This is a genomic window from Pseudomonas sp. DSP3-2-3 (genome assembly GCF_049898225.1).
Classification (GTDB): Bacteria; Pseudomonadota; Gammaproteobacteria; order Pseudomonadales; family Pseudomonadaceae; genus Aquipseudomonas.
The window spans coordinates 1-230,686 of record NZ_JAFCXH010000004.1; the positions used below are offsets into that span (position 1 = coordinate 1).

199 protein-coding genes and 12 pseudogenes (1 of these 211 cut by a window edge) are annotated in these 230,686 nt (G+C 59.4%); 73 read left to right on the top strand and 138 right to left on the bottom strand.

Annotated elements, in window-relative coordinates; genetic code table 11:
- Positions 1–147: 147 nt before the first annotated feature.
- Positions 148–1,032: a LysR family transcriptional regulator gene (locus ACP7E4_RS05980; RefSeq protein ID WP_426113056.1), complete on the bottom strand. Its 885-nt coding sequence runs from the start codon at positions 1,030–1,032 to the stop codon at positions 148–150.
- Positions 1,033–1,199: 167 nt separating this feature from the next.
- On the opposite strand from ACP7E4_RS05980, the gene ACP7E4_RS05985 reads away from it, so the two are divergent.
- From ACP7E4_RS05985 to ACP7E4_RS05995, 3 genes are all read left to right on the top strand, one after another.
- A complete protein-coding gene (locus ACP7E4_RS05985; RefSeq protein ID WP_426113054.1) occupies positions 1,200–2,555 on the top strand; it encodes an MFS transporter in 1,356 nt (451 codons plus the stop codon).
- 15 nt (positions 2,556–2,570) lie between these two features.
- On the top strand, positions 2,571–3,026 hold the full coding sequence (locus tag ACP7E4_RS05990) for a type II 3-dehydroquinate dehydratase (protein WP_426113052.1): 456 nt from the start codon (positions 2,571–2,573) through the stop codon (positions 3,024–3,026).
- Between the two features lie 146 nt (positions 3,027–3,172).
- Entirely contained in the window at positions 3,173–4,564 is a 1,392-nt protein-coding gene (locus ACP7E4_RS05995) for a DHA2 family efflux MFS transporter permease subunit (protein WP_426113070.1), read from the top strand.
- A gap of 35 nt (positions 4,565–4,599) precedes the next feature.
- On the opposite strand, the gene ACP7E4_RS06000 is transcribed toward ACP7E4_RS05995, so the two are convergent.
- The gene (locus ACP7E4_RS06000) at positions 4,600–5,826 is read right to left on the bottom strand and encodes an MFS transporter (RefSeq protein WP_426113050.1); all 1,227 of its coding nucleotides are present in this window, start codon (positions 5,824–5,826) and stop codon (positions 4,600–4,602) included.
- 191 nt (positions 5,827–6,017) lie between these two features.
- On the opposite strand from ACP7E4_RS06000, the pseudogene ACP7E4_RS06005 reads away from it, so the two are divergent.
- Together ACP7E4_RS06005 and ACP7E4_RS06010 are read left to right on the top strand one after the other, a co-directional pair.
- Positions 6,018–6,104, top strand: a pseudogene (locus tag ACP7E4_RS06005) (sigma factor-like helix-turn-helix DNA-binding protein); the annotation flags it as partial.
- A gap of 17 nt (positions 6,105–6,121) precedes the next feature.
- Positions 6,122–6,226 (top strand): annotated as a pseudogene (locus ACP7E4_RS06010) (hypothetical protein); the annotation flags it as partial.
- A gap of 110 nt (positions 6,227–6,336) precedes the next feature.
- Here the strand turns inward: ACP7E4_RS06010 and ACP7E4_RS06015 are convergent.
- Both ACP7E4_RS06015 and ACP7E4_RS06020 read right to left on the bottom strand, forming a co-directional pair.
- Positions 6,337–7,530: an MFS transporter gene (locus tag ACP7E4_RS06015; RefSeq protein ID WP_426113048.1), complete on the bottom strand. Its 1,194-nt coding sequence runs from the start codon at positions 7,528–7,530 to the stop codon at positions 6,337–6,339.
- Positions 7,531–7,705: 175 nt separating this feature from the next.
- A complete protein-coding gene (locus tag ACP7E4_RS06020; protein WP_426113046.1) occupies positions 7,706–8,734 on the bottom strand; it encodes an alpha/beta hydrolase in 1,029 nt (342 codons plus the stop codon).
- A gap of 192 nt (positions 8,735–8,926) precedes the next feature.
- On the opposite strand from ACP7E4_RS06020, the gene ACP7E4_RS06025 reads away from it, so the two are divergent.
- On the top strand, positions 8,927–9,844 hold the full coding sequence (locus ACP7E4_RS06025; RefSeq protein WP_426113044.1) for a LysR family transcriptional regulator: 918 nt from the start codon (positions 8,927–8,929) through the stop codon (positions 9,842–9,844).
- A gap of 82 nt (positions 9,845–9,926) precedes the next feature.
- Here the strand turns inward: ACP7E4_RS06025 and ACP7E4_RS06030 are convergent, their stop codons facing one another.
- Together ACP7E4_RS06030 and ACP7E4_RS06035 are read right to left on the bottom strand one after the other, a co-directional pair.
- On the bottom strand, positions 9,927–11,228 hold the full coding sequence (locus tag ACP7E4_RS06030) for an Nramp family divalent metal transporter (RefSeq protein WP_426113042.1): 1,302 nt from the start codon (positions 11,226–11,228) through the stop codon (positions 9,927–9,929).
- A gap of 135 nt (positions 11,229–11,363) precedes the next feature.
- Positions 11,364–11,831 (bottom strand): DUF1203 domain-containing protein, encoded by a 468-nt coding sequence (locus ACP7E4_RS06035; protein WP_426113040.1) that lies wholly within the window; start codon positions 11,829–11,831, stop codon positions 11,364–11,366.
- A 285-nt stretch (positions 11,832–12,116) separates the two neighbouring features.
- Between ACP7E4_RS06035 and ACP7E4_RS06040 the strand changes: the two genes are divergently transcribed.
- The 3 genes from ACP7E4_RS06040 to ACP7E4_RS06050 are packed head-to-tail and all read left to right on the top strand — an operon-like array spanning position 12,117 to position 14,115.
- Entirely contained in the window at positions 12,117–13,655 is a 1,539-nt protein-coding gene (locus tag ACP7E4_RS06040; RefSeq protein WP_426113038.1) for a cryptochrome/photolyase family protein, read from the top strand.
- Positions 13,652–13,837: a DUF2256 domain-containing protein gene (locus ACP7E4_RS06045; protein ID WP_426113036.1), complete on the top strand. Its 186-nt coding sequence runs from the start codon at positions 13,652–13,654 to the stop codon at positions 13,835–13,837. Before ACP7E4_RS06040 ends, ACP7E4_RS06045 begins: the two co-directional genes overlap by 4 nt.
- A complete protein-coding gene (locus tag ACP7E4_RS06050) occupies positions 13,837–14,115 on the top strand; it encodes a hypothetical protein (protein WP_426113034.1) in 279 nt (92 codons plus the stop codon). The genes ACP7E4_RS06045 and ACP7E4_RS06050 overlap by 1 nt, the downstream gene beginning before the upstream one ends.
- On the opposite strand, the gene ACP7E4_RS06055 is transcribed toward ACP7E4_RS06050, so the two are convergent.
- From ACP7E4_RS06055 to ACP7E4_RS06085, 7 genes are all read right to left on the bottom strand, one after another.
- Complete coding sequence (locus ACP7E4_RS06055) at positions 14,112–15,308, bottom strand: CaiB/BaiF CoA transferase family protein (RefSeq protein WP_426113032.1); 1,197 nt, start codon at positions 15,306–15,308, stop codon at positions 14,112–14,114. The genes ACP7E4_RS06050 and ACP7E4_RS06055 overlap by 4 nt on opposite strands.
- 2 nt (positions 15,309–15,310) lie before the next feature.
- Positions 15,311–16,252, bottom strand: a complete 942-nt coding sequence (locus ACP7E4_RS06060) for a hydroxymethylglutaryl-CoA lyase (RefSeq protein ID WP_426113030.1) — start codon at positions 16,250–16,252, stop codon at positions 15,311–15,313.
- Positions 16,253–16,304: 52 nt separating this feature from the next.
- Positions 16,305–17,591, bottom strand: coding sequence for a CitMHS family transporter (locus ACP7E4_RS06065; RefSeq protein ID WP_426113028.1), 1,287 nt, complete (start codon positions 17,589–17,591; stop codon positions 16,305–16,307).
- 114 nt (positions 17,592–17,705) lie between these two features.
- Positions 17,706–18,404, bottom strand: a complete 699-nt coding sequence (locus ACP7E4_RS06070; protein WP_426113026.1) for an RraA family protein — start codon at positions 18,402–18,404, stop codon at positions 17,706–17,708.
- Positions 18,405–18,417: 13 nt separating this feature from the next.
- Complete coding sequence (locus tag ACP7E4_RS06075; protein WP_426113024.1) at positions 18,418–19,440, bottom strand: hydroxyacid dehydrogenase; 1,023 nt, start codon at positions 19,438–19,440, stop codon at positions 18,418–18,420.
- A gap of 139 nt (positions 19,441–19,579) precedes the next feature.
- Complete coding sequence (locus tag ACP7E4_RS06080; RefSeq protein WP_426113022.1) at positions 19,580–20,497, bottom strand: LysR family transcriptional regulator; 918 nt, start codon at positions 20,495–20,497, stop codon at positions 19,580–19,582.
- Between the two features lie 87 nt (positions 20,498–20,584).
- Positions 20,585–21,502 carry a LysR family transcriptional regulator gene (locus tag ACP7E4_RS06085; RefSeq protein ID WP_426113020.1) on the bottom strand — a complete coding sequence of 306 codons (918 nt, stop codon included), beginning with the start codon at positions 21,500–21,502 and terminating at the stop codon, positions 20,585–20,587.
- A gap of 196 nt (positions 21,503–21,698) precedes the next feature.
- Here ACP7E4_RS06085 and ACP7E4_RS06090 point away from each other — a divergent pair, with 196 nt between their 5' ends.
- The gene (locus tag ACP7E4_RS06090) at positions 21,699–22,538 is read left to right on the top strand and encodes an SDR family oxidoreductase (protein ID WP_426113018.1); all 840 of its coding nucleotides are present in this window, start codon (positions 21,699–21,701) and stop codon (positions 22,536–22,538) included.
- 24 nt (positions 22,539–22,562) lie between these two features.
- On the opposite strand, the gene ACP7E4_RS06095 is transcribed toward ACP7E4_RS06090, so the two are convergent.
- Entirely contained in the window at positions 22,563–22,967 is a 405-nt protein-coding gene (locus ACP7E4_RS06095; RefSeq protein WP_426113068.1) for a (R)-mandelonitrile lyase, read from the bottom strand.
- Positions 22,968–23,190: 223 nt separating this feature from the next.
- Here ACP7E4_RS06095 and ACP7E4_RS06100 point away from each other — a divergent pair, with 223 nt between their 5' ends.
- On the top strand, positions 23,191–24,084 hold the full coding sequence (locus ACP7E4_RS06100) for a LysR family transcriptional regulator (protein WP_426113016.1): 894 nt from the start codon (positions 23,191–23,193) through the stop codon (positions 24,082–24,084).
- A gap of 133 nt (positions 24,085–24,217) precedes the next feature.
- Here the strand turns inward: ACP7E4_RS06100 and ACP7E4_RS06105 are convergent, their stop codons facing one another.
- The 10 genes from ACP7E4_RS06105 to msrB form a co-directional block, all read right to left on the bottom strand.
- A complete protein-coding gene (locus ACP7E4_RS06105) occupies positions 24,218–26,434 on the bottom strand; it encodes a xanthine dehydrogenase family protein molybdopterin-binding subunit (RefSeq protein ID WP_426113014.1) in 2,217 nt (738 codons plus the stop codon).
- Positions 26,431–27,426, bottom strand: coding sequence for an FAD binding domain-containing protein (locus ACP7E4_RS06110; RefSeq protein ID WP_426113012.1), 996 nt, complete (start codon positions 27,424–27,426; stop codon positions 26,431–26,433). The genes ACP7E4_RS06105 and ACP7E4_RS06110 overlap by 4 nt, the downstream gene beginning before the upstream one ends.
- Complete coding sequence (locus ACP7E4_RS06115) at positions 27,426–28,109, bottom strand: (2Fe-2S)-binding protein (protein ID WP_426113010.1); 684 nt, start codon at positions 28,107–28,109, stop codon at positions 27,426–27,428. Before ACP7E4_RS06115 ends, ACP7E4_RS06110 begins: the two co-directional genes overlap by 1 nt.
- 43 nt (positions 28,110–28,152) lie before the next feature.
- Entirely contained in the window at positions 28,153–28,932 is a 780-nt protein-coding gene (locus tag ACP7E4_RS06120) for a carboxymuconolactone decarboxylase family protein (protein WP_426113008.1), read from the bottom strand.
- 308 nt (positions 28,933–29,240) lie between these two features.
- Positions 29,241–29,915, bottom strand: a complete 675-nt coding sequence (locus ACP7E4_RS06125) for a response regulator transcription factor (RefSeq protein WP_426113066.1) — start codon at positions 29,913–29,915, stop codon at positions 29,241–29,243.
- A gap of 86 nt (positions 29,916–30,001) precedes the next feature.
- A complete protein-coding gene (locus ACP7E4_RS06130) occupies positions 30,002–30,325 on the bottom strand; it encodes a hypothetical protein (protein ID WP_426113006.1) in 324 nt (107 codons plus the stop codon).
- 292 nt (positions 30,326–30,617) lie between these two features.
- Positions 30,618–31,685, bottom strand: coding sequence for an NAD(P)-dependent alcohol dehydrogenase (locus ACP7E4_RS06135; RefSeq protein WP_426113004.1), 1,068 nt, complete (start codon positions 31,683–31,685; stop codon positions 30,618–30,620).
- A gap of 85 nt (positions 31,686–31,770) precedes the next feature.
- Positions 31,771–32,475 (bottom strand): peptide-methionine (S)-S-oxide reductase MsrA, encoded by a 705-nt coding sequence (gene msrA / locus ACP7E4_RS06140; protein ID WP_426113002.1) that lies wholly within the window; start codon positions 32,473–32,475, stop codon positions 31,771–31,773.
- Positions 32,476–32,506: 31 nt separating this feature from the next.
- On the bottom strand, positions 32,507–34,282 hold the full coding sequence (locus ACP7E4_RS06145) for a cytochrome c biogenesis protein DipZ (RefSeq protein ID WP_426112999.1): 1,776 nt from the start codon (positions 34,280–34,282) through the stop codon (positions 32,507–32,509).
- A gap of 43 nt (positions 34,283–34,325) precedes the next feature.
- Positions 34,326–34,835: a peptide-methionine (R)-S-oxide reductase MsrB gene (msrB, locus tag ACP7E4_RS06150; protein WP_426112997.1), complete on the bottom strand. Its 510-nt coding sequence runs from the start codon at positions 34,833–34,835 to the stop codon at positions 34,326–34,328.
- Between the two features lie 150 nt (positions 34,836–34,985).
- Here msrB and ACP7E4_RS06155 point away from each other — a divergent pair, with 150 nt between their 5' ends.
- Both ACP7E4_RS06155 and ACP7E4_RS06160 read left to right on the top strand, forming a co-directional pair.
- The gene (locus ACP7E4_RS06155) at positions 34,986–35,702 is read left to right on the top strand and encodes a response regulator transcription factor (RefSeq protein WP_426112995.1); all 717 of its coding nucleotides are present in this window, start codon (positions 34,986–34,988) and stop codon (positions 35,700–35,702) included.
- Complete coding sequence (locus ACP7E4_RS06160; protein WP_426112993.1) at positions 35,699–37,219, top strand: sensor histidine kinase; 1,521 nt, start codon at positions 35,699–35,701, stop codon at positions 37,217–37,219. Before ACP7E4_RS06155 ends, ACP7E4_RS06160 begins: the two co-directional genes overlap by 4 nt.
- Positions 37,220–37,228: 9 nt before the next feature.
- On the opposite strand, the gene ACP7E4_RS06165 is transcribed toward ACP7E4_RS06160, so the two are convergent.
- The 4 genes from ACP7E4_RS06165 to ACP7E4_RS06180 all read right to left on the bottom strand — a co-directional run bounded on the left by ACP7E4_RS06165 (position 37,229) and on the right by ACP7E4_RS06180 (position 43,117).
- Positions 37,229–38,371: an ATP-binding protein gene (locus tag ACP7E4_RS06165; protein ID WP_426112991.1), complete on the bottom strand. Its 1,143-nt coding sequence runs from the start codon at positions 38,369–38,371 to the stop codon at positions 37,229–37,231.
- 240 nt (positions 38,372–38,611) lie between these two features.
- Entirely contained in the window at positions 38,612–39,808 is a 1,197-nt protein-coding gene (locus tag ACP7E4_RS06170; protein WP_426112989.1) for a GAF domain-containing sensor histidine kinase, read from the bottom strand.
- Positions 39,809–39,920: 112 nt separating this feature from the next.
- Positions 39,921–40,802 carry a phosphate/phosphite/phosphonate ABC transporter substrate-binding protein gene (locus ACP7E4_RS06175; protein WP_426112987.1) on the bottom strand — a complete coding sequence of 294 codons (882 nt, stop codon included), beginning with the start codon at positions 40,800–40,802 and terminating at the stop codon, positions 39,921–39,923.
- A complete protein-coding gene (locus tag ACP7E4_RS06180; protein WP_426112985.1) occupies positions 40,790–43,117 on the bottom strand; it encodes a putative bifunctional diguanylate cyclase/phosphodiesterase in 2,328 nt (775 codons plus the stop codon). Before ACP7E4_RS06180 ends, ACP7E4_RS06175 begins: the two co-directional genes overlap by 13 nt.
- A gap of 198 nt (positions 43,118–43,315) precedes the next feature.
- On the opposite strand from ACP7E4_RS06180, the gene ACP7E4_RS06185 reads away from it, so the two are divergent.
- Complete coding sequence (locus ACP7E4_RS06185; protein ID WP_426112982.1) at positions 43,316–43,588, top strand: CopG family ribbon-helix-helix protein; 273 nt, start codon at positions 43,316–43,318, stop codon at positions 43,586–43,588.
- Positions 43,588–43,863 carry a type II toxin-antitoxin system RelE/ParE family toxin gene (locus ACP7E4_RS06190; protein ID WP_065832212.1) on the top strand — a complete coding sequence of 92 codons (276 nt, stop codon included), beginning with the start codon at positions 43,588–43,590 and terminating at the stop codon, positions 43,861–43,863. Before ACP7E4_RS06185 ends, ACP7E4_RS06190 begins: the two co-directional genes overlap by 1 nt.
- A 42-nt stretch (positions 43,864–43,905) precedes the next feature.
- Here ACP7E4_RS06190 and ACP7E4_RS06195 read toward each other — a convergent pair whose 3' ends face one another.
- Entirely contained in the window at positions 43,906–45,153 is a 1,248-nt protein-coding gene (locus ACP7E4_RS06195) for a M20/M25/M40 family metallo-hydrolase (RefSeq protein WP_426112980.1), read from the bottom strand.
- Between the two features lie 168 nt (positions 45,154–45,321).
- Between ACP7E4_RS06195 and ACP7E4_RS06200 the strand changes: the two genes are divergently transcribed.
- Both ACP7E4_RS06200 and ACP7E4_RS06205 read left to right on the top strand, forming a co-directional pair.
- Positions 45,322–45,948, top strand: coding sequence for a glutathione S-transferase family protein (locus tag ACP7E4_RS06200; RefSeq protein ID WP_426112978.1), 627 nt, complete (start codon positions 45,322–45,324; stop codon positions 45,946–45,948).
- Positions 45,949–46,417: 469 nt separating this feature from the next.
- Complete coding sequence (locus ACP7E4_RS06205; protein ID WP_426112976.1) at positions 46,418–48,616, top strand: TonB-dependent receptor; 2,199 nt, start codon at positions 46,418–46,420, stop codon at positions 48,614–48,616.
- Between the two features lie 68 nt (positions 48,617–48,684).
- On the opposite strand, the gene ACP7E4_RS06210 is transcribed toward ACP7E4_RS06205, so the two are convergent.
- Together ACP7E4_RS06210 and ACP7E4_RS06215 are read right to left on the bottom strand one after the other, a co-directional pair.
- Positions 48,685–53,916, bottom strand: a complete 5,232-nt coding sequence (locus tag ACP7E4_RS06210) for a DUF4011 domain-containing protein (RefSeq protein ID WP_426112974.1) — start codon at positions 53,914–53,916, stop codon at positions 48,685–48,687.
- 129 nt (positions 53,917–54,045) lie between these two features.
- Entirely contained in the window at positions 54,046–54,771 is a 726-nt protein-coding gene (locus ACP7E4_RS06215) for a GntR family transcriptional regulator (RefSeq protein WP_426112971.1), read from the bottom strand.
- A 153-nt stretch (positions 54,772–54,924) separates the two neighbouring features.
- On the opposite strand from ACP7E4_RS06215, the gene ACP7E4_RS06220 reads away from it, so the two are divergent.
- From ACP7E4_RS06220 to ACP7E4_RS06230, 3 genes are all read left to right on the top strand, one after another.
- The gene (locus ACP7E4_RS06220; RefSeq protein ID WP_426112969.1) at positions 54,925–56,136 is read left to right on the top strand and encodes a pyridoxal-phosphate-dependent aminotransferase family protein; all 1,212 of its coding nucleotides are present in this window, start codon (positions 54,925–54,927) and stop codon (positions 56,134–56,136) included.
- Positions 56,137–56,243: 107 nt separating this feature from the next.
- Positions 56,244–57,542: an MFS transporter gene (locus ACP7E4_RS06225; protein WP_426112967.1), complete on the top strand. Its 1,299-nt coding sequence runs from the start codon at positions 56,244–56,246 to the stop codon at positions 57,540–57,542.
- A 54-nt stretch (positions 57,543–57,596) separates the two neighbouring features.
- Complete coding sequence (locus ACP7E4_RS06230; RefSeq protein WP_426112965.1) at positions 57,597–58,361, top strand: 2-keto-4-pentenoate hydratase; 765 nt, start codon at positions 57,597–57,599, stop codon at positions 58,359–58,361.
- A gap of 56 nt (positions 58,362–58,417) precedes the next feature.
- Here ACP7E4_RS06230 and ACP7E4_RS06235 read toward each other — a convergent pair whose 3' ends face one another.
- The 7 genes and pseudogenes from ACP7E4_RS06235 to ACP7E4_RS06265 all read right to left on the bottom strand — a co-directional run bounded on the left by ACP7E4_RS06235 (position 58,418) and on the right by ACP7E4_RS06265 (position 67,492).
- Positions 58,418–60,094, bottom strand: a complete 1,677-nt coding sequence (locus ACP7E4_RS06235) for an NAD-dependent malic enzyme (RefSeq protein ID WP_426112963.1) — start codon at positions 60,092–60,094, stop codon at positions 58,418–58,420.
- Positions 60,095–60,713: 619 nt separating this feature from the next.
- Positions 60,714–62,075, bottom strand: coding sequence for a cytochrome c (locus ACP7E4_RS06240; protein WP_426112961.1), 1,362 nt, complete (start codon positions 62,073–62,075; stop codon positions 60,714–60,716).
- 12 nt (positions 62,076–62,087) lie between these two features.
- Positions 62,088–63,863, bottom strand: coding sequence for a GMC family oxidoreductase (locus tag ACP7E4_RS06245; protein ID WP_426112959.1), 1,776 nt, complete (start codon positions 63,861–63,863; stop codon positions 62,088–62,090).
- Positions 63,864–63,865: 2 nt separating this feature from the next.
- Positions 63,866–64,609, bottom strand: coding sequence for a gluconate 2-dehydrogenase subunit 3 family protein (locus tag ACP7E4_RS06250; RefSeq protein WP_426112957.1), 744 nt, complete (start codon positions 64,607–64,609; stop codon positions 63,866–63,868).
- A 178-nt stretch (positions 64,610–64,787) separates the two neighbouring features.
- Positions 64,788–65,276: pseudogene (locus ACP7E4_RS06255) on the bottom strand (methyl-accepting chemotaxis protein); the annotation flags it as partial.
- Positions 65,277–65,645: 369 nt separating this feature from the next.
- Positions 65,646–66,470, bottom strand: a pseudogene (locus tag ACP7E4_RS06260) (cache domain-containing protein); the annotation flags it as partial.
- A gap of 281 nt (positions 66,471–66,751) precedes the next feature.
- Entirely contained in the window at positions 66,752–67,492 is a 741-nt protein-coding gene (locus ACP7E4_RS06265; protein WP_426112955.1) for a GntR family transcriptional regulator, read from the bottom strand.
- 23 nt (positions 67,493–67,515) lie between these two features.
- Here ACP7E4_RS06265 and ACP7E4_RS06270 point away from each other — a divergent pair.
- From ACP7E4_RS06270 to ACP7E4_RS06295, 6 genes and pseudogenes are all read left to right on the top strand, one after another.
- Positions 67,516–67,752 (top strand): annotated as a pseudogene (locus ACP7E4_RS06270) (3-carboxy-cis,cis-muconate cycloisomerase); the annotation flags it as partial.
- A 66-nt stretch (positions 67,753–67,818) separates the two neighbouring features.
- A complete protein-coding gene (locus tag ACP7E4_RS06275) occupies positions 67,819–69,120 on the top strand; it encodes a cation:dicarboxylate symporter family transporter (protein WP_426112953.1) in 1,302 nt (433 codons plus the stop codon).
- Between the two features lie 205 nt (positions 69,121–69,325).
- Positions 69,326–69,922 carry a paraquat-inducible protein A gene (locus ACP7E4_RS06280; RefSeq protein WP_426112951.1) on the top strand — a complete coding sequence of 199 codons (597 nt, stop codon included), beginning with the start codon at positions 69,326–69,328 and terminating at the stop codon, positions 69,920–69,922.
- Positions 69,919–70,554 carry a paraquat-inducible protein A gene (locus ACP7E4_RS06285; RefSeq protein WP_426112949.1) on the top strand — a complete coding sequence of 212 codons (636 nt, stop codon included), beginning with the start codon at positions 69,919–69,921 and terminating at the stop codon, positions 70,552–70,554. Before ACP7E4_RS06280 ends, ACP7E4_RS06285 begins: the two co-directional genes overlap by 4 nt.
- Complete coding sequence (locus tag ACP7E4_RS06290; protein ID WP_426112947.1) at positions 70,544–72,196, top strand: intermembrane transport protein PqiB; 1,653 nt, start codon at positions 70,544–70,546, stop codon at positions 72,194–72,196. Before ACP7E4_RS06285 ends, ACP7E4_RS06290 begins: the two co-directional genes overlap by 11 nt.
- A 28-nt stretch (positions 72,197–72,224) precedes the next feature.
- Entirely contained in the window at positions 72,225–72,788 is a 564-nt protein-coding gene (locus ACP7E4_RS06295; RefSeq protein ID WP_426112945.1) for a PqiC family protein, read from the top strand.
- Between the two features lie 22 nt (positions 72,789–72,810).
- Here ACP7E4_RS06295 and ACP7E4_RS06300 read toward each other — a convergent pair whose 3' ends face one another.
- From ACP7E4_RS06300 to ACP7E4_RS06310, 3 genes are all read right to left on the bottom strand, one after another.
- Positions 72,811–73,680 (bottom strand): hypothetical protein, encoded by an 870-nt coding sequence (locus ACP7E4_RS06300; protein ID WP_426112943.1) that lies wholly within the window; start codon positions 73,678–73,680, stop codon positions 72,811–72,813.
- A gap of 296 nt (positions 73,681–73,976) precedes the next feature.
- Positions 73,977–74,216 (bottom strand): hypothetical protein, encoded by a 240-nt coding sequence (locus ACP7E4_RS06305; RefSeq protein WP_426112941.1) that lies wholly within the window; start codon positions 74,214–74,216, stop codon positions 73,977–73,979.
- 140 nt (positions 74,217–74,356) lie between these two features.
- A complete protein-coding gene (locus ACP7E4_RS06310) occupies positions 74,357–75,727 on the bottom strand; it encodes a PLP-dependent aminotransferase family protein (protein ID WP_426112939.1) in 1,371 nt (456 codons plus the stop codon).
- 132 nt (positions 75,728–75,859) lie between these two features.
- On the opposite strand from ACP7E4_RS06310, the gene ACP7E4_RS06315 reads away from it, so the two are divergent.
- Genes ACP7E4_RS06315 through ACP7E4_RS06335 form a run of 5 tightly spaced genes read left to right on the top strand, consistent with a single transcriptional unit; the run spans position 75,860 to position 81,053 of the window.
- Complete coding sequence (locus ACP7E4_RS06315; RefSeq protein ID WP_426112937.1) at positions 75,860–77,146, top strand: hydroxymethylglutaryl-CoA reductase, degradative; 1,287 nt, start codon at positions 75,860–75,862, stop codon at positions 77,144–77,146.
- Positions 77,146–78,072: a hydroxymethylglutaryl-CoA lyase gene (locus ACP7E4_RS06320; protein ID WP_426112935.1), complete on the top strand. Its 927-nt coding sequence runs from the start codon at positions 77,146–77,148 to the stop codon at positions 78,070–78,072. The genes ACP7E4_RS06315 and ACP7E4_RS06320 overlap by 1 nt, the downstream gene beginning before the upstream one ends.
- Before the next feature lie 57 nt (positions 78,073–78,129).
- Positions 78,130–78,606, top strand: coding sequence for a hypothetical protein (locus ACP7E4_RS06325; RefSeq protein WP_426112933.1), 477 nt, complete (start codon positions 78,130–78,132; stop codon positions 78,604–78,606).
- The gene (locus tag ACP7E4_RS06330) at positions 78,603–79,991 is read left to right on the top strand and encodes a tripartite tricarboxylate transporter permease (RefSeq protein ID WP_426112931.1); all 1,389 of its coding nucleotides are present in this window, start codon (positions 78,603–78,605) and stop codon (positions 79,989–79,991) included. Before ACP7E4_RS06325 ends, ACP7E4_RS06330 begins: the two co-directional genes overlap by 4 nt.
- Positions 79,992–80,030: 39 nt before the next feature.
- On the top strand, positions 80,031–81,053 hold the full coding sequence (locus ACP7E4_RS06335) for an SMP-30/gluconolactonase/LRE family protein (RefSeq protein WP_426112929.1): 1,023 nt from the start codon (positions 80,031–80,033) through the stop codon (positions 81,051–81,053).
- A gap of 2 nt (positions 81,054–81,055) precedes the next feature.
- On the opposite strand, the gene ACP7E4_RS06340 is transcribed toward ACP7E4_RS06335, so the two are convergent.
- The gene (locus ACP7E4_RS06340; RefSeq protein WP_426112927.1) at positions 81,056–82,066 is read right to left on the bottom strand and encodes a zinc-dependent alcohol dehydrogenase family protein; all 1,011 of its coding nucleotides are present in this window, start codon (positions 82,064–82,066) and stop codon (positions 81,056–81,058) included.
- Between the two features lie 170 nt (positions 82,067–82,236).
- Here ACP7E4_RS06340 and ACP7E4_RS06345 point away from each other — a divergent pair, with 170 nt between their 5' ends.
- Entirely contained in the window at positions 82,237–83,151 is a 915-nt protein-coding gene (locus tag ACP7E4_RS06345) for a LysR family transcriptional regulator (protein ID WP_426112925.1), read from the top strand.
- Positions 83,152–83,186: 35 nt separating this feature from the next.
- On the opposite strand, the pseudogene ACP7E4_RS06350 reads toward ACP7E4_RS06345, so the two are convergent.
- The 4 genes and pseudogenes from ACP7E4_RS06350 to ACP7E4_RS06365 all read right to left on the bottom strand — a co-directional run.
- Positions 83,187–83,312 (bottom strand): annotated as a pseudogene (locus ACP7E4_RS06350) (SDR family oxidoreductase); the annotation flags it as partial.
- A 253-nt stretch (positions 83,313–83,565) separates the two neighbouring features.
- Entirely contained in the window at positions 83,566–84,543 is a 978-nt protein-coding gene (locus tag ACP7E4_RS06355) for a saccharopine dehydrogenase family protein (protein WP_426112923.1), read from the bottom strand.
- The gene (locus tag ACP7E4_RS06360) at positions 84,540–84,941 is read right to left on the bottom strand and encodes a VOC family protein (protein ID WP_426112921.1); all 402 of its coding nucleotides are present in this window, start codon (positions 84,939–84,941) and stop codon (positions 84,540–84,542) included. Before ACP7E4_RS06360 ends, ACP7E4_RS06355 begins: the two co-directional genes overlap by 4 nt.
- Positions 84,942–84,957: 16 nt before the next feature.
- Positions 84,958–85,701, bottom strand: a complete 744-nt coding sequence (locus ACP7E4_RS06365; protein ID WP_426112919.1) for an SDR family NAD(P)-dependent oxidoreductase — start codon at positions 85,699–85,701, stop codon at positions 84,958–84,960.
- A 138-nt stretch (positions 85,702–85,839) separates the two neighbouring features.
- On the opposite strand from ACP7E4_RS06365, the gene ACP7E4_RS06370 reads away from it, so the two are divergent.
- The gene (locus tag ACP7E4_RS06370; protein WP_426112917.1) at positions 85,840–86,748 is read left to right on the top strand and encodes an AraC family transcriptional regulator N-terminal domain-containing protein; all 909 of its coding nucleotides are present in this window, start codon (positions 85,840–85,842) and stop codon (positions 86,746–86,748) included.
- Here the strand turns inward: ACP7E4_RS06370 and ACP7E4_RS06375 are convergent.
- The 3 genes and pseudogenes from ACP7E4_RS06375 to ACP7E4_RS06385 form a co-directional block, all read right to left on the bottom strand.
- Positions 86,726–87,894 (bottom strand): annotated as a pseudogene (locus ACP7E4_RS06375) (ATP-binding protein); the annotation flags it as partial. The gene ACP7E4_RS06370 and the pseudogene ACP7E4_RS06375 overlap by 23 nt on opposite strands.
- Positions 87,895–88,041: 147 nt before the next feature.
- A pseudogene (locus ACP7E4_RS06380) lies at positions 88,042–89,241 on the bottom strand (PAS domain S-box protein); the annotation flags it as partial.
- Positions 89,242–89,408: 167 nt separating this feature from the next.
- A complete protein-coding gene (locus ACP7E4_RS06385; protein WP_426112915.1) occupies positions 89,409–90,335 on the bottom strand; it encodes a LysR substrate-binding domain-containing protein in 927 nt (308 codons plus the stop codon).
- A gap of 174 nt (positions 90,336–90,509) precedes the next feature.
- On the opposite strand from ACP7E4_RS06385, the gene ACP7E4_RS06390 reads away from it, so the two are divergent.
- From ACP7E4_RS06390 to ACP7E4_RS06405, 4 genes are all read left to right on the top strand, one after another.
- Entirely contained in the window at positions 90,510–90,914 is a 405-nt protein-coding gene (locus ACP7E4_RS06390) for a RidA family protein (protein ID WP_426112913.1), read from the top strand.
- An 82-nt stretch (positions 90,915–90,996) separates the two neighbouring features.
- Entirely contained in the window at positions 90,997–92,370 is a 1,374-nt protein-coding gene (locus tag ACP7E4_RS06395; RefSeq protein WP_426112911.1) for a pyridoxal-phosphate dependent enzyme, read from the top strand.
- The gene (locus ACP7E4_RS06400) at positions 92,367–93,545 is read left to right on the top strand and encodes a cystathionine gamma-synthase (RefSeq protein ID WP_426112909.1); all 1,179 of its coding nucleotides are present in this window, start codon (positions 92,367–92,369) and stop codon (positions 93,543–93,545) included. Before ACP7E4_RS06395 ends, ACP7E4_RS06400 begins: the two co-directional genes overlap by 4 nt.
- Positions 93,546–93,629: 84 nt before the next feature.
- Positions 93,630–93,908: a DUF1330 domain-containing protein gene (locus ACP7E4_RS06405; RefSeq protein ID WP_426112907.1), complete on the top strand. Its 279-nt coding sequence runs from the start codon at positions 93,630–93,632 to the stop codon at positions 93,906–93,908.
- A 57-nt stretch (positions 93,909–93,965) separates the two neighbouring features.
- Here the strand turns inward: ACP7E4_RS06405 and ACP7E4_RS06410 are convergent, their stop codons facing one another.
- Together ACP7E4_RS06410 and ACP7E4_RS06415 are read right to left on the bottom strand one after the other, a co-directional pair.
- A complete protein-coding gene (locus ACP7E4_RS06410) occupies positions 93,966–94,346 on the bottom strand; it encodes a RidA family protein (protein WP_426112905.1) in 381 nt (126 codons plus the stop codon).
- Between the two features lie 91 nt (positions 94,347–94,437).
- Positions 94,438–95,730: an MFS transporter gene (locus ACP7E4_RS06415; protein WP_426112903.1), complete on the bottom strand. Its 1,293-nt coding sequence runs from the start codon at positions 95,728–95,730 to the stop codon at positions 94,438–94,440.
- Positions 95,731–96,185: 455 nt separating this feature from the next.
- Here ACP7E4_RS06415 and ACP7E4_RS06420 point away from each other — a divergent pair, with 455 nt between their 5' ends.
- Positions 96,186–96,644 carry a GNAT family N-acetyltransferase gene (locus ACP7E4_RS06420; RefSeq protein ID WP_426112901.1) on the top strand — a complete coding sequence of 153 codons (459 nt, stop codon included), beginning with the start codon at positions 96,186–96,188 and terminating at the stop codon, positions 96,642–96,644.
- Between the two features lie 73 nt (positions 96,645–96,717).
- Here the strand turns inward: ACP7E4_RS06420 and ACP7E4_RS06425 are convergent, their stop codons facing one another.
- The 3 genes from ACP7E4_RS06425 to ACP7E4_RS06435 all read right to left on the bottom strand — a co-directional run bounded on the left by ACP7E4_RS06425 (position 96,718) and on the right by ACP7E4_RS06435 (position 99,782).
- Positions 96,718–97,509: a hypothetical protein gene (locus ACP7E4_RS06425; protein ID WP_426112899.1), complete on the bottom strand. Its 792-nt coding sequence runs from the start codon at positions 97,507–97,509 to the stop codon at positions 96,718–96,720.
- 718 nt (positions 97,510–98,227) lie between these two features.
- Complete coding sequence (locus ACP7E4_RS06430; RefSeq protein ID WP_426112897.1) at positions 98,228–99,235, bottom strand: GlxA family transcriptional regulator; 1,008 nt, start codon at positions 99,233–99,235, stop codon at positions 98,228–98,230.
- A 4-nt stretch (positions 99,236–99,239) separates the two neighbouring features.
- Positions 99,240–99,782 carry an isochorismatase family protein gene (locus ACP7E4_RS06435; RefSeq protein ID WP_426112895.1) on the bottom strand — a complete coding sequence of 181 codons (543 nt, stop codon included), beginning with the start codon at positions 99,780–99,782 and terminating at the stop codon, positions 99,240–99,242.
- Positions 99,783–100,047: 265 nt separating this feature from the next.
- On the opposite strand from ACP7E4_RS06435, the gene ACP7E4_RS06440 reads away from it, so the two are divergent.
- The gene (locus ACP7E4_RS06440) at positions 100,048–100,389 is read left to right on the top strand and encodes a carboxymuconolactone decarboxylase family protein (protein WP_426112893.1); all 342 of its coding nucleotides are present in this window, start codon (positions 100,048–100,050) and stop codon (positions 100,387–100,389) included.
- Positions 100,390–100,527: 138 nt separating this feature from the next.
- Here ACP7E4_RS06440 and ACP7E4_RS06445 read toward each other — a convergent pair whose 3' ends face one another.
- The 4 genes from ACP7E4_RS06445 to ACP7E4_RS06460 form a co-directional block, all read right to left on the bottom strand.
- Positions 100,528–101,547: a sensor histidine kinase gene (locus ACP7E4_RS06445; RefSeq protein ID WP_426112891.1), complete on the bottom strand. Its 1,020-nt coding sequence runs from the start codon at positions 101,545–101,547 to the stop codon at positions 100,528–100,530.
- A gap of 9 nt (positions 101,548–101,556) precedes the next feature.
- The gene (locus ACP7E4_RS06450) at positions 101,557–103,017 is read right to left on the bottom strand and encodes an RAD55 family ATPase (RefSeq protein WP_426112889.1); all 1,461 of its coding nucleotides are present in this window, start codon (positions 103,015–103,017) and stop codon (positions 101,557–101,559) included.
- Positions 103,014–103,448 (bottom strand): hypothetical protein, encoded by a 435-nt coding sequence (locus ACP7E4_RS06455; protein ID WP_426112887.1) that lies wholly within the window; start codon positions 103,446–103,448, stop codon positions 103,014–103,016. The genes ACP7E4_RS06450 and ACP7E4_RS06455 overlap by 4 nt, the downstream gene beginning before the upstream one ends.
- A 283-nt stretch (positions 103,449–103,731) precedes the next feature.
- Positions 103,732–104,376, bottom strand: a complete 645-nt coding sequence (locus ACP7E4_RS06460; protein WP_426113064.1) for a glutathione S-transferase — start codon at positions 104,374–104,376, stop codon at positions 103,732–103,734.
- Positions 104,377–104,524: 148 nt separating this feature from the next.
- On the opposite strand from ACP7E4_RS06460, the gene ACP7E4_RS06465 reads away from it, so the two are divergent.
- Entirely contained in the window at positions 104,525–105,088 is a 564-nt protein-coding gene (locus tag ACP7E4_RS06465) for a TetR/AcrR family transcriptional regulator (RefSeq protein ID WP_426112885.1), read from the top strand.
- A 78-nt stretch (positions 105,089–105,166) separates the two neighbouring features.
- Here ACP7E4_RS06465 and ACP7E4_RS06470 read toward each other — a convergent pair whose 3' ends face one another.
- The 4 genes from ACP7E4_RS06470 to ACP7E4_RS06485 form a co-directional block, all read right to left on the bottom strand.
- The gene (locus ACP7E4_RS06470; RefSeq protein ID WP_426112883.1) at positions 105,167–106,189 is read right to left on the bottom strand and encodes a transketolase family protein; all 1,023 of its coding nucleotides are present in this window, start codon (positions 106,187–106,189) and stop codon (positions 105,167–105,169) included.
- Entirely contained in the window at positions 106,186–107,034 is an 849-nt protein-coding gene (locus ACP7E4_RS06475; RefSeq protein WP_426112881.1) for a transketolase, read from the bottom strand. The genes ACP7E4_RS06470 and ACP7E4_RS06475 overlap by 4 nt, the downstream gene beginning before the upstream one ends.
- An 18-nt stretch (positions 107,035–107,052) precedes the next feature.
- Positions 107,053–108,357 (bottom strand): MFS transporter, encoded by a 1,305-nt coding sequence (locus ACP7E4_RS06480; protein WP_331152345.1) that lies wholly within the window; start codon positions 108,355–108,357, stop codon positions 107,053–107,055.
- Between the two features lie 100 nt (positions 108,358–108,457).
- Positions 108,458–109,207, bottom strand: a complete 750-nt coding sequence (locus tag ACP7E4_RS06485; protein WP_426112879.1) for an SDR family NAD(P)-dependent oxidoreductase — start codon at positions 109,205–109,207, stop codon at positions 108,458–108,460.
- Between the two features lie 210 nt (positions 109,208–109,417).
- Between ACP7E4_RS06485 and ACP7E4_RS06490 the strand changes: the two genes are divergently transcribed.
- Positions 109,418–110,335 (top strand): LysR substrate-binding domain-containing protein, encoded by a 918-nt coding sequence (locus ACP7E4_RS06490; protein WP_426112877.1) that lies wholly within the window; start codon positions 109,418–109,420, stop codon positions 110,333–110,335.
- A gap of 49 nt (positions 110,336–110,384) precedes the next feature.
- On the opposite strand, the pseudogene ACP7E4_RS06495 reads toward ACP7E4_RS06490, so the two are convergent.
- Positions 110,385–111,239, bottom strand: a pseudogene (locus ACP7E4_RS06495) (MmgE/PrpD family protein); the annotation flags it as partial.
- Positions 111,235–111,391 (bottom strand): annotated as a pseudogene (locus tag ACP7E4_RS06500) (glycine betaine ABC transporter substrate-binding protein); the annotation flags it as partial. The pseudogenes ACP7E4_RS06495 and ACP7E4_RS06500, both read right to left, overlap by 5 nt.
- Positions 111,392–111,398: 7 nt before the next feature.
- On the opposite strand from ACP7E4_RS06500, the pseudogene ACP7E4_RS06505 reads away from it, so the two are divergent.
- The 4 genes and pseudogenes from ACP7E4_RS06505 to ACP7E4_RS06520 all read left to right on the top strand — a co-directional run.
- A pseudogene (locus ACP7E4_RS06505) lies at positions 111,399–112,301 on the top strand (NAD(P)/FAD-dependent oxidoreductase); the annotation flags it as partial.
- Between the two features lie 59 nt (positions 112,302–112,360).
- Entirely contained in the window at positions 112,361–113,248 is an 888-nt protein-coding gene (locus ACP7E4_RS06510) for a DMT family transporter (RefSeq protein ID WP_426112875.1), read from the top strand.
- Positions 113,249–113,419: 171 nt separating this feature from the next.
- Positions 113,420–114,130: a response regulator gene (locus tag ACP7E4_RS06515; protein ID WP_331152332.1), complete on the top strand. Its 711-nt coding sequence runs from the start codon at positions 113,420–113,422 to the stop codon at positions 114,128–114,130.
- Positions 114,127–115,464: an ATP-binding protein gene (locus ACP7E4_RS06520; RefSeq protein WP_426112873.1), complete on the top strand. Its 1,338-nt coding sequence runs from the start codon at positions 114,127–114,129 to the stop codon at positions 115,462–115,464. Before ACP7E4_RS06515 ends, ACP7E4_RS06520 begins: the two co-directional genes overlap by 4 nt.
- Before the next feature lie 17 nt (positions 115,465–115,481).
- On the opposite strand, the gene ptrR is transcribed toward ACP7E4_RS06520, so the two are convergent.
- Positions 115,482–116,351, bottom strand: coding sequence for a putrescine utilization regulator PtrR (gene ptrR / locus ACP7E4_RS06525; RefSeq protein ID WP_426112871.1), 870 nt, complete (start codon positions 116,349–116,351; stop codon positions 115,482–115,484).
- 99 nt (positions 116,352–116,450) lie between these two features.
- On the opposite strand from ptrR, the gene ACP7E4_RS06530 reads away from it, so the two are divergent.
- On the top strand, positions 116,451–117,842 hold the full coding sequence (locus ACP7E4_RS06530; protein ID WP_426112869.1) for an aldehyde dehydrogenase family protein: 1,392 nt from the start codon (positions 116,451–116,453) through the stop codon (positions 117,840–117,842).
- 351 nt (positions 117,843–118,193) lie between these two features.
- Here the strand turns inward: ACP7E4_RS06530 and ACP7E4_RS06535 are convergent, their stop codons facing one another.
- Entirely contained in the window at positions 118,194–118,523 is a 330-nt protein-coding gene (locus ACP7E4_RS06535; RefSeq protein ID WP_426112867.1) for a hypothetical protein, read from the bottom strand.
- Between the two features lie 164 nt (positions 118,524–118,687).
- Here ACP7E4_RS06535 and ACP7E4_RS06540 point away from each other — a divergent pair, with 164 nt between their 5' ends.
- The 3 genes from ACP7E4_RS06540 (at position 118,688) to ACP7E4_RS06550 (ending at position 123,234) form a co-directional block, all read left to right on the top strand.
- The gene (locus ACP7E4_RS06540) at positions 118,688–120,364 is read left to right on the top strand and encodes a sensor domain-containing diguanylate cyclase (protein WP_426112865.1); all 1,677 of its coding nucleotides are present in this window, start codon (positions 118,688–118,690) and stop codon (positions 120,362–120,364) included.
- Between the two features lie 235 nt (positions 120,365–120,599).
- Positions 120,600–122,024: a sugar porter family MFS transporter gene (locus ACP7E4_RS06545; RefSeq protein ID WP_426112863.1), complete on the top strand. Its 1,425-nt coding sequence runs from the start codon at positions 120,600–120,602 to the stop codon at positions 122,022–122,024.
- Positions 122,025–122,058: 34 nt separating this feature from the next.
- A complete protein-coding gene (locus ACP7E4_RS06550) occupies positions 122,059–123,234 on the top strand; it encodes a sugar transporter (protein WP_426112861.1) in 1,176 nt (391 codons plus the stop codon).
- 39 nt (positions 123,235–123,273) lie between these two features.
- Here the strand turns inward: ACP7E4_RS06550 and ACP7E4_RS06555 are convergent, their stop codons facing one another.
- Entirely contained in the window at positions 123,274–124,608 is a 1,335-nt protein-coding gene (locus ACP7E4_RS06555; protein ID WP_426112859.1) for a PLP-dependent aminotransferase family protein, read from the bottom strand.
- A 100-nt stretch (positions 124,609–124,708) separates the two neighbouring features.
- Between ACP7E4_RS06555 and ACP7E4_RS06560 the strand changes: the two genes are divergently transcribed.
- Positions 124,709–125,605 carry a DMT family transporter gene (locus ACP7E4_RS06560; RefSeq protein WP_426112857.1) on the top strand — a complete coding sequence of 299 codons (897 nt, stop codon included), beginning with the start codon at positions 124,709–124,711 and terminating at the stop codon, positions 125,603–125,605.
- On the opposite strand, the gene ACP7E4_RS06565 is transcribed toward ACP7E4_RS06560, so the two are convergent.
- The 5 genes from ACP7E4_RS06565 to ACP7E4_RS06585 form a co-directional block, all read right to left on the bottom strand.
- Positions 125,606–126,139 (bottom strand): GNAT family N-acetyltransferase, encoded by a 534-nt coding sequence (locus ACP7E4_RS06565; RefSeq protein ID WP_426112855.1) that lies wholly within the window; start codon positions 126,137–126,139, stop codon positions 125,606–125,608.
- Between the two features lie 11 nt (positions 126,140–126,150).
- Complete coding sequence (locus ACP7E4_RS06570) at positions 126,151–126,813, bottom strand: ATPase (RefSeq protein WP_426112853.1); 663 nt, start codon at positions 126,811–126,813, stop codon at positions 126,151–126,153.
- A gap of 168 nt (positions 126,814–126,981) precedes the next feature.
- Positions 126,982–127,314, bottom strand: coding sequence for a hypothetical protein (locus tag ACP7E4_RS06575; protein WP_426112851.1), 333 nt, complete (start codon positions 127,312–127,314; stop codon positions 126,982–126,984).
- The gene (locus ACP7E4_RS06580; protein WP_426112849.1) at positions 127,314–128,369 is read right to left on the bottom strand and encodes a hypothetical protein; all 1,056 of its coding nucleotides are present in this window, start codon (positions 128,367–128,369) and stop codon (positions 127,314–127,316) included. The genes ACP7E4_RS06575 and ACP7E4_RS06580 overlap by 1 nt, the downstream gene beginning before the upstream one ends.
- Before the next feature lie 134 nt (positions 128,370–128,503).
- Positions 128,504–129,226: a GNAT family N-acetyltransferase gene (locus ACP7E4_RS06585; protein WP_426112847.1), complete on the bottom strand. Its 723-nt coding sequence runs from the start codon at positions 129,224–129,226 to the stop codon at positions 128,504–128,506.
- 114 nt (positions 129,227–129,340) lie between these two features.
- Between ACP7E4_RS06585 and yghX the strand changes: the two genes are divergently transcribed.
- Positions 129,341–130,228, top strand: coding sequence for a YghX family hydrolase (gene yghX, locus ACP7E4_RS06590; protein ID WP_426112845.1), 888 nt, complete (start codon positions 129,341–129,343; stop codon positions 130,226–130,228).
- A gap of 135 nt (positions 130,229–130,363) precedes the next feature.
- A complete protein-coding gene (locus ACP7E4_RS06595) occupies positions 130,364–131,215 on the top strand; it encodes a CAP domain-containing protein (protein WP_426112843.1) in 852 nt (283 codons plus the stop codon).
- Between the two features lie 341 nt (positions 131,216–131,556).
- Here the strand turns inward: ACP7E4_RS06595 and ACP7E4_RS06600 are convergent, their stop codons facing one another.
- From ACP7E4_RS06600 to galB, 5 genes are all read right to left on the bottom strand, one after another.
- Positions 131,557–132,303 carry a hypothetical protein gene (locus tag ACP7E4_RS06600; RefSeq protein WP_426112841.1) on the bottom strand — a complete coding sequence of 249 codons (747 nt, stop codon included), beginning with the start codon at positions 132,301–132,303 and terminating at the stop codon, positions 131,557–131,559.
- A 228-nt stretch (positions 132,304–132,531) separates the two neighbouring features.
- Positions 132,532–133,206: a DUF3313 domain-containing protein gene (locus ACP7E4_RS06605; protein ID WP_426112839.1), complete on the bottom strand. Its 675-nt coding sequence runs from the start codon at positions 133,204–133,206 to the stop codon at positions 132,532–132,534.
- A 43-nt stretch (positions 133,207–133,249) separates the two neighbouring features.
- On the bottom strand, positions 133,250–134,338 hold the full coding sequence (locus tag ACP7E4_RS06610) for a 4-oxalomesaconate tautomerase (protein ID WP_426112837.1): 1,089 nt from the start codon (positions 134,336–134,338) through the stop codon (positions 133,250–133,252).
- A gap of 2 nt (positions 134,339–134,340) precedes the next feature.
- The gene (locus ACP7E4_RS06615) at positions 134,341–135,057 is read right to left on the bottom strand and encodes a 4-carboxy-4-hydroxy-2-oxoadipate aldolase/oxaloacetate decarboxylase (RefSeq protein ID WP_426112835.1); all 717 of its coding nucleotides are present in this window, start codon (positions 135,055–135,057) and stop codon (positions 134,341–134,343) included.
- Positions 135,054–135,794, bottom strand: coding sequence for a 4-oxalmesaconate hydratase (gene galB / locus ACP7E4_RS06620; protein WP_426112833.1), 741 nt, complete (start codon positions 135,792–135,794; stop codon positions 135,054–135,056). The genes ACP7E4_RS06615 and galB overlap by 4 nt, the downstream gene beginning before the upstream one ends.
- Before the next feature lie 138 nt (positions 135,795–135,932).
- Here galB and ACP7E4_RS06625 point away from each other — a divergent pair, with 138 nt between their 5' ends.
- Positions 135,933–137,171 (top strand): LysR family transcriptional regulator, encoded by a 1,239-nt coding sequence (locus tag ACP7E4_RS06625; RefSeq protein WP_426112831.1) that lies wholly within the window; start codon positions 135,933–135,935, stop codon positions 137,169–137,171.
- On the opposite strand, the gene ACP7E4_RS06630 is transcribed toward ACP7E4_RS06625, so the two are convergent.
- The 8 genes from ACP7E4_RS06630 to ACP7E4_RS06665 all read right to left on the bottom strand — a co-directional run bounded on the left by ACP7E4_RS06630 (position 137,132) and on the right by ACP7E4_RS06665 (position 147,157).
- Complete coding sequence (locus tag ACP7E4_RS06630; protein WP_426112829.1) at positions 137,132–138,403, bottom strand: gallate dioxygenase; 1,272 nt, start codon at positions 138,401–138,403, stop codon at positions 137,132–137,134. The two genes, ACP7E4_RS06625 and ACP7E4_RS06630, sit on opposite strands and share 40 nt — an antisense overlap.
- A gap of 62 nt (positions 138,404–138,465) precedes the next feature.
- Positions 138,466–139,809 (bottom strand): MFS transporter, encoded by a 1,344-nt coding sequence (locus ACP7E4_RS06635; protein ID WP_426112827.1) that lies wholly within the window; start codon positions 139,807–139,809, stop codon positions 138,466–138,468.
- Positions 139,810–139,951: 142 nt separating this feature from the next.
- Positions 139,952–140,860, bottom strand: coding sequence for a DUF1932 domain-containing protein (locus ACP7E4_RS06640; RefSeq protein WP_426112825.1), 909 nt, complete (start codon positions 140,858–140,860; stop codon positions 139,952–139,954).
- On the bottom strand, positions 140,857–142,161 hold the full coding sequence (locus tag ACP7E4_RS06645) for a cation:dicarboxylate symporter family transporter (protein ID WP_426112823.1): 1,305 nt from the start codon (positions 142,159–142,161) through the stop codon (positions 140,857–140,859). Before ACP7E4_RS06645 ends, ACP7E4_RS06640 begins: the two co-directional genes overlap by 4 nt.
- 66 nt (positions 142,162–142,227) lie before the next feature.
- Positions 142,228–143,526, bottom strand: a complete 1,299-nt coding sequence (locus ACP7E4_RS06650) for an MFS transporter (RefSeq protein WP_426112821.1) — start codon at positions 143,524–143,526, stop codon at positions 142,228–142,230.
- A 231-nt stretch (positions 143,527–143,757) separates the two neighbouring features.
- The gene (locus ACP7E4_RS06655; RefSeq protein ID WP_426112819.1) at positions 143,758–144,282 is read right to left on the bottom strand and encodes a DUF3087 domain-containing protein; all 525 of its coding nucleotides are present in this window, start codon (positions 144,280–144,282) and stop codon (positions 143,758–143,760) included.
- Positions 144,283–144,421: 139 nt separating this feature from the next.
- Entirely contained in the window at positions 144,422–146,542 is a 2,121-nt protein-coding gene (locus ACP7E4_RS06660) for a TonB-dependent copper receptor (RefSeq protein WP_426112817.1), read from the bottom strand.
- A gap of 120 nt (positions 146,543–146,662) precedes the next feature.
- The gene (locus tag ACP7E4_RS06665) at positions 146,663–147,157 is read right to left on the bottom strand and encodes a DUF2946 domain-containing protein (RefSeq protein WP_426112815.1); all 495 of its coding nucleotides are present in this window, start codon (positions 147,155–147,157) and stop codon (positions 146,663–146,665) included.
- 292 nt (positions 147,158–147,449) lie between these two features.
- Between ACP7E4_RS06665 and ACP7E4_RS06670 the strand changes: the two genes are divergently transcribed.
- The gene (locus ACP7E4_RS06670) at positions 147,450–148,124 is read left to right on the top strand and encodes a type 1 glutamine amidotransferase domain-containing protein (protein WP_426112813.1); all 675 of its coding nucleotides are present in this window, start codon (positions 147,450–147,452) and stop codon (positions 148,122–148,124) included.
- Positions 148,125–148,200: 76 nt separating this feature from the next.
- On the opposite strand, the gene ACP7E4_RS06675 is transcribed toward ACP7E4_RS06670, so the two are convergent.
- Both ACP7E4_RS06675 and ACP7E4_RS06680 read right to left on the bottom strand, forming a co-directional pair.
- Positions 148,201–149,391, bottom strand: coding sequence for an MFS transporter (locus ACP7E4_RS06675; protein WP_426112811.1), 1,191 nt, complete (start codon positions 149,389–149,391; stop codon positions 148,201–148,203).
- Between the two features lie 117 nt (positions 149,392–149,508).
- The gene (locus tag ACP7E4_RS06680) at positions 149,509–150,069 is read right to left on the bottom strand and encodes an RrF2 family transcriptional regulator (RefSeq protein WP_426112809.1); all 561 of its coding nucleotides are present in this window, start codon (positions 150,067–150,069) and stop codon (positions 149,509–149,511) included.
- A gap of 330 nt (positions 150,070–150,399) precedes the next feature.
- Here ACP7E4_RS06680 and ACP7E4_RS06685 point away from each other — a divergent pair, with 330 nt between their 5' ends.
- Positions 150,400–151,605, top strand: a complete 1,206-nt coding sequence (locus ACP7E4_RS06685) for an NAD(P)/FAD-dependent oxidoreductase (protein WP_426112806.1) — start codon at positions 150,400–150,402, stop codon at positions 151,603–151,605.
- Positions 151,606–151,732: 127 nt separating this feature from the next.
- Here ACP7E4_RS06685 and ACP7E4_RS06690 read toward each other — a convergent pair whose 3' ends face one another.
- The 20 genes from ACP7E4_RS06690 to ACP7E4_RS06785 all read right to left on the bottom strand — a co-directional run bounded on the left by ACP7E4_RS06690 (position 151,733) and on the right by ACP7E4_RS06785 (position 170,629).
- The gene (locus ACP7E4_RS06690) at positions 151,733–152,254 is read right to left on the bottom strand and encodes a DUF3833 domain-containing protein (RefSeq protein ID WP_426112804.1); all 522 of its coding nucleotides are present in this window, start codon (positions 152,252–152,254) and stop codon (positions 151,733–151,735) included.
- A 45-nt stretch (positions 152,255–152,299) separates the two neighbouring features.
- The gene (locus tag ACP7E4_RS06695) at positions 152,300–152,818 is read right to left on the bottom strand and encodes a chalcone isomerase family protein (protein WP_426112802.1); all 519 of its coding nucleotides are present in this window, start codon (positions 152,816–152,818) and stop codon (positions 152,300–152,302) included.
- A gap of 159 nt (positions 152,819–152,977) precedes the next feature.
- Positions 152,978–153,574, bottom strand: coding sequence for a peroxidase-related enzyme (locus ACP7E4_RS06700; RefSeq protein ID WP_426112800.1), 597 nt, complete (start codon positions 153,572–153,574; stop codon positions 152,978–152,980).
- A complete protein-coding gene (locus tag ACP7E4_RS06705; protein WP_426112798.1) occupies positions 153,574–154,101 on the bottom strand; it encodes a CMD domain-containing protein in 528 nt (175 codons plus the stop codon). Before ACP7E4_RS06705 ends, ACP7E4_RS06700 begins: the two co-directional genes overlap by 1 nt.
- A gap of 17 nt (positions 154,102–154,118) precedes the next feature.
- Complete coding sequence (locus ACP7E4_RS06710; RefSeq protein ID WP_426112796.1) at positions 154,119–155,684, bottom strand: ABC transporter substrate-binding protein; 1,566 nt, start codon at positions 155,682–155,684, stop codon at positions 154,119–154,121.
- Positions 155,685–155,741: 57 nt separating this feature from the next.
- Positions 155,742–156,755: an ABC transporter ATP-binding protein gene (locus tag ACP7E4_RS06715; protein WP_426112794.1), complete on the bottom strand. Its 1,014-nt coding sequence runs from the start codon at positions 156,753–156,755 to the stop codon at positions 155,742–155,744.
- Entirely contained in the window at positions 156,745–157,758 is a 1,014-nt protein-coding gene (locus ACP7E4_RS06720; protein WP_426112792.1) for an ABC transporter ATP-binding protein, read from the bottom strand. Before ACP7E4_RS06720 ends, ACP7E4_RS06715 begins: the two co-directional genes overlap by 11 nt.
- Complete coding sequence (locus tag ACP7E4_RS06725; protein ID WP_426112790.1) at positions 157,755–158,672, bottom strand: ABC transporter permease; 918 nt, start codon at positions 158,670–158,672, stop codon at positions 157,755–157,757. The genes ACP7E4_RS06720 and ACP7E4_RS06725 overlap by 4 nt, the downstream gene beginning before the upstream one ends.
- Positions 158,669–159,643 carry an ABC transporter permease gene (locus ACP7E4_RS06730; protein WP_426112788.1) on the bottom strand — a complete coding sequence of 325 codons (975 nt, stop codon included), beginning with the start codon at positions 159,641–159,643 and terminating at the stop codon, positions 158,669–158,671. Before ACP7E4_RS06730 ends, ACP7E4_RS06725 begins: the two co-directional genes overlap by 4 nt.
- Positions 159,640–161,100, bottom strand: a complete 1,461-nt coding sequence (locus ACP7E4_RS06735; RefSeq protein WP_426112786.1) for a SidA/IucD/PvdA family monooxygenase — start codon at positions 161,098–161,100, stop codon at positions 159,640–159,642. Before ACP7E4_RS06735 ends, ACP7E4_RS06730 begins: the two co-directional genes overlap by 4 nt.
- Before the next feature lie 216 nt (positions 161,101–161,316).
- Positions 161,317–162,267 carry a LysR family transcriptional regulator gene (locus ACP7E4_RS06740; RefSeq protein ID WP_426112784.1) on the bottom strand — a complete coding sequence of 317 codons (951 nt, stop codon included), beginning with the start codon at positions 162,265–162,267 and terminating at the stop codon, positions 161,317–161,319.
- 158 nt (positions 162,268–162,425) lie between these two features.
- Complete coding sequence (locus ACP7E4_RS06745; protein WP_426112782.1) at positions 162,426–162,959, bottom strand: Hsp20/alpha crystallin family protein; 534 nt, start codon at positions 162,957–162,959, stop codon at positions 162,426–162,428.
- A gap of 204 nt (positions 162,960–163,163) precedes the next feature.
- Positions 163,164–163,487, bottom strand: coding sequence for a hypothetical protein (locus ACP7E4_RS06750; protein ID WP_426112780.1), 324 nt, complete (start codon positions 163,485–163,487; stop codon positions 163,164–163,166).
- Positions 163,488–164,045: 558 nt separating this feature from the next.
- Positions 164,046–166,001, bottom strand: coding sequence for a response regulator (locus ACP7E4_RS06755; RefSeq protein ID WP_426112778.1), 1,956 nt, complete (start codon positions 165,999–166,001; stop codon positions 164,046–164,048).
- A complete protein-coding gene (locus ACP7E4_RS06760) occupies positions 165,991–166,866 on the bottom strand; it encodes a sensor histidine kinase (RefSeq protein ID WP_426112776.1) in 876 nt (291 codons plus the stop codon). The genes ACP7E4_RS06755 and ACP7E4_RS06760 overlap by 11 nt, the downstream gene beginning before the upstream one ends.
- Positions 166,859–167,875: an ATP-binding SpoIIE family protein phosphatase gene (locus ACP7E4_RS06765; protein ID WP_426112774.1), complete on the bottom strand. Its 1,017-nt coding sequence runs from the start codon at positions 167,873–167,875 to the stop codon at positions 166,859–166,861. The genes ACP7E4_RS06760 and ACP7E4_RS06765 overlap by 8 nt, the downstream gene beginning before the upstream one ends.
- Positions 167,866–168,270, bottom strand: coding sequence for an anti-sigma regulatory factor (locus ACP7E4_RS06770; RefSeq protein ID WP_426112772.1), 405 nt, complete (start codon positions 168,268–168,270; stop codon positions 167,866–167,868). Before ACP7E4_RS06770 ends, ACP7E4_RS06765 begins: the two co-directional genes overlap by 10 nt.
- A complete protein-coding gene (locus ACP7E4_RS06775; protein ID WP_426112770.1) occupies positions 168,267–168,629 on the bottom strand; it encodes an STAS domain-containing protein in 363 nt (120 codons plus the stop codon). The genes ACP7E4_RS06770 and ACP7E4_RS06775 overlap by 4 nt, the downstream gene beginning before the upstream one ends.
- Before the next feature lie 4 nt (positions 168,630–168,633).
- Positions 168,634–169,485 carry an STAS domain-containing protein gene (locus ACP7E4_RS06780; RefSeq protein WP_426112768.1) on the bottom strand — a complete coding sequence of 284 codons (852 nt, stop codon included), beginning with the start codon at positions 169,483–169,485 and terminating at the stop codon, positions 168,634–168,636.
- Positions 169,486–169,762: 277 nt separating this feature from the next.
- Positions 169,763–170,629: a LysR family transcriptional regulator gene (locus tag ACP7E4_RS06785; protein WP_426112766.1), complete on the bottom strand. Its 867-nt coding sequence runs from the start codon at positions 170,627–170,629 to the stop codon at positions 169,763–169,765.
- A 132-nt stretch (positions 170,630–170,761) separates the two neighbouring features.
- On the opposite strand from ACP7E4_RS06785, the gene ACP7E4_RS06790 reads away from it, so the two are divergent.
- Positions 170,762–171,991 carry a YbfB/YjiJ family MFS transporter gene (locus ACP7E4_RS06790; protein WP_426112764.1) on the top strand — a complete coding sequence of 410 codons (1,230 nt, stop codon included), beginning with the start codon at positions 170,762–170,764 and terminating at the stop codon, positions 171,989–171,991.
- Between the two features lie 269 nt (positions 171,992–172,260).
- Here the strand turns inward: ACP7E4_RS06790 and ycaC are convergent, their stop codons facing one another.
- The 5 genes from ycaC to ACP7E4_RS06815 all read right to left on the bottom strand — a co-directional run bounded on the left by ycaC (position 172,261) and on the right by ACP7E4_RS06815 (position 177,009).
- The gene (gene ycaC, locus ACP7E4_RS06795; RefSeq protein WP_065833200.1) at positions 172,261–172,884 is read right to left on the bottom strand and encodes an isochorismate family cysteine hydrolase YcaC; all 624 of its coding nucleotides are present in this window, start codon (positions 172,882–172,884) and stop codon (positions 172,261–172,263) included.
- 36 nt (positions 172,885–172,920) lie between these two features.
- Positions 172,921–174,759 (bottom strand): amidohydrolase, encoded by a 1,839-nt coding sequence (locus ACP7E4_RS06800; RefSeq protein WP_426113062.1) that lies wholly within the window; start codon positions 174,757–174,759, stop codon positions 172,921–172,923.
- A 145-nt stretch (positions 174,760–174,904) separates the two neighbouring features.
- Entirely contained in the window at positions 174,905–175,537 is a 633-nt protein-coding gene (locus tag ACP7E4_RS06805; RefSeq protein ID WP_426112762.1) for an antibiotic biosynthesis monooxygenase, read from the bottom strand.
- Positions 175,530–175,946 (bottom strand): DoxX family protein, encoded by a 417-nt coding sequence (locus ACP7E4_RS06810; RefSeq protein ID WP_426112760.1) that lies wholly within the window; start codon positions 175,944–175,946, stop codon positions 175,530–175,532. The genes ACP7E4_RS06805 and ACP7E4_RS06810 overlap by 8 nt, the downstream gene beginning before the upstream one ends.
- A gap of 142 nt (positions 175,947–176,088) precedes the next feature.
- Positions 176,089–177,009: a LysR substrate-binding domain-containing protein gene (locus ACP7E4_RS06815; protein WP_426112758.1), complete on the bottom strand. Its 921-nt coding sequence runs from the start codon at positions 177,007–177,009 to the stop codon at positions 176,089–176,091.
- Between the two features lie 267 nt (positions 177,010–177,276).
- Here ACP7E4_RS06815 and ACP7E4_RS06820 point away from each other — a divergent pair, with 267 nt between their 5' ends.
- The gene (locus ACP7E4_RS06820; RefSeq protein WP_426112756.1) at positions 177,277–178,599 is read left to right on the top strand and encodes an OprD family porin; all 1,323 of its coding nucleotides are present in this window, start codon (positions 177,277–177,279) and stop codon (positions 178,597–178,599) included.
- On the opposite strand, the gene ACP7E4_RS06825 is transcribed toward ACP7E4_RS06820, so the two are convergent.
- Entirely contained in the window at positions 178,600–179,316 is a 717-nt protein-coding gene (locus ACP7E4_RS06825; protein ID WP_426112754.1) for an AraC family transcriptional regulator, read from the bottom strand.
- 229 nt (positions 179,317–179,545) lie between these two features.
- On the opposite strand from ACP7E4_RS06825, the gene ACP7E4_RS06830 reads away from it, so the two are divergent.
- Both ACP7E4_RS06830 and ACP7E4_RS06835 read left to right on the top strand, forming a co-directional pair.
- Positions 179,546–180,370 (top strand): alpha/beta fold hydrolase, encoded by an 825-nt coding sequence (locus tag ACP7E4_RS06830; protein WP_426112752.1) that lies wholly within the window; start codon positions 179,546–179,548, stop codon positions 180,368–180,370.
- A 63-nt stretch (positions 180,371–180,433) separates the two neighbouring features.
- The gene (locus ACP7E4_RS06835) at positions 180,434–181,096 is read left to right on the top strand and encodes an HD domain-containing protein (protein WP_426112750.1); all 663 of its coding nucleotides are present in this window, start codon (positions 180,434–180,436) and stop codon (positions 181,094–181,096) included.
- A 376-nt stretch (positions 181,097–181,472) separates the two neighbouring features.
- Here the strand turns inward: ACP7E4_RS06835 and ACP7E4_RS06840 are convergent, their stop codons facing one another.
- From ACP7E4_RS06840 to ACP7E4_RS06855, 4 genes are all read right to left on the bottom strand, one after another.
- A complete protein-coding gene (locus ACP7E4_RS06840; protein ID WP_426112748.1) occupies positions 181,473–187,019 on the bottom strand; it encodes a trifunctional serine/threonine-protein kinase/ATP-binding protein/sensor histidine kinase in 5,547 nt (1,848 codons plus the stop codon).
- A gap of 17 nt (positions 187,020–187,036) precedes the next feature.
- On the bottom strand, positions 187,037–187,402 hold the full coding sequence (locus ACP7E4_RS06845) for a response regulator transcription factor (protein WP_426112746.1): 366 nt from the start codon (positions 187,400–187,402) through the stop codon (positions 187,037–187,039).
- A 94-nt stretch (positions 187,403–187,496) separates the two neighbouring features.
- Positions 187,497–188,111 carry a response regulator transcription factor gene (locus tag ACP7E4_RS06850; RefSeq protein WP_426112744.1) on the bottom strand — a complete coding sequence of 205 codons (615 nt, stop codon included), beginning with the start codon at positions 188,109–188,111 and terminating at the stop codon, positions 187,497–187,499.
- Between the two features lie 23 nt (positions 188,112–188,134).
- On the bottom strand, positions 188,135–189,706 hold the full coding sequence (locus ACP7E4_RS06855) for an ATP-binding protein (RefSeq protein WP_426112742.1): 1,572 nt from the start codon (positions 189,704–189,706) through the stop codon (positions 188,135–188,137).
- Positions 189,707–190,126: 420 nt separating this feature from the next.
- Between ACP7E4_RS06855 and ACP7E4_RS06860 the strand changes: the two genes are divergently transcribed.
- Positions 190,127–191,335, top strand: a complete 1,209-nt coding sequence (locus ACP7E4_RS06860) for an MFS transporter (protein WP_426112740.1) — start codon at positions 190,127–190,129, stop codon at positions 191,333–191,335.
- A 16-nt stretch (positions 191,336–191,351) separates the two neighbouring features.
- On the opposite strand, the gene ACP7E4_RS06865 is transcribed toward ACP7E4_RS06860, so the two are convergent.
- From ACP7E4_RS06865 to ACP7E4_RS06875, 3 genes are all read right to left on the bottom strand, one after another.
- Positions 191,352–192,221, bottom strand: a complete 870-nt coding sequence (locus ACP7E4_RS06865; protein WP_426112738.1) for a helix-turn-helix domain-containing protein — start codon at positions 192,219–192,221, stop codon at positions 191,352–191,354.
- An 82-nt stretch (positions 192,222–192,303) separates the two neighbouring features.
- Positions 192,304–193,296 carry an MBL fold metallo-hydrolase gene (locus tag ACP7E4_RS06870; RefSeq protein ID WP_426112736.1) on the bottom strand — a complete coding sequence of 331 codons (993 nt, stop codon included), beginning with the start codon at positions 193,294–193,296 and terminating at the stop codon, positions 192,304–192,306.
- A 257-nt stretch (positions 193,297–193,553) separates the two neighbouring features.
- Positions 193,554–194,453 (bottom strand): LysR family transcriptional regulator, encoded by a 900-nt coding sequence (locus tag ACP7E4_RS06875; protein WP_426112734.1) that lies wholly within the window; start codon positions 194,451–194,453, stop codon positions 193,554–193,556.
- A 106-nt stretch (positions 194,454–194,559) separates the two neighbouring features.
- On the opposite strand from ACP7E4_RS06875, the gene ACP7E4_RS06880 reads away from it, so the two are divergent.
- Complete coding sequence (locus tag ACP7E4_RS06880; RefSeq protein WP_426112732.1) at positions 194,560–195,990, top strand: mechanosensitive ion channel domain-containing protein; 1,431 nt, start codon at positions 194,560–194,562, stop codon at positions 195,988–195,990.
- On the opposite strand, the gene ACP7E4_RS06885 is transcribed toward ACP7E4_RS06880, so the two are convergent.
- From ACP7E4_RS06885 to ACP7E4_RS06915, 7 genes are read right to left on the bottom strand one after another with little or no spacing between them, the layout of a single operon-like run.
- Positions 195,991–197,358: an ATP-binding protein gene (locus ACP7E4_RS06885; protein WP_426112730.1), complete on the bottom strand. Its 1,368-nt coding sequence runs from the start codon at positions 197,356–197,358 to the stop codon at positions 195,991–195,993.
- Positions 197,355–198,017: a response regulator gene (locus ACP7E4_RS06890; RefSeq protein WP_426112728.1), complete on the bottom strand. Its 663-nt coding sequence runs from the start codon at positions 198,015–198,017 to the stop codon at positions 197,355–197,357. Before ACP7E4_RS06890 ends, ACP7E4_RS06885 begins: the two co-directional genes overlap by 4 nt.
- Positions 198,018–198,029: 12 nt before the next feature.
- Entirely contained in the window at positions 198,030–198,674 is a 645-nt protein-coding gene (locus ACP7E4_RS06895) for a tetratricopeptide repeat protein (RefSeq protein WP_426112726.1), read from the bottom strand.
- Entirely contained in the window at positions 198,671–199,480 is an 810-nt protein-coding gene (locus ACP7E4_RS06900) for an SDR family oxidoreductase (RefSeq protein WP_426112724.1), read from the bottom strand. The genes ACP7E4_RS06895 and ACP7E4_RS06900 overlap by 4 nt, the downstream gene beginning before the upstream one ends.
- On the bottom strand, positions 199,467–200,159 hold the full coding sequence (locus ACP7E4_RS06905) for a TenA family transcriptional regulator (protein WP_426112722.1): 693 nt from the start codon (positions 200,157–200,159) through the stop codon (positions 199,467–199,469). Before ACP7E4_RS06905 ends, ACP7E4_RS06900 begins: the two co-directional genes overlap by 14 nt.
- Positions 200,156–201,637, bottom strand: a complete 1,482-nt coding sequence (locus ACP7E4_RS06910; protein WP_426112720.1) for an AMP-binding protein — start codon at positions 201,635–201,637, stop codon at positions 200,156–200,158. Before ACP7E4_RS06910 ends, ACP7E4_RS06905 begins: the two co-directional genes overlap by 4 nt.
- Positions 201,627–202,304, bottom strand: a complete 678-nt coding sequence (locus tag ACP7E4_RS06915) for a thermostable hemolysin (protein ID WP_426112718.1) — start codon at positions 202,302–202,304, stop codon at positions 201,627–201,629. Before ACP7E4_RS06915 ends, ACP7E4_RS06910 begins: the two co-directional genes overlap by 11 nt.
- Positions 202,305–202,477: 173 nt before the next feature.
- Between ACP7E4_RS06915 and ACP7E4_RS06920 the strand changes: the two are divergent.
- The 3 genes and pseudogenes from ACP7E4_RS06920 (at position 202,478) to ACP7E4_RS06930 (ending at position 204,808) form a co-directional block, all read left to right on the top strand.
- A pseudogene (locus tag ACP7E4_RS06920) lies at positions 202,478–203,048 on the top strand (cytochrome b).
- 65 nt (positions 203,049–203,113) lie between these two features.
- Positions 203,114–204,313 (top strand): chromate efflux transporter, encoded by a 1,200-nt coding sequence (gene chrA / locus ACP7E4_RS06925; RefSeq protein WP_426112716.1) that lies wholly within the window; start codon positions 203,114–203,116, stop codon positions 204,311–204,313.
- Between the two features lie 63 nt (positions 204,314–204,376).
- Positions 204,377–204,808 (top strand): GFA family protein, encoded by a 432-nt coding sequence (locus tag ACP7E4_RS06930; protein WP_426112714.1) that lies wholly within the window; start codon positions 204,377–204,379, stop codon positions 204,806–204,808.
- A 20-nt stretch (positions 204,809–204,828) separates the two neighbouring features.
- Here ACP7E4_RS06930 and ACP7E4_RS06935 read toward each other — a convergent pair whose 3' ends face one another.
- Complete coding sequence (locus tag ACP7E4_RS06935; protein ID WP_426112712.1) at positions 204,829–205,494, bottom strand: DUF3313 domain-containing protein; 666 nt, start codon at positions 205,492–205,494, stop codon at positions 204,829–204,831.
- 335 nt (positions 205,495–205,829) lie between these two features.
- Between ACP7E4_RS06935 and ACP7E4_RS06940 the strand changes: the two genes are divergently transcribed.
- From ACP7E4_RS06940 to ACP7E4_RS06970, 7 genes are all read left to right on the top strand, one after another.
- Positions 205,830–206,468 (top strand): TetR/AcrR family transcriptional regulator C-terminal domain-containing protein, encoded by a 639-nt coding sequence (locus tag ACP7E4_RS06940; RefSeq protein WP_426113060.1) that lies wholly within the window; start codon positions 205,830–205,832, stop codon positions 206,466–206,468.
- Positions 206,469–206,521: 53 nt separating this feature from the next.
- Positions 206,522–207,406, top strand: coding sequence for a LysR substrate-binding domain-containing protein (locus ACP7E4_RS06945; RefSeq protein ID WP_426112710.1), 885 nt, complete (start codon positions 206,522–206,524; stop codon positions 207,404–207,406).
- A gap of 116 nt (positions 207,407–207,522) precedes the next feature.
- Entirely contained in the window at positions 207,523–208,386 is an 864-nt protein-coding gene (locus ACP7E4_RS06950) for an amidohydrolase family protein (protein ID WP_426112708.1), read from the top strand.
- 55 nt (positions 208,387–208,441) lie between these two features.
- Positions 208,442–209,755 carry a dicarboxylate/amino acid:cation symporter gene (locus tag ACP7E4_RS06955; RefSeq protein WP_426112706.1) on the top strand — a complete coding sequence of 438 codons (1,314 nt, stop codon included), beginning with the start codon at positions 208,442–208,444 and terminating at the stop codon, positions 209,753–209,755.
- Between the two features lie 91 nt (positions 209,756–209,846).
- Positions 209,847–211,076, top strand: a complete 1,230-nt coding sequence (locus tag ACP7E4_RS06960; protein ID WP_426112704.1) for an OprD family porin — start codon at positions 209,847–209,849, stop codon at positions 211,074–211,076.
- Positions 211,077–211,305: 229 nt separating this feature from the next.
- A complete protein-coding gene (locus ACP7E4_RS06965) occupies positions 211,306–212,733 on the top strand; it encodes a bifunctional enoyl-CoA hydratase/phosphate acetyltransferase (protein WP_426112702.1) in 1,428 nt (475 codons plus the stop codon).
- A complete protein-coding gene (locus ACP7E4_RS06970; RefSeq protein ID WP_426112700.1) occupies positions 212,730–213,929 on the top strand; it encodes an acetate/propionate family kinase in 1,200 nt (399 codons plus the stop codon). Before ACP7E4_RS06965 ends, ACP7E4_RS06970 begins: the two co-directional genes overlap by 4 nt.
- Positions 213,930–213,968: 39 nt before the next feature.
- Here the strand turns inward: ACP7E4_RS06970 and ACP7E4_RS06975 are convergent, their stop codons facing one another.
- The 8 genes from ACP7E4_RS06975 to ACP7E4_RS07010 all read right to left on the bottom strand — a co-directional run bounded on the left by ACP7E4_RS06975 (position 213,969) and on the right by ACP7E4_RS07010 (position 228,332).
- Positions 213,969–214,976, bottom strand: coding sequence for an alpha/beta fold hydrolase (locus ACP7E4_RS06975; protein ID WP_426112698.1), 1,008 nt, complete (start codon positions 214,974–214,976; stop codon positions 213,969–213,971).
- Positions 214,977–215,130: 154 nt separating this feature from the next.
- A complete protein-coding gene (gene glgP, locus ACP7E4_RS06980; RefSeq protein WP_426112696.1) occupies positions 215,131–217,644 on the bottom strand; it encodes an alpha-glucan family phosphorylase in 2,514 nt (837 codons plus the stop codon).
- 15 nt (positions 217,645–217,659) lie between these two features.
- Positions 217,660–220,158, bottom strand: a complete 2,499-nt coding sequence (locus tag ACP7E4_RS06985) for a phosphoketolase family protein (RefSeq protein ID WP_426112694.1) — start codon at positions 220,156–220,158, stop codon at positions 217,660–217,662.
- A 134-nt stretch (positions 220,159–220,292) separates the two neighbouring features.
- Positions 220,293–221,408, bottom strand: a complete 1,116-nt coding sequence (locus ACP7E4_RS06990) for an ABC transporter permease (RefSeq protein ID WP_426112692.1) — start codon at positions 221,406–221,408, stop codon at positions 220,293–220,295.
- A gap of 1 nt (position 221,409) precedes the next feature.
- Positions 221,410–224,145: a ribosome-associated ATPase/putative transporter RbbA gene (gene rbbA, locus ACP7E4_RS06995; RefSeq protein WP_426112690.1), complete on the bottom strand. Its 2,736-nt coding sequence runs from the start codon at positions 224,143–224,145 to the stop codon at positions 221,410–221,412.
- Positions 224,142–225,218 carry an HlyD family secretion protein gene (locus ACP7E4_RS07000; protein ID WP_426112688.1) on the bottom strand — a complete coding sequence of 359 codons (1,077 nt, stop codon included), beginning with the start codon at positions 225,216–225,218 and terminating at the stop codon, positions 224,142–224,144. Before ACP7E4_RS07000 ends, rbbA begins: the two co-directional genes overlap by 4 nt.
- Positions 225,219–225,299: 81 nt before the next feature.
- Complete coding sequence (locus ACP7E4_RS07005; RefSeq protein WP_426112686.1) at positions 225,300–226,337, bottom strand: zinc-dependent alcohol dehydrogenase family protein; 1,038 nt, start codon at positions 226,335–226,337, stop codon at positions 225,300–225,302.
- A 183-nt stretch (positions 226,338–226,520) separates the two neighbouring features.
- Positions 226,521–228,332, bottom strand: coding sequence for an ABC transporter ATP-binding protein (locus ACP7E4_RS07010; RefSeq protein WP_426112684.1), 1,812 nt, complete (start codon positions 228,330–228,332; stop codon positions 226,521–226,523).
- 146 nt (positions 228,333–228,478) lie between these two features.
- On the opposite strand from ACP7E4_RS07010, the gene ACP7E4_RS07015 reads away from it, so the two are divergent.
- Together ACP7E4_RS07015 and ACP7E4_RS07020 are read left to right on the top strand one after the other, a co-directional pair.
- On the top strand, positions 228,479–228,904 hold the full coding sequence (locus ACP7E4_RS07015; protein WP_426112682.1) for a DUF1810 domain-containing protein: 426 nt from the start codon (positions 228,479–228,481) through the stop codon (positions 228,902–228,904).
- A gap of 92 nt (positions 228,905–228,996) precedes the next feature.
- Positions 228,997–229,227 (top strand): DUF6555 family protein, encoded by a 231-nt coding sequence (locus ACP7E4_RS07020; RefSeq protein WP_426224880.1) that lies wholly within the window; start codon positions 228,997–228,999, stop codon positions 229,225–229,227.
- Here ACP7E4_RS07020 and ACP7E4_RS07025 read toward each other — a convergent pair.
- A complete protein-coding gene (locus tag ACP7E4_RS07025) occupies positions 229,224–230,381 on the bottom strand; it encodes a DUF1615 domain-containing protein (RefSeq protein WP_426112678.1) in 1,158 nt (385 codons plus the stop codon). The genes ACP7E4_RS07020 and ACP7E4_RS07025 overlap by 4 nt on opposite strands.
- 117 nt (positions 230,382–230,498) lie before the next feature.
- On the bottom strand, positions 230,499–230,686 hold the final stretch of the coding sequence (glsB, locus tag ACP7E4_RS07030; protein ID WP_426112676.1) for a glutaminase B. 721 nt of this gene lie beyond the right edge of the window; 188 of the gene's 909 nt are visible here — the last part of the coding sequence; its start codon lies off the right edge, out of view; its stop codon occupies positions 230,499–230,501.

Below are 230,686 nucleotides of genomic sequence, written 5' to 3' on the forward strand. Positions count from 1 at the left end.
ACCGACGCCTTCCCGGCTAAAGCCGGTCCCACTGTGGGACCGGCTTTAGCCGGGAAGACGGCATTCCAGTAGACGCAAATGCATTGGCTGTACGTCCAGATCCGTTGGAGCGAGGCTTGTTCTTCCTGAAAAAACCCGGATGATTTTCTAACCCCAACCATGAGCCTCCTCGATGAAGTGCAGCACTGCACTGGAGCGCTCATCGATGCGCGAAATCAGCGAAAGCTCACTGACCATTTCCGCCTGGGCCAGCGGCATGACCCGCACCCCAGGCATGGTCAGTCGGGTCATCGCTTCGGGCACGATGCTTAAACCGATGCCCGCTGCGACCAATCCCGGAATGCTCATCAACGAAGGCACGTGCATGATGTTCTCGGGGTGCAGTTGATTTTGCCGACAGGCCTGAAGCGTGTGCGAGGTCAATCCGATACCGGCCGGGTCCTGGAGAAAGACGAATTTCTCGTGCCGCAGCATCGCCAGCTCGCCGGTGAAGCTATCCGCCAGCTCATGGTTGTCCGGCAGCAGCAGGACAAGGTTGGACTGACTGAAAGGATGCGTGCGCAGACGGTCCGGCAGGTGATCCTTGAAGACCCTGGCAAAGGCCAGATCCAGCTTGTGATCGAGGAGCATTTCGAGTTGCTCGCGAATGCCTGCGTCCACCAGGCTCAGTTTGACCTCGGGAAAAGTGCTGAAGTAATGCCGCAGCAATTGCGGCAAGTTGGCCTCGAATAACGCCGAGTGATAGCCGATGTTGATTTCGCCCACTTCACCCCTTCTGGCACGCCGTGCTGCCGCACTGGCCAGTTCGCTGGACTCGATGGATTGCCGCGCATGCGGCAGGAATGCCATGCCGGCGGCGGTCAGGACCACACCGCGGTTCTCGCGTCTGAACAGCGCCAGCCCCAGCTCGGTTTCAAGGGTACGCATCAATTGGCTCAGTGCCGGTTGCGCGATCCCCAACTGCTCGGCTGCCCGGCTGAAGTGTTGCAAGTCGGCCGCCACGACGAAGGCCTTCAGGTGCCGCAGTTCCATAGCTCGTACTCATAAGGTCAGCTTATGCATTTGTGTAGATTTCGATAATTATTCTGCAAGCAGGATGCGTTAACGTCTACCGACTTCGACGCTTCCTGCCGACGCTGTCTTCCAAGCGGAATCGTGTGAACACCTCATAACCATAAAAACAATGACGAGCACCTCTTATGAGCACGATCAGCAACCAGAGCCATGACCTGCGCATGCCTCGCAAAGCGGTAACGGCCGCCACCATTGGCACCGCCCTGGAATGGTTCGACTTCACGCTTTATGGCGCAATTTCGGCGACCATTCTGCCCAAGCTGTTTTTCCCGGCAATGGAGCCAACCGCCGGCCTCCTCGCCTCGCTGGCGACGTTCGGTGTCGGCCTGGCGGCGCGGCCATTGGGCGCAATTACCTGCGGCTACCTCGGTGACAAGCTGGGTCGGCGCAATCTGATGCTGGCCACCGTGACCATGATGGGTCTGGCTTCGGTGCTGATGGGCCTGTTGCCCACCTACAGTCAGATCGGCGTCTGGGCACCGATTCTCCTCGTGCTGTTGCGCATCATCCAGGGGTTCGCTCTGGGCGGTGAGTCCACCGGGGCGCAGCTCATGGCGCTGGAACATGCCTCGCCCGACCGCCGAGGCCGTTACTCGGGCCTGTTAGGTTTATGTTCGCCGCTCAGCCAGATACTGGCCAATGCCGTGCTTCTGGGGCTCGCCGCTACGCTTTCCGGCGAACAATTCGAAAGCTTCGGTTGGCGAATTCCATTTGTGATGAGCTTCATATTGGTGATCGTGGCGATTTTCATCCGCCTCAAGGTCGATGAAACACCTGCGTTCATTGCCCTGAAAAAAGCGCCGATCAAGCACAAAACCAGCCCGCTGAAATCCGCATTGGGCAGCCACTACAAAACTATCCTGCGACTGATGCTGTTCTTCTGCTCTCCTGCGGCGCTGTTCTATCTGATCGTGATCTTCTCGCTGAGCTACCTGACCAAGCACCTCGGCATGAGCCAGTCGATGGGTTTCATGTCACTGATGGTCGCCAACATCTGTGCAATTTTCGGCGCACTGGCGGGTGGCTATCTGTCAGATCGCTGGGGACGCAAAAAGGCCTTGATCCTGGGCTCGTGCATGACCCTGCTGATCCTGATGGTGTACTTCCCGATTCTGAACACGCAGAACGTCTCGGCGATCATGGCCATCATGGGCTTGTTCCTGGGGTTCACCCAGTTCCAGAGCGGTATCCAGCCAGTGGCGTTCGCTGAAGCGTTTCCCACCGAGGTGCGTTACTCCGGCTCGGCCCTGGCCTACACCGGCGCCAATCTGCTGGTCGGCGGCCCGATGCCGATGATCGCCGTCTGGTTAATGAGCCAATCCGGTAATTCGCCGTGGCCATTGGTCTCGCTGTGCGCCGTCATCAACCTGATCTCGCTGGCCATGATCGTCATCGGCCCGGAAACCCGGGGTGTTGACCTCAACGCCGTCGCCGCACAAGACCCGATTGACACCGCCTCCAGCGCAATCCTCTCCAAATAAAGCAGCAGGACGACCATGAACCGCACTGTCTTCATCCTCAACGGCCCGAACCTGAATCTTCTGGGCCGTCGCGAACCGCACATCTATGGCCACACCACGCTTGAGCAGATTCGCCAAAGCTGCGTGATGCTGGCCGAGGAGCTTGGCCTGGTCTGTGAATTTCGTCAGACCAATCACGAGGGGGTGATGGTCGACTGGATTCAGGAAGCCTTCGAACAAGGCGCCGCCCTGATCATTAACCCGGCAGGCTTGTCGTTTCATTCGATTCCGGTACTCGATGCATTGAAGCTGATCGACACGCCGCTGATTGAATTGCACCTGTCGAACATCCATGCACGGGATGAACTTCATCGCCACTCGATCATGTCCGGTGTCGTTGATGCGGTGATCTGCGGCCTGGGCGCCGATGGTTATCCGCTGGCGCTGCGGGCCGTCGGCGACCTGCTTCGTCGCAGAGGTGTCAGCAACTGACCCAGTGCGTTGATCGGGCCTGGCCGGTTAGTGGTCGCAGCAAGGCCCGCTCTCTGCTAAAAGAACAGCCATCTCTCTCAGCGCTTTAAAGGACGTCGACGGTGACTGTTCCGGTTCAAGAGTCAGCGGCGAACGCCGGAGCGGGCATCAGCTTGCAGACCCGTCTCATCGCCATTGTCGTGGCAGTCACGTTCTTCATGGAAAATCTGGACGCCACTGTCATTGCGACCGCGTTGCCGAAAATGGCGACCGATTTTGCGGTGAGCCCGGTCGACATGAACGTCGGGATCACGGCCTACCTGCTCGCTGTCGCGATCTTCATCCCCCTGTCAGGCTGGGTGGCGGATCGGTTTGGCGCCCGCCGGGTCTTCACCGGAGCAATCGTGACATTTACTGTCGCGTCGCTGCTTTGCGCCATGAGCACAAGCTTCGAGGCCTTCGTCGCATCCCGCGTGCTGCAGGGTATTGGCGGGGCGCTGATGGTGCCGGTTGGACGTCTTGCGGTGCTGCGCAATACCGACAAGAAAGACCTGGTCAAGATGATCGCGGTGATTACCTGGCCCGGCCTTGTCGCGCCGATTCTCGGGCCGCTGGCGGGCGGTTTGATCGTCACCCATTTCGACTGGCCATGGATTTTCTATCTTAATTTGCCCTTGGGCGTGCTGGCCTTGATTGCCGCGTTATGGCTGGTGCCCGCAGGCAAGGAGGAAAATGTGCGCAAGTTTGACGGCAGAGGATTTGTGCTGCTGTCAGGCGCCTGCGCCACGATTCTTGGCGGGCTGGAATGGCTCAGCGGGCATAGCGGCAGCGGATTATTGGTCGGGGCAGGAGTTCTGGCGTCTGGAATAGTGATCGCCATTCTGGCAATCCATCACTGTCGTACCCACCCGAACCCACTCCTTGCGCTCGATGCGCTGTCCATCCAGACCTTCAGGGTCAGCGTCTTCGGCGGATCGATGTTCAGGATGGCGATCAGCGCTTTACCCTTTCTGCTCCCGCTGCTGTTTCAAATTGCCTTTGGGCTGTCTCCCGTTGAAGCCGGAACCCTGGTGCTGGCGGTGTTTGCCGGAAACCTGGCGATGAAGCCGTTCACCACCGCCATCATGCAGCGCTATGGTTTTCGTCGGGTGCTGTTGCTCAACGGGATCATCGGCGTGTTGTCCATCGCGGCGTGTGCGTGCTTCACGGCGACCACGCCATTCTGGTTGATCACGCTTATCCTGTTCGCTGGCGGGTTGTCCCGATCAATGCAGTTCACCTGCTACAACTCCATCGGCTTCGCTGATGTAGAAAAAAATCGTATGAGTGAAGCTTCTGCACTGTTCAGCATGTTCTTCCAGCTGGCGATGGCAATCGGCGTGACAGTGGCGGCATTGCTGCTGCGTTTTTCCATGTCCCTGCGGGGCGGGGAAATCGTCGCTCAGACGTTCGATTTTCGCGTTGCGTTTCTGGGCATAGCTGGCTTGGGGCTCCTGGGTTTAATCGATATCGTGCGGCTGCCAGCGAATGCCGGCGACTGCGTTTTGCGGAAAAGTTGAAGTAATCGACTCGACCGACTTCTGAGTCTGGGTTATCAATCCTTGACGGCTGGGTCCGCGCTCAGCTCGCCCGCCTGCAGCGGAACCGTCTTGCCTGAAAACAGCAGTAACGCCAGTGCCCCCAGCAGTACGGTCAACGCGGCAAGAAGCAGGATTACCCGCTGCGTACCCAACGGAGCCGCCAGCACTGCCACCAGCAGTCCGGCCAGCGGTTGCGACAGATTGTTGAGCAGCGTGATCACGCCGACCGTCTTGCCGAAATCCCGGGCGGGAATCACCCGCTGGCGAATGCTGCGCATGTAGACGTTGAACATTTTGTCGAAGCCGACAATCAGCAGGAAGCCCAACACATAGCCGCCCAGGCTGGGACTCAAGGCACTGATCAACGCCCCGAGGGCAATCATCACGTACGCAACGCTGCCCAGGACACGCAACGGCAGGATCCATCGCGCGAGGAAGAACAGGATGACGATCGTGGTCACCGCGCCCGCCATCTGCAGACCTGCGTAAGTGGCCTTGTCGGCGGCAAATTCGCCAATGATCATTACGGCGGACGTGGCGGACGTGACGCCGACGATCAGGTTCACCCCCACGGCCAGGGTGATGACTTTTTTCAGCTCCGTCAGCTTGAGAATGTGCCCGATCGCGATCCTGAACGGTCGCCACCAGATATCGCCGTGCTGCGGGTGGATTTCCAGACTGATTCGGCAATTGCGCTGCCAGACCAGCATGGCAAGATCCGCCAGCAAAAACAGGCCGGCACTACACAGCACCACCCAATACCATGCCCAGACTTCCAGCAGCAGAGCCGCAAGCAGAGGACCGAGCACCAGGCCAGTCTGGTCGGCGATCTGCGAATACGACAGCGTTTTAGTGTAGCTGTAGCGCTCGAAGATATGCGGCAACAGCACTTCACGGGCCATGATGCCCTGGGTGGTCAACACACCGCATAAGGCCGAAAGCGCAACAAGCCAGAAGATTCCGCCGAATACAGCGTGCAGGGCCACCGCCATCACACAGATCAGCGCTCGATACACCTGGCTGATATGCAGGATTCTGATCGGCGAGAACCTGTCGCACAGCGCGCCGCAGACCGGGAACGCCAGAAAACGCGGCAGTGATTCGACGAAGAACGCCAAACCGGCCCAGGCCGCGCTATTGGTGGTCTGAAATACCACCAAGGGCACGATGAACAGCAGCACCTGATCCGCCAGCCGCGACAGGAACAAGGAAGTGAAAAACGCCAGGTAATCCTTCTGCACGCAAAACTCCTGTTGACGTGAATTGAAGGTCAGGATGTATCGACCATCCGCGAGCCCGATACGCCGCGCAAAGCATACGTCGAAAGGTCTGCCAATGCATAAGCGGCGCTGGATTGCGCCTGCGAAAACGCTGAACGCACGCTACAGGCTTGCAGAACCAACGCAGCCAACCTGCAGGTCTGGACGGAAATGTGCGGCGCGCGTTTCTCCTTTCCCAGCTGGACGGCATGAATTACAAGGCCATTGCCACCCGATTGGGCGTTTCCGTCGTGACCATCAACCGCTACATCGCCAGCTGGTGGACGCAATGGCGCGTTATCAGTTCAGCGAGAATCTCTCGACAACGCTGAACGCCAATAACATCTTTGATAAGTCCTACTACACCAACATCGGCTTCTAAAATTTCGCGGCGTACGGCGAACCGCCCAACTTCATGCTCACTAGCCGCTGGGACTTCTGAAACGTTATTCGTTGATATTCCGGTCTGACGCACGATGACGCCTCGCCGGCTCATCGTGCAACCGGCATAGGCGTGCGGGATACGAGCAATGCCAGCACGGCAGCTATCAGGAGAAATACCCCGCTGGCGATGAACGTCGCCTGGTAGCCGACGCCGTCATAGAGCAACCCGCCCACCGTTGCGCCGAGGGTAATTGCCAACTGAATCACCGCCACCATCAGCCCGCCCCCGGCCTCCGCATCGCGTGGCAGTGTTCGTGACAACCACGTAAACCAGCCCACCGGCGCGCACGTCGCGATCAAGCCCCAAGCCCCGAGCAGGACCGCTGTCACCCACATTGCGCTGCCATAGCCAAGCAGAGCGATAGCAATGACCGCCATCAAAAGCGGGATGATCATCAGCGCTCGGTAAAGACTTCGGCTCAACACCGAGCCGATCACCATCGTGCCCACCAATCCGGCCATCCCGATAATCAGCAACAACAGGGATAGCCCGGAAACATCGACGCGGGTGACCGATTCGAGAAACGGACGCAGATAGGTGAACAGCGCGAACTGCCCCATGAACAGAAACGCCACTGCCGCCATACCCAAGGCAACTTTGGCGCTGCCCAACAGCCGGAACACTTCAGTTGCGGATCCCGATTGATTGTCAGCCGGCATTTTCGGCAGCGTAAACGCCTGCAAGCACAGCGCTACCGCGGCAAGCGGTACCACACAAAAGAACGCGCCACGCCAGCCGATCAGTCCGCCCATGAGACTACCAATGGGCGCGGCAACTGCCGTGGCCAACGCAGTGCCGCCCTGCATGACAGCAATGGCTTTGGGTACGAAACTCTGCGGCGCAATGCGCATCATGACAGCGGTTGACATGGCCCAGCTGCCACCAATCGCAATGCCCAATATCGCCCGACCTACCATCAGGGTGGAGTAGTTCGGCGCTAACGCCACGAGCGTGCCAGAGCCAATCATCAGCATGGTCAGGAACAACAACACGGGCCTTCGGTCGAGCCGACGCGTCGCGGACGAGATGAACAGGCTGGTGACGACGGCGAAAATACCGGAAATAGAAATCGCTTGTCCGGCCTGCCCTTCGGTAAGCGCGAGATCGGTCGCAATCGGGGTGAGCAAACTCACCGGCAGGAATTCAGAAGTGACCAGGGCAAAGGCACACAACGACATCGCCAGGACGGCTCCCCATACCTGTCGGCTTGCAGCCTGAACAGGAAAGGCAGTGCTGTTCATCAAATTTTCTCCAACGCGTTAAGCGCCTGCGCCCGCGCAGAATGCACAGCGCAGGTTCGAGAGGCGGTTACAGGGTTTTTTCACAAGCTCAGGACTGTCGTGTCAGAGCAAACCGGTAGGCCCCGCTCGATAGCAGGGCCAGGCATCCGTTGCTGGAGCCGTCAGCGGCATGCTGTCACTTGAGGTGGGTTTGAAAGAATGCGGTCAGCTTGGCGAACGGGATAAGGTCGACCCGATCATAAAGATCCACATGGCCCGCACCAGGAATGATAACGAGCTCTTTCGGTTGGCCAGCCAGGCGATATGCCTCTTCACTGAACTCGCGCGAGTGGGCATTTTCCCCAGCGATGAACAGCATTGGGCGCGGCGATATGGTCTCGATATCGTTGAACGGATAGAAGTTCATGAACTTCGCGTTGCTGGTCAGGGTCGGGTGAGTGGTCAGCAACGGCGACTGCCCTTTGGGCGTGAACTCGCCGCGAGGCGTGCGGTAGAAATCGTAGAACTCGCGTTCAATAGCATTGGATTTGTCCGTCAACGCCTGGACCGTTCCGCTGGTGTACTTCGTTTCCCCACCGGTGAACTCCACATAGCGCTGCTCGGCAGCCGCTGCGATGGCCTGCTTTCTCTGCTCGACGGTTAACGAATGCTTCAAACCGTTGCGGTTCACCGCACCCATGTCGTACATGCTGACTGTGGCAACGGCCTTCATGCGGGGATCAATTTTTGCCGCGCTGATGACAAAGCTTCCGCTGCCACAAATACCCAGGACGCCGATCCTGTTTCGGTCCACGAATGTTTGGGAACCCAGGTAGTCCACCGCCGCGCTGAAATCTTCAGCGTAGATTTCAGCGGATACCGCATTGCGCGGATGACCAGCGCTTTCCCCCCAAAAGGAAAGATCCACGGCCAGGGTCACAAAGCCCTGCTCTGCCAGTTTTTGCGCATAAAGGTTGGAGCTCTGCTCTTTAACCGCCCCCATGGGATGGCCAACGATAATTGCCGGGTTTTTGCTGGTTGCGCTCACTCCTTCAGGGATATACAGATTCCCCACCGTGTTCATCTGGTACTGATTTTTGAAGGTCACTTTTTGTACTCTGACCTTCTCACTCTTGTAGAAGTTATCGGCTCCGTTGGACATGTCTGCTCCCAGTGCCGAGAGCGACGCCATCAAAAGGCCGAGCAACGCAACGAGTTGTCTCATGGAATGCACCCGATTCGGAAAATGGTACTGATTGACCTGTGTTTGGGGCCTGGATCAGCGAATGGTGTACGCCGAACCTGTGACGAAAGGTGGCGCTTGCCCTATTCTCCAGCAAAGAGACATGCTTGATAATCTAATGAACACTTCTCGTGCTGATAAGCAGGGCTAATTAATAAAGCAGGGCGGAATTCGATGCCACGATACAATCTGAACGATCTCCTGGCCTTTGTAACAGTCGCCAGAGAGGGCAGCTTTACCCGTGCGGCGGCGCATTTGGGCGTCACACAGTCAGCGCTCAGTCAAACGGTTTCCGGGCTTGAGAAGCGGCTCAAAATCAGGCTGTTGGCTCGCACCACGCGTAGCGTTTCCCCCACCAGCGCGGGGGAACGCCTGATGCATGCCATAGGTCATCGGTTCGACGAGATAGAGACTGAACTGGATGCCTTGACCGAGCTTCGCGATAAGCCAGCGGGCACGGTCCGTATTACTTGCGGTGATTTCGTCCTGAGGACAGTGCTGCTTCCCCGACTCACGCCCTTGCTCCTCGAATACCCCGATATCAACATCGAGTTCGATATTAATTACGGCTTTCGGGATATCGTCTCCGACCGTTTCGATGCGGGTATACGATTCGGCGCGACGGTCGATAAAGACATGATTGCCATTCCCATCGGGCCCAGAGTGCGGATGGCTGCCGTGGCATCGCCCTCTTATTTCGCAAGCAATCCAGCGCCGAAAACCCCGCAGGATCTTCTGCATCACCAGTGCATCGACATTCGCTACCCGACGCGTGGTGGAGTGGATGCCTGGGAGTTCGAAAAACGTGGCCGCAAGGTCAACGTGCGTGTCGAAGGACAGGTGATTCTCAACACCAGCGCCCATGTGCCTGCCGCGGCAGTCAACGGTTTAGGCATCGCCTACTTACCGGAGGAGGAATTTGCGCCGCATATCGAAGAGGGGCGTTTGATACGCGTCCTTGAGGATTGGTGCCCATCATTCTCGGGCTATCACCTGTATTACCCAAGCCGTCGTCTGCAGACCCCGGCCTTTTCGCTGGTTCTGAATACGCTGCGAGGTGACGGCGCTGCGATCATCGACAGCGCCCGCTGAAACGAGATGTAACTGCCAGAAACGCACCGACCGCAACGAACAGATTTTGTCCGTTGCGGCCGGCGAATGATCAGATGATCGATCAGGTAAACAGATCGACACCCAACTGGAACGCGACCCACAGCGCAAGACCTGTCGCGAACAGCAACGCGATGTTCTCAAACAGGTTGTTGCGGTATTGCTTGTCCAGCAGTGACTTCTGGTTGGACATGATCAGCAGGCCCAGGGAAATAACCGGCAGCCCGATGATATTCAAGGCGCTGACACCAATCGTCAGCGTCACGAAGTCAGGCATTCCTGGAAGGGACCAAACCAATGGGGTTACGAGAATGAACAGCATGAACCATTTATGCATCGGATCATGATGGAATTCCTTACCGTAACGTTCGCGACGTTTCGGGCTGACATGCTGGAAGGCGTCGGTAATCAGCATCGGGAAAGCGGTGGTCTTGCCTGAGATACTGGCAAACAACGTCGCGAATACGCCGATGAAGAATACATACCAGCCAATCGGGCCGAAGACGATTTCCAGAGCCTTGCCCAGATCGCTCAAGGTTTTAACTTCAATCCCGTTCGGCCGCAGAATTTCCGCTCCGACGATCCAGATCGCCAGGTTAATGATGATGCCGATAAACACCGCGAACAGCAGGTCGTTACGCTGAACACGCTTGTGTTCGGGACCAGTCCAGCCCTTCTGCCGCATGACATACGGGTGAACAAAGTTGGCGACCGAGCCTGCAACCGCGCCGATTACTGAAACCGCTACCAGCAACGCGCCATGCACGCCTTCATCCGGGGGAATGCTGAAACCGATGGTGCCTTTGACAATGCCCATGACATCCGGCCCGGACATCACCGCCAGCGCGATGAACGCCAACGTCATGATGGCCAGCAAGACCTTCATCACGCCTTCGATCATCGAGTAGATATTACGACCGACCAGCATCCAGACGGCCAGCACCACCGCCACGGAACACAGCAGTGGATAGTCGACCTTCAGGAGCATGGCCAGAGCTTCGCCAGCGCCTTTGATCATGTAGGCATTCATCAAATGCCCCATGAGCAATGCATACACCAGCAAGAACCAGCCGAAGAACGGGTTCAGCTGGGCATAGCCTTGCAGGATCGTCATGCCTTGGTTATTGCAGAGCTGGAAGCGCGCGATGATGTTGACGATCAAATATCTCAAGAGCAGAGATACCGCCAACACCCACATCATTGCGTATCCGTAATTCGCCCCTGCCACAGACGAAGTGATCAAGTCACCTGCGCCCAGCCAGGACAATACGGCGATGATTCCGGGGCCTAGAAGTTTCAGTACTCGCGTGATGGGGCTTCGCGACGGCGCAGCAACCTGCGCTTCAGCGGAAGGAGTGCTCGGCATGTGTGGATCTCCGTTATTTTTTTTGTAGGAACGGGCGCAGTCCAACACAATACGTACGACGTCGTACAACCATTATTAATGGGAAGTATTTACAAAGTGTTTCAGGCAGAAAAGACGCCGAACCGGAGTCATCCGCTATGCCCTGTCGATCCGACCGGAATAGCACCCCCTCTTCGCGTTGTGAACATGTATGTAGCTGATCGCGGAATTGGCGAACAGTTGGCTAATCAGAGCTTGCACGGCGGTGCCGTCCACGACATCAGCGTCGAGCATCATCCCGTCTTCTGCGTAACCGCGAAGCGACAGTTGGCGGATTCGCATGCATTCCGGTACTTGATCGACAGCGTCAAAAGCCTGCTTTGCCCACTCTCGTATGAAGATCGCGTGTGAGGCTCGATAGGGCGTCATGGCTGGCTGACAAATGTGGTTGAGCAAAATCACGCTCTGCCCCACTTGCGCATCCTTCATTTCAATCCGGTCGGGGTAGCCAGGTTGCTTGTCGACGACGTAACGCCTCATGCCGAGTGCCGCCAGCTCTTCGTCTGGCAAGCCAAACAGTGAGAGGAAGGGATCTGGGGAAAGTCCTGTTATGCGGAAAGTCATTGGTCAGCTCCTTGAGGTTTTGAGCCCTCATGAAGCCGGTATTCAGGCGACGCCGCTATCCGGTTCTTGCTGCATAACTCGGGCAGGCGCGATCAGTGCCTTCGTCCCTTCTCGAAAAAGCCATATCCGCCAAATCGCCAATAATAGCTATACAAATCTTATACACAAAACTACATTGGTATAGTTTTTATACCGAGTAGATCACGTGGCAACTACGCACATTTACATATCCGGGCGACATAACCAAGGGCCGCTGAACACTCCTGCCTCACTGGATCCTGGCTCATGAGCGGGATTCGCCGGTTGGGTCTGGTCCTGGGCGACCAGCTGTCTTTTGACCTGGCATCGCTGAAAGAGCTGGACGCCGAGCTCGATGCAGTCTTGCTGGTCGAGGTGATGGAAGAAGCCACCCACGTCCCTCATCATCCGCAAAAAATCGCCCTGATCTTCAGTGCCATGCGTCATTTCGCAGAGGCGTTGCGCCAGCGCGGCTTTGGTGTGCATTACGTCACCCTTGATGATCCGCACAACACCGGTTCGGTACCGGGCGAGTTACGGCGCTGGCAGACGCTGCTGCAAGCGGATGAATTGCACCTGACTGAATGCGGTGACTGGCGTCTGGAGCAGTCGCTGAGGGACTGCGGCGCTGCGATTCAGTGGCACGGCGATACGCGCTTTCTCTGCAGTCGAGACGAATTTTCCGCGTGGGCCAAGGGCAAAAAGCAGCTGCGCATGGAGTTTTTCTATCGCGAAATGCGGCGCAAGAGTGGCCTGCTGATCAATGGCGACGGAACTCCGGTAGGCGGTGCCTGGAACTTTGATGCGGAAAACCGCAAAGCGTTGCCCAAAGGCGTGACTGCCCCCTACCCGGCTCGCTTTTCCCCAGATCCAGTTACCCTGGAAGTACTCGCACTGGTCCGGGATCGATTCGCCAGCCACTACGGCTCGCTGGACACCTTTGACTACCCGGTAACCCATGCCGACGCCCAGACACTATGGGATTACTTTCTGGATTTCGGCCTGGCCGCGTTTGGTGATTACCAGGACGCCATGGCCGTCGACGAACCTTATCTGTTCCATGCCCGCATCAGCGCCGCGCTCAATATCGGCTTGCTGGATGTTCGCCAACTGTGCAGCGATGTCGAGTCGGCGTATTGGGCCGGCACGATTGCGCTGAACGCCGCGGAAGGCTTTATCCGCCAACTGATCGGCTGGCGGGAATATGTTCGTGGCGTCTACTGGCTGAAAATGCCTGACTACGCCGGCGGCAACGTATTCGGTAACAGCCGGTCGCTTCCAGAGTTCTACTGGACAGGCGACACAAAAATGAACTGCATGAGCCGGGCCATCGGCCAGAGCCTGAAACATGCCTATGCTCATCATATCCAGCGATTGATGGTGACCGGCAACTTCGCCCTGCTGGCAGGCATTGCCCCGAGCCAGATATGTGACTGGTACCTGGCGATCTACATGGACGCCTTTGACTGGGTTGAGTTGCCGAATACATTGGGCATGGTCATGCATGCTGATGGCGGTTATCTAGGCTCCAAACCTTACTGCGCCAGCGGCCAGTATATAAAGCGCATGTCGGACTACTGCCGTGGCTGTGCTTACAAAGTGAGTGAAAGCACCACCGAAGATGCTTGCCCGTTCAACTCGCTTTACTGGCATTTTGTGATGCGCCACAGCGACCTTCTGCGCAGTAATCAGCGCATGGGCATGGTCTACAAGAACCTTGAGCGCATGACTGAAGCCAAACAGACAGCGCTGTGGCAACGTGGTGAGGCGCTGCTCGCCAGACTGGACGCCGGAGAGCCGCTTTGAAAAAGCACGAACTCGCGGTCAAGACCTGCGCGGTCTGCGAGCTGCCGTTTACCTGGCGCAAGAAGTGGACACGCTGCTGGGATGAGGTGCGTTATTGCTCGAAACGTTGCCGACGCAACAAAGGCGTCGCGCCCACTGCGCGCAAGCCAGGCAACACCCACGCTACCAGGAGGGATAGCTGATGACCGTTAAGACGGCGCACACATGCTGGACATGGAGCCTTGCTTCTCTGCTGGCTTTTAATCTGACGTTGATCGCGGGATGTTCAAGCGCCACCCCGATCCAGGGCTCAAACTGCTACGCCAAAGCGCTGCCCAGTGTCGGCACAGGTGGCCTGGCCTGGGGCTCGTCCTTGAACATGGCGCGCAAGAAATCCCTGGATAACTGCATGCGCTATGCCGGGCGATCCGGTGGTACGCCGAGTACCTGCGAAGTGGTGCTGGCCAAATGCAAGAATTAGCCGTTAACGACGCCAGCAGCCTGTAACGCCTGAATCTCTGCGTCGGAATAACCCAGCTGTGTCAGCAGCTCAGTGGAATGGCTGCCGAGCTCGGGAACGTTCAGACGTGTGCCGAAGCGCTGACCATCCATTTCGAATGGCAACATTGGCACCTTGACCTGTTCGCCATCAGCAAGCGTCAATGCCGCCATACCACCCGAGGCATTCAAGTGGCGGTCCTCGAACAGATCCTCGGGGCGCTGGATCGGCGAGAACGGCAGCCCTGCCGCTTCGCAGCGCGCCATGACCTCAACCTTGCTCATGCCGCCGAGGCGCTGGCTGACAAACGGCAAGATCTGATCACGGGCCTGCACCCGCTGGTTGTTCTGCACCAGGGTGGGGTCGACAGCCCAGTCGCTGAAGTCAAAAGCCTTGCAGAAGCTTTGCCACTGGCCATCGCTCACGACGCCCAGAAACACCTGCTCATCATCGGCCGTGGTGAACACGTCATAAATGGCCCAGGCCGACACGCGATTGGGCATCGGCGCAGCGGCCTTGCCGGTCACGACTTTCTGCATCATGTGTTGGGCAACAAGGAAGGCTGAGTTCTCGAACAGGCCGGTCTGCACGAACTGGCCCAGGCCGGTGGAATTGCGTTGGTGCAACGCCGCGAGAATTGAAATGGCACTGAACATGCCACCCATGACGTCATTCACCGACGCGCCCGCCCGGAGCGGACGCCCCACCGGTCCGGTCATATAAGCCAGGCCGGTCATCATCTGCACCACTTCATCCAGCGCTGTGCGTTGATCGTAAGGGCCGGGCAGAAATCCCTTCATCGAGCTGTAGATGATTGTCGGTTTGATCGCTTTGACCTGCTCATAGCCCAGCGCGAGTTTTTCCATGGCACCGGGACGAAAGTTTTCGGTGACCACGTCCGCACTGGCGATCAGTTTGCGCACGGCCAACATCCCTTCCTCGGTTTTCATGTCTACGGCAAAGCTTTTTTTGTTGCGGTTGTAGGTCATCCAGTAACCCGCGCCCGAACCCCGCAAGCGCCGGGTGTTATCGCCCGCCGGAGCCGGTTCGACCTTGATCACTTCGGCGCCAAGATCGGCCAGAACCAGGCCGCAGGTCGGACCCATGACCATATGCACGAACTCGATGACGCGGATGCCAGCCAGTGGCAGGGCCTTTTCAGAAGTCGGTTGCATATTTATTGGTCCTTGCTCGCGTAACAAAAATTCTTGCCAACCCCGGCGTCCGGGATGAAGCCGTAGAGCGGCTCGCCCGGCAGGCCCTTGTGCAGCCATTCCCGTGCGGCAACCAGCCGATCAATGTCGACGCCGGTGCGCAGGCCCATGGATTCGAGCAGGTAAACCAGATCCTCGGTGACGATATTGCCCGAGGCTCCCGGCGCATAAGGACAACCGCCCAGACCGCCTTGCGACGCGTCGATGGTGGTCACGCCGACATCAAGGGCCGCCACCACGTTCGCCAGCCCTTGACCTCGGGTGTTATGAAAGTGCGCGCTGCCCGCGACCGGACCGATTTCGTCGCGCAAACGGGTGAACAGGCGGCGCACCTGGGTGGGGTTGGCATAACCGACCGTATCGGCCAGACCCACCTCCTCCACGCCGAGTTCTGCCATCTTCAATGCCATGCGGATCACGTCATCTGCCGGCACGACACCTTGCAGGGTGCAGCCAAACACCGTGGAGAGTCCGGCTTCGATCCGCACCTGTGGGAAATGCTGATCTCGCCAGGCAATGACCGAGCGGACCTCCTCGATCACTTGCGCATGAGTCTTGCGGATGTTCGCCAGCGAGTGCGGTTCACTCACGGAAATCGGCAGGGTGATTTTCTGCACGCCCGCTTCAAACGCGGCCTGGGCGCCCCTGAGATTGGGCACCAGCGCGGTGACGAACAGCCCCGGCACCGTGCGGGCATGGGCCACCAGCTGTGCGGCATCCGCCATTTGCGGCAGCAACTTTGCCGGCACGAACGAGCCAATCTCGATCTCGCGCAGGCCAGACGCGGCCAGGGCCGAAATCCACTGGATTTTCAGCGCTGTCGGCATCGTCGCCGACACGCTTTGCAGCCCGTCCCGTGGCCCTACTTCGCTGATCAACACATCAATGTCGGGGTTGTTTTGCATGGTGTGGCCTCTTATTTGTTCAGGGCGTCGTTCAGAGCGTCGGCGCAGGCGCTCAATGCAGGATGGAAAGCGCGCCGATCAGCAGCGACATCACGAACATCACACCGACCGAACCCAGCGACCATTTCAGTGAGATGCGCTGGTTGTCCGCGTAGTCGACATCCAGCAAGCCGCACAGCAGGTAAGTCGAAGCCACCAAGGGACTCAGCACGTGAACGGGCTGACCGATCAGCCCCGCGACAGCCATTTCCATAGACCCAATGCCGTAGTGGCTGGCGGTATCGGCGAGGATCGGCAGGATGCCGAAATAGAACGCATCGTTGGTCAGCACGTAGGTGCCCGGCATGCTCAACAGCGCGGTAATCAGGGACATGTACTGCCCGGCCCATTGCGGAATAATGTAGATGAGGCTTTCCGAAATGGCTTTGATCATGCCCGTGCCGGTCATGATACCGACGAAGATCCCTGCCGCGAAAATCAGCAACGACACCAGCATCACGTTATCCGCGTGGCGGGCAATCAGGGCTTTCTGTTCTTCGATTTTCGGGAAGTTGACCACCGCGCCCAAGCCGAAAGCGAGCATGAACAGAATCGGCAGCGGCAGCACGCTCATGACCATGCAGGCGATCAACGTGATGGTCAGCACGGCATTGAAGGCAAAGCGCCAATCCCCGGGCCTGGACTCTTTGAAATGGTCCATGCCCTCGCCTTCGCGCAGCTCGATCACGCCCAGACGACGCTTCTCCATGCGGCCCAGCAAAAACGCCACGAACACTACCCACGCCAGCGCGGCGAGCATCATCGGCAGCATTTCCATGAACAGCGAGGCAACGTCCACGTGCATGGCACTCGCGGCCCGGGAAAACGGCCCGGCCCAAGGCAACATGTTCATTACGCCATTGCTCAGCAGCAAGACGGTCGCCATGACTTGCAGGCGAATGCCGGTGCGCCGGTACAACGGCAGCAGCGCGGCCGTGGTGATGATATAGGTCGTCGCCCCGTCGCCATCGAGGCCGACACAGATACCGAGAATGGCGCTGCCGATAACAATTTTCTGCGGATCGCCCTTGACCACTTTGAGGATCAGCTTGACCAGCGGATTGAACAGGCCGGCATCGGTCATCATCGAAAAATACAGAATCGCGAAGGTGAGCATGATGCCGGTGGGTGCGAGCATCTTCACCCCGTCGATCATCATCGGGCCAAGCCCGGCGGCGAAACCGCCGATGCAGGCGAAGAACACCGGCACCAGCATCAGCGCCACCAAGGGCGAGAGCCGGCGGCTCATGACCAGGTACATGAAGCAGGTGATCATCGTGTAGCTGAGGATCGTCAGCATGGGTTCCCTCTTTTTTTTGGTTTTATCTGGGTGACGTTTTACGGGTGCAACCCGGCAGCCATCAGCAGCGATGACCGAGAGCGTGTTGAGTGCGAGGTATCAGTGCAATGAAGCTCAGACCGGCAAGCCCTTGGCTCGCAGCAGGGCGTCGAATCGTTCAGGGTTGGCCGTGCCGAGTCGGTTGGTTTCGCGGATGTTCGCTTCCCGCTCCAGATGAGCGAGGGTTTTCGGCAGCAGCGCGGCAACGTCGGCCTGCGGCACCGCCAGGACGCCATCCGCGTCGCCGAGCATCAGGTCGCCCGGCATCACGCACAAACCCGCGCAGGCAATCGGCACGTTGATTTCACCCGGGCCGTCCTTGCTTGGGCCGCGATGGGTATGCCCCGCCGCAAACACCGGCAGGATACCTTCGGCCAATTCCTCAAGATCACGGACGGCTCCGTCGATGACGATCCCGCCGAGTTTCACGCGTAGTGCCGTGGTGCGCACCAGGCCGCCAATCACGGCCTGACTGAGATCGCCAGCGCCGTCGATAACCAGCACATCGCCGGGCTGCACCATCATCAGCGCCTTGTGCACCATCAAGTTGTCACCCGGCCGGACACGCAGGGTAAACGCCGGACCACAGAGCTTGAGCGCCAGGTCACCGTGGTAGATGTGCAAGCCACGGGCGCCAATGTTGCGTCCCAGACAATCCCCGGCAACAGCAACCGGAATAGCGCGAAACGCTTCAATCAGTTCACTGCCGGGGCCGTCATTGCGCGGATTGATGCGATAGCCCGTTGGCCAGTCATTGAAAGCAGAAGCGGTCATGGAGTATCTCCGGTCAGAGGGGAAGGATGTCGGCGTTGACACAGGACGTGCGCGGCACAGGCTTGCCACGCAAAAAATCCGTCACATTGGTTGCCGCGTCCCGAGCCATTGCCGCCAGGGCCGCTGGCGTCGAACCGCCGACATGGGGCGTCAGCAGCACGTTGTCCAGGTTCAGCAGCGGGCTTTCGGCAGGGAGTGGCTCGATGGCCATGGTGTCCAGGCCAGCGGCGTACAGCCGACCACTGCGCAAGGCCTCAACCAGCGCCGCTTCGTTGACGACTTCGCCCCGTGCGGTGTTGATCAGGACGGCGTGTTCGGGAAGCAACGCAAGTTCAGCAGCACCCATCAGGTTCCGGGTTTGCGCGGTGAGTGGCACGTGCAGGCTCAGGATATCGCTGACCGGCAATAAAGCCGCCAACGAGCCCATGCGCTCGGCGCCCATCAGCTCGCTGTCATCTGTAAGGAATGGATCGTAGACCCGCACCGACATACCAAGCGCCTGACACACCGTGGCCACCTTTCGCGCTACCTGCCCAAAACCCACGAGTCCCAGGGTGCGGCCTTGCAATTCCAGGCCGTCCTGAGCGCGGGACCAGCGGCCGGCGCGGATTTCGCGGTCCATCCAGCTGACTTTGCGCGCTGCGGCGAACATCAGGGCCAGGGTCATTTCGCACACCGACTGCGCATTGGCACCCGGCGTGACATACACCGGGATGCCCCGGGCGCTGGCCCCCGCAACATCGATGTTGCTCACACCAACGCCGTGTTTGCAGATGACTTTCAGGCTCGGACACGAGGCAATCGCCTGTTCACTCAGCTCGAACGTGCGGGAGATCACGGCGTCCACAGGATGGGTCGCCATCAGGTGCTCAATGTCGGCGACTTCCTGCCCTTGACGGACGAACAGCACGCGGCAACCTTGCTGGTTGAGGACATCCAGTCCTGCCGGGGCCAGGCGTTCTGCGGTCACGAGAATGGTGTAGGTCATAGTGGACGCCTTGTTTTGATTATTGGCATCGGCAGCGACTTCACCCATCGTCGCTTACCGCCATGGCGCCCATGTTTAACCTATTCCTCGTATAAATCTATTTCCGCTTTTTTATTCAACTATGAATATTATTGATAGGAATACCCATACTCCGGCGCGGCTGGGGCAATGGGTAACACTTGGATAGTTATTCTTGCTCGGAGTGATCAGTGAACAACGCTGTCCCTTCTCGCTTGAGCAAGTCGACGATGTACGCAGCAGGCGGTGAAACGTAAGCCTCGCGGCGCATCACCAGGCCGAAACTGCGTTTCATGGTGGTTTGCGCAAGCGGGACTTCGCGCAAGGTCGCGCCAATCTTGCCGACACCCAGGTTGTGCCTGGAAATGAAGCTCAACAGCGGCGTGTGAGCGATCAGGCGCGGCATCATATTGATGGAATTGGTTTGAATCTGGATCTGCGGCATATCCAGTTGATGATTGAAAAATGTGTTATCCAGCCAACGCCGGGTTGCCACCGGCGGCGCTGCCAGCACCCAGCGCCAGTTGCACAGGTCGGCCATGCTGATGGGTTGTCTGAACAACGCATGGTCGACGCTGGCAACCACCACCACTTCGTCCTGCAACAACGCGAAGGTTTCGAACTGGGCAACGTCCACCGCCGATAACGGACAGATCAACAGGTCCAGTTGTCCCGTACGCAACGCATTGAGCAGCATATCGTTCTGTCCGGTGACCAGCTCCAGGGTCAGGTCCGGCGCGGTCTCCAGCAACAGCGAAACCAGACTGGGCAACAGGTATTCAGCGGCAGTCGGCCCGCAGCCGAGCCGCACATTACCCACGGTGCCTTTGGCGAAATCCTGAATTTCCCGGCGGGTTTCCTGCACGCCTTGACGCAAGTGCCGTGCGCGCATCAAAAGCAATTCACCCGCGGGGGTAAGGCGCATCCGTCGGCCTTCGCGGAAAAACAACGCGGTGCCGAGCGTTTGCTCCAGGCGCTGGATGCTTTTCGACAACGCAGGCTGAGTACGATGCAGCTTGTCACCGGCGCGGCCGAGATTGCCCAAGTCAGCGATGGTTTCGAAATAGTAAAGGTCGCGTAAATCCATCGAGACAAATTCCACTGTGGGTTGGGTAGCCTGGAAGTACGGCCGACGTTAACCCGAGAACAGAAACGAAGAAAGCAGTCAGCCCGGTTAGCGATCGCCAGGCTCAGTAGTCGCGTTAGCCCAGTCGCGAACCGCCTGAGCGAACAGGCGCAGCGCCATCGGTGGATGACGATTGGCGGGGTAATACAGGCAGAGTCCCGAATAATTCGGGCTCCACTGCGGCAACAGGTTGACCAGTCGTCCGGCCTGCAGGTGCTCGCTGACCTGCCACTCGGGCACCCACCCCACACCGACGCCTGCAAGCGCTGCTTCGATCATCAGATTGACGTTGTCCAGGGTCAGCGGTCCTTCCAGATCAAGGCTGGCGCTCTGCGCCTCATGCTTGAAGTCCCAGCGGAACAGTCCACCGCTGGTGAAGCGAAAGCGTATGCAACGGTGGGCTTTCAAGTCCTGCGGCGTCAGGGGCGCCGGACAGCGTTCGAGATAGGCTGGAGACGCAACGGCAACGAAATGGATATCCGGCCCGAAACGTATGGCAATCATGTCCTGCGGCACGTCATCAAACAGCCGGATGCCCGCGTCGAAGCCATCACCAACGATATCCTGCAGCTTGCTGTCGACGACGAACTCGATATGGATCTGCGGATACTGCTCAAGGAATTCCGGTACCACATGGCGAATCAGCTGGCGGATCGACGATTCCGAAGCGCTGATGCGCATCGAGCCGGACGGCGTGCTTCTCGACGACATGACTTCATTGACGACATTCGCCAGTTCATTGATCAACGGCCGTACGCCATTGAGCAGCTGCTCCCCCGCCTCCGTCAGTGCAACTGACCGAGTGGTCCTGTTGAACAGACGCATCTCCAGCCGCGCCTCAAGGTTGCGCATCGAATGGCTCAGCGCCGAAGGCGAAAGCCCCAGTACGCGGGCAGCAGCGCTGAAACTGCCGTGTTCGGCAATGGCGATGAAGGCTTTGAGTTCCGGCAAGTCCGCATGCTGCATTTATGAATCTACCTCACTAACCCATATATTAATGGCCGTATTGTTGAGCCACAAACAGCAATATAAGGTAGACCGCGCTCTTCGAAAAGAGAAGGAATAAACACACATGTGCACTTGTGCGCCAAACCGAAGTGCGAATCACAGCCGGTGCATAGCGATCAATCCGGTTGCTTACTCCAACTTCAGGAAGGCGATGATGAAAAATCTTACAAGGGTAACTGTCGTAATAGGCGCGGGCTCAATTGGCCAGGCCATCGCGCGCCGGGTCAGCGCAGGCAAACACGTTGTGCTGGCGGACCTGCGCCAGGAAAACGCCGATGCGGCGGCAAAGGTGCTGATGGATGCAGGCTTTGACGTCACCACGGCCGTGGTTGATGTGTCATCCCGGGAATCGGTCCAGGCACTGGTGAAGACCGCAACGGCCATTGGCGATATCACTGGTGTTATTCACGCCGCTGGGGTATCGCCCTCTCAGGCGCCGGTCGCCACTATCCTGCTTGTCGACCTGTACGGCACTGCGCTGGTGCTCGAAGAATTCGGCAATGTCATTGCTGCGGGCGGTTCCGGGATTGTCATTGCGTCACAATCCGGCCATCGCTTGCCCGCCCTGAGTGCTGAGCAAAACAAGGCACTGGCGACTACGCCGGTTGAAGAGTTGCTTGCCCTGCCGATGCTGCAAGCCGAGCAAATCACCGACCCGCTGAACGCTTACCAGATCTCCAAGCGCGCCAACTCGTTGCGGGTCATGGCCGAGGCTGTACGTTGGGGCAAACGCGGCGCGCGGGTCAATACGATCAGCCCGGGCATCATTTTCACACCGCTAGCCAGGGACGAATTGAGTGGCCCGCGCGGCGCAGGTTATCGCCGCATGCTCGATCTCAGCCCTGCGGGTCGCGGCGGTACGCCGGATGAAGTGGGCGCTGTGGGCGCCCTGCTCATGGGACCGGAAGGCACATTCATCACCGGCAGTGACTTCCTCATGGACGGCGGTGTGACCGCCTCTTACTGGTACGGCGATCTGGCGCCCGGGCAATAGTCTGGCCGGGCGCCATGACTGAGATCAGCGCGCCTCGGCATACTGCTCGTCGCTGACCTGCTCCATCCATTCAACCACTTTGCCATCCAGCACCTCGGCGACGGCGATGTGGGTCATCGCCGTGGTCGCGGTTGCGCCATGCCAATGCTTGACGTTTGGCGGGATCCAGACGGTATCCCCCGGCTTGATCAAGCGCACCGGCTGTCCCAATTGTTGCACCAGGCCCGAGCCCGCCGTGACAATCAAGGTCTGACCCAGCGGATGAGTGTGCCACGCAGTACGCGCGCCAGGTTCGAACGTCACAGTCGCGCCGCTGACCCGAGCGCCGTCTGTGCCCTTGAACGGCGCGTCAACACGCACGGTTCCGGTGAAATAGTCAGCGGGGCCTTTCGCCGAAGGCTGGGAGCCATTGGTATTGACGACAAGCATGGATTTCTCCTCGGCAGGTAAATCGAAAGCGAGCAATGACAGTGATAACGCGGTGACGGCGAGGCTTTTCATGAGGGTTCTCACTTGAACAATGGAAACGGACCTGGCCGGCAGGTCGCATCCTCGGTCAATGGCTGACCAACAATGGACCGCAAATTTAACAGCTGCGTATTGGGTTGATTAGACGCTAGAATCTTCAAACACTTATGCAAGGTGCTCATCAATGCTCCGGGAAAACGCCACTGATCTGCTCGCCTTTCTCGCTGTTGCACGGGAGCGGAGCTTTACCAAAGCTGCTGCCAAACTGGGGGTTTCTCAATCAGCGCTGAGCCATACCATTCGCAGCCTGGAAGCGCGCCTTGGCTTGCGCCTGTTGACCCGCACAACCCGCAGCGTGTCGCCCACCGAAGCTGGCGAACGCTTGATAAAGAGGGTCGGACCCCATTTCGAGGAAATCGAAATGGAACTGGTTGGCCTGAGCGACCTGCGCGACACCCCCACCGGCAGTATCCGTATCAACGCCATAGATCACGTCCTTGAGATGATCATCCGGCCCGTGCTCAACGAATTCCTTCCTAAATACCCGGACATCTCGGTAGAAGTCTGTTGCGACTACAGCTTCGTCGACATTGCCGCCCACGGCTTTGACGCGGGCGTGCGATTGGGCGAAGACGTTGCCGAAGGCATGATCGCCACCCGCATTGGCCCCGACCTACGCATGTCGGTGGTCGGCTCTCCCGCTTACTTTGCCAACCGAACATTGCCGCAGACACCCCGGGACCTCACCGACCATCAATGCAATAACCTGCGCTTACCCACCAACGGCGGTCTGTATGCCTGGGAGTTCGCCAAAGACGGCGAAAGCCTCAAGGCCCGCGTCACCGGCCAGATCACCTACAACGGCGTTTACCAACTGCTGCATGCGGCACTTGATGGTTTCGGCCTCAGTTATATTCCCAACGACTTGATCGCCCCGTACGTCAAGGCGGGCAGCCTGATTCATGTTCTGGAAGACTGGTCGCCATTGTTTGCCGGGTTCCATCTTTACTACCCGAGCCGACGCCAGGCCTCGCCAGCATTTGCCTTGCTGGTGGACGCGTTGCGCTACAAGGCCTGATGTCCAACAGATCGGTTTGTCCTGTTCAATCCATTCCGGGCCTGCTGGATAACCCTGGGGGCTCAACATTAAAAAAGGCCACCCCTCAACGGAGCAAACCGAGATGGCCTTGTAACCTTATGGATGCGCAGGCTCAGAGCCCCGCCATCAGCTTTTCCTTGGTGATCGGCAAGCTGCGGATGCGCTTGCCAGTGGCGTGATAGACCGCATTGGCCACCGCCGCCGCCAATCCGGTGACGCCGATTTCGCCAATGCCACGGGCGCCGAACTCGCTGAGGTTGAGATCCGGGTAATCCAGCAGGGTGATATCCATTTCTGGCTGATCGGCATGCACCGGCACGGCGTATTCGGCGAAGTTGTTGTTGACCGGCAAACCGCTGCGCGGATCGTGTTCGGTCGCTTCGAACAACGCCATACCGATGCCCATGACAATCGCGCCCTCGACCTGATTGCGCGCGGCCAGGGGGTTGACCACTTTGCCGACATCAATGGCGCTGACCACCCGGGCCACGCGCAGCCGGGAAATACCCGGGTCCCAGCGCACCTCGACAAAATGCACACCGAAGGAGCGGAAAGAATGCTCGCCAGCCTTGGCCGGACCGCTCTGGAAGTTGCCTTCCGCTCGGGCCAGGCGCTGTTTGCCAAGCACGTCGGCAAAACTCACCCGTTGTTCGCCGTTGAGCAGATACCCATCCTGGACATCCAGCGTGGTGGCATCGGCGCCGGGAAACTGCCCGCCGCTCAGCACCGCATACTCGCGCAGTTTGTTCAGCGCCTGGCGCGTAGCACCGGCAATGGCCGGCATCACACTGGCGGTGACCCATGAGCCACCGGACATCGCCCCCGGCGGATACGCCGAACTGCCCAGCTGCACTTCAATGCGCTCCATGGGCAGGCCGGTCAATTGACTGATGGTCTGGGCGACGATGGTATAGGTGCCGGTGCCGATGTCCTGCACCGCGCATTGCGCCAAAGCAGTCCCGTCGGCGCGCAAAATCACCCGCGCATCGGTTGGCACCTGATAAGCATCCCAGTTGCAGGCGCCCATACCGTAACCGATGATTTCGTCCCCTTCGCGCATCGAGCCAATGGCCGGATTGCGTTGCCGCCAGCCGATGCGTTCAGCGGCGACATTGATCGCCTCGGGCAGATGATTGCTGGACCACGGCAGGCCCACACTTTCATCTCTGGTCGCCAGGTTCAACTGACGAAAGTCCAGCGGATCCATGCCGTTGGCCAACGCCATTTCGTCGATAGCCGACTCCAGAGCAAACAACCCCGGCGCAGCGCCAGGCGCCCGCATCGAGGTCGGTGTGCCACGGTTCACCGGGCTATTTTTGTGCGAGACCAGTACGTTGGGGCAGGAATACAGGCTCTTGGTCACACCGCCACATGCCTCGGTGTAGGCATCGGTAGTGGAAGTGCTGCTGTAGGATTCGTGGCGGATGGACACCAGCTTGCCCTGCGCGTCGGTGGCCAAACGCATGCGCTGCAAGGTTTCCGGACGATGGCCCACCGTGGTGAACATCTGCGCTCTGGGCAACATCAATTGCACCGGGCGATTAGTGACCTTCGCGGCCGCACAGGCGGCGATGGAATGCGGCCAGGGCCACAACTTGCTGCCGAAGCCAGAGCCGATAAAGGGCGCGCGAACCTCGACACGGTCAGGTGGCAAATCGAAACTGTTCGCCAGCACGTTGCGGTGATTCGTCACCGCCTGGCTGGCTTCGTACAGAAACAGGCGACCGTCCTGCCACCAGGCCGTAGTCGCATGCATTTCCATCGGGTTATGGGTTTCAACCGGCGTGGTATAGGTCACATCAAGGCGCATTGCCGCCGCTTGAAAGGCCGGCTCCGGGGTGCCGCGAGCATGGCCTCGGCCACCCTCCCGCGCGCCCTGAGTGCGCAACGCATCCGCCAGACTCTTGACCGGTTCGGCGCTCTCATAATCCACATTGACCCGATAGGCAGCAGCCCTCGCCTGCTCGAAACTTTCCGCCACCACCAAGGCCACGAACTGGCCGGGATAGCTGACGCGGTCATCTTCGAACGGCAGGCGGCGTTCATCCAGTCTGGCGGCACTCAGAATCGCCGCGAAGGTCATGGGCGTTTCCGGGGTGCGATGCAGTCTGGGGAAATTTCCGTGATGCAAAATGGTAACGACGCCAGGCATGTTTTTCGCCTGTTCGTCCTTGATCGCCAGAATTCGACCTTTGGCGATGCTGCTGTAGACGCCGTACGCATAGAGCATGCCGGGCATGGGATGGTCGGCGGCATAGCGTGCCACGCCGCTGACCTTCAAGCGTCCATCAATGCGACGTTGGGGTTTTCCGATCACTGACTCGCTCATACCGAACTCCTCGCCGTAAGGTCACGAAGATTGCGCACCACGACCTGCTGGCCAAGAGGGATCTTGAACGCGTTGTGCTCGTAAGGATGGGCACCCTGCATGGCCAGCTCGGCGACCTTGCCAAAGGTTTCCAGCGTCGCCTTCTGACCGATCAACGCGCGCTCCGCGTCAACCGCTCGCCAGGGTTTGGTGCCAACGCCGCCGAGCGCAACCCGGGCGTTGGTAATCCGCTGACCGTCCATGACCACAATCACTGCGCTGGAGGCCAAAGCGAACTGATAGGAAGTGCGATCCCGCAACTTGAGGTAGGACGAGCGACTGCCCGACAGCGGCGCGTCCAGGGTCACGTGGGTGATCAGCTCATGAGGCGCCAAAGCGTGTTCTTTCCAGGGCGTATCGCCGGGCAATAAATGGAAGTCGCCGAACGCGATATCCCGGGAACCGCTTGCGCCTTGCACCGTCACCTGCGCACCGATTGCCGCCATGGCCACGCACATGTCTGAAGGATGGGTGGCGATGCAATGATTACTGGTGCCCAACACCGCATGAACACTTCGATTCAAGCCACCGATGGCCGCGCAACCGGAACCTGGCTGGCGTTTGTTGCACGGCGAAATGCCGTCACGGTAATAGTTGCAACGCACACGTTGCATGACATTGCCCGCCGTGGTCGCCTTGTTGCGCAACTGCGTGGAGGCACCCGCAAGCAGCGCCTGGGAAAGTACCGGGTAATGCTCGCGAACCTGCGGATGGCGGGCCAGGTCAGTGTTGCTGACCAATGCGCCGATACGCAGGCGACCGTCTGGTAAAGCCTCGATCTGCTTGAGCGAGAGGCGATTGATGTCCACCAGTTGATCCGGCTGCATGACGTCCAGCTTGACCAGATCCAGCAACGTGGTACCCCCGGCCAGATAGAAGCGCTGACCCTGGCCGGAGCTGATAGTCACGGCCTGGGCGGGCGAATCGGCCCGTGCATAATCGAATGTGCGCATCAGACCGTCCCTCGCATTTTCGAGCGCGCGGACTGCACCGCGGCCAGGATGTTCTTGTACGCACCGCAGCGGCAGATATTGCCACTCATGGCCTCGCGCACACTGGCATCGTCGGTCGGCATATTCGGGTCATTGAGAATCGCCACGGCACTCATGATCTGCCCAGGGGTGCAATAACCGCACTGGTAAGCGTCATGATCCCAAAAGGCTTCCTGCACCGGATGCAGTTCGTCACCCTGGGCAAGGCCTTCTATGGTGGTGATGCTTTCGCCGTCGTGCTGCACGGCAATGGACAGGCATGAATTGATCGCCACACCGGCAACCAGCAAGGTGCAGGCGCCACATTGCCCGTGATCACAGCCCTTCTTGGTGCCGGTCAGCTGCAAGCGGTCGCGCAGTACATCGAGGAGGATGGCGTTGGTGGGCACATTCAGGGTATGCGTCTGGCCGTTGACCATCAGGCGGATGCGCTGCTCGCCAACACCCGGTGTGTCGGGGTCTTCGATCACGGCGACAGGTGCGACCTGAGCGGCCACGACGCTTTCCGGTATCCAGGTTGAGATAGTCGCGGCGGCGATACCCGACGCGCCGAACTTGAGAAAACTGCGACGCGTGGGCCTTGCCTCGGCAAGCGGGGCATCTACTTCAGGCACTGTCTGCTGCAGTGTTTTGGGGTCTGTCATCAGGGTCACCATGAGCGGAAATATCAAGGTCAGCGAGTCGGTTTCAGCCTTGGCTGCGCCGCGACTCAAACACGGCTTTCAATACCGGCACTGCCGACATCGCCTTTGGCCAACCGACGTAAAACGCCAGGTGGGTCACCACTTCGGCGGCCTGGCTTTCGGTCAAGCCGTTGTCCATCGCGCGGTTGAGGTGGAACGGCAACTGGGCGGCCTGCCCTTGGGTAATGAGCGAAGCGACGGTAATCAAGCTGCGGTCGCGAGCCGTCAGGTCGGTCTGTCGCCAGAGCTCGGCGAACAATACTTCGTTGGTGTAGCGTCCGAGCGCGGGCGCGACGTCGCCGGTCGCGGCCTCGACAGCGGCCTTGCGCTTGACCTCGCTGGCGGGATCCAGGGTCAACGGCTCAGTCGGCGGCGGGACGATCTGTTCGGCCGGTATGCCGCGTTCAGTGAAGACTTTTTTTGCCACGCCGACTGCCGACATCGCGTTGGGCCAGCCCGCATAAAACGCCAGGTGAGTAATCAGTGCACTGATTTCGCTGGGCTTGAGGCCATTGTCCAGGCCGAGCTTGAGATGCCCGGTCATCTGCGCGGTTTGCCCGCCACTCACCAGCGCTGCGAGGGTGATCAAGCTGCGATCCCGGGGCGCCAACTCCTGACGCTTCCAGACTTCACCAAACAACAGATCAGTCGTGTACTGATACAACTGCGGCGTGACCTCAAGAACATCGGGCGATGGTTTGGGGTCAGGCTTGCCGCCACCCGAATTGCCCTCGGCACAAGCGGCAAAAAATAAAGTAGCGAGCGCGGCTCCGACTAGTTTCATGCGTAGGTACCTGAGCTCGATAAGCAAACGAAGGCCCGACGGTACCCCAGCTATTTATACGTAACTATATGCTTCAAACTGCATAGAGTTATGAGGCGAAATCATCAATTGCGATAGCTGCGGCAAACTCTAGTGTCTGGCTGTATTCGCTTGATCGGACGATACATTTAGTAATCAATTAACCTGCTACGCAAGGGACTCTTCGCTGAGTCGCGACGCATTTTATCTCCACCAGCAGACCCGGTCTGGCGAGATCGCTGACCTGGACCGAGCGGCCACATTCGTCGAGAAGCGACCTTCCCTTGCGCTCACTGTGGGCCTTGTAACTTGTAGCCTACCCCGTGATGGGTATGCAGCAAAGGCATGTCAAAAGACTTATCGATAGCCTTGCGCAACAAGTAGATATTACTGCGCAAGCTATCGGTGTCCGGAGTATTGGTACCCCAAATCGCTTCTTCAAGTTCCTTTCGCTTGACCACCAATGGGCTCTTGCGCATCAACAATTCGAGAAACACCAGATTGGTCGGGTTTAGCTTAAGCAGTTTTCCGCCACGGCTGACTTCGAGAGAGTCCAGGTCGTAGGTCAGGTCATGAACTTGAAGCGTGCGCTTACTTAACCCCGCTGAGCGGCGGGCGACCGCTTCGACGCGAGCGAAAAGTTCGGATAAAGCGAACGGTTTGACAATGTAGTCATCCGCTCCCACTTTGAACCCTGCCAGGCGATCACTTAATTCATCGCGCGCTGTAAGCATCAAGATGGGAACATGTTGCCTGGTATTTTCTCGCAGGTTTTTACACACCAGATTGCCATCCATGCCGGGCAGCATAAGGTCCAGTATGATCGCATCGTAGTTGCCCGTTACCGCCAGATGCAGCCCAGTCAATCCGTCCAGGGCGCCAACTACTTCACACCCTTTAAGCGTGAAATATTCGCTTATATTGGCAAGAATATCCTTGTGATCCTCGATAACAAGTATTCGCATATGTCCCTCTTCATTATTATTCAAACGCGTCCCTGCCCACCCCTGCCAACAAACCGGACAAAACCGTCTTGAATGTCAGACTGACGTTATGGATGGCCATTCGGCGCGGTCCGGACATACCGTTGAACCAGACGCAGGCCCGCCAGCGGTAGCCCGACACCTGCAATAAATATGCTCCACACAATGCTTTCGAGGCCGAACGCTATCAACGCTCCGCCAACGAAAGTTACCGGAAATACCGGAAACAACACTATACAAATCAATAATGCGTGAGTACCCAAAAACTTTTTTAGTCGGCCTTTCGCGTTGAAGATGCAGACCATCCAAAGCAAAGTCCAAAAACCGATACTCACTAAATAAAGGGCTAGATGAAGTAAATCCCCCACCATTCCGTACCCATGCATATCCATTCCTCCACACCGGGTTGCGGCTCAATCTTTACATCTGTAGACAGTGACCTGCGCAGCTTACTCCATTTCCCGACAGTGAAGGCGCGGCAATCCGTCCCTGGCCGCCGCGCCAGCCGATGAACATTGTTTAGTTATCGTTTAATGATGGTGAATAACTGCAGGCAAAAAACGATCGGCAGCGTTCGTATCGTCCGCGGATATGCAGGCCTGTTTACGGTGACGAGAGATAAACCCTGGGGGCGAAGTTCCACTGCTCCAGGCTCGAATGGGAGTCGAGCCCGGAGCGGTTAAATCAAGCTGCCTCGGCGTCTTTCTTGAGGCTGTTCATGTCAATCACGAATCGGTACTTCACGTCGCCTTTGAGCATGCGCTCGTAGGCTTCGTTGATGTTCTGGATGTCAATCATCTCGATATCCGAAACGATCCCGTGTTTGGCGCAAAAATCCAGCATGTCCTGGGTTTCCTGGATGCCACCGATCAATGAACCGGCCAGGCTGCGACGTTTGAAGATCAGATTGAATACGGTGGGTGATGGGTGCGGACTGTCAGGAGCACCGACCAGCGTCATGGTGCCGTCGCGCTTGAGCAGCGAGAGAAAGGCGTCCAGGTCATGTGGCGCTGCCACGGTGTTGAGAATGAAATCCAGGCTGTTGGCAAACTTCGCCATCTCATCAGGATTCTTCGACACCACGACTTCATCGGCGCCCAGGCGCAGGCCGTCTTCACGCTTGTTCGGCGAGGTGGTGAACAGCACCACGTGCGCGCCCATGGCGTGAGCGATCTTGACAGCCATGTGACCTAAGCCACCCAGACCGACAACGCCGACTTTCTGGCCTGGTCCGACTTTCCAGTGGTGCAGCGGAGAATAGGTGGTAATGCCAGCGCAGAGCAGCGGCGCCACGGCCGCCAGATTAGTGTCGTCATGAGCGATGCGCAGGACGAATTTCTCTTTGACCACGATGTTGTCCGAGTAGCCACCAAAGGTGTTCTCGCCGCCAAAAACCGGGCCGTTGTAGGTACCGGTAAAACCGCTTTCACAATACTGCTCTTCGCCTTCGGCGCAGGAAGCACAATGCTGACAGCTATCGACCATGCAGCCAACGCCTGCAAGATCGCCCACTTTGAACTTGCTGACGTTGGCGCCCACTGCGGTTACGCGGCCGACAATTTCATGACCCGGAACCGATGGATACAGGGTGTTTTGCCACTCATTACGGGCGGTGTGCAAGTCGGAATGGCACACACCGCAGAACAGGATTTCGATCTGCACATCGTCGGCGCCTGGCGCGCGACGTTCGAAGGTGAACGGTTTGAGCGATTCTTTGGGACTTTGCGCTGCGTAGCTATAAGTCTTGGCCATTGCAATCACCTCTTGATGGACATTGAGTACAAGCTGACCAGCATAGCGGCTGAATCGTTCAAGAGAATGACCGCTTGACCTTGCGCTACATCCCCGCCTTTACCAGTACTGGTTCATCTTGATAACGATCAGGATACAACTGCTTCAACTGCGCCACTTTGGGTAAATCGTTGATCACGATGTACGGATGCATGGGATGGCGGGTCAGGAAGTCCTGATGTTCGTCTTCGGCCGGGTAGAAGCCGTTGAAAGTTTCCAGCTTGGTGACTATGGGCTTGTTGAACGAATGCGCGGCGTCCAGCTGAGCGATGTAAGCCTGGGCAATACGTTGCTGTTCGCTGCTTTTGGTGAACAGCGCCGAACGATACTGGGTGCCGCGATCCGGGCCCTGACGATTGAGTTCGGTCGGGTTGTGGGCCACGGAAAAGTAGATTTGCAGCAGGGTGCCGTAACTGACCTGAGCGGGATCGAAAGTGACTTCCACGGATTCCGCATGGCCAGTATCGCCGTCGCTGACCCGCTCGTATTGGGCGGTGTCGGCGGCCCCACCGGCGTAACCGGAAACGGCCTGTTTGACGCCTTTGACATGCTCGAACACGCCCTGTACGCCCCAAAAGCAGCCGCCGGCAAACACGGCCGTTTCACTGTGGGCCTGGGAGGTTTCGTCAACGGCTGGCGGGGCCAGACGTACCGCGTCTTCAGCGGCGAAGGCGGCTACGGAACATTGACCGATAAAGCCGGCTGCGGCCAGTTGCAACACAATCCGGCGCAACGTAAATGGGGTTTTCATGAGTGCGACTCCTTAATCCAATGAATGATGATCAACCGAAAGTAAAGGCATACGCCGACGCGCCCGGATCGAGAAACTCAATGCTGAAGGTTCGGTCCTGCACGCTGCCGGGCTGGCGCACCAGCTGGTACAGGCGTTGTTCGGTCACGCTGCCGCTGCCGTCGGGGGCCACATCCGTGCCGTGAGCGTCACCCGGCGCTTTGCCGTCGATCAGCACCTTGAAGCGCACCGGTTTGCCATCCGCGCCTGGCCCTAACACCAGGTGCAAGTCCCGCGCATGAAAACGGTAAACAATGCGACTCGCCGAGGCGTCGGCAGTGGCCTGCTCGGCGCCGACCTTCCATTTACCTTCCAGACTCCAGTCATTGAGCGCCAGCTGCGGCGCTGGGCTGTAGGTCTTCGCGGTGTCCGGCAGCAGGCCTTTTGCAGGGACGAACTGCTCCGCGCGCTGATAGCCGACATAGGTTTCCGGGGATTGCACGTCGTTCATGTCCGCCGCCTGCTGCACACCCTGGGCGTTGGCAGTGATCAGACCGTCGGCGACCTTGGTGGCACCCGCTTCACGCAGCAATTGCTGGATGACCCGTTCCGATTCAGCGTAATCGCCCTCGCCAAAGTGGTGATAGCGAATGCGGCCCTGGGCGTCGGCAAAATAGTGGGCCGGCCAGTATTGGTTATTGAAAGCACGCCAGATCTTGTAGTCGTTGTCGACGGCCACCGGATAAGTGATACCCAGGTCTTTCATGGCCTTGGTGACATTCTTGATATCGCGTTCAAAGGCAAATTCCGGCGCGTGCACGCCAATCACCACCAAATCCTGATCGCGGTATTTCTCGGCCCAGGCTTTTACATACGGCAACGTGCGCAGACAGTTGATGCAGGAGTAAGTCCAGAAATCCACCAGCACCACTTTGCCCTTCAACGCCTCGGCAGTCAGCGGCGGCGAATTGAGCCACTGCACCGCGCCGCCCAGTGACGGCAGATTGCCCTCGATCGGCAAGCTATCCGACGCCTGATTGGCGGCTTTCATCATGCTCCCGCTGCCTGTGTTCTGCGCCATCATTGCCCCGTTGCGACTCGGCGATTTATCCGCCAGACGACCAACCAGCGCCTGTTCGATGCCGCCGGTGGATGCCGTCGATACCTTGGCCAGAATTCCTGTATCCAGTCCCAGTGCAATCGCTGCCACGCCAGCCAGCATGGCGACGCCCAACCCTCGTCGTACCCACTCGCCAGCACCGATAGAACGCTTCATCGCCGCGAAAACCTTACCGCCCAGCAGCAGCGCAACGGCGAGCGAGGTGCAGGCGCCTGCAGCGTAAGCCAGCAATAACAAGGTCGTGCCGATACTTGCGCCTTGCAGTGCTGCGCCGGTCAGCACCAGGCCCAGAATTGGCCCGGCGCACGGTGCCCACAGTAAACCGGTGGCGACACCGATCAGAAACGACGCACCGGGACGCGGCCGGGGATCGTTGCCCGCAGCTTCGGACAATCGACCACCGGCGGCCACCAACGGCCGGGTCAGGCGCTCGGCGAGTTTCGGCAACACCAGCGTCAGGCCGAATAAGGCGACGAACAGCAACGCCAGCCAGCGCCCGTATTGATTGACCTGCACCACCCATCCGCCGCCAACCGCCGCCAGCGTGGCAACGAGGGCGAAGGTCAGCGCCATCCCGGCCAGCAGCGGCAGGCCGCTTTTCATGAATGGCTGCCCGGTGCGGGCGAAGACAAACGGCAGTACCGGCAAAATGCATGGGCTGACAATGGTCAGCACGCCGCCGAGATAAGCAAGGATCAGGAGCCACATAAGTTCGACCTGCATCAAATAATTGAAAGTAAGCAATCAGCGGTCATGCCGCCTGGGGTTTGAAGTTCATCGCCACACCGTTCATGCAATAGCGCAAGCCGGTGGGTTTGGGCCCGTCGCTGAACACGTGGCCCAGATGGCCGCCGCAGCGCGAGCAATGCACTTCATCGCGTGATACGCCGAAAGACCGATCAGTCTGAACCACCACAGCCTTGTCCAGCGATTGCCAGAAACTCGGCCAACCGGTGCGGCTGTCGAATTTGCTCGCCGAGGAAAACAACGGCAGATCGCAACCGGCGCAGACAAAAACACCGTCACGGTGTTCGTCGTTCAGCGGGCTGCTGTAAGGCCGCTCGGTGTCCTGTTCGCGCAGCACCTGATACTGCTCGGCGCTGAGCAACGCGCGCCATTGCGCTTCGCTGTGCGTGACCTCGAACACCTGCGCTGCGCTGGCGTCATCGACCAGCATCGGGAATCGGCTCGACATGCCGAGCGCCAATGCGGCAAAGCCTGCCCCGCCGCTCACTATCAGAAACTGCCGCCGTGAAAACATGATCTTCTCCAAAACATCCAGGTGGATGGCATGGAACACAGCCTAGGCGCGCAGTGATCGCCAAATCCTCACGTGAAGTTAAACAATTCGTGATAACTCGGGCCGTGGAAAACCCGCACAATGGGCCATCGCGCTGAAGGATTTAACTGAATGGAACAGACCAAACGGGTTCTCGTGGTCGAGGACGACGTGCATATCGCCGACCTCATCTGCCTGCATCTGCGCGATGAGCAGTTTGACGTCGTGCACTGCGCCGATGGCGATGAAGGCATGCGCCTGCTGCAGCAGGGCAATTGGGACGCGCTGATCCTCGACCTGATGCTGCCCGGCGTCGATGGCCTGGAAATCTGCCGCCGCGCCCGCGCCATGGCCCGTTACACGCCGATCATCATCACCAGTGCGCGGTCCAGCGAGCTGCATCGCATTCTCGGGCTGGAGCTGGGCGCCGACGATTACCTGGCCAAACCCTTTTCCATGCTCGAACTGGTGGCGCGGGTCAAAGCGCTGCTCAGGCGCGTGGACGCCATGGCGCGCAACCTGAAGATGGACGCCGGGAGCCTGATCACCGGTGGGCTCAATATCGACCCGATCACCCGTGATGTGTCCCTGGAAGGTCGTCGGCTAGAGCTCACGCCTCGGGAGTTCGACCTGTTGTATTTCTTCGCCCGCCAGCCCGGCAAGGTGTTCTCGCGCATGGACCTGCTCAACGCGGTGTGGGGTTACAGCCACGAAGGCTACGAACACACGGTCAACACCCATATCAATCGCCTGCGTTCGAAAATCGAAGCTGATCCGGCACAGCCGGCGCGCATCCTGACGGTATGGGGCCGAGGCTACAAATTTGCCGCCTCGGAGGAACAGCCATGAGGCTGACCCTGACCAAACGCCTGTCGTTGGTGTTCGCCGTGCTACTGCTGGTGTGCTGCGGCACGTCAGCGTGGATGCAGGTACGCGCCAACCGGATGCATGAGCTGGAAGTGGTCCAAGGGCTGTCGCGCGATCTGGCGCAACACATTGCTCGCGATACGGTGCTGATGGACAGCAAAGGCATGATGCCGGGCGCGGTCCGCAACCTGTTCAATCAGCTGATGCTGGTCAACCCCAGTGTCGAAGTCTATCTGCTCGACACCGATGGACGGATCGTCGGCAGCGCTTCACCCGAGGGCCGGATACGTCGGGACAGGATTGATCTGGCCCCCGTGCATCGTTTGCTTCAAGGCGATGCCCTGCCAATACTCGGTGACGATCCGCGCAGCGACCAGGCGCGGAAGGTGTTCAGCGCCGCGCCGCTGACGGTGGATGGCAAGCCGGCAGGCTATCTCTACGTGGTGCTGCTCAGCGAAGAGCACGATCGCCTGGCCGAGCGCGGCGCCACCAGCGCGGCGCTCAACACCGCATTGCTGTCCATCGGGCTGGTCGCGCTGCTGTGCCTGATCGCGGGCCTCACGGCTTTCGCCCTGATCACCCGACCGTTGCGGCGTCTCACCGAAACCGTCAGCCAGTTCGATATCGACGGTGCTCCGGTCGCACCGCCGACAACAGCACCTTCTGAACAGGCCACCGGCCACGATGAAATTGCCATGCTCGACGCCGCGTTCCGCCAGATGCAGACGCGCCTCAGTGCCCAATGGAATTCTTTGACCCGCCAGGATCAGGAACGCCGCGAACTGGTCGCGAATATCTCCCACGACCTGCGTACCCCGCTGGCTTCGCTGCATGGCTATCTGGAAACCCTGTCGCTCAAGGACGCAACCTTGTCCCCCGCCGACCGCCGCCGTTATCTGGGCATCGCGCTGGATCAGAGCCGCAAGGTCGGCGGGCTGGCGCAATCGCTTCTGGAACTGGTGCGGCTGGAGCACGGTTTCGTGCAACCGGTGCTGGAGCGTTTCCCGCTGACCGATCTGGTGCAGGATATCTTTCAGAAATTCGAACTGACGGCCGAGGCGCGGCGTGTCGAACTCAAGGCTTCCTTCGCCCCCAACGTGTCGGCCGCCTGCGCTGACCTCGGCCTGATCGAGCGAGTGCTGACCAATCTGTTTGACAACGCATTACGCCATACGCCCGAAGGTGGGGAAATCGAACTCAGCCTGCGCCCGCAAGGCGCCTTTATCGAAGTCACCATCAGCGACACCGGCCCCGGCATAGCCACCGAACTGCGCGAAGGCCTGTTCCTGCGGCCGTTCAACATCGGCGGGTCACGTCGCGATGGCGGCCTGGGGTTGCGCATCGTGCATCGCATCCTGCAATTGCACGGTCGCGATATCCAGCTGATCGACGTTCCCGGACGCGGCGCGACGTTCCGCTTCTCCTTGCCGGTGGATCGGGAAACGGCGGAGCAAGGGGCGGTTCGCTCGATGAATGTGAATTCACTGGGAAATAGCTGAACGTTTCGATCAGGCTTGGCTGGACAGGTAATCCAGGGGTATGCGCACCGTAAACGTAGTGCCCACCCCTGCTTTTGAAAAAACTTCGATGCTGCCGTGATGGGCCGTAACGATAGCCGATGCGATGTGCAGCCCAAGGCCCAGGCCTGCCCCGGAACCGTATTGATGATTGCCGTTCTGGTGATGTCTGATCATCGGATTGAAGATGCTGCCAATAGCGTCCGCCGTGATGGGCGCACCCTGGTTGGTTACCGAAAGCTCAGCCATCTCGCCGTCCGAACGCAGCACCACGGATATCGGCTGCGATTCATCTCCGTGTTGCACCGCATTGCCAATCAGGTTCGCAACGACCTGTTCCATTCTGGGATTGTCAAAATCCCCAATGACCGCCTCAGGACATTCAAAATCGATGTCGCACTCCGGGTGGTAAGCTCTCGCCTCTTCTACCATCCCTTCACAGGCTATTGCCAGGTCGCAACTCGACGGCTGAATCGGAATGCCCGATCCTAACTGTGTCCGCGTAAAATCGAGAAGGTCGCCGACGATCTTGCTCGCGCGTTTGACACTCGTGTAGATCCGGGAGGCAATCTTTGTGGGTTTGGCCGGTAAGTCGCCTGCCCGCAACAGAACCTCGGAGCTCAGCAGGATCGCCCCCAGCGGACTTCTCAGATCATGGCCCAGGATGCCCAGAAATATGTTGCGAGCCACATCGACAGCGCCTGAATAGCTGACCACCGATTCAGCAAGTGCCTGATCGATTGCCTCGTTGAAACGAATGATGTCCATCATCTCGGCTTCGTTTCCCGCACTGCTATGCGGCATCCACAACATCAGCACACTGGTGCGCAGTGCCCGGTATTCAGAAACCATCTGGCCGATGGTGAAACCCGAAGACTGGCGGATGATCGCATGGGTTTCCGCCGGAGTTTCAAGCTCTGTCGAAGGTGCCTCGCCGTGAGACTTGGCTATCTGTTCTTTGACCGTTTGTGACGTTCGCAGGTCAGCCGCAATCGTTTGCAACATCTGCTCGGCATGGTCACGCAGCGCCGCCGAATCCATGGTGTCCGAGGCTGGCGACACGGTTTTGGCAAAGTCTTCCCACGCCTGGAGAATGGGCTCGATGTTTTCTACGATGAAATCGGCAATACGCATGCGAGGGCTCACTCGTTGAGTGTTCGAGATTCGGCCGCTGTTCGATATATCGATGAGCGCTCATGCTCCAGGATTACCTGGATGTGCACAGTCGACTACAACCTGGATATAGCGAAAGCGGATGACTCGTTGCTTGACCATATGGTTATTCACTCTGCGGCGAATTTGCGTGGCAGCGGTTTAGACCCCGGCAACGGCCGTTTGACTCCCCACAAAGAACGTCCGGGCCATTTCACGAGGTCAGATCACCCATCTGACCCTGGCCGGGAACCGGGCAATAAAAGTTGTCCCGGTCTCTAAAGTTGACGTAACGGTAAGGCTGCCGCCGTGGGCGCTGGCGATCTGCGATGCGATGTAAAGCCCCAGGCCCAGCCCTTCCCCGCGCTGTCCTGCCTCCGACCGAGTGAACGGTTCGAACAGCAACGGCATCAGTTGCGATGGGATCGGGGCTCCTTGATTGACCACGGACAGGACGATCTCATCAGCTTCGGCATAGGCCCGAACTTCGACAGGTGTCCCGGATGCCCCGTGAGTCACCGCGTTGCCCAGAAGGTTTGATAACAGCTGGGTGATGCGCAGCGCGTCGCAGTAGATCCCGGCCGGGATATCCAGAGAGTGATTCAGAATTGCAGACGGGTGTGAGGCCTGTACTTCATCCACCGTCAACCTGAGCGTGCGCCCAAGGTCGTCGACCAGTTGACGCTTGACAGGAATTCCGCCGCCCAGCCGTCCGCGAGCCAAATCCAGGACGTTCTCGATCAGGACGCCCATGCGTACCGAGCTGTTGCGGATAGCTGAAATGAGATTGAGTGAGCGCTTTTCCGTTGTCTTGGTTTCCAGCAGGTCAGCGCTCATCCGGATTGCACTCAGCGGCGTGCGCAAGTCATGCCCCAGAACAGCAATAAACTGGTCGCGCAACATTCCATGTTGCTTGGCGTCGACGAGCTGCGCCCGGGTTGTTTCCAGGCTGCTCTGGGTATCGAGACTCATCGCAATCAGTTGAGCGAACAACGTAAGGGTCTTGACGATGGCCGGCTCTTCAAGATTCGCGGGTACCGAATCGATTGCACATAAGGTACCGAAGAAGTCACCATTGGCCTTGATGATCGGGATGGAAATGTAACTCTCCAGCCCATACGTCTTAGGCGTGTGGTGGGACGAGAAAACGGGATGCTGACTGGCGTGGCCGAAGATCACCGGTTTTCGGTGTTGCCGAATTTCGTGGCAGATCGTCGATTCCACCACCAGCTCACCACCGGGTTTCAACCCGAAATTGATTGAATCATCAACGGCACACGCCACCCAGTTTTGTTCAGTGACTCTGGCGACCGCCGCAAAACGCATCCCGGTCACGTGTTTGACCATACTCAGAATGACCGGAACGGCCTCAATAGAGCCAATGGCGTCAATATCGGTAGAGAATGCTGATCTGGTCATCGGTCAACGGGTCAAGTGAAATTCTGGCAAAGATTATCGTGAAACCATCGGCGGTTCCTAAACAAACATGGCCGGCTGTCGCTGCAACGTGGGTAGCCATAAACGACTGATGTCATGGCGCAGCCGCTTTTTGCTGCATCACCCGCAGCAGTGGCTCGTATTCCGCATGGCTGGCCGGGACGATCCCGGAAGCGTCCTGAGCCTTCAGAAATGAGGCAAGGCCTTGTTGATCGTTCAACATCGCGGCGCGAATGCGCTCTTTCAGCAACGGACACAGGCTGCCGCCGAACACATAGGGATCGTAGTAGATCGGGGTCGAGCGCCACAGCACGTTGAAGGTGTCACGCGTGATTCGCCCACTGTTCAGGTACGCGTCAACCCGCACGCTGGCCACAAAGGCCGCGTCCACTCTGCCGTCCAGCAGCGCATCCAGCGACTTGTCGTGGGAGCCGGAATACACCACCGAGCTGAAAAACCGGGCCAGCGGCAGCCCCGCTTGCGCCGAAAACTCGGCATTGGGCACGACACTGCCGGAGGTGCTCGCCGGGTCGCTCAGGGCGACCTGAGTACCGCGCAATGCCTCAAGGCTGCTGGCGTCCTGGCGACGACTCAGCAAGAGTGACTGATAGTGATGCCCGGCCGGGGTGAAATAGCCGGGGCTAATGGTCAGGCTGGCGAACGGTTCGATGCGCGGATCGCGCTGGCGGGCCAGGATATAGGACGCCGGTCCCAGCCAGGCAATGTCGACGCCACCGGAGACAATTGCATCGATCACGCTTTCATAGGAAGAGGCCGGGACTATTTCCACCGGCATGCCCAGCGCAGTACTCAGGCGCGTCAGCAACGGCTGATATTCCAGCAGCAGGACTTCCACGGTTTTGTTGGTCTTCGGGATGATGGCGAAGCGCAGCGTCTGTTGACTGCACTCGGCATGAGCCAGGCTTCCTGACAGCATCGTCATCAACAAAACAGTCAGCAATATTACTGCGCGCATGCTTTTTCCATCGCGTTGGTAAAAGGGGGATATTCATGAAGCTGGGCCGCAGACAGCGGTCGACTGAAGTGATAACCCTGAACCATGTCGCAGCCGGCCAGCTTCAGGCAAATGACCTGTTCGCGGGTTTCCACGCCTTCGGCGACCACTTCCAGCCCCAGGCGTTTGGCCAGAATGATGGTGGAGGCGACGATGGGATTGTCATCGGGGCTGTTGGACAACGGCGCAATCACCGCGCGATCGATCTTCAATTTGGTCAGCGGCAGCGATTGCAGGTGGGCGAAACCTGCGTAACCCTGGCCAAAGTCGTCCAGGCTGATGGCCAGACCTGCCGCGCGCAGGCATCCAAGGTGCTCAATGCCCTGCCCTTCATGATCCAGCACCGAGGTCTCGGTGATTTCCAGTTCCAGTTGCTGCGGCTCGATGTCGTAACGTTCGAGTTCGCCGAGCAGCCTTTGGCTGAAGTCGGCCTGGCGCAACTGTATCGCGGAGATATTGATTGCCAGTCGGGTGCGATTGCCCTGTACCTGCCAGCGCGCCAGGTCCTCGCACGCCAGGCGCAGCACTTCCCAGCCGAGCGCAATGATGAAGCCGCTGCGCTCAGCCAAGGAGATAAATTGATCCGGATAGAGCAATCCAAAATCAGGGTGCTGCCAGCGCACCAATGCTTCGTAGCTTTCCACGAGCATCGAGTCCAGGCGGATCTGCGGCTGGTAGTGCAGCAGAAACTGTCGCTCGCTCAGCGCTCCGGCAAAGGCCTGTTCCAGAGTGAATTCCTTGATGTCTGCGACGTTGAGTGACGGGTCGAAAAACCGATATTGTCCGCGCCCGGCCCTTTTCGCCGAATACATCGCCGCATCAGCGCAACGGATCATGCCCTCGACGTCCTGACCGTCGCGCGGGCAAATGCTGACGCCAACACTCGGACTGGTGCTGAGCTCATGTTCTTCAAGGGAGTAAATCGCGGAAAGTTTGTCCACCAGCATTCGCGCCCAGGCGTCGATCTGCTCCTCGCTGCGCTCTCCGGCCAGCAGCACGACAAACTCGTCGCCACCAAAGCGCGCCGCTGCGTCCGTCGGCTCCAGCAGGCGGCTGATACGCCCGGCAATCGCCTGCAACAGCAAATCACCGGTCCGATGCCCCAGGGAATCGTTGATCGATTTGAAGCGATCCATATCGATGAACAAAATGGCCAGCAACTGCCGCTTGCCGCGCTGCCGGGTCAGAACCTGCGTCGCAACCTCCATGAACTGGCGCCGGTTGTGCAGACCGCTCAAGTGGTCTGTGGCCGCCGCATGACTGCTGCGTCGGTGCTCTTCTTCCAGCCGACTTATCAGGTCCTGATTGATCTGCTGGGCCTGTTCCAGTTCCGCGAATGCTTCCTGGCGCCTGTGTAAAACGCGCAGGGTCCAGATCAGGCTGCCGAGAATGAACAGCGTCATGCAGAGATTCAGCCACAGCTGCCGCTCATAAGTGAGCTGCGATGGGGCGAGGATTTCGTCGCGCTGTTGACTGACGATTACGCTGAAGCCGCGCTGTGACGTCCGGCGGTACAGGCTCTGGAATTGCGCGGTGGAGGAATACTGGGTGATTTCCCCGGACTCAATGCCGCTGCTCGACAATTCCGGGCTGAGTGCCGCGCCGGCGACCACGACGCCGCTGCTGGTAAGCCGCAACCGCTCGTGACCCTCGTTATCGAGCAAACGCATCATGCCGCTACGGCCCAGATCAATATGCTCGAAGAGTGCCGCCAGATAACCGATATCCAGCTGCACCAGAAGGATGCTGTCGAGCTCGCGCATCGAAGGATCGGCCAGCGGCAACAGGAAAGGCAGGCGCCAGTTCGGCGGCGCGGATTCGTTTTGTGCGTCTGGCAAGCCTGGCAGAAAGGGCTTGAGGCCGTTGCGCTCGATGTGGCGCTGCAATTGCGTCAGCCAATCCGCTGGCAGTTGCTGTGGTTCATCAACATGAGTGCCGGAAAGCAGGCGACCATCGCGGCCATACAGACTCATGCGTTTAAGCACCGGGTCTTCGGCAAGCATGCGCACCAGACCCCAACTGCGTTGGTCCCGGTCTTCAATGTCACTTCGCGCAACCTTGCCAATGGCCTGTGCCCGGTCGACCAACTGACGCAGGTTTTCTGCGGCGATCGTAGCGAGGTTCAGATGTTCGGCCGCCTTGGCTGCCAGCGCTTCGTCACGGGAGGTGGCTTTCTGCTGGAAGAACAACCCCCACAGAAACACCAGCGTGGCCGCACACAGCATCACCAGGAGCAACCGTAACAGGCTCAGCGAGGAAGAAAACAGGCGGATCACTACTATTCTTCCAGCCGCGAGAAAGCGCCAAATTACTCCCGATATGTAACGGAATTATTACACTGACGACTTCTGCCCTGGCCGCCTTCAGGGTCTGTTTCATGGCACCAAATCCTGCTGACCGAACCCCTTGACCAAGCCGGCACATCAACTATGATTGAACTCCAATCACTTTGAATCACACTGTGGAGGCTTGCCTTGGGCCAGAGTACAGAAACCCGCGTGGTCACCGCGCACGTTCCATTGCTTTTGGCGGAAAAAGTCGATGAGCTGGCTTTACGCCTCGATCGCTCCAAAGGCTGGATCGTAAAACAGGCCCTGTCGGCCTGGGTTGATCAAGAAGAAGAGCGCAGCCGTTTGACACTGGAAGCGCTAGCCGATGTTGATGCCGGACGTGTTATTGATCATCAATCGGTTCAGGCGTGGGCCGATAGCCTGGAGACAGACAAGCCCCTGCCGGTACCCAAGTAATGGAATTGAAGTGGACCAGCAAAGCACTCTCCGATCTTGCCCGCCTCTACGAATTTCTTGCCTTGGTCAATCGCGCGGCCGCCGCCCGTACTGTTCAACAACTGACGTCTACTCCAACGATGCTTCTCAACAATCCACGGCTGGGTGAACGCCTTGAAGAATTTGCGTCCCGGGATGTCCGGCGATTGTTGATCGGGGGCTATGAGCTACGTTACGAAATTCAGGGCTCGACGATCTATCTGCTGCGGTTGTGGCATACGCGAGAAAATCGCTAAGACGGCTACTGATTTTTCGCCGCCCGCGATCGAATGACTTGATTACGGCGCGGCATCTTCCTGAGACAACTGCGTGATCAGCGCCACGGTCAGGTAGAGCCTGGGAGCTATGCTCGACAGCTCGATGTATTCGTCATCGGCATGCAAGCCGGCACCGACGACTCCCATGGTTTCCAGCACTTCCGGTTTTGCGCTGTCCGGTACGTAGGCGTAGCCCGCATCGGTGCCGAAACGCATGGCGATAGGCTCAATGTTGTGACCGATTTCGCCATAAAGCGCCTGTGCGGTTTTTGCCAGCTGTTCGGAGCCCGGATTTTTCGCCAAGGGTGGGCGGCCTTTTTCCAGGCGCAACGTCACTTCAGTGCCATCAATGAGTTTTTTTGCCACGATGCGTTGGGCATCGGCGAGTACCCGGTCGGTTTCACTCAAGTCGGAGTAACGCATGTCAGCCTCGGCCGAGGCACTGGACGGGATGATGTTACGCTTCTCGCCGCCCTTGATCAGCGTCCAGTTGACCGTGGTTCCTTTGGCCGGATCGCCGAGATCCTTGAGCTGCAACATCTGGTGCGCCAGCTCCATGGCCGCATTGTGCCCCGCCTCAGGCGCGGAGCCGGCGTGGGATGACTTGCCCTTCACGTCGAGAATCAAACCGTTGATGCCGTTGGTGGCGACAGTCACCGCGTCTCTGTCTGGCGGCTCATACGAGAATACATAGTCGTGCTGACGGGCCAGTTCGGCGATTATTTTCTTCGAGCCTGCGGAGCCGGTTTCTTCATCAGGGTTGAACAGTACCGTGAGGGTGCCGAAGTCCTTGAACTTCTCATCCTGCAGCAGCCGCAACGAATGCAGGATCATCGCCACGCCGCCTTTGGCGTCAGCAACACCGGGGCCGTAGGCGCGCTCGCCGTCGACCTTGAACGGACGTTTCGCGGCGGTGCCTGGCCCGAACACCGTGTCGTAGTGGACCATCAGCAGAAAACTCTTGCTGCCAGTGCCCTTGATAGTGCCGACGATGTTGTCGCCAGCGGACGGGTTCGCAGGTGTCGTGATGACTTCAGCGCCCAACGCCTTAAGCCGCTCGACCAACACCGCGCTGACGGTTTTCAGGCCGGGTGCCTGGCCGGTTCCGGTATCAATGTCCACCAGCTGTTTGACGGTGGCCAGATAGGATTTCTGTTCAGCCTCGGCTTTTTTCAGCAGTTGAGCCGGTGCCAGGTCATTAGCGAATGCAGTACAGGACAAGAATGAAAACGCGAGCGCGACGGCGATGGGTGAACGTCGAATAAGCATGCTGGTTCCTTCAGATCATTGCGAATTGAAGCCCCATCTTTACCCATTGATCCTGTCAACGCCACCCACCGCTGTGGGCGTTCACGCGAACCAGGCAAAAAATACCGGGCACTCATCGCCACTCACGCAGTCTGCTTAAGACACTTCTAACCCCTCGTCGGAGCGCTCATGATTACCGTCCACCACCTCAACAACTCCCGTTCGCAACGCATCCTCTGGCTGCTCGAAGAGCTGGGCCTGCCCTACGAGATCAAACGCTACCAGCGTGATCCGAAAACCAATCTCGCCCCACCGGAACTCAAGGCCATCAACCCGCTGGGTAAATCCCCGGTGGTCGAAGACGGCCCTCATGTGCTGATCGAGTCAGGTGCCATTGTCGATTATCTGATCCGACGACACGGCAATGGCAGATTGCAGCCGGACCCTGCGACCGCCACCTACGACGAGTATGTCCAGTGGCTGCACTTTGCCGAGGGCTCGGCGATATTGCCGCTCATGCTTAACCTCTACGTCGGTCGCCTGGGCGATGCGGGTGCGCCGCTGCTCCCGCGTATCGAGTCAGAGCTGGATAACTACCTCGGCTATCTGAACAACGCCCTGGGCCTGACGCCGTATCTGGTCGGTGAAGAACTCAGCGGCGCCGACATCCAGATGAGCTTTATCGGCGAGTTCGCTAAAGCGCAGGGCAAAATCGGCCCCTACCCCCAGCTGGCAGCCTGGGTAGAAAGGCTTCAGGCGCGACCGGCCTATAAAAAGGCGATCAGTCGAGGCGGCGAGTACGCGTTCGCCAAGTAAACAGGAGATTCCTCGTCGCGCAGCAACAGTTCCGTGCAGGCTGTGTGAAAACGTCACGAGCGAAGGCAAGACAAGGCAAAAACAGGCGAAAAACGGCCGGGGTCGCGATCGACTCCAGGTGTTCTAAATAAGCATTTTCCGCCTGTTTTTAACGCAGTATTGCCGAGCGCAGTAGTTTTCACACAGTCTGCGTGGGACCGGATTTATCCGGGAAGAGGTCGGTACATCCACTGCACTTTCCTCGTCAGGAATGCCACCTTCCCGGATGAATCCGGTCCCACTGATCCTGGTTAGGGCCAATGCCTCGCCAGCAAGTTGGCTCCTACAACCTGATTTCCGCACGAATGTGAAAATTTCGTTATTGACTGATAACAATTTGCAATCACGACTGATAGTATTTGCGCCTAAGAATCAGTCGTATTGCCAAGGAGGCTTTTCACCATTCCCCTGCACTTCAGGTACTCGTCCCATGGTCTTCGCCTTTCCGTCGCGCCCAACCCTGCTCGCACTGTGCTGTTCCGTCAGCTTCATGGCCCACGCCGCCGCCCCGGTTGAACTGGGTGCCACTGATGTCAACGCCGAAGCGGTCAAGGCCAATTCGAACACGCTGCCTGAAACTTTCGCTGGCGGGCAGGTAGCACGAGGCGGGCAAATGGGTGTGCTGGGCAACCAGGACAACATGAATGTGCCATTTGTCATGACCAGCTATACCTCGAAGCTGATCGAAGACCAGCAAGCCGAGGACGTCGGTGACGTGCTGCTCAACGATCCGTCGGTGCGCCAATCCTATGGTTTCGGCAACCAGGCGCAGGTGTTCGTCATTCGCGGCCTGCCGCTCAATGGCGATGATATTTCCTACAACGGGCTGTACGGCGTACTACCACGCCAGATTCTGTCCACCGACGCCATCGAACGCGTTGAAGTGTTCAAAGGCCCGAATGCCTTCATCAACGGTGTGAGCCCTACCGGCAGTGGCCTGGGCGGCGGCGTCAACTTGCAACCCAAACGTGCTGGCGACACACCGACGCGTCGCTATACCCAAGACATCAGCTCCGATGGTCGTATCGGCGAGCACCTGGACATCGGCCAGCGCTTCGGCGATGACAATCGCTTCGGCGCGCGCGTCAACCTCAGCCAGCGCGAGGGCGAAACCGCTGTCGACGACCAGGATCAGCGCACCAAGTTGTTCGTCGCCGGCCTGGACTATCGCGGCGACAAATTCCGCGTGTCTTCAGATTTCGGTTATCAGAAACAGCGCGTCAACCATCTGCGCAACACCGTGCAACTGGGTACCGCGACCAGCATTCCGACCGCTCCCGACGCCAGCCATAACTACGGCCAGAGCTGGACCTACACCGAAACCGAAGACACCTTCGGCATGATGCGCGGTGATTGGGACCTGAACGACAGCTGGACGGCCTACCTGGCCGGTGGCGTCAAGCACACCCGCGAAACCGGGGTTTATGGCACGCCGACACTGGTGGGCAACTCCGGTACCGCCACCATCAGCGGATCGGAAATTCCGCACAATGAAGACAACACCAGCTTCAGCACCGGCCTGAATGGCCGTTTCCAGACTGGCCCGATCAGCCATCAGATCGCGATTGGCGCTTCGACCATCTGGACCGAGCAGGAAAACGCCTACATCTTTTATCGTCCTACGGTGGGCAATACCAATATCTACAACGCCAACAAGCTGGCCAAACCTACCGACGGCTACTTGACCGGCGGCGACATGGGCGATCCTGGCGTCACGGGTAAAACCCGCAATCGCAGCCTGGCGATTTCCGATACCCTGGGCCTGTTCGATGACAGCCTGTTGCTCACCTATGGCGTGCGTCGCCAGCAACTGCGCGTGGAAAACTATTTCTACGACGGCAGCACCGTGAACGGCCAAGCAAATGCCGCCAACGACGGTAGCCGCAGCTCGATCTACGACGAGGCGATCACCACGCCGGTGTACGGCATTGTCTACAAGCCCACCGAAATCATTTCGCTGTACGCCAACCGCATTGAAGGTCTGGCCAAAGGGCCCGTTGCCTCGGGTACCGGTATCACCAACCTCGGTGAAGCCTTCCCGCCGGGTCGCACCAAGCAACTGGAAGCCGGCATCAAGCTGGACATGCAGACCTTCGGCGCCAATCTGGGTGTGTTCCGCATCGAGCGGCCTACCGACGGCTTTGTGGATGCCGCCAGCCGCTTGTATGTGCGTGACGGTGAGCAGGTCAACAAAGGTATTGAGTTGAGCGTATTCGGCGAGCCGATTGAAGGCCTGCGTTTGATGGCCGGTGGCACCCGCATGACCTCCGAACTGAAAAACACCTCCGGTGGCCTCAACGACGGCAACCACGCGATTGGCGTGCCGACCTTCCAGCTCAACGCCAGCGCAGACTGGGATATCCCTGGCCTGGAAGGCGCAGCGCTCAACGCTCGCATGCTGCGCACTGGAGGGCAGTACGCAGACCAGGCCAACAACCTCAGCCTGCCCACCTGGAACCGCTTCGACGCTGGCGCACGTTACAAGATGCGGGTTGAACAGAAAGACCTGACCTTGCGCGTGAACGTGGAAAACATCACCGACAAGAACTACTGGGCCTCCGCCAACGGCGGTTATCTGACCCAGGGCGAGCCACGTCTGGTGAAATTCTCGGGCACCATCGACTTCTGATTCACCCGATCCCTAGGACCGGCTTTAGCCGGGAGATTGCCTCCCGGCTGAAGCCGGTCCTACGGAAATCATGGCGTTCCAGCGGCTTCAACGTTGACCTCCAGTGGATCGACAAAATCAACGGGCAGCGCGTCCGGCACCTCCCTCGATTGCTCCAGCAAATCGTTCAACTCGGCATGCAACCGCTGCAAGGCACCTTCCTTATCGACCCACCATTCGGTGGACCACAAGCGCAGCAGATTCCAGCCCAGGCCGCGCAGGATAGCCCCGCGCACCTTATCGCGATCACGAGCGGTTGCAGCGCTGTGATACGTCGCGCCGTCGCATTCGACACCCGCCAGGTAATCGCCCGGACGATCGGGATGAACAACCCCCAGATCAATCCGGAAACGTGACACGCCGATCTGCGGCACCACTTGCCAGCCCATCCGTCGCAGCCCTTGCGCCACAGCCTCCTCAAACGGCGAATCGTAACCGCCCAACGAACCCTGAACTGCCTCGGCCAATGCACTCGGACCGCGCTGGGCAAATTCGATGAAGTGTTTGAGATCACGCACCGCGCGGGCATTGGTGCGGTTGAGATCGATCATCGACGGATCGAACGACGAGAACACCAGCATCTCGCGACGCGAACGGGTAATGGCGACGTTCAGCCGCCGCCAACCGCCGTCCTTGTTCAGCGGCCCGAAGTTCATCGACATCACCGGCGCACCCGGCTCGGTAGGCCCGTAGCCAACGCCGAGCATGATCAGATCGCGCTCGTCGCCCTGTACGGTTTCCAGATTCTTCACCACAACCGGCTCAGTCTGGCTGTCCTGAAAGAAGGGTTCGATCTGCGGGTATTGCTGACGGGCAGCGTCCATCAGGTCATTGATGAGCTTCTGCTGATCGGAGTTCAGCGTGATGATACCGATTGAATATCCCGCAGCAATGAACGCCGGATCAGTGAGACGCTTGACCGTTTCCTGGACGATTGCTTCGGCTTCCACCTGGTTGCAGCGCCCCTTGCCCTTGGCATAAACGCCTTCGACACGCCGCCACTCGACGGCGCTGGCCCGGGTTTCAGCCGCCGGAAAGGTGATCAGGCTGCCGTCGTAATACCGGTGATTGGAAAACGCGATCAGGCTTTCATGGCGGCTGCGGTAGTGCCAGCTGAGGCTGTGACTTGGCACGCCAGCACCCAGGCATTCGTCGAGAATGCTTTCCATGTCTTCGGCGGTATCGTCGTCCTCGGCATTTGCACTCCGGTTGAAAAAGTTGGTTGGCGGCATCTGACGCGGGTCACCGGCAATGATCACCTGTTTGCCCCGTGCGATGGAACCGATAGCGTCCCAGGGCGCAATCTGCGACGCCTCGTCAAAGATCACCAGATCGAACGGCGGCTGATCGGCCGGCAGGAACTGGGCAATCGACAGCGGACTCATGAGCATGCACGGTGCCAGACGGTTCAGCGCGTCGCCCATCTCGATGGCCAGCTGACGAACCGGCTTATGTCGACGGGATTTTTGCAGCTCATGCTTGAGAATGGCGAAGCCGCTGTTTTTGGCAATGTCGTTCTTCGACGGAATCAGACCGCACAGCTTTGCGCGAATGTAACGTACGGTGAGTTTCGCCAACTCGTCGTCCAGACGGTTGAACGTGGCGATGTCGCTCATATGCTCGGCAGCAACGAAGGTTCTCAGCAACGGTTCGCTGTCGATGCCCACCGTGGCGAACCAGTGGGAATACGCCGTAACAAATGTCTCCTCAACGGCCGATGGCAGCAAGCGGCCCTGTTCCAGCGCCTGAGCCAAAGGTGCCAGACCAGCTTCGCGCGCTTGCTCGCGGACCCGGCACCAGTCGCACCAGGCCTTGAGTTGCCCTTCCTGTTGCGAGATAGCAGCGCACGTCGTACGAAGTTCGGCAACGCTCGGAAGCATTTCGCTATCGGTCATGGTCAGCTCGGCAATTAGCCGGGCGGCGTCATCGTAGCGGGCCAAGGCTTGCTGCAATGTCGCCAGCGCCGCAGCGATCTGACCGCCCGTGCCGAGCATGTCGTTGGCTTCTATCACCAACCGTGCCACGGCACTGCGCAACGCGATCAACTGTTCCGGTGATTCAACCAGCGACCTGAGCCGGGCACGCAAATTTTCGGCCAGCACCACGGCTTTGAGGGTGCGTGCGCCGTCGCTGGCAAGTTCGTTCCAGCCGGGAATCGATTGCAATTGGGGAGCAAGATTGTCCAGCTCCAGCAATTGCGCCTGCAAACGTTCAAAGATCAGCAGATCACCTGGGACGTCCGGCAAACCCGCAGCACCACCGACCGACGCCAGCTGCGTGGCGATCTTCTTCTTGGCGAGGCTGGCGAAGAACCAGAACTTGCCCTCGGCTTCATGCCAGTCCCTGCGCATGGCCTCGACCGGAACCCGGCGACAGGCTTCCTCGGCGTAGTTCAGCGACAGACTCTCCTCCAGTTCGCGATAATCGGCGAGCAGCTGGCAGGCATGCCGGGCAGCTTCGATTCGCGCAATGGCATCCGGGGCAAAGGCGAAGGAAAGGTTCAGGCCATGGCACTCAACGAGCAGACCGGCCAGATCATTCAGCCGTTGAAGGTGCGCCACTTCCGTCACCGGCAGCGACAAGTGCGTCACCGCCAGCATCCTTTCAGCAGCGCTTACCAGCGCATCAAGCGCCTGAGGCAATTCACGGGCGGCGCTGACGATCTGCGCTTGCCAGGCGTTGGACCATTGGGTCTGCGCCAAGGCGCCAAAACTGCCCGACAGGTCCCGAGCAGCGGAACCGTTGAGCCCAAGGCGTCGGGCGAGATCCAGCAAACCAGCGTACTGGTCCGCAGTGTGTTCAACGCCTGCCGGCCACGCCAGGCGCGGCGTCGCGGGACCATGGTCGCGCACGACACGACCGATGGCCTGATGCAGAGACAGGCCGTTCGGTCTACGCCGATGCAACACCTCGACCATTTGATTGAGTCGCGCCCGCAGCGTCTGCAATCTGCCGGCCTCACGCTGCCACTCCTCGGCGCTCAAGGCGTCGCGTACGTCCCAGGCGCGGTCCAGTTGCTTGAGCACCTCGACCTTCGACGCTTTGCTTGAATGCAGCTCCAGGCAAAACTCGCCCAGGCCTTTCTCTGCCAGACGGCGATACACCACGTCGAGTGCTGCACGCTTTTCCGCCACGAACAGCACGCGGCGACCGAGGGCCAGGTTGTGGGCGATCATGTTGGCAATGGTCTGCGACTTGCCGGTGCCGGGCGGCCCGTCGAGCACAAAGCTGTGTTTTCCGGCAGAAGCCACCACCGCCGATAACTGCGACGAGTCTGCCGCTAACGGAGTGAACAGCTGGGCCGGTGTGACCGTCGCGTCGAGCTGCTCGGGGCGCGGGAAATCCTCGGAACCAGCAAAACCTTCGCCGCCTGCGTCGCGCTCCAGCAAATGCCGCACCAGCGGGCTTTGCAGCAGCTGTGCGGCGTTCGCGTTGAGGTCTTTCCACATCAGGTACTTGGCAAACGAGAAGGTGCCGAGCACCAGTTCGGTAGTGACTTCGAATCCTGGCACATCGCGTACGGCGCGGCGCACCTTATTCCAGATGCCCACCACGTCGATACCGCTTTCGTCGCCGGGCAAATCGCCGTCCAGCCCCGGAATGACCAGCTCAAAATCGTGACGCAACAGCTCCAGCAACGTCAGGTTGAAGCGTGGCTCTTCATCCAGCAGACTCAGGGTTACCCCCGACAAGGCGCTTTTACGTTCAAGTTTGACGGGCAGCAGAATCAGCGGCGCAGAGTAGGTTTTCGGGTCGTCGGCACTTTTTTTCCACTTAAGAAAACCAATCGCCAGAAACAGCGTGTTCGCCCCGCCCTCCTCCAGATCGCTGCGCGCCTTGCGAAACAGATCAATCAGGGTCGCTTCGAGTTTGGGTTTTTCCAGACTGGCGAGCACTTCGCCACGGACCAGCGCCTGACGCGCGACCTCATCGACCAGACTTGCAAGATTCTGCTGTTCATACAGGGCAGTGTCGCGGCCACTGCTGTTCAGGTCCGGCACGGGCAGGACGCGAATGCGCTGGCCGCTGGACAGCAGATCTTCCAGAGCCGCCGGATCAGGACACAACAAACGCACGCCTTTGGCGCTGTCCGGCAGGTGCAGCAAGCGATTGCGGGTGGTGAGGTCGAGCAGTTTGCGCTGCCAGAGCGTCAACTTGCCTGCCGGTCCATCGCTGCTGTCGTTGATTTCCACATCGAAACCGGGCAATAGCGGCGCTTCTTCCAGGCCTTCAACAGCCGCTGGCGTTTCATCCGTCTCGGCGGGCGAACTCGGGTCGGGGGCCAGGGCTAGCGGGCGAATCTTCTGCATCCGCGCGCGATGCACGTCGATGGCCATGATGAACTGTTCATCGTCCAGTTGCCGCTCAGCGGCAGCGATCGCCTGACTGAAACCGGGCACGGGTGCCTGAGTCGCCAAGGTGGTTTCGAACACCACCATTTCCTTCAAGTCCAGGCGCTTGCGCACCGCCGACGCTTCGTCGGTCAACAACTGCGAGAACTCCTGGGGCTGTAGCCAGACACCCGCGAAAGCGTGGCCTTTGGTCATGATCAGCAAGGCATTCAACCCGGCCTGCTCCAGCGCGGCGGCAAACAGCAGCGCGGTATCCAGACAGGTCGCCACGCCGTTTTCCAGGATCATGCCCGGCGGCCGGATTCGCTGGCCTTGCTGCTCGAAACTGGCGGGCGGCAGCGCGTAGCTGAGCTTGAAACTGCAGACGCCAGACCAGATCGCCGAAGCCAGTTCCCAGGTCCGCGTGCGTGACTTGCTTTCATAGCCGTCGATGCCGTCTTTCTTCCCGGCGCCTCGCAACACCTGCGAAGCAGCTTTGAGCACACGGTCGACCGCCGGATCATTGGGCATGCAGAACGCGGCCAGCAACTCAGGCATGGCGCTGAGACCGCCCCACTCCGTGCGCGCCAGCAGTTCGGTTGCAAAGCGTTGTTCCACCAGCAACTCGTCGCCGTGGCTCAGGCGCAGCACGACTGCAGCGCCAAGGCTTTCAGTGAGGCCTGCCAGATAACCGGCGTTGAGCTTGATATCGCGTTCGTTGATGCTCAGACGATCGCCGGGATTCAAGCGATCAATATTCCAGGTGCGGGTTTCGACAAAAGCGGGGTCGGTGCCAAGGGTCAGCACCAGATCCTGAAAAGGTTGTTCAGTCTGGTTCCAGAGGCTCAGCTCACGTACCAGCGGCACAGCATTCTGGTGGGAGGCGAAACCGATCTTGCGGGCGATCAGCGCCTCAATCTTGATGCTCATTCATGGGCTCCTCGAGCGGCCTGCGCTCGCCCCCTGACGGGAGGGGGCGAGAAAAAGACGCCTATAGTCCATGACTGCCTGTCGATTTGAAATGATTTATCCCGCAGACCAGATGAAATCCGCCCAACGTCAGCGGCGAATGGAATCCGGATGCTCGGAATCGTCGCGCACCATCAGCATAATGGCGTCGCGTTTTTCCAGAAGATGGTGGCGCAAGATGCTGCTCAAGCGCTTGCCGTCGCGCGCCTGCAAGGCCTCGATCATTTCTTCGTGATCGTGCAACGCCCTTTCCCACTTCGGTGCCTGTTGGTTGGACAGGAAGCGCAACGCGTGGATGCGTCGGTTCAAGGACAGATACACCTGACGCAGCGCCGAATTGCGCGCCGCAAGGTTGATCAGATCGTGAATCGCCCGGTTCCGCTGGTAGTAACCCGGCAGGTCATTCTGGTTCTTGCTGACCACCATCGCATAGTGCAGCGCCTTGATCTCATCAAGCTCCTGAAGCGTGATGCGTTCACAGGCCAGTTCACCGGCGAAGGCTTCGATGCCGCTCATCAGCTCGAACGTCTCGCGAATTTCCAGTTCCGACATGCGCGCAACACTCGCGCCACGGTTCGGATTGATCTCGATAAGGCCTTCGACCGCCAACACCTTGAGCGCCTCACGCAGCGGCGTCCGGGAAATGCCAAGGGTTTCGCACAGTTCGCGCTCGTTGAGTTTCCTTCCAGGTGGCAGCACGCCCTCGGTGATGAAGCTGCGCAGGTGTTCCACGACGGTGTCGTGCAAGCGCTGGCGCTCGACCTTGACCATCGGCCTGGGACTGCCAAGCTCGACCAGACCCTCAATATTTTGCATGCAAAATCCTCATCTGCATCGCTTGAGTGCGACGCCTTATTCGATATCAGCCCCACTAATGCCGAATATTAGCCCAAATATGACGTTTGACACAGCAAGAAGGCGTGCTAACGTATTTTGAATTCAAAATACAAAAACAAGAAGGAGTCACTCATGCTGAAGCTTGATTACCATCCCGCCGGCCGTCACTTTCTGCAAATTCCGGGTCCGAGCCCGGTTCCGGATCGCATTCTGCGCGCCATGAGCTATCCCACCATCGACCACCGTGGCCCGGAGTTCGGCGAACTGGGGCTCAAAGTGCTGGACGGTATCAAACAGATTTTCAAGACCCGGCAACCGGTGGTGATTTACCCCGCGTCGGGCACCGGCGCCTGGGAAGCGGCGCTGTGCAACACGCTGAGCACAGGCGATCAGGTGTTGATGTTCGAAACCGGCCATTTCGCAACGCTCTGGCAAAAAATGGCCCTGAGCCTGGGCCTCAAACCGCAATTCATCGGGCATCCGGGTATCGAGGGCTGGCGCGGCGGTGTCGATGCGCAAATGATCGAGACGCACCTGCGCGCAGACAGCAGTCACGCCATCAAAGCAGTCTGCGTCGTGCATAACGAAACCAGCACCGGCGTTACCTCGGACATCGCTTCGGTGCGCAAGGCCATTGACGCCGCCGGTCACCCGGCGCTGCTGCTGGTGGACACCATTTCCGGCCTCGGTTCAGCTGACTACCGCCATGATGAATGGGGTGTCGATGTCACTGTGTCCGGTTCTCAAAAAGGCCTGATGCTGCCGCCGGGCATCAGCTTCAATGCGGTTTCGCCCAAAGCCCTGGAAGCCAGCAAAACCGCAGGCTTGCCGCGAAGTTTCTGGGCCTGGGACGAAATTATCGAAATGAACAAAACCGGCTATTGGCCGTACACCCCCAATACCAACTTGTTGTATGGCCTGTCCGAAGCCTTGGACATGATCCTGGGTGAAGGCCTGGAAAATGTGTTCATCCGCCACAACCGCCTGGCCCACGCCTGCCGCACTGCGGTGAATGCCTGGGGCCTGGAAATCCAGTGCGCCGATCCAGCGGTATACAGCCCGGTGCTGACCGGGGTGATGACCCCAGAAGGCATCGACGCCGATGCCGTGCGCAAGATTATTTACGAGCGCTTCGACATGTCGCTGGGAACGGGCCTGGGCAAGATGAAAGGCCGCATGTTCCGGATCGGCCATTTGGGTGACTGCAACGATCTGATGCTGATGGCCACCCTGACCGGCTGTGAAATGGGCCTGCAATTGGCCGGCATCAAGCTGCAATCGAGTGGTGTATTGGCGGCAATGGATTATCTGGGAGGGCAATCCGTACCGTTCAGGCGCGAATGATGTGAAAGGAGCTGCGATCACCCGAATATCGCAGCTCCTCGATGTGACTCAACTATCCCGAATCATCGCGTTAGTCAGCGATAACAATAAGAAACTGGAGATAGATCATGAAGTTTTTACGTCTGCGCCCCACCACGGTGGTGCTGTTCATGCTGTGCGCCATGTACTTCATTACCTACCTGGACCGCGTCAACGTCAGTACGGCGGCGGTCGGGTTCGGCAAGGAATTCAACCTCACCAAAACGGAGATTGGCATTGTCTTCTCCGCGTTTGCCTATCCCTACCTCGTTTTTCAAATCATCGGCGGCTGGGTCAGTGACCGGTTCGGCGCCAAACGCACGCTGATTTTCTGCGGGTTGATCTGGGCAGGTGCAACGGTCTTGACCGGACTGGCCGGTGGTTTTATCTCGCTGATCGTGGCCCGCGTGCTGTTGGGCCTCGGTGAAGGTGCGACCTTCCCCGCTGCCACTGCAGCAATGTCGCGCTGGGTACCCAAGGAAAAACGCGGCTTTGCCCAAGGCATCACCCATGCGTTCGCCCGTCTTGGCAATGCCGTGGCACCGGCGGCGATGATCGCAGTCATGGCCACGTATGGCTGGCGGGAATCGTTTTATGTGTGCGCCGGGATCAGCTTTGTCTGGGTAATACTCTGGGCCGTGGTCTTCACTGAACTGCCCAAGGACCATCCGCGCATTTCCCAACAAGAGCTGGCAGTGTTGCCGGCCCCTAAAGTGAAAAGCACCATTCCACTCGCCTGGGGACGACTGTTCAAGCGCATGGCACCCGTGACTATCGTGTATTTCTGCTATGGCTGGACGTTGTGGTTGCTGCTCAGCTGGGTGCCGATGTACTTCATGAACATGGGCCTGGACCTGAAAAACACCGCGATCTTTTCCTCAACGGTGTTCTTCGGCGGCGTGGTAGGCGATACGCTGGGCGGCATCGTCAGTGATCGCATCTACGCGCGCACCAAAGACCTGAACAAAGCACGCAGCCGGATGGTTGCCATCTGCCTGACGCTGACGCTGATTTCTCTGATCCCCTTGATGTTCACCAAGGACATACATGTGTCCCTGGCCTGCCTGGCTATCGGCTTTTTCTTCTCCGAGATGACGATTGGGCCAATGTGGGCCATCCCGATGGACATTGCGCCGGATCATTGCGGTACGGCCAGCGGCATGATGAACACCGGCTCGGCCATGGCCGCGATTGTCAGCCCTGTGGCGGCGGGATTGCTGATCGACAAATTCGGCAACTGGCAGCTACCCTTCCTGGTCAGCATCGTGCTGCTGGCGATTGGGGTGATTCTGTCCTTTCGCATGAAGCCGCAGAACAAGTTTGAGTATGTCAAAGCAGCTGTTCCGCTAACGCCCGATGCGCAAGCCTCGACTGTCATCAGTAAATAACCGGTAGCCAGCCTCCGCCCGCGGGCGGGGTCTGGACGCAAATGGAGCGACCTCTTGAACTCAGCAACCTCACCTTCGCGCCTGGCGCAATTGCTTGTCGATGCACACCGCGAGCGCAGCCCGTTGGGCGAATTGGACGCTGATTTGCAGCCAGCGGACAAGGACGCTGCATACCAGATCCAGCAGGAAATCCTGCGCTTGCGTGGCGTTGCGCCCGGAGGCTGGAAGATCGGCTCGAAATCCCATACCGGCCCCATTCAGGGATCGCCGTTGCCACAGAACTGTCTGTTCGCCTCGGCCAGCCAGTTTGATCGCTCGGCTTACCCGCCACCGGGCGTGGAACTGGAAGTCGCCTTTCGCTTTAATCGCGCATTCACCCCGCGCGACGAGGCCTACAGCGATGAAGAGGTCATGGCGGGCATCGGCGAAATGGCCGCAACCATCGAACTGGTTTCCAGCCGCTTTGCCGCCTGGCCGAAAATCGAACCGCTGACGCAACTGGCCGACCTGCTCAATCACGGCGCGTTGATCGTCGGCGAATTCGTGCCTTACGAAGACAGCTTCGATTTCGTCAATCCAACCCTTGAGCTGACACTGAACGGCGCCAGCATCGTGCCTTCGGCGGTCGCCAATCCAGCGGGTGATCCGCGCCGTTTACTGCCGTGGCTGGTCAATCATCACACCCGCCAAGGGTTGACCGTGCCCAGGGAGTTCGTGATAACCACCGGGTCTTACACCGGGATATTTTTCGCTGAAAGTGCCGGCGAAGTCAGCGGTAAAATCCTCGGGTTGCCGGCGATTTCCCTGACGCTGGTTTAGCTATATAAAGCCGTAAAAAAACCCGCCAGTCTGGTGGGTTTTTTGTGTGCCAGCGTTTATTCCGGGCGACGCTCGTAGTTGCGATAAACCGGATACCAGAAGTGCTCGTCGATGGCATCGCGTAGCGCTTGTTCAGACGCTGGCTCGGCGACCAGATCACGCTGCGCAGCCAGGCCGACCGCCAGGGCGATACGCTTGCTTACTGCCTGGACATCGCGCAACGGCGGCAACATCTGCCCTTCCCCGGCACTGTCGGCCAATGCCTGGGCCGAGGCCATGAGCATGCCGTCAGTGATGCGCGTTGCCTTGCTGGCAATCGCGCCCAGGCCGATGCCGGGGAAGATGTAGGAGTTGTTGCACTGCGCGATAGGAAAGGTTTTGCCAAACAACTCGATGGGCAGAAACGGGCTGCCGGTAGCGATCAGCGCCTTCCCGTCGGTCCATTGCAGAATGTCTTTGGGGTGGGCTTCGATCTGCGAAGTCGGGTTGGACAACGGCATGATGATCGGTTGTGCACAATGCGCATGCATGGTCTGGATGATCGGCTGGGTGAACAAACCGGCTTTGCCTGACACGCCAATCAACACCGTGGGTTTCGCATTGCTTACCACGTCCTGCAGCGACGGCCAGTCTGCGTCGAAATCCCATTGCGCCAGAGACTCGCTGGAATGCGCCAGGCGCTGCTGGAAATCATAGAGATCCGGCTGGCGATCAGTCAGCAAGCCTTTGCTGTTGAGCAGAAATACCTGACTGCGCGCCTGGGCTTCGCTCAAACCTTCCAGCTGCATCGCCGCAATGATCTGCTCGGCAATCCCGCATCCGGCCGAGCCGGCGCCTACAAACGCAACGGTCTGGTCCGACAGACGCTGACCCTTGACCTTACAGGCTGCAAGTAAGGTTCCGACGGTGACAGCGGCGGTGCCCTGGATATCGTCGTTGAAGCAGCACAACTGATCGCGATAACGCGCCAACAGCGGCATGGCGTTGATCAGGGCAAAGTCTTCGAATTGTAGAATCGCCTCGGGCCAGCGACGTTGAACACCCTCGACAAAAGCCTGAAGGAAAGCATCATATTCCGCGCCGCGAATACGCTGTTCCCGACGCCCGAAATACAACGGATCAGCCAGCAAGCCCGGATTATTGGTGCCAACATCCAGTACTACCGGCAAGGTGTAGGCCGGACTGATCCCGCCGCAAGCGGTATACAACGACAGCTTGCCGATAGGAATGCCCATGCCGCCAACGCCCTGATCGCCAAGCCCCAGAATGCGCTCGCAATCACTGACGACGATGACTTTTACATGGTCCTTGGTGACATTGTTGAGGATCTCGTCGATGCGGTCGCCGTCGGCAATACTGATGAACAAGCCGCGATGGCTGCGATAAATCCGCGAGAATTCCTGGCAAGCCTTGCCCACCGTCGGCGTGTAGATAATCGGCAGCATTTCATCGAGATGCTCGTCGACCAGGCGGAAGAACAGGGTTTCATTGAAATCCTGAATCGAGCGCAGCAGGACATGCTTGTCCAGATCGGTCGCACAACCCTGAAACTGGTGATAGGCGCGCTGGACTTGTTGCTCGATGGTTTCGATCTGCTGTGGCAGCAAGCCTTGCAAATGCAACGTGTCGCGCTCGTGCTGGGTAAACGCCGTGCCCTTGTTCAGCAAGGGATTACCGAGCAACGTCGGACCAACAAAAGGGACTAATAGGGCTTGATCGGTGGAATCACTCATTTCAATCTCCTGCGTCGTTTTTTGTATTTTGAATTCAATATACACCGATGAATTCGGATTGAAAGATGACGTGCAGCAGAGACGATAGTCCGTAGAAACGAATCTGGTCGCGAAGGTTTTGTCTCGGGTTCGAAATGATGGGTGGATGTACCGACGATTCGCGGGCAAGCCTCGCTCCAACGGATCTACGCAACATTCACGATAGGACGTACAGCCGCTGTATTTGCGTCTACTGGAATGCCGTCTTCCCGGATAAATCCGGTCCCACACAATCAGCGCGATCCAGTGGGACCGGCTTTAGCCGGGAAGGCGCCGGTTCAGACAATACATCTGCGGCGCCTGGCGGTTGACCCCAGACATAGAATCTCCAACGAAACCGAGGCTTCGGCTTCGGCTTTTGATTTCGCTTTTCCGTGCCGCGATCTGGCAGACACCGCCAAACGCGCGTCGGGTCACGTTCGCCCTAATGAAAAACCAAACGGAGTACACCCCAAACTTCATGTCTGGGGGTTGCTCACGAACATAGAATCTCCAACGGGTAGAGATGGTTAGCAAAACCGGTCAGAGGCCGGGCCGACGCATTGCACGTCAGCCCAGCCGTTCGGTTACCGCTACAACCTTATGGCTTGGCGATGTCCGTTCGCGACACTGCTGGCGATTCCTTCGGCAGCGTGTCCCGCAGTTGCTTGACTTGCGCTGCAGTCACCGCTGGCGCCTGATTACCCCAGCTGCTGCGGATGAAGGTCAGCAGTTGTGCCACCTCCTGGTCCGACATACGCCAGGCGAAACCGGGCATGCCCAGTTCGGAAGGTGCCGTCGCGGTAGCGGGCAACTTGCTGCCTGCCAGCACCAGACGGATCATCGACACCGGATCTTCCGACAGCACCGACGAGTTACCGGCGATTTTCGGGAACACCCGCTCGTAACCCTGACCGTTGGTGCGGTGGCAGGCGGAGCAGTTATCGACGTACAACTCGGCGCCACGACTGCCCTCTTCCCCGGCAGCCAACGCTTTGGCTGTGGCTGGATCGGCCTTGAAGCTTGAGACCTGACGCTCGCTGGCGGGCAACGTTTTCAGGTAGGCGGCCACCGCCTGCAGATCGCCATCATTGAGGCGCTGGGTGCTGTGAACCACCACATCGCCCATTGCGCCGCCCAATACCGCATGGGTCGTGCTGCGTGCGCTGCGCAGGGTCGCGACGATATCGTCGGCGCTCCAGTTGCCCAGGCCGTCCGCCGGATTGCCGCGCAGGTTGACCGCCAGCCAGCCATCAATCACCGGTCCGCCTGACAGATAAACCGGACTGGACTCATCCAGCGCTTTTTCCTGCAAGGTCACCGCACGCGGCGTATGGCAACTGCCGCAATGCCCAAGGCCTTGAACCAGATAGGCACCGCGTGCCACCTGGGAGTCCTTGTAGCCGTCGGCCTTGAAAGCCACTGCATCAGGCTCCGGCGCGAACACCTTGCGCCAGATCGCCAGCGGCCAGCGCATCGACAACGGCCACGCCACATCGTTGGCGCGGTTTTCGGCGTTGACCGGCGCGACGCCATGCATGAAGTACGCGTACAGCGCCCGCAGGTCGTCATCGCTGATCTTCGCGTAGGCCGGATAAGGCATCGCCGGATACAAGCTGCTGCCATTGGCCGCGATGCCGTGACGAATCGCCCGGTCAAAGTCAACCAGCGAGTACGCGCCAATGCCGGAGGTTTTGTCAGGCGTGATATTGCTGCTGTACAGCGTGCCGATCGGTGAGGCAATCGGCAGGCCACCGGCGAACGGCTGACCACCTTTCGCGGTGTGACAAGCCGTGCAGTCGCCCGCATCAGCCAGGTAACGGCCTTTCTCGATCAGCGCCGCCTGCTGCGCTTCGGGCGCGGCCTGCAGCGCACGGGTGTGCGTCGGCCAGAAGGCGAAGGCCAACAACACGACCAGCACCACTACGCCCAGTCCAACCAGGCTCAGGAGAAACTTTTTCATGGGTTTCGCTCCTTATGCCTGAACCAGCGGGCCGGGGTTTTTCAGGTACTGCTCGCGAATGGCCTTGGCAGACCAGTACGCCAGCGCACCCACCATTCCGGTCGGGTTATAGCCGTTGTTTTGCGGAAACGCGTTGGCACCAATGGCGAACACGTTATGCACGTCCCAGGATTGCAGATACCGGTTCAACGCCGAGGTCTTCGGGTCGCTGCCCATGATCGCGCCGCCACAGGTATGGGTGCTCTGGTACTTGGTGATGTTGTAGTGCTCGCCCGGTTTTTTCGCGTCGCCGGCAACGGCGGTCGGGTTGAGGATTTTCGACATTTCCAGCGCCTTGCCTACCAGGAATTGCGAGGCCTTGATTTCATTGTCGTGCCAGTCGAAGTTCATCCGCAGCAATGGTCGCCCGAAGCCGTCCTTGTAGGTCGGATCAAGGCTCAAGTAATGCTGACGGTACGACATGCACGCGCCCTGCACTTCGAAGTAGAACGAGTGACGGAACGCATCGCTCGCCGCCTGTTTCCACTGCGTGCCCCAGGCTGGCGTGCCCGGCGGTACGTTGATCCCGCGCACCGGACCGGCACCCGGTTGACGGGCCCAGATGATGCCGCCGCCGACAAAACCGGCCTTGGCATTGTCCAGCTGGTTGCCGTTGAGATTGTCCATGGTCGTGCCCGCGCCACCGATACCGATGAACTGGTTGGCCTGCACTTCCTTGCCGAAAAACAGCACCACGCGATTGAGGTTCTGGTACGAGTAGTTGCGGCCGATGGTGCCTTCGCCAGTCTGCGGGTCGTAGGGTTTGCCGATACCCGAGAGCAGCATCAAATGCACGTTGAACAGGGAAAACGCGCAGAGCAGGACCAGATCGGCCTGCTGCTCGACTTCGTGGCCCTGAGCATCCAGGTAGGTAACGCCGGTCGCCTTCTTGCCATCGCTGTCGAGATTGACTTTCAAAACCTGCGCATTGGTGCGCAAGTCGAAGTTCTTGCGCTGGCGCAGCACGGGCAGAATGCTGATGTTTGGGCTGGCCTTGGAGTAGTTCAGGCAACCGTAATCGCTGCAGAATCCGCAGGCATTGCACGGACCCATCTGGCAGCCATACGGATTGACGTAAGGCGCCGATGCGTTGGACGCCGGGATCGGATACGGGTCCCAGCCCATTTCCCGGGCCGCGCCGTAGAACATTTCCGCGCCGAGATAATTAGGGTTCGGACCCAGCGGGAATTCACGCGAGCGCGAGCCTTCGAACGGGTTGCCGCCCAGCTGTTTCGCGCCTTGAATCACACCGGCCTTGCCGGAAGTACCGCAGACGTATTCGAAGTGATCGAAATGCGGTTCAAGGTCTTCGTAGGTGACCGGGAAATCCTGGATGGTCATGTCGCTGGGAATGAATTTCGCGCCATAACGCTGCTCGACATTGCTGCGCAGCTTGAAGTCTTCCGGCAACGCGCGGAAGTGGCAGCCAGACCAGTGACTGCCCGCACCGCCCACACCCGTGCCGGGTTTGAACGAACCCATCTGTCGATACGGCACGGCGGTGGACGTCAGGTTATGCCGCGCGGTGACGGTTTCCTGGGACAGGCTTTGCAGGTAGCGGCGATGCACCGAGCCTTCGAGCTCATCGACGACTTTCGGGTAGGCAAAATCAGGCTGTGTGTCACGATCAGCGCCACGCTCCAGCACCACAACGGTCAGGCCCGCATCGGTAAGTTCCTTGGCCATGATCGCCCCGGTCCAGCCCATGCCGACAATCACTGCGTCTACTTTTGGTTTAACGTTCGCCATGCTCAACCCCTCCGCCCGGCCAGATCGACCGGGGGCAGCGGGTACGGCTTGTCACGCACCGTCACCCAATCCATGTAATCGGCGCGCATGCCGGGATAACCGATCATCTTCCACGCACCCATGTTTTTGTTGCCGCCGTGTGAAGGGTCGGCGAAGTAGCCGTTACGCACTTCGTTAAGCAAGTTGGTGAAGAACAACTTCGAAGAAATGTCCTCCAGCACCAGCTTGCCGCTCTCGGCACTCTTGAGCAGTTCTTCCTGCTCGGCAGTCGTCAGCTGGGCGAAGGTCTTGCCGGAAAAGGTTTTCTTGCAACTGGCGTCAAAGGCCTTGATGCCGACCCGCAGCGTTTCGCGCAGTGTCAGACGGCCCTGGTAACCGAATTCCGGTGCGGCCTGGATAAACGGACCCTGCATGTACCAGATGCCACCGTTGGCATAAGGCGTCTGCATGTGGCGGTCGAGAAATTCCGGCACGCCCAGTTCGACAGCGCCGGGACCGACCTGGTCGGACGGGATCAAACGGTCGCAGGCGGCAAAGAGGAAAGCCCATTCTTCGGGGGTGAAGAACGTGGGTTTGTAATCACTGGTTTTGACTGCCGGCGACGCGCCGGACTGAGCGTCACTCGCGGGAGTCTGGGCGAAAGCGGAACCGGGAAGGCCAGCACTGGCCAGGGTTACAACGGGGATCAGCGTCAACGACTTACGCAAGAAATCGCGACGGCCGGGGGAGGTATCGTTATCAGACATTACTACTCACTCCTGGATCTAAACACGGGTGTGCTTCGGTCTTTCTGATTTTTCTTATAATTTGCCGCATGGGCGGCAACTAGATTGCTGCCTAATCATGATCAAGCTAACTAATCAGTCATCACTAAAACAGCTATCGCCGCCTGTTGCCAGGCAAGCGACGGGCTTAAACGTTTCATCAGATCTTGAATTGGCGAACCAGGCTGGCGAGGTTAGTGCCCAGCGATGACACTTCGCGCATGGTGCGTGCGCTCTGCTCGGTTTCGTCGGCAAGGCTCTCAACGGCGCCGGCGATCTGATGCACGCTGCGGTTGATCTCTTCAGCGACCGAAGTCTGCTCCTCCGCTGCGCTGGCAATCTGCGCGTTCATCGCGTTGATCGTGCCGATCAAACCCGAGATCGAATCCAGTGACGCACCGACTGCATTGGTCTGTTGATTGGCACCCTCGCCTGCTTCGGTTGAGCGCTGCATGGCGGCGACTGAAGCCGTGGTGCCAGCTTCAAGGCGGGTAATCATGCCCTGGATTTCCTGGGTGCTCTGCTGGGTACGACTGGCCAGCGCGCGCACTTCATCGGCGACTACCGCAAAGCCGCGACCGGCTTCACCGGCTCGTGCCGCTTCGATTGCGGCGTTGAGTGCCAGCAGGTTGGTCTGATCGGCGATCGAGCGAATCACGTCAAGCACCGAAACAATCGAGCGCACGTCTTGCTGCAGGCTGTCGAGACTGGTGCCGCTCATGCGGATGTCGGATACCAGCGCGCTCATGCCAATAATGTTGTTGCCAACCACTTTGCGCGCCGCATGCCCTTGCTGATCGGTTTCAGCCGCAGCCTCGGCAGCACGTTGGGCGCTCGTCGCGACTTCCTGAGCGGCGGACGACATTTCGTTGATCGCAGTTGCAACCTGATCGGTCTCGTTGCGCTGGCGCTGCATCGCTTGCTCGGAGCGCAAGGTCTGCTGCGTTGCTTGAACCACAAGGCCATCCAGTTCGGTGGTCATCTGCGCCACCTGCCGTACCATGGCGTGGATCTTGTCGACAAAACGGTTGAACGACGTCGCCAGATCGCCCAGTTCATCGTTGCTGGTGATCGCCAGACGGTGAGTGAGGTCGCCGTCACCGGCCGCGATGTCATCCAGGTTGGTCTTGAGAATGCGCAGCGGACGTACCACACCGTTGGCGGTCCAGATGCCCGCAGCGGCAGTGACCAGCAACAACACCAAGGTCACGAGGAAGATGCTGCCCAGCAAATCACGGGTGCGCTCGGTAACCGCAGCCTGCTCGACGAGCATGGCGGCGTCGATGTCATCCATATTGATGGCGCTGCCGAGCACCATGTCCCATTTTTCCAGGTACACCGTGTAGCCAAGCTTGGGCACCTGGACAGTCTCCTGGCCAGGTTTGGGCGCGGCGTAATCGACGAAGTGTTTGCCATTTTTAGCCACTTCCACGAAGGTCTGGTAGTGGTAGGAACCGTCGGGATCCTTGGTGTCCCAGAAACTCTTGCCTACACCTGCTGTGCTGTCGCCACGGAAGACACGCACGCCTTTGCCGTCGTAACCGAAGAAATACCCCTCATCTCCGAACTTTACCGGTTTCAGGATTTCCAGCGCTTTGTCCCGGGCAGCCATATCGCCATTCGCCGACGCATCGTGCAAGGGCTTGATAGTGGTCAGAGCGATGTCCACGTAGTTCTTCAGGATTTCGCGGTTGCGCTTGACCAGACTGTCGCGGGTTTCACGCATTTCCTGATCGGCACTGCTCTGCAACATCCACGACGCAAGGCCGCTGATGATCAGTGCGAACAACAATGCGGGGATAATGGCTAAGCACAGCAACTTGTGTTTGACGGTGAGTTTCATGAACTAGATGCCCTCCTGGATAGTGTGGTTTTTGAGAGTATCGGCGCTTGTGGACCTATCTTGAAAAAATAGCTGGAATTTTGGCGCCAATATTTAGTTGGTGGCCATTTAACATCATGAGTCGTTTAGTTACAACCTAAGCTGCCGTAGACGGCGGCATTCGCAGAGCAATAGACGCGGGGGTGAAAGGGGTGAAACGAATGCGAGGTGTTACCGGCCGATTTTTGAATACCCGGTAAACGCCATTAACGGCGAGGCGCCTGGGAACGGAAATCTACCGCTCAAACCGTAGAGCTTTTTTCCCTTCTCATCTGCGTCACCAGCGTGAAACGGTCTTCGGGGTGGGTGGTTTCCGACACGACCATCACTGCGCCCTCTTCGTCACGGTATTGACGAATGATGTTCAGACCTGGCGAGCCAGCCTCGGCGTTGAGGCTCTTTGAAATATCGGCAGTCAGCAACACTGCACGCACTTGTTGGTCCACCACATCGATATGCCGGCCGAAGTGTTGCTCAATCAACGCGGCAATCAGCTCATCCGGATGCTGCTCGGCCAATTCGATAACCGCCGAATAGACGTCCTGAGCGTAAACGTCAGTCCAGCACAGCGGCGCCCGCAGATTTTTTTCGTCGACCCGAATACTCGATACGCAGAAGTAGTGCTCGCCCGGAATCAGTCCCAGACGGCGCGCCAGGGCAATATCGGCCACAAAGTGATGGACCTTCTGAATGCTGCGAACCTGGGTTTCCGCCAGATGCACGAGATCGGAAACCGACGCCAGCGACTGCGAGTAACCGCCCTTGGGCGACGCGGCCTCGACTCGCGTGCCCACACGTTTGCGTCGGGAAACCAACCCTTGATTCTGTAACTGGGTGATAGCCGCGCGCACCGTGTGTCGGCTCACTTCGTAGAGTTCACACAGTTCGAACTCGGTAGGCAACAGCGTACCGACCGGGTAACGACCGCTGGCGATCCCCTCAATCAAGTCCTTTGCAACGACTGAATAGCGCGTCTGGTTCATACCTTTCATCAGTCCCGAGCGAGATGGGCCTGGCGCCGGCACTCGGCCGTCAAGTGGCGCATGACGTGGTGTATGCCGCCTGCCGCATGGCCAACGACCAGGGCACCAGCCTGCTCGATGCGTTGCTGGCCCAAGGTGAAGCCACTGCGCAACTGGATATCGAAGAACTCAAACACCTTACCGATCCCGCCAACTACCTGGGCCTCGCGCCGCAGATGGTCGATATCGCTCTGGCGAGAGAAGGTTCCGTCAAACGCTGATCTTCACAGGGCTTGGCATGAACCGGCCCGCCTTTCTCTGCCAATAAAAACAACGAGATCGAAGACATGTCCACGACTGCAAAAAAACTGTTTTACCGGGATCTGACTTTTCAGGTCATCGCCGCCATGCTGCTGGGTATCGCCCTCGGCTTCCTGGCCCCGGAACTGGCTGCCAAGTTCAAAATCCTTGGTGATATCTTTCTCAAGCTGATCAAGACTGCGGTCGCACCGTTGGTATTTTTTACCGTCGTGCACGGCATTGCGTCGGCCGGTGATATCAAGCGCGTCGGCAAGGTCGGTTTACGGGCGCTGATTTACTTTGAAGTAGTGTCAACCATTGCCCTGGCCCTCGGCCTGCTGTGGGGCAACCTGTTGAACATCGGTTCGGGCATGCATGACACGCATCCAAGCAGCGCCACAGCGGCAGCGGCCAGTGCGGCGGTCGCCAAAGGGCACGGCCCGATGTCGACCATGGATTTCATCTACGGCATCTTCCCGGACAACTTTGTCGGCGCTTTTTCCGGCGGCCAACTGCTGCAAGTGTTGGTGATTTCCGTATTGTTCGGCTTCGCCCTGCTGGCCCTCAAGCCTGAGCGCCGCGCTGTCATTGAAGAGGGGCTGAGTCGTATCTCGGAGTGCTTCTTCGAGTTCATCAATCTGATCATGAAGTTCGCCCCACTTGGCGCGTTCGGTTCGGTGGCCTACGCCGTCGGCAGCAACGGTACGGCGGTACTGATGTCACTGGCCAATCTGGTCCTGATGTTCTACGTCGCGATTGCCTTCTTTATTTTTGTTGTCCTCGGCGTAGTCTGCCGGTTGTCCGGGTTCAGCCTGTGGCGTTTCCTGACGTACATCAAGGATGAAATTTTCATCGTGCTGGGTACTGCTTCGTCAGAAAGCGCTCTGCCAAGACTGCTCCAGAAGCTCGAAAAGTTTGGTTGCTCCAAGCAGAGCGTCGGCCTGGTACTGCCCACCGGCTACGCGTTCAACCTCGACGGAACCTCAATCTACATGTCGCTGGGCGTGCTATTCATTGCCAATGCCTACGGCGTGCCGATGACCTGGGAGCAACAATTGGGCACGGTCGCCATCATGCTGGTGACGTCCAAAGGTGCAGCGACGGTGTCAGGCGGCAGCTTTGTGGTGTTTGCGGCGACGGTGACCGCTATCGGCATACTTCCCGTGGAAGGCCTGGCGCTGTTGTTCGGAGTTTACCGGTTCATGTCGATGGCAATTGCTACCTGTAACACGATCGGCAATAGCGTGGCGACGGGGGTAGTTTCCAAATGGTCGGGTGAGTTTACCGAGCAGACCGCCAAAGCCGAATACCACCGTGTATTGGGTCGCAAGTTGGAGGCTGCGCTTTAAGTTTGGGAGTTGGTATCAATCTCTACCTTGGCTCAGGCAGGGTAGAGATCGACCTGCGCAACTTGCCATATAGTTTTTCGAAGTAAAAACCTGTTTGCTTACTTTGTTTGGCATTAAACCAATCACGGATTGGTCCTTGCCTATTACTGCGTCGCTTCTATATTCAACTGAGTTTCGATACTTCTCACTCATTGAAGAAGCGTCCATGACACAAACCAACTCACTCATCATTTGCGAGTATTGCGACGCCGTCTACGACACCGCCCCGCTGATCAAGCAGCAGAAAGCCTGTTGCGTTTGCTGTGGCGCCGTCATCCAGCGTTACACCGCCGTTACGCTGCAACAGAGAATGGCGTTATGTGTAACTGCCGCCGTCTTGCTGGTGTTCGCCAACTTCTATCCCGTGATGAGCATCAGCATGCAAGGGTTGAAAAACTCGGCGACGTTATGGGATTCCGTCGCCGCCCTCAGTAACGGCCCCATTCTGTTTATTGCGCTGGTGGCTGGCATTTCCATCATTGTCGCGCCTGTTTTGCAGGTCATCCTGCTGATCTGGGTACTGGCGTTTGCCATGGCCAGACGGCGCGCGCCGGCCTTCAGCTTTTGCATGCGCTGGCTGGAATCTTTGCGCCCCTGGAGCATGCTCGAAGTCTGCCTGCTGAGTGCCATGGTCGCGGTGTTCAAACTCGCCGGACTGCTGGACGTAGTGCCCGGTATCGGGCTGGCCGCCCTGGCCGCACTGAGCATTCTGATGATCAAGATCGCCGGACGTGATGTCCGGGCATTATGGAATCAACCGTGAACACGCCGCCGCGGGCAGCGGATCTGAACCTGTGTCTTTGCCACAGCTGCGGCCAAGCGTGCGACACCACCGACCACCCGCAGCATTGCGACCGCTGTGGGTCGCCCTTGCACGCGATCAAACCTGATTCATTGGCGCGTACCTGGGCGTATTTACTGGCCGCATTGATTCTCTATGTGCCAGCCAATCTGCTGCCGGTGATGAACACCAGCATGCTCGGCAGCGGCGCAGACAGCACGATCATCACGGGTGTACTGGAATTCTGGGAAGCCGGTGCCTGGGACATCGCCGCGATCATCTTCATCGCCAGCATTGGCGTGCCTGCGATCAAATTCGGCGCATTGACGCTGCTGCTGATTACCTCGCAACGGGGCAGCACCTGGGCTTGCCGGCAGCGTTCGACATTATTTCGCTTTGTCGAACTGGTGGGCTATTGGTCAATGCTGGATGTGCTGGTGGTGGCACTCGTGGCAGCGTTGGTCCGCTTCGAGGCACTGGGCACTATCGAACCCCGGGTCGGGATTCTTTTTTTCGGCATGGTCGTGGTGTTCACCATGCTGTCGGCCATGAGCTTCGACCCACGCCTGATCTGGCAGATCTCACTGAACAAGGACGCCCACCATGGCCCTTGAAACCTCGCAAGGCCCGCCCGCACCAGGCGCTATCAAGACCTCCAGCCGCTGGAGCGTGTCACTGGTGTGGATCGTGCCGATCATTGCGTTGCTGGTCGGTATTTCCCTGGTGATTCATAACCGCATGCAGGCCGGTCCCGAAATCACGATCACCTTCAAGACCGGTGAAGGCCTCACCGCTGAAAAGACCCAGGTCAAATACCGCAATGTGGTGATCGGCCATGTGTCGGAAGTCGAGCTGAGCGAAGACCAGAAAAGCGTCATGGCGACCGTCAAACTCGCCAAACGAGCCGCGTCGTTCACCCGGGAGGATGCCAAATTCTGGGTGGTGCGCCCGCGTATCGGCGCCGGTGGCGTATCCGGAATCGACACGCTGCTCTCGGGCGCTTTCATCGGCGCGGATTCCGGCGAATCGCAACGCACCGTCAAGACCTTCATCGGACTCGAAGCACCACCGCCGATTACCTACGGCGAACCGGGAAAACGCTTCACTCTGGTGACCAAGGATCTGGCGTCACTGGATATCGGTTCGCCCCTTTACTATCGGAAAATCCCCGTGGGTCAGGTCGTCGGCTATGCCCTGGATAAAGACGGCAAGGGTGTCGACGTTGAGGTATTTATCAACGCGCCGAATGACGCCTATGTCACGAGCAATACCCGCTTCTGGAACGCCAGTGGCATCGATGTCGGCGTGAGTGCCAACGGGTTTTCGGTGAAAACCGAATCGCTGTCAGCGGTGCTCATCGGCGGCATCGCGTTCGGCGCTCCCGAATATGGCGTTGCCAGTGCCGTCGCGTCCGAAGGCAGCCGCTTCGATCTGTTCACTGACGCCCAGACCGCCCTCGCCCCGCCGCCGGGTAGAGCGCAATACCTGGCATTGCGCTTTGACCAGGCGCTCAGAGGTTTGAAAGTCGGTGCGCCGGTGGAATTTCAGGGTCTGGAAATCGGCAGGGTGGTGTCGATCAACCTGGATTTCGACCTCAAGACCCGTAACTTCCCGATCATTGTCGGCATCGTGATTTATCCGGAAAGCATGGGCCAGGCACACGTCAAGATGCTCGCCCTGCTCAAGCATGACCCCAGCGACCTGGAGGGCGGTATTCGCATCATCGGCAGTTTCGTTGAACACGGGCTGCGCGCCCAGGCCCGCTCGGGAAACCTGTTGACCGGGCAACTGTACATCTCCCTGGATTTCTATCCGAAAGCCGAAAAAGTCACCTTCGACCCCAATGTCCGCCCGATCATGCTGCCGACCTTGCCCAGCAGCCTCGAACTCTTGCAGGAGCAACTGCAGGCAGTCATCGAAAAAATCGCCAATCTGCCGCTTGATCGTATCGCCACCAATCTGGATGGCAGCCTGAACGAGCTGCGTAACGGCCTCAAACAATTCAACAGTCAGACACTGCCGGGCGTTCGCACCACTCTGGACGATGTGCGCAAAACCCTGAAATCGGCCAGCGCCACGCTGGCCGACGACTCGCCACAACGTGAACAGCTCAGTGACGCCATAGACGAACTCGGACGCATGTCTCGCTCGTTGCGGGATCTGTCCGACTATCTGGGCCGACATCCCGAGTCGCTGATTCGTGGTCGACCCAAAGACTCCCAATTCGACTCCCAGTCTGAGAAGCGCAGTCCATGAACCGACCACTCAAAGGAGTGAACCCCTCATGCGGGCGACTTTCAACGCACCTTTGCTGATGATTGTTCTGTTGCTGGCGGCCTGCCGCAGCGACCCGGTGCATTACCACACGTTGACGCCGTTGCACTCCGGCGCCCCGCGTCCAACGCAGGCCGGCGACAGCCTGCGGATCGAGCGGGTCATGGTGCCGCCGCAAGTTGATCGTTCGCAGATCGTCATTCGCCAGGGCACCAATGAACTGATCCTTCTGGAAACCGAATGGTGGGGGGCGAGCCTCGCCGATGAAGTGCAAAGCGCGCTGATCAATGAGCTGAACAGTCAGCCGGGGGGCAGGGAGAAAATGACCTTGCGCGTAGAAGTGCAACGCTTCGATCTGGTTCCAGGTCAATACGCATTGCTTGATGCCAGATGGCGGATGCGCGCAGGGCAATCCGGCGGGCAGAACAGTAATGAACTGATCTGCCAGACCGTGTTGCAGCAACCTTCCGGCGCTGCGGTCGAGGATCTTGTCATGGCGCAACAAGCCAACCTGCGCAAGCTGGCAATCATCGTCAGCGATGCCAGCCGCGCAGGAGCTCGACGCTGCCCATGACCCGTCGCGAGCCAGACCTGTATCAGCTCGCGCCCGTCAACAGCAGCTTCTCTACCTCAGGCGACAGCTGGTTGGCAGCGCCCAGATAATCGATCAGTTCCGCCGCCCTGCTGCCGCGCAATCCCGCCGTGGTCAGCTTGCCATCCCGAACGTAGGTATAAAGCCCGGACACGGCAAAAGCCTTCAACTGACTGATGTTTTCGGCCTGCGCGGACAGCGTATTCAGGAAAGTCGGGCTCTCGAAAAAACGGCGCCGCGTCAACGGGTTTTTGAATGCGATTTCCAGTATCGCCAATTGGCTGCGAACCGGTGTTGCCGTATGCGCGACATCAGGTGCCGGCGGATGAGCGCCGTCGTTTTCAAAGGCTGAGCAAGGATGCAGGACCAGTTTCACTACCTCATCAGCCGTTGCAAGGGCTGGCGCGAGATCATTGCTCAAGTAAGCATGCAGTTGATCCAGACTTGCGCGGGGGCTGAAATGCACATGGATGCGGTCAAACCGGTCCGGGCCATTGTAAGTCTCGTCGTGCAAACGATTCACCAGCGTGCGCGAGCCTTGCGGCAGATCGTAGGCAAGCGTTTCCTCGAACATGTTCTGCTCGTCGGAGAACAGGATCGGACTCGCCGTCTTGAAGCGCTCCTGCTCGCTCGCCGAAAGAAAACCAATCTCGACGCCACCGTCGAGTTCGTAGTCGGCAATTTCCTGAACGCCCTCTGCCAGTGGCCAGAGGTGTGCATCCTGATTGCGATTGAAATGGTGCTGGATGTACAAACCGAGGCCGGCAAGCCGCGAGCAAAGCGGGCCGTGAACGTCACGCCAATAGTGGGCGAAGATCTCGTGCGGAACTCGTTCCCGGCGCTTCACTGTGGTGTAGCTATTGATCTCGATCATGCGGCACCTGTCGTCTTGAAGACTGCTTGAATGTGCAGTTCAGACGCATGAGCTGTCGCGTGGTTCAACGCTTTTACGGGGGCGGCAGGGATGACAAGGCTTCGTACCATTCGAGATAAGGGCTGTTCTGGACTTTATGCCGATTGAGGTCCGGTGCGCAGACATCAGCTCGCTGACCAGTTGCTGACGCAGTTCTTCCGCCAGCGACGGATTGCTGCAACGCCACAGCTGGCCTTTGACCACAAAGTAACGGCCATCGGGTGTTCCGGGATAGGTGGGCATCATTGATCCGGCCGTTAAACAGCCGCCTGAGTGACGAGGTTCTCATCAGAGATCGTGCAAGCGATGTGGTTCAGTCGGACTTCGCCCTCTTGAAAAATCTGCATCATCCTGTGTATTGCCTGAGCATCTGCCGAGTTTCCGGCAGCCTCAAGCCGCCCGGCAATACGGGATAGCTCTACCGAAGACCATTTCAGATCTGAGCTGATCCCTTGCAGGTCACGTCGAATCTGGGAGTAGCTGCCAGCCACTTTCATAGGGTTGCCGTCTGTTGCTCAATGGGATGTTGGAGTTTTTGAATACTGGATATATGTACAGCTACGACGAATGTACTCCAATCAATGCCCGACGTTCAAGCAAGCATCGATAAAAAACGAGTTTATCAACGGGCCGCCATTCAAGGCTTTAACACCACTTTAAGCAGCGGATCGTTCAGGTAAGCGACATTGAGCCGGGTCCAGGGATTGATCCGCGACTGCTCCGGCGAAAAAATATGCCCGGGGGCGATCATGAATCCCTTGGGCAGCAGTTTTCGCGTCAACTCCCGGGCATCGTCGATGTGCGCAAACCTGGCCCATAGATACAGACTCTGTTCCGGGCGATAGAACACTTCGGCGCCGATCTCGTCCAGCATCTGCAAGCCTTCTGCGGTTGCTGTTTTCAGGCGTTCCTGGAGGCGGATCAAATGCCGCAGGAAATGCCCCTCCGTCAGAATCACATCGACCGTACGCTCGCAGAACTCCGAAGAACTGGTGTGCAACAACATCTTCAAATCGCCCAGCTCATCGATCACTTCTTTGCTGCCCGCGATGAAGCCAACCCTGAGCGCCGCCGACACCGACTTGGAGAAACTGCCGACATACAGCGAGTGTTTCAGCTGGTCGAGCGCCGACACCTTGATCACCGAAGCCGGCTTGAAATCGGCCAGCGCGTCGTCGTCCACCAGAATGAAATTATGCTCCTCAGCCAGCTGCACCAACCGGTGGGCTTTGCTGGGTGACAAGTCAGAACCTGTCGGGTTGTGGCCCACCGACTGGATAAAAAACAGCTTCGGTTTATGCGCACGCAGATAGTGCTCCAGCACCTCAATGTCAGGCCCATCGGGCAGGCGCGGCACCGCGAGCATCCGCGCACCTTGCAATTGCAGCTTGCCGAACAGCGGGTAATAGCCGGGATCTTCCACAAGTACCGGGTCCCCGGCCGTCACGAAACGGCGGATGATCAGGTCCAGAGCGTGATTGGCCCCGTGGGTGGTGACGATTTGCCGGGGGCTGGCAGCAATCGAATAGGTTGCCAGCTTCTGCACCAGATGTTGCCGCAGCCCGGCATTGCCCAGCCGGTTGCCGTAGCGAAACAGCGTCGTCACGCCCGTGCGCATGATCTGCCGGGTGAATTTGTCCAGGCGCAAATCCATCAGCCACTCGACCGGCGGAAACCCCTCGCCTAAAGGCGAATGGCCTGGCTCGCGGACGAACTGCTGGCGCATGAGCCAGATCGTGTCCATCGCCCGTGCGTAAGGCAACGGCTCTTCCGGTTCAGTGCTGCTGGGAGCCCCCTGTTTGACGAAAAAGCCCTGCCCGTGACGCGCTTCAATCAGCCCTTGGGATGCAAGGGATTCGTAAGCGTTGATTACCGTATTTTTTGAATGGCCCAACAGCCGCATGCATTCGCGCAGCGACGGCAAACGGTCGCCGACGCGATAGGTGCCGTTGGCGATTTGCTCCGCCAATGATTCCGTCAACTGTTGAGCCAGCGTCATCCGCGCCATGGGTCAGTCCTGAAAAATATTCACTGAGGGTACAGCTTAGGTACTGTCCGGCCAAACTGTACCTTCTTTGCCGGTACAGACCGGTCTAGGGTGGCAACCACTCAAAAACAATAATCTGTACAGGACCCTCTCATGAGCATTGACTCACGCCTTCCCATGTTCCGAGGCATGTCCCCTGCCGAACGCCTTGACCACCTGCGCGAACTTCTTGATCTGCCTGATGACGACGTCGCCCTCCTCCGTGACTCCGGCGCGCTGCCGCTGGAAATTGCCGACGGCATGATCGAAAACGTGATCGGCAAGTTCGAGCTGCCTTATGCGGTGGCGAGCAACTTCCAGATCAATGGCCGCGACGTCATCGTGCCGTTGGTGGTCGAGGAGCCGTCGGTGGTTGCGGCGGCTTCGTTCATGGCGAAGCTGGCCCGCGAGGCCGGCGGTTTCCAGACTTCAAGCTCGCTGCCGCTGATGCGTGCCCAGGTGCAGATCGTTGAAGTCTGCGACCCGTACAACGCCCGTTTGAGCCTGATGCGTCGCAAGGATGAAATCATCGAACTGGCGAACCGCAAGGATCAGCTACTCAACAAGCTGGGTGGCGGCTGCCGTGATATCGAAGTCCACTCCTTCGCGCAAAGCCCCCGTGGGCCGATGCTGGTGGCGCACCTGATCGTCGACGTGCGCGATGCCATGGGCGCCAATACCGTGAACACCATGGCCGAAGCGGTGGCGCCGCTGATGGAAGAAATCACCGGCGGCAAAGTCAGGTTGCGGATTCTGTCCAACCTCGCTGACCTGCGCCTGGCCCGTGCCCAGATTCGTATCGCGCCGCAACTGCTGACCACCGCCGCCTTCAAGGGCGAGGATGTCATCGAAGGCATTCTTGATGCGTACAACTTCGCGGTGATTGATCCCTACCGGGCGGCCACCCACAACAAGGGCATCATGAACGGCATCGACCCGCTGATCGTCGCCACGGGCAATGACTGGCGCGCGGTTGAAGCCGGGGCCCATGCGTATGCCTGTCGCAACGGACATTACGGTTCGCTGACCACCTGGGAAAAAGACGGCCAGGGCAATCTGGTGGGCACCCTGGAAATGCCCATGCCGGTTGGACTGGTCGGCGGCGCCACCAAGACTCATCCGCTGGCGCAACTGTCCCTGCGCATTTTGGGCGTAAAAACCGCCCAGGAACTGGCTGAAATCGCCGTCGCGGTCGGCCTGGCGCAGAATCTGGGCGCTTTGCGCGCGCTCTCTACCGAAGGGATACAACGCGGGCACATGGCGCTGCACGCCCGCAACATCGCCCTTTCCGCCGGTGCCAAAGGCGATGAGGTCAGCTGGCTGGTCAAGCAGATGGTCGACGCGTCGGATGTGCGCTCCGACCACGCGGCTGAACTGCTCAAACAAAAGCGGGCGCAGTGATGAGCCGCGCTGGCGAACAGGCTGTGCAGCTGGTTGAAGTTGGCGCCCGCGATGGCTTGCAGAACGAGCCTTTGGTACTTGCGCCGCAGATCCGCGTGCAATTGCTGGAGCGCCTGGCAGATGCGGGATTGCGAACCATTGAGGCAGGTGCTTTTGTTTCGCCACGCTGGGTGCCGCAGATGGCGGGCTCGGACGAGGTGCTCAACGCCTTGTCCGTGCGTTCCGGCGTCACGTGGACAGCGCTGGTGCCGAATGTGCAGGGACTCGAAGCCGCGCTGGCCGCAGGTTGTCGTGAAGTGGCAGTATTTGCCGCCGCATCGGAAGCTTTCTCGCAGAAGAATATCAACTGTTCGATTGCCGAAAGCCTCGTGCGTTTTCAGCAGGTTATGCTGCGCGCCCGGGAGGCCGGCGTGCGGGTGCGCGGCTATGTTTCCTGCGTCATGGGCTGCCCGTTCACAGGCGCGGTCAAACCCGAGGCCGTGGCCGCTGTCAGCGCTTCGCTCTACGAAATGGGTTGTTATGAAATCAGCCTGGGCGACACCATCGGCGCGGGCACGCCTGCGGCAACCAAAGCGCTGCTGAAAGCTTGTAGCGAGGTCGTTCCCATCAGCGCGCTGGCCGGTCACTTTCATGACACGTATGGCATGGCCATCGCCAACATTTACGCGGCACTGGAGGCCGGTGTGCGGGTGTTCGACAGTTCGGTCGCGGGTTTGGGCGGCTGCCCTTATTCGCCCGGAGCGACGGGCAATGTAGCCACTGAAGACGTGATCTACCTGCTGGACGGCCTGGGGCTGAGCCATGGGGTCGACCTTGAGGCGTTGATCGAGACGGGTGAGTTCATCAATGCCCAGCTCGGCCGCGAAACTGCGTCCCGGGTATCCCGTGCCCTGCTCGCGAAACGTCGAACATCAGCACTGGCTTAAGCTGCATCTCTTCACCTTCATAACAATAAAAGCCCGCGAGGGCAGTGGGAGAATTCTTTGAAATCCGAACTGTATGAAGTTTGGGGCGACACGGTAGACGGTCGTCACCTGATCTACGCCATCGCCATCGGTGCAATCGTCAGCCTGGGTGCGTTTTTCATCGCCAGGCACCTGCTGGTCGGCTGGGTTGCTTCGGCACAAATGGCCCGGGCATATGCCATGTTGATCGGCATCGTCGGCTGCCTGGCAGGCGGCGCCATCAGTGCCGCACTGTTCAAACCCAAGCGCCATGTCATGGAGCATCAGGCAGATCCCGCCTGGCGCGCCCAGGTCTTGCTCGAACTGCAGAACGAATTCGGCGATCTGGGTAAGCTTTCCGACCTGCCGCCAGCCACGATTGCCGAGCTTCGCGAGATGGATCTGTATGAGCTGTTCGCGGACTATGAGCGGGCACAAGTCGCCTCGGCCAATGGCCCGGAACTGCCTGCGCTGGATATCGAGAACGCCGTGGGCATCAAAGGTGGCCGGTCATGATGGCACCTCTGCTGGACCAACTCCTCATCGCGCTGGGCATGGGCATTCTGGGTGCAGTGATCTTTGCCGGGATCGGACTTATCTCCGGCAGCGACGAAACCACGACCCTCGCGCCATTGACCTTGCTGGTCGTGCTGCTGGGCGTTCCTGCGCCTGGCATCCTGACGTTCTTTCTTGCCGGCGCCGTCGCCAAGCACATGACCCACGCCGTACCGACCGCGCTGCTGGGAATTCCCGGCGACACCATGGCCACGCCGCTCATGCGCGAGGCCAACTTCCTGCGCAACCTGGGTGTTCCGCACATTGCCCTGCGCAAGATGATTTCCGGCGCGGTGATCGCCGCGTTGATCGCCGTTCCCATGGCCGTGCTGTTCGCGGTGATGCTCTCGCCGTTCGGTGACATGATCAAGCGCGCCGCACCTTGGGTTTTCCTCGCAGCGGCAATAGCCATTGCCTGGTTCTCCAAGGGTCGTCTGGCGGCGGTGTTGACCCTGATTCCCTTTGTCATGGTGATCATCGGCCTGCAAACCATGACTGGGCAGTACGGCGTCAAACTCAGCGTCAGCTACTTCCTCGGCATCGCCATCGGCCCTTTGATTGCGGCCCTGTTCTCGATGGCGGCACCCGCCGAACGGGAAAAAATGCGTCGGCAGGATGTGCGCACGTTCTCCTTGTCACCGGACGTCAAAAGCTGGGGCGGCTTCTTCCCTAACCCGCTCAAGGTCCTGGACCGCAAGCAAAGCATGTGGACTGCGGTGACGGCTGTTATTTCCAGTGCCACTTTTGTCTTCAGCCCGGTGGCGATGACCGTGATCATGGGCGAAATGGTCGGATCGCGGGTCAAGCATGTCTACCATCGACTGACTACGGTGATTACGGCGCGAAACGGGGTCACCGAATCGACCTACATTGCCGAAGCCTTGATCCCGCTGATTGCTTTCGGCCTGCCCCTCAGCCCGGTCGCAGCTGGCCCGGCCGCGCCGCTGTTCAATGCGCCGCCGCGTTTCAGTGTGGATGCAGCGACCGGGCAAGTGAACAACCTGCACTCACTGCTCAGCACTTGGGAGTTTCTCGGCTACGGCATGCTGGCGGTGGTTATCGCCATTCTGATCGCCTACCCGTTCACCATGAATTACGCGCATCGGGCGGCCTCTTACGTGTCGCGCAAAATCAGCCACGAAGCCGTCATCGCGACATTTGTCGGCCTGATTCTGGTGATCGGCATCTGGGAAGGTGGTTTGCTGGGCCTGCTGGTGATCATCACTGTCGGGTTGCTGGGCGGATTTTTATCACGCTTTCTGGGCTTCAACATCGGCGTGCAGTTCATGGGTTATTACACCGCTGTGCTGACCGTTCCGGCCCTCGTCGCCGCGCTGGGCGCGTGATGCAGCGCAATCAAAATAACAATAATCGGGTGATCTTCAATGCATAAGCACGTTCTGGCTTCCATGTTTTTCCTGCTAACTGCGGGCGTCATCAACGTGCAAGCCGCAGAGTCGATTCCGACGCTCAGCTACCCTGCCGAAGGCCAGCAATTGCAGGCTATTGCTGCGGCTGAAAAAGATCTGCCAACTGTCATCGCCCAGCAATGGCTGAAGGTCTCGGACAAAGGCCTGCAGCTGGAAGGACCGTCATTCGATCGCGAAGGCAATTTGCTGTTTGTGGAAGTCTTCGGCGGCCAGGTGCTCAAGGTCGACACCCAGCGCAAGCTCAGTGTCGTGGTGCCGAAAAATGCTTTGGGTTCAGCGGGGCTGGCGATCCACAAGGACGGTCGCCTGTACGTCGCGGGGCTGGGCAATTTCAAGAACACCGGTAACTTGACCGCCTACAAGCCCGATGGCTCGGCGCAGCAAGTGATGATTGCCGGCAACCAAAACTTTCTGGTGGATGATCTGGTGTTCGACAGCACCGGCGGTTTTTACTTCACCGACTTCAAGGGTACTTCCACCGAACCCACCGGCGGCGTTTATTACGTGCCCGCCGACGGCAAAAGCATCGTACCCATCCTGCCCAAACTGGCGATTGCCAACGGCATAGCCTTGTCACCCGACGGCAAGACCCTGTGGGTCACGGAGTTCGCCACAGGCTTGCTGCACCGCATCGAATTGAAGGACGCGACGACCATCGCCCCGTTTGGCGAGGCGGTGATTTATCGCTTCAACGGCCCTTCCCCGGATTCAATGCGCGTGGATCAGGATGGCAATCTGTACGTGGCGATGTACAGCCAGGGCCGGGTGCTGGTGCTGAATCCAAACGGTCTGCCGATCGGCCAGATCCTGATCCCCGGCCGCGAAAACGGTCACTTCCTGCGTTCAACCAGTCTCGCGATCAAGCCCGAGACCAACGAGGTGTACCTGGTCGCCAGCGACGGTGATCTGGGCGAAGGCAGCGCGATATTCAGAGCCCTGGGGTTCACCAAGGCGCTGAAACTGTATTCGCATCAGTGATTTCAGCCGACTTTGATCACAACCTTGCCGAATGCGCCTTTGGCCAGATGTTCGTACGCTTCACGGGCCTGCTCGAAAGGGTAAACCTTGTCGATCACCGGACGAATCTTGTGCTCATTGAGGAACACATTCATGCGGTCGAACGATGAGCGCGGCGCCACTGCGATGCCACGAATGGTCGTCTGGCGGAAGATCAGCGGCATCAGGTTCAACTGCACGGTTTGCCCGGTCAGGAAGCCGATCTGCGCGATACGGCCAGCAGCCTTGGTCGCGGCAATCGACTGATTGATGCCACTGCCACCGGCGACATCGAGCAGCAGATCGACACCTTTTCCATCGGTCAGCCTGAGCACCTGCGCTTCCCAGTCCGGCGTGGTCCGGTAGTTAATTCCAGCCACGGCACCCAGCGCTTGCACGGTTTGCAGATTCGCATCGCTGCTGGACGTTGCGATGACCCGGGCGCCGAGCGCAGTTGCAATCTGTACGGCGAAAATCGATACCCCGCCCGTGCCCTGGACAAGCACGGTCTGCCCAGGCTGGATCTGCCCATAATCCACCAGCGAATACCAGGCCGTGAGTGCTGCGATTGGCAAGGTTGCCGCTTCTTCGTCGGACATGTTCTGCGGCGCAGCCACGGCGCTGTCCTCATGAATGATCATGAACTCAGCCAATCCACCCGGCAGCGGCGAACCGAAGCAATAGTCCGGTTCATGCGGCCCAGGTTCACCGTCCAGCCAGCGCGAGTACAGATGGGAATTAACCCGATCGCCGATCTTGAAACGTGTCACGCCATCGCCAACCGCAACCACGGTACCTGCGGCGTCGCTGACCGGGATCAGCGGCTTGGGCACCGTATGCGGTTCGTAGATGCCATCGACGATAGCCTTGTCGCGATAGTTGAGGGACACCGCCCCCACCTTCACCAGCAATTCGCCAACTTGAGGCTGCGGGGTCGGCACCTCGCCCATTTCCAGGTTATCGAGTCCAAAATCTTTCAGTAGCCAGGCTTTCATTGCGCGTCTCCAAGTCTGTCAGGGCGATCTGCCGTGTTCTGAAGCCATTGTTGCCCCTCTCCGCGATGCAATAAATGCGCAGAAATTGACATGATTGTTGTTTTATCCGGCAACAATCGTTGCGATTGATGTAGGATCGAGCGCACCTGAAAACACTTACGGGGAAGAAAATGGAGCTGCTGCAATCGATGCGACTGTTTGCCAGGCTGGCTGAACTGGGCAGTTTCACCAAGGCCGCAGAATCGTTGCAGATTGGCCGTCCGCAGGTGACTCGCGCTATTCAGGAACTGGAAACATCGCTGGGGGTTCGCCTGTTTCAGCGCACCACACGACAGGTAAAGCTGACAGCGGAAGGCGAGCGTTTCTACGATCGGGTGAAAGAAATCCTCGGCACTGTCTCCGACGTTACCTCAATGTTCGACCGCTCCGGCTCGACCCTTGGCGGGCGATTGCGCATCGATATTCCAACCGCTTTCGCCCAGGTCGAACTGATGGACAGTCTGCGCGCGTTCACCCGGCTGTTCCCCGAGATCGACCTGGTGCTCGGCGTGACTGATCGTACGGTGGATCTGGTGGGTGAAGGGATCGATTGCGCCCTGCGCATCGGGTTGCTGCCGGACTCAACCTTGATAGCACGGCCCATCGGCATGGCAATCATGGTGACCTGCGCTGCGCCCAAGTATCTGCATGAACACAGCGAGCCCACTACACTGGAGGATCTGGACAATCATCAGGGGGTCAACTTCCTGTCCGGCCAGAACAACCGAACACTGCCCTGGCATTTCTCGGTCAATGGCCAGGACCGAACCTATATCAGCCACGCGGGCATCGCCGTCACCGAATCCAATGCCTACGTGCAATGCGGCGTCGCCGGTTTTGGCATTCTTCAGGCTCCCGGCATCGCCGTGGACCAATACCTGGCCAGCGGCGCACTGGTGGAGATACTCAAACCCTACCGCCCCCAACCTCGGCCGATCACGGTGCTCTACCCCAGCCGCAAGCATCTGGCGCCGCAAGTTGAAGTGTTCCTGGATTGGTTGCAGGAGCAATTTCCCAAGCTGCATTCGCAGTGGCTCGAAGGTTGAAGAACTGATCGCGGCGATGTTCGCCTTGGCGATGATCAGCTGTTCTGACCACCATCGACATTCACGGTGGCGCCGGTGATATAAGCCGCATCCGGCCCCGCCAGAAACGCTACCACTCCGGCGATTTCTTCCGGCTGACCGTAGCGGCCCAGCGCAGCGATGTCGGCTTGCGGAGGGCAACTACATCGTCGTCGCCGGCAACGACAGCAATGGCTACCTCGCAGCCGGAGTCGCCGGGTTAGGCGTGATCCATACATAGGACCGGCTTTAGCCGGGAGGGCGGAATGTCTGACGACGCAACTGCTGCGAATGTATCGGCTTCCTCCCGGCTAAAGCCGGTCCAATTACGGGGTGTGTGATGAGGATCAAGACGGTATCTACAGGGATATTCTGTGAAGCGGACCCGCCTCGTTGCTAAAAATCGCTGATCGTCGTCCCCGCAATGGTCTCGGCAAATCCGCCGCCGAACAGTCGTGCGGGGGTTTCGAAGCCAGTGCGGCGTTCGCCTGCCAGAACACGACGCGCGGCTGCGACGGCAGCCAGCGGCGTATAGGAATAACCATTGACGGTTTCGATCATTGATCGCGCGACCGAGCCGTCGGCTGCCGTGACCTCTGCCACCGCTCTGGCCCGATGGGCATCACGCTCATGCTCGGTCGGGCCATCAGGCAGCAACGACAGATCCCCTTGAGGAAACGCATCGCCCGCGATGTGCACGAACATGGCGATGTTGGGAATACCCGTCGAATGCCAGCCGGTAACCAGATCGCCGAACGACAGCGGCAAGCACAGCACCGGGCCCTCGCCAAAATCGAACTGGCGCGGCTGTGCAGCCGGCGTTGCGACGAGCTGACCTTCAACGCGTGCCAACAGGCCTGCCCCGATGATCTCGCCGACGCTCATTGCCGAACCTCGCGACATTGAGCCCGGAACCTGCAGCGCAATGCTCAGCGCTTGAGGCGCCTGCACACGCTGCGCGACATGCACCGCCAGACAGTCAGTCGGCACTACGTCCCAACCAACACCGGGTAACAACATCACACCCGCTTCAGCTGCTTCGACACTCAATTGCTCCGCCAGCCGATAGACATTGATCTCGGCCGTGATGTCCAGATAATCGACGCCGGCCTTGACGCACGCTCGCATCAGCGGCTCTGCCGTGTGCGCAAACGGCCCGGCGAAATTCAGCAGGACATTGATGCCAAACAGCGATTGGTCTGCTTCTGCATCAGCAGCGAATACCCGAAACGCAACGTCCAGCTGCTCAGCCAGAGCTGCCAGTTGCTGATGATTGCGCCCGCCGATTTCGAAATCCAGACCCAGCGCTTTCGCCCGTTCTGCTGCCATGCGGCCGGTATAGCCTGTCGCGCCGTAGATCAGTAAGGTGCTCATTGCGCGTGCTGCCAATTCTTGTAAACGAACTCAAGGCTGTAACCGTCAGGGTCCAGCACGTTTGCCGCGTAATAGTTCGGATCGTAGTGCAGACGTGCACCCGGAGCGCCGTTGTCTACCGCGCCATTGCCAATCGCAGCGGCATAGGCCGCATCAACCTCAGCCTTGCTGCTCGCCACGAAACCCACGTGAACCGCTCGCCCTTCCACGGTGCCCGCGCGCAACCAGAAGAACATCCGCCCATTGGCGCCGAACCCTTTGAGGTCGGGGTGCCCCGGCGGGCCGTCTTTGCCGTCGAAATCATGTCGAGCAGTAATCCCGAGCGGGGTGAGCGCCGCTTCGTAGAAACGCACTGAGCGCTCGATGTCACTTACAGAAAGAAAGATGTGATCCAGCATGTCGTCGCCTCGCGATTCAGATGATGTAGCCGCCCGCGACTTCGATAGTCTGAGCATTGATCCAGCTGCCTTCTTCGGAAAGCAGCATGGCGATAACCCGCGCCACATCTTGCGGCTCACCGACTCGGCCAAGCGCGGTCTGTGATGCCAGGAGCGCCTCGAATTCGTCATTCAGACCGCCGCCCAATTCAGTGCGGATTGCCCCTGGCGACACTGCATTGGCACGGATGTGCCGCTCACCGAATTCCTTCGCCATGTACCGCGTGAGGACGTCCAGCCCGCCTTTGAAAGCTGCGTAGGGGGCGACGCCCGCTGTCGCCACCCGGGTCGTGGCACTGGTCAGATTAACGATGCTCGCGCCCTCGCCCAGCAACGGCAGCAAGGTTTGAGTCAGGAAAAACGGGCCTTTGAGATGCACGTTGAACAGGCCGTCGAACTGCGCCTCGGTGACCGATTGCAGCGGATTGAACAGGCCGTAGCCCGCGTTGTTGACCAGGCCATCGAGCCTGTCCACGCCCCAGGTTGTCTGCAATGTCTGCACCACGGCCTGGTGAAAACGCTCAAAGCTGCTGACATCAGCGACGTCGAGCTTGAGCGCAACGGCCTTGCCGCCTGCCGACTCAATTCGGCTTACAACAGCTTGCGCAGCCTCAGGATTGCTGTTGTAAGTCAGGATGACGCCCATGCCACGCCGGGCGCAGAGCTCGGCGGTGCTGGCCCCGATGCCACGGCTGCCGCCGGTGATGACGATAACGCCCATGTGCTGCTCCACTGTCGATGAGATGAGTCACCACAGTACCGATGACCTTCAACGCCAGCGCAGCCGTTCCTGCCCGAATCCTGCCTGTTTCTGCTTTTCGCTTGCGTGGGTCGTGGTTCTGCGGTCAGCATGGCGGCTATGAATAATCAACTCATTGAGCTTCGCGCTCTGGCTTCCAGGGCCGAAAACCGCCGTACTGAAACGGGCATCCCCCGCGTGGCCATGGTTCAAGGCAAGATCCCTGAACACATGCTGGCTGCGGTCTACGATCCGATGATCAACCTGATCCTGCAAGGCAGCAAATCCATGACGGTCGGCGACCGCACGCTGCGCTACGACCCGGCGACATATTTCGTCATGTCCATCGAGTTGCCCGCAGTGGGCGCGGTGCATCCGGCAGTTTCCGGCGAACCTTACCTGGCGGTCAGCCTGACCCTTGACCCAACGGTGCTGGCGACCTTGCTGGCGGACCTGCCCAAACCTGTTGGCCGGTACGAAAACGAAGCCGGATTTTCCGTTGCGGCCGTCACCCCGGAATTGATGGACGCCTGGCTGCGCATGCTGCGGTTGATGGACCGGCCCGAGGACGTCGCCGCCCTCGCCCCGGTTTACGAGCGCGAGATTCTCTACCGGGTTCTGCAAGGGCCTCACGGCTGGATGCTGCGGGAAATTGCTGCGCCCGACACGGCCATGGCTCGCGTCAGCCTGGCGATTCAATGGATAAGGCGCAATTTTGCCGAAACGATCCGAGTGGAAACCCTGGCGCAGCGTGCGGCAATGAGCGTGTCGGCCTTTCACCGGCACTTCAAGGCAGTCACGACGTTGAGCCCTTTGCAGTATCAGAAACGGGTTCGGTTGCTCCAGGCCCGGATGCTGATGGTCGCCAGCGCCAGAAGCGTCACCAGTGCAGCCTTCGAAGTCGGTTACGAAAGCGCTACCCAGTTCGGCCGTGATTATGCGCGGATATTTGGCCTTCCCCCCGCGCGCGATGCGGCGAGAATTCTGGGCGAAACCAAAGGCGCCGTCAGCTCTCGATCAGGCTCTTGATCCGCACGGCCAGGCCTTCAACCGAGAAAGGCTTGGTCATGACATGCATATTGGCGTCCAGATTGCCGCTGCCTATGACGGCGTTTTCTGCATAGCCGGTGATGAATAACACCTTCAGATCCGGTCGACTGGAGCGGGAATAATCCGCCATCTGGCGACCGTTCATGCCGCCAGGCAGACCAACGTCGGTGACCAGCAGATCAATGCGGGCGCTGGACTCAAGAATTCGTAGCCCCGACGCGCCATCGGCGGCTTCCAGAGCTGTGTAGCCCAATTCTTCGAGGATTTCTGCCACCAAATGACGCACTGTCGGTTCGTCATCGACCACCAATACAGTTTGCCCCTCTGACGCCCTGGGCATTTGCAGGGGTTGCAACGGGATCTGCTCGACGTGTCGGGTCGTTTCCTGGGGCAAATACAGACGCACGGCAGAGCCTTTCCCGACTTCCGAATAGATTTTCGCCTGACCGCCGGATTGCCGGATAAAGCCGTAGATCATCGACAGGCCCAGGCCGGTTCCCATACCCAGCGGCTTGGTGGTGAAAAACGGTTCAAACGCCTTCGCCACCACGGCCGGACTCATGCCAACGCCTGTATCGATAACGCTTAATGACACGTAGTTTCCTGGCGCGAGATCGAAGGCTTCGGCGGCACAGATGTCCAGGGTGCAGTTGGCAGTTTCGACCACCAGCTTGCCGCCTGCGGCATCGCATCACGGGCATTGATACAGAGATTCAACAAGGCATTTTCCAGCTGATTGCCGTCAACGTTACTGGTCCACAATGCCTCGCCGAGCAGCATGCGGGTTTCCACCGCCGGACCCACGGTGCGGACGATCAGATCCTGCATGCTGGCGACCAGACGGTTGATATCAGTAGGCTTGGGATCAAGGGTCTGTCGTCGCGAAAACGCCAGAAGCCGGTGGGTCAAGGCAGCCGCCCGCTGGGATGATCCGTGTGCCGAGTTCACATACTTTTCGAGTTCATTGATGCGCCCTTGCCCTATGCGGGTCTGCATCATCTCCAGGCTGCCGGAAATCCCGGTCAGCAGGTTGTTGAAATCGTGGGCGATGCCGCCGGTCAACTGTCCTACTGCCTCCATTTTCTGGGATTGCCGGAGCTGCTCCTCAGAACGCATCAACTCCTGGGTTCGGTCCTGGACAAGCTGCTCCAGGGAGGCGTTGATCCGCCGCAGATCGTTTTCAGCCCTGCGCCGGGCGATGGCACTGCGCGTGCGGCCTGCTGCATCTGCGGTAAAGCGCATTTCTCCTGCTGTCCAGGCGTACGGTTCATTGCGGATAGCACACAGAGCGGCCACGGTTTTGCCGTTTTCCACCAATGGCACGCTGAGCAGCGACCTTATGCCGGCCCGCAACAGGCCCTGCGCCTCGCGGGAACGGGGATCGTTCGCGACATCCGCGATCGACAGTGACTCGCCCAGTGCCAATTGACTGGAAAACCAGTCCGAGTCATTCCCGCTCCAGAGTCCGTCCAGTGTGGTTTCTGCAGCCTCGGGCCAGCTTCGACCACTGAGGACAAGCTGCCCGTCAGGATTCATCGACAAATAACAGGCAGCGTCGCATTCCAGGACGCTGCCCAAGGTCGCAGCAACGCTACACGCCATGTGTTCGGGTTCTGGCATGTCGCGTAACGCGTCACTCAGTTCGAGCAGTGCCTGGCGCCTGGTCAGCGCACGATGGGCCTCGGTCACTTCCTGGAAAATGATCGTGAATCTGTCACCCTCCAGCGGGTGAACTCGACCTTCAAACCAGCGACTTATGCCCGCAACCTGATGATTGAAGGCTGCGGTTTTATGCTGATCGACCGCCTCTGCCACCTCGTCGATCCAGAAATTTTCGATGTCTGGAAACAACTCGCGGACTGTTCGGCCCTTCACTTCTGCGTTGGTCACGCCGACCAGCTCGGCCCAGGCTGGATTAACGTCCAGGTATCGCCAGTCGCTGACCGTGCCATCTGCCCCGCGAATCAGCTCACCGAGAATGAAGCCGTCGTCGAGCCGTTCAAAAATACCGCGCCAGTACTCTTCACTCTGGCGCAGCGCCAACTCCGCATTGCGACGCGCGGTGATATCCGTGAACAACACTGCAACGAGCTTTTGTTCGGTGCTGATGGCCGTGGCATGAACCTCAAACCATCGACGCAGTGCCTCTCCATAGTGTTCGAAGCGTATAGGCTCACCGGTGTCAGCCACTTTTCCGTAGACGTCGTACCAGTGTTGGTCTTGATCGGGCACCATGTCCCGAATCCATCTGCCTTTGGCATCGGCCAGGCCGGTATGCTGCTCGAAAACGCGATTGGTCTCGATGAATCGGTAATCGCACGGACGCCCATCGGCATCAAATTTCATTTCGATGATGCAAAAGCCGGTTTCGATCGAATCCAGCAGCTGTCGGTATTGTCGTCGCGCGCCGGACAGATCGGCTTTTAACCGTTCGTTTTCGGCGTGAAGAGTTTGGGTGTCAACGTGACTCATGGACGTCCCTGTGGATGGCGGTGTTCGGCGCCTAACCTTGTTGAGCTTGAACGACCCGACTTTATCACTCAATCATTCGGCCTGACCCGCAGTTTCTAACGGCATTGCCTGAGCAACGTCACCTGTTGTTGGTTCGCTGAATAATTGATTGCGTAGGCGCAAGGCGCTTATCGCGAGGCTGGCGCACTGACAGGTGCATGTTGTTCCATCAACTCGACCACCCAATCGATGAACACGCGCAGTTTCACGCTGATATGCCGGTTCGGCGGAAATGCCACGTACATCGGCATCGAGTCCAGCCGCCAGTCTGCAAACAGCGGCACCAAATCGCCCCGCGCGACGCTGGCCTGGGCCATGTAGTCAGGCAACCAAAGCACCCCGAGGCCGGCCAGGCCTGCGGCGAGATAGGCATTGCCATCGTCGACGGCCAGAACGTAGCGACCCTGGACATGCACGTTTTCATCGTTCAAGCGCATGGCATAGGGCAGCGCCTTGCCGGTGCGTGCCCACAGAAAACCGACGATACGATGCTGCGAATCTTCCAGCTCGCGAGGATGCACAGGCGTACCGACACGCGCCAGATAACTGGGTGCCGCATAGACACCCAGCTGGAGATTGCCGACCCGACGAGCCATCAAAGACTGGTCGGTCAACTCGCCGCCACGCACCACGCAGTCAACATTCTCGCCGACCATATCAACGATCCGGTCGCTCACGCCCATGTCGATCTGGATATCCGGATAGCGCGCATGAAAGGCTGGCAACGCCGGTACCAGAATCATGCTCGCCAGCGGGCTGGGCACGTCGACGCGCAACCTGCCTCGCGGTAAGGCCGAGGCGCCGGACAGGCTGGTTTCGGCGTCGTCCAGGTCAGCCAATAGTCTGACAGCGCGTTCGTAAAAGACCGCGCCGTCAGCCGTCACGTTGACTTTGCGCGTCGTGCGATTGAGCAGTTTGACACGCAGCCTCGCCTCCAACTGCTGGACCAGTTGCGTCACGCTGGTCTTGCTCATGTGCAGCGTTTCAGCTGCTTTGGTGAAGCTGCCCGCCTCCACCACTCGGACGAAGGCCTGCATCGCATCGAAGCGGTCCATTTTTATCCTCTGCGTGCTGGATGGCTGCCTTCATTGCTGCCTCGATTGTTTGGATTTTACAAACAGTGCTGGCTAGAGTTGCCTGTTTATCAGGCGGGAACAAGCCCCTAAAGTCCTTTCATCACTTAGCGGGTCGGCTTTGACTCGTTCTTTAACCCTATGAAGGAGCTAGCTATGACAACCCGTGATGTGGTTTTTCCACCCGGCCGCCAGGCGCTTTATGAGCGCAATCGTTATTCGCCGGCAATCAAGTCCAATGGCTTTTTGTTCGTCTCGGGACAAGTCGGCAGTAACGAGGACGGCTCGCCCGAAGCTGATCTGGAAAGCCAGGTGCGACTTGCGTTCAACAATCTCAATGCCATTCTCGGCGCTGCCGGTTGCACCTTTGACGATGTCATCGACGTGACCGTGTTCATTGTCGATCCAGAGTCGAAGTTTGAAACCATCTGGAAGGTGATTCCGGAGTTCTGGGGCCACGCGCCGCACCCGACGCTGACCGGCGTTGGTGTGACCTGGCTGTATGGCTTCCAGTTTGAAATCAAAGTCATCGCCAAATTGCCGGAAACCGCTGCTGCATGACCTGACAGGCGATTTGGACGGCAGGTGTAAGGACGGCAAGCTACCCTGATCTCAATGCAGATTCCCGCAGCGAGATGACGACATGCCTAATGACTCCCGCCCTGCCGTGCTCGGATTGATCGGCAATACCCCACTGGTGCGCGTTACCCATTTCGATACCGGCCTGTGTACGCTGTTCCTCAAACTTGAATCGCAGAATCCCGGCGGTTCGATCAAGGATCGCATCGGCCTGGCGATGATCGATGCCGCCGAACGCGATGGCCGCCTGCGACCCGGCGGCACCATTGTCGAAGCGACGGCTGGCAACACCGGCCTGGGACTTGCCCTGGTCGGTCGCGCCAAAGGCTACCGCGTGGTGCTGGTGGTCCCGGACAAAATGTCCACCGAGAAAGTCCTGCACCTCAAGGCGATGGGCGCCGAGGTGCATATCACCCGCTCCGATGTCGGCAAGGGCCATGCCGAATATTATCAGGACGTCGCCGCGCGGCTGGCGCAGGAGATTCCCGATGCGTTCTTCGCCGATCAATTCAACAATCCGGCCAACCCGCTGGCTCATGAGTGCAGCACCGCGCCGGAGATCTGGGCGCAGACCGAGCATGATCTGGATGCCATCGTCGTCGGCGTCGGCTCGGCAGGAACGCTGACCGGGCTGACCCGTTTCTTCCGCCGTGTGCAGCCTGACCTTGCCATGGTGCTGGCCGATCCGGTTGGTTCGGTCATGGCCGACTACAGCCGTGGCCTGCCGCTGCCCACCCCGGGTTCCTGGGCCGTGGAAGGCATTGGCGAAGACTTCATCCCTTCAATTGCCGACCTTTCCAGCGTGCGCCAGGCCTATTCAATCAGCGATGAGGAAAGCTTCGATCACGCCCGGCAACTGTTGCGCGCCGAAGGCATTCTCGGTGGCTCTTCCACCGGCACTTTGCTGGCGGCGGCGCTACGCTACTGTCGCGAGCAAACCGAACCCAAACGCGTGGTTAGCTTCGTCTGCGACACGGGCACCCGTTACTTGTCGAAGGTGTACAACGATCAATGGATGACCGATCAGGGCTTGCTGCAACGCACGCGTTACGGCGATCTGCGCGACCTGATCGCTCGGCGTTTCGAGGATGGACGGGTGATCAGCGTGGGCCCGGACGACACCCTGCTGACCGCTTTCCAGCGCATGCGTCTGGCGGATGTGTCGCAGCTTCCGGTGTTGGTGGATGGCCAGCGTCTGGTGGGCGTCATCGACGAGTCCGACATTTTGCTGGGCGTCCATGAAGACCCTTCGCATCTGCGCCTGACCGTGGCCAGCGCCATGACCGTCACGCTGGAAGTGTTGCCTCCCGGCGCCAGCCTGGTTGAGCTGCAAGGCAAACTCGACCGCGGACTGGTTGCAATCATTGCTGACAGCGCAGGCTTTCACGGCCTGATTACCCGTGTCGACCTGCTCAATCATTTACGGAGATCACTATGAGCCAACACGATGAAACCACCCCGCCACAGGCCTTCGCCACAAGGGTGATCCATGCAGGTCAGGCGCCGGATCCTTCCACCGGGGCATTGATGCCGCCGATTTATGCCAATTCCACTTATCTGCAACAAAGTCCCGGCGTGCATAAAGGCCTTGATTACGGCCGCTCACACAACCCGACGCGCTGGGCATTGGAGCGCTGCGTGGCGGATCTGGAAAGCGGAGCCCAGGCCTACGCCTTCGCCTCCGGACTGGCGGCGATTTCCACCGTGCTCGAATTGCTCGACGCCGGGGCACATATCGTCTCAGGCAATGACCTGTACGGCGGGACTTTCCGTCTGTTCGACAAAGTGCGCCAACGCAGCGCCGGGCATCGCTTCAGCTACGTCGATCTGACTGATCTGGCGGCATTCGAAGCCGCCTTGCAGGACGACACGCGAATGGTCTGGGTCGAGACGCCGAGCAACCCGCTGCTGAGTCTTACCGACCTCGCCGCCGTGGCGCGCATCTGTCGTGGACGCGGAATTATCTGCGTCGCCGACAACACCTTTGCCAGCCCGTGGATCCAGCGCCCGCTGGAGCTGGGTTTCGATATCGTGGTGCATTCGACCACCAAATACCTCAACGGCCATTCCGACGTGATCGGCGGCATCGCGGTGGTGGGCCAGAACCCGGAACTGGCCGAGCGCCTGGGTTTCCTGCAGAACTCGGTGGGCGCCATCGCCGGGCCGTTCGACGCCTTTCTGACCCTGCGCGGTGTGAAGACCCTGGCCCTGCGCATGGAGCGCCATTGCAGCAACGCGCTGACGCTGGCGCAATGGTTGGAGCAACAGCCGCAGGTGGCACATGTCTATTATCCGGGCCTCGCTTCGCACCCTCAGCACGAACTGGCGCGACAACAGATGCGCGGATTCGGCGGCATGATCTCCGTTGACCTGAACACCGATCTGGCCGGCGCGACGCGCTTTCTCGAAAATGTTCGGATCTTCGCCCTGGCCGAAAGTCTAGGTGGCGTGGAAAGCCTGATCGAACACCCGGCGATCATGACCCACGCGAGCATTCCGGCAGAAACCCGCGCACAGCTCGGCATCGGCGATGGGCTGGTGCGGTTGTCAGTGGGCGTTGAAGATATCGAAGACCTGCGCGCCGACCTGGCTCAGGCGCTGGCCCGGATTTGACGGGCTTTGACTGGCTGAAGCTGGGCGCTGCTGGAAAGAGATGAGTAGAATCGGCGCAGTCCCATCAATAACATCGGAGTCGCTATGAGTGCCTATGTAATCGTCGAAATCACCGATAAAGATGACGCTGCAAAAACCAGATACGCACAAGCTGCAGGACCGGTCGTAGAAAGCTTCGGCGGCAAATTTGTCGCCCGCAGCCCGGTGACCGTCCTGCACGGCGCGGGGAATTTTGAACGCGGCCTGGTCATTGAGTTTGACGATCGCGAGGCGGCTCTGACCTGGTACCACAGCCCGGAATATCAGGCACTCATCGAAGTCCGCAATATTGCCTTTGATAGCCGCTTTGTACTGATCGGCTAAGCTGCAACCCTTCGCGTCCGGGTCTTGCGTCCGGGTCGCAGCTATCAGGCTGACGACTCAGGCTTTGGCGGCCATCGCTGTCACTTCCACACGCATGCCTTCAACCGCCAGCGCGGCAACGCCAACAGCCGCGCGAACCGGCCAGGGCTTGCTGAAGAAGCGCTGATAAACCTCATTGAAAGCCGGGCGGTCGGCCATGTCGGTGAGGTAGATAGTCAAATGCAGAACCCGGTCCAGGGAACTGCCGGCGCCTTCCAGTGCAACCTTCAGCGCTTGCAGTGTGCATTCGCTCTGCTCGACGATGCCGCCCAGCTCCAGGCTGCCGTCGGCGCGGGTGGGGATCTGGGTGGAGACCAGCAGACCGCCGATACCGGCCACGTCGGAGGAAATGGATTCGGGATCGGGGTCAGCAACAAAAGTGAGGTCGTGGTTTGCCATGGGGATCTCTTGCTTGGGGGCTAGCGGGAATCTTGCAGGCGGCCAGTCTACAACCCCATCCAGCGTTCGTGAATGACCGGCGTCGGCGCAGTCAGCGGGCACTGCCGGTAATCGACGCAGGCCGCGCTATCGCCAGTGCTACCAGCGCCGCAATGAAACACAGCATGCCGGCGATGAAAAACGACGGCGTATAGGTTGCCAGCACGGTGCGGATCATCCCCGCCCCGTAGGCCGCGAACGCAGCACCCAGTTGATGGGCGGCGAAGATCCAGCCAAACACGATATTGGCGCGTTGTACGCCAAAAGTGGCAGCGGTCAGCTTGATCGTTGGCGGCACCGTGGCAATCCAGTCCAGCCCATACAGGATGGCGAAGATCGACAGCCCGAAGACGGCAAAATCGGTGAACGGCAAGATGATCAGTGCGACGCCGCGCAAGCCGTAGTACATGAATAGCAACCAGCGATTGTCGTAGCGATCAGACAGCCATCCCGAACCCACCGTGCCGATGAAGTCAAAAATCCCCATCAATGCCAGCAGCCCGGCAGCGCTGGTGGCGACCAGACCGAAGTCGCCACACATCGTGACGAAGTGCGTCTGGATCAAACCCGACGTGGTTGCGCCGCAGATGAAAAATGTCGCGAAGAGAATCCAGAAGGTCATCGACCCGGAAACATCGCGCAGAACGGTCAGCGGCATCAGCAACATCTGGCGCAGCGTGCCGGTTTTAGCGCTGACGGCTTGCGGTTCGGTTTCGCCGTAAAGCGGCAGACCAAGATCTGCGGGGTGATCACGCATCAGCGCAAGTACCGCGACAACGGCCACGGCCAGCATCACGCAGATAAAAGTGAGTGCTGTGCGCCAACCGAAGTTTTCGGTGAGACGCGCCAGCAGCGGCAGGAACACCAGCTGGCCGGTGGCTGAACTCGCTGCCAACAAGCCGATGATCAAACCGCGTCGAGACGAGAACCAGCGGGTGGCGACTGTCGCGCCCAGCACCATCGCGGTCAGCCCGGTACCAGCGCCGACCAGAATGCCCCAGCACAAGACCAACTGCCAGAACTCGGTCATGAACAGCAACGAGGCACCAAATCCGATCATCACCACGACAATGGCCGTCACCATGACTTTGCGCATGCCGAAGTGGTTCATGAAAGCACCGGCGAACGGCCCCATCAACCCGAACAATGCAAAACGAATCGCCAGGGCTGAAGAAATATCGGCCGTCTGCCAGCCAAACTCGTTCTGCAATGGGACGATAAACACACCCGGCGCGCCTACCGCTCCGGCCATTACCAGCATCGTCAAAAAGGTCACGGATGCGACGACCCAACTGTAATGAATCCTGCGCCGCGTCAGTGAACCCGCGAGTAGCGATGCCAGCATTGCCATGTCCTTGCTTGAGCGAAATGGGGGAAGTGACAAGTCACTTTTGCAGGGCATACCGCATTCGCCGTTGCCGAACGATCAGTTGTCCCGCCTGATTTCACGGGACGAGGGCTAGCACAAACCACCCGACCGTAAGATGATTTGCATCATATAATCGAGTTTGCGATTCATCAAGCGCATAATTAATAGAAACTAAATGCGAGATCTGCATGCTATTTCAAGCCCCCCTGCTCTATTCGCTATCGATAGTGAAGGTATGTCTAACTGATCGAACAAGCGCTTAGGGGTGGTATTAACTGGATGAAAGATGAATCATTCGTCGAAACAGCCAGTGCCGCCCCGTGAACGCCAGATCTTTGAGATGCGCTTTGACCATCGGATCAAAGATCTGCCCATGGCCAGTTCACCCACAGTTCTTTAGGATCGAACGACCACACGCAAGGAGTGCCCAGATGGATTGCCTGATTCGAATCGCAACTGCCGAGGACTCCACGGCCATAAGCAAGGTCATTATCAACGCCTTGCGAGAGTCCAACGCCCTCGACTACTCACCAGAAATCATCCTCCAGGTTGAAGAAGGCTTTTCACCGAAGGCGATTATCGATTTGCTGATCCAGCGGCAGGTCTATGTGGCGACGATCCGTGGTCAGGTGGTGGCAACAGCCAGCCTGGATCGGGACGTGGTTCGCAGTGTGTTCGTCGACCCACCCCATCAGGGGACAGGCATAGGGCGACAACTGATGACGATGCTGCTGGAAGTGGCGGTCAATGGGCGGATCGAACGATTGCGAGTCCCCTCTTCCATCACCGCAGAAGGATTTTATTCGTCGCTAGGCTTCAACAAAATCCGAGACGAGTTTCATGGAGCCGAGCGCACAATCATCATGGAAAGGCTACTTGGACTCACGTAAACCGATCATCACCACACCCAGATCCTCGGTGTCCTGATATCAGGTTTCCGAGGGTGGGCGGCTGCGCCTGACATCAAGGTCTTTCAACAAGAGACTCCCGTTGTGTTTGTGGCTCTTCGATCTGACCTGTCTGCTTAGGCCTGAACTCTGCCAGTGACCGCCGGATTCGGCTCGCCAGCGAGCTACGGCCATGCACATTCTGGTAGTGGAAAACGGCAGTTGATCGAATGACAGTGGGATCGGCAGGTAGATTGGTGTGCAGCGAGCGGTAGCCCCAGAACAGATACATATCGCCCGGTCGCATCCGTATCCGCACGAACGCCTTGGCGTCTTTGGCGTGACGCCGGGCCAGGCGTCGTTGCGACCACCGATTGTCGATCAGCAGCTTGTCCAACAGGTTCAGGGCATAATTTTGCCGAATGGGCCGGTGATTGGGGAGCATGATCAAATCACCCGGGTCGCTCTGGTCTGGCATACAAACAGGCATGATCGCCGTCAGCACGAACGAATCGTAGTGGAAGATCAACGACTCACGCTGGCCGCGCTCGCCAATCAGGCAACGCAATACCTGATGCAGATCTGGCTCACGGGGTTGCTGCCCTGTCCCTTTTGTCACGACACGCTGGCATAAATCGAGGAAGTCGGGGGAGCTGCCCCACTCATGTAAAAGCGAACCGGCTACGGCCTGGCTGCCAGTTAAAGCAATGTATTGATTTCCAGCGGCAGTGACAGCCTGGCTGACCATCGCTTGTAACTCAGCCAGTTCAACGTCGCTCGCCCAACCACGTAGAACGGCGTAGCCATCGGTGTTGATCGCGTCGACCAGCGTCTCGATCTGCGTTTCAGAGAACTTTTGATATTGCATCGGGTGCGTACTCGCGGCGGTGGAGTGAGCATGTCCGCCCGTGCAACCCTGACGCTGAGATAGCGATCAGATGATGTTCGGGCTGACTTAAACCGAAAGCACACACCGTCTCACTAACCGGATGTTGTCTGGCACTGAAATTGCGCCGCCCGCTGCCATTCCGAGACAGCCCAAGCGATCGTCGTCAGCTTAGTAGATTGATACGCATTCAGTAAAGTTTCGTATCTTTCGCTTGACATGATAGCCCGTGGCCACCTGTAAAGGGGTTGTTCAGCACGTGCTCATCCCCTGAACATCGGCGAAGACGGCAAATTACTTGAGTACTGCGAATGAGCGTCAGCTGGTCGTGACAACACCCAGAAAGCGTCCTTACCCGACCCCCTTCGCTGGAGCACCGATCAAGCGACTCTGACTGCTCTGTATGACAATTGAAAATTGAATCCGGAAAATGGGAAACGCTGTCTATCCGTAGAACCCGCAAAAGGCAATTGTTTGCCAGTCAGCCCATAAATCCAGCGATACAGGCTGACAATATATTGTAAAGATAGCCGTCACGTGGTGACCGCTTGTCCGGTTCATAACGGCCTGTTGCGCTGACAGGCATGCCAACTTTCTGGACGTCGATATTGTCTCTGAAGTGTTCCACGCAACTCCCTGACACTGATCAAAATCCACGGTGACTGGAAAGTCACTGCCAAGGTCTATCAGCAGTTGCAGATCAAACCGTCGACGAGCGCAAGCGGCTCTGCGAGGGCGGCGCAGATTCGTATTTCCCCCAGATGCGCCGTAAATGACGCGCCGACCCGAACCCTGCGCGTTGTGCCACCGTTTCCATATCCAGGCTCGAATGGGAAAGCAATTCTCGCGCAAGCGTTATCCGCAGTCGATGCAGGTAATCCAGCGGCGCGACCCCCGCGTATTCATGGAACAGCCGCCCCAGATGACGGCCGCTGGTGCAGGCAATGCCCGCCATCTGCTCTATCGTCCAGTCGCCGCCGGGGTCGGCAGCAACGGCATCCTGCACCCGGTGCAGCGCCGGGTGCAGGTGATTGCGTCCCGCAATCCATGGCGATAACTGCGGATCGGCACCGCCCCGCCGCATATACACCACCATTTCCCGCGCCACTGCACACGCCAGCCGTGGTCCGCTCAACTCCGCCAGCACCTGCAGCATCAGGTCGATACCCGCTGTGACGCCGGCGCTGGTACTGATCCGACCGTCGGTGACATACAGCCGGTTCTCCAGCACCCGGGCCCTGGGCGCGAGTTCCTGCAACTGCGCGCACAGTGAGTGATGCGTGGTGCATTGGCGGCCATCAAGCAAACCGGCTCGGGCCGCACTCAACGCCCCCGCACACACGCACAGCAATCGCTCGCCGGTGGGCGCCAGAACCCGGCGAAGCCATTCGGTCAGAACAGCGCTGGCTGTTTCGAACTCACGCAGCTGCGTCGGGGATACTGCCGACGTTGAACCGACCAAGACCACGAGAGTGCCCGGCAACAGGGTTTCCGGCAGCGGCGCCAGCCCTGCCAAAGGCAGGCCGATAGAAGTTTGCAGGTCCGCCAACGGGCTGACGTAGTGCAACTCAAACGTCGCGCGCTCCTCGCCTTCTGCCCGGCGTTCTGCGAACTCGATCCGGGAAGCGAGCTGCAGCACTTCGGCCGGGCCCGCCAGATCCAGCATCAGCACATTGGGCAGCAGCACGAACAGCACCGGAATCGCCAAGGTTTCAGCCCTCCAGCACCTGAGCAACCGTGGCGATGCGTGCGAAACGCCCCTCCAGCACCAGCTCGGTACGCTCGCGAATTTCGGCAGCACTGTAAGTACGACCGCTGCGAGCGTGAGTCATGGCGAAGGTCAAGGTTGCCTCACTCACATAGTCCACGGCAAAACCGCTGTCCGAGGCGTGGCGCGTGGTGGTTTCACAACATTGTTCGGTGCGGATGCCGCTGATGATCAACTTGCCGACGCCCTGCTTCGTCAGCCAGGCCGCCAATCCGGTGCCGACAAGCGCACTGTGATAATGCTTGTGGAACATCACGCTCGGGCTGATCGAAAGCTCTTTCAACGTCTGGACGTGGCCCGACGCCAGGGAAAAGGGCCCGTGCTCGCCGACGTGGAATATCTGCACCACCGGAATCCCCTTCTCCACGCAGCCGTCAATCAACGCCTGCTGCTGTTCGAGGAATGCCGAAAGGTCGGTTCCGGACCAGTAAGGTGTATGACGAAAAGACTCTTGTACGTCGATAACGATAAGCGCGCTGAGGGTCATGTTTAGCTCCGTGGCGTTTGCCATGCTGGTGATAGTGGCTGCATGGTAAAGCTCAAGCAAGCACCGCAATAGACGGGAGCAGGACCAGTGGAGGACGCTTTCGGACATGCGCGTATGTTTGGAAGCCGGAAAAAATCGTATGGCAAATGACAGGGGCTGCGCCTGAACCCTGCAAATTGTCTGCTAAACCTTAGAATTGCTGTCGGTGACGCAAAAAAACAGGCTGGCTGAAATAGTCGGCCCCACTCCTGAAGGAATTAACACAATGTTCAATAACTGGTCCGAACTGCTGCCTACCATCCAGAAGTCTTTCGCTGCCCTGGGCAAAAGCAACCCGAAAATGGTCAAGGCTTACATAGCGCTCGATGAGGCCTCTGCCGAGAACGACGTGCTGGACGCCAAGACCCGTGAGCTGATTTCCATCGCCGTAGCCATCACGACACGCTGCGACGGCTGCATCGGCGTACACACCGACGCGGCAATCAAGGCCGGTGCCACTCGGGAAGAAATCGCCGCTACCCTGGCAACCGCCATTTCGCTGAACGCCGGTGCCGCTTATATCTACTCACTGCGGGCGCTGGAGGCTCATGACGCACTGAAAAAATAAGCCGTACCGCCTTCGTTCGCGAAGCTGGCATGTTGCAGGAGCGAATCTATTCGCGAAGCAATGGTGCAGACGCTGAAGCTGTGCCGGATGTACCGGCCCCTTCGCGAACACGTTCGCTCCCACAGGGATCGGGTTTCGCTAGAAGTCGACCAGCGGCAGCGTCACGACAAACACGCTGCCCTGGCCATCGCCATCGCTCGTGCCCGTCACGGTTCCGCCGTGGGCTTCGACCAGCTCACGCACCACTGTAAGACCAATCCCCAGGCCAGCACCGTTGAAACCGACGGCGTGAACATCCTGCACAAATGGTTCGAAGATGAATGGCAGGGCCAGGGCGGAAATACCGATACCGTTATCGCAGACTCTTATCTTTACCCAATCTCCGTCGGTCGCGACCGACAACGTGACAATACCGCCGGACGGCGTGTATTTCGCCGCGTTGCCCAACAGGTTGCCAAATATCTGCGCAAGCCGGCCCGGATCGCCGTTGACGCCCAATTTGCACTCAGGCAATTCGACACTGAACTGCAGATGCTGAGCAATCATCACCGGGCTGCAGACTTCGATGGCACTACGGATGATCGGTGCCATATCGATCAGGCGGCAATCGAGACGGAACTTGCCGGAAGTGGCGCGTGAGACGTCGAGCAAGTCTTCCACCAATCGCGACATATGCTGAACCTGACCTTCGATCAGCTTCTGCATGCGCGGCAGTTCCTCCCGAGGCACGCCCACGATTCGCCCGGCAATCATGCTGATCGGGGTCAGCGGATTGCGCAGCTCGTGCGCCACCAGCGTCAGGATTTTTCGTTGTCGTTCCAGAGCGCTTTCGGCCAGATCCTGCAAGTGTTGCGCACCAAGAGCGGCGATCACCAGTTGTTCATTGGCTTCACGCATCTCCAGAAACAAGCGTTGTTCTTCCAGGGTGCGGCTTGGTTTCTCCGCATCCGATTGCGCCAGGAGAATCGCCAGCACCAATTGCTGATTGGCCTCAACCAGCTGCTCCACCTGCTGGCTATCCACCAGACGGTTGCCGGTGTCGCTCAATTCCTTTTGCAGCGCCGCCAGAACCGCTCGAGCTTCAACGGTTTTTTGACCGAGCAGGAACAACTCACGAGCGGCATTGGCCTTAACGTCCTTGTCCTCGGCGTTGGTCATGAGGTTGAATTACTCATTGTCGATGCCAAGGCGCCGACGGGTTGGCCGCCCGCCCAGCAAGCCTTCCTGGTCAGGCAGCATGTCGCCGATCTGCAAACCTTTTTCGTCGATGCTGTACAGACGCAATTCATCGGAGTGGGCACTGGCCCGCACCTTGACCACGGCCATGATGCGCAGCAAGCGACTCTGCACTTCGATGTAGCGCTGGACGATGATCGCGTCAGTGAGAAATGCGGTGCCGTACGGGCTGAAACGCAGGTCGGTGTAGCGGTCTTCCAGTTCGGAGGTCATTAATACGCTGACTCCCGCGCTGGTCAGTGCGGTCACCATACGCGACAGCGATTCGCGGAAGTCTTCGCGGAAAGTCGGCGCCAGGGCAAGCTCGAAGCCCGAGAGCGAATCGATCACTACGCGGGTGGCTTTGAGCCGGGCGATTTCGCCCAGCAGCAAGTGGACAATTTCGTCGATGGACAGATCCGGAGCGCGACTGTCCACCAGACCCACCACTCCCTTCTGGATCAAGTCAGCAAGTGTGGTGTTCTGCGAATGATTGGGGCGCTGCTCGAAGACCGCAATTACACCCGTTTCACCATTGCGCGCGCCCTCGGCCAGGAAGGACGCCGCCAAAATGCTTTTACCCGAACCCGACGGCCCCGCCACCAGCAAGGAGTATCCGCGAGGAAGCCCGCCGCCCAGCATGTCATCCAGGCGCGGCACGCCCATCTTCAGGCGTTTGGCCGGGAATTCCAGAGGCGCCTCATTCTGGTTGAGCGTCGCCGGGGCGAACACCTTGATCCCGGAGCTGGCAATGCGGAACGTGTGCAGACCCGGCAAAGTCGGCTGACCCCGCATTTTCATGATTTCCATCTTGCGCACCATGGAATTGCGCTGGACGCTCTGGCGCAACCAGATGAGGCCATCGGCCACGGTGAAGATCGGATTGGTATCGGTCTCGGTGAAATATTCCCCAATCAGGAAAGTCGTCGCCTGCCAGGTGGTCATCAACATGCCCAATTGCTGGATGAACTGCGGCAGATTGTTGTTGGGGTTGTTCTGGGTCTGGCTCGCCAGCACCACGGAACGAAACGAGTCGACGAACACCAGCGACGGGGTATGAGCCTCCACTTCGCTGACAATACGACGCAGTACTTCGTCAAGATCACCGGCCAATGTGTCGTCGACCAGATTCACGTAGCGGATCGACTGGTTGATCGCATCGCTGTCAAAAAAATCGAACTGCTGCTGATAACGCAGCATCTTCAACGGCGGCTCGCCCAGTACGGTGAAGAACAAGGCCGGACGTTCGGGCGTCGCCAGGGCAAACATCATCTGATGCGCCAGGGTAGTTTTACCGCAGCCAGGCGGGCCCGCGATCAGATTGAACGAAAACTCCGGCAAACCTCCGCCCAGCACCTCGTCCAGTCCTGGCACGCCGGTGGCCAGGCGGTTGATAGTCACTTTGGTGCTCATGGCGATTTTTCCTGCGAAGGGGTGTCGCTCAAAGAAGGCTCCCACACGCCGCAAAGCAAACGTGCGGTCAGCGAAGGCCCGATCAGCGTGGTCAGCAGCCCGTAATAGGTGGTCAGCAAGACTTGTCCAAAAAACAGCGCATTGGTTTTGCTTTGCTCGACGAGTGCGGCTGCGATGGCCGTCAGAATTGGTGCTGCCTGCAAGCTGCCATAGCTGGCAGCCAGACTTGGATGAGTTGTTACAGCGAGATGGAGGCTGCGACGCAACAGCGCAGCCGCCCCTTGTTGGCCGATGACAGGCGCGAGCGTTGCGTCCATATCCTGCAATATAGAAACGACTGCTTGAGCAATCGTTGCAATGTCAGCGTTGGGGCCAACGCGGTGCGCCAGAGAAGCTACGATCTGACGGCTCTCTTCGCTGAGCGGGGGCATGGCTAGCTGATATCCGAAAGACAGACTCAGATGGTACACCCTATTGCCGGTTACCGAGCGCTGAATGAAAAATGCAGTGCAACTAATTGATTTAGTTGGCCAATTAAGACTGGCGCGCTCCGGCCAAGTCAGTCGGATCGCCCGTAATCCAGACGTTATCTACAGTGACGCGGCGACGGAACCCAAAACGCCATCACGCCGTTGCCATCGGCCCGGGAAGGCCCGTTCAGGCAACGGCATCCAGCATTTGGTGAGCGGCAAGTAGAAAAGAGTGAATCCAGTGTCAGACCGGTTCTGACATCGTCACCCGGTTTTTCACGCTCGGCCGCTCCTGCATTCTTGCGTACCAGGCCAGCAGCGCCTGGCACTCTTGCGGGACCGCCAACTCCACGAGCCCGGCAAAGATCAAACCGCCGATAACCGTGATGTCGGCCATTGAAAACGTTTCCCCCGCCACAAACGGCCGGGTTTGCAGTACGGCATCGAAGTAACGCATGCCGCGCAGGGCCTTGTCGCGCTGGCGAAAACCCCATTCGGCATTCTGGTACAGCTCGACGTCTGGACCGAGGCCCGGTGTGGCGTGATGGAAATAAACACTGACAGCGTCGAGCAGCTCCAGCTCGGCGCGCTTGCTCATCATGTGAATCAGGCCTTTCTCCAGTGGTGTGGTGCCGGTGAGCGTCGGCGTGTCATCAAGGGCGTCGAGGTATTGGGTAATCGCGGTGCATTCCGCAATCAGGGTCCCGTCGTCAAGTTCCAGTACCGGCAGCGTGCCGGAGTAATTTTTCGCCAGGAACTCCGGGGTCTTGTGCTCGCCCTTCCAGAGATCAACCGAAACGAAACGGGTGCGTGATTGCAGGTTTTTTTCCGCCAGGGCAATACGTACCCGCGCCGGATAAGGGCCGGTGTGCCAGTCGTAAATTGTCAGCGTACTTGTGTCTGAGGGGGTGATGGAGTTCATAATGAAATCATACCTATCTGCCAGTTGGTAGGTAAAAGGTACCGATTGAAAATTTAACGGTCAAGCGCTTTGTATCGCTTAAGATGCGCAGCCAGTGAACCGAGGAGGCAGTGAAGTGAGCGCAAACCATCGAGAAGCCATTCTGGCCGCCGGCAAAGACGCCGCGCAGGCTCACGGATACAGCGGTTTGAATTTCCGTGATCTGGGCCAGGTCGTGGGCATCAAGAGCGCGAGCATTTACTACCACTTTCCGAGCAAGGCCGATCTTGGCGCAGCCGTGGCCAGGCGCTATTGGGAAGACACGGCGGCCGAGCTGGAAACCATGCTCGCCCAAATGCCGGATCCGGCCAGCTGCCTGCGTCGCTATCCCGAGCTGTTTCGCCGCTCGCTGGCGAACGGAAACCGGCTGTGCCTGTGCAGTTTCATGTCCGCCGAATTCGACGATCTGCCGGAGTCGGTCAAGACAGAGATCCAGACTTTCGCCGATGTCAGCGTGGCCTGGCTCGGCAAAGTCCTGTCCGCTGCAAACGGTTCCAGCCCCGAGGACAACGAAGCGCAAGCACGCGCGATCTTCGCTGCGGTCTCCGGTGCCCAGCTCATGGCAAGAAGCCGCGCGGATATCGGGCTCTATGACACGCTGATCGAGAGTTATCGTGTGGCGGGGTTGCTACCGGCGTAGGTGTACAACTTCGCGGCTTCCGGCAGCATCGATTTAATAGCACCCAACGTAAAAGCGCCCTTGCGGGCGCCTCAGGAGTTAAAGCCAGCCTTTGATTCGTGTACAAACCGCCGGAGTGGAGATCCCGTAGCGATCATGCAAGGTCGGCAGCGCCCCCGCGTCAAGGAAGGCGTCCGGCAATGCGATCTGTCTAAAGGTTGGCGTGACGCCGTTGCGCAGCAAAACCGTGGCGACCGCTTCACCCAGCCCGCCGATGATGGAATGGTTTTCGGCGGTGACCACCAGTCGCCCGGGCTTCCTGGCCTCGGCGAGAATCGTCTGCTCATCCAGTGGCTTGATGGTTGGCACATGTAGCACCGCGACATCCACGCCATCGGCCTGCAATTCCTTCGCCGCTTCCAGGGCGCGCATCGTCATCAGCCCGGTGGAGATGATCAATACGTCGTTGCCGGTGCGCAGGGTTTTCGCCTTGCCGATCTCGAACTTGTAACCGTATTCGTCCAGGACCAGCGGCACATTGCCGCGCAACAAGCGCATGTACACCGGTCCCTGGTGGGCGGCGATGGCGGGGACGGCCTGCTCGATTTCCAGGGCATCGCATGGATCGACGATCATCAGGTTTGGCATGGCACGAAAGATCGCCAGATCATCCGTAGCCTGGTGACTTGGCCCGTAGCCGGTGGTCAGGCCTGGCAGACCGCAGACAATCTTGACGTTGAGGTTTTCCTCGGCAATCGCCATGCAGATGAAATCGTAGGCGCGACGTGAAGCAAACACCGCGTAAGTCGTCGCAAAAGGCACGAAACTTTCGCGCGCCATGCCCGCCGCAGCACTCATCAACAACTGCTCAGCCATGCCCATTTGATAAAAACGATCCGGATGGGCCTTGGCGAAAATGTGCAGGTCGGTGTATTTCGACAGATCAGCCGACAGCCCGACGATATCCGCACGCTGCTCCGCCAGGGCGGCCAACGCATGGCCGAAAGGTGCCGAGCGGGTCGCCTGCCCTTCCGAGGCAATCGAGGCAATCATCGCCGAAGTGGTGAGTTTCTTTTTCACTGCGCCAGCCGCGGGCGCATTCTGCTTATTCAAGGTGCTCATAGGGTTTTCTCTTCTTCGAGGTTGCTCAGCGCCACATCCCATTCATGCTCGTCCACGCGGATGAAGTGGGTCTTTTCCCGCGTCTCCAGGAAAGGCACACCCTTGCCCATTTTCGTGTCGCAGATGATCACTCGGGGTTGCGTTCCAGGATGATTGCGCGCGGCATCGAATGCGCCGACCAGCGCCTCCAGATCGTTGCCATCGACACGCTGGGTGAACCAGCCAAAGGCCTGCCAGCGATCCACGATGGGCTCGAACGCCAATATCTCGCTGGAATGACCATCAGCCTGTTGGTTGTTGACGTCGACAATCGCGATCAGGTTGTCGAGCTTCCAATGGGACGCCGACATCACCGCTTCCCAGGTCGAACCTTCATTGAGTTCGCCGTCGGACAACAGGTTGTAGACGAAAGACGCCGAATGCTTGCGTTTCAGACCCAGACAGGCGCCCACCGCAATCCCCAGGCCGTGGCCAAGCGAGCCCCCGGTGATTTCCATGCCGGGGGTGTAAGCCGCCATGCCCGACATCGGCAGGCGGCTGTCATCCGACCCATAGGTTTCAAGCTCGTCGAGGGGGATGATTTCGGCCTCAATCAGCGCCGCATACAGGGCGATTGCGTAGTGCCCAATCGACAGATAGAAGCGGTCACGCTGCTCCCATTGCGGATCTTCGGGGCGGTAGTTCAAGGCATGAAAGTAAGACACGGCCAGCAGGTCAGCGGCGCCGAGGGCCTGGCCTACATAACCCTGGCCCTGGACCTGACCCATCCTCAGCGCATGGCGGCGGATGTTATGGGCGCGTTGCGCCAGGGTCGTGGAAGTCATCTGTGAAGAAATGGCTGTCATGGTGAATACTCCGTTGATTCAACGATTGACCGAAGCGGCAGGAATGCGCAGGACCAGCAGCGCACCCAGGCACAGCACACCGGTAATCAGGTACATGCCAATGGCGCTGGAACCGGTGGTGGTGGTAATCCAGCCGATCAGGTACGGCGAGCAGAAACCCGCGAGGTTCGCGAAGCTGTTGATTCCGGCGATCCCCGCTGCGGCAGATACACCACCGAGCAACGTGGTGGGCAGCATCCAGAACAGCGACGAAGCAGACAGGACCCCCGCCGCTGCCAGGCACAGGCTGAGTACCGAGAGGATCAGATTACCACCCATCAACGCCGCCAGCGTCAGGCCCAGCGCGCCAGCGATCATGGGGATAATCAAGTGCCAACGGCGTTCCTGATGCTTGTCGCCACTGCGGCCCATCAGCAACATCACGACGATGGCGCACATATACGGCAGGCTGGTCATCAACCCGATATGCAGCGCGTCAGAAACCCCGGCGTTGCGAATCAGGGTCGGCAGCCAGAAGGTAATTGCGTACTGGCCCATTACCACGCAGAAGTAGATGCATGCCAGCAGCCACAGACGCCGATCACGAATAAACGCCGCCGGGGACGCGTGAGTGACTTTGCGACTTTCATCTTCGGCCAGCTCTTTCTTGACCAGTTCTTTTTCGTCGGCACTGAGCCAGGTGGCTTGATCGACGCCATCCTTCAGATAGAACAGCACCATAAAACCGACGATCACGGTTGGAACCGCTTCGATCACGAACATCCATTGCCAACCCGCCCAGCCGTGAAAACCAGCGAACGAGTTCATGATCCAGCCGGAGAGCGGGCCGCCGATCATTCCCGACAGTGGAATGGCGACAAACCACAGCACGGTCATTTTTGCCCGGCGATAGGACGGAAACCAGTAAGTGAGGTAGAGCAGCAGACCCGGCGCCAGTCCTGCTTCGGCAATCCCCAGCAGGAAGCGCAGGCCATAGAATTGCCAGGCTGTCTCGACGAAGGCAAACAGCGCAGAAATGATGCCCCACGAGATCATGATGCGCGCGATCCAGCGCCGCGCCCCGACCCGGTGCAGGATCAGATTGCTGGGTACTTCGCAAAGAAAGTAACCGATGAAGAACATCCCGGCGCCGAGTCCGTAAACGGTCTCGCTGAGCGCCAGATCGTTCATCATTTGCAGCTTGGCGAAGCCGACATTGACGCGATCGAGATAGGCGCACAGATAACACAGCATCAGGAACGGCATGAGCCGCCAGGCCGTTTTTCGATAAGCGTTGGAGCGCGCGGCCGAGGCCGCTTCCAGAGAAAAAGTGGTGGATATCATGATGATCTGATCTCTTGTTTTTATAGATCGCCGGGCAATGAGCCAAGCGCATCGTCGATCCAGAACAGCACGGGCCGCGTGCAGCCCGCCCACGTAACAATCAGTGAATCAGCATGCCTCCGTTCACATCCAGGGTGATGCCCGTGAGATAGGAGGACAGGTCGCTGGCGAGAAACAGCGCGGCGTTGGCCACATCCTGAGCGGCACCCAGGCGCCCCAGCGGTATGCCGTCGATGATGGCGTGACGCCGCTCATCCTGCATCAGGCCGCCCGTGATGTCGGTGTGAATCAAACCCGGCGCAATGGAATTGACACGGATATTGTCCGGGCCGAATTCCCGGGCCATCGCCTTACCCAGGCCCAGCACGCCCGCCTTCGCCGCGCTGTAGTGAGGCCCGCCGAAGATACCGCCGCCACGTTGAGCGGAAACCGACGACATACACACGATGCTGCCCGAGGACTGGGCGCGCATGGTCGGAATCACCGCCTGGGACATCAGCAAGGTACCGCGCAGGCTGACATCCAGCACCTTGTCGTAATCCGAAGGGCGAATGTCCAGGGTCTTGATCGGTTGGGTGATGCCGGCATTGTTGACCAGAACGTCGATGCGGCCGAAATGCTCGATGACTTTGGCGACGGCAGCCTGAACCTGGGATTCATCCGCAACGTTTGCCGCCAGTCCCAGATGACCTTCTCCGAGTGACGCAGCGGCATCACGTGCGGCGGATTCATCCAGGTCCAGGATCACGACGCGCGCGCCTTGTTGAGCGAAGGTCACTGCGGTCGCCCGGCCGATACCGCGTTCCGATGCAGCGCCGGTGATGATTGCGACTTTGCCTTTGAGAAGCATGGGGAATACCTCGGTATTATTTTTATTGGGATGTTGCTTATGGGTTCGATCCGCAACGAATCGATGCCTCAGCTTGTGCCCCGGCCAGAAGCTGAGCAATAACGCAAAAGTCACTCGTTGCTGAAATAAATTCAGCTCTCGTCAAGGCCAGGGCGAAGTGCTTGAATGCAAACATCCCCAATCACAAGAACTACAGCGGAGTTACCTGACATGCGTCCTGCAGCCGATGCGCCTAGCGCCTTGCCACCGCTGAGAGCGATTCAGTCCTTCGAGCAGACCGCTCGCTTCGGCAACGTAGCCAGGGCCGCTGAAGTGCTGGATCTCACGCCTTCGGCAGTCAGCCATCAACTGGCCAAACTGGAGGCGCTGATCGGCCGTCAATTGTTCGTGCGTGCTGCCCGGGGAGTGTCGCTGACGCCGGTGGGCGAGCAGTATCTGAAGGACGTTTCCGGACTTCTGCACAGCCTGGCCGTAGCGACGGAGCGCGCGGCCAGCGATGTCAGCCTCGATTGCCTGCGATTGCATTCGGCGCCCAGTTTCGGCCTGCTCTGGCTGATGCCGCGCCTGGAAGCGTTTCGGATGAGCCACCCGGACATCCAGATCAATCTGTCGTGTTCCTATGAATCGCTGCATTTCAGCCGCGACAAGATTGATGTCGATATCCGCCACGGTCTGCCGAACTGGCCGAGCTACGAAGTTCGTACCGTGCGCAACGAAACCTTCGCCGTGCTGGCGTCGCCCAAGCTGCTGGCACGCCACGCAGTCAATGGTGCGGCGGATCTATTGGATAGGGACCTGATTCTCTCGGAAGCGACGTTGCTCAGGTGGCCCGAATGGTTCGCCCAGCATGGCATGGCGCGCCCTGAAAAGCCTTATGCCTTGAGCTTCGACCGTTCCTACATGACGCTGGAAGCCGCCAGCCATGGGTTGGGTTTTGCGCTGGAGAGCTCGCTGCTCGCGCAGAAATATCTGGCGTCCGGGGCCTTGGTTGAAGTCGCCCCGGAGGCATTGAGCGCACCGGTGGCTGCCCACCATCTGGTATTCCCCAAAGCCCACTCGGGTTTTCCCCGTGTCAGGCGTTTCCTGGAGTGGATGGAAAGCGAGCTGGGCCACGGTTTTGTGTTCTGATTCGGCAGGTTGAGCCGAAGCCGTGATCTGTCAGCGCTTTCCTGTCGTTTCAAACCGGCGCCAAAAGCAGTTTGAGAAACCCTGCGCAGTCCAGTTCCTCTGCCAGGCCCGCGACGCCCTCCTCCAGCGCACGGCTAAGTGTCACGCCCAGGCTGGCCTCGGAAAACCGACGGTACTTTTCGATGAACTCGACCGCCGACAACCGATTGGCGGGATCACCTTTGGCAGCTGTCGTCGGGCTGGAAAGTGCTGTGCCGTCTTTTAGCTGAACAGTGACGCGCGACAGGATCTCCTCAGGGAACCGCGCAGAGAGATCAGCCGCCTCTGTGATGCTTATCTTTTGGCTGATATTCAGGATATCGGCGGCGTGAATCGATGCACCTGTGACCTCCTCTGCACCAAGTTGTCCACGTACGACCAAAGCGGCAACCGGGAACGCCAATGCGTATTGGGCTTCGTCGGCATTCTGCGGAACGTGCCCCTGCAAACGCACAGACTCATGAAACGTCTGAATCTCGATGGAGTCGACGTTTTCCGGGGAAATTTTCGGATGGAGGTGCATCAAGTCGGTCATGGCCGTCAATGCGGGTTGCGCCCAGCGACACACAGGCCAGGGCTTGAAATATTGCTCATCGATTTCCCAGCTCGTGCCGATGCCTTCCCAATACCGGGCCACTGACGTGGACTCAACGGTAGCGGCCGGCGCACCGGTTACGCCAGCCTGCGCCATGAGCAGCGCATTGATGCCTGAATAAGCCCCTGCCCCATGCGCGTCTCTGAGCATCGACGGGAAATCCACCACGCGCATCATGGGGCAGCGTGGCCCAAAATATTCGGCGATGCCAAGGGTGTGATTGAAGGTTGCTTCGTCCAGCCGGAGCAAACGTGCTCCGGCACAGACCATTGTGCATTTTCAGGTTCTGCGCACTTTCGTCATCGGTGCTGATTTGCATCTCGGAGAGAAACTTGACGGCAACCGGATTTTTTTTTGGCAAATTCCTTGTTCAGAACGGCCCGGACCGTATCAATCGCAAAGCCCTGATTCTTGCCCTTGTAGTCGGGGCTAAACCTCAATTACGCGAAGTCGCTCAAAGGTATTGGCGAACACTACGAGCTGTTCGATGCCGCGCAGATGCACGAAATCACTGGCTCCAGCTACGACCAGGGCGGGCTTTATACGCCTGGCGCGGTGATGATTCAGCCCGCGCAATATATCCGCGACCTGGCGCAGGGCCTGGGCGACAAAATCAGTTTGTACGAGCGATCTCCGGTGATCGAGTTGTCACGTCAAAGCGGCACGTGGCTGGCGAAATCGCACCGTGGCCAGGTCAGCGCACCGAAAGTGATATTGGCGGTCAACGGGCACATCGAAGACTTTGGGCATTTCCAGGGTCGCCTGCTGCACGTGTTCACCTATGCCTCGATGACCGCCGCTTACCGCGATGACTCATTCGCCAAAGCGGCGCCAGGCCATCCTCGGTGGGCGTTGCTACCCGCTGACCCGATGGGCGCCACGGTGCGCAAAATCACTTCGGACGGCCTCTCGCGAATTGTCATTCGCACCAGGTTCACCTACGACCCGACGATTCAGGTGACGGCCAAGCGCGTCGCCGCCGTAGCGCGCGAGCAGCGTCATTCCCTGGATCTGCGTTTTCCCGAACTGAAAGGTACGTCTCTTGAGTTCAGCTGGGCTGGCCGCCTGTGCCTGAGCCGTAACAGTGCCGCTGCATTTGGCGAGATCGAGGAAAACCTCTACTCGGCTTGCTGCGAAAACGGTCTGGGCACTGTAAAAAGTACCTTGGCTGGAGTGATGGCAGCTGAGTTGGCAACCGGCACCCGGTCGGTTTTCCTGGAGCGCTTCAGCCAGTCACCCGGTCCGAGCAAACTGCCGCCCAGCCTATTGACCAGACTCGGTGTAAATTCCGTCATCAGCTGGCAGGCATTGAGGGCTGGACGAGAAGGTTGATCAGCGACCGCTACCCTTTAAAGACGCTTTACCCCGGCAATCATTGAGTGACGAGCATCATGAGCGAACAGCTGGCGAATGCAGAACGAGCCATTGAAGTCCCACGCCCGCAGCTGGGTATTGTCCTGTGCCTGCTGTCCATGCTCATTTTTGCCAGCCAGGACGGCATCACCAAGGTACTGGTCAAAGACCTGCCCGTCGCCCAACTGATGATGGTGCGCTATTGGGTGTTTGTTGTATTTGCTCTTGGCTATGCAGCCTATCGAGGCGGTGTCAGGGCTTCTATCGGCAGCAGGCATCCCTGGCAGCAAGTTGTTCGAGCGCTGGTGGGAGTGGCGGATGTCGCGCTGTTTGCAGTTGGACTGCGCTATCTGGGCCTGGCGGAAATGCATGCACTGTATGCGGTATTTCCGCTGATGACCCTGGCTTTGGCCGGATTCATGCTGGGTGAGTTTATCGGTATCCGTCGCTGGGTCGCAGCTGCCATTGGCTTCTCGGGAACCCTGGTCATTCTGCGCCCCGGCGCAGGCGTTTTCGAACTCGTGGCACTGATCCCGCTGGTGTCCGCAGCGGGTTTTGCCCTGTTCAACGTCCTCACTCGGCGCATCAGCCAGCACGACTCCTTCGCAACGAACACGCTCTATATGGCGGTTGTCGGCGCCATAACGGCAACCTTTGTCGGGCTGCCCGGCTGGGTCGCTCCGACCGGGTCCGAATGGGTGTTGCTGGGCATAGTCTCGCTGACGGGTGTGGTCGCGCAACTGCTGCTCATCCAGTCCCTTAGATATGCAACGGCGGGAACCCTGCAACCGTTCAACTACGCGTTGCTGGTGTTCGCGACCCTGATAGGCTTCGCCGTATTCGGCGAAATTCCTGATACCTGGACGGTGGTCGGCGCGGTATTGGTTATTCTCGGGGGCATGTATTCCATTAAGACTAAAGGATGAATTCCGTATTGATTGTCCATCAGGTGGCGTCAGCCGAGAATGGGCGACGCACCTTGCTGGAATGCCTTCCGAATATGCCTCTGTGGAATGATTGTTACCGGATTGAAATATATGACCGGGCCATTTATTTCACTTAGATTAGGGCCCATTAATTGCCTTGACTGGACCTTCGTGAGCAAACTTCTGATCGTCGACGATGACGTCGAAATCCTCGACCTGCTGAAAAGATTTTTCGTCCGCCACGCCTACGAAGTTGAAGTAGCGGGAGACGGCGTCAGCATGTGGGCGGCGATAAAGAATCAGCGTCCCGACATCATCATTCTCGACGTGATGCTGCCAGGCGAAGGTGGTTTGAGTCTTTGCCAGAAGATTCGCATTGAGTCGAACACGCCGGTGGTCATGTTGACCGCGATGAGCGAAGTCAGCGACCGGATTATCGGCCTCGAACTGGGCGCAGATGATTACCTCACCAAACCTTTCGACCCGCGCGAATTGCTCGCGCGGTTGCGCTCGGTGCAACGACGCACTTCGGACCATCCCGTGCGAGCAGCGGACAAAAGCCACCCGCTGATCCTGTTCGGTGACTGGCAATTTGACCTGACGCGCCGGGAACTGCGCTCGGCGCAAGGCGTCATGGTTCCGCTGTCGGGCGGCGAATATGACCTGTTGCGGGTGTTTGTCGAACACCCGCAACGAATTCTCACCCGCGAGCAATTGCTTGACCTGGCCCGCGGGCATACCCACGAGGCATTCGATCGCAGCATCGATGTGCAGGTCAGTCGGTTACGCCGCAAGATCGAACCCGACAGCAAGCGGCCCGACATCATCCGCACCGTGCGCAACGGCGGCTACATCTTCACCGCCGATGTGAGCCGGCGATGAGCGCTCTGGACGGATCCAGGGACACCATCGTGCGCTGGGTCGCGCTGACGATCATCGCTGCCATGGTTACCTGTTTAGCGCTGTACGCGTTATTTGTGCAGGCGGCGGGCGTCTGGTCGCGACCGTCGCTGGAGCAGATCGGCCTGCTCGAAGAAGCCTCGGCCATCACTCGCCTGATCGAAGTAGCGCCGCCTGAATTACGCCCCAAACTGACCGTGGCTGCCAGTAACTCACTGTTCACCGTGCATTGGTACACAGACCATCAGAGCATCGGCGCGCCAGCAATAGAAGATGATTTCAGCGACGCGTATGTCATACAGCAGCTGACACATTCCCTGGAGCGTCACGTGGAAGCCTACGAACCGGACGATTGGCCGCAGGCCGATCCTCAGGCCCGCTACATGCTGGCCGTGCAGTTGAGCGACGCAACCTGGCTGGCATTTGTCGCGCCCGACCGTACCTGGGGCATGTCGCAACTGGCGCGCAACAGTGTGCTGGCGCTGCTCGGTCTGATTGCCGTGGTCCTCGTCGCCTGGTTCGCCACGCGCCGGCTGGCCAGTCCCTTAAAGCGCTTCGCTTACGGGGCGAGGCGTTTCGGAGGCGACTTCCACTCCCCTGCCATCACGCCCGAAGGCCCTTATGAAATACGCCAGGCGATCATCGCGTTTAATGCCATGCAGGCGCAGATTCGGCACTTTGTCACGGATCGCACGCAGATGCTCGCGGCCATCTCTCATGACTTACGGGCGCCATTGACCCGGATGCGCTTGCGCGGCGAATTCATCGAGGATGAAGAGCAGCAACGCAAACTGTTTCGTGACGTGGATGAAATGCAGTCGATGATTACCTCGGCCCTGGATTTTTTCCGCGACGACGCGCGACTTGAGCCCGCCACGGCGTTCGATCTTTCCGAACTGATCCAGACCATCATCGATGACTACCGGGATCAAGGCGTGCTGGTGCAATTTTCCGGACCCGGTAAACAGGTGTATTTCGGGCGTCCGCTGGGCATCAAGCGCGTGGTGATCAACCTCACTGAAAACGCGATCAAATATGGCGAAGCGCCATCCATCAACCTGTCGCGGTCCGCAAACTCGGTGTTGATCGAAGTGGCCGATAACGGACCGGGGATTCCTGAAGCGTTGCTGGAAAAAGTCTTTGAGCCTTTTTTTCGCCTGGAAACGTCACGTAGCCGCAGCACCGGCGGCGTCGGCCTCGGGCTTTCGGCGGCGCGGGCGATTGTGCTGGAACACGGCGGCGAGCTGCGTCTTTTTCGTCGGCCACATGGCGGTACGCTTGCGCGGGCGATGCTACCGACCCAGTCTCGGCCTTGAGCAGCTGTCTTGGCTTGTCAGGCTGACGCGCCCTGTTCCTCAAGCATTTGCACGAATACCGTCAAACTTTGCGACACCGTTCCCCTGCGCCAGACCAGCCAGGTGCGCAGGAAACGAAACGCTTCGGACAACGGCCAGACGCTCACCGTCGCACACCCCGGCATGCTTTCCAGCATGCTGCGCGGCATCAAGGCCAGTCCGGCACCGGCGCTGACGCAGGCCAGCATGCCGTGATAAGACTCAATTTCGAAGATTTTCCCCGGAACCGCAGCATCCTCGGCGAACCAGTTTTCCAGATGATGCCGATAGGAACAGTTGGACCGAAAGGCATAAATGCTGGCGCCGTTGACATCCCGACCGCGGCGAATCGGCGCGTGGCCCAGCGGCGCGATGATCACCATTTCCTCCTCGAAAGCCGGTACGCCCTCCAGAGCCGGATGCAGAACCGGACCATCGACGAACGCCGCAGCCAGTCGACCAGACAGCACCCCATCGATCATTGCCCCGGAAGGTCCGGTGGACAAATCCAGTTCAACCTTGGCGTACTTCTGGTTATAGGCCGCCAACAGGCCAGGAATGCGCACCGCCGCCGTACTCTCCAGCGATCCGAGGGGTAGCGGCCCACGCGGTTCTGCTCCGGCTACGGTCACGCGGGCCTCCTCCACCAGGGCGAGAATGCGCCGGGCGTAGTCGAGAAAACTCCACCCGGCAGGTGACAGGCGCAGGCGGCTTTTTTCGCGGATGAACAGATCCACCCCGAGGTCCTGCTCCAGCTGCTTGATTCGCGTGGTGAGGTTCGACGGCACACGGTGGATGTGCTGCGCGGCTGCACTGATGCTGCCGTGTTCAGCCACGGCTTTGAAAATCTCCAGCTGGACCAGATCCACTTCATTCTCCAATCGTGAACGATACGCTCAGTATTATTCAGTTTCTAGAAGCTTAAAGCCACCGTACTCTTTGTTCATCCCTACTAGCAGGACGGTGACATGACTTCCATATCCAGCCTCACCCATGCCGTATCCATCAATCCGGTCAACGGCGAGCAGATCGGCCACTACCCTTTCGAATCGGCAGCGGCACTGGACGGCGCGCTGTCTCGCGCAGCGGTCGGCGCTTCGGTCTGGCGGCGAACCACCACCGGGCAACGCGCAGAGTTGCTGATCGAACTCGCCCGATCGCTGCGTGATGATGCAGATCAACTGGCGACCAGGATTACGCTGGAAATGGGCAAGCCCATCGCTCAGGCACGCGGCGAAATCGAGAAATGCGCGCAGCTCTGCGAGTGGTATGCCGCCCATGGTCCAGCGATGTTGAGCGCCGAACCCACACTGGTCGAAGGCGGCAAGGCGCGCATCGAATACCGGCCGCTGGGTACGATTCTGGCGGTCATGCCATGGAATTTCCCGATCTGGCAGGTGGTTCGCGGCGCAGTCCCGGCGTTGATCGCCGGCAACACTTATGTACTCAAGCACGCGCCTAATGTCATGGGTTGCGCCTATCTGTTGCTCGATGCCTTCAAGCGCGCGGGTTTTCCTGAAGGCGTCTTCGAGGTCATCAACGTCGATACCCAGGGTGTTTCCACCGCCATCGCTGACCCGCGCATCGCAGCCGTGACCCTGACCGGGAGCGTGCGAGCCGGCATGGCCATCGGCGCTCAAGCCGGTGCAGCGTTGAAAAAATGCGTCCTGGAGTTGGGCGGTTCCGATCCGTTCATTGTGCTCAATGACGCCGATCTCGACGAAGCGGTCAAAGCCGCAGTGATCGGCCGCTATCAAAATACCGGGCAAGTCTGCGCTGCGGCCAAGCGCCTGATTGTCGAGCAAGGCGTGGTGGAAGCCTTCACCGAAAAATTCGTCGAAGCTACCCGGCAACTGGTCATCGGCGATCCATTGGCGACTGAAACCTATATCGGGCCCATGGCACGTTTCGATTTGCGTGATGAACTGGATCAGCAGGTTCAGGACACCCTGGAAGAAGGCGCGACCTTGTTACTCGGCGGTAAAAAAGCCCCTGGCCCCGGTAATTTTTATGAGCCAACGGTATTGGCGGATGTCACCGACCAAATGACCTCATTCAAACAGGAACTGTTCGGCCCGGTAGCGTCGATCGTCACGGCGCGGGACGCCCGGCATGCGCTGGAACTGGCCAACGACAGCGAATTCGGTCTCGCCTCGACTATCTATACCCGCGATATTGCCCTGGCGGAAAAGCTGGCCGCTGAGCTGGAAACGGGCGGCGTGTTCATCAACGGTTATTGCGCATCGGACCCACGGGTCACCTTCGGCGGCGTGAAGAAAAGCGGATTCGGCCGCGAGCTGTCGCATTTTGGCGTGCGTGAGTTCTGCAATGCCCAGACTGTGTGGCTGGATCGCAAGTGATTGAATTGAATGCATTCTGTTGGAGCGAGGCTTGCCCGCGAGTCGCCGGTACATCCGCCCATTATTTCGAAGCAGAGACAAAGCCCTTCGCGAAACAACTTCGCTCCTTGTATGTTGCCCGCGAAGAGCGTCGAAGTGACGCATGTTGAATCGGGTGGCAGCAACAACATTTGCAGCGTTGCCCAGTGAGGTTTCGCCCTGACGGTCGAGTCCATTTTGTTTCGGCAAAAATAGACGAAAACCATCTGCGCTGACGTCCGGCCCGACTTCGTCGGGTTTGGCGGTGTCTGCCCAATCGCAGCACGGAAAAACAAAAATCAGAAGCCGATGCCTAGGTCCAACGAAAATAGGTTACTTACGCGCCAGCTCATGAGTGACGCATTGCTCGTAATAGGTCTGCTTGATGCCAGCCGGCTTCAGGCGTGAAGGACTTTTATAAGTCTGCTCGGTGATGCCCATGGCCGTCATGCGCATCCAGGGCTGGGTAAACTTCCGGGTTTGCAGCTTCTTGCGTGCGCCATAGAGGGTCACTCCCGCAAGCTTCGATTCCTGCGCGCCTGCTGCAATGCCCGAACCCCAGGCGCAAATGGCGCGCCCGTTCATGCTCGGCTCTTTCGCCTGAGCCGTGAGCGAAACATTGACCAAGACCAACGTCGCCGCAATCAATCCAAAGATCCGCATCTAGCCTGCACCTAACGTTCTGAAAAGAAAGACAGTTTGACGGGCAATCCGAGATTGCGGGGCCAGCAATGTGCCTCATTTTCTGATGAATTTGCCGCCGGAAGCTGGCGGATAGCCATTCATTGCGCATAACATGACCACAGTCCAATCGTCCGGTCGCGCCCATGTTCAAAGCCAGTCTCCGCAGCCACCTGACCCTCTGGTTTGCCGGTTTGTCACTGCTGACGCTGCTGATAGTCGGCGTGTATGTGGGCCATATCGCAACCGAGCAAATGAAGCAGGCAAGCGGCAGCGCGCTGGCGAGTAACGCCCGTTCAGCGGCGGCCCTGTTGGGCATCCAGCTGCGGGAAAGACAACTGGAAATCTTCCTGCTCAGCCGCGAACCCCATCTGGTACGCGGCGACCTCGATGACCCGGATATATTGCCGTCAATGGAGCTGCGCAGTCAGTCGCGGTCCGAATACGCCTGGATGGGCGTTGCGGACACCGACGGTCGTGTGCACCAGTCGGTGAAAGGCTTGTTGTTGAATCAGTCGGTGAAGGAGCGACCCTGGTTCAAAGCGGGATTGCGCGGCCCGTACACCGGCGATCCTCATGAAGCCCTGCTGCTGGCGAAAGTGCTGCCCTCCAATGCCAACGGCGAGCCGTTGCGTTTCATTGACTTTGCAGCGCCCATCATCAACGGCGACGGTCAAGTGGTCGGCGTCCTCGGCGCACATGCGCACTGGAGCTGGGTGACGACGATTGTGCAATCCGCCATCTCGCACAGCGACATGAGCGCTGACACTCACGTGCTGATCGTCAATCAGGACGGTCGGATACTCTATCCCGAGCAACTTGCCGGGCAGCTGCAAACCAACATGCCTGGATCGCCACTCAGCCTCTCCGACGCATCCGGCTGGTCGGTGGATAGCGAGTATGTCAGCAGCGTTATTGCCGTGCCGACGCCGCCCAATTCGGGGCTGGCCTGGAACATCGCGGTACGCCAGCCACTGAACACAGCGCTGCAACCCGCGCGCATCCTGCTTTACAAGCTGCTGGGACTGGGTGTGCTTGCTGCGCTGCTGTTCGCGGTGGTGGCTTACTATCTGGCACTGACCCTCAGTCGGCCAATCGAGCAACTCGCCAGATCCGCCAAGCGGGTCCAGACCCATCGCACCGGCGTGTCCTTTCCCCTGAAACACCCCGTTCAGGAAATCGCGCAGCTGGGCCAATCCATGCAGAGCATGACTGAGTCGCTGCTGGGCAAGGAGCGAGAATTGCAGGCCGCGAACGCGTCCCTGGAAACCACCGTCGCGCAACGCACCGCCGCCCTGACACAGGCCAACGCCGAACTCTTGAAACTGGCAACCCACGACGCCCTCACCGGGGTTTACAACCGACGGCGGCTGGATGAGAAGCTTGCCGAGTGTACTTTGCTGTTCAAACGCACAGGCCGCGCGTTCGCGTTGCTGTTGATCGACGCCGACCATTTCAAGCGCATCAATGACACCTTCGGCCATGCCACCGGCGACGAAGTGCTGGTGCAGCTGGCACAGTTGATCCAATCCAGTACCCGCGCCACGGACTTTGTCGCCCGCTACGGCGGTGAAGAATTCGCCGTGCTGCTGCTGGAGATCGAAGGCGAGAAGAGCCCACAAATTGTTGCGCAGAACATCTGCGCCGCCATTGCCCAGGCCACCTTTGCCGTGGTCGGGCAAGTCACGGTCAGCATCGGTATCGCGCTGGCGCAGGCATCGGACGCCAACCCGGCGACGCTGATCAAACGCGCCGACCAGCAGCTTTACCAGGCGAAGCGACTCGGCAGAAACCGGGTTGCAACTTTTGAGCAGAGTTCATAACGCGGACAAAGGTTGCGGGGGCGAAAGCAACTGACCTTTTCCGACGCTGATAGAGCGCGTACCAAACCGCTTTGCGACATCCAGCTGAAACGTTTCATCTTTTTACCCAATCCTCGTGTTTCAAAGGGAACTCGTGCGTTCGGCTGTCCCCTAACATCCCAAGCCAACTGGCCAGCATCCCGCAGCAACGTTCCTTCTCGCTTCCTTTCAGATCGACCACAGGATTTTGCAGTTCATGTCTTCGACCACTACTTCCTCAGCTCGCCATGAACAGGCCGGGCATAACACGTCGTCAAAACGGTTGATCTTTATTTCGGTACTCGTGGCCACCATGGGCGCCCTCGCCTTCGGTTACGACACGGGCATCATCGCCGGTGCCTTGCCGTTCATGACATTGCCGGTAGATCAGGGCGGGCTGGGCCTGAATGCGGTCACCGAGGGTTTGGTCACTTCCTCGCTGATCATTGGCGCCGCCTTCGGTTCGCTGGGCAGCGGCTATGTCTCCGACCGTTTCGGGCGGCGCCTGACGCTGCGGTTGCTGTCGTTATTGTTCATCGCTGGCGCCTTGTGCACGGCCATTGCACCATCGATCCCGTTCATGGTTGCCGCGCGCTTCCTGCTGGGCATTGCCGTCGGCGGCGGTTCGGCAACAGTCCCGGTGTTTATCGCCGAGATCGCCGGCCCGAAAAAACGCGGGCGTCTGGTCAGCCGCAACGAACTGATGATCGTCAGCGGACAATTGCTCGCCTACGCCCTCAGCGCTCTGCTGGCCGCGCTCGTACAAGTTCCGGGAATCTGGCGCTACATGCTGGCCTTCGCCATGGTGCCGGGCATTTTGCTGCTGGTGGGAACCTTCTTTGTCCCGGCCTCGCCACATTGGCTGGCGTCCAAGGGCCGCTTCGATGAAGCAAAGGATGTGCTGGAACAACTGCGCGACAATCCCGAGGATGCCCAGAGCGAAGTCGAGGACATGAAAGCCCAGCACCAGCAGGCGCGCAAACGCCCTCCCATCAAAGAGCTGCTGCGTCAGGGCTGGGTGATCAAGTTGTTGCTGATCGGCATCGGCCTGGGCTTCACCGCCCAGTTCACCGGGGTCAACGCGTTCATGTATTACACACCGATCATCCTCAAGAACACCGGGATGGGCACCAACGCCGCGCTGACCGCCACCATCGGCAACGGCATCGTTTCGGTGATCGCCACCCTGCTGGGAATCTGGGCCATCGGCCGCTTCGGGCGCCGTCATTTGCTGATGACCGGGCTGGTCATCGTCGTCGTTGCCCAGGTCGCGCTGGGCTGCGTATTGACGTTCATGCCGCAGAACCTGACCCAGAGCTACGCCGCCCTCGCCTGTATTCTGCTGTTTCTGTTATTCATGCAGATGTGTATCTCACCGGTTTACTGGCTGCTGATGTCGGAACTGTTCCCGATGCAGGTTCGCGGCCTGCTGACCGGTACCGCCGTGTCGATGCAATGGCTGTTCAACGCGGCAGTTGCCTTTACCTTTCCCATGGCTCTGGCAGCGCTGGGCAACCCGACCTTTTTTGTCTTCGCGGTGATCAACGTTGGCTCTTTGCTGTTTGTGTTCTTCTGTCTGCCGGAAACCAAGGGCAAGTCCCTGGAACAGATCGAACGCCACATGAAGAAAGAGCTGGTTTAATGTCGCCCGCCGTACCCAATTTTTGCGAGGTTTCATGACTACAACTGCCGACGCGCAACCTACCAGCTGGATCAGTGTCTGCACGCTCGCTGTCGCTGCGTTCATCTTCATCACCACCGAGTTCGCTCCGGTAGGATTGCTGAGCGCCATCGCCAACAGCTTCGGCATGACGCCCGCGCAAGTGGGCCCCATGTTGACGGTCTATGCCTGGACCGTGTCGCTGATGTCGCTGCCGATGATGCTGCTGACCCGTAACGTTGAGCGGCGGCTGTTGCTTAAATGGGCCATCGGCACGCTGATCGTCAGCCATATCATCCTCAGCGTTGCACCGACCTTCACCCTCGTGGTGATCAGCCGCATCTGCATCGCCCTGGCGCACTCGGTGTTCTGGTCGATTACCGCTTCGCTCGCCGTGCGCCTCGCGCCGGCTGCCAATCATGGCCGCGCGCTGAGCATCCTGGCCATGGGCTCGTCCCTGGCGATGGTGCTCGGCATCCCGATTGGCCGTCTGTTGGGCGAAGGCATGGGCTGGCGCGCAACCTTTGTCGCCATCGCGCTGGTGGCGTGCCTGATCTGGTTTTTGCTGGCCAAGAAGTTGCCGCTGTTGCCGAGCCAGAACAGTGGCAGCCTGACCAGCCTGCCTATGCTGTTCAAGCGCCCGGCATTGGTGTCGCTGTATGTCATCACTGCGCTGGTGGTGACCGCCAACTTCACCGCCTACACCTACATCGAAGCGTTTGTGCAGTCGGTGGGCGGTTTCAGTCAATCGACCACCACCTGGCTGCTGCTGTTGTTCGGTCTGGCCGGATTGCTCGGCTCGATTTTCTTCAGCGTCTTGCACACGCGCTTCCCGGCGACCCTGACTCACATCGCGATTGGCTGCTTGTGCCTGTGTCTGGGTTTGATGTTCTGGGCCTCGTTGAGTGTCTACGCGCTGGTTGCAGTTTTTGCCGTGTGGGGCCTGGCGATGTTGTGCTTTGGCGTGCAAATGCAGTCTCAGGTGATTCGCATGGCGCCGGACGCCACCGACGTCGCCACCGCGCTGCACTCGGCGATCTACAACATCGGCATCGGCGGCGGCGCGTTGTTGGGCAGCATTGTGGTCCATCATCTGGGCGCGGCCTGGGTAGGTTTTGTCGGCGGCGTGGTGGCGATTCTGGCGCTGGCAATTTGCTGGGTGACGAGCCGCCGTTACAGCAGCGCCATCTGATCTCGTTCAGGCGTTTTACGAGTGGCCCTACCGGGCCACTCAATAGGCGTACAGATCGATCACGCGTCGGACTTCATTGAGCGCCACCTCAAGCGTCGACAATTCAACGGAACCCAGTGCCAGACGAATTGCGTGGGGCACCGGGCCAGACGCGACAAAAGATTCAGCCGTGGAAACCGCGACGTTGGCCCGCAGCAAAGCCGCGGCGACCTGATCGGAGCGCACCTCCTCCGGCAACGGCAGCCAGAGAAAATAAGAGTTGGGATGGCCGATGCAGCGCAGACCGGCCAGTACCTTTCTGGCAATCGCCTGCCGGACCGCCGCATCCTCGCGCTTCTCGGTTTCGAGCCGGGCGACGGTTCCGTCCTCGATCCAGCCACAGACCATCGCCGTCATGACGCCGGGGGTGTTCCAGGTCGTCGCCCTTATCGCTCGTTCAAACAGTGGCACCCAATCCAGCGGCGTGACGACAAACCCGACGCGTAATCCCGTGGCGATGTTTTTCGAGAAACCGGAGACATACACCGTCAACTCGGGTGCCAGTGTCGCCAAGGGCGTGGGCGGGTTCTCTGCGAGAAAGGCGTAGGCCGCATCCTCGATCAGCAACAGTCTGTGCTGTCGGGCAATACCGACCAGGCGCTCACGCCAGGCCAGATCCAACACCCAGCCCATGGGGTTATGCAGCGTCGGCATCGTGTAGACCGCCTTGACCCGGCGCCTGGCGCACAAGGCTTGCAGTGCATCCAGATCAGGCTCCCGGTCGGTGATCGGAATCGACACCAGCTCCAGACGATGGGCGTCCGCAACCACCTTGAATCCTGGGTATGTCAGCGCGTCGACGGCAATCACATCCCCCGGCTTGAACAGCGCCATGACGGCAATTGCCAAACCGTGTTGCGCGCCGCTGACAATCAACAGCCGTTCAGCGGCAACCGCCAAGCCACGACAGCTCAGATGGCGCGCCAGACACGCGCGCTCGTGCAGACGACCGGCGTGGGGCTGATAACGCAGTAACGCTTCCAGATCCCCCGCCACCGCCAACTGGCGCAGCGCCCCGCGCAACAACTCAACCTGACCGGGCAGTGACGGGTAATTGAAACTGAGATCGAGCATGCCTGCCGCGACTTCCTGCTGATCGATGCCACGACCCGGCGGCAACGCGGTTTCCCGGACAAAAGTACCCCGCCCGGTTTCGCCGCTGATCAATCCCATGGTCTCCAGCTCGGCATAGACCCTGGACGCCGTCACCAAGGCCAGCCCCTCGCGGGCCGCCAGTTCGCGGTGCGTGGGCAAGCGGGTACCCGGCGGCAAACCGCCCGAACGTATGTCGGCAGCAAATGCATCCACCAAGGTTTTGTAGCGGGCACGGGCCATATGAAGATGTATCCATGACGATTTTTTGATTGTCATGATCTTCAGCCATACGATGGCCAGACACAACCGGTAATTACCTGATCACAGCGAGTGAAGCGCTATGCAACAGACGTCGAACCCGGCAGTCCATGCCGACGTAAAGCCAGCCAGCGGATGGCTCAACGGCCTGATTGGCGTCGTCATTTTCAGTGGCTCGCTGCCCGCGACCCGCCTGGCGGTCATGCAATTCGACCCGGTGTTCCTGACCGTGGCGCGGGCAAGCATTGCCGGAGTATTGGCGCTTGGCCTGCTGATAGTGCTACGACAGCGACGACCGGTCGCCCAGCAGCTTGTGCCTCTGGCAATCGTGGCAATGGGCGTGGTGGTCGGGTTTCCGTTGCTGACCGCGCTGGCGCTGCAATACGTCACTTCGGCGCACTCCATTGTTTTCGTCGGCCTGTTGCCGCTGGCCACGGCGGTGTTCGGCGTCTTGCGCGGCGGCGAACGCCCGCGCCCGGTGTTCTGGCTGTTTTCAGTGCTGGGCAGCGCGTTGGTGGTGGGATTTGCTGTGTCGCAAGGCCTCAGCGTCGCACCCGCAGGCGACATTCTGATGTTACTGGCCATCCTCGCCTGCGGGCTGGGCTATGCCGAAGGGGCCAGGCTTTCAAGGACATTGGGCGGTTGGCAAGTGATCTGCTGGGCGCTGGTGCTGGCCCTGCCGATCATGGCACCACTGGCGTGGGCCTTGAGCCCGCCGTCATTTTCGGGCATCGATCTTCCGGCGTGGCTCAGCCTGGGCTACGTCTCAGTGTTCAGCATGCTGATCGGTTTCGTGTTCTGGTATCGCGGGCTGGCTCAAGGAGGAATTGCCGCGGTCGGCCAGCTTCAACTGCTCCAGCCATTCTTCGGCCTGACCCTGGCGGCCACGCTGCTGCACGAGCAGGTCAGCATTGGCATGCTCGGGGTCTGTATTGCAGTGATCCTGTGCGTGGCGGGGGCGAAGAGGTTTTCACACTGATCAGGCCTGTCGACTGGCCCGATACACCTGACTGGCGGGCTGACCCGGCACATCGTCGAGGGAATCGATGTGCTGCATGCCGATCTTTTCCAGCACGCGTATGGAGGCCATATGGTTGGGTCTGACCACGGCGAAAATGTCCGGCACCTGCAAGTCGCTAAAACCGTAATCAAGCGCCGCCTGACTAAGCTCCGTGGCATAGCCCTTGCCCCAGGCCGTCACGGCAAAGCGATAACCCAGGTTCAAACGCTCGACGTCGAGATACATGCGCGCATCGATTCCGCCAAATCCGATCACGGTATCCGCCGCCTCGCGGGTGGCGATGGCCCACTGACCGAAGCGCTTTTCCCGCCAATGCGCAAGCCAGCCATCGAGCAGCGCCTGCGCTTGACTGATCTCACGTAACGGGCCGGCAGGGTTGAACTGGTTGGTCGCCGGATCGCCATAAATGGCGAACAGTGCGGCCAGGTCTTCAGCCTTCGGTGGCCTTAAAATCAAACGCTGGGTAAACCGCTGCTCGTCGATCGAATCCATGCTCTGCCCTGTCAATTACTCGCCACCTGGCCGGAGGTCACCAACACCTTCAATGATGCGTCGAACTGTTTCAGTGCGTTCACTTGCAGCTCGCGTTGCTGGTCCACTTGCGCGGCAATCTCCGCGGCGGCCTTGTCATGAACCCATACAGATGACATCTGCTTGGCACCATAACCTTCAGCCTTGCCGATGTATTGCAGATTCGCATCGTAAAACTTGGCGACGTAGCGCGCTTCGACCTGGGTATTGCGCTGAGTGACCAGTTGGTTATAGGTGTCGAGCATCACCACCACATCAGGCCCGGCCTGCACCAGCGTATCGAGATCCTTGTAGACAGTGACCGAGGCAAAATGTGTGTCCAGCGACTCTTTGAGCCAGCCGATTGCCAGTTGCGGATCTGAACTGTCGATGAACGCCGAGCTGATCCGCGGATCCAGCACGCCGCTCTTCTGGCCTTTCACGGCGACTGTGTGATATTGCTCAAGGTAAGCCAGGTTGCTGACGGTGTTTTCGCTGTAAAGCACGCCCACTGACTGGGAATGCTGCAAGCTTGCCGAGCTGTCGGCCACCGGCAGCAAATGGCAGGACTGCACGTCAGCCGCGTAGGAAGGTGCAGCGACAGCAACGCCACCGGACAATACGGCGACAAGAGCCAGCAGGGTTGAAATTCTCATCGCACGCATTCCTTCAAAAGCCGGTTGGGTATAACGCTATCCTCCTCCTTTGCCAAAAAAACAGAACTCGCAATATTTGATGGTCACTATCAACTGAACGAATGATTGCGCGGGCTTTGTTGCGCCACGGTTTATTGCTGCGCTACGTGGAGATTCTATGTTTGGGGGCTACCTCCAGACACCGCAGATGTAGGCGTCTGCCCCGACGCTTTCCCGGATAAATCCGGTCCCACGGGATGACCGTATTGCACCTGTGAGGCGCGAACCTTGTTCGCGGATTCTGACCCGCACCTCACTCCGCCCGAAAAACCCGATCAACACCCACCCGAAAATGGTCGCCCCCGCCAGCCCCATGAACACTTCATGCTGAGAACGCAGGACATTGGTGCCCGCCGCAAACAACAAGGCGCAGACCAGCAGATTCTTGACGTTATCAATGATCTTGGTATTCAGGTCCAGGTCCAGCTGATGCACATAACGCTTCCAGAGTTTTCGCATCATCACGGTCTCAGCTTGGATGGCTGCTGGCGCTCGGGCTGTTTGGGTGGTGAATACACCCTGGCTGACAGCGCCGGACGCGTCGCCAGATTTGTTTCGATCTGTCCGGACAAGTAATAAACCGCCGCCATGACACCGGTCTCCCGATTTTTCATGATGCCCAGCCATGCACCGTCGAAAGCGGTGCCCAGGTTCTGCCGCAGCTGGGCTTCCATTTCCGCTCGGTCGCTTTCGTGCGCCATGGCGCGAAATCCCGCCACACCCACGGATATCAGCAAGCCGGCGACCCGGCCGGCCGCCGCTGCCGCAGCACTCGCTACGCCCCGGCTGGCAAACTGGGCCTGGAGCTTTTCACTGGTGCGTTTGGCGACGGAGGCCATAGCCGCCTGGGATGACTGGACTCTGGCCGTGTGAATCTTGTCCTGCAATGCCAACCACGCGGGAAGCACTGTCAGAGGCTCGGAACGAACCAGCTGATAAAGCGAGGCATCGCGCGGCGGCGGCGGCCCGAGGGTGATCGCCAGTACGCCATTCAGATGCTGGTTCATTTGCTCGGGCGGTACGCCATGGCGCTGCGCGATGCGTTGAAAGTGCTGGCCCAGCAGTTGCACATAGAACTGCGTCGATTGCTGCATGATTGCGTCCGGATCAATCTCCACTGCGACCGGCGCGAGGACACGGCCGCGATACTGTTCCTGCAGATAAACCGCCAATCGATTCGCCGAGGCGTCCTGATCGTCCCCCGCGCTCATGCTGTACCAGCCGACTTTCATTGCCAGCCATTCCTGGGTCCAGTAACTGCTGAACCATGGAATGAACGTCTCTTCGGTCTGCTCGTAGACCCGCAATCGCCAATGGTCCATGGAACCACGGGCGTAAACACCGGCCTGCCCGGCCGCATCCTGAGAGGCGGCAATGATCTCGACGTCGACCTGCCGCCAGGTGTTCTGCGAAATTACAATCGGCGGCGCTGGCGGGACACGCGGTGCGGTTGCGCAGCCCGTCAGCAGCAGAACCAGGCCAATGATCAAGGCAGTGCTTAGGGAGCGCAGATTCAAAATTGCGATCTCCTGCAAGGTTGAATGCGTGTGAGCCCTACCCGCCCGGATGGGTTTTAGCCACGCTGCGTTGAGTATAGGTGGACAATTTTCGCGGAGAAGTTGCCTGACCAGACGCCATCGCCGGTTGGCATCTAGACCAGTCGCGGCCCCGGCAGCGGATTCTGCACAGCCGCATCGCCAAGACGCTCCTGGACGAATGCCCGCGCCTGTCGGGTCATCTGGTCCAGATGCCGGTCACGCTGCTTCTCGGCATCGACCATTGCCCGCTTGCCATGCTGTTGCAGCAAATAGGTGTGAATCTGCCGCACTTCCAGCGAGTTGTAGATCGGCGCGACATCCAGCACCGCCAGCAGGCCGTCAGTGCCATGGTCGCGGGTGTTCATCAATACCTGCGGGCCGCGCGCGCCCACCACCTGAAAGCCCAGTGCCTCGAAATGCGGCACCTTGGCAATGAAGCACGCCAGCTCGGCATGGGGATATCGGCTGAGCGTTGCTTCCAGCATTGCGCGGGCCACGCCCTGCCGACGGTGTCTGGCCTCCACCGCCATGTAGGCCACCGCACAGGCTTGAGGATCGTCCTGCACCGGCAAATACAGCACAAACCCGATCACGGTTTCCGGGTTCTGTTCGTCCGTGGCGACGATCAGTTCGACCGGTATGCCCCGGGAACCGTCCATCGCCTGCAAATACAGATGCACTTCGTAGCCGATTCCGTATTGATAGAGGTTGTACAGCGGATTGCTGGGCGCGATGGCGACCATGCTGATATCAGTCACGTAATCGACCACCATCTGCATGATCTGACTGTTGATGGCTTCTGGTGGCGGCGTTTCATAGCGGGTGACGATGGACATGCGCGATTGAGGCTCCGGAAAGGCGGGATGCGCCCATCATACCCGTCTGACTTTATTGGCCGTAACCGCAAACGTTGCTTTAATAAGGCAACACCCGCCCAAGGAGAGCAGTAGATGGAACGTCTCACCGCGAAAGATTTTTCCCCTGAACTGCTCGAACTTTACGATTTCTACGCCCATGGCAAGATCAACCGCCGGGAATTTCTCGACCGCGCGGCGGCGTTCACGCTGGCGGGGCTGACCGCTGGCGCCATGCTCAGCGCCTTGAGTCCCAACTACGCGCTGGCGCAACAGGTGGAGTTCACCGATCCCGATATCGTCGCCGAGTACATTTCCTACCCGTCACCCAAGGGTCATGGCCATGTTCGCGCCTATTTGGTACGCCCGGCCAAGGCCAGCGGCAAAGTGCCGGGCGTGGTGGTCGTGCATGAGAATCGCGGGCTCAACCCCTACATTGAAGACGTCGCACGGCGCGTGGCAAAGGCCGGATTCATCGCCCTGGCGCCGGATGGCCTTTCCTCAGTCGGCGGCTACCCCGGCAACGACGACAAGGGCCGGGAACTGCAGGAAAAAGTTGACCCGGAAAAACTCATGAATGATTTCTTCGCCGCCATTGAATGGCTGATGGCCAACGAATCAACCACGGGCAAAGTCGGCATCACCGGTTTCTGCTATGGCGGCGGTGTCGCCAATGCCGCTGCGGTGGCTTACCCCGAGTTGGCGGCGGCAGTGCCGTTCTACGGACGCCAGCCGAAAGCTGAAGACGTGGTCAGGATCAAAGCCCCGCTGCTGCTGCACTACGGCGAACTGGATACCCGCATCAATGAAGGATGGCCAGCCTATGAAAAGGCATTGAAGGCCGCTGGCAAAACCTACGAAGCCTATATTTACCCAGGCGCCAATCATGGATTCCACAATGATTCCACGCCTCGCTACGATGATGCCGCCGCCAGGCTGGCATGGGACCGAACCCTGGCCTGGTTCGGCAAGTATCTGGCCTAAACCACTCCCCACGTAGGGCTGAATTCACAGGTTTGCACGGGATACTGGGGAACGATTGACCGGAAGCGAAATCCCTTTGTGCCTGATGCGAGAAAATTGCGCATGATAGGCGCACTCAGCTCAAGGGAGAGGTTCATGGGATTCATTTCATCCGCGCTGCGTCTGACAGCGTTTTTGCTCGGGCTGTCGCTCGCCACCTCCGCCGTGGCGAGCGAGGAAACGCAATTGGTCGACGCGATCAATGCTTACCGCAGCCAGGGTCAGCGCTGCGCGGACCAGGTTTCCCTGGAGTTGCCGCCACTGGTTAGCGATCCGCGCCTGGTGCTGTCCGGCAACAGTGTCGGTGACCTGCAGAAGGCGCTGGCGCGGGCGACCTATCCGATGGTCAACGTGCAGGCGATCAGCCTTTCCGGCCCCCGCGATGCCAAGGCGGCCATGGGCGTGGTGCTGGAAAGCTTCTGTCAGGTGGTGCTGGACCCGCAGTTTGTCGATATTGGCGTTAGCCGGGAAGGCCGTGACTGGCGCATCGTCCTGGCGCGTCCGTTGCTCGCGGCGCGTCTGGGCGACTGGCAGGCGGAGGGCCAGAAGCTGCTGGAAATGATCAACCGTGCGCGCACCCAGCCACGCCAGTGTGGCGGCCAGGAGTTCGCCGCAGCCGCCCCGCTGAGCTGGAACGCAACCTTGGGCAGCGCGGCCCAGAGCCATAGCCGAATCATGGCCAACAACAACTTCTTCGATCACATCGACCGTGATGGCCGTACGCCCGGCGACCGGGCCGAGCTGGCGGGCTACGTCGGGCAACAGATTGGCGAAAACATCGCCGCAGGGCAGGATTCGGTGCGTAAGGTGCTGGATGGCTGGCTGGCAAGCCCCGGCCACTGCGCCAACCTGATGAATCCGCAATACCGCGACCTGGGCGCTGCCTATGCAACCGATCCGAAAAGCGATGCCGGAATTTACTGGACGGCAATGTTTGGTAGTCAGTGAGGCGTTTGGCAGCAGCAGATGTGTGGGAGCAAGCCTCGCCCGCGAATCGGAATTTCGGCCGATTAATTTATCGCCTGAAATGATGCCTTGGCACAAGCCTCGCTCCAACGAATCCGCAATCCTTTGTGGGACCGGATTTATCCGGGAAGACGACCGTCAGGACAACACATCTTCGGCGCCTGAAAAACCTTCGAGGACAAGTCCTCTCCCACAGATTCAGCTCCACCCCCGTCTATCGAGCGAACTTGGTGGGAGCGAGCTTGCTCGCGAAAAGGCTTACCTGACATTTCGCCTCGCCAACAAGCTGGCATCTACAAGCGTTCGTTCGCCGATCCGCCTTTCTAGTTGACCTTAACTTCGTTGAATTTCAGAACGTTATCTTTGTTTTCGCGATCACGAAACGTCAACTTCAACGCCGGCGAGGCTTTGACCCGTCCGCGAGTCGTATCAAAAATCAGCGTCAGACGGGTTGGCACATTTCGAATCAGCTGGAAAGAATCCCACCGGTCGTACTTGGCATCGCCAACCCGCAACTGGGCCAGATTCAGCGCGCCACCGGTTTCTTCGAACAGGCTGGTGGGAGAGGCCAAGCGAAAATCCCGATCTGAGTTATTGTTGGTCAGCACGATGGAGCAAGTCGGCGCCTGGCCATTCTGTTCGCATTCCAGCAACTCGATACGCACGTTATCGACGGTTTCGACACGTTTGCCAAACACATTGGCGTTGCCGTTCTCCAGAATTACCTTCTGGCTTCGAGCAAAATCGAAAGAAGGCTTGGCGTACTCGCTGCCCAGTTTGAAAAACACACCGCACAACATCAGAGCCAGTAGCAGCCAGACACTTCGCTTAAGCAAATAGGGTAGCTTGCGAGCCAGGACGGCAATGCAGAGCGCACCCAACAGCGTCAGCGCCGCAACCACAGAAATCATCGTCCTCCAGTTCAGGAACTCGATACTGAAACCGAAAACGCTAGGATCGGGGAACACATAGGTAAATATCCCCCACAAAATGCCCAGCAAGCTGCCAATACCTGCGGTGATTTTGGTAAAAATTGAAGAAAGTTTGTTGCTTTGAGATGCAGCATCCATTGCGATTTTTGCCTTGTTCGATTGTTTGGAATTACAGGTAGCAGAGGTGCGCGCCTTAGCGGTCGCACTCAAGATAAGGCTGAGCTTGGGAAGATCAGCCGTGACACTACAATGCCATTATCGGGGAGAATGTGGCAGGAATGCACGTCAGTTTGTTGGAGCGAGGCTTGCCCGCGAAGGCGCGTGAGCTGTTGGCGAGGCTTGCCAACAGCTCACGGACCCTTTTTGCTACTTCGCCTTCAATTTCAAATACGACTGATGCAGATCCGACGCCCAACCATCGAGCACGGCTTTGACGTCATCTGGTTTCATGACCTGCGCCGAACTTTCCAATGGGCTGCCGGAGCCTTTGCGCACCACTTGGGCGATAACCTTATTGGTATCGGCATCAAGGAACGCCGCTTCGGTGGCGATAGTGGTTTCCTGGTCACGAATCCCCGATGCGGTGCTGACCGCTGCCGCCACCAACGCGATGGGGATCACTTCGTAAGGTTTCAGGCCTTCAGTCTTGCTGGTGACCGCGGTGATTGCCGGTCTGACGATAATCGTGCCTGGGCCGGGCGATGCGGCAATGGGCAGCGACTTGCCCAGCTCCCGCTTCAACGCCTGGTCGTAGTACCGGGTGATGCCTTGCAGGGTACTTTGCGGGATTTTGTCGGTGGCTTGAGGCTTGGGATAAAACTGGCTCGGTTCGACATAGACATTGGTGTATTTCGCGAGATTGAGCTGCGGATCAATCCAACGCATCACGTCGGCACCCGAGGGTGATTTCTCCTGCTTGAGCTGGCTGTAGTCCTTGAGAAACCCGGAATACTCATCCGGCTGGGTCACTGAACTGGCACATCCTGCAACCGTTACGGCCACCAACCATAACGAACTCATCTTAAGGGCAAGTGTGGGCATGGCTTCACTCCGTGAAGGGTCAGGTGCTTGGGGAATTAGCAAGTCACCGACTAGGTATAGCCGACAAAACCGACTTGCGAACGCACACCTGTCCATCGAAAATCAACCGCGCGGTGCGCACCAGGCCACAGCCGGCCAGCACACCGTTATCCAGACGCAGGCGCACGCTGAATTCTCCGGTGGGATGTTCCACCGACAATTGCTGGTCCGCAGCCTCCGTGGTTTGCGCGAGGCCATCTGCGACAGTGCCGTTGATCAGACAAGCCGACGCCACACTGACCGCGCCGAACACGCCAATCGACGTATGGCATCTGTGCGGAATGAAACTGCGGCTGCTGAGGGTTCCGCCCGCTACCGGCGCGGCGATCAGGACCATTTTCGGCACCGTGCGCAGGCGGACATCGCCCAGGTTCATCAACGGCCCCGCCTGCAAACGAATCGATTCGATGCGCTGTTTCAGCTCTGCGTCGGCGTCCAGTTCCTGACAGCTTTCGTAGCCGGTGCAACCCAGATCCTGCGCCCGGATCAGCACCGTCGGCATGCCATTGTCGATACAGGTCACTTGCACGCCGTCGAAGCGGTCGACGGGATTGCCGGTTGGCAGCAAGGCGCCGCAACTGGAGCCGGCAATATCGTCGAACTCCACCACCACCGCCGCTGCGGTGCCGGGAACGCCGTCGATCCGGACGTCGCCGTCATAGCTCACCGCGCCGTCTGGGGTTTGAATATTCGCGGTGGCGGTCTGGCCGGTATTCTCCATGTAGATCCTGACCCGAGTCAGCGCGCCTTGTACGGCGACAAGACCGCGTTCAATCGCGAACGGCCCGACGCCAGCGAGAATGTTGCCGCAGTTCTGCCCGTAATCCACCCGAGGCTCGGCCACCACAACCTGGGCAAACAGGTAATCGACGTCCACACCAGGTCGCTGGGAACTGCGAATGATTGCCACTTTGCTGGTCAGCGAGTCCGCGCCGCCCAGCCCATCGATCTGCCGCGCATCCGGCGAACCCATGGCCGCCAGCAGCACGCGGTCCCGCACCTCGGCATCGGCTGGCAGGTCGTCGGCCAGGAAATACGCGCCCTTGGAGGTGCCGCCGCGCATCAGTAAACAGGGAATGCGGGTCTGACTCATGTTCAGACCTCCAGTTGGTCAAGGCTGTCGTAGTATTTCAGGCCCTTCTCTTGCAGTCGCGCACGCATGGTGTAGATATCCAGGCCCAGCTCGCCAGCCGCCAGGCGCAGGCGCTTTTGCTCTTCCAGGTCGGCACGCTTGCGGCTGGCATCGATGACCGCTGGCAACTCGTCGCGACGCACGATGACCACGCCATCATCATCGGCCAGCACTACATCGCCAGGATTGATCAACTGTCCGGCGCAGATCACCGGAATGTTCACCGAACCCAGGGTTTCCTTGATGGTGCCCTGCGCATGTACCGCCCGGGACCAGACATGAAAGCCCATCTCGCGCAGGGTTTTGGTATCCCGCACGCCAGCATCCAGCACCAGCCCCCGCACGCCCCGCGCTTGCAGGGAAGTGGCGAGCAGGTCACCAAAGAAGCCGTCGGTACACGGCGAGCTCGGCGCAACCACCAACACGTCGCCGGGTTGGCACTGTTCTACCGCCACATGAAACATCCAGTTGTCACCCGGCGCGACCAGCACGGTAACGGCCGAACCGCTCATGGCGATATCCTGCTGGATGGGCCGAATGTTCGACGCCAGCAAGCCAATACGGCCTTGGGCTTCATGCACCGTGGCGACGCCATAGCGGGTCAGTTCATCAATCAATGCGAAGTCGGCACGCGGAATGTTGCGCACCACGATGCCGGTCTTGCCAACGAGATTGCTCATCCCAGATTCTCCGTTACGCGAGGGAAGATGCTCTGATAGCCCTCGGCATAGATGATGTCCTTGCTGGCGGTGATGCCGATATTGCGTTTGGCCTGCACGCCCCGCTGCAAAGCGACGCGGGTGTAGTACTCCCACAAATGCTCCTGGCCGGCCATGCACTGGATGGCCGCGTACTTCTTGTCCCACACCGGCGTGATATCCAGCAAAACGTCAGGCTTCCAGTCGCACTGTTCAGGCTGATGCGGCTCGAAACTATAGACCGGCGGCGCACCGACGATTTTTTCGCCGGGTTTGTAACCTTCGGCCTGGGCGATGATGCGCGCTTCCTGAGTCAGATGGATGGCCAGCGGGTGGTCGTAGTTGTACGGGTCTTTGAGCGAGTGACTGAGGACGAATTCCGGTTGCACCTTGCGAAACACATCGGCCAGCCGGAACAGGGTTTCCTTGTCGGCGCGCATCGGATAGTCACCGATATCGAAAAACTCAACCGTGGCCCCGAGAATATCCGCCGCCGCCTGGGCCTCCGCGCGGCGCGCTGCCTTGACCTTGCTTTCGGTCATTTCGGTGCCCTTGCGCCACAGCTTGGCAGACTCGCCGCGTTCGCCGAAGGACAGGCAAACGATGTGCACGGCGTAACCCTGGGCGGTATGCGAGGCGATGGCGCCGCCGGCACGCCAGACGAAATCGGCAGAATGGGCGCTGACCACCAGGGCAGATTTGTTATTTACGGTATTCATGCGGGGAAGACTCCCTTATTTATTTCGATAAATGCTGACAGGCTTGCTCTGGCCGGACTAATGCGTAAGGCTGGGCGAGCCATACGTTTTGTTTATCGGGACAAATCCCCAGAGCCCTTCCCAGACCCAGAGGCCAAGATGCCGGACACTGCCCTGCCCCACCTGATGCAGATTCGCGCGTTTATCCGGATTGCCGAACACGGCAGTGTGTCGCGTGCCTCTGAAGTACTGCTGCGCGCGCAGTCGGTGGTGACCCGGGCGATCCGCGATCTGGAGGTGAGCCTCGACGTGCCTCTTTTCGAGCGCCACGCCAGCGGCATGCTGCTCACGCCTTATGGCAAAGCCATCCTGCCCAGGGCCCGCCGGGTGATGGCCGAGCTGGAGGCGATCCCGGCCCTGCTTGGCCACGCGCCCCACGAGCCGCTGTATCTGTTGCAGATCCGGCGCCTGCAAATCTTCGTCAAGCTCTGCGAAACCCAGCACATGCAGACCGTCGCGCGCACCTTCAACCTCACGCAACCGGCCATCAGCGCCGCGCTGAAGATGCTGGAAGACGGCGCTGGCAAGGTGTTGTTCGAAAGAACCGCCAGAGGCCTGCAACCCACCCGCGCCAGCAACGACATCCTGTACCCGGTACGCCGCGCCTTGAACGAGCTGCGCCACATTCGCGCCGACGTGGCACTGATCAAAGGTTCGCTGCAGGGTCTGGTCACCGTCGGTGCGTTGCCGCTGGGCCGCACGCGCATCCTGCCGGAAGCCTTCGTGCGGCTGCTGGCCGAACATCCCGGCGTGCGCGTGGCCACCAATGAAAGCCCGTTCAATCTGCTGGCCCTGGAACTGCGCGCCGGAGATGTGGACTTCGTATTCGGTGCCTTGCGCCCGCAGGACTACGCCAGTGACCTGCACGGGGAAAAGCTGCTGACCGAAGAAATGGTGATCCTGGCCGGACGCGGTCATCCGTGGCTGCAACGGCGTATCACCCTGGACGATTTGACCGACGCCAGTTGGGTGTTGCCGCGCGCCGATACGCCGGCACGCCGGTTGCTGGAGACGCATTTCGCCGAACTGGGTCGCAAGCCGCTGGTGCCGGTGGTGGAAACCGGCGACATGGCGATCATCCGTGGCTTGCTGATGCGTTCGCATATGCTGGCGATTGTTTCGGCGCATCAACTGGAGTACGAAATCGCCTCCGGCGAATTGCAGAAACTGAATCTGCAGCTAACCGATACCCAACGCGCCATCGGCCTGATCTATCGCACCAACGGCCTGCACTCCCCAGCCGCCGAAGCGCTGATCGAATGCATTCGGCAAGTGGCGCGGGAGGTCGACGATGACGATCAAGCGGTGGTGGATGGCGTCTTGCCCGCTACCGAATAAAGCACTTGCTGGTTGCGGGTTTTCTGGAATTCCTCCAGGGACAAGCCTTTCATCGCTGAATAAATATGCAGATTGGACACCCCGACCACGGCACCGAGCTTCTCCAGCAGGAAGAAAATCACCCCGTAACGAATCAGACCCTGCCAATCCCGGGCCTGCACCAGTTCACACTCCTGAGGCGTGAGCTGGTGCTCCGCGAACAAGGCCTGCGGTTCTTGCAGAAAGCGCTGGCGCCAGGCTGGATCGATCAGCTTGTGCAGAAAACGATTCAGGCGATAGGCCTTGTGGCTGCGCTCCAGCGTGAACGGGTAAGTGCCTTCCAGTTTCTCCACGCCCGCCACCTGATGATTGACGTGATCGCGATGGCGTTGCTGCACATCCACAGGCACGTCCCGGGCCTGATTTTCCAGCAACAACGTCGCGATGCCGGTCATGGAAGGCAGGTAGTAATCCTGATGCAGGGTTTTCACGTTGGCCGACAACGCGCCGCGCATGATCAGCCAGGTGATGACCTCGGAACCTTCCATGCCGCCGAGGGTGGCGTATTCAGCCAGGGTAATTTCAGTCAGACGCTGCGGATCGTTGACGAACAGGTCGACAAATTGCGCGTCCCATTCCGGATTGTTGAAGCCGCAACGCTCTCCATGCACCTGATGGGACACGCCGCCGGTGGCGACAATCGCCACCTTGAGGTCTTCGGGATAACTTTCGATTGCCCGACGCAACGCCTTGCCCAGGTTGTAACAGCGTTTGGCACTGGGGATCGGGAACTGCAGCACACCCACTTGCAACGGCACCACATCTACCGGCCAGCCGTCCTTGAAGGGCATCAGGGCCGACATCGGCGAAAACAGTCCGTGATCAATAGGTTTGTCGCGGAAAAACGACATGTCGAACTCATCCGCCATCAGGCTGTTGCCGATGTGTCGGGACAAGGCCGCATGACCGCCAATGGCCGGCAGATTACGTTTGCCACCGCCCTCGTCGGCAACTTCGTAATGATCGTCCACGCCCAGTGCGAACGCCGAATAATGGTCGAAAAAGAACGAAGTCACATGGTCGTTGAAGATGTAAAACAGCACATCGGGTTGCTGGTCCGCCAGCCACTTCTTGATAGGTTTGAAGCTTTCGAAGATCGGTGCCCAGGCGGCCTCGTCCTGCTTGTCGTGATCGACCGCAAAGCCAATGGTCGGCGTGTGTGAGACGGCCAGACCGCCAATGATTCGCGCCATATGAAAATCTCCACGCTGTAGAGGGTAAAAGGAAGCGAGCCCGCAACCGGGCTCGAACAATATCAGTGGCCCGGCTGCGCCTGCAGTTGTGCGGAAGTCGCCCGAGGACCGGCCATGATCGCAATGGCCGCCAGCAGCGCCGGAACCCCCAGCACGGCGAAGATCACGTTCATCGGCAGGCCCAGACTCAACAGCGCGCCGCCGCTCACGGACGCCAATATGCCGCCAAAGCGCCCAATGCCGAGCATCCAGCTCACACCGGTAGCGCGAAAATCCGTCGGGTACTGGCCGGGTGCGAAGGCGTTGAGTCCGGTTTGCGCGCCGTTGATGCAAAAACCCGAGGCAAACACCAGCACACCCAAGGCCCACGCGCCGACCTCAACGAAGCCAAGGGCAAAAATACACGCCGCCCCGCCGACATAGGCCAGGGCAATAACCGCCTTGGGATTCAGGCGATCCATGAAAAACCCCACCAGCACGATGCCGATCAGACCGCCAAACTGGAACATGGCGGTGACAATGGCCGCGCGCTCCAGACTCACGCCTGCGTCCTTGATCAGGGTCGGCATCCAGCCGGTCAGCAGATAGATCACCACCAGACCCATGAAGTAGGTGCACCACAAACTGATGGTGCGCCAGCGGTACTGCGTGGTGAACAGGTGACGGACTTTGCTGCCAGCAGACTCCTTGCTCGACGGGCCGGAGATTGCGAACACCACGTCGTCGGCAAATTTTCCGCCCATGCGCCGCAGGACCGTGAGGATGCGCGGCCGAGGGAAGCCGCGATTGATCATCAGGTCCACGGATTCCGGCAACAGGAAGTACAAGACCGGCAACAGCAACAACGGCAGCACGCCACCGAGCAGCAACACGGCATGCCAGCCAAACTGCGGCACCATCCACGCCGAGATAAAACCGCCCGACGCCGAACCCAGGCCGAAGCCCATGAACATCAGCGTGATGAGCAAGCCGCGCAGACGCTGCGGGATGTATTCAGACAGCAACGTGGTGCTGTTGGGCATGGCAGCGCCCAGGCCCAGCCCGGTCAAAAACCGTAGCGCGGCCAGTTCCATCGGCGAGCGGGCAAATGCGCACGCGACGCTGAACAGGCCAAAAGCGGCCACCGACCAGAGCAACACCCGGCGACGCCCCAGGCGGTCCGAATACGGGCCGGACACCAGCGCGCCGACGGCCAGTCCAACCATCGCCGAGGCCATGATCGGACCGAAGGCGGTGCGCGAAATATTCCAGTCCTGAATCACCGCAGGCGCAATAAAACCCATGATCGCCGCATCGAGTCCGTCGAACGTGACAATCAGGAAGCACAGGAACAGAACCAGCCATTGATAGCGGGAGACGGAGCGCCCATCAATCCATTGTTTGATGTCCACGGCGGGAGTGTGCATGGAGGTACCTTTTATTATTGTGAGGATTCAATTGGAACGGCCGAGGCAGGCCGACCACCGTAGCCGAAGCTTAAGCCAACGGCAGGCTGTAGCGGCCTGTGAAGTATTTAAGCAGGCATCGATTTTATTTATAGGCGTGCTTTCAGTGCAGCGACTTGGCGGGATACAGCGCGTCCACCAGCACCTGCCAGTCAAAGGGTTCGGCATAGACGAGATCATTGCGGGCCATGCTTTCCACCAAGCCCCGCTGAGTGGCGACAATCGCCTGACTCATGTTCGGCCTGATGCCGACATCGGCTGACGTCTTGGCGACTTCTTCCATTTCCTCGGCGCGCCGACGCCCATGCTCGGCCACGCGGCTGATCAGGTAATGCGGCTGCCGCGCATTCCAACCCATTTCCGGGAAGCTTTTGTGCAACGACGCCAGCACCATTTCCTCGGCGCCATATTGCCGAGCGGTCGACAGGCATTCGGTGGTCAGCGCCTCCAGGCCCTTGATCATGATGCTGCGACACATCTTGATCGCCGAGGCGACGCCGATGCTATCTGCCACTACTTTGACGCTGAAGCCCAAGGGATCAAGCCAGCGCTGCAAAGCCATCGCGCTTGCACCGCCGAGCAGAATCGGGGTCTGCAAGCGTTGCGGCGGGACCGGAGCCATCACTGCTGCGTCGATGTAGATTGCGCCGCTGGACTGCAAGGCGTTGCTGGCGGCCTGTTTGGTAGTGGGCGCGACCGAGTTGATGTCCATGAACAGCTGACCCGGTTGCAGACAACTTGCCAATCCGGTGGCAACCGCCAGTGCCGAACCCGCCGTGACCGCAGAGATCACCAGTTGCACGCCTTGCACCGCTGCGGCTGCCGATTCACAGGGCTTAACCTTGGCGCTGGCGGCCTTGGCCAGCAGCGCTTCACGCCGTAGCGGATCATCCAGCAGTCGATCATAAGTGCGCACTGTGATGCCTTGCGCGGCCAGATCCTGGCCAATAATGCCACCGGCTTCGCCGAAGCCGATCAATGCGACAGATGTTAACGGGTTGATTGCAGTCATTTGGCTGTTTCCTCCAGGGCCGGGCGGTCTGCCGAAGCCGTCGATTCAGTGGGGTTCAAATAGGCGTCGAAACGCTGGCGATCAAAGAGGTTTTCCCAACGGCAGATGACAAAGACCGCGACGCTGTTGCCGATCACGTTGGTGGTTGACGTGGCAATCGCCAGCACCCGGTCGATGCCGAACAATAGGCCCAGAGAACCCAACGGCAGCACGCGCACCGACTCCAGCGTCGCGGCCAGCTTGATCACTGCCCCGCCCGCTGCGCCCGCGCCGCCCTTGGAGGTCAGCAACATGACCCCGAGCAGGCTCAATTGCTGGGCGAAACTCAAACTGGTATCGGTGGCCTGGGCGAGAAATCCCAGCCCGCAGGCCATGTACAGACAGGCGCCATCAATGTTGAAGCTGTAACCGGCAGGCAGCACGAAGCCGACAACGGCTTCGTCGCAACCGGCCTGGGTCAGCTTGGTCACCAGTTTGGGAAACGCCGCCTCGCTGGACGCGGTGCCCATGGCAATGATGGCTTCCTCCTTGATGACCCGCAGGATCTTGAGGATCGAGAAGCCCGCCAGAGCCGCGACGCTGCCCAGCACCAGGAAGATGAAAATCAGCACGCTGGCGTAATAGGTGAGAATGTAGCGCAGCAGGTACAGCAGCGTTTGCGAGCCGAATCCGCCCACCGCAGCAGCCATCGCACCAAATGCGCCGATGGGCGAAAGGCGCATGATGTAATTCAGCAGTTTGAAGGTGACGGTCTGCCCCTCGGTCAGCAAACGCATGCCAACCCAGTCCGGCTTGGCGCACTGGGCAAGCGCCAGGCCGACCAGCACGGATACAAACAGCACCGGCAAAATGTCGCCTTCGACGAAGGCCGAAGCCAGGGTTTTCGGGATGATCGACAGGAAGAAGTGCTCAAGGCTGAAGCTGCCACCCGCCATCGCCGCGTTGACCGTGGCCGCCTGACCGGCAGCCAGTTGATCGCCCATATGCGCATGCAGCCCGTCGCCGGGACGCACTAGGTTCACCACCGTAAAACCCACCACCATGGCCAGGGTGCTGACCACTTCGAAATAAATCAGGGTCTTGATACCGATGCGCCCCAACCGACGAAAATCGCCGATATGGGCGATGCCGTGGACCACCGTGAAAAAAATGATCGGCCCCAGTAGCATCTTCAACAAGGCGATGAAAGCAGTGCCCAGCGGCTTCATTTTTACCGCGATATCGGGCGCCAGAAGGCCCAGCGCGATGGCCAGCGCCATGGCGATGAGCACCTGGATGTAAAGCTTTGCGAGTAGTTTCATGAGGCTCTCGGCATTGTTTTTATTGCCGAGAAGGGTGGCACGCGCTGCCCACCCCGGATAATGCGTTCAACTTGAACTGCTATACCTTTCCTTTATAAGCGGATCAGCCAATCCGACCGGTTCAGGCGCTGCGCCCTCCACTGCCGTCATATCAACCCCGGTTGCATCCGGCAGACACAACGCGGCCAGAAAGCCGATCAGGTATGAACCGATGGCGAAAGAGCCCATGGCCACCGGCAGGCTCATATGAATCGACGCAAAACCCACTGCCGCCGGCATGATCGAACCGAAGCCCCGACCAAAACTGGTACAGAACCCTGCGCCATTGGCCCGCATGCGGGTTGGGTAGAGTTCAGAAAACGTCAGCGGCAGACCCGATGCCAAGCCACCCTGAAACGCGCCCAGCAGCAGGCCCAATGCAAGGATCACGTTCATGCTGATGTTGGCGAACATGTAAAACGAAACCACGATGGCCTGACACACCAGAAACAACATGAACGCCCGCCCCCGGCCGATCCGGTCGCTGAGCAATCCATAGATGAACGGCCCCAGCAGCGAGCCGACGATGTTGACCGCCAGATAGCCTGACGTAGAAGCGATTGGCAGATTGAGCACCGTGCGCATATAGGTCGGCAGCCAGGTGATCATGATGTACGCGCCGCCAAAGATCCCGCTGGCCAGCACCGTGCTGATGATCGTCACCCGTCGATGCTCGGCGGCGAAAATCGCACGCACGTCAACGCCCTTGCTCAACTTGCGGGTTTGATTAAACGCTGCGGATTCCGGCACCAGACGCCGGATGAACCAGATCAACAAGGCGGGCAACAAGCCGATGGCAAAAAATGCCCGCCAGGCGATGTCTTCCGGCAGGAAGTTGAACAACACCGGCATGGTTGCCAGTGAAATCGCGTAACCCACTGCGTAGCCGCTCTGCACCGAAGCGGCCACGCGACCGCGCAATGCCGGCTTGATGGCTTCGCTGATCAACACCGCGCCTACCACCGCTTCGCCGCCGTAACCGATACCTTGCAGGAAACGCACCGGCAGGAAACTCCAGAAGCCGGTGCAGAACGCGCCCATGCAGGTGAAGATCGCCACCCACAATACCGTGCCCTGCATGACCTTGATCCGGCCATAACGGTCGGCCAACATCCCCGCGCCCCAACCGCCCAATGCGCTGCCGATCAAGGACACCGATCCCAGCAAACCTGCATCGGACTTGCTCAGGCTAAGCACCGACAGCAACACCGGCATCATCAGCGCGAAGATGGTCGAGTCCATGGAATCGAGGGTGAATCCACCGAAACAGGCCCAGTAAGTGCGCTTCTCGGTGGACGTCAGATCGGAATACCAACCCAGTCGCATTTGCTCATCCTTATTTTTATGGCAATAAGGATGAGATTACCGGGATAGCTGCTGCTGCCTGACGCGAAAGCTTTATCGAGCCCACGCTATTGTTTATCGCGCTCCTGACACGCAGGTAGCTTACGCAGCGTCCGTTGGAGGCTTGCCCGCGAATCAGTCGCCTCGGTGAGGCAGAGGCACCGCGTTATCGTTCTACGCGGGCAAGCCTCACGCCAACGGAACGCATTTCAATCAGTGCCGACCTTTGACCGCCTCGATCCATGCCGGATCAAGCCGGGTCTGCTCCGGGCTGATGCTCAAGGCTGTCATGCGGTCCTTGTGTTGCTCGCTGTCCCTGAGCAACTCGCTGTGGGCACCGGTGTTGCCATCGAGCTCATGCATTTGCGCCAGCGCCAGGTGGTAGAAGCGCAGCAGTTTCATCGCTGTCGGATCATTGGCCACCACGCCGGGCTTTATGTGGTGCATGACGTTGGTGATGCGCATCAGGTTGCGTTTGAGTTGCCAACCGTAGACCGCCGCCGCCATCCAGGGCTGTGGCCAGAAAATGGAACGCACCAGAGCAATTATCAGCAACAACGCGACGATCACCCCGCCCAGGTTCAGGCTGAAATTATCGCCACCGGGCACACCGAACAGGTGCACCGCGAGGCTGGAAAGCACCACGGCCAGCACCGCGAAGGTCACGGCGAAGATCAGCGTGCTGCGGCGGGTCTGGCTGCGGTAGCTTTGAGGGTTCAGCGGTTTGATCTCGAACATCACACGTGTGGATTCCGTGGTGGTTGGCAGGAGCGGTAAGCGGAGCATTATCAACGCTAAACGGTGCATTACACACCAGATGCCCCGCCTCCCGCTTGTCGCCGGTCATTGAAGTTGCCGAAACATCAATGATCGCGGGCTAGAAACTGAAATCCACCTTGGTCCACAAGGTCCGCCCCGGCTCATTGAGCGCCCGGTCGCCGGCAAACCCGAAACCAGCGTCGCCCGCCAGATTCAGGTGTTCGGTGTAGTTCTTGTCGAACAGATTGTCCACGCCGGCGCTGACTTTCAGCTGCTTGCTCAGCTTGTAGCTGCCGTTGAACGAGAAGACCCCAAAACCGGCGCTCTTGCCAAAGTCCTGGCCAACCACGTTGCCCTTGCCTTCAGCGACCCGATTTTGCTCCGCCACCAGGCGCCATAACGCACCGGCACTCCACAGTTCACGCTCATAGGTCAGACCGAGCTTGCCCTCCAATGGCGGCATTTGAGGCAGCGCCTGGCCATCTGAACTGTTCTTGCCCCAGGCATAAGCCAGTGTCGCGTCGGTTTTCCAGTTGGCATCCAGGCGATAGGCGAAGCCCAATTCGCCGCCCATGATCCGTGCGTCCACATTGGACGCCTGGGACGTCGTGCTGCCCATCATGTTGGTGCTGTAGTCGAACAGAATGAAGTCGCGCACCTGCCCCACATAACCGGACGCCCAGGCCTGCAAATCGTCGCCGTTGTACTGTGCGCCGAAGTCCAGCTGGGTGGTTTTCTCGGGTTTTATACCGTCGAAGGCATTGCGGGTGCCCCCTGGCCCGCTATCCGGGGAAAACAACTCCCAGTAATCAGGAAAACGCTGTACATGCCCGATGCCGGCGTACAAGGTGGTGGGCGAGTCGGCAAGATCGTATTCGTAGCGCACGAATCCACTGGGCAAGGTGTCGGACCGGGTATCGTCGGCCGTGGGGTTGGCCATACTGCTGGACATGCTGCTGATCGTGTCGCGGTAATCCTTGGCCGAAGCCCGATCCAGACGAGCGCCGCTGACCACCCGCCGGCGCTCGGCGGCGAACCAGGTCATTTCGGCAAAGCCGCCGTAGTCATGCTCTACCGCGTCGGTATTCCAGGCCACGGCGTCAGCGTCGGTATAGAACGCCGTCATCATGTTGTAGGTGGAATTACGCGCGCGATGTTCGCTGCGCATGGCGTCGATGCCGGTCACCAGTTCGACGTCGGCCCATTTCCAGGTGGCGGCCAGGCGCGTGCCGAGGGTTCGTCGATCGACCTGTGACGCCATGGGCATGCTCATCATGCTGCTGGGATCGGGGGTACGCAGCCGGAAGTTATCCATGATGTGGTCGGCATAGTTGTAGTAGACCTGCGCTTCCAGTTTATCCAGCACTCCGCCGAGGTTACGTTTCTCGAAGCGCAGCCCGAGGCTTTCCCGGTCAAGTTGCGAGCTGTCCATGCCCCGCCCACCCAGGCGTGCCTCGCCATTGCCCTTGCCCGCCGTGAATTCGAGCAGCGTATCGGCATCCGGCGTCCAGCCCACCGCGATGTCGGTGTTCCACTTGTCCCAGCGCGACGGCACGGTGTTGCCGCCACCATCCTCGTAGTCATCGGCACGGGACTGATTGCCCACCATGCGCAGATAACCTTGCGGTCCGCCCACCGCACCATCGAGCACCTTGTCGAAACGGCCGTTGGAGCCCACCAGCACACTGCCGTCGAGACGACTGCCCAGCTCACCGAAGTGCTCGGGGCCTCGCTCGAACAGCACCGTCCCGGCTGAAGCTCCCGGCCCCCACTGGACACTTTGCGGGCCTTTGATCACGGTCAGTTTGTCGAAGGTTTCCGGGGCAATGTAGGAACTGGGGGCATCCATACGCGCCGGGCACGCACCCAGCATCAACCCGCCATTGGTGCGCAGGTTCAAGCGCGAACCGAACATGCCACGCAGGACCGGATCGCCGTTGGAGCCGCCGCTGCGAATCGCGGAAAAACCCGGAATGGTCTTCAGGTAGTCAGTGCCATCGCTGGCCGGTACCGGCTGACGCGCTTCTTTCGGGTTGGTGACGATGGTCAGCGGCGAACTCTGTTGCACGGCGGTGATGACCACGGGTGCCAGGTCCAGCGGTGTCGCCGGTTCGCTGTCAGCGGTTGCCGCGTGGACAATGCCCGGTAATGCCAGGCCGAGAAACAGGCCAAAGGCGTGACGCCAGCGCAGACGCGGTAGATCCAGGTGAAACACAGGCTCGTTCTGAGTCGAGTACATAAAGACATCCGATGAAAAGTCAGGTGATGGCTGCCAGCAACACGCCAGACAACGCACGCACAGACTTGCGTCGGCGCATGGGTCGATGGGTGGTTGTTCAGCAGCGGATGGCAGTGACGTTCAGCGGGAGGAGAATGGCGGCGCCCGGCTCCGAGCGCCTGGAAACACCGGTGCGCGGACTTGCTGCGGAGTAAACGAGGTTGCCAGGAAAGTCACTGGCACGATGCCCAGCGGCGCGAAAATCAGGTTGGATTCGGTGAGGGGTGGATACTGGAACAGCAGCGTGCAATAGCCGCATTTTTCCCAGATGACCAGATCATGATGACCGCCTGGCGAAGCTGGCTGGGAAACCACCTGCGCCATGCCTGGCATATCTTCGCAGGCCATGTCGTGGGCCATCGGCGCGCCCATGCCATGGGCCATGCTCGCGCCTTGGGAAATCAGCGGGCCGATGAATATCATCAGCATGGCGAATATGCCCAGCCAGGCGCCGATGCCGTGCCGACTGCCCACGCCCTTGATCAATCCCGTGCGTCGTTTTTCAACGCCACGCGTGCCCGTTGCCGAGGACTGAAGCCTGACGTTGAGTAATCGATGGATGGAAGGGGCATTCATGGCCGGGAAATGTAACACCGCTGCTACAGGTTCGACATCGCCCGGCACAGGCAGCGCGCAGCATCGATACGCCCCAATCCGCGCAAAGCCACGGCGGACAAGTGCTGCATCGCACCTTGCGACATAAGCGCGCAGCGGGGAACTTTTCCGCTGCCCTCCCGAGGGCGTGGCTGCTTTTTGAGATCAGGCATACGACGTTGAACGTCTGTGCCAATCCGCTTTCAGAATCCTTGTCAGTTCTTTATCACCGAGCGCGACAACAGTCCGCGCTCCCGACAGGAGATGCCTGCACATGAAAATTCTGATGGTTCTCACCTCCCACGACCAGTTGGGCGATACCGGCAAGAAAACCGGATTCTGGCTGGAAGAATTTGCAGCTCCGTATTTCATCTTCAAGGATGCGGGCGCGCAACTGACCCTCGCCTCACCCAAAGGTGGTCAGCCGCCCCTTGATCCGAAAAGCGACGAACCGGACGCGCAAACCGAAGCCACCGAGCGCTTCCGCAAAGACCCCGACGCCCAGGCGGCGCTGTCCAGCACCTTGCTGCTGCAGGACGTGAACGCCAGTGACTTTGATGCGGTGTTCTACCCCGGCGGCCATGGCCCACTGTGGGATCTGGCTGAAGACCCGCATTCCATCGCGCTGATCGAAGCTTTCCAGAGCGCAGGCAAGCCAGTCGCTGCGGTCTGCCACGCACCCGGCGTATTGCGTCACGTGAAAGGCACCGATGGTCAGCCGCTGGTCAAAGGCAAGCGCGTCACCGGTTTTACCAATACTGAAGAAGATGCCGTCGGCTTGACCGATGTCGTGCCATTTCTGGTGGAAGACATGCTCAAGGCCAGCGGCGGCGACTATTCCAACGCCGGGGATTGGGCCAGCTATGTCGTTGAAGATGGCCTGCTGATCACCGGGCAGAATCCGTCGTCTTCAGAGGCGACTGCACAGGCGTTGTTGAAGCGTCTGTAACGCAAAAAGCCCCGATTTACGGGGCTTTTTTTTCAATCCGTGTCCCGTCCTTTGTGGGAGAGGACTTGTCCTCGATTCAGGCAGCCGAAACCGCCTGGGCCCGCTTCATGCTCAGCATCGCCAATACCGCAACCACCGCGACGATGGCACTGAACAACTCGCCAACATGCCGCAGGCCGAACACCGGGACGCTGACTCCTACTGCAATGACCGGCAGCGACATGGAGAAATAAAACACCACGAACAATGCCGAACTGACCGCCGCCTTGTGGTGCGCAGGGCTGGCCGCAGTCACCGCCCCCATACCCGCGCGGAACACCATGCCCTGGCCAATCCCGGCCAGCGCACCGGCGATCATCAGCAGGCTCAGCTGTTCGGTAGAAATGCTCAAGCCCAGTGTCACCATGCCCAGGATCAGCCCGGCGCAACCGGTGGTCATGTGCGAGCGCGCAGGCAACCACTGCAACGCGGCCTGGCCCAATACCGAGGCAGCGAAGAACGAACCGACCACCGCGCCGATCACCACGCCATCAGACTGGCCCATTACCTGGCGCATGATCGACGGCACCATGCTGGTGAACAGCCCGGCAACGCTGAATCCAGCCATCCCGGCAATCGCCGCCGGAATGAACATTGCGCGGACCCTCGGCGGAATCGACGGACGCATGACTCGCAGACGCGGCACCGGTGGACGCTCGACGGTTTCCTGGGCCACCGCGACACCCACTATGGCTACCGCCAGACAACCCAGATGCAACCAGAACACCAGCTGCAGCGGCTGCGGCAGGTACTGCGACGTCAGGCCGGCCAGCAAAGGGCCAAGACCGAGGCCGAACATGTTGGCTGCGGTGGCAATCAACGTCGCGCGCCTGCTCCAGCTTTTCGGGGCCAGTTCGATAATTGCCACGGTGGCAGTGCCGGTCATGATCCCGGCAGAAAATCCGGAAAACAGCCGCCCCAGCAGCAAGCCGCCAATGGAATCGCAGAGCAGAAAAATCGCCGCACTGATCGCCCCCATCAACAAGCCCGCGAACAACATCGGTCGCCGACCTATCTGGTCGGACCAACTGCCAACCGCCAGCAACGCGGCAATAACGCCCAATGCGTAGATGGCAAAGATCAAGGTGATCCAGGTTTCGCCAAAGCCCATTTGCTGCTGGTAATACACATAAAGCGGCGTGGGCAACGTGGTGCCGATCATGGCGATCAGCAAAGCGCAGGCAACCAGAAAGAAGCCTCTGCGAGAAGGTGAATCAGGCTCGGTCATGCTCCGTCCCCGTTTGAACATCCATTGTGGTGATCCCCGGCGGATGGGCCGGGGCCGACAATAGTAACGAGGGGTTGGATACAGCGGCAGGGAAATGTTGCAAATAATTCCCGGAGGTCACTGCGAAATATCGACCAGCGCAATGGATTGCGGCTCGTCGCTACTCGCACATTTGCCTTCCCGGCGCTCGTTCATCCAGCCATCGACCTGGCTGAAAAATACCGGCGGCGCCTTGCGTCCGAAACGCCGGCCCAGATCAAGAATGGTCTGCTGCGCCAAGGCTTCTTCCATGCGCTTTTGCGCGACCAGCATCGCGCCGTGAATGCCGCAAGTCCCGTCCGTGGCCCAGGCTGGCGGTTCGCCATCGAACACCGCGCAACGCCCGCGAATTTCACGGCATTCAAAAATGGCTTTCTTGCCGTCGATGGCCGTGACGATATCCAGCAGGGTGATTTCGTCAGAAGGACGCGCCAGCTTGAACCCACCGCGCACACCTTCGGTGGCGACCACCAGTTTCGCCCGCGCCAGCTTGGTGAAGACCTTCGCCAGGTATTCGTGGGGCACACCTTGCAATTCGGCCAGGTCACGCACGCTGGCTTCACGAGTGTCGCCACGATCGTCGAGCAAAAACAAGAGGCAGTGAATGCCGTACTCGACTCCTGCACTGTAAAGCGCCATGAATATCTCCGACTGATTTAGTCGCCAAATCTAGCAAAAATCCAGAACCCTGGCAACGATCAACAGCCTGTCGACAAACCGTTAAAACTATCCAGACACTCGAAACGGACCTTTAAACGCCATTACAGAGCGGTTATCTGACCATCTCGCGATGAATTCCTGGTTTGCTGATGAAAAATAACTTGCCTGATTTAACTACGATCAATAGAGTCGTAGTTATCGAGTAAGCAGGGACGCAGCACCAACGCAACGATTCGCGTCCGTCCTCTCCGTAGTCCGGGCACTACGAACTCGACTCACTCAATCGATTCATCTTTGAAGGGCACAACCATGAAACAGCAGATCTTGATCGTCGGCGCAGGCTTCGGTGGCATGTGGAGCGCGCTGAGCGCAACGCGCCTGCTCGATAAGCATGATCATCAGGGCATCGAAGTCACGGTCCTGGCCCCACAGGCGCAACTGCGAGTTCGCCCGCGCTTCTACGAGGCCGAGGTGCATGGCATGCAGGCGCCGCTGGGCGATTTGTTCGAAGCCGTTGGCGTCAGCTTTGTCCAGGGCGCTGCGGACCAGATCGACGTTGCGGGCAAACGTGTCGGCTACACCGATGCCAAAGGCGTCAAAGGCACCTTGAGCTATGACCGTCTGGTCCTCGCCAGCGGCAGCAGCGTGGTGCGGCCGCAGGTGCCCGGCTTGCTGGAGCATGCGTTCGATGTGGATCGCATTGAAGAAGCCAGCCGCCTTGAGGCGCATATCAATGCCCTGGGTCAGCTACCTGAATCCGCAGCACGTAACACCGTGATCGTGGCCGGTGGCGGTTTTACCGGGATCGAGACGGCGACCGAACTGCCAGAGCGTCTGCGCGCTGCGCTGGGTGAAAACGCTGATATCAAGGTCATCGTCGTCGACCGAGGTGCGCAAATCGGTGCGGCACTGGGCGAATCACTGCAACCTTTGATTGCCGAAGCCAGCGCCAGCCTTGGTGTGCAATGGCGGGTCAATTCCACCGTTGCTTCGGTGGATGCCGGCGGCATCACGCTGGCTGATGGTCAACGCATCGAAGCCAACACCGTGGTGTGGACGGCGGGCGTTCGCGCCAGCAGCCTGACCGAACAGATTGCTGGCGAACGCGACAACTTTGGGCGCCTGCATGTGGATCGCAACTTGCGAGTGATCGGCCAGGACGCAATCTATGCCACGGGCGATGTGGCCTATGCCGCAACTGACGATCTGGGCAACTACGCGATGATGACCTGCCAGCACGCCATCGCCCTGGGGCGCTCGGCCGGTAACAACGTCGCAGCCGATCTTCTGGGCGTCGCGCCGATTCCTTACAGCCAGGTCAAATACGTGACCTGCCTGGATCTGGGCGCCTGGGGCGCGGTCTACACCGAAGGTTGGGATCGCCAAGTGAAGTACGTGAAGGAAGAAGGTAAACAGCTCAAGACGCAGATCAACACCCAGTGGATCTACCCACCGGCTGCCAATCGTGCAGAAGCGCTGGCAGCGGCTGATCCGTTGATTCCTGTGGTGGCGTGAATGGCATAAGCGTGTAGGAGCGAACTTGTGTGGGAGCGAGCTTGCTCGCGAAACAGACGCCTCGGTTTAGCAGACCTACCGCGTTATCGTTCTTCGCGGGCAAGCCTCGCTCCACCGAGGTTTTTGCCTACTGCTTGCGAAAAAACAACGTCACCTGGCCCAATTCAACACCCAGCTTGCTCATGTAAGAGCGATTGGCCAACGTCTGGTCGTCCAGCAAATACATCCAGTCATCGAAACGCACTTCATAGGTATTGCCGTCCACCGGCAGGTTGAGCACGTAGTTCCAGTGGAAGGTATTGCCGGAAACTTCGCCAAACGCCTCGCCCACCACATCGCCGGCCGTACCTTTCCACCTGCCCTGCCCCGTCGGGACCAGCGTCCAGACCCGAGTCTGTTTCGTTCCATCGCTGTAGTTGAAGGCCTCGTGCAGGATCAACTTGTCGCCTTCACTGCGGCCATTGATCACCACATGAAAACGCTTGGTCACCTCCCCCGAACGCTTCTGGAAAATTCCTGAGGCCAAAACCTGACCGGTGAAATAGTCGCGCAGGTCGAGTTTGGGCGTTTCCTGGCTGTATTGACTGACCTGCACCCCGCTGCAACCCGCCAGGCCGATACACAGCAGCAACACGAATCTTTTCAGCATGGCGCTTTCCTTTTTTCCAGAGGCCTTAATTTCAGAGGGTCCAGATCACCGAGCGGCCGTACCCAATAGCTGTTCGCGCAGATCGGAATTGCGGCTGTCAGCGTTCAGCCATATATCGAAAAAAGCCTTGGCAAACGCAGGATCTTGCACGACCTGGTGCAACGTATCGCCGACGTAAAATCGCGCTTCCTGACCTGGCAGGTTCACCCCGATAATCCTGGTGCCTTCCTGCACATCGACAAACGCTCGCTGCATCTGCTCTCGCCAGATAACCAGCTGAGCAGCGCTGACCTGGGAGCCGGACGTGCGCCTGATCTCATCAATGCTGGCGTCCACCAGATCCTCGCGGGAAATTGAACGGTGATACGTCAGCTCAAGGGCGAACGGCTTGTCAGTTTGCAGCGGCCTGGTGATGCTCCACATCCGCGCGGTGTAGATCCTGAAGCCGTACATGCGAAACTCACCGCTGCCGACGACTTGCGCATTGGGCAACGCGTCCTGCCAGCCTGCCGCCAGGCTTGTGCCGCTCACCAACCAGACCAGCCACAACCAGGGTCGCCTCATGCAAAGCCTCACTGACCGCTGCAACATAAAAGCGGGGCACAAAAAAAGGCCAGTAACGGGGTGCAAGGCCAAGAGACCACTACTGCACCTTGCTACTGACCCTGAAGACTAAAACTTATACGACAAATAGCTACCTGTACAATATTAAGTGAAGTTTATTCAAACACTCGATTGCCCTGCAAAGACAGGCTCGCCCAGATTGAGCATCAAACGGTTGGCCCAGGCGAAAATTGCAATGGCGTGAATCAGGTCCAGTACCTCGCTGTCATTCAAGCCTTGATCGCGCAATGGCTGGATGTTGCCAGCCCCCAGCGCGCCAGGCTCAAGGGTCAGGTCGATGGCGAACCGGACGATGGCTTTTTCGCGATCCGTGGTGCCCGCCGTCTCGGGATCGGCAAAAATCTGCACGATCACATCGTTGCGCTTGGCCAGCTGCTCGAAGCGTTGCGCGTGGACCGACGCGCAATACACACAGCGATTGATGCGCGATACCACGGTGCTCGCCAATTCCCGCTCGGCACGGGACAAGCCGCCGGGGGCGTACATGATCGCATTGAAGGCCAGGGAACGCTGGCGCAGGATTTCCGGGTCGTGGGCCAGCGTCAGGTAATAATCGGAAACCTTGGCCTGAGGATGGCTTTCTTCCAGCACCGCCACTTGTTCCGGGGTTGCGCTGTCCAGATCGATGGTCGGCAACCAGGCCTTCCAGCCCAGCACTTCGCTGGTGAAGCCGTTGATGCGGATCGGTTCACTCATCATGCGACTCCTGCGGACGACAATGCACTCAGCCCGGCGGCCAGGCGCACTTGATAGGACAAAAAGGCGATCAACTGCGCCAGCACAACGATTTCTGCCGTGGACAATCCGGCTTGCTGCAAGACCTGCAACGCCTGCTGATCACCTTCTACCGGGCTCAGGATCAAGGTTCGGGTAAAACCGAGAACGGCTTGCAGACGCGGAGCGCCAAGGCTTGCGAGCGCATCGGCATCGATCTGCGCCAGCAGCGCCTGATCGATGTTCAGCGCCTGCAATTGCTCCAGGTAATAGCCGGTCAGCAATTCATTCGGGGTCAGACGGCTGGTGTAATACGCCACCAGCAAGCGCTCGTTGAGGGGCAGGCCATCCTGCAACTGCGCGTTGAAAAACAGCGCATGACTGCCTTGCGTCGCTGCCACGACTTTATCCCGCGCGTGGCGAACCTGGCGCAGATGGCTGCCGGGGGCAATGCCCAGCAAGTCGTCCAGAACGTCGGGAACGACTGTATGTTCAACGGTGGAATTCATGGCAAATCCTCTGGTTTTCAAGGCAGCTCGGTGACCATGGTCGCGGCGGTACGGTCGCTGACCAGCGGCTCGACTTTCAGGCCTTTGCGGGACGCCCAGATGTTCTGGTAGTGAAACAGCGGGATGATGCCGACGTCGTCGGCCACGACCTTGGCCGACTCTTGAAGAATCGCGCGACGCCTGGCTTCATCGAATTCGGCAGTGGCCTTGACCAGCGCCTGATCGACCAGCGGATTACTGTAGTGACCCCAGTTGGAGGCGCCCTGCCCTTTGGCACTGTCGACGGTGGTGAGAATGTTGGTCAGCGCGTAAGCGGCTTCGCCTGTGCCGTTGCCCCAGGCGATGACACTGATGGCCAGTTCGTTCTTGTTCGCCTTGCCGGCATAGACCGCCCAAGGCAGCACTTCCAGCTGCACCTTCACGCCGATCCGCGACCAGAACTGCGCCACAGCCTGCATGGCTTCCGGCGCCTGCGGATAGCGATCACCCGGCACATGCACCGTCAGCTGGAAACCCTCGGGGAAGCCCGCCTCCTTGAGCAGCGCCTTGGCCGCCGTCGGGTCATAGGCAATGTTCTTCAGTTCCGGGTTGTAGCCGAAGGTGTTGGCCGGCATCCACTGGTTGGCCTCGGTCACGGTGCCTTGCATGATGCGTTCGACGATGGCCGGACGATTGATCGCCAGGGACAGCGCCTTGCGCACGCGCACGTCGAGCAACGGGTTCTGCTCAAGCGTCTTGCCGGCGTTGTCACGGATGTATTCGTTGGGACCGGCGCGGAAGCTTGGTTGAATCAACAAGGCGCGCAAACCGGCATAGGCGTAGACCTTCACTTCCGGGCTCTGGCGCAGGCGCGCCACGTCGGTCGGCGAAACCTTGTCGATCACGTCCACATCGCCCGCCAGCAAGGCGGCGGTACGGCTGGCGGCGTTGGCGATGAAGCGATAATCCACCGAATCCCACAGCGGCTTCCCGCCCCAATAGTCTTTGTTACGCGCGAAGATCGTCCGATCCCCCGGCACATAGGAAACGAAACGGTAAGGCCCGGTGCCGACCATGGCTTTGCCGGAGTTGTAATCGGCGCTGGCGGCGGTTGCGCCCACGTGACGGCTGACGACATAAATCGAGTCGACATCCGGCAGCAGGTTGGCGTTCGGCGAGCGGGTCTTGATGATCAGTGTGTGCTCGTCCCTGGCCTGCACCGATTCCACGGTACGCATGGCCCCTGCATACGAGGCAACCGAGCCCGGCACGGCACGCGAACGCTCGAATGAAAACACGAAATCGTCAGCGGTCAGCGGCGTTCCGTCCTGCCATTTGACGTCATCGCGCAGGGCGAACTCCCAGGTCTTGTCGTCCAGCACCTTCCAGCTCTTGGCCAGCCCCGGCAGGGTTTTGTCGTCGTGGCGGTTAACCAGCGATTCGAAGGCATGCAGCGCCACCGAGCGATCGCCGGCATAGTTGTTCAACTCAGGGTCCAGGGACGAAACGGGATCGGCGTAACCGATGCGCAAGGTCTGCGCCGAGACACTGCCAGCGGCCAGAATCAGGGCCGAGGCCAGCAGTGAACGAACAAGTGGTTTCATGGGTTATTTCCTTGTACGCAATGGCAATGAGCGTGACAGGCGACGATGCGCACCCGTTCAGGCTGTTTCGTTGAGGTGGCAAGCGCTCAGGTGGTTGGGCGCAACCTCCCTCAGCGGTGGAGCTTCCTCGCGGCAGCGCGCCATGGCGTGCGGGCAACGGGGATGGAAATGACACCCGGCGGGCGGGTTCAGCGGGCTGGGGATTTCCCCTTTGATCGCGTCATAACGGGCACTGCGAATATCGAAACGCGGAATCTGCGCCAGCAATGCCTGGGTGTAGGGATGGTTGGCGCGGGCGAACAGATCGTCGACATCAGCGCTTTCCACGACCCGGCCCAGGTACATCACCACCACCCGGTCGCACAGATGCTCGACCACGCCCAGGTCGTGGCTGATGAACAGATAGGTCAGCCCCAGCTCATCGCGCAGGTCCATGAACAGATTGAGGATCTGCGCCTGAATCGACACATCCAGCGCGGCCACCGACTCGTCGCAAACGAGTAATTCCGGCTGGACCGCCAGCGCCCGGGCAATGCCGATGCGCTGGCGCTGACCGCCGCTGAACTGGTGCGGATAACGCTGGCGCAATTGCGGGCTGAGCCCGGCGCGCTGCAACTGGGCGCTGACGTAATCGTCGAACCCGGCCTTGTCGGTCAAGCCATGCAACAGCGCGCCCTCGCCGACGATCCGGTCGACCCGCAGGCGCGGATTGAGGCTGGCGGACGGGTCCTGGAAAATCATCTGGATCTTCAGCCGCGCGGCATGGCGCTCTTCGCTGGTGAGATCCTGCAGCGACTTGCCATCGATGGACGCGGTGCCGGAAGACACCGGCAACAATCCGGCCACCATGCGCCCGAGGGTCGACTTGCCGCAGCCGGACTCGCCGACCAGGCCCACGACTTCACCCCTGGCAATGCGCAGATCCACCCGGTCAACCGCGTGCGTCACCGATTTGCGCCGACTCAGTTGCAGACCTTGCAGCACGTGTTCCAGCGTCGTGTCGGGACTGGCTTTGCCGAAGGTCTTGCTGACCTGACGCAGTTCGATGATCGGCATTGATTCACTGTTCATCGGCAGCTCCCGGATGAAAGCAGCGGACCCAGCGGCCCGGTGCCAGTTCCTGATTGGGCGGCTCCTGCGCGCAGACGTCCGAAGCCCTGCTGCAGCGCGCGGCAAAGGCGCAACCGGCGGGCATCGACAACAGATCGGGGGCCATGCCCGGAATCTGCCGCAACCGCTGACCGCGCTTGTTGCGGCTTGGCAGGCTGTCGATCAGCCCTTGGGTATACGGATGCTGCGGGGAATCCAGAACAGCAGCGACAGTGCCTTGCTCGACGATGCGTCCGGCGTACATCACCGCGATGTCATCGGCCAGCCCGGCAACCACGGACAGGTCGTGAGTAATCCAGATCAGCGACGTGTTCTGCTGGCGCACCAGCTTCTGCACTTCACTGAGGATCTGCGCCTGAATCGTCACGTCCAGCGCCGTGGTGGGTTCGTCGGCAATGATCAGGTCAGGTGAATGCAATAAGGCAATGGCAATCGCTACGCGCTGGCGCATGCCGCCGGACAATTGATGCGGATAGGCGCGCAAACGCTCGTCGGGGCTGGCGATACCCAGTAATGCCAAAGTCCGGCTGGCGCGCGCGCGGGCTTCGGCGCGGCTGACCGGTTGATGCGCACGCACCGCTTCGATCATTTGCGTATCGATGCGCAACACCGGATTGAGCGTCATCATCGGGTCCTGAAAGATCATCGCAATGCGATTGCCTTGCAGGTTGCGCAGTTCCCTGGGCGACAACAGCGTCAGGTCACGGCCCTGAAAGAGCACTTGCCCGCCGCTGATCCGCCCCGGTTCGTCCACCAGACCGAGGATGGAAAACCCGGTAACCGACTTGCCCGATCCGGACTCGCCCACCAGACCGAGAATCCGCCCCGGCTGAATACTCAGGGACACATCGCGGACCGCAGGCAACACCCCGGCGCGGGTATAAAACGAGGTGCACAGGCCGCGCACGTCCAGCGTCGCTTGCCCGGCAGACGACTGCTCGAAAGAGCTCAACGGCGCGCTCATCGCTGCAACCTCGGGTTAAGCACGTCGCGCAGGCGGTCGCCCACCAGATTGATCGCGACAATGGTGATCAACAGCGCCAGCCCCGGAAAGAAGCTGATCCAGTATTCGTCGCTGAGCATGTACTGAAAGCCGTTGGCGATGAGCAAGCCCAGGGACGGCTCGGTGATCGGCACGCCAAGACCAAGGAACGACAGCGTCGCTTCCAGGGTGATGGCCCGGGCGATTTGCAACGCGCCAATGACGATCAGCGGCGGCAGGCAGTTGGGCAGAATGTGCCCGACCACGATGCGCCACGGTCCGATTCCTTGTCCGCGAGCGGCATCGACATATTCACGACGGCTTTCGGTCAACGCCTGACCACGAGCCGTGCGCGCGTAATACGCCCATTCCAGCACCACCAGCGTCAGCATCACGTTGCCGACGCCTTTGCCCAGCCACGCCAGAATCATCAGCGCCATGAGGATGACCGGGAACGACAACAGCAAATCCACCAGACGCATCAGCAATGCATCGACCCAGCCGCCTGCGTAGGCCGACAACAAGCCGAGCATAGTGCCGATCACGGCAGCGATCAGCGCCGAACCAATCCCTACCCACAGGCTGATGCGTAACCCGTAAATGATCGCCGAAAGCAAATCGCGGCCCTGACCATCGGTGCCCAGCCAATAGGTATAGCCACCGTCGACATTCGCCGTGCCGGGTGGCAGGCGAGCGTCGAGCACGTTGAGCTGCATCAAATCATAAGGGTTCTGAAACACGATCCACGGCGCCAACACCGCCACCAGGACAATGACCAGCAACAGCACCAGACCGACCACTGCCGTGGTCGAGCCTTTGAACTCGGCCATGCCGCGCTGCCATGGCGACTGTGCCTTGAAGGTGGATTTAGCGGTTGTAACAGCAACCTGGCTCATGGTTTCACCTCGACGCGGACCCGAGGATCGAGGAAGTAATACAGGCCATCGACGATCAGATTGAGCACCACGAAAATCACCACGACCACCATCAGATACGCCACGACCACAGGTCGATCCAGCATATTGATGCTGTCCAGAATCAACTTGCCGGCACCAGGCCAGGCAAAAATACTTTCCGTCACCACCGCGTAGGCGATGGTCGACCCCAGCTCCATGGCCAACACCGTGACCAGTGGAATCATGGTGTTGCGCATCACGTGCATGCACATCACCCGGATCGGCGAGAGCCCTTTGGCGCGGGCGAACTTCACGTATTCCTGCGGCAACACTTCACGCACACCGGCGCGGGTCAGGCGCAGCACCAGGGATATCTTGAACAGCGCCAGATTCAATGCCGGCAGAATCAGATGTTGCAGCCCGTCCAGGGTCAGGAACGACCACTGCACGCCAAAAAGCTCGCGGGTTGCGCCCCGCCCGCTGGCGGGCAGCCAGCCCAGCTTGATGGAAAACAGCATGATCATCATCAACGCGACCCAGAACGCCGGCAGCGAAAAACCGATAATGCTGGTGGCCATCAACAGCCGCGAAAGCGGGTGATCGGGATAAGTACCGGCGAACATCCCCAATGGCACGCCCAACAGCACGGCGAGCAACATCGCACTGAAGGCCAGTTCGAAAGTAGCGGGCAGACGCTGCACGATCAGGCGCATGGCGTCTTCGTGATAGACAAAGCTCTGGCCGAGATTGCCGTACACCGCGCCTTTGAGAAACAGCAGATATTGCTGCCACAACGGTTTGTCCAGGCCCAGATGAGCGATGGCCGCCAGGCGTTCGGTCTGGTTCAGGTCTTCACCGACCAGGATATCCATCGGATTGCCAATGGCGTTCAGACCAATGAACACCACCAGCGTCATGAGCAGCACCACCAACAGCGATTGACTCAAGCGCCGTACCAGCCAGCCGATCATCCGCGCAACTCGCTGGCCGTGGGTTCGCCCGCGACCCATTCATCGCCGAGCAATTCCGGTTCGGCGTAGTTCTGCATCGCGTTGAAATGCTGTTCGATGTCTTCGTTGAACAACTGGCCAACCAAACCATGAGCCAGGCGTTTGGCGCCTTCGCTAATGGCCGGGATATCGCCCGAAACCGCCCCATAGCTCAGGGACGCGGTGTAGTTGAAGCAATGAATCTGGCTGATGCCCGGACAGGCGCCGGGGGTCTTTTCCTGAAACTCAAAGCTCAGGCCGAGGTCCGGCAGATCATCCAGCTCCGGATCGGGTTCGTTGCCCGGCGGTGTGAAACTGTCGCTCCAGACCTTGATATGCGGTGCGAACGCGGCGAATTCAGGACGCAGCTGGAAGTTGGTACGAAACCCAGTGGCGAACACCAGGAAATCGTATTCGAGCCTGGCGGTCGGCGTATCCAGCCACACGCCGCCAGCCGGATTTTCCTGCACCGCAACAATCGGACTGTTCAACAAAAAGCGCGCGTTGGCCGCGCGGGAAACCCGCAAGGTACTGCCACGGGGCGGCGGCACTTGCTGGGCGTTGAGGTATTTGCGAATGCGCCATTTCCAGACATCCGGCAGACGCCAGTAGCCATGGGTCATGCCCGGACTGCCAGCACCCTTGCCCTTATTGATGCGTGGCAGTTCGGCGCGGCGCACCAGCAGGTCAACACGCTGCGCGCCGGCCTCCAGCGCAGTGGCCGCGCTGTCCATGGCCGAAGCACCGCCACCGATGACCGCCACGCGTTTGCCGACAAACCAGTCGTCCTGCAAACCCGACGCCGAGTGGGTCCAGAGATTGCGCGGTAATCCATTGGCCAGATCGGGCACCCAAGGACCGCCAAGACCGTCACGACCGGTGGCCAGCACCACATGGCGCGCCACCACCTGCTGCACCTGGTCGCCATGGGCAATATCCAGCTCCACCAGACCATCGGCACGCGGCTGGACCCGTTCGACACGGTGTTCATTGCGTACGTCCAGATCCAGCACCTTGCGATACCAGCGCAGGTAGTCCGCCCATTGCAGACGCGGAATCTTGTCCAGGGCATTCCATGCCGGCAGGCCGAATTGCGCCTCAAACCAGGCGCGAAAGGTCAATGCGGGTAAACCCAATGCCGGGCCGGTCAGTTGCTTGGGCGAGCGCAGGGTTTCCATGCGTGCGGTCGTGGCCCAAGGGCCTTCGAATCCTGTCGGCGCCTGGTCGAACACCCGCGTGCCAACGCCCAGGTTGCGCAGTTCCGCCGCCAATGCCAGACCCGCCATGCCGCCTCCGATGATGGCGATATCCAGCACCGGTTGCCCGTCGTTGAACCGCGACTTGACCCAGGCAGCGGCAGGCAGATCCAGCCATTGCAGATCCTGGCGCAGCCGGGCTTCCAGAAGGGCAAGACCCATGGGTTCATTCACGTCGGACATTCTCAATACTCGGCTGGTTGACAGAGGAAATTGCTCAATTTCTATACAAAAAGCATTCCACAGTCATAAATTTACGCATTCATAGGCCTATTGAATGCAGATTCCGAATACTAAGAGCCTCCCTTTATTCCATCAACTTCCAAAAAAGAATATTGATATTCTTACAGGTTATTACACAGGCGGAGTGTGCGGCCTGCCAGGCAAGTAGCGGGCCTATCAACCGGCGTAAATGCTCTGCAATAAAGCATCATGGGCCGCGGGATCGTGCATGATCAGGGCAGGCAGCAACGTCTTGGCCGAGTTCGCCAGCTCAGTCACCAAGGCTTGCGAGACATCCGAAAGTGGACTGGCAAAGGCTGATACCAGGCCGAAGAAGAAGGGAATGTTGCATTCGATGGGACGCACTACAACGCCCTCCAGCGGCACGCCAACGGCGGTAAAGGGATCAACCAGCGCGACACCCAGCCCGACACGGGCCATTTGCATGGCTACCAATGAAGTGTTGGTATCGAGCATCAGCGGCTCACCACCGCCATGATCCTGAAACGCTTTGTCGATGCGGCGGCGGAACCGATAAGGATTGGACATCGTGATCAGTGGCTGCCGGGCCAGCACCTCCATGGGCAAGACCTCCAGCGTTGCCAACTCCGAATCAGCCGCCAGCACCGCAACGCAGGGCGATTCGCCAATCCAGTGGATGTCCAGACCCCGATGTTCCAGCGGCAAACTCACGGCACCCAGATCCATCGTTTTGGAAAGCACGGCCTGCACGACGTTTTCCGGGGACATGCTGTGCAGCTGAATGTGTTGCGGGCGCAAATCTTGCGGCAAGCGCGATAGCGCCAGCGGCAATAGTCCGGCGGCCAGCGCCGGAATCGCCACCAGCTTGATCTGGCGGTTTTCGTCCATAGCAATGTGCTGGGCTCGCTGGCGGATATTGCGAATCCCCAGCAGGGCACTCTCGACGTCGGCGTACATCATGAACGCCTTCTGGGTCGGCGTGACTTTCGGGCCGCTGCGCTCGAACAGGGCAAAACCCAATTCCTGCTCAAGCTCCTGAATGACTCGCGTCACCGACGGCTGGGAACGACCGAGCATCTTCCCTGCCGCAGTCACACTGCCTGCCGACATGACGGCCGCAAACGCTTCGAGTTGCCGCAAATCCATACACACGCCTTGAAGATCGAAATGGAGAGTCCGCTCTCCTCCGGGCAACCTGAAACGGGACGAGAAACGCCAGCAAAGCCTAACCATAGTTTCGATCAGCGTCGATGACGTTTGACAGCCGCCTGACTGCGCCAGGCCTCAAGGGCGCGCGGCGACGCTCAATCCAAGGAAATATTCACCGTGGTTTCCGGCTTCGGTGCCGCAGGCTTCTTGGGCAGCGTGATATTCAGCACGCCCCTGCTGAAATGCGCCTGGATATGCTCGGCATCGACCCCCGTGGGCAGACTGAAGGTTCTTTCGAAATGCCCATAACGGCGTTCCGTCAGGTGATAGCTGGCGGATGAGTCCGACTTGTTCTCGGGTTTCTCGCCTTTGATCCGCAGGTTGCCGTCGATGATCTTGACGGTCAGGCTCTCCTCGTCGGCGCCTGGCACTTCTGCGGCGATTTCGTAGGTGGTTGCGGTTTCCCGAATATCAACGGCAGGCGCCTGGACACCGGAAAACTCCCCTGACCAGAATGGTTGCACATCAAACCGGCCGCTGCGGGAAAGGATTGAAGGCAGGCTGTTGAACTCGTTCAACATATGGTCGAACTGCTGACGAATGCGGTCCAGCGGATGCCAGTTACCAGGACCGGTCGCCGGCTTTTTTTCATCTTCAGGCGTCGGAGTTTTTTGCTCGGAATCATTCATGGCACATGTCCTCCACAGAACAGCTGACGGGGTACGCAAATTTGATTCTAGTACATGGCCAGTTCGTGGGACGCATCAGCGGTGGTGAAAGTAATCAACAGCGCGCGATCACTTAACAAACACCCATAAAAAAAGCCCCCGGATATTCTCCGGGAGCAAGAAGCGAAACAACTCTTTATTAATCGTTATAGGGTTAACTGCTTATCAGTAGAGACGATCAACAACACGGACGTCGGACTGCTGTTGTGTTGCGATCCATTCATTCTTCAGGGTTTGCAGAACCCGGTTCATGAACACTTTGTCGGCGGCGGCTTTCTTGCCAACATAGCCGTGACCGCGACGATAGGTCCGTAGGCGGGCGCGCATTTCCGGGTGGCTCTTGCCGAATTCGTTTTCCTGGCAAGTCAGCGGATCGACGTGAACATCGCCCTCGTTGCTGATCCACAATACATGGCTGTCCAGACTGTCTTTGCGCGCGGCGAACAATTGGGCCAGTTCATCAATAGTAGGTTGTTTGTTCAAATTCATTTGAATGCTCCTTGACCGCTCGTCAACCGGGTTTAATTAGTTAGCTAATACACATGATCAATCGGCCAGTGGATTTGTGTCGCTGCACCTGCATGACATTCGCTGTCAGACAACTTGCAGATCCGGCCCATGAATAGATGCGTGTAGCCTTGATAAAACACTGCTGCGCAAGAGCACCACAACGAGAGGAGAAGTTGCGTAAAATCCTGGTTCAAAAGGCTATTACAGCGCTGACAACTAACAATTGACTGTCAACCACAAGCCTCATGAGGACGTTTCGCCAGCATCTCGAATCCGGTCAGGGATCATGCCAGGTCAGCTTCATCAATCTGCCTTGTGGGCAGCACACATCCGGGAACATCACGACGGCTCGTCGTGCATGTCAGAACACCCTTTTACCGCTCTCCCGATCGGGGAGACAGCTGCATAATGCAAGGCGGAGGGGGAAGCGTCAACACTTATGTAGTGATTTTTTTAGAGCACTACATATTTTTGTTCTGACTGCCCGGTCACTCATTTCCGGGCCTGGCGTGTCACGCCGAGCCCGTTTTAGAGGCGCTAGAGAGCGGTTGTCGGGCTTTCGAGCATCTTGCGGACTTTCTCCAGCAGGGCGTTCAATTGGAACGGCTTGATGACCATATCCATGCGTTCGCCGAGGAAACGTTGACGGTTGACCGCATTCTCTGCGTAGCCGGTCATGAATAGCACCGGCAGGTTTTCCCGCCATACCCGCGCGCGGTCGGCCAGTTCCCGGCCATTCATGTGCGGCAGGCCAACGTCGGACAACAGCAAATCCACCGAGGAATCGTTCTCGAGAATATCCAGAGCGGTGGCAACGTCTGCGGCTTGCGTGCAGCGGTAACCGTTGTCCACCAGCAGCTCGTTGACGAACATGCGCACCGATGCCGTGTCCTCGACGATGAGAATATGTTCGCCGGCACCCGGCTGGACCGGCATGCCGGGTTCCGCCTGGGCAGGCAGAACGTCGGCGGCCGCGGGAATCATCAGCGTCACTTCGGTGCCATGCCCGGCAACGCTGCGAATCAGCACGTCCCCGCCGGACTGCCTGGCGAAGCCGTAAATGGTGGAAAGCCCGAGCCCGGTGCCTTCGCCAATGGGTTTGGTGGTAAAAAATGGATCGAATACTTTGTCGATCACGCTGTGATCGATGCCGATGCCGTCATCCTTGACCGACAACGCGATGTACGCCCCGTCAGCCACGCGGGGATCGCCTTTGGAGTGCGCCGCGAACGTCGTGACTCGCACGTTGCCGCCGCCGGGAAGTGCATCCCGCGCGTTGATGACCAGATTGAGTATCGCGCTTTCCAGCTGGCTGGAATCCACCAACGCCACGGCTGATTTGGAGGTCAGGTCCAGGGTCAGCGTAATGCGCTTGCCAATGGTCCGGCTGAGCAGGTCTTCCAGAGAGCGAATGTGCTCGTTGACATCGATGGGCCTGGCATCCAGTGGCTGCTGACGGGCAAACGCCAATAACCGATGCGTCAATGCCGCTGCGCTCATGGCCGAAGCCAGGGCTGCATCGGCATAGCGCGCGACCCGCTCCGGACGATTTTCATCGGTGCGTTTTTTGATCAGCTCGATGCCGGTGATGATCCCGGTCAGCAAGTTGTTGAAGTCATGGGCAATGCCGCCTGTAAGCTTGCCGATGGCGTCCATTTTCTGCGCCTGTAACAGCTGCGCTTCAGTGCGTGCGCGCTCGGCGACTTCATGGGCCAACTGAGTATTCACGGTGTCGAGCTGGCGCAGATGCGACTGCTCACGCTGGCGATGCTCGGTGACATCTTCGACGAACACCAGGCTCAGTTCCGGCGTACGGTACGGGGATATCTGCCACTCGGTTTCCCGAACTTCGCCTTTGACCGACATCAGCAGCGTGCCTCTCCAGCGCTCTCCTGCCAGCAGCCCGGCGCGCAGTTGCTGGATGATTTCCTCCTGATCTGCCGCCAGCGAATCGAGCATCGTGTGCTGGGAAATACTTTTTTGAATCAGCTGGGCGAACGCATGATTGCATTCATGCACTTTAAGATCGGCATCCATCACCGCAATCGGCGCAGATATATTGACGAAGATTTCCCGGAACCGTGCCTCGCTTTCGCGCAGGGCGTATTCGGTGTCCCGCACTCGCAACAGTGTGCGCAGGGTTGCCAGCAACACATCCGCGTCCACCGGATGCACCAGATAAGCATCAGCCCCGGCTTCAAGACCGGTGACGATATCGGCCGTCTGGATCGACGCCGCCGACACGTGCACCACGGGCAGCAGCGCCGTGCGCGGCTCAGAGCGCAGCAGGCGCACGATATCAAAACCGCTCATATCCGGAAGGTTGACGTCGAGAATCAGCGCATCGGGCGCTTCAGATGCAATCAGCGCCAGACCTTCATTACCCGTGCCGGCTTCAAGCACGACAAAGTCATGGAGTTCCATGCGCCGACGCAAGGCATAGCGCGTGGCAGCATTGTCGTCGACGATCAACAGGCGGATTTCACGCTTCATCGCCAGGCTCCCCGGCAATCGCCAACGGAATGATCACAAAGAAGGTCGAGCCGACGCCAGGCTTGCTCTGCACCCCTACCCGTCCGCCCAGCAGCTCGGCGAAGCGTTTGCACAGGGATAATCCAAGCCCCGTGCCGCGCCAGCGTTTTTGCAACGGCGAATCGATCTGTGAGAAATCCTCGAACAGCTCACCGAGCATTTCTTCTGGAATTCCAACGCCGGTATCACTGACGGCGAAACGCACTTCGTGGTCGTTTTCCATACATGCCGAGACCCGCACCTCACCGCGCTGGGTGAACTTCAAGGAGTTGGAAATAAAGTTGCGCAGGATCTGCCCGAGCTTCTTGTCATCGGTGAACAGCCGTGGCAAGCCAATGGGCTCTTCGAAAATCAGGTCCACCGAAGACATATTGACGATCGGGCGAAACATGCCGCGCAGGGCTGCAAACAGGTCGAACATGTCAAACCAGGCCGGCGAAATGGTAATGCGTCCGGCCTCGATCTTGGCCAGATCCAGAAGATCATCGACCATATCGGACAGCTCACGTGCGGCACTGCTGATAAATGCGACCTGCCGATGTTGCTCGGTGGCCAACGGCCCGTCCACTTCATCGGTGAGCAGGCTGGAAATACTCAGGATCGAACCCAGCGGCGTCCTGAACTCATGGCTCATGTAGGACAGGAAGCGGCTTTTCAGATCCGAAGCCTGACGCAGTTCATTGGCCTGATTGTCGAGTTCGGCATACAGCGCGAGCACGCCTTGATTGGTTTCATCGAGCTCAGTGCGCAAGGCGTCCGCTTCTGCCCGCACGCGTGCAAGCTCAAGACTGAGATCATTATCGTCGGCGGTGGGTGACTCAGGCATTGGCAGTCTCCAGGGCAATCACTAGAACAGTCACATCATCACGGCCCCGGCAAAAATCGCGATGCAGCACTGCCGCGATGACCGCCGGATGGCGGAACGCCAACCCCATATACTCGCGCAGATCCCAACGTGATTGCAGCCCGTCGCTGTACATGATCAACAATTGGCCACCAACCAGAGGGAAATCGAACGTCTGGGCTTTGCGAAATTGCAGACCCACGATGCCTGGATGAGACGCCAGGCCGCGAGGTCTCTCCGCGCCGATCAGCGTACCGCCAATATTGCCGATACCGACGAACCGCAATGAATCGCCTGCGCCGTCAAATTGCGCAACAGCAACAGCGCCGCCACGGGTACCGCGCATGGCGTCGTGCATTTCTTCTAATGTGAACGCTGGAGATGCAAAAGGTTGTCTGACAAATGCATTTTCACCTGCCCGGGCCGCAAGCTCGGCGTCTTCGCCATGGCCCAGGCCATCAATCATCAAGACGCTGACCCAGCCTTCCTTGACCGCAATGGACCAGACATCGCCGCAGGCCGGGTCGTCATGCAGCGAATGCTGGCTGACGCCAAACCTGACGTCGCTGATCGATTGTCCTCTAGGGAAGAATCGCGCCAGAACCACCGAACCACGCGCGTCGGAATGGACATCGAAGACATCTGCCTGCCGGGAAATCGCACCCAGCCCGATTCCCTGGGTACCACGAGTGGAGAACCCATCCGTCAGGCAATCATGCACATCGAAGCCAGGGCCACGATCGATTGCAATCACCTCGATGCCCTTCAGGGTCGGCGAGCGGAAGGCGCGCAAGTGCAGTTCACCGCGTGTCGCGTGCTTGAGCAGATTGCTGGCCAGCTCGGTGGTCACCAGTGCTGCGCGACCGGCGTCCGCTTCGCAGAAATCCAGCGTCTCGGCAAGTTGCTGAACGGTGCGTCTGGCGTGTCCGACCTGGCTGCTGTCTTCAATCAACAAAACCTGCGTCAGGGTGCTGCGCAGGATCATATCCATCGGGTGATCATTACCCGAGTGCCCGCGCCGGGTGCGGTGTCCAGTTCAAACTCGTCCACCAGACGCTTGGCGCCGGTCAGACCCAGGCCCATGCCTTTGCCGGACGTCCAGCCATCGGTCATGGCCAGCTTGAGATCAGGGATGCCAGGGCCTTCGTCGCGGAACGTGATGCGCAAGCCGGTGCGCAGATTGTCGTCGAGGATTTGCCAATCCATATGTCCGCCTCCGCCGTACACCATGGTGTTGCGGGCGAGCTCACTGACCGCCGTGACCATTTTGGTCAGGTCGATCAGGCGCATCCCGCAATCCTGGGCGAGCTTGCGCGCCGTCTGGCGCGCCAGTACCACATCCTGTTCGATCAGCACGGGCTGGGAACCCTCGCTACGCACGATCATTGTGCGTGCGCCCGCTCATGCAGCAGCTTCATGCCCCGCTCCACATTCAGCGCAGTGCTGACGCCGGGCAAGGTCATACCCAGTTCGACCAACGTGATCGCCACGGCAGGCTGCATGCCCACCAGCACTGTTTCAGCGTCCATGATCCGCGACAGGCCGGAAATCGTGCCGATCATGCGCCCGACGAACGAGTCGACGATGTCCAGCGCCGAGATGTCGATGAGCACACCGCGCGCCGAGGTTTTATTGATGAGTTCGGAGAGGTCATCCTGCAGATTCAGGGCGAGCTGATCATGCATATCCACTTGAATCGTGACGAGCAGGTAAGCGCCCATCTGCAGAATCGGAATACGTTCCATGAGTCTACACCGCCTTGGTGACGGTCAAACCCAGACGGCGCAAAGCCAGCGCCAGGGCGTCGGCAAGATTGGCCTTGGTGACCACGCCTTGCAGATCCAGGCCAAGGTGTACGATGGTCTGCGCAATTTGTGGACGCACGCCGCTGATGATGCAGTCAGCGCCCATCAAGCGAATGGCGGTCACTGTTTTCAACAAGTGCTGGGCGACCAGGGTATCAACCGTTGGCACGCCGGTAATGTCGATGATGGCAATCTCGGAGCCGGTGTCGACAATGCGTTGCAGCAGCGATTCCATGACCACTTGGGTGCGTTGCGAGTCGAGGGTGCCGATCATCGGCAGTGCCAGCACGCCATCCCACAGTTTCACTACCGGCGTGGACAGTTCCAGCAACTCTTCCTGCTGGCGCTTGATCACGGCTTCCCGGGATTTCTGGAAAGTACGAATGGTGTGCATGCCCAACGCATCCAGCAGGTCGGAAATTTCCAGAACCTGTTCGGCGAGCAGCATCGGGCTGTCTTCGTACTCGCTTTGCAGCATCGCGAACAGCGGGCCCTTCAAGGAAAAGATGAAGCTGGCAGTCTGTTGCGAATCCTGGCCGCTGAGAGCGCGACTGTGGGACAGCTTTTCCAGGAACAGGCGAATTTCATCCCAGTCACTGCCACCCAGCGACTGATGGCTGCCCTTCTCTGCCACGGAAATAACCAGGCGCAGGAAGTCGCCGGCCTGCAACTTGAGTTCGTCTTCCTTGATGTTGCGCGTTGCGCCACTGGCTTCCAGGCTGGCAAGCCATTTGGACGTCAGCCCGGCCTGGGATTTTTTCAGTGCTTCCACGGTACGCTGCTGCAGTGCTGCCATGTTCTTGAACTCCTGGAACAGTGCGGTCTTCACAGCAGAGCTGGAAGAATAACCAAAGGGGGCTTTTTGATAAAAAACAGTTGTTGCGCGGAATTCTCTACACATTGCGGCGAATTGCAAGTGCGCGGCGAGGCTGCTCGTGGCATCCCAAAACACTTTTAAAGCAACTAACGCAGCAGCAAACACATTTTTATCAATTCGATTGGATAGATTACGCTAAATATCAGCATTCCGTTCAATTCCAATAATTAACATCCAGCGTTACTGCTGATCCACGTTAATTAACTCCGCCAAACTTTTCGACGATTTTTTCAATCACCGCTCGCACCCTGGCGGTGTGGCGCAAGTCTTCATGGGTCACCAGCCAGACATCGTAAGTCGTCAACCGGGAACGCTCGGGCCAGATGCGCGTAAGACCGTCCATTTCTCCCAGACAAACCGGTAGCTCGCCGATGCCGATCCCGGCCGCAACGGATTTACGCATCATCAAGCCCGAATTCACCGTGGCTACCAAGCGGCCATGGGTGATGGGCTCGGAGCACATGGTCGGTGGCTTCCCCGTCTCCAGATAAGGCTGATACATGATCAGATCATGCCCGGCAAATCCGGCTGGCGGTTGACCGCGACGCTCGGCGTAGCTCGCCGATGCGAACAATCCCACCGGCCAGCGGGCAATGCAGCGGGCGATCAGATCCGGATTCTCCGGCTTGATGTTGCGAATCGCGATGTCGGCTTCACGCTTGGACAGGCTGGCCACTTCAATCGAGGTGTCGAGCCGGACTTTGATGTCGGGATGAACCTGCTGCAGGCTGGCAATGGCCGGGATCACGAAGTCAACGGCCAGGGAATCGGTGCTGGTAATGCGTACGTCGCCGGTCAATCGCTCGTCGAGACCGAGAATCTGCCGTTGCAGCTCCAGCGCTGACTGCTCCATTTTTTGTGCGGCTTTCAGCGCGGCTTCCCCGGCCATGGTCAGCACATAGCCGTCGGAGGTACGCAGGAACAAGGTCGTGCCCAGGGCTTTTTCCAGCGCGCCGAGCCGACGCCCCACCGTGGCCTGATCCACGCCCAGCACCCGCGCAGCCCCACGCAACGTGGCCTTGCGACATATAGCCAGAAATACCCGGGTGTCATCCCAGTTCATACGCCTCCCTTACTGATGCACTTATGCATCCTAGTCATGAGAAATCACTGCAAGTCTGCATCAATAATCATCGTTACCATGGGCTCAGCCAAGCACTTTCGGTGCTTTCACCTGATTTGCGGGAATTCCATCATGCTCACGACCACTGACACCGCTTCACCCCGGCGTAATAACGTCTGGCTGCACATCCTCGCTGGCCTGAGCGCCAGCCTGGTCAGCATCGGCCTCGCGCGTTTCGCCTACACGCCGCTGATTCCGTCGCTGATCGGCGCACACTGGTTCTCCGCATCCGACGTGATTTACCTGAGCGCCGCGAACCTGATCGGTTATCTGATCGGCGCGCTCGCCGGACGCCCCATCGCCGCTCGCCTGTCCAACGGTCATAGCCTGCGGCTCATGATGCTGCTGGCGACCGCTTCGTTCTTCGCGTGTGCCTTTCCACTGTCGATCACCTGGTTCTTCAGCTGGCGCCTGTTGTCCGGTATCGCGGGCGGCGCAATCATGGTGCTGGTGGCGGCAACGGTGATTCCACACGTTCCGCCCGCACGTAAAGGCCTGGCCAGCGGTGCGATCTTCCTCGGTGTTGGCCTGGGCATTGCGGGCTCCGGGACGCTGGTGCCGTTCCTGTTGTCGCTGGGCCTTCGCGATGCGTGGATCGGCCTTGGGCTGGTGTCCTTGCTGTTGACCGCAGTCAGCTGGTTCGGCTGGCCTTCGGCGAGTGCCACTGCGGCGGTCAATGCGGCAGCCGTACAAGACGTTCAACCCGGCAAGCCAGCGCCGCTCGATCCGGCGGTTTATCTGCTGTTCGGTCAGTACGCCCTGATGGCCGTAGGCCTGGTACCGGCCATGGTGTTTCTGGTGGACTACGTGACCCGAGGCCAGGGCGCCAGCGCTCACATTGGCGCATTGATCTGGGTGATGTATGGCGTTGGCGCGATACTCGGGCCGGTCATTTATGGCTTCCTTGCCGATCACCTCGGTGCGCGGAATTCGATTCGCCTGGTATTGCTGGTTCAGGCGCTTGCGGTCGCCGGGTTGTGCATGACCCACTCGTATCCGCTGCTGGCGTTGCTCGCCGTGATCATTGGTTCCTTTCCGCCGGGTATTGTCCCGCTGGCCTTGGCCCGCATTCACGAACTGGTGCCGGGTCACGAACAGCAACAAGTCGCCTGGAGCCGCGCGACGGTATCGTTCGCCACCTTTCAGGCGCTGGCGGGCTACGGTTATTCGGTGGTCTTCAACGGTAATGGCGGGCATCACGTGATGTTGTTTGCCATCGCGGCCGGAGCCATCGCAGTCGCATTGGTCGCCGATCTGGGACTGGCGTTGATCAGTCGTAAACGCGTGGCGGTCGCGGCGTGATTAGCGCGTTCCTGTAGCAAACATCGGATCTGTGGGAGATTCTATGTTTGGGGGCAACCCACAGATGCCGAAGATGTGGTGTCTGCACCGACGCCTTCCCGGATAAATCCGGTCCCACGAGATGACCGCATGTCATTTGTGGGAGCTTGCTTGCGAAGGCGATGGAGCAGACTGCAAAACAGTGTCTGAATCAACCTCTTCGCGAGCAAGCTCGCTCCCACAAAAAAACGGCGCCGCCCCCGAAGGAGCGGCGCCGTCTGGTTTGCAGATTACTTGGCAGTCAGCGCCGAGTAGCTGTTCATCAGGTTGCGGTAGTTCGGGATGCGTGGCGACAGCAGGTTGGCCAGGCCTTCCATGTCGTTGCGCCAGTCGACTTGCAGCTCGCAGGCGACCGAGAACCAGTTGACCAGTTGAGCGCCAGCGGCGGTCATGCGTGCCCAGGAGGCTTGTTGCACGGTTTCATTGAACGTGCCGGAAGCGTCAGTCACGACGAACACTTCGAAGCCTTCAGCCAGCGCCGACAATGTCGGGAAGGTCACGCAGACGTCGGTCACAACGCCCGCGATGATCAGCTGCTTGCGGCCGGTGGCCTTTACTGCCTTGACGAAATCTTCGTTGTCCCAGGCATTGATCTGGCCTGGACGCGGGATGTACGGCGCGTCCGGGAACAGTTCCTTGAGTTCTGGAACCATCGGGCCGTTCGGACCGTTTTCGAAGCTGGTGGTCAGAATGGTCGGCAGTTTGAAGAACTTGGCGACGTCGGCGAGGGCCAGCACGTTGTTCTTGAACTCGTTGGGCTGGAAATCCTGAACCAGGGAAATCAGGCCCGTCTGGTGATCCACCAGTAGAACAACTGCGTCGTCTTTGTTGAGGCGCTTGTAGGGGGTGCTCATGGTTGACTCCTTTGAGATTTACGGTCGTCTGGGTAATCAGAATGCGAAACACGAACAGCCAAACGCGCCCCAGAAACCCTGGAAGTCGCTGACCGGTACGCTGGACATGCGAGCGCGTTCGTGGCTATGGGAATGCACGGTGCATGGGCCCGCGCACTGGTGAACCTGGGCCAGCATCGGCGAGTTCTGACGCCAGTGGCCGGGCACTTTGACCACCGGCGACCAGTCGGGCAGCACTGGCACGCTGGGCGGTGCGAGCTTTTCGAAATCGCCGCTGCCGTACACCACCTTGCCGTCCACTACGGTCAGCACCGACTCGATCCACTTGATGGATTCCTCGTCAACGCTGAAATAATCCGCAGACAAGGCCACCAGATCGGCCAGCTGACCGACCTTGATCATGCCCTTCTTGCCCTGCTCGGACGAAAACCAGGCGCTGCCGTGGGTGAAGAGTTCCAGCGCGATGTCACGAGACAGGCCTTCCGGATACAGCTCCAGCCCGCCAACGGTGCGACCGCTGACCATCCAGTACAGGGAAGTCCACGGGTTGTAGCTCGACACCCGAGTGGCGTCGGTGCCGGCACCGACTGGCACGCCTTCGGCCAGCATGCGTTTGATCGGCGGCGTGTATTCGGCGGCCTTGGCGCCGTAGCGCTCGACGAAATATTCGCCCTGGAACGCCATGCGGTCCTGAATCGCAATACCGCCACCCAAGGCCCGCACGCGTTCGATGTTTTTCGGGGTGATGGTTTCGCAGTGGTCAAAGAACCACGGCAGACCATTGAACGGAATGTCGCGATTGACCTTCTCGAATACGTCAAGCATGCGCGTGATGGATTCGTCGTAAGTGGCGTGCAGACGGAACGGCCAGCGATGTTCAACCAGATGGCGCACCACCGGCTCCAGGTCCTGTTCCATGCCGGCCGGCAAATCAGGCCGAGGTTCGAGGAAGTCCTCGAAGTCGGCGGCCGAGAAAGCCAGCATTTCCCCGGCGCCGTTGTGGCGCAGGAAATCGTCGCCCTGATGCAGCTGGACGGTGCTGGTCCAGTTCTTGAAGTCGGTGAGTTCTTCTTTCGGCTTCTGGGTGAACAGGTTGTAGGCGATGCGTACGGTCAGCTGCTTTTCTTTAGCGAGTTCTTCGATGACCGCGTAGTCATCCGGGTAGTTCTGGAAACCACCGCCCGCATCAATGGCGCTGGTCACGCCCAGGCGATTGAGCTCGCGCATGAACTGACGCGTCGAGTTGACCTGGTATTCCAGCGGCAGCTTCGGCCCTTTCGCCAGGGTCGAGTACAGGATCATCGCGTTAGGCTTGGCGACCAGCATGCCGGTCGGGTCGCCGTTGGAATCGCGCACGATCTCGCCGCCCGGCGGGTTCGGCGTATTGCGGGTGTAACCGGCGACCCGCAGCGCGGCACGGTTGAGCAAGGCGCGGTCATAAAGGTGCAGCACAAATACCGGTGTATCCGGCGCCGCCTGGTTGAGTTCTTCAAGGGTCGGCATGCGTTTTTCGGCGAACTGGAATTCGTTCCAGCCACCCACCACACGCACCCATTGCGGCGTCGGTGTGCGATCAGCCTGATCCTTGAGCATGCGCAGGGCATCGGCCAGGGACGGCACGCCTTCCCAGCGCAGTTCGAGGTTGTAGTTCAGCCCGCCACGGATCAGGTGCAAGTGCGAGTCGTTGAGGCCGGGGATCACCGTGCGTTTTTGCAGATCGATCACCTGCGTCGCGCTGCCGCGCAGCGCCATCACTTCAGCTTCGCTGCCCACGGCGACGAAACGGCCGCCGCTGATGGCCACCGCACTGGCCTTGGGTTTTTCGCGGTCGACTGTGTGGAATTGTCCGTTGTACAGAATCAGCTCGACGTTCATAGCGGTTCCTTCGACAGAGGATTGAGAAGCGCCGGCATAACCGGCAAAAGGCAAAGAGGGAAACAGTGCGGCTGCGGCACTGAGCAGCGTGCCCTTGGCGACGAAGCGGCGTCGCTCCAGATCGGTTTTGTCGTCACTCATGGCGTTACTCCACGGGTTTGTTTTCCGGAGCAGCATTCAGCCATGGCGCAAACAGGCGCGTTGCTGCGGGCATCAAGAGGTAGACCACCAGCAGGACGATGGTCACGGTGACCAATGCGGTGCTCACGACGTAGTTGGCGAGGAACGGACTCAAGATAAAAACCGGGTGCCACAACAGCGGAATCAGCAAGGTCAGCGGGCAGATCACCAGGAAGGTCACGCACGCCTGCTTCCAGCGTGGTGGCGGTGACTTGGACGTTTCCGTGGGAGGTGTGAACCAGAATTCGTTGTGCGGATTGACCTCGGTGTGATCGCCGTCGGCGAGCATCGGCTGGGCTTCTGCCACCAGCCGGCTGCGTTCGTCGGAATCCAGCCAGCTCTGCATGGCGTCGGTGGAGTGAAACCGCAGCACACAGGTAAACAGCTGCAGACCGTCAGCCTTGCTGCGGATTACATCCACGCCGAGGTGGCCCGGATAGCTGCCGGCAATCGACACGATCCGTCGCAGCCAGGCTTCATAGTCAGCCTCAAGCCCGGCCTTGATCCGGTGCTTGATGACCAGGGTGACCACTTCGTTGAACACGGGCTGACTGACCACAGCCGCCTCGGTCGTAAAGAGTGAAGGTGCATCAGACATAACGTACCGCTCCGCTAAAACGTGCGTTGAGTGCCAGCCGTCCCGGCCCGGCAATAAACACAGTAGTAAAGATGATCAGCAGCAGCCAACCGAACTGCCCTTCTTCCAGACTCCATTGCGGATGGACGACCAGCAGGGCCACCAGCAGCACGACGATGATGGGCAGGCACGACAGGCGCACGAACAGCCCGGCGGCGATGAAAATCGGGCACACCACTTCGGCGAAAATCGCCAGGATCAAGGTCAGGCTTGCGCCCATGTGAAAGGGATCTTCGATAAGCGACAGCTGCGCCTGGAAGTTGAACAGCTTGGGCAGCCCGTGAACGAGCAAGAGGAACGCGGCGGCGCTGATCCGCAGAAACAGCAGGCCGATATCCTGAGCGTTGTTTTCCAGTGTCGAATTATTCATGGCGCCACCAACAAATGGGGGAATGACCAGATCACGCTGTGCGTGTCCTGGCCAACTCTGAATTTGATAGTGCCCATGGAGGCGCGTTGAAAATTGAATGGTTGTGCTTTCTTCGACATTCGTTGCCAGCCAGCTTCGACCGCTAAGGCGCGACGTCCAGCGCCTGGGACATGAACTGGCTGATCCGCGCGCGCAGCCAGCGCTCGGCCGGATCGTTGTCGTGCACCCCGCTCCAGACCATCGACAATTCGGCTTCGTTGATCGGAAACGGTGGATCGTCAGCGCGCAAGGCGCAGCCTTCAACCAGCGCGCAGGCCGCGTAATCGGGAACCGTAGCGATCAGCTCGGTACCCGCCAGCAATGCCCGCAGCCCGTTGAATTGCGGGACCGCCAGCACCACCTTGCGCGCCCGCCCGACCTTGGCCAGATCCAGATCGATGTTGCCGCTCAAGTCACCCGAGAACGACACCATCGCATGGGGCCGTGCGCAATATTCGTCGAGGGTCAACGGCCCGGGCCGGGCATCGCCGCGCAGTACCTTGCAGCCGATGTCGCGGAGCTTCTTGCGCTTGGCGTTGGCTGGCAGGTCCGTGGTGTAGCTGACGCCCACCGAGATTTCCCCGGAAGCCAACAAGGCAGGCAACAACAGATAGTTGGCGCGTCGCACCACGACAACGATGCCCGGCGCCTCCTCACGCAGCTGCGTCAACAGCGGCGGCAGCAAGCCAAATTCGGCGTCATCGGACAGCCCGATACGAAACACCTCGGTACTGGTAGACGGGTCGAAATCCTTGGCCCGGCTGACGGCCCCGGAAATGGTGTCCAGTGCCGGCTGGATTTCCTTGAGGATATCCAGGGCGCGCGCGGTTGGTTCCATGCCCCGTCCATTGCGCAACAACAGCGGATCATCGAACAGATCCCGCAGCCGCGCCAATGCCGCGCTCACCGCCGGCTGGCCCATGAACAGTTTTTCCGCAACCCGGGTCAGGTTTCGCTCGAACATCAAGGCTTCAAAGATCACCAGCAAGTTGAGGTCGACGCGGCGCAGGTCGTTACGATTCATGAATTGGGTCCACAACGAAGAAAATGAAAAGGCAGCCGGGCTTATCTGCTGCTCAAGTAAGCACTGCAGGTGGGGGTTTGCCTTGTACGGGTGTGCTTTTGATTCAACACTGTTGGATTGTATTTGCAGCTACGCGCACCTTGAGCACCCGCAGACAATTTTGCGCACAGCCCGTCAATTCATGCCAGCCCGTTCCTGTCAGATTGAGCCGCGCTTGCCGGACATTCGGTTCAGCGTAGTCGCTTCACTCTTCTAAAGGGCATGAATATGTGCAACCGATTTACCCTGCTGACTTCCCTGGCGCTGCTGGCATCAGGTCAGGCTTTGTCTGTCCATGCCGAAGAGCAACATGGCTTCCTTGAGGATTCGACCCTCAATCTGCTATCGCGAAACTTCTTCCTGCACAACGATTACCGCACCGGGCATGAGCAGAAGAACTACAAGCAGGAGTGGGCTCAGGGCTTTATTGCCAATCTCAAATCCGGCTTTACCCAGGGCGAAATTGGCGTTGGTATTGATGCCCACGGCTTCTATGGCTTGAAGCTGGACAGCGGGCGCGGGCGCTCCGGTACCGGGTTGTTGCCACTGGACAGCCAGGGTCGAGCCGAGGACGACTATTCCAGCGCGGGTGCTGCGCTCAAGCTCAAGTATTCGCAGACCACTTTGAAATTCGGCGAAATGGAAGTCGAAACGCCGGTATTCGACACGGCCGACAAGCGCCTGCAACCGGAATACGCCACCGGGTTCTTCCTCGACAGCCAGGAGATTCAGGGCGTAAGACTGGTGGCCGGGCACTTCACGGCGTTCAAGAATCAGGATGCTTCGACTGCTCACGGCGACTTCGACGGTTACGGGGCAAGCACGCGCAACGCCAGCATCAGTCTGGCCGGGATTGAGCTGTCAGGAGATGGTCCACTGGGCGGTTCGCTGTATGCGTCGCAGCTCTCGGACACCTGGCAGCAGTATTACGGCAACCTGCACTTTACCCGGCAGCTGTCCGCAGACAGCTCGTTGCTGCTGGACAGCAACCTGTACCGAACGCTGGACACCGGCAACGCCGAGGCAGGCTCGATCAACAACACGGCGTACAGTGTGTCGGCCAAATATCGCCTTGGCAGCCAGGCGCTGACCCTCGGCTATCAGAAGATCGACGGCGACACGCCCTTCGATTTCGTCGGCGGCGATTCGATTTACCTCGCCAACTCGATCAAATATGCCGACTTCAATGGCGCGCACGAGCAGTCTTATCAGGTTCGCTATGACCTTAACTTCGCGACGCTGGGTGTTCCGGGCCTCAAATTCATGACCCGCTATGTGACCGGCCGACAGATTGACGGGACCAAGGCTCAGCAAAATGGCGCCTACAATCCGTTCGACTCCGACATTGATCGCTACGTGCCGATTCAGGGCAAGGGCGGACGCCACTGGGAACGCGATATCGACCTGAAATACGTGGTGCAATCAGGCCCGGCCAAAGACCTGTCACTGGACATTTCCCATGTGTCCCACCGAGGCAACACCGCTCAGGCGGGCGATGATATCGATCGGTTGTATCTGGTGGTTGAATACCCGCTGGATCTGCTCAAGTAATCAACCCGCTCGACGGCTGGCGAGCGGCAGTGACCGGCGCCAGCTGAACGGGGTCAGACCGATTACGCGGGTGAACACCCGGGTGAAATGCGATTGATCGGCAAAGCCACAATCCAGGCTGATCCGGGAAATGGTCAGCTGCGTTTCGGTGAGCAGGCTCTTGGCCTTGTCCAGACGCATCTGCAAGAACCAGTCGCGGGGCGAGACGCCGGTATTTTTCTTGAAGGCCCGGGAAAAATGACTGCGCGACAACGAGCACTCGCTGGCGATCTGCGCGATAGACAGGCCTCGATCCATATGGCTGGCCATCATTTCCTTGGCGCGCCGCTCCTGCCAGGGCGACAAGGCGATTTTTTCGCAGGGCGCTTTTTCGCTCTGAAGTGTCTCGCACGGCGCAGGCTTCTCGAAGTGCGTGGACAGATGCGAACACAGCACCAGCATGGCCCGATCCACCGAATCTTCAACCTCACCCTGCCGATTGCGCAGCGCCGGTAACAACGAGCAGATCAATTGATAAGCCAGCGGCTCGATGCCAGAGGAAGTCGGCTCAGCTGATTCAAGCAAGCTGATGCGCTGAGCGTCTGCCTCGTTGCGCGACCACGACTTGATCAGCTCATCGAGGGCAGACGACAGCCGTGCCAGGGTGTGCGGCGACGGGGTCAGGGCGGCGGCAGAGGATTCGGTCTGGCGCAAGGGCGATAGGCTGACTGCATTCATTACAGACTCTCCTGAGCAAAAGGGGTTGGTCAGGTTTCAAGTCTGGAGTTGGCAGTCCTTAAAGTCCTTCTCCGCACATTAATCGTTCTGAAGCAGGCTATGGCGCCAGCTTTTGGGGTGATCAGAGGCTATCCGGTTAAGAACATTTCAGGTTGGCGCCAAGGACTTGAGCGCACTGGCGGCCTAATGTTGGTCTGCTCATTTCGTTGTCGAACCTCAGGAGAAACCCATGCCCACGATCACCACCGCAGACGGCACGCAGCTTTATTACAAGGACTGGGGCACCGGCCAGCCGATTATCCTCAGCCATGGCTGGCCATTGAATGCCGACATGTGGGAGTACCAGATGAACTTCCTGGCCGCGAACGGCTTTCGGGTAATTGCCCACGACCGTCGCGGCTTCGGGCGTTCCAGCCAGCCATGGCAGGGTTATGACTACGATACCTTCGCTGATGATTTGCACGCGTTGATCACCACGCTGGATCTCACCGACGTCATGCTGGTGGGCTTTTCCATGGGCGGCGGCGAAGTAGCGCGCTACATCGGTCGCCACGGCACCAAGCGCATCGCCAAAGCAGTGCTGGTCAGCGCGGTCACTCCGCTGATGATTCGTCGTGAAGATCATCCTGAAGGCATGGACCCGGCGATCTTCGACGGCATCCGCGCCGGGCTGCTCAATGACCGCGCGGGTTTCCTTGATGCGTTCGGGCCGATCTTCACCGGTGCCGACCAGCCGGGTTCGTCGGTCGGCAAGCCAATGCTGGACTGGACCCAGTTCATGGCCCTGCAAGGTGGTTTCAAGGGCACCCTGGATTGCGTTGCAGCGTTCTCGGAAACCGATTTCCGTTCCGACCTGGCGCGCTTCGACGTGCCAACGCTGGTGATCCATGGTGATGGCGACGCCGTGGTCAACTTTGACGTGACCGGCAAAGCCGCAGCGGCACTGGTCAACGGCGCGGAGCTCAAAGTCTACCCAGGCGCGCCGCATGCGGTGTACTTCACCCACAAGGATCAGCTGAATCAGGATTTGCTGAACTTCGCCCGGGCTCGCTAAGCCCGCGACCTCGACCCGTCGCAGCGACGGGTCACAGGTCCAGGAAACGGACGACTGTGAGGGATGCACGTGAGTGACCACAATAACAACGACATCGCCAGTATTCGATTGCCGGACGGCCCTATGGCTCGGGCGGCTGTCGAACTGACAGGTGATGCGCATTCGACCCTGATGCTCAACCACTCGAAACGGGTATTCCTGTTCGCCACGCTGATCGGCGAGCAGCGCCAGGTCTCGTTCGATGAGGAGTTGCTTTACGTCGCCGCGCTGTTTCACCGCGCGGGCCTGACCGCACGCTATCGACGCTCGCAAAACCGCTTCGAAATCGATGGCGCCATTGCTGCACGGGAGTTTCTCAAAGGTTTCGGCTGTTCGAATGACGATGCACAGGAAGTCTGGGACGCCATCGCCCTGCACAGCACTCCAGGCATTCCGGAGCACAAATCCCACCTCGCCGCGCTGATCGCCGCCGGTGTGGATACCGATCTGTACGGCCGGCATCGCAGCGCGATAAGCCCCGTGGAACTGACGCACATTCTTCAGGCCTTCCCCCGCGAACCGGGTTTCAACACCAAGTTACTCAATGCCATGGCGGCGGGCCTCAAGCACCGTCCGCACACCGCGTTCGGCACCGTGAACGCCGATGTTCTCGAACGCCTCGATAGACAGTACAAGCGGGCCAATTTCTGCACCCTGCTGCTGGAAACGCGATGGCCGTTTGAATAGCCCTGAACGTTGAATTGGCCACGGCCCGTTGGAGCGAGGCTTGCCCGCGAAGGCGGCAGGTCAGTCGCCGCACGTGATGGCTGATAAATCGATTCGCGGGCAAGCCTCGCCAACGGATCTACGCAACGTTCGCGATAGGACATAAAGCCGATGCATTTGCGTCTACTGGAATGCCGTCTTCCCGGATAAATCCGGTCCCACAAAACCAGCGCGATCTAGTGGGACCGGCTTTAGCCGGGAAGGCGTCGGTTCAGACAATACATCTGCGGCGCCTGGCGGTTGCCCTCAGACATAGAATCTCCAACGGGGCCGGTATCTGTCCGGACGGGGAGCGGCGCTTGTGCGGACGAGGACCGGAGTTAGCCCGGACAACGCCCTACACCGGCAGGGTAAACACAAAAACCGTGCCCCTGCCGCGCCCGGTAAACGCATAAAGCCCGCCGTCATGGGACTCGATGATGGATTTGCAGATTGCCAGGCCCATGCCCATGCCTTTTTCCTTGGTCGTATAAAAGGCGTCAAACACGCGCTCCAGATCCGCCTCGTTGATGCCGACGCCATTGTCCTGGACGCTGACCACCACATAGTCACTGCCCACGGTATCGCAACTGATCGACAGCCGACGGGGGCCATCGTGGACTTCGCTCATGGCTTCCATCGCGTTCATGATCAAGTTGAGAATGACCTGTTGCAGCTGCACCGCATCACCTTGGATGCTGAGCTGCGGCCCGCTGCTCTGCCGGATCAGCAGCACCTGCCGGTGCTCGATTTCGCTGGCGGTCAGCTGCACGACCCGGCGGATCACTTCACCGATTTGCACCGGCTGGCGCGTGGACGGCGTCTGTCGGGCCAGCGATTGCAAGGCGCGCACGATGTCCGCCGCGCGCTTGCTGTCGTTAACGATATCTCCCAACCCCGCGAGGGCTTCGGCAACCACCGGCGGCTCACGCTTGAGCCAGCGCACGCTGGCGCTGGCATTGGTGATGATGGACGCCAGGGGCTGATTGATTTCATGGGCAATGGACGCTGCCAACTCGCCCATGATCGTCGCCTGGGAGACCGTGGCCAGTTCCGCTCGCGCGTGGCGCAGCGCCGCTTCGGTGGTGCGCCGTTCAGTAATATCGCTGGCGACACCGACAAAGACGTCTTGATCGTCACTGTCAGGCTCGCCCAGTAGTTCCAGGTGGCGGATGCTGCCGTCCGGCATCACCAGTCGAAACTCATACTGGAAAGCGCTGCCGGTACGCACGGCGCGGCTCAGCATTGCAGAAAACGCATTCAGATCCTCGGGATGGATGACGCGTTCCAGCTCGTGTAATGACGGTGGCGTCGCCGCAACCGGCAGCCCCCAGACCGCAAACAACTGATCGGACCAGACTGACTCATCCCTGCCCGCGTGCCAGCGGAAACTCCCGGAATGACCAATGCGCTGGCCCAGCGCCAGGGAAGCCTGACTGGTGCGCAAGGCCGACTCGATGACCTTTCGCCGAGTGTTTTCTTCGACCAGCTCAGCGTACAGCCGGGCGGTTTCCAGAGAGATCGCCGCCTGCCCGGCCAGCAGCTCCAGCACCGTGGTGCGATTGGAGGTGAACACCCCCGGCGCAAGGTTGTTTTCCAGATACAGCACGCCGATAACCTGGGCCTGTTTGACCAGCGGCAGGCATAACACCGAGCGCACCTGACGCTGTTGAAAATAGGGATCATCGACAAAGTCGCTGGCTTGCATGGCATCGTCCAGAACCACTGATTGCCGGGTACGCATGACGGTGTACAGCAGGGATAAGGGCAAATGCTGCGCCGACGGCACTGACACCGTCAGATCAATCTCGATGCCATTGTCCTGTGCCCGACTTCGAGCAGAAATCAGCGGCTGGTCCTGTTTGACCAGCAGCAACAGCGCCTGCTGTGCGCCGGCATGAATGATCGTGTTAGTCAGCAACGTACCAATCAGCCGATCCAGAACAATTTCCTCGGACAAGGCTTGCGACGCTTTCATGACCGAGACCAGATCCAGCGTGTCTTGCCCGCCGGAAATGCTGATCGAAGGACGGGACAACGAAGCCTGCTCGCGCAGAAAACCGGCACGGGCTTCCAGGTTGGCAACCTTGCCATGCGCGCCCCAGCGCTGATAGCAATCCCGAGCACTGCGCATATGGCTGCGCGCCGACGAGAACAACCCTCGGGTGTGATGGAATTCCGCAGCGAGTTCATGGGCCAACGCCTGAACATGCACGAACCCGGCGTTGGCGGCTGCGGTGATCGACAACTCATACAAGTCCAGCGCCTTGAGCGCGTCCCCGGCGACTCGGGCCATTTCCGCTTCGACCAATAATACCTTGTCGCGAAATACCTGAGGATTGAGGGCCGCCCACTGCTTGAGCTTGTCCCGATGAGGCGCCATGGCCGCCAGAATCCCGGCTGTATCCAGGGAACGGTCACGCCCGCCGGCAAGGTTCAGGGCGCTGAAAAAATGCAATTCGAGCAGGTGCACATGCGCCGGTGTCGACCAGGCCAGTGCTTCGGCTTTTTCCAGGCACTGGGTTGCGCCGGAGAAATCGCGGTACAGATAGTTGGAAATACCCTCGAACAGCCACCACCAGAACGCTACCGGCGTCATGGCGCTGTCACGGCCAGCGCAATCCTGAGTCGCGCTGGACGCCAACCCCGCCACCGGCCCCACGCGTAACGCCGCGACGAATCGCGCCTGAGTCTGCAACGCGGCTTCAACGTCGCGAAACCGCGCGCGCCGGGCGAACTCAAGACCGTTGTCGACTTCCTCCTGCACGCGCTCCAGGTATTCACCCATGACCAGCAGGTCGGAGACGATGTGGTTGCAGGCATAGCAACTCATGCTCAGATTGCCCGCGGTGTGACTGCTGGCAAAGGCCGCGCGCGCGTAACCCAGGCAATGGCTCAGCGGCTGAGTCCAGACGCTGACCTGGTCAAGCGCGACCAGCACCATGCTTTCGGCACCGTCATAGCTGTGACGCTTGACCAACGCGTGAGCCAGTTGAGCATACTGCGCCCCTTCCTGATAAAGCCCTTGTTGCTGGGCAAGCACCACGCCAAACCAGGCGAATCCCGAGGCGGACGCTGCACAGATTCCGTATTCAAGGGACAGCTGCGCCATCTCGCAGGCCACGACAAACAGCACATCCTGATCGGTGAAAGATGCCGGAGCAATCATGCTGGCTAGCATGCCCAAGGCGGCCTCGAATGACGCGTCGTGCATCAGCGGCAGATCGATCAGCGATTGGATTGGCCGGTTTCCCAAGGTTTGCAACAGGCATTGATAACGCTGCTCGACTTCCTCGCGCTCGATCTGCGGGGCAATCTGGATGCCGAACATCCGCAGCCCTTCCAGCGCCGTGGCGATGGCTTCGCGGTAGCTGGATGTGAGGACCTGCAACTCGACCTTGAGCATGTAAATAGCGGCGCGCTGCACCACCGGATCGATATGCTCCAGCAGCTCGGCGAGAACGCGACTCGCCGGTTCGAACTGCGCATTGAGAATCAGGCACTGCGCCTGAAGCAAGCCAGCGTCAAAACTGATCGCAGCATACGTTTGCCAGCGCTGCTGCCGGGTCAACGACCTGACCGTTGCCAGGTAAGCCAGCGCAGACTGAATCGCCGCAGCTTTCATTGCCTGCCGCGCAGCGCGCAGCAACAGCTCACAGAACAGCTGGACCTCGGCGGTGTTCGGCTCGGTGAGCCGCACCCGCTGCAAGTGCGAGGCAATTTCGAAAACCTGGTCGGGGCGCCCTTCCCCATCCAGGTCCGCCAGTAGAATCCGGGCGATGCGCGCATGTTCGGCGGGCCGCACCGCAGGCGGCGTCAGGCAGTACGCTGATTCCTGGACACGATCGTGATAAAAGGCAAAGCCGTGGCGGCTCTCGGTCAGCAGCCCGGCTTGCACAGCGGGCGCCAGGTGGCGGCGCACAGACTTTTCTACGGTGCTGCTGATCCGCGCCAGCGTCTGGATGTCGACGGAAGAACCGGTACATGCCATCTGCCCGAGCAACGTACGAGTCTGGGACGGCAAGCGAGCCATTCGCGCCACCATCAGATCAATCACGTTATCGGCGCAACGATGGCTGTCGATTGCTTCCAGATTCCAGGTCCAGCCCGCTTTGGCGCGGTCCCTGACAATCAGCTGTTCATCGAACAGACTGCGTAATAACTGGCCGATAAAGAACGGATTACCGCTGGTTTTTGCATGGATCATCCGGGCCAGCAGCATGCTTTCTGCGGGTTCACAATCCAGCGCGTGCCCGACCCACTGGCAAACATCGTCAAGGCACAGGGTCGATACTTTGATCTCGGTCAAGCGCGTCGGACTCTCGCGCAGCGCCGCCTGGAAGGCCGAGAACATCGGCATTTGCCGGATTTCGAAGTTCCGATAGGCGCCAATCAGCAGAATGCTTCGATAGTGACCGGCGCTGAACGAAGCGATAAATGCCAACGTCGCATCGTCCAGCCATTGCAGGTCATCGAAAAACAGGATCAGCGGGCGTTGCGGGCTGGCGAAGCTGTTCAGGAAGCGATGCAGGACCAGGTTGAACAGGTTCTGGGTTTCATTGGCGGGAAGATCGGCCAGGGGCGCCTGTGGTCCGAGGATCAATTCGATTTCCGGGACAAGATTGGCGATCAACCGGCCATGACCGCCGAGCGCAGCCAATAATTGCTCACGCCAGCGTTCGAGCTCGTCGGCGCTCTCACCGACGACCCGCATGATCAGTGAACGCAGCGCCTGGGCCAGCGAAGCATAGGGCGCATTGAACTGCGCCTGGTCGAATTTGCCTGAGGCAAACAGCACCCGATTCAGCGCCAGATCCTGCTGGAGCTGGCGAACCAGCGTGGTCTTCCCGGTGCCTGAAGAGCCCGAGAGCAGCACCATTTCACAGCCGCTGGTATGGCTCACCCTTGAAAATGCGGCATGCAGCGCCTGCAGCTCTTCGCAACGGGCAATCATCACCTTGCGCTCGCTGCCCTGGAGCAAATCACGCTGCAAGGCCGGTTCGAATGCGGCGATGTGCTGAAACTCGCTCCATTGCGCCAGGCATTCGCGCAAATCCATTTCCAGCCTGAAGGCATTTTGATAACGGTCGGCGGGGTTCTTGGCGATCAGTTTGAGAATCAACTGCGCCAACGGCATGGGGATGGAGTCGCGAAATTGTCGCGGCGACGGCGGCTGCCTGGCGACGTGGCAGTACACCCACTCCACCGCGTCGCTGGCTTCAAACGGCAACTGGCCGGTCAGCCATTCATAGAAAGTCATGCCCAGGGAATACAGATCGCTGCGCTCATCAGCCTGACGATCCACGCGCCGCGCCTGTTCCGGCGACATATACGCCAGCGTGCCGCAGATCGAGTCCGAGACGCTGTGCGGGCCGCCGGGCTGGCGCTCGACCGTCACGCCAAATCCGGTCAGGCGCACGAAACCGTCGTCACCCTGAATGAAATTGCTCGGTTTGATATCGCGATGCAGCAGACCGTTGCCGTGGGCCTGACTCAGGGCGTGTGCGGCGCCAATGGCCAGGCGCAGGAACAGGCTGATCGACAGGCTGCCATCCGCCACTTCGTGCAGGGATTTGCCACCGGGATCGTTGGCGACCAACAGCGGGCCGTCCGGCGTATGCAGTACCGCCAGCGGCATCAAGGCCCAACCGGGATCAAGTCGCGGTGCGATTGAAAATTCGTGCTCGATGCGACGGAAGCCACTTTCGACCAGTCGGGCCGAGCAGCGCGCAATCAGCCAGGTAGGTGAACAGCCAGGCACATGCACCCGGTAATGATCGATCTCGCCGTCGGCATACAGCAGTTCCCAGGAAAGCAGCGCCAGCCATTGCAGGCTGAAGCCTTCCGGCTGCTGGTCAGGGAGGCCCCGCAAACTCAACGTCGGCTCTGCACTGATGCCATTCATAACGGGTCCTTACCTGCTTAAACTGCCTTCTCAAGTGCCTGCTTTATCGATTCAAGCAACGCTTCCTCGGAAAACGGCTTGTGCAGGAATCCCAGGGCGCCCGCCTCGCGCGTGCGCCGCACGGTGACTTCATCGTCGTGTGCGGACATGCAGCAAACGCCCACTGTCTTGCGCGCAGCTTTCAATCGCTCAAGCACTTCCAATCCTTGCATGCCTTTCATCTTTAAATCGAGCAATACACAGTGAGCTTCGTCGCTCGCGGATGAAGCCAGGAACTCTTCCCCCGAAGCAAAGCCCACAGTGCGATAACCCAACGACTTGAGAAGATTGCCAAGGCCATTTCGCACGGAAGCGTCGTCATCAACAACGCAGATGAGGATCATAGGCTGAACTTCATGACAGGAAAAGTAATTAGAGGAGAATACGCCCATGATTCAAAGATGGGGATTGTCTCTATGTATAATTGTGCTGTTTTAATCAATTCACGGGAGCTACTTGTTCCCACATCTTGACCAGCTCAATCAAAGTTCGCGCATTCATTTTTGTCATTATGTGCCGCTTATGCACTTTGGCGGTTATTTCGCTGGTACCCAACTCGTGAGCGATCTGTTTGTTCATCTTGCCGGTCACCAGTTGCGCCATCACCTCTCGCTCGCGAGGCGTCAGGGTTTCGAAACGGCGCCGGATGCTCTCGACATGAACCCGCTCGATCAGCCCGCGCTCATCGTGTTCGAGCGCCTGGCGGACCACATCGAGCAACTGATCCGGCTCGAAGGGCTTGGTCAGAAATTCGTGGGCACCGGCCTTGATGGCTTTGACCGACATCGGAATGGTGCCGAACCCGGTCATGAAAATGATGGGGAAACGATGCCCGCGCCGCAGCAACTCCTCCTGCACGTCAAAACCGCTGGCAGCGGCAATATTGACGTCCAGCAACAGACAAGTGGGTTGTTCGGCGAAGGCCTGTTCCAGAAACTCGTGAGCCGTCGCAAAGCACTGGGCGCTGAGGTCGGCGGAGCTCAAGAGTCGAGTCAGCGAAGAGCGAATCGAGCTCTCATCGTCGACCACATAAACCATGGATGTCGCTGGCATAAACAGTAATCCGGAGCTTGGTGCTACTGGCTCGTCGCCAGGATGCGTTGATGGTTACGGTGAAAGTGATCCAGTTCCTGCTCCACATGGGCGGCGCGCAAAGTGCTCAGCGAAGCCTGCGGTACGCTGATCGTCAGCAGTTCGACGCACTGCCCTGATGAACGCGTCGATGTTGCCGTGGCCGGTGCCCGTTTGAGCCTTCGCACGATACAGATCCGGGTCGCGCTCAGCAGGCGGTAAAACTTGAACGGACCCTCGGTCAGCACAACCAGCAGGGATTTGAGCGCCAGGCCGACAATCGCGTCCATGACCTGCGCTCTGGAAATATCCAGGGACTGCGCCACCTCGCAAGCCTGATCCAGGGTAAACCGCCCGTCAAGCAACGTGATCCGCCCCAGCACCCGACGTTCGTCGTGGGTGAGCAGGCGGTAGCTCCATTCCACCGATGCCTGCAGGGTCTGATGCCGCTCCGGCGCGCTGCGTAACCCTCCGGCCAAAAGGTGCAGATCGTCCCGCAGGCTGGCGAGAAGCTCATAGAGCCCCAAGGCCGACGCCCGGGCAGCGGCCATTTCCAGCGCCAAGGGGACGCCGTCGAGAATGCGACAGACCTGCGCAACCAGCTCGACGCTCTGGTCGTCGAGACTTTCGCTGTCATCGCTTGGAAAGCAGGAATCCAGTGCGCGCAATCGGGTCAGAAACAACTGTGCGGCACTGCTGCGCAGGATCTGCGCTCTACCGGCGCCCGGCTCCGGTACGTCGAGGGGCACGACACTCATGCTGCGCTCGCCATTGATACGCAAGGCTTCACGGCTGGTGGCAAGGATTTTCAAGCGCGGGCAACGCTGGGCAAGATGCCCGCACAAGGTCGCCACGGCTTCGATCAAATGCTCGCAGTTGTCGAGGACCAGCAAAGGCTCTGCCTCATTGAGGCGGCAGACCACCGCATCGAGCAACGACTGCCCCTGACCGCCGTCGACATCCAGCGCACAGGCCAATGCGTCAATAACCCGCTCGGAACAGTTCAGTTGCCCCAGCGCGACAAAACACACCGGCGCCGATTGCGTCCGGGACAACCGATGAGCAACGGCCACTGCCAGCGATGTCTTGCCGATGCCTCCCGAGCCAGTCAGGGTCAGCAACGAAGCGTTTTCCAGGGCCTGACATGCATCGCCCAGAGCCACTGCCCGCCCGATCAGCGCGACATCATGGGGCAAATCACTCTTGCACAGCATCGGACAGCCAAACGGGCTGGACAGGACACTTTCGCCAACGCCCGCAGCGGCCAGAGCATTCTGCGCCACATCTTCGTCGCCGCAGATCAGCATGTAGCCGCGACCCGGAATGGTGCGAATCAGATCGCGGTCGGTTCCCAGCGCCTTGCGCAGGGCGGAGATGTGCACCTGCAGATTGTTTTCTTCGACAACGGTTTCGGGCCAGACTTTTTGCAGAATCTCGTCCTTGGTCACCAGACGACCAGGACGATTGATCAACAGTTCCAGGATATCGAACGCCCGCGCACCAATGCGCAGCGGTGTGCCACACTTGAATACTTCTCTAAGTTCCAGCGATACATGGGCTTGACCGAGACTAATCATTTTATTCACGCTGTCCTTAGGGGGGCGGTGATTTTCTGCCGCAATACCGGCAGTGCCCTGGGGATCGATCGCTATCAAATGGCATTCATCACTGACGGTAAACCCTATATAACCCGGTAAATCCAACGCCCGATATTATCTATTGGGATAATCCAGGCAAATACCCGGATATCGCGAAGTTTAGGTGCGCACAATAATACAATTAAATTAAGGTTTAACTTAAAGTACTAGCCAGGCGCCACAAACGCTTTTTTATATCTGCCAGCAGGGACGAACCAACCGTTGTGCCGCCCGGAATGCGCTTCAAGCAACACTCTGTTGCGCCGACGACGGATTCTCCAGCCCGATGCGTTCGCCTAAGGTGCGTGCCATATCGGTTCCATGCAGAACCGCCCCGATCACTGACATGAGCCCACGTCTATGACCCAATCGAGCGTTACACCGCTGCATGCCTCGCAGCACACCCTGACCCGCGGCCTCGTGCTGTTGTTCGCATTTTGCTGCGGGGCCATCGTTGCCAATATTTATTACGCGCAACCCATCGTCGAGCTCATTGCGCCAGACGTCGGTTTATCGGCCCACAGCGCCAGCCTGATCGTCTCCCTGACCCAGATCGGTTACGCCCTGGGACTGCTGTTTCTGGTACCGCTGGCCGACCTGCTGGAAAACCGCAAGCTGATGATCGGCACCGCCGTCATCGCTACCGGAAGTCTGTTCGCCGCCAGCATGAGCCAGCACCCCAACGGCTTCCTGATGATTTCGTTGCTGATCGGCTTCAGCTCGGTGTCGGTGCAGATGCTGATCCCGCTGGCTGCGCATCTGGCCCCGGAAGAGACCCGTGGCCAGGTCGTCGGCAATATCATGGGCGGCCTGTTACTCGGCATTCTGCTGGCGCGCCCGGTTTCCAGCCTGATCGCCGACCACTTTGGCTGGCGTGCGGTATTCATCAGCGCTTCGGTGGTCATGCTGGCGATCATCGTGCTTCTGGCGATGACCATCCCTAAGCGTGCGCCCGATCACAAGGCGAGCTACGGCCAACTGCTGGGTTCATTGATCACTCTGCTGCGCAGGCATTCGGTGCTGCGTCAGCGCTCGCTATATCAAGGCCTGCTGTTTGCCGCGTTCAGTCTGTTCTGGACCGCCGCGCCTATCGAACTTTCGCGCCACTTCGGCCTGTCGCAAACCCAGATCGCCCTGTTTGCGCTGGTCGGCGCCATCGGTGCCATCGCCGCGCCAATTGCCGGTCGACTGGCCGATGCCGGGCATACCCGGCGCGCGTCACTGTTGGCTTTGATACTGGCGCCGGTCGCATTCATGATTGGCCTGACGCTACCCGGCTACACCGTCATTGGCCTGGCGCTGACTGGCGTGCTGCTGGATTTCGCGGTGCAGCTGAATATGGTGCTCGGCCAGCGCGCCGTCTACGCGCTGGACCCCGCCAGCCGTGGCCGCTTGAACGCGCTGTACATGACCAGCATTTTTATCGGCGGCGCCGTGGGCTCGGCGGTGGCGAGCAATCTTTATGAACAAGCCGGCTGGCACGGCGTGGTGTTGCTGGGTGCTGGCTTGCCGCTGATTGCCCTGATAGCGTTTTTGTTGGCCGGGCGCGGCGAAAAAGTCGTGGCCTGAAGCTGAGCCTCAATCTTTAATTCAACACAATAATCGACCCGCGCTGCTGTGTACGCCAGACGCTGGGGCTGACCCCCACCAATCGGGTGAACACCCGGGTCAGATGCGGCTGATCGGAAAAGCCGCATTGTCCGGCGATTTTTACCAACGCCTGGGTCGGTTGCGCCAGGAGCAGTTCCTTGGCCTTCTCGACCCGCATTTGCAGCAACCAGGTGTGCGGGGCAACACCGGTAGCTTGCTTGAACGCCCGGGAAAAGTGACTGCGGGACAATGAGCATTCCTGGGCAATATGCTCCACGGACAAGTCATTGCCCAGGTTGCCGGCAATCATTTCCTTGGCCAGTCGCTCCTGACGCGGCGTCAGCGTGGTGGTGAATTTGCCAGCAGTCGAGGCAATCCGTCCGTAGTGCTGAATCGAATGCGCGCACATCGCCAACAGAATGTGATCAATGAACAATTGATTGGCCATTGCCGGACGTTGCAACGCTGGCAACATGGCTTGAGCCAGGTGGTACAACACCGGGTCCTGAGCGCCCTGCTCGTATCGGAACCCGTCGATCTTTCGCCCTCGGTTCTCCGCCTGATACTCGTCCAGGGTTTGTCGGGGAATATTGAAGCGCAGATTGTCATACGACGCGCGATGCTGGCAGCGCAGCTCATCACCCATGAACGGCAGGGACACACTGCCCTGTCGATACCCGCCGGAATAACTCAAACGTCGCCCGCGCCACAACCGGTGTTCGGCGAAGTCCTCCAGCTGAACGATGATCGAAAAGGCATCGGCGCAAGGGATATCAATGACTTTGTCAGGATCGGGACATGCGTGGGCCACCCGCGTGGCGGTGAATTTTTCGCTATTCAGGTGAGCAATCGCAGGGGCGTCCACAACGTATCCATCTATCCATCAGGTAATCGCAGCCGGTACTGTATAACCAAATCAGCGAGGCCGCGAGCCACCGGATAAACCTCTACTGGATCAACGGCACGTGCGCCGCGCGCTGGTAAGGGCCGTATTCAATTGGCACCCATTGGAAATGCTTGTCGACGGCGGCAATGTGGCCAATGCCTGGAAATGGCAGATGCGCCGCTGCTACCCAGATGCCCTTGGCCGCTGCCGAGCTGAACACCTGCTCGCGACTGGCCCTGGCTTGCCGGGCATTGACGTCAAAGCCGATGGTCACTTCTGGATGGTCGAACTGCACGGCCAGGTTATGCACCAGATCGCCCATGAACAGGATGCTTTGCCCTGCGGAGCTGAACAGATACGTGGTGCTGCCGGGTGTGTGCCCCGCTTCAAGTGCGGTTTGGACTTCAGGCACCGGCGACTCGCCTGGCTTAAAGGCCTTGAAGCGGCCCGCCGCTATGTAGGGCGCCGTGGATTCCTGCGCGATCTTGAAGAACTCCCGGGCTTTTTCCGGAACGCGATCCATGGCATTCGGATCAAGCCAGTAATCCGCCTCGGGTTTGGCCGCATAGACCGTCGCGTTGGCAAAGATCGGCTTTTTCTGGGCATCGACCAGACCGCACACATGATCCAGATGCAGGTGGGTCAGCAGAATCGTGTCTACCTGCGCCGGTTCATACCCCGCCGCCTTGATGTTCGCCGACAGGAAACCCGCCGTTTGACCGATGCACGCGCCTGCGCCGGTATCGACCAGGATCAGGTGGTTGCCGGTATTGATCAGGAACGCATTGAATGCAGTCTGCACGCCGGGGGTATCAATGGAGCGGCGCGCCAGCAGAGCGCGAATCTGCTCTGGACTCAGGCCCTTGAGCAAATCCGGCGACAAATCGTTGTAGCCGTCAAACAGCGCCGTCACTTCGTAATCGCCCACTGCAAGACGCTGGTAACCCGGCACCTGGGTCTTCTGTTGCGCTGGCGGCTGGGCAAGTGCCAGTCCTGAGGTCAGAGCAAGAGCTAAAGCTAGCCCCCGCAGGATTGGTGAAGTGGACTGACGCATGAGTTGCCTCGCAAAACATAATTGGACCGAGATGGGTCCGCAGGATGCGAGGAACGCGATAGCGCTGGATTGAACGCTTGTGCTGGCTTTTTTGTTCCAGCGCATAGCGACAAACATAATCCTGGATCACGCCCACGGGTTGAACACGGTCATCCTGTGGGACCGGATTTATCCGGGAAGGCGTCGGTGCAGTCAGCGAGATGGTCAGAACCTGCCCCGGCCCCTTCGCGAACAAGTTCGCTCCCACAATTCATCACTCAGCGACTCAACGCCGGGCATTCAGTCAACGCTTCCTTCAAAAACTCGATCAGCACCTGCACCGGCCGGGCGCCCTGGCGATGCTGTGGGTACACCGCTGACAAGGCCAGCGGCGGCGTGCGGAACGTATCCAGAACCCGGACCAGCCGCCCGTCCTCCAGCGCCGTTTCGACAATGAACAACGGCAGGTAGGTGATGCCCAGTCCGCCAATCGCGGCATCGCGCAACAGCTCGCCGTTGTTGGCGCGCATCCGCCCGCACAGACTCACGGCCACAGGCTTGCCCTGACGTTCGAACCGCCATTGCACCTGACGGCTATGGCCATAGGGCAGGCAGTCATGGTCCTTCAGTGCTTCAGGTTCGGTCGGTTCGCCGCGCCGTTCCAGATAGTCCGGGCTGCAGCAATACACCCGCTCGATGTGCGCGATATGCCGACCGATCAGGGTGGAATCCTCCAGCACGCCGATGCGCAGCGCCAGGTCATAGCCTTCGCCCAGTAAGTCTACGGAGCGGTCGCTGAGGTCCACTTCCACGGAAACCTGCGGGTAACGCTGAAGAAAAACCGGCAGCAAGCGGCCCAGATGTTCAATGGCAAAGGACAAGGGTGCGGTCAGGCGAATGGTGCCGCGTGGCTGGTTGTTCTGCCCGGCGATACTTTGCTCGGCCTGCTCCACATCGGCCAGCAGCCGCAACGCCGATTCGTAGTACGCCTGCCCCAAAGGGGTGACGTCCAGCCGCCGCGTGGAGCGATTGAGCAGGCGCACGCCCAAGCGTTCTTCAAGTTGCATCAGGCGCCGACTGACGAACTGTTTGGACAGCCCCAATTGATCGGCAGCCGCCGTGAAACTCCCGGATTCCATTACCTGGGTAAAGATCCGCATGTCTTCGAATGGATTCATTGTCGCTCACCGGTTGACAGTCAAACGCTTTCTACCAGCTTTATCACATTCCTGCACAGCCTTAATCTGGCCATCACGGTCATCTCTCGCACCAAGGAACTCGCCCATGCTCGCCTTCATGCAAACGTACCCGCTGGCGTGCAGCGTTTTTCTGATCCTCATCGATCTGGCGAGCTGGCACGCCGTGCCTTATCAGCACCGCTTGCCGAAAGTCGCGGCGCGTCTGGGGTTATTCCTGTTGTACAGCGTGGTGATCATCAGCGCCGGACTGAGCCCCCTGGACACTGCGCCGTGGGAAGACGACAGCGCCCGGCATCTGGCGGCGACTGCGCTGGAGATCATCTGGTGGATTTTCGCCTCGCGAACCCTGACCGAAGTACTCGGCCTGTTGCTGATGCAGCGCATCGGGCACAGCGGGCGTTTGTTGCAGGAAGTAATCGGTGCGGTGATTTTCCTGATCGGCATCGTTGCCGCCGCAGGCTACGTGCTGCAACTCCCCGTCAAAGGCCTGCTCGCCACTTCCGGCGCCATGGCGATCATCGTCGGTCTCGCCTTGCAAAGCACCTTGAGCGATGTGTTTTCCGGCATCGTCCTCAACACCACCAAACCCTATCAGGTAGACGACTCGATCAGCATCGACGGTGTCGAAGGCAAAGTCGTCGACATCGACTGGCGCGCCACGCATCTGCTGACCGGCACCGGCAGCACCGCAGTGATCCCCAATTCGGTGGCGGCCAAGGCCAAGATCGTCAACCTCAGCCGTCCCAAGGACATGTTCGGCGTCTCAATCAACATCATGGTCTCGCCGCATATTCGCCCCCGTCGCGTGCTGGACGCGCTGGACCGCGCCTTGCAGGGCAGCAGCGCCCTGTTGCCCTTCCCCAAGGCTCGCGCCACGGTCAAGGAAGCCAGCCCGACCACCATCGAATACACCCTCACCGGCTACATCAAGAACCTGGATAAAAAGGCCGATGTGCGCAACCTGCTGTTCGACCTGGCCTATCGTCATCTGGAAGCGGCGGGCATCGCCTGGCAATCGGAGGTGACGGCTGAACCGGCATCCCGGGCGCGCACGCTGCTGGATGAAGTCAAGGTTTTGCGCGCGCTGAACAGCGAAGAGAAAAACCATCTGGCGCAGAACATGTCGTCACGGGAGTACGCCGCTGGACAGGTGATTCTGGAAGAAAATGAAGTGACTGACAGCCTGTTGGTGATCGCCACCGGCGTGGTCTCGGCGACGGTGTCCGATGGCAGCAATTACATCGAGGCCGGCCGCATGGGACCCAGCGAAGTAATGGGCGAGCAAGGCGTGCTCAACGATACCCCGTCCGAAGCACGCTTTACCGCCCTCACTTCCTGCGTGGTCTACCGCATCGACAAAGCAGTGGCTCGGGAAACCATGGAGCAGGAAGGGCAAATCAGGAATGCCTTGAAAAAGCTCCAGGCGGTTCGGCAACACAGCAGCCAGTCGCTGCTGACGGAAAAACCGGCGGCGATCAAAAAAGGCAGTTTCCTCGGCTGGTTGCAGAAGCGTTGATCAATTGACCGGGGCCTGGAACACCGCACGCAAGCCTCCTGCCGGCAGGTTTTCCAGACGGATCTTCCCGCCCAGACGTTGGGCAATGGTTTGCACGATGGTCAGCCCCAGACCAACGCCCTGATCGTTACCCCGACTGTAGAAACGCTCGAACAAACGCTCACGTTCCGCTTCATCGATGCCGGGACCTTGATCCTCGACGCTGAGCGAAAACGTCTGGTCATCGAACACCAATCCAATCCTGACCTGGCCGCCCTCGGGTGAAAAGTTCACCGCGTTGGCCACCAGGTTATGCAGCGCGATGTTGATCAGTCCTGGATCGGTCTGGACGAAATGTGACGCTTCACTGGGGTCGAATGACAACTCCAGTCCTCGACTCAGCACCCAGTGAGTCAATTGCACCAGGCTCTCGCGCACTGTCTCCACCAGATCGATGGACGCCATGGGCGCAGCGCTGGCCTGCGGTTCCAGACGCGCAATGGTCAACAGTTGATTGACCAGTCGAGTGGTGCGATCCACACCAATGATCAAATAACCCAGGGATTCTTGACGCTGCTCCTCGTTGCGCGCTTCCAGAACGTTTTGCGCATGGACCCGGAGCACCGCCAGCGGGGTGCGCATTTCGTGGGCGGCGTCGGCGATAAAACGGCGTTCACGGTGCAAGACGTCCTGGATCTGGCCGAGCAAACGGTTCAATGCTGCCTGCATCGGCTCCAACTCACTGGGCAGCAGTGCCAGCCGCAGCGGCTCAAGCGACCCGGGGTTGCGGGCGCGCAGGGTCTTGGCCAGATCAGCCAGAGGTTTGAGGCCCCAGCCAATCGCCAGCCAGATCACCGCGACCAGCAACAGACTGCCGATCAGATTCGGGCCCAGGGTGTGCCGCACAATCCGATGGACCAGATCGGTACGCACATCGTCTCGCTCGCCAACCCAGATACGCATACCGTTCTGACTATCGTCGAGAACGAACGCACGCCAGCCGTGGCCGGTCTGGTCAGTCACACCGCTGAAGCCCGCCGTCTGCGGCACTTGAACGAAGGTCGGGGCGCTGGCGGTGTGCACCAGCAACTTGCCGCTGTGGTCCCATACCTGAAAGGCAATCTTGCTCTCGTAAGGATGGCCATCAACCCTGGGTTCAGCCTGTCCCAGCGCCATATTGAAGGCCTGATAAAGCTGACTCTGTTCAGTGCGGGCCAGAGGCATTCTCATCACGCCCTGCAACAGCCGTGCGTTCTGGGCCAACTGCGCGTCGTACACCTCGGCAATTTCATGGTTGCTGTCATGCACGTTGAACACGCTCAGGATCAGCAAACCCACCAAAAGCAGGCCGATGATCAGCGTCAGGGTACGCCGCCGTATCGAGTTCAACGTTGCTCCTCCACCAGGTAGCCAACACCACGAATGGTGCGAATCAGATCGCTGGAAAACTTTTTGCGCAGGTGGTGGATATGCACTTCCAGGGTGTTGCTCTCGGCCTCTTCGTTCCAGCCATATAACAGCTGGATCAGCCGATCGCGAGTCAGCACCCGGCCTGGCGGTGACAGCAATTCATGCAGCAACTGGTATTCCTTGGGAGTCAGCAACACCGCCTGATCGCGATACGTCACCTGTTGGGTGCCGGGGTCCAGCGTAATGCCCGCGTGTTCGATCAACGCCCGCGCCCTGCCCGCGCTGCGCCGCAACAACGCCCGCAGACGCGCCTTCAGCTCAGACAAGTCGAAGGGTTTGATCAAGTAATCGTCAGCGCCGGCATCGAGTCCGGCGATACGGTCTTCAGTGGCATCACGCGCGGTGAGGATCAGCACCGGCAGGCTTGAGCCGCTCTGTCGCAGACGTCGCAGGACTTCCAGTCCGTCAAGTTTCGGCAGGCCCAGATCGAGGATCGCCAGGTCGAAGCTTTCGCTGAGCAGCGAATGCAAAGCGCTGGCTCCATCCTTGAGCCAATCGACGGTATAGCCTTCACGGCTCAAGGCCTGATGAATCCCCTCCCCCAACGCGACATCGTCTTCAATGAGCAGCAAACGCATGGAGGCTCCGTTTTATTTGAGTTTCTTTTCGACATCAGCCAGCAATTGCCCTATTTCCTGACGTCGGCCAGCATCGGCCTTTTCCCGACCAGGACGTGGCGCAGCCTGTAGCGCTTTATTGAGCGCATCCCTGGCCTGAGCATAGTGGCCTTGTCGGTACAAATGGTCACCCCAAAAATACAGCGGATCGATACCGTCCGGATTGAGCTTCAGGCCCTGTTCCAGCAATTGCCGGGCCTTGTCGGTATCGCCAAACCCGATAGGCCATCCCGGTACCCGATCATAAAGTGCTGCCAGGCTGATGTAGGCCGATCCTTGCAGAGCGTTGGGGTCCAGTGACAGGGCTTTTTCCAGATCAACCCTGGCTTGCTTGACCTTGCTCAGCGCCCCCAGACCGCCCTGAGCCCCCGCCCAACTGCTGGTGACGATACCCGACCAGATCCAGGCTTCGGCCGCCTGGGGACGAGCTTGCACAAAGGACGATGTTTGCGCGGCGAGTTTTTCGAATGCGTCGGGTCGCTGTGGCGCGGGAGTTTCGTATTGCACATGCGCCCATTCTTGCTGGATGGCCGCCAGACGTTGCTGGTCGGGAGCGTCCAGTGCCCACAGCGGCAGGCTCAGCAACCCGCAGGCAAGGCCGATGATGATCGTTTTCATGGTTTGGTTTTCTCGTTGGCAGGAACGTGACTGAGGCGTCGAATCAGCGGCAGATGCTTGCGCAGACCTCGGTCGACGAGGCTGGGCAGGAGGCTGTTGAGGCCGATGAAAAACCGTTCCGGCCAGCCCAGATACAGTTCGCGACGATCGCCGGCAATGGCATGCACCACCGCTTGGGCGACCTGCCGGGGATCATCGACATTGGCGTTGAGCGCATCGTTCAATGCCTGCGCAGCACCACTGTTCATTGAGGTCCGGGTAGCACGGGGGGCGACGTAAAGCACGCTGATCCGTGTGTCTGCCAGTTCCCGGCGCAATGCCTCGGTAAACCCGCGCAAGGCGAACTTGCTGGCGCAATAGGTGGCGTAACCGGCGTAGCCAATTGACCCGTATGTCGATCCCACGTTGACCACCGTGGCGCTGCTGGCTTTGTTGAGCAGCGGCAGCAGCAGTTGAGTCAGGCGAATCGGCGCATGCACATTAACAGCCAGCATCGAGCTGATCGCGCTTTCGTCCAACTGCTCAAGCATGGCGAAATGATTGGTCCCCGCCGCATTGATGAGCAGGTTGACGCCGCGCAGGGTCCGGGCAGAGGCCACCACGTGCTGGCGCCCCTCCTCCGTGGTCAGGTCCGCCTCGATCCAACGCAGCAAATGGGGGTATTGCTCCAGCAGTGGCAACAAAGGTTCCTTGTGCCGGGAAACCGCAAGCACTTCGCAGCCGCTGGCACACAACGCCTCGGCAATGGCGAGGCCGATCCCGCCGCTGGCCCCGGTCAGTACGGCCCTGGCTTCAGAGAGACGCATGCGCAGTATCCTCGACAGCGCCTGCCGCCGCTGCTCCCGGCAGCTCACGGAACATGTCGGTGTACAGCCGGTAAACGACTTTCGAGGTATGGATGACGGCAGCCTGGTCAGCCGGGTCTTCCAACTGATCCATCAGCCGGCGATAGGTTTGCATGTGCCCGATATCCAGGCTGCCGTGGGAACTGAGGTAGCTGAAGGCCGTTTCCGGCAACTGCAGCTGATCACGGATGCTGCCGGCGGCATGAGTCGCCAAGGCAATGCTGGTGCCTTCCAGCACGTTAACCATGCCAAACAGGCCGACCGGATTGTTGCGGGCTATAAGGTCGTAAAGGTACGCAACCATCAGTTCGATGGGCAGTTGCGGCTGGCCGGCGCTGACGGCATCGGCGTTGCCATCGCACGCCGCGATGTCATTGAGTATCCATTTTTCGTGCCCGTACTCTTCTTCGATGTACTCACACACAGCGGCGCGCAGCCATTCCAGGCGCTGTGGCAAGCGCGCACCACAGGCCATCATCAGCGGCACGGTGTGCCGCACGTGGTAATAGGCCTGCGTGAGAAACGCCCGGTAACTTTCCAGGCTGACGTCGCCCGTCAGGGCTTTGCGAATGACCGGCAGGTTAAACAACGTGTCGCGTTCCTGACGGGTTTCATGCTGGAGCGTGTCGAAAAAACTCATGATGGGGATTCCTCGCGTTGAATCGATAAAGAGAATAAATGTCCATAGCGTCCGAGGATGGCCTCCCGGCGCGGACGGCCATTGGCGGTCGTCAGGCCATTGGCGGTGCTGAACGGCTCCTTGAGCCGGGTCCAGTCGTGGACCCTGGCGTAATCAGGCAGCGCTTGATTGGCGCGGTCGACCGCCTCGGCAAGCTGCGCATCGGTGCAGTTCGCACTGACGGGCCAGAGCAGCGCATGATTGCGCGGCGACGCCTCGCCATAGACGAACGCCTGGGCGATCCGGTTGTTTTGGGTAAGTTCGGCCTCGACCCATTCCGGGTTGACGTTGCGGCCAAAGCTGGTCACGAATTGATGTTTCTTGCGGCCCTTGAGATAGAGATATCCCTGGGCGTCGAACTCGCCCAGATCACCGCTGGGCCACCACTCGGGTGCCGGTGTTGGATCGCCCAGATAACCCAGCATGGGCGATCCGCCGATCAGCACTTCGCCGTCTTCGGCCAGCCTTACTTGAACGTGGGGCAAAGGTTTGCCAACGCTACCCAGACGTTGTGCGCCGGGACGATTCAAGGCCACAACTGAGGCGCATTCCGAAAGACCATAACCTTCAAAAACCGCCAGGCCGACACGTTGGGCCCGCACTAATAATTCGCTGCTGACCCTTGCTCCGCCAACGGCCGCAAAGCGCAGCATCGACGCATCGAAGACACCCATCTCGCACGCGCTGACCAGCATCAGCAGCAACTGCGGAACCAGAATCAGGCTTTCAGGACGCCGCCGTTGCAGGCATTCGAGCATGCGTGGCACGTCGACGCCGCTGGCTCCCCGGATGCCCAGGGTTGCCTGGCTGGGCAGGCTCAAGGTCGCACCGGCATACAGCGCCGCATAGCAACCTACGTTTTCCAGCAGGATCGCCAGGGGAAGGATGGCCAAATGGTGCGCAGGCGCAGCGTCGAGGCTCGCGTCATGCAGCTGTCTGGCGACTGCCAGCACACTCTCGGCACTCAGACATACGCCCTTCGGGTTGCCGGTGGTGCCGGAGGTGAACGTGAGTTTTGCCGTGCCGTGGGGCATGGCATTAATTTGCGGCTGAACATGAAACCAGAACTCCCCTGAGCGTTTGTACCCGGCGCCAGTCAATTCAGCGGCAAATGCATCATCGGCGATCACTAGTCCGACCCGACTTTGCTGCAGACAATGCAAACGTTGTCCCACACTGAAAAAAGGCGGCAGCGTGACGCAGGTCAACCCTTCAAAAAGGACCGCCAGATCCCAAAGCAGCGCCTGCGGGCCGTTGTCCAGGGCCAAGCCAATGGTCTTGACCTCCGAGGCACGCAGCAATTGCTGGCGAAACTCGATTTCGGCGTACAGGGTGGCGTAGTCCAGGCGCACGTCGTCCCCCCACAACGCTACCGTCTCCGGTTGCGTTGTGGCGTATTTATGCAGGAGGGTCTTGAAAGCGTTCAGTTCAGGCAACATTGCAGGTTTGCTCCAGCGTCAAGGGCAAGCCGAATCGCTCAAACAACCCCATCTTGCTCAGGTGGATGAAACCGGCCTGGATATCACCGACATGCACGCTGGGCTGGGTTTCGTAATAGGTACCCCACGCATGACGGTCGTCGCCCAGCCGCAGCGGGTCCGCCGTACAAAGCGTGACCGGGCGCAGACCCAGCCGGGTGAAACTGTTGACCAGACTGGAATTCCCGGTGAAGGCCACCCACTCAAAGCCACCCATGGCTAACAACCAGGTCACGGTAATAATGCTCAGCCGTGCGCTGCCCAGATTGCTGGCGGCCAGATTGCCGACTTCGACGATGCCATCACGATCCACCGGCCGCCCTGCACGCGCAAAAATCAGCTGCTCGATCGCCTCATCCAGATAATGCTCAAGGAACAATGGGCCTGTAGCGGCCCGGCGAACTCCGGCCACGGCACAAAGGCTGCTGCTATGGTCACTGAGGCCGAACAGTTCTGGCATGAAGTGGCTGATCCGGGCGCCATGTGCCTGGTGGAAACACGCATGAATGAAGGTTTCCAAATCGTGGCGCGACGCATCGCCGGACAGCGAACGCGTCAGTTCCAGACCGGGTGTACCGGCAGTGCCGAGCCGCAACGGCAAGTGAATATTCCAGTCGAAACCTGACATAGGGCGCTCCCCCCTTGAGTAAGTGGGGTGGAGTATCGACGGCGATTCTTAACGCAATCTGAAGGTGAGCGAGGTGCGATATTTCTGAACTTCGGCGTCTCTTCAGACTGCCTTAAGCCAGGACCGGCAGAGTCGCCCGATCAGCTATCGAACTTGCCATCACGAGGTCCTCCATGAACTCAACCGCCGCGCCACAACGCTATGCAACGCTCTCGATTTGCGATGCACTGGCTGATGCTGTTTCTATTTGTCGCTGTTTACGCTTGCATCGAGTTCAAGGGCCTGATGCCCCGAGGCAGTGCGTCCAGAAGTCTTTTTCTGGGCCTCCACGCTCTGTTCGGCCTGGCTATCTTCGTCATGGTCTGGATCCGCCTGCTCGGGCGCTTTAACCCCGCTCCGGCCATTGCGCCGCGCCCGCCACACTGGCAAACCGGCGTCTCACACCTGATGCATCTGGCACTGTATGGCCTGATGATCGCCACGCCGGTTTTCGCTTGGTTGATGCTGAGTGCTCAGGGCAAACCGGTGCCGTATTTCGGCTTCATGCTGCCGACCCCGATCAGTATTGACCCAACCATGGCACAGCAGATGAAGGAGTGGCACGAACTGCTGGGCAACGCTGGCTATTGGCTGATCGGGCTGCACGCCGCAGCCGGCCTGTTTCACCACTACTGGATCGGCGATAACACCCTCAAACGCATGCTGCCGGCGCGCCTCATCGAAAAGAAGCAGGATCACGCGTAAGCTTCGCAACACCACGGCTCAGGTCCTGAAAACTGAGTTCTCAGGACTCCAGCCAGATCAGCCCCATGGCCAATTCGCGACAACCCATGCAAAGCCCCCTGCAGATTTTTCTGATTTTCCTGCGTCTGGGGCTCACGTCTTTTGGTGGTCCCATCGCCCATCTCGGCTATTTTCGCGCCGAGTTCGTCACCCGTCGGCAATGGTTGTCCGAGCGCAGCTATGCGGATCTGGTCGCCCTTTGTCAGTTCTTGCCGGGGCCGGCGAGCAGTCAGGTGGGGATTGCGCTGGGAATGTCCCGGGGCGGTTATGTTGGCGCACTGGCCGCCTGGACAGGATTCACCCTGCCTTCGGCTATCGTGCTGATGCTGTTTGCCATGGGTGTGTCCAGCCTCGGTGAGGCTGTTTCGCCCGGCGCCTTGCATGGCCTGAAAGTGGTCGCTGTGGCAGTGGTCGCCCAAGCGGTGTGGAGCATGGGTCGCACGCTATGCCCGGATGCGCCGCGCATCCTGTTGATGCTTCTCGCGGCGGCTGGTGCCCTGCTGCTGCCTGGTATCTGGACGCAGATCAGCGTGATCGTCCTTGCCGGGATCATTGGCCTACTGTTGCCAAAACCAGGCGCACTGACCAATCACCAGCCGTTTGAGGTGCGCATCAGCCGCCGTGCCGGAATCCTCTGGCTAACGCTGTTCGGCATTCTGCTGGCGGGCTTGCCGATACTGAGCGAACTGCTGCCCTGGCAAACGCTGGCATTGGTGGATGCCTTCTACCGGGCAGGCTCACTGGTGTTCGGCGGCGGGCATGTGGTCTTGCCGCTGTTGCAGGTCGAGGTGGTGCCGACCGGTTGGGTCGGCAATCAGGCGTTTCTGGCCGGCTACGGCGCAGCCCAGGCCATGCCGGGCCCGCTGTTCACCTTTGCCGCGTTTCTCGGGGCGTCGTTGCAGGGCCAGCCATCGGGCTTCATCGGTGGTCTGATTTGTCTGCTGGCAATCTTTGCGCCGGCTTTTTTTCTGGTATTCGGCTCGCTGCCGTTCTGGGGCGCACTGCAACGCAACCGGCGGATTCAGACCGCGCTCAGCGGCATTAATGCCGCCGTGGTGGGCCTGCTGCTGGCCGCCCTTTATCAGCCGGTATGGACCAGCGCAATCTTCGGTCTACAGGATATTGCCCTGGCGCTACTGGCCTTGGTGGCCCTGATGTACTGGAAGCTGCCGCCGTGGCTAGTGGTGGCCGCCAGCGCCTTGATCGGCTGGCTGTTGGTCCAGTGATTGGACGAGATTGCTCCTCAGCAACTACCCTGTCCACTTTCAAACGGAATGGGAGCAACAGTCATGATCAAAAAAATCGGTCCGACTCAGATCCTGCCCAGACACCGCGCCTCGTGTCACTGCGGCGCGGTGGTTCTGGAGCTTGACCTGCCCGATGGCGTCGTCGACCCGCGTCGCTGCGATTGCTCGATGTGCCGGCGCCGAGGCGCAATAGTCGCAACCGTGCCGCAGGAGGCTATCCATATCGTCCAGGGCCAAAGTCAGTTGAAGCTTTACCAGTTTAATACCCGCACCGCGAAACATTACTTCTGCGGGAACTGCGGAATTTATACCCATCATCAACGCCGCTCCAATCCGGACCAATACGGTTATAACGTTGGTTGCCTGGAAGGTGTCAATCCTTATGACCTGGGCCAGGTTCCAATCAGTAATGGCGTCAATCATCCTGCGGATCGCCAACCCGTCGACGAAGAGCCATGTTCAGATGACGTATAAAGTCGGCTACTTATCCAGGTTCAATAAAAACCGAAACTATCGACCAGACTTTTAGCGCCGATGGATATACCCGCCCTGGCAGCTGACAAGGAACCGAATGTGGAGCTTATATCGTAAGTCCTGGGATATTGCCGGGTCACGTAGGACTCCATCAGGCGTGAGGTGGAAGCGTTATAGATTTCCACTGCGTAGCTGACCGAACCGGAAAATGTGCCCTTGCGATCTCGCGCCGCCTGAACGAGGTTGTAAGAGCCCATGCCGATGTCGAACCGGGAAAACGTTGCCAATACCGGCGTGGTCGTCTCGGCCCCGGTCAAGGTCAGGCGAATCCTGAGGGTGTCCGGCCCAGGCTTGGCGGCAAAGCGAAAGCGTTGTCCCAGCGCCTCGGAAAACTCGGTTGTCATGAAGTTGGCCAACGCCCTCTTATCGTTGATGGTCATGTCTGCAAACTGACCATCAGCCCCGGAATAAATCACCACAGGCTCGAGCATGACGTTTTTGTATCTGCTCCAGTCCACTTTACTGGTGTACTGGAATGGAATACGCCCCGACGCATCATCCTTGTTCAGCCGCATTTCCCGCGACGATTCGATTCCGGAATAAGGAAAAGGCTCTTGCGTCGCGCAGCCTCCGACCGCTAATACAAACAATAGAAATACGCCTGCCTTTGGCTCTGGACTGCACATACTCTTTCCTCTCGTCTATAACAATCGCGATTGCCATCAAGGGTTATAAAGGGCGTGCGGATACGCCGCCCTGTTTGGTGGGCGTGCACAGGAACGCGCTGAATCTCGTTGATATACCAATAACTTGCCTGGGAAAGTTATGTCCCAGTAACTCAACAGCAACTTCCCAAACCTTTAAGCCAGGACTGTGGACTGTCGAAAACAGTGAACAGGCATCACGCGATCCACGATGAAACCGGCCATCGATCAAAACCGTACCAATGTGTATACTTTTAGCCGTTCCGATGTCCCTCGTCAACCTAAAATGTACACAATGGTCTGCTTTTGGAGAAACAATGAAGGTCCGTACTGAAACTCGCCGTACCGCCATCGTGGAAACTGCTGCTGGCGTCTTCCTTGATCTGGGGTACGAAGGCGCGTCGATGAAAGAGGTCTCGATACGCTTGGGTGGTTCCAAGGCCACGCTCTACGGCTACTTCTCCTCCAAGGAAGCCCTGTTCATCGCGGTGGTCCAAATGTATGCCACCTCGCATCTGTACAACGCCGTTGCTGACCTTGTTGTAGAGCCCGGGATCAGCGTGAACCTGGAAGAGTCGCTGCTGAAATTCGGGCGCAACATGCTGAAAATCGTCATGAACGACTCCACCGCGATCAAGGTTTACCGGATGGTTCTGGCCGAATCAGGGCGTTCCGACATAGGCACGCTGTTTTACCAATCAGGGCCGAGCCAAAGCATCGACGCACTGGCCACGCTCATGTCCGCTTCCGTGGAAAACGGGGCACTGAGCAAGGCCAATCCGCGAGTTCTCGCCAAACAGTTTCTCTCGCTGCTTACCGCCGAGGTCGATGAGCGTCTGTTCCAGCAGGATCCGAAACCCATGACGCTGGCGCAGATTGACCAACTGGTGGCAACCGCCGTTGATATGTTTCTCCGCGGTGCGCTGCTGACAGTCTCACCGCGCTGCACTGGCTGACAAAGCACAGCCGGAAAAAGCGTTACCATGCTTTTTTTGCCAGAGTCGCAGCCATGGATCTGAAACAGCTCGAATGTTTTGTGCGGGTGGCCGAGTTCGGGAGTTTTACCAAGGCTGCCGCCGTATTGAACATTTCCCAGCCGGTGGTCAGCCGTCAGGTTCGACAGCTTGAGGTTGAGCTGCAAGAGCATCTGCTTTTGCGCAATGGACGCGGTGTTTTGCTGACCGCTTCCGGCCAGCGTCTGTTCGACCACGGCAAAGGTATCTTGCGTCAGGTGCAAGTGGCTCGCGAGGATCTGCGCGAACAACGCGACACGCTGTCCGGCAAGGTCGTGGTCGGCCTTCCGCCGAGTATTTCGCGACGCCATACCGTGGCGGTAGTCACGGCTTTCCGGGAGCGCTTCCCGCACTGCATTCTGGGCATCAAGGAAGGGCTGACCCATTCGATGCGCGAGTGGCTGCTGCTCGGTCGGCTGGATTTCGCACTGCTGTTCAATCCGGGCCACAGCGCACAGCTGCAATATGAACATATTCACTCCGAGCCGCTGATGCTGATCGGCAGCCAGCAGTCGGACCTGCCCGCCCAGGTCGCGATGAAAGATCTGGGGCGCTACCCCTTGATCACGCCCAGTGAGCCGCACTCCATTCGCCGACTCATTGAAACCGAAGCGTCGCGCCATGAGGTGAATCTCGACGTGTGCCTTGAAGTGGACAGCATCCCGTCGCTGCTGGAGTTGATCAATCTCGACATGGGCTATGGCGTGCTGTTTCGCTCAGCCCTGGCCAATAACAACGGCCAGCTGGAAGGTTTGAAAGCGGCACAGATCGTCTCGCCTTCCATCCAGACTCACTTGTTCATCGCCACCTTCGAGCAACGTCCACTGTCGCGCCTGGCCGCGCAGACCATGCAGCTGGTTCGTAAAATCTGCATAACGTAAAGAGACGTATGCGAAATCAGCATAACTGCTAGAGCCTGTGTCCGGTTGTTACATCGCAGAGGGGCGACCACCATGGGTCATCACTTGCGTTAACAACGACCAAAAAAGGACACGCGATGAAAACCTGCCTCGCACCCGATGCCCACCCGACCCAACCACAGCAGCCGCTACCCGCTGGCGCCTGGGACGCCCACTGCCATGTGTTCGGCCCGGCCGCAGTTTTTCCTTACGCCGAAGACCGCAGCTACACCCCGCCCGACGCACCTTTCGAAACGTTGCGCGCCTTGCACGATCACCTGGGAATCAGTCGCGGCGTCATCGTCCAGGCCAGCTGCCATGGCACTGACAACCGCGCAATGCTGGACGCCATTGCGCGCAGCGAGGGGCGCTATCGAGGCGTCGCGATTGTGGACGGCAGTGAGACCGACGAGCAGCTCGCCGGGATGGACGCTGGCGGAGTTCGGGCCGTGCGCTTCAACTTCGTTGCGCATCTGGGTGGCGCGCCGGACCTTGAGGTTTTTGACACCACGGTGGATCGCCTGGCCGATTTTGGCTGGCACGTTGTCCTGCACCTGGATGCCCAAGACATCCTGACTTACGCCGACAGACTGGCGCGCATACCGGTGCCCTTCATCATCGATCACATGGGCCGGGTCAACGCCGGGAACGGCATCGAACAGGCGTCGTTCCTGGCCTTGCAGCAATTGCTGGAAAACCCGCTGGCGTGGGTCAAAGTGTGCGGCTCTGAACGTGTATCGGCAGGTCGCCGGCCATTCGATGATGCCATTCCCTTTGCCCAGCGCTTGATTGAGCTGGCGCCGGAACGCGTCCTGTGGGGCACGGACTGGCCGCACCCGAACATCAGCAAGGACATGCCCAACGATGGCGAACTGGTCGACCTGATGTTCAGCTTTTGCCGCGATCCTCTGCTGCGGCAAAAACTGCTGGTCGATAACCCGATGAAACTGTACGGACGCTAAGCGCAGCAAAACCTGTCACACCTCCAAAAATAAGACATTCAAGTGAGTGAACGCCATGAATCCCAGTCCTGCATCCGCTCAGGTCGACGCAACGACGCCCGTTAAAGTCAAGGCCAGGCAACCTTTCTACAAGGCGATGTACTTTCAAGTTCTTTTGGGGATCATCGCCGGGATCGCCGTCGGCCATTTCTGGCCGACGTTCGCGGCGGACCTCAAGCCCCTTGGGGATGCGTTCATCAAGCTGATCAAGATGATCATCGGCCCGGTGGTGTTCTGCACCGTTGTCAGCGGCATCGCCGGGATGCGCGACCTGAAAAAGGTTGGTCGGGTCGGCGGTAAGGCGCTGCTCTACTTTGAGGTGATCTCGACCCTGTCGCTGATCATCGGCTTGATCGGCGGCCACCTGTTCAATCCCGGTGGCGGCTTCAATGTCGACGTGAACAGCCTTGATGCCTCGGCGGTCACCGGTTTCGCCGAGAAAGCCAAGCACATGCACATGGTCGAATTCCTCATGGGGATCATTCCGTCGACCTTCGTCCAGGCGTTTGCCGAGGGCAATGTGCTGTGCATCTTGCTGGTGTCAGTGCTGTTCGGCTGCGCCCTGTCCGGCCTGGGTGAAAAAGGCAAGCCGGTCTACGACATCATCGAAGGCCTTTCCAGTGTGTTCTTTCGCATCGTGCACATCATCGCCAAACTCTCGGCCATCGGTGCATTTGGTGCCATTGCGTTCACCGTGGGCACCTACGGCGTTGGTGCCCTGCTGCCGCTCATGAAGCTGGTGGGCAGCTTCTATCTACTCTGCACTCTGTTCGTGGTACTCATTCTGGGTGGCGTGGCGAGAGTCTGCGGCTTCAGCATCCTGCGCTTTATCTCGTACATCAAAGAAGAATTGCTGGTGGTGCTCGGCACCAGTTCCTCTGAAGTGGTGCTGCCACAAATCATGGAGAAAATGGAACGCCTGGGCTGCTCCAAACCTGTGGTCGGGCTGGTTATCCCGACGGGCTACTCGTTCAATCTGGACGGCACCAATATTTACCTGACGATGTCGGTGCTGTTCATCGCCCAGGCATTGAATATCGACCTCTCGCTGTCACAGCAACTGACGCTGGTGATCGTCGCCATGCTCACCTCCAAAGGGGCCAGCGGCGTGTCCGGCGCGGCCTTTGTCATGCTGACCAGCACATTGATGGTCGTGCCGCTGGTACCTGTGGCCGGCATGGTCTTGATTCTGGGCATCCATCGTTTCATGGGAACGGGCCTGGCGATGACCAATCTGGTCGGTAACGGTGTTGCCGCGCTGGTTGTGTCGGCGTGGGAAAAAGAGCTGGACCGCGACATGCTTGCCAGGGAGCTGGGTACCCAGTCCTAACGCACCAAACCTGTCGACACCCACAACTTTAAAAGTCCCCCTGTTCGGCCTCGGCCGAGCAGCGACTCTCTGCGTCAGGAAAACAATAAAAATGAACCGCACTCTGTATACCGTTTTGCTTGCACCTGCATTTCTCTCCGTTGAAGCCGCGCTGGCAGAGGGTTTCCTTGCCGACAGCAAGCTTCGCCTCGAAGCCCGCAACTTCTACTACAACGGTGACTTTCGTGATGGCACCGGCGCGTCCAAAAGGGAGGAATGGGCGCAAGGCTTTCTGCTCAACTATGAGTCCGGCTACACCGGAGGACTGATCGGCTTTGGCGCAGATGCATTGATCTTCGCTGGTTATCAGCTGGATTCCAGCCCGGATCGTTCGGGCAGCGGCCTGCTGCCCAAGCGCGCTTCCGGGGAAGCTGCTCCAGAATATTCAAAGGCGGGATACGGCGCCAAATTCAAGGTTTCGCAAACCTCATTGCGCTACGGAATGTCGCTGCCCAAAGTGCCGGTGCTGCAATACAACAACAGCCGATTGCTTCCACAGACGTTCCAGGGCTGGCAGATCAACTCCACGGACGTAGAGCGCCTGACGCTCAACCTGGCCCGGTTCGACAAGACCATCACGCCCGACTCCACTGACCTGCGGGATATCACGCTAGCGACAAAGGACGGGCGCTATCGTGCCACGGGCATCGGCGGCGACTACCGTTATGGCGGCGGCACTTACAAGCTGACGCCCGAGCTGAGTGCCACTTATTACGGCGGCGAACTTGATGATGCCTACCGGCAACAGTATTTCGGCCTGGTACACAACGGCCGTGTCGGCAACGGTACCTTGACCACCGATCTGCGCGCGTTCACCGCCTCCGATGTCGGTGCTGCAAAGGCTGGCGAGGTTGATAACCGGGCTTACGCCGCCGCGCTGAGCTACAGTTTTGACACCGGGCACAGCGTTATGGCGGCCTGGCAGCTCATGGCGGGCGATACTGGCTTTCCCTATATCAACAACCCTTATCTGCCGAACTACGTCCAATACCACGACTTTGGCAGCGCCGGCGAACGCAGCCTGCAACTGCGTTACGGTTACGATTTCGCCGCGCTGGGCATCCCGGGGTTGAGTTTTTTCACCGCCTACATCAAAGGTGATCACTTGAAGAAAGTCGGTGCCGAGAGCGAATGGGAACGCGATATAGACGTGAACTATGCCTTTCAGGGGCAACTCAAGGGTTTCTCGGTGAGAGTGCGCAATGCGACTTATCGCAGTGATGACGCAAGAAACATTGATGAAACGCGGCTGATCGCCAGCTACCTGTTTACCTCGTTCTGAAAACGCCCAGGCATCGCTGGATGGCCTGAACCCTGTAGGACCGGATTCATCCGGGACGAGGCCGGTCCATCCACCTGTTTTTTTTTCGAACCATGAGCAAAGCCATCAATTGACCTGCCACAACATGTTGATCATGAGAGAAGCGTAGGCTACCGGCTTGCTCCGTACACAAGGCCGCCGCCATGCCCCCGCTGACCTGGCCACAGACCCCCGTTCAGGATCAACACCCATGACCAGCTCCATGCCCATCCCGACCAATGATCTGGATAGAATCCAGAACCGCGCCTTCGACGACATTTTGCTCGGCGAATCGGCTTCGTTGCAGCGCACCCTCACTGCTCAGGATATTCAGCTGTTTGCCCTGGTCTCGGGTGATGTGAACCCGCTGTACGTCGATCCGGATTTTGCCGCGACCACTCACTTCAACACGGTTTTCGCCCACGGCATGTGGGGCGGCGCGTTGATTTCGGCGTTGATTGGCACGCGATTGCCGGGCCCCGGCTCGGTGTCGCTGGGGCAAACCCTGAAGTTTCTCGCCCCGGTGCGCATCGACGATACCTTGACCGTTTCGGTCACCGTAACGGCTCGGGATGAAGCGCGGCATCTGTTGACCCTGGCCTGCAGCGGCATCAATCAGGAAGGCGTCGTGGTCCTCGAAGGCGAATCCCTGGTGCATGCGGCCAGCGAGCATATCGATGTGCATCGGGTCAGCCTGCCGGGCATTGAGCTGCGGCACAGCGCCGACGGCCTGAATCGCTTGCTGGAAGCCTGTCAGACCCTGGAGCCGATTCGCGTCGCGGTGGTGCATCCATGCGATGAGGTGAGTTTCGAGGCCGCGCTCGATGCTCGGGATGCCGGCTTGATCGAGCCCATCCTGATCGGCCCACGGGACAAGCTGCTAGCCCTGGCTGCCAAGGGCAATCACGACCTTGCGGGATTCACCATCGAAGACGTACCCCACAGCCATGCCGCCGCCGTGCGTGGTGCCGAAATGGCCCGCGACGGCCAGGTCGAGGCGTTGATGAAAGGCAGCCTGCACACCGACGAATTGATGTCGGCCGTGGTGCCATCGGCCGCGCAGCTGCGCACCAAACGGCGTATCACCCACTGTTTCGTGATGCAGACGCCCTTCTATCCCCGGCCATTCATCATCACCGATGCGGCGATCAACATCGTCCCGGCGCTGGCCGACAAGGTGGACATCGTGCGCAATGCCATCGATCTGGCGCATATCCTGGGCGTCAGCAATCCACACGTGGCGATTCTTGCCGCCGTGGAAACCGTGAACGCCAACATGCCGGCAACGCTCGATGCCGCTGCGCTGTGCAAGATGGCGGATCGCGGCCAGATTACCGGCGCGGTGCTCGACGGGCCGCTGGCGTTCGACAATGCCATCTCCCTGGCGGCGGCGCGGATCAAGGGCATCCACTCGCCGGTGTCCGGCAAGGCCGACATTCTGGTGGTACCGGATCTGGAAAGCGGCAACATGCTCGCCAAGCAGCTCGAATACCTGGGCGGTGCGGCCAGTGCGGGTATCGTCCTCGGTGCCAAGGTGCCGATTGTCCTCACCAGCCGCGCGGATTCACGGGAAGCGCGCATCGCCTCGTGCGCGATTGCCGTGCTGGTCGCCCACCACTATCGGGTAACGCCGCCATGACTGACAGCACCAACAGCGCGGTGATTCTGGTCCTCAATGCCGGCTCGTCGAGCATCAAGTTTGCACTGTTCGATGCCGCATCCAGCCCGCTTGCCCGCATCCCGCTGTGGGGCGGCAAGGTCGAGGGCATCACCGGGCCCAATCCGGTGATCAGCGAGAACGGCAGCGAAGAACAACCACTGGCGCTGGGCAAGGATCAGCCGTACCACGATGCGCTGGGGCATATTCGCCAGCGGGTAATGGCGCAGCTGAACGGCCGAACTCTGCGGGCCATTGCCCATCGGGTCGTGCATGGCGGGATCAAATACGCCAATCCGGTATTGATCGACGCGCAAGTGCTGGCCGATCTGAAAAGCTACATTCCTCTGGCACCACTGCATCAACCCTTCGCCCTGGAAGCCATCGAAACCCTGCTGCAGACTCGCCCGGACCTGGCGCAAGTGGTTTGTTTCGATACAGCCTTCCACCAGACGTTGCCGGACGTCGAGAAAATCCTGCCGTTGCCTTGGTCAGCCTGGGAAAACGGCCTGCGCCGCTACGGGTTTCACGGGCTTTCCTATTGTTACCAATCCATTGCCCTTGCCGAGCGCTATGGCGACCAGGCCCGGGGCCGGACGCTGGTCGCGCACCTGGGCAGCGGTGCCAGCCTGTGCGGCATGCGGGATCTGAAAAGCGTCGCCACCACCATGGGCTTTTCCGCGCTGGACGGCCTGATGATGGGCACCCGCAGCGGCGCCATGGACCCCGGCGCGGTGATTTTCCTCATGGAAATCTGGAAACTCAGCCTGGAAAAAGTCAGCCACATTCTGTATCACGAGTCAGGACTGCTGGGGGTTTCCGGCATTTCCAGCGACCCGCGCGCGCTGCTCGCCGTCGAAGCCGATGAACCTCGCGCCGCCATGGCGCTTGCGCTGTACCTGCGCCGCTTCATTCACGAAGCCGGAGCGCTGGTAGCGGCATTGGGTGGCCTGGACATGCTGGTGTTCACGGCGGGCATCGGCGAACACAACGCCGCGATTCGCTCGCGCATGTGCGCGGGGCTGCAGTATCTGGGCGTCGAACTGGATGAAGCCGCCAACCAGGCCAACGCGCCGGTGATCTCGACGCCTGCCAGCAAGGTAAAAGTGGTGGTCGAGCCGACCAATGAAGAATGGGTCGTCGCGCTGGAGGCTTATCGGTTGACTGAGTCGGAGTAACGCGGGCCGAAAACTCCAACGGGGTATTTCAATCGATGGTCAGGGCTTACCGTCCAGATCCGCAATCAGTGCCTTGTTGAACTGGGCTGGTTCTTCCATCTGCGGCGCGTGACCCATACCGGGGAATTCCAGCAGTTTTGCACCGGGGATCATTTGCGCGACCTGTTTGCCCAACACTTTGTAGTTACCGATTTTTGCCTTGACCTCAGGCGGCGCGATGTCGCTGCCAATCGCCGTGGTGTCGGCATCACCGATCATCAACAGGGTTGGCACCTGAAGTTTGGGGAATTCATAGAACACCGGTTGGGTGAAAATCATGTCGTAGATCAGCGCCGAGTTCCACGCCACCGCTTCATGGCCCGGCCCCTTGTTCAGACCCGCTAGCATGTCCACCCACTTGTCGAATTCAGGTTTCCAGCGCCCGGCGTAATAGGTGCTCTGTTCGTACTTGCGAATGCCATCAGCGCTCAGCTTCAGTTCACGGTCATACCATTGATCAACGCTGCGATACGGCACGCCCAAGGCTTTCCAGTCTTCCAGGCCAATCGGATTGACCAGCACCAGCTTTTCGGTCTGCTGCGGGTACATCAGCGCATACCGCGTGGCGAGCATCCCGCCAGTGGAATGGCCTACCACAGCGGCCTTTTCGATACCCAGCTTCGCCAACAAGGCATGGGTATTGGTCGACAATTGCTGGAAGCTGTACTGGTAGTGATCCGGTTTGCTTGAAGTACAGAAACCTATCTGGTCCGGCGCCACCACGCGATAGCCCGCCTCGCTCAGGGCCTTGATGCTGTCTTCCCAGGTAGCGCCGCAAAAATTCTTGCCGTGCATGAGCACCACGGTGTGACCATTGGCCTTGCCCTTGGCCGCGACATCCATGTAGCCCATTTGCAGATTTTCGCCCTGAGACTGGAATTCGAATTTACTCAGCGCGTAAGGATATTTGAACCCTTCCAGCTGTTTGCCATAACCCGGCGTGTCGGCCATCGCCCCACAAGGCAAGGCGGCAGCCAGCATGAAGCCGGCGATTGTTGCAGCGCGCATAGAGATTCTCCTGGCAGATAAATTCGAACCGCGACTCCACAGGGTGCAACGCTCGTTACGTCCGAAACCCTGTGGCTGTGCAAGACGGCTGCACAGGTGGCGGCAGGAAGTAGACACCCGGTACCGCCAGGGATTCGCCAGTGTTGCCGTTTTGTTAGCGCTGCCAGGCAATCAAGCCTATTTCCAGAGGCACATTCAGTCCCGCCGAGCTATCGGCGATCACTCGTGCGGTGTACGCCTGCTCCGGGCGATCATCGGGGACCTCTGTGCTATAGGTGTACAAACCATCGCGCCGACCCGCAGGATCGACGCGCATATCCCAGGCCTTGGCCGGGGCACCATTGATACCTTCGGCATACAGTTGCACGCGCAGAAAAACCGGCGAGAGCCCCGCCAGATCCATTTGCAAGGTCACCCGGTAACGTCCTGCCTGACGCGAGACCTGCTGTTCCAGGAAGCGAATCCCCGACCAAAGCCGATGCATTTGTTCACAGCCATTATTGAGCTGAATGGCCAGCCGATTGTCCAGGGCCGAACGCGCCCGAAAGGCAATCGCGGCCGGCAGGTAATAACGCTCGGTGTACTCGCGCACGGCCCGGTCAGCTGAATATTGGGTCGCCAGGCTGCCCATGCTGGCCCGCATACGCTTGATCCAGTCCCTGGGCAGGCCCTGCGCGTCCCGCTCATAAAACGCTGGAACAACCTGCTGTTCCAACACTTCATAAAGCTGCGTCGCATCGACAATGTCATGGCTTTCATCGTGCTCGGCACCGTCACCGATGCCCCAGCCGACTTCATCGGTGCACGCCTCGGCCCACCAGCCATCCAGTTGCGAAAGATTCAGTCCGCCATTGGCGAGGATCTTCATGCCGCTGGTGCCACTGGCCTCCCACGGACGACGCGGTGTATTAACCCACACGTCGACCCCTTGCACCAGATTGCGCGCCACACGCATGTCATAGTCATCAAGAAACGCCACGCGGCCCTGCACGTCCGGCCGGGCAATGAATGCCTGCCAGGCAGCGATCATCTGCTGACCCTGCTGATCGGCGGGATGCGCCTTGCCAGCAATCAGCAACTGCACCGGACGACTGGGATGATTGAGAATCCGCAGCAGTCGCTCCGGGTCTTGCAGCAGCAGATTGGGGCGCTTGTAGCTGGCGAAGCGCCGGGCAAAACCAAGGGTGAGAACCTCGGGATCGAACAGATTGCCCATGGATTCGATCACCGCCAGCGACGCACTGTGTACCGCTGCGCTGCGTGCCAGATGCGTACGCGCGAACTGGACCAGCCAGCTGCGCACCCGGCCACGAAAGCCCCAAAGCTGCGCGTCATCGACCTGCGTGAAGAATTCAGCGACACGGGGCTCGCTGAAGCCTCGCCACGGCAGCATTTCACCATGCAGGGCTTGCCAGTACTCCTCCGACTCACGGGAAATCCAGGTGGGATGATGCACGCCGTTGGTGACATGGCCGATGGGCACCGCAGGGGTTGGCCAGCGTGGAAACAGGTTCTGAAAGATATGCCGGCTGGTGGCGCCATGAAGTTTGCTGACCCCATTGATCGCGCCGCAGCAATGCGCCGCCAGATAGGCCATATTGAACGGCTCCTGCGCGTCATCGCCATTTTGACGTCCCAGGGCAAGGATCGCCGAAACAGGCTGATCCAGCTCCTGCTGGATATAACGCTCCAGATATTTGTCGATGAGCTGCGCGGAAAAGCAGTCAAAACCTGCCTTGACCGGCGTATGGGTGGTGAACAGATTACCGGCACGGGTGGCCGTCAAGGCCACGCTGAAACTGACGCGCTGCGCCTGCATGTAACTGCGCACCCGCTCCAGCACCGCGAACGCGGCATGCCCATCGTTCAAATGCAGGACATCCGGCGCGTAGCCGGCTGCCTCCAGCAAGCGCCAGCCGCCAATGCCAAGGACGATCTCCTGACGCAGGCGCATCTCCAGATCGCCGCCATACAGCTGGCTGGTGATCAGGCGCACAGGCGGTGGATTGGCCGGGTCATTGCTGTCCAGCAGCAGCAATCGATTACCACCCACAGTCGCCCGCCAACCCCGCAGCCATACCGTCAGACCGGGCAACTCGAAGGCCAGGCGCAACAGGCTGCCATCAGGACGCAACAGCGGTTCGACCGGCAGTTGCCGAGTATCATTGACCGGATACAACGGCTGTTGCGCCCCGTCCGGACCGATTTCCTGCCGAAAATATCCGTGTTGCCAGAGCATGCCCACCGCCACCACTGGCACACCCAGATCGCTCGCGGCCTTGAGTTGGTCGCCCGCGACATTGCCCAGCCCGCCGGAATAAATCGGCAACGCCTCACTGAGCATGTATTCCATGGAAAAGTACGCCACGCAGCCCAGATGACTGGCCTGTTTGTGATCGTCGAACCAGGAAGGCCGGGCCAATATCTCTGCATGCGAGCGGGCAATGTGCGCGACCCGCCCATGGAAGTGATTGTCCGCCAGCAGCACGGCAATGCGCTGCGTGGACACTGAATTGAGCACCAGGCACGGATTATGAGTCAGATCCCATAACGCGCTGTCCAGGCTGCGCCAGATGTCATCGTTCAGACTCGACCAGCGGATTGACTGGTCGAAAGCCAATTGGCGAAGCGTTTCGAAGCTCGGATCGTGCCAGGTGCTGTGCGGCATTGAGTATCCCCCGGATCAGGCGTCGGTAAAGGTTTGACCACGGGTATGCCCCTTGGCCAACGGCGGCGGGCTGTCGGGCTGACTGAAGTCATCGGTCCAGCGCCAGTTGCGGATCTCCGGCAGGTCCTCGAAATGCTCGCGGATGTAGGCGTGATGCGCGCGCAGCTGACCTTCGAGATAACTGATCGCATCCTGGCTTTGCAGGCGCAGGCGCGGCACATGGCTCAGCGCATCCAGCGCCAGTTGATAACGACTCATATTGTTGAGGACCACCATGTCGAATGGCGTGGTGGTGGTGCCTTGATCGGAGAAGCCGCGCACGTGAAAACGCGCTTCGTTGGCCCGGCCATGAACCATGGAATGGATCACCCAGGTCGAACCGTGGAAGGCGAACATCACCGGTGCTTCCCGGGTGAACAGCGCCTCGAACGATACGTGATCCATGCCATGCGGACGCTGTTGCGGACTGCTGAGTGTGCCCAGATCAACCACGTTGACCAGGCGCACGCGAATGCCCGGCACATGCTTTTGCAATAACCAGGCGGCGGCGACGGCTTCAGTGGTTGGCACGTCCCCGGCGCAGCCCAGCACCACATCCGGCTCGCCGTCGTCATTGCTGGCGAACTTCCAGATCGAAGCGCCCTGGGAGCAATGCTTGAGGGCGGCCTGAAAATCCAGCCACTGGAAATCCGGCTGCTTGCCGCAAGTCACCACGTTCACGTAATTGCGACTGCGCAGGCAGTGATCGAACACATTGACCAGACAGTTGGAATCCGGCGGATAGTAGATACGCACCACATCCGAACGGCGCTGCAGGACGTTGTCGACAAAGCCGGTGGACTGGTGACTGAAACCGTTGTGGTCGTTGCGCCAGGCGTGGCTGGTGAGCAGCACGTTGAGGGAAGCCAGCGGCCGGCGCCAAGGAAACTCCAGGCTCTGCTGCAACCATTTGGCGTGCTGGGTGACCATGGAATCCACCACCTGGGCGAACGCTTCATAGGTCGACCACATGCCATGGCGCCCGGTCAGCAGATAGCCTTCCAGCCAGCCTTCGCACAAATGCTCGCTGAGCACCTCCATAACCCGGCCGTCCGCGGCGATGTGCTCATCGATGCTCAACAGCGGCCCGGCTGCGGTCCGATTGGTGGCTTCGAAGACCGCATTGAGACGATTGGAGTTGGTTTCATCAGGCCCGAACACGCGGAAATTATCCGGGTTGGCGCGAATCACGTCGCGCAAGTATTCCCCAAGTTTGCGCGGCGCTTCGGCAATTACCTGGCCGGGGCCAGGCACTTCCAGGCCGTAGTTAGCGAAATCCGGCAGGTCCAGCGCGGTCAGCACGCGCCCACCGTTGACGTGGGGCACTGCGCCCATGCGCAATGCCGCTGGCGGGTTGAGGGCCTTGAGTTCCGCGACCAGCGCACCCTCCTCGTCGAACAGCGTCTGCGGCGAATAACTGCGCATCCATGCTTCGAGCTGAACCAGGTGCGCGGGGTTCTGAATCACATTGGCCAGCGGCACCTGATGCGCGCGAAAGGTGCCCTCGACCGGCAGATCATCCACGACTTTCGGGCCGGTCCAGCCTTTGGGGCTGCGCAAAATAATCATCGGCCAGCGCGCCCGGGCGACGTTGCCGTATTGTCGGGCACGCTGCTGGATGTCACGGATATCGCCATAGCAGCTGTCCAGTGCAGCAGCGAAACGTTGATGCATGCCCGGCAAATCGTCCCCGGCAACGATGATCGGCTCGTAACCGCGCCCTCTGTACAGAGCGATCAAATCCGCATCGTCGGTACGCGCCTCAACCGTCGGGCCGGAAATCTTGTAGCCATTGAGGTGCAGAATCGGCAACACCGCGCCGTCGCGCAGCGGGTTGAGGAAGCGAATACTTTTCCAGCTGCCTTCCAGCGGGCAGGTCTCAGCCTCGCCGTCGCCGATCACGCACGCCACCAGCAGATCCGGGTTATCGAAGGCCGCGCCAAACGCGTGGACCAGCGAATAGCCCAGCTCACCGCCTTCATGCAAGGAATTGGGCGTATGCGGGCCGCAATGACTGGGAACCCCGCCCGGCGTGGAGAAACTACGGAAAAAACGCAGCATGCCGTTGGCGTCCGGCGTGATATCGGGATGCACGTCACTGTAGGTGCCTTCCAGCCAGGCGCACGCGTTAAGGGTCGGCCCGCCGTGCCCGGGCCCGGAAATGTACACCACCTCGACGCGCTGCTCGCTGATCAGCCGGTTCAAGTGCACGTAGATGAAGTTCTGCCCTGCCGAAGTGCCCCAATGTCCCAGCAGACGAGGCTTGATGTGCCCGGCGGTCAGCGGTTCGCGCAGCAGGGCGTTGGCCTTGAGGTAGATCTGGCCGACGCACAGGTAATTGGCGGCGTTCCAGTAGCGATGCATGCGCCCGAGCAACTCGTCGCTGAGCGGGCCGGTACTGTCGGAGCAAGCGTTGAGGGCGGTTGGCGCGGACACTTGGTCAGCGCTGGAAAGCAGTGGATTGAAGGTATACATGACGGCTCCAGAGGGACGTTGTAAAGGCTTCGAATGCCATGGCAAAGGTGCAGCGTAGACGGCTCAGCCAGATTGGGCCGGATTGGTCCGTTCGCGGGCGACGAACAGCCGATGGCAGCAACGCCAACCGACCGCTAATTCAGTGATTTGCGCAAACGTGACAGGGCGACGAAAAAGAACACACTGCCGATGACCAGCAGCGCGAGCAGTTGCGGCCAGATGATCGACAACGAAGCCCCACGAAACAGGATTGCCTGGCTCAGCTCGACGAAATGCGTGGTCGGCGCCACCAGCATGATGTTCTGTACCGCCACCGGCATGCTTTCCCTGGGCGTCACGCCGCCGGAGAGAATCTGCAGCGGGATCAACGTCAGGATGATCAGCAGCCCCAACTGCGGCATGGAGCGCGCCAGCGTGCCGTAGAAAATCCCGATGGACGTGGTCGCGAACAAATGCAGGGCCGCGGCGCCCAGAAACAGCAAAAACGAACCATGCAGCGGCACCTGCAGCCATTTTTCGACGACAAAAAACATCGACAACGCGGCTGCCGCCAACACCACCAGCGCCATGGACCAGACCTTGGCGATCATGATCTCCAGCGGTGTGATGGGCATTACCAGCAAGTGTTCAATGGTCCCGTGCTCACGCTCACGAATCAGCGCGGCGCCGGTGAGAATAATCGACAGCATGGTGATTTGGTTGATCACCTCGTTGATGGCGCCGAACCATGTGGAAACCAGGTTCGGGTTGAACTCCATGTGCACCACGGCCGTGACTTCCTCCACCGTGGCGCTGCGATAGTGTTTGAGAAACTCTGCGACTTCAGTGCCGATGATCTGCTGTATGTAACCGGCTCCCGTGAACGCCTGACTGATCTGGGTCGCATCAACGTTTACCTGAACGGTCGGCTGACGGCCGGCGAGCAAGTCTTGCTGGAAACGCGCCGGGATATTCAGGGTGAACGTGTAGATCCCGGCGTCCATGCCCCGATCAATCTGGGTGAAATCGATCGGCACCGGCTTTAGAAAGTACGGCATCTGAAACGCATTGATAATCCGGTTCGAGGCCTGGGACTGATCCTCGTCGATCACGCCCATGGTGGCGCGATGGGGCGACTCGGGCACCTTGGTCGCCGCCGCATAAATACCCAGGGTGAACGAAAAAACGATCAACAGCAGCAATGCCGGATCGTGATACAGGCTGCGCAGCTCCTTGATGCCCAGTTGCAGGATGTTGGAGAAACTGGACATCTCAGACCTCCTGCTTCTTGAGGCCGGCGGCACTGAGCAAAGTCAGCACCGGAATGGCGATCAGCAGAGGGATGAAATACGCATATAGGTCCGCCAGCCCCAATCCCTTGGAAAACACTCCGCGACTGATGGTCAGGAAGTGGCTGGTCGGATAGATATTGCCCACCAGCGCACCTATTCCCTCCAGGGACGAAACCGGGTCAAGCAGCCCGGAAAACTGGGTCGCAGGCAACAGAGTAATGATCGCCGTGCCGAAAATCGCCGCGATCTGACTGGAGAGGACCGAGGACATGAGCAGGCCCATGCCGGTGGAGCAGATGATGTACAGCAAGGCGCCGATGATCAGGGTGACCAGACTGCCCTTCACGGCAATGTCGAAGACCAGCAGCGCCAGCACCAACAGGATGAAGAAATTGATCATCCCCAGCGCGATGTAGGTCAGTTGCTTGCCCAGCAGAAATTCCAGGCGCGTTACCGGTGTGACGTACAGGTTGGTGATCGAGCCCAGTTCCTTTTCCCGGACCACGCCCAGCGCCGTGAGCATGGCCGGAATCAGCATCAGCAACAGCGGAATTACCGCTGGCACCATCGCCGGCAGGCTTTGCACATCCGGGTTGTAGCGATAGCGCAAGGCAATATCAACGGGGCTGCTTTGTTCCGTGCCGGTGGTTTCCAGCAATCGTTGCTGCAAATAGCTCGCATGAATGCCAGCCACGTAACCCTTGATGGTTTCTGCACGAGTCGGCATGGCGCCGTCCACCCAGAAGCCCACTTGCGGATGGCTGCCGCGTTTCAAGTCACGACCGAAACCGGGAGGGATCTCCACCGCCAGGCTGATATCTCCACTGCGCAGTCGTTGATCCAGCTCATCGTAATCATGCAGCGCCTGCTTCTCGATGAAGTAACGCGAGCCGGAGAGATTGAGCATGTACTCCTGACTCGCGCCAGTCTGATCTCGGTCGAGGACGGCATAGCGCAGGTTCTCGACGTCCAGGTTGATGCCGTAGCCCATGATCAGCATCAACAGGCCGGTGCCAAGCAGTGCGAGGGTCGCGCGAAAGGGGTCGCGGCGCAGTTCCATGGCTTCGCGGCGGCTGTAGCTGAACAGGCGCTGCCAGCTGAATCCCGAACGCGGCAGGGTTTTTGTGGTGACGCCTGCTTGCGTAGAAGTGGGCGCCATATCGGGAGCGGCCCGTGTATCGGCGACATCCTCAAGGTAGGCGATGAATGTCGCTTCCAGCGTCGGCAGGCCGCGTTTGCTCATCAAGGCCTGAGGGGTGCCGCTGTCCAGGACGCGGCCGGCATGCATCATCGATATCCGGTCGCAGCGCAGCGCTTCGTTCATGAAGTGCGTGGAAATGAAGATCGTCACGCCCTCCTCCCGGGACAACTGAATCAGCAGCGCCCAGAAGTTGTCCCGAGCAACCGGGTCCACGCCGGAAGTGGGCTCATCGAGAATCAACACCTCCGGTTTGTGAATCACCGCGACGGCCAGCGACAAGCGCTGCCGCACGCCCAACGGCAAATCATTGGGCAGGCTGTCGGTGACTGAAATCAGGTCAAAGCGCTCAAGCATTTCCTTGATGCGCGGCCCCTGTAGCGCGTTGGGCAGATGAAACAACCGGGCGTGCAGTTCCAGATTCTGTATGACAGTCAGCTCGCCATACAGAGAAAATCCCTGGGACATGTAGCCCACCCGGCGGCGGGTCTCGATGTCCTTGGGATTAACTTCCTGACCAAACAGCAGCGCCTTGCCTTCACTGGCAGGCTGCAAACCGGTGAGCATTTTCATGGTCGTCGATTTGCCACAGCCATTGGAGCCGAGAAAGCCGAAAATCTCGCCGCGTTCGATGCGAAAATCCACGTGATCGACCGCGACGAAATCCCCGAAGCGACAGGTCAGGCCATGGGCTTCAATGGCCACCGCTGCGGCGTCTTCGGTTTTGCGTAGAGGGATCACCAACGTTTGGTGACCGCGCCGTTTTTCTTCCGGGAGCAAAGCGACGAACGCCTGCTCCAGGTTCTCACTGTGCGTACGTTGCAACAGTTCCGCCGGCGCTCCGGTGTCCAGCACCTTGCCCGCGTCCATTGCGATCAGCCAGTCAAAGCGCTGGGCTTCGTCCATGTACGCAGTAGAAACCAGCACACTCATGCCTGGCCGATTGCTGCGAATCCGTGCAATCAACTCCCAGAACTGATTGCGCGCCAAGGGATCGACGCCCGTGGTCGGTTCATCGAGTATGAGCAAGTCCGGGTCGTGAATCAGCGCGCAACACAGGCCGAGTTTCTGCTTCATGCCTCCGGACAGCTTGCCCGCCGGGCGATCGGTAAATCCGTCCAGGCCCGTGCTTCGCACCAGATCGTCGATACGGCGTTTGCGCTCCGCTTCATCCTGGCCGAACAACCGCCCGAAAAAATCCAGGTTCTCGAACACGGTCAGCGTCGGGTACAGATTCTTGCCCAACCCCTGCGGCATATAGGCGATGCGCGGGCAAACCTGCCGCCGATGTGCCGCGCTGGCCATATCGCCGCCCAGCACCTGCAAGGTGCCTTGCTGCAGCTTGCGCGCGCCGGAAATCAGCGCCAGCAGGCTCGATTTTCCCACCCCGTCAGGACCGATCACGCCCACCATGCAATCAGCGGGAATCTGCAGCGCAACGTTATCCAGCGCGACCTGCTTGCCATAGTGCAAACCGATTCCGGCAAGCTCCACGACATTGAGCCCAGGCGCCGTCATTGCGGCACGTTGATCTGAAGTTGGGCCGGCCATTGCGCATCGGCATCAAGTTTGAGCCAGGCCACACCCGGCAAGCCGGTCTTGACCTGATTGAGGTGTTTCTCCAGAAGTTTGCGATCGATCCGCGCCTTGACCCGGAACATCAGTTTTTCCCGCTCGCTGGTGGTCTCCACGGTCTTGGGCGTGAACTGCGCGACGCTGGCGACATAACTGACTTGCGCCGGAATCACATACTGCGGCGCTGCATCCAGAATCACCCGCACATCCGAACCCAGCGCGACACGACCCGCCTGGCCAGTGGGCAAGAAGAACGTCAGGTAGACATCATTCAGGTCCACCAGATTCAGCACTTTGCCGCCGGCCGCCAACACTTCGCCCGGCTGGGCAACCCGATACTGCACACGGGCCACGCGGTCGGTCTTGAGCTGGCTGTCGGTAATATCGGCCTGCAAACGATCAACCCCCGCCTGAAGCGCTTCAACCGTCGACTGCGCCTCGATGACCTGGGATTTTGCCGCAATGATTGCCGCCTTGGCCGACCAGACCTGCGCCCGAGCCGATGCGACTGCCGCTTGCTTGCTCTGCTGCACGGCCAGGTCATCGTCCAGTTGCTGGCGGGCCACAGCGTTGTACTTGATCAATTGATCGGTGCGGCCATAGCGCTTCTGCGCAGCCGTCAACTCGGCGATACGCTGGTTGACCTCCGCTTCGGCGGCATTCTTTTCGTTTTCGCGCTGTTCAACCACCGCCTCGGCAGTCAGCACCGCGTTGTCGGCCTGCCGAACCTGAGCCTGAGCCTGTTTAAGCTGGGCATCCAGCACCTGCACATCCATGGTCGCGATGACCTGCCCGGGCTGAACGAAGTCGCCTTCATCCACCGCGATGGTCAATATCCGCCCGGCCAGCTTGGTGGCGACATCGATTTCAGTGGCCTCGATGCGTCCGTTGCCACTGGCGAAACCCTCCCCCAACCCGCCGGGCCGCAGCGCCAACCACATCCAGATTCCCAAACCGCCAATGATGACGCCGCCCAACGCGTACTTGATCCACTGCTTCTTGAATTCAACGTGCATCCACTTTTCCTTAGTGCTCAATGGACAACGGACGTCCGTGGACCGGTTAGTCGCTGTGGCTGAGGCGGGTTGAATACTGGTTTATGCAGACAACACCACCTTGATGGCCTTTTCTTTGGCTGCGTTGCCGAAGACTTCGTAAGCTTGAATGATGTCTTCAAGTTTGAAGCGGTGCGTGATGAGCTTGCCCGGCTCGATCTTGCCGGACTGGACGGTCTTCATCAGCATGGGCGTGGTATTGGTATTGACCAGTCCCGTGGAGATATTGATGTTCTGGATCCAGAGTTTTTCCAGATGCAACTCGACACTCTTGCCATGCACGCCCACGTTGGCGATATGTCCGCCTGGGGCAATGATTTGCTGACAGGTATCAAACGACGCAGGAATGCCCACCGCTTCGATGGCAACGTCGGCGCCGATGCCATCAGTCAGCTCGAAGATCCGCGCGACCACATCTTCCTCGGCGGGATTGAGTGCATGGGTTGCGCCAAACTGCATGGCGACCGCCAGGCGATTGGCATCGACATCGACCATGATCACCATGCCGGGCGAGTAAAACTGCGCCGTCAGCAGCGCCGCCATGCCGATCGGACCGGCACCGACAATGACCACCGCATCGCCGGGTTTGACCTTGCCCGACAACACACCGATTTCAAAACCGGTGGGCAGGATGTCGCTCAACATCACCAGCGCCTGTTCATCGGCACCTGCGGGAATGGGGTACAAGCTGTTGTCTGCGTGGGGGATGCGCACCTGTTCAGCCTGGGTGCCATCGATCAAGTGGCCGAGAATCCAGCCGCCGTCGGCGCAATGGGAATACAGCTGACGCTTGCAGTTGGGGCAGCTGCCGCACGAGGTGACACAGGAGATCAACACATGATCGCCCTTCTTGAAATTGCGCACAGCGGAACCGACTTCCTCGACCACGCCTACGCCTTCATGCCCAAGGGTTCGACCTTGAGTCACAGCAGGTACGTCGCCCTTTAGAATATGCAAGTCAGTGCCACAAATCGTGGTGTGCAGGATGCGCACCACCGCGTCGGTGGGCTTTTCAATGACAGGATCGGTTTTATCGATCCAGGATTTTTCACCGGGGCCTTGGTAGACGAGCGCTTTCACGAGATCTCTCCTGGTATCAAGATGGATATCTGCAGCTAACGCTCACGTCTGGCCCCAGCGACCGTCAGGCAACCCTGAGTGACCGAAGCAGCCGAGAGTCCGTTAGCCAGCTATCAATGCACTCTGAGGTATAGCACAAGCGCGTAATCACCCATTGACCTGGATCAACTGCAGCGGCGTCGCCTACCGATACCCTCGCGCCTGCAAGTCGAACAGCGTGGCATAACGCCCACCCGCAGCCACCAGGCTGGCGTGGTCGCCGCGCTCCAGAACCCGGCCCTGATCCAGCACGACGATGTGGTCGGCATTGCGCACGCTGGAAAAGCGGTGGGAAATCAGCAGCGTCATGCGGCCCTTGGCGTACTCGCGAAAATGCTCGAACACCGCCGCTTCAGCGCCGGCATCCAGGGCCGCCGTAGGTTCGTCAAGGATCAGGATGTCGGCGTTGCGGCGCATGTAGGCCCGGGACAGGGCGATTTTCTGCCATTGGCCGCCGGACAACTCTTGGCCGCCGGCAAACCAGCGGCCCAGTTGCGTGGCGTAGCCCTTGTCCAGCCGTTCGATGAACTCCGCCGCCATGCCCTGGCTGGCGGCATCACGCCAGCGCTGTTCTTCGCCGAAGGCGTCGATGTCGCCGACGCCGAGGTTCTCGCCAACGATGAACTGGTAGCGAATGTAGTCCTGGAAGATCACGCCGATGCGCCGCCGCAGCGCATCTTCGTTCCAGTCGTTGAGATCGCTGCCGTCGAGCAGTATGCGTCCTTGATTCGGTCGATACAGACGGGTCAACAGCTTGATCAGCGTGGTCTTCCCGGAGCCGTTCTCGCCCACCAGCGCAACGCTGCGCCCGGGTGCCAGATGCAGGTCAATGTCTTCCAGGGTCGTATGGCTGGACCCCGGATAGGTAAAGCTCACGCCTTCGAAACGCAGACCATCGCCGGGCAACGCACCTTCGGTTACACCGCCAACTTCCACGGCGACCGGTTGCCCGAGATATTCGTACAGATCAGCCAGATAAAGGCCGTCTTCGTAGAGCCCGCTGATGGCGCTCAGGCTGCTGCTCACCGCACCTTGTCCTTGCTTGAACAGCACCAGATACATGGTCATCTGGCCCAACGTGATCAGGCCATGCACCGCGTCCACGACAACCCACGCATAAGCGAGATAAAACGCCGCAGTGCCGAGCAGGCCCAACAGAAATCCCCAACCGTCGCGGCGCAGGGTCAGGCGGCGGTCTTCGGCATACAGGCGTGCGAACGTGTCGCGATAACGCTGCAGCAACAACGGCCCGAAGCCGAACAGCTTGACCTCTTTGATATAGGTTTCATGGGAAAGCAGCGTTTCGATGTAGTTCTGCTGGCGACTTTCCGGGGCGCGGCGAGTGAACAAGCGGAAGGCATCGCCGGAAAAATGCGCTTCGGCAAAAAATACCGGCAAAGCGCCCAACACCAGAATCAGCAGCGCCCAGGGTGAGAAATGCACCAGCAGCACAGCGAAGCTGATCAGGGAAATCAGGTTCTGGGTCAGCCCTAGGGATTTGGTCACCAATGCCAGCGGCCGGGTCGAGGCCTCGCGGCGCACTCGCACCAGCTTGTCGTAGAACTCCGAGTCCTCGAACTGGCTCAGCGACAGGGTTTGCGCCTTCTCCAGAATGAGCGTATTGACCTTCTGCCCCAACTGCACCCGCAGCAACGACTGCTGGACCGACAAGGCGCGCTGAGTGCCGGCCAGCAAACCCAGCACGCCCGCTTCCATCAGCACATAACGCAACACTGGCCAGAGCGGCGCGGCGCCGGTGTCGGCATGCAGTTGCATGGCCGCGACCACCGCATCCACGATGCGCTGACCCAAAAAGGCGGCCAGCGCCGGTAGCACGCCCGCCAGCAAGGTCGCGACCACCAGCCCCAACGACAACCCCCGGGAAGTGGTCCAGACCAATCCCAGCGCACGGCGTGCCTGATCGAAAAATGCGGCGAAACGGCTGACAACGGGCATGCGCGGGAAAGCTCTCGGATAAAAACGATGGGATGAACGTCTATCGAACCCGGCGCAACGCAGAGGTTCAGCGGCTAAACTGGGACATCATAAGGCCGTCGCCGAATACCACACTCGATAAATCTCCATCAGTTGGAAGGTGTGCCATGAATGACTTTTACAATCTGCAACGCTTCGTCGACGCCCAGGCCCCTCTTTTCGAGCAAGTGCTGGCTGAGTTACGCGAAGGTAGAAAGAGGAGCCACTGGATGTGGTTCGTCTTCCCGCAGATCAGCGGGCTGGGCCGTAGCGAGACAGCCAGATTCTACGCCATCACCTGCCTTGAAGAAGCGCAGGCCTATCTGCAACACCCGGTATTGGGACCGCGTCTGGAGCTCTGTGCGCAGATCATCGAGCCTCAGGTGCAATGGACTGCCCGGCAGATCTTCGGCTCGCCGGACGACATGAAGCTGCACTCCAGCATGACGCTGTTCGCCGTGGCAGATCCGCAACGACGCATCTTCCAGAATGTGCTGGATACCTTCTTCGATGGCGTGCCGGATCCGTCAACTCTGGACAGACTCAACGCTTGACCCAGAGACCTTTGGGCTGAAAAAAAGCTGGCAAGGGAACTGGCTGTATGCCACCAATGTCATAGCGCTATCACAACAGAGATAGCATGGTTATGGCGAGCGGCCGACATTTTGAGATTCGATACGTTTTCAGGGGGGAAAGAAGAATCTTCGTTCAACCCGATTCAACGATGAGTGACTCCGATGCCTGGTTCTACGCCTGCCTGCACGCCCGAATAGGTGTGCAACACAATCTGTCAAACCAGCGTACCGAGCTGGAAGCGTTGCAACAGCACGCCGAGCGCGCGCAACTCAAGTTGGTCAAATGGGAAGAGCTGCCCTAGCCTCCAGCCCCTTTCGCAACTTTCTGCATACAACGTTCGCGCCGATCATCGACTCGCTGGGCAAACCAGGCTGTGGTGAGATTGCGCGTAATCTTCGGACTTTGCAGGGTGATGCCCGGCAGAATCGCCCGAGGCAGTGATTTACCCGCCGTAGCGTCGGCCAGGGCAAATACCCGCTCATACAATTTGGTGTCTTCGAACTCCAGCGTATCGCCCTGCTTGAGCTGGCTGAAGATCGCTGAGTTATTCATCTCCAGACGCTTGCTCAAGGCACGTATAGCCAGTTCGGTGGAACTGGGCGAGGTCGAGTCGTAGCGAATCAAATCGCCATCCAGTGCCAGCTTGATTCCGGTCGCCTGACTCACTGCGCTTTGAAACGCCGCATTGCGACTGGCATACCAGCCGGCGTTGAAGTCGGCAAAGCGATACAGCGGTGCCGGATAGTTGGCTGGATAACCCAGCAAGTGGGCGATGCCGAAGTACATGCCGCCGCGCCGACTGAACACCTCCTGGCGAATCGTCCCGGCCACCGGATACGGATAGCTTTTCGCCTGTTTTTCGGCGAAGGCAATGCTGACTTGCATCGGCCCGCCGGTGTGAACCGGGTTGAAATTGCCGAACAGGGTTTGCCCCATGGGCACCATGCCGATGAAGTCATCGAAAATAGCGCTGAGCTGTTTCTCGGTGCGCGCCGCATCCAGCCGCGCCGCGTACGATTTACCGTCAGGCGAACGAATCTGCAACGCAGTACGAATCAGCACGCCGGGAATATGCAGGCGGGCGGCACGACGGTCGATCTCGTTACGAGCGATCTTGCCCAGCCCCGGCACTGGCGGATCCACCTGAAAGGTTGACTCCTGCTCGGCGACGGCCAGCACCGAACATAAGTTCTGGGTCGTCGGTGCGATGTCCTGGGCAGTAAACGCAGTCTGGATATCCGCCGCCCAAGCCTCGCGCTCAGGAACCTTGGCCGGCATCAGGCGCAGGATTTGCGCACGGATTTGTCCGGGTGTCAGCTCCGGCCCTTCCTGGCTGCGCTGGGTGCCGCAAGCACTGAGCAACAGTGCGGCGGCCAGGCTCAGCAGCGGCTTGACGGACTTGCGGCCAAACCACGGCGCTTCGATATAAAACAGGAATGATCGATTCAGGTACATGCTTTCCCTGGCGCTTCAGTGAGGATGCCGTCAGCCGGAGCGTTGACTGACGTGAACCCAGTAGACCAGCGCCAGCGCGGGAATGTTCGGGAATATATTCCTGGCGCGAGCTACGCGTCAGAACACCGACCACTCGATCCGCTCGCTGAGTTTCTCCAGCGCCGCCATACCCGCCAGAGAATTGCCAGCGGGATTGAGTTCCGGCGACCAGACGCACACCGAGAACCGTCCCGGCACCACCGCCACAATACCGCCGCCGACGCCGCTCTTGCCCGGCAAGCCGACGCGATAAGCAAAGTTACCCG

Excerpts from the sequence above, each read along its gene's own strand:
- ACP7E4_RS05980 (WP_426113056.1), bottom strand. The coding sequence starts at position 1,032 with ATGGAACTGCGGCACCTGAAGGCCTTCGTCGTGGCGGCCGACTTGCAA.
- ACP7E4_RS05985 (WP_426113054.1), top strand. The coding sequence starts at position 1,200 with ATGAGCACGATCAGCAACCAGAGCCATGACCTGCGCATGCCTCGCAAA.
- ACP7E4_RS05990 (WP_426113052.1), top strand. The coding sequence starts at position 2,571 with ATGAACCGCACTGTCTTCATCCTCAACGGCCCGAACCTGAATCTTCTG.
- ACP7E4_RS06015 (WP_426113048.1), bottom strand. The coding sequence starts at position 7,530 with ATGAACAGCACTGCCTTTCCTGTTCAGGCTGCAAGCCGACAGGTATGG.
- ACP7E4_RS06020 (WP_426113046.1), bottom strand. The coding sequence starts at position 8,734 with ATGAGACAACTCGTTGCGTTGCTCGGCCTTTTGATGGCGTCGCTCTCG.
- ACP7E4_RS06025 (WP_426113044.1), top strand. The coding sequence starts at position 8,927 with ATGCCACGATACAATCTGAACGATCTCCTGGCCTTTGTAACAGTCGCC.
- ACP7E4_RS06030 (WP_426113042.1), bottom strand. The coding sequence starts at position 11,228 with ATGCCGAGCACTCCTTCCGCTGAAGCGCAGGTTGCTGCGCCGTCGCGA.
- ACP7E4_RS06035 (WP_426113040.1), bottom strand. The coding sequence starts at position 11,831 with ATGACTTTCCGCATAACAGGACTTTCCCCAGATCCCTTCCTCTCACTG.
- ACP7E4_RS06040 (WP_426113038.1), top strand. The coding sequence starts at position 12,117 with ATGAGCGGGATTCGCCGGTTGGGTCTGGTCCTGGGCGACCAGCTGTCT.
- ACP7E4_RS06050 (WP_426113034.1), top strand. The coding sequence starts at position 13,837 with ATGACCGTTAAGACGGCGCACACATGCTGGACATGGAGCCTTGCTTCT.
- ACP7E4_RS06055 (WP_426113032.1), bottom strand. The coding sequence starts at position 15,308 with ATGCAACCGACTTCTGAAAAGGCCCTGCCACTGGCTGGCATCCGCGTC.
- ACP7E4_RS06060 (WP_426113030.1), bottom strand. The coding sequence starts at position 16,252 with ATGCAAAACAACCCCGACATTGATGTGTTGATCAGCGAAGTAGGGCCA.
- ACP7E4_RS06065 (WP_426113028.1), bottom strand. The coding sequence starts at position 17,591 with ATGCTGACGATCCTCAGCTACACGATGATCACCTGCTTCATGTACCTG.
- ACP7E4_RS06070 (WP_426113026.1), bottom strand. The coding sequence starts at position 18,404 with ATGACCGCTTCTGCTTTCAATGACTGGCCAACGGGCTATCGCATCAAT.
- ACP7E4_RS06075 (WP_426113024.1), bottom strand. The coding sequence starts at position 19,440 with ATGGGTGAAGTCGCTGCCGATGCCAATAATCAAAACAAGGCGTCCACT.
- ACP7E4_RS06080 (WP_426113022.1), bottom strand. The coding sequence starts at position 20,497 with ATGGATTTACGCGACCTTTACTATTTCGAAACCATCGCTGACTTGGGC.
- ACP7E4_RS06085 (WP_426113020.1), bottom strand. The coding sequence starts at position 21,502 with ATGCAGCATGCGGACTTGCCGGAACTCAAAGCCTTCATCGCCATTGCC.
- ACP7E4_RS06090 (WP_426113018.1), top strand. The coding sequence starts at position 21,699 with ATGAAAAATCTTACAAGGGTAACTGTCGTAATAGGCGCGGGCTCAATT.
- ACP7E4_RS06095 (WP_426113068.1), bottom strand. The coding sequence starts at position 22,967 with ATGCTTGTCGTCAATACCAATGGCTCCCAGCCTTCGGCGAAAGGCCCC.
- ACP7E4_RS06100 (WP_426113016.1), top strand. The coding sequence starts at position 23,191 with ATGCTCCGGGAAAACGCCACTGATCTGCTCGCCTTTCTCGCTGTTGCA.
- ACP7E4_RS06105 (WP_426113014.1), bottom strand. The coding sequence starts at position 26,434 with ATGAGCGAGTCAGTGATCGGAAAACCCCAACGTCGCATTGATGGACGC.
- ACP7E4_RS06110 (WP_426113012.1), bottom strand. The coding sequence starts at position 27,426 with ATGCGCACATTCGATTATGCACGGGCCGATTCGCCCGCCCAGGCCGTG.
- ACP7E4_RS06115 (WP_426113010.1), bottom strand. The coding sequence starts at position 28,109 with ATGACAGACCCCAAAACACTGCAGCAGACAGTGCCTGAAGTAGATGCC.
- ACP7E4_RS06120 (WP_426113008.1), bottom strand. The coding sequence starts at position 28,932 with ATGAAACTAGTCGGAGCCGCGCTCGCTACTTTATTTTTTGCCGCTTGT.
- ACP7E4_RS06125 (WP_426113066.1), bottom strand. The coding sequence starts at position 29,915 with ATGCGAATACTTGTTATCGAGGATCACAAGGATATTCTTGCCAATATA.
- ACP7E4_RS06130 (WP_426113006.1), bottom strand. The coding sequence starts at position 30,325 with ATGGATATGCATGGGTACGGAATGGTGGGGGATTTACTTCATCTAGCC.
- ACP7E4_RS06135 (WP_426113004.1), bottom strand. The coding sequence starts at position 31,685 with ATGGCCAAGACTTATAGCTACGCAGCGCAAAGTCCCAAAGAATCGCTC.
- msrA (WP_426113002.1), bottom strand. The coding sequence starts at position 32,475 with ATGAAAACCCCATTTACGTTGCGCCGGATTGTGTTGCAACTGGCCGCA.
- ACP7E4_RS06145 (WP_426112999.1), bottom strand. The coding sequence starts at position 34,282 with ATGTGGCTCCTGATCCTTGCTTATCTCGGCGGCGTGCTGACCATTGTC.
- msrB (WP_426112997.1), bottom strand. The coding sequence starts at position 34,835 with ATGTTTTCACGGCGGCAGTTTCTGATAGTGAGCGGCGGGGCAGGCTTT.
- ACP7E4_RS06155 (WP_426112995.1), top strand. The coding sequence starts at position 34,986 with ATGGAACAGACCAAACGGGTTCTCGTGGTCGAGGACGACGTGCATATC.
- ACP7E4_RS06160 (WP_426112993.1), top strand. The coding sequence starts at position 35,699 with ATGAGGCTGACCCTGACCAAACGCCTGTCGTTGGTGTTCGCCGTGCTA.
- ACP7E4_RS06165 (WP_426112991.1), bottom strand. The coding sequence starts at position 38,371 with ATGCGTATTGCCGATTTCATCGTAGAAAACATCGAGCCCATTCTCCAG.
- ACP7E4_RS06170 (WP_426112989.1), bottom strand. The coding sequence starts at position 39,808 with ATGACCAGATCAGCATTCTCTACCGATATTGACGCCATTGGCTCTATT.
- ACP7E4_RS06175 (WP_426112987.1), bottom strand. The coding sequence starts at position 40,802 with ATGCGCGCAGTAATATTGCTGACTGTTTTGTTGATGACGATGCTGTCA.
- ACP7E4_RS06190 (WP_065832212.1), top strand. The coding sequence starts at position 43,588 with ATGGAATTGAAGTGGACCAGCAAAGCACTCTCCGATCTTGCCCGCCTC.
- ACP7E4_RS06195 (WP_426112980.1), bottom strand. The coding sequence starts at position 45,153 with ATGCTTATTCGACGTTCACCCATCGCCGTCGCGCTCGCGTTTTCATTC.
- ACP7E4_RS06200 (WP_426112978.1), top strand. The coding sequence starts at position 45,322 with ATGATTACCGTCCACCACCTCAACAACTCCCGTTCGCAACGCATCCTC.
- ACP7E4_RS06205 (WP_426112976.1), top strand. The coding sequence starts at position 46,418 with ATGGTCTTCGCCTTTCCGTCGCGCCCAACCCTGCTCGCACTGTGCTGT.
- ACP7E4_RS06210 (WP_426112974.1), bottom strand. The coding sequence starts at position 53,916 with ATGAGCATCAAGATTGAGGCGCTGATCGCCCGCAAGATCGGTTTCGCC.
- ACP7E4_RS06215 (WP_426112971.1), bottom strand. The coding sequence starts at position 54,771 with ATGCAAAATATTGAGGGTCTGGTCGAGCTTGGCAGTCCCAGGCCGATG.
- ACP7E4_RS06220 (WP_426112969.1), top strand. The coding sequence starts at position 54,925 with ATGCTGAAGCTTGATTACCATCCCGCCGGCCGTCACTTTCTGCAAATT.
- ACP7E4_RS06225 (WP_426112967.1), top strand. The coding sequence starts at position 56,244 with ATGAAGTTTTTACGTCTGCGCCCCACCACGGTGGTGCTGTTCATGCTG.
- ACP7E4_RS06235 (WP_426112963.1), bottom strand. The coding sequence starts at position 60,094 with ATGAGTGATTCCACCGATCAAGCCCTATTAGTCCCTTTTGTTGGTCCG.
- ACP7E4_RS06240 (WP_426112961.1), bottom strand. The coding sequence starts at position 62,075 with ATGAAAAAGTTTCTCCTGAGCCTGGTTGGACTGGGCGTAGTGGTGCTG.
- ACP7E4_RS06245 (WP_426112959.1), bottom strand. The coding sequence starts at position 63,863 with ATGGCGAACGTTAAACCAAAAGTAGACGCAGTGATTGTCGGCATGGGC.
- ACP7E4_RS06250 (WP_426112957.1), bottom strand. The coding sequence starts at position 64,609 with ATGTCTGATAACGATACCTCCCCCGGCCGTCGCGATTTCTTGCGTAAG.
- ACP7E4_RS06265 (WP_426112955.1), bottom strand. The coding sequence starts at position 67,492 with ATGAACCAGACGCGCTATTCAGTCGTTGCAAAGGACTTGATTGAGGGG.
- ACP7E4_RS06275 (WP_426112953.1), top strand. The coding sequence starts at position 67,819 with ATGTCCACGACTGCAAAAAAACTGTTTTACCGGGATCTGACTTTTCAG.
- ACP7E4_RS06280 (WP_426112951.1), top strand. The coding sequence starts at position 69,326 with ATGACACAAACCAACTCACTCATCATTTGCGAGTATTGCGACGCCGTC.
- ACP7E4_RS06290 (WP_426112947.1), top strand. The coding sequence starts at position 70,544 with ATGGCCCTTGAAACCTCGCAAGGCCCGCCCGCACCAGGCGCTATCAAG.
- ACP7E4_RS06295 (WP_426112945.1), top strand. The coding sequence starts at position 72,225 with ATGCGGGCGACTTTCAACGCACCTTTGCTGATGATTGTTCTGTTGCTG.
- ACP7E4_RS06300 (WP_426112943.1), bottom strand. The coding sequence starts at position 73,680 with ATGATCGAGATCAATAGCTACACCACAGTGAAGCGCCGGGAACGAGTT.
- ACP7E4_RS06305 (WP_426112941.1), bottom strand. The coding sequence starts at position 74,216 with ATGAAAGTGGCTGGCAGCTACTCCCAGATTCGACGTGACCTGCAAGGG.
- ACP7E4_RS06310 (WP_426112939.1), bottom strand. The coding sequence starts at position 75,727 with ATGGCGCGGATGACGCTGGCTCAACAGTTGACGGAATCATTGGCGGAG.
- ACP7E4_RS06315 (WP_426112937.1), top strand. The coding sequence starts at position 75,860 with ATGAGCATTGACTCACGCCTTCCCATGTTCCGAGGCATGTCCCCTGCC.
- ACP7E4_RS06320 (WP_426112935.1), top strand. The coding sequence starts at position 77,146 with ATGAGCCGCGCTGGCGAACAGGCTGTGCAGCTGGTTGAAGTTGGCGCC.
- ACP7E4_RS06330 (WP_426112931.1), top strand. The coding sequence starts at position 78,603 with ATGATGGCACCTCTGCTGGACCAACTCCTCATCGCGCTGGGCATGGGC.
- ACP7E4_RS06335 (WP_426112929.1), top strand. The coding sequence starts at position 80,031 with ATGCATAAGCACGTTCTGGCTTCCATGTTTTTCCTGCTAACTGCGGGC.
- ACP7E4_RS06340 (WP_426112927.1), bottom strand. The coding sequence starts at position 82,066 with ATGAAAGCCTGGCTACTGAAAGATTTTGGACTCGATAACCTGGAAATG.
- ACP7E4_RS06345 (WP_426112925.1), top strand. The coding sequence starts at position 82,237 with ATGGAGCTGCTGCAATCGATGCGACTGTTTGCCAGGCTGGCTGAACTG.
- ACP7E4_RS06355 (WP_426112923.1), bottom strand. The coding sequence starts at position 84,543 with ATGAGCACCTTACTGATCTACGGCGCGACAGGCTATACCGGCCGCATG.
- ACP7E4_RS06360 (WP_426112921.1), bottom strand. The coding sequence starts at position 84,941 with ATGCTGGATCACATCTTTCTTTCTGTAAGTGACATCGAGCGCTCAGTG.
- ACP7E4_RS06365 (WP_426112919.1), bottom strand. The coding sequence starts at position 85,701 with ATGGGCGTTATCGTCATCACCGGCGGCAGCCGTGGCATCGGGGCCAGC.
- ACP7E4_RS06370 (WP_426112917.1), top strand. The coding sequence starts at position 85,840 with ATGAATAATCAACTCATTGAGCTTCGCGCTCTGGCTTCCAGGGCCGAA.
- ACP7E4_RS06385 (WP_426112915.1), bottom strand. The coding sequence starts at position 90,335 with ATGGACCGCTTCGATGCGATGCAGGCCTTCGTCCGAGTGGTGGAGGCG.
- ACP7E4_RS06390 (WP_426112913.1), top strand. The coding sequence starts at position 90,510 with ATGACAACCCGTGATGTGGTTTTTCCACCCGGCCGCCAGGCGCTTTAT.
- ACP7E4_RS06395 (WP_426112911.1), top strand. The coding sequence starts at position 90,997 with ATGCCTAATGACTCCCGCCCTGCCGTGCTCGGATTGATCGGCAATACC.
- ACP7E4_RS06400 (WP_426112909.1), top strand. The coding sequence starts at position 92,367 with ATGAGCCAACACGATGAAACCACCCCGCCACAGGCCTTCGCCACAAGG.
- ACP7E4_RS06405 (WP_426112907.1), top strand. The coding sequence starts at position 93,630 with ATGAGTGCCTATGTAATCGTCGAAATCACCGATAAAGATGACGCTGCA.
- ACP7E4_RS06410 (WP_426112905.1), bottom strand. The coding sequence starts at position 94,346 with ATGGCAAACCACGACCTCACTTTTGTTGCTGACCCCGATCCCGAATCC.
- ACP7E4_RS06415 (WP_426112903.1), bottom strand. The coding sequence starts at position 95,730 with ATGCTGGCATCGCTACTCGCGGGTTCACTGACGCGGCGCAGGATTCAT.
- ACP7E4_RS06420 (WP_426112901.1), top strand. The coding sequence starts at position 96,186 with ATGGATTGCCTGATTCGAATCGCAACTGCCGAGGACTCCACGGCCATA.
- ACP7E4_RS06425 (WP_426112899.1), bottom strand. The coding sequence starts at position 97,509 with ATGCAATATCAAAAGTTCTCTGAAACGCAGATCGAGACGCTGGTCGAC.
- ACP7E4_RS06435 (WP_426112895.1), bottom strand. The coding sequence starts at position 99,782 with ATGACCCTCAGCGCGCTTATCGTTATCGACGTACAAGAGTCTTTTCGT.
- ACP7E4_RS06440 (WP_426112893.1), top strand. The coding sequence starts at position 100,048 with ATGTTCAATAACTGGTCCGAACTGCTGCCTACCATCCAGAAGTCTTTC.
- ACP7E4_RS06445 (WP_426112891.1), bottom strand. The coding sequence starts at position 101,547 with ATGACCAACGCCGAGGACAAGGACGTTAAGGCCAATGCCGCTCGTGAG.
- ACP7E4_RS06450 (WP_426112889.1), bottom strand. The coding sequence starts at position 103,017 with ATGAGCACCAAAGTGACTATCAACCGCCTGGCCACCGGCGTGCCAGGA.
- ACP7E4_RS06455 (WP_426112887.1), bottom strand. The coding sequence starts at position 103,448 with ATGCCCCCGCTCAGCGAAGAGAGCCGTCAGATCGTAGCTTCTCTGGCG.
- ACP7E4_RS06470 (WP_426112883.1), bottom strand. The coding sequence starts at position 106,189 with ATGAGCACCTTGAATAAGCAGAATGCGCCCGCGGCTGGCGCAGTGAAA.
- ACP7E4_RS06475 (WP_426112881.1), bottom strand. The coding sequence starts at position 107,034 with ATGACAGCCATTTCTTCACAGATGACTTCCACGACCCTGGCGCAACGC.
- ACP7E4_RS06480 (WP_331152345.1), bottom strand. The coding sequence starts at position 108,357 with ATGATATCCACCACTTTTTCTCTGGAAGCGGCCTCGGCCGCGCGCTCC.
- ACP7E4_RS06485 (WP_426112879.1), bottom strand. The coding sequence starts at position 109,207 with ATGCTTCTCAAAGGCAAAGTCGCAATCATCACCGGCGCTGCATCGGAA.
- ACP7E4_RS06490 (WP_426112877.1), top strand. The coding sequence starts at position 109,418 with ATGCGTCCTGCAGCCGATGCGCCTAGCGCCTTGCCACCGCTGAGAGCG.
- ACP7E4_RS06510 (WP_426112875.1), top strand. The coding sequence starts at position 112,361 with ATGAGCGAACAGCTGGCGAATGCAGAACGAGCCATTGAAGTCCCACGC.
- ACP7E4_RS06520 (WP_426112873.1), top strand. The coding sequence starts at position 114,127 with ATGAGCGCTCTGGACGGATCCAGGGACACCATCGTGCGCTGGGTCGCG.
- ACP7E4_RS06530 (WP_426112869.1), top strand. The coding sequence starts at position 116,451 with ATGACTTCCATATCCAGCCTCACCCATGCCGTATCCATCAATCCGGTC.
- ACP7E4_RS06535 (WP_426112867.1), bottom strand. The coding sequence starts at position 118,523 with ATGCGGATCTTTGGATTGATTGCGGCGACGTTGGTCTTGGTCAATGTT.
- ACP7E4_RS06540 (WP_426112865.1), top strand. The coding sequence starts at position 118,688 with ATGTTCAAAGCCAGTCTCCGCAGCCACCTGACCCTCTGGTTTGCCGGT.
- ACP7E4_RS06545 (WP_426112863.1), top strand. The coding sequence starts at position 120,600 with ATGTCTTCGACCACTACTTCCTCAGCTCGCCATGAACAGGCCGGGCAT.
- ACP7E4_RS06550 (WP_426112861.1), top strand. The coding sequence starts at position 122,059 with ATGACTACAACTGCCGACGCGCAACCTACCAGCTGGATCAGTGTCTGC.
- ACP7E4_RS06555 (WP_426112859.1), bottom strand. The coding sequence starts at position 124,608 with ATGGCCCGTGCCCGCTACAAAACCTTGGTGGATGCATTTGCTGCCGAC.
- ACP7E4_RS06560 (WP_426112857.1), top strand. The coding sequence starts at position 124,709 with ATGCAACAGACGTCGAACCCGGCAGTCCATGCCGACGTAAAGCCAGCC.
- ACP7E4_RS06565 (WP_426112855.1), bottom strand. The coding sequence starts at position 126,139 with ATGGATTCGATCGACGAGCAGCGGTTTACCCAGCGTTTGATTTTAAGG.
- ACP7E4_RS06570 (WP_426112853.1), bottom strand. The coding sequence starts at position 126,813 with ATGAGAATTTCAACCCTGCTGGCTCTTGTCGCCGTATTGTCCGGTGGC.
- ACP7E4_RS06575 (WP_426112851.1), bottom strand. The coding sequence starts at position 127,314 with ATGATGCGAAAACTCTGGAAGCGTTATGTGCATCAGCTGGACCTGGAC.
- ACP7E4_RS06585 (WP_426112847.1), bottom strand. The coding sequence starts at position 129,226 with ATGTCCATCGTCACCCGCTATGAAACGCCGCCACCAGAAGCCATCAAC.
- yghX (WP_426112845.1), top strand. The coding sequence starts at position 129,341 with ATGGAACGTCTCACCGCGAAAGATTTTTCCCCTGAACTGCTCGAACTT.
- ACP7E4_RS06595 (WP_426112843.1), top strand. The coding sequence starts at position 130,364 with ATGGGATTCATTTCATCCGCGCTGCGTCTGACAGCGTTTTTGCTCGGG.
- ACP7E4_RS06600 (WP_426112841.1), bottom strand. The coding sequence starts at position 132,303 with ATGGATGCTGCATCTCAAAGCAACAAACTTTCTTCAATTTTTACCAAA.
- ACP7E4_RS06605 (WP_426112839.1), bottom strand. The coding sequence starts at position 133,206 with ATGCCCACACTTGCCCTTAAGATGAGTTCGTTATGGTTGGTGGCCGTA.
- ACP7E4_RS06610 (WP_426112837.1), bottom strand. The coding sequence starts at position 134,338 with ATGAGTCAGACCCGCATTCCCTGTTTACTGATGCGCGGCGGCACCTCC.
- ACP7E4_RS06615 (WP_426112835.1), bottom strand. The coding sequence starts at position 135,057 with ATGAGCAATCTCGTTGGCAAGACCGGCATCGTGGTGCGCAACATTCCG.
- galB (WP_426112833.1), bottom strand. The coding sequence starts at position 135,794 with ATGAATACCGTAAATAACAAATCTGCCCTGGTGGTCAGCGCCCATTCT.
- ACP7E4_RS06625 (WP_426112831.1), top strand. The coding sequence starts at position 135,933 with ATGCCGGACACTGCCCTGCCCCACCTGATGCAGATTCGCGCGTTTATC.
- ACP7E4_RS06630 (WP_426112829.1), bottom strand. The coding sequence starts at position 138,403 with ATGGCGCGAATCATTGGCGGTCTGGCCGTCTCACACACGCCGACCATT.
- ACP7E4_RS06635 (WP_426112827.1), bottom strand. The coding sequence starts at position 139,809 with ATGCACACTCCCGCCGTGGACATCAAACAATGGATTGATGGGCGCTCC.
- ACP7E4_RS06640 (WP_426112825.1), bottom strand. The coding sequence starts at position 140,860 with ATGACTGCAATCAACCCGTTAACATCTGTCGCATTGATCGGCTTCGGC.
- ACP7E4_RS06645 (WP_426112823.1), bottom strand. The coding sequence starts at position 142,161 with ATGAAACTACTCGCAAAGCTTTACATCCAGGTGCTCATCGCCATGGCG.
- ACP7E4_RS06650 (WP_426112821.1), bottom strand. The coding sequence starts at position 143,526 with ATGCGACTGGGTTGGTATTCCGATCTGACGTCCACCGAGAAGCGCACT.
- ACP7E4_RS06655 (WP_426112819.1), bottom strand. The coding sequence starts at position 144,282 with ATGTTCGAGATCAAACCGCTGAACCCTCAAAGCTACCGCAGCCAGACC.
- ACP7E4_RS06660 (WP_426112817.1), bottom strand. The coding sequence starts at position 146,542 with ATGTACTCGACTCAGAACGAGCCTGTGTTTCACCTGGATCTACCGCGT.
- ACP7E4_RS06665 (WP_426112815.1), bottom strand. The coding sequence starts at position 147,157 with ATGAATGCCCCTTCCATCCATCGATTACTCAACGTCAGGCTTCAGTCC.
- ACP7E4_RS06670 (WP_426112813.1), top strand. The coding sequence starts at position 147,450 with ATGAAAATTCTGATGGTTCTCACCTCCCACGACCAGTTGGGCGATACC.
- ACP7E4_RS06675 (WP_426112811.1), bottom strand. The coding sequence starts at position 149,391 with ATGACCGAGCCTGATTCACCTTCTCGCAGAGGCTTCTTTCTGGTTGCC.
- ACP7E4_RS06680 (WP_426112809.1), bottom strand. The coding sequence starts at position 150,069 with ATGGCGCTTTACAGTGCAGGAGTCGAGTACGGCATTCACTGCCTCTTG.
- ACP7E4_RS06685 (WP_426112806.1), top strand. The coding sequence starts at position 150,400 with ATGAAACAGCAGATCTTGATCGTCGGCGCAGGCTTCGGTGGCATGTGG.
- ACP7E4_RS06690 (WP_426112804.1), bottom strand. The coding sequence starts at position 152,254 with ATGCTGAAAAGATTCGTGTTGCTGCTGTGTATCGGCCTGGCGGGTTGC.
- ACP7E4_RS06695 (WP_426112802.1), bottom strand. The coding sequence starts at position 152,818 with ATGAGGCGACCCTGGTTGTGGCTGGTCTGGTTGGTGAGCGGCACAAGC.
- ACP7E4_RS06700 (WP_426112800.1), bottom strand. The coding sequence starts at position 153,574 with ATGAGTGAACCGATCCGCATCAACGGCTTCACCAGCGAAGTGCTGGGC.
- ACP7E4_RS06705 (WP_426112798.1), bottom strand. The coding sequence starts at position 154,101 with ATGAATTCCACCGTTGAACATACAGTCGTTCCCGACGTTCTGGACGAC.
- ACP7E4_RS06710 (WP_426112796.1), bottom strand. The coding sequence starts at position 155,684 with ATGAAACCACTTGTTCGTTCACTGCTGGCCTCGGCCCTGATTCTGGCC.
- ACP7E4_RS06715 (WP_426112794.1), bottom strand. The coding sequence starts at position 156,755 with ATGAACAGTGAATCAATGCCGATCATCGAACTGCGTCAGGTCAGCAAG.
- ACP7E4_RS06720 (WP_426112792.1), bottom strand. The coding sequence starts at position 157,758 with ATGAGCGCGCCGTTGAGCTCTTTCGAGCAGTCGTCTGCCGGGCAAGCG.
- ACP7E4_RS06725 (WP_426112790.1), bottom strand. The coding sequence starts at position 158,672 with ATGAGCCAGGTTGCTGTTACAACCGCTAAATCCACCTTCAAGGCACAG.
- ACP7E4_RS06730 (WP_426112788.1), bottom strand. The coding sequence starts at position 159,643 with ATGATCGGCTGGCTGGTACGGCGCTTGAGTCAATCGCTGTTGGTGGTG.
- ACP7E4_RS06735 (WP_426112786.1), bottom strand. The coding sequence starts at position 161,100 with ATGTCCGACGTGAATGAACCCATGGGTCTTGCCCTTCTGGAAGCCCGG.
- ACP7E4_RS06740 (WP_426112784.1), bottom strand. The coding sequence starts at position 162,267 with ATGGATTTGCGGCAACTCGAAGCGTTTGCGGCCGTCATGTCGGCAGGC.
- ACP7E4_RS06745 (WP_426112782.1), bottom strand. The coding sequence starts at position 162,959 with ATGAATGATTCCGAGCAAAAAACTCCGACGCCTGAAGATGAAAAAAAG.
- ACP7E4_RS06750 (WP_426112780.1), bottom strand. The coding sequence starts at position 163,487 with ATGAATTTGAACAAACAACCTACTATTGATGAACTGGCCCAATTGTTC.
- ACP7E4_RS06755 (WP_426112778.1), bottom strand. The coding sequence starts at position 166,001 with ATGAAGCGTGAAATCCGCCTGTTGATCGTCGACGACAATGCTGCCACG.
- ACP7E4_RS06760 (WP_426112776.1), bottom strand. The coding sequence starts at position 166,866 with ATGCCTGAGTCACCCACCGCCGACGATAATGATCTCAGTCTTGAGCTT.
- ACP7E4_RS06765 (WP_426112774.1), bottom strand. The coding sequence starts at position 167,875 with ATGGATATGATCCTGCGCAGCACCCTGACGCAGGTTTTGTTGATTGAA.
- ACP7E4_RS06770 (WP_426112772.1), bottom strand. The coding sequence starts at position 168,270 with ATGATCGTGCGTAGCGAGGGTTCCCAGCCCGTGCTGATCGAACAGGAT.
- ACP7E4_RS06775 (WP_426112770.1), bottom strand. The coding sequence starts at position 168,629 with ATGGAACGTATTCCGATTCTGCAGATGGGCGCTTACCTGCTCGTCACG.
- ACP7E4_RS06780 (WP_426112768.1), bottom strand. The coding sequence starts at position 169,485 with ATGGCAGCACTGCAGCAGCGTACCGTGGAAGCACTGAAAAAATCCCAG.
- ACP7E4_RS06785 (WP_426112766.1), bottom strand. The coding sequence starts at position 170,629 with ATGAACTGGGATGACACCCGGGTATTTCTGGCTATATGTCGCAAGGCC.
- ACP7E4_RS06790 (WP_426112764.1), top strand. The coding sequence starts at position 170,762 with ATGCTCACGACCACTGACACCGCTTCACCCCGGCGTAATAACGTCTGG.
- ycaC (WP_065833200.1), bottom strand. The coding sequence starts at position 172,884 with ATGAGCACCCCCTACAAGCGCCTCAACAAAGACGACGCAGTTGTTCTA.
- ACP7E4_RS06800 (WP_426113062.1), bottom strand. The coding sequence starts at position 174,759 with ATGAACGTCGAGCTGATTCTGTACAACGGACAATTCCACACAGTCGAC.
- ACP7E4_RS06805 (WP_426112762.1), bottom strand. The coding sequence starts at position 175,537 with ATGTCTGATGCACCTTCACTCTTTACGACCGAGGCGGCTGTGGTCAGT.
- ACP7E4_RS06810 (WP_426112760.1), bottom strand. The coding sequence starts at position 175,946 with ATGAATAATTCGACACTGGAAAACAACGCTCAGGATATCGGCCTGCTG.
- ACP7E4_RS06815 (WP_426112758.1), bottom strand. The coding sequence starts at position 177,009 with ATGAATCGTAACGACCTGCGCCGCGTCGACCTCAACTTGCTGGTGATC.
- ACP7E4_RS06820 (WP_426112756.1), top strand. The coding sequence starts at position 177,277 with ATGTGCAACCGATTTACCCTGCTGACTTCCCTGGCGCTGCTGGCATCA.
- ACP7E4_RS06825 (WP_426112754.1), bottom strand. The coding sequence starts at position 179,316 with ATGAATGCAGTCAGCCTATCGCCCTTGCGCCAGACCGAATCCTCTGCC.
- ACP7E4_RS06830 (WP_426112752.1), top strand. The coding sequence starts at position 179,546 with ATGCCCACGATCACCACCGCAGACGGCACGCAGCTTTATTACAAGGAC.
- ACP7E4_RS06835 (WP_426112750.1), top strand. The coding sequence starts at position 180,434 with ATGCACGTGAGTGACCACAATAACAACGACATCGCCAGTATTCGATTG.
- ACP7E4_RS06840 (WP_426112748.1), bottom strand. The coding sequence starts at position 187,019 with ATGAATGGCATCAGTGCAGAGCCGACGTTGAGTTTGCGGGGCCTCCCT.
- ACP7E4_RS06845 (WP_426112746.1), bottom strand. The coding sequence starts at position 187,402 with ATGATCCTCATCTGCGTTGTTGATGACGACGCTTCCGTGCGAAATGGC.
- ACP7E4_RS06850 (WP_426112744.1), bottom strand. The coding sequence starts at position 188,111 with ATGCCAGCGACATCCATGGTTTATGTGGTCGACGATGAGAGCTCGATT.
- ACP7E4_RS06855 (WP_426112742.1), bottom strand. The coding sequence starts at position 189,706 with ATGATTAGTCTCGGTCAAGCCCATGTATCGCTGGAACTTAGAGAAGTA.
- ACP7E4_RS06860 (WP_426112740.1), top strand. The coding sequence starts at position 190,127 with ATGACCCAATCGAGCGTTACACCGCTGCATGCCTCGCAGCACACCCTG.
- ACP7E4_RS06870 (WP_426112736.1), bottom strand. The coding sequence starts at position 193,296 with ATGCGTCAGTCCACTTCACCAATCCTGCGGGGGCTAGCTTTAGCTCTT.
- ACP7E4_RS06875 (WP_426112734.1), bottom strand. The coding sequence starts at position 194,453 with ATGAATCCATTCGAAGACATGCGGATCTTTACCCAGGTAATGGAATCC.
- ACP7E4_RS06880 (WP_426112732.1), top strand. The coding sequence starts at position 194,560 with ATGCTCGCCTTCATGCAAACGTACCCGCTGGCGTGCAGCGTTTTTCTG.
- ACP7E4_RS06890 (WP_426112728.1), bottom strand. The coding sequence starts at position 198,017 with ATGCGTTTGCTGCTCATTGAAGACGATGTCGCGTTGGGGGAGGGGATT.
- ACP7E4_RS06895 (WP_426112726.1), bottom strand. The coding sequence starts at position 198,674 with ATGAAAACGATCATCATCGGCCTTGCCTGCGGGTTGCTGAGCCTGCCG.
- ACP7E4_RS06900 (WP_426112724.1), bottom strand. The coding sequence starts at position 199,480 with ATGCGTCTCTCTGAAGCCAGGGCCGTACTGACCGGGGCCAGCGGCGGG.
- ACP7E4_RS06905 (WP_426112722.1), bottom strand. The coding sequence starts at position 200,159 with ATGAGTTTTTTCGACACGCTCCAGCATGAAACCCGTCAGGAACGCGAC.
- ACP7E4_RS06910 (WP_426112720.1), bottom strand. The coding sequence starts at position 201,637 with ATGTTGCCTGAACTGAACGCTTTCAAGACCCTCCTGCATAAATACGCC.
- ACP7E4_RS06915 (WP_426112718.1), bottom strand. The coding sequence starts at position 202,304 with ATGTCAGGTTTCGACTGGAATATTCACTTGCCGTTGCGGCTCGGCACT.
- chrA (WP_426112716.1), top strand. The coding sequence starts at position 203,114 with ATGGCCAATTCGCGACAACCCATGCAAAGCCCCCTGCAGATTTTTCTG.
- ACP7E4_RS06930 (WP_426112714.1), top strand. The coding sequence starts at position 204,377 with ATGATCAAAAAAATCGGTCCGACTCAGATCCTGCCCAGACACCGCGCC.
- ACP7E4_RS06935 (WP_426112712.1), bottom strand. The coding sequence starts at position 205,494 with ATGTGCAGTCCAGAGCCAAAGGCAGGCGTATTTCTATTGTTTGTATTA.
- ACP7E4_RS06940 (WP_426113060.1), top strand. The coding sequence starts at position 205,830 with ATGAAGGTCCGTACTGAAACTCGCCGTACCGCCATCGTGGAAACTGCT.
- ACP7E4_RS06945 (WP_426112710.1), top strand. The coding sequence starts at position 206,522 with ATGGATCTGAAACAGCTCGAATGTTTTGTGCGGGTGGCCGAGTTCGGG.
- ACP7E4_RS06950 (WP_426112708.1), top strand. The coding sequence starts at position 207,523 with ATGAAAACCTGCCTCGCACCCGATGCCCACCCGACCCAACCACAGCAG.
- ACP7E4_RS06955 (WP_426112706.1), top strand. The coding sequence starts at position 208,442 with ATGAATCCCAGTCCTGCATCCGCTCAGGTCGACGCAACGACGCCCGTT.
- ACP7E4_RS06960 (WP_426112704.1), top strand. The coding sequence starts at position 209,847 with ATGAACCGCACTCTGTATACCGTTTTGCTTGCACCTGCATTTCTCTCC.
- ACP7E4_RS06965 (WP_426112702.1), top strand. The coding sequence starts at position 211,306 with ATGACCAGCTCCATGCCCATCCCGACCAATGATCTGGATAGAATCCAG.
- ACP7E4_RS06970 (WP_426112700.1), top strand. The coding sequence starts at position 212,730 with ATGACTGACAGCACCAACAGCGCGGTGATTCTGGTCCTCAATGCCGGC.
- ACP7E4_RS06975 (WP_426112698.1), bottom strand. The coding sequence starts at position 214,976 with ATGCGCGCTGCAACAATCGCCGGCTTCATGCTGGCTGCCGCCTTGCCT.
- glgP (WP_426112696.1), bottom strand. The coding sequence starts at position 217,644 with ATGCCGCACAGCACCTGGCACGATCCGAGCTTCGAAACGCTTCGCCAA.
- ACP7E4_RS06985 (WP_426112694.1), bottom strand. The coding sequence starts at position 220,158 with ATGTATACCTTCAATCCACTGCTTTCCAGCGCTGACCAAGTGTCCGCG.
- ACP7E4_RS06990 (WP_426112692.1), bottom strand. The coding sequence starts at position 221,408 with ATGTCCAGTTTCTCCAACATCCTGCAACTGGGCATCAAGGAGCTGCGC.
- rbbA (WP_426112690.1), bottom strand. The coding sequence starts at position 224,145 with ATGACGGCGCCTGGGCTCAATGTCGTGGAGCTTGCCGGAATCGGTTTG.
- ACP7E4_RS07000 (WP_426112688.1), bottom strand. The coding sequence starts at position 225,218 with ATGCACGTTGAATTCAAGAAGCAGTGGATCAAGTACGCGTTGGGCGGC.
- ACP7E4_RS07010 (WP_426112684.1), bottom strand. The coding sequence starts at position 228,332 with ATGCCCGTTGTCAGCCGTTTCGCCGCATTTTTCGATCAGGCACGCCGT.
- ACP7E4_RS07015 (WP_426112682.1), top strand. The coding sequence starts at position 228,479 with ATGAATGACTTTTACAATCTGCAACGCTTCGTCGACGCCCAGGCCCCT.
- ACP7E4_RS07020 (WP_426224880.1), top strand. The coding sequence starts at position 228,997 with ATGGCGAGCGGCCGACATTTTGAGATTCGATACGTTTTCAGGGGGGAA.
- ACP7E4_RS07025 (WP_426112678.1), bottom strand. The coding sequence starts at position 230,381 with ATGTACCTGAATCGATCATTCCTGTTTTATATCGAAGCGCCGTGGTTT.